This window comes from Nocardia sp. NPDC127579 (assembly GCF_042672005.1).
Classification (GTDB): domain Bacteria; phylum Actinomycetota; class Actinomycetes; order Mycobacteriales; family Mycobacteriaceae; genus Nocardia.
Genome location: NZ_JBHXVZ010000008.1, coordinates 215829 through 388207, shown reverse-complemented (window position 1 = coordinate 388207; position 172379 = coordinate 215829). Strand labels below are relative to the sequence as shown.

Here is a 172379-nt window from a genome sequence, read left to right as displayed (position 1 = left end):
AACACAACCCCGAAACTGGCACGCACCAGAAATCGTCGGCAGACATCATGCACTCAAATCGCCTGCGACGTAGGCATATTGAGTGCCGTCCAACAACCAGTGACGCCTCGAACACCATGTAGGCCAGCACCGCCAGCAGGCCCGCGGCCAGGCCGGGAACGCGGCCGAGGCCGTGTGAGACATAGCCGTAGAACGCGCCGGTGGTGGTGATGTACCGGCTCATCGCGATGTATCCGACCGCGAAGATGGTCAGTACCACGGTCGCCACGACGAACGCCGCGGGTGCGCCCACGCCGTTGCCCAGGGCGACCGACGCGGGCACGTTTCCGGTCATGGCGGCGATCGGCGCTGCGGTCGCCACCGCCATGAAGACCACTCCGAACAGTCCGATCGCCCGTGGCTTCAGTCGATCCACTCTGTATTGCTGAATATTTGCTGACTTGCTCATGGTGGACGAACCTTCCGGGTGTAACAAGGATTTCGCGGTTCCGAGAGGGCACCGCACTGATTGTCTGATGGTGAACCCTGAATGGTTTGCGCACAAGAGATTCGAGCTAGATCGTTTATGCTCGAAGTCGCTATTGACTTCGGCGCTGCCACCCGCTCATTATTTGAGATACCACTTCGGCTCGTGGGCTGTGCTCACGCAATCACCTTAATTGCGCCTCTGATTCGGTGCGTACAGCCAAATTTGATTGGGGATCCGGAAATGACTGCGATAATCGAGAATGGTCGGGAGCCGAAACTGATGGCGGTCGAAAGCTTGGCCGGCGCGGGCGTGAACAGCGTCATGCTCGGCTGGATGGACACCGCCGGGCTGTGCCGGTCCAAGGCAGTTCCCCTTGGGCGGCTGGCGCACGCGCTGCGGGACGGCATCGGGACCTCACCGGCCCTGGACGTCGCACTGGTCGACGACTCGATGACCTCCACGCCCCATATCGAGGGCCCGGTGGGCGATGTGCGCGTCTTCCCCGACCTGTCCCGGTTGACTGTCCTTGCGGGCCAGCCCGGTTGGGCTTGGGCCCCGGGCGACCGATTCGAGCAGAACGGAGATCCCTATCCGGCGTGCCAGCGGCACTTCGTGCGGCGGATTGTCGACGCCGCGGCGGCGCTGGGGCTGGAAATCAAGGTGGGGATCGAGACCGAGTGGATCGTCACTCGCGACAACGGTCGCGGCGGGGTGGAGTATGCGTGCCAGGGGCCGGCCTACAGCATGGCCCGCGTCGCGGAACTCCCCGACTATCTGGACGAACTGATGCGCGTGCTGATCGATCAGAAGATCGATGTGCTGCAACTGCATCCCGAGTACGCTCCGGGGCAGTTCGAGGTGTCCGTCGCCGCTGCCGATCCGCTGGCGACCGCTGACACCACCCTCCTGCTGCGTGAGTCGATCCGCGCGGTCTCGTTGCGGCATGGGTTGCAGCCGATGTTCGGCCCGGTCGCGGAGGTGGGCGGGGTGGGCAACGGTCGCCATCTGCACCTGAGCGTCTGGCGGGATCGGGAGAACCTCTGTGCCGGCGGCTCCGGACCATTCGGAATGCAACCGACGGCCGAGTCGTTTCTCGCGGGCATACTGCGGGAACTCCCGGCGCTGCTGGCAATCGGCTCGCCGACGCCGGTGAGCTACCTGCGCCTGGGACCGCACCTGTGGGCAGGTGCCTTTCACTGCTGGGCGCTCGAGAACCGCGAGGCCGCATTGCGATTCATCGCGGGCGAACCCGGACAGGAGGCCAAGGCCAACGCGGAGATCCGCTGCTTCGACCCGGCCTCGAGCCCGTACCTGCTGGTGGGCGCGGTCATCGCGGCCGGTCTGGCGGGGATCCGCGACGCCCTTCGGCTCCCCGCGCCGGTGGTCGGTTATCCCGGCGACGAGAACGGCCAGCCGTTACTGCCCGGCTCGCTCCTCGAATCCGTCACCGCTTTCGAGAGCTCGGAACCACTTCGCGCGGCTCTCGGGGAGGTGCTGTTCGATGCGGTGCTGGCTGTGCGGCGCGCGGAGCTGCAATTGTTCGCGGACATCGCTCCTGCGGACGCGGTGATCCGTACCAGGCATCGATACTGACACCTGTCACGGTCATCGGCATCCGCTGCCGCATGTCATCAGATCCGGCGCGGTGGTCTCCGCCGGGCCGGCGAGCCCTGCGTTCCCACCGGAGTCTCCAGTGGGAACGCACCGGCCGGCGAGCTCGGACTGCTCCAGATCCTGCAGTGTCAGGGGAGCTTTCAAGGCGCCGAACGGATGGTGGGACTCGTGTGTGCGCCCATCCGTGACGACCAGTTCGCCGGATTCCAGCAAGGTCCAGTGCGGGTTGTCGTCGAGTTTCGCGCTGGCGAACACGTAGGCGGGCACCCGCCGGCCGTCGCTCGACTCGCCGAAGCCGCCGCTTTCCGGTGTGAGCATCCACAGCTCTTCGGTGTCCGGGTAGCGCAGTGCCCACACCCGGCCGGACTCGGCCAGGAGAAAGTTGAGCGAGTACACCGGTACCTGCTCGGACACCGTGCGGATCGCGGAGATGATTCCGGCCGTGGTATCGCCGAGCCGTTCGATCTCGTGCGTGACCCAGGCGGCGAGGACCTCGGAGTCGGTGTCGCCCTTGATCAGAGCCCGGTCGCGGTCGTCGAGCCAGGACTCGATGAGTTCCTTGTCGCGGAAGCAGCCGTTGTGGGCGAAGAGCCGTTCGCGCATCGTGAAGGGATGGCAGTTGCGCACATCGACTTTGCCGGCCGTGGCGAACCGGATGTGACAGACATAGGTGTGCGAGCGGACATTTCGCGCGATCTCTTCCAGATAGGTGCCCTCGAGGGCGGAGATCGGCGCTCGATCCAGCACCGGTTCGTTGCCGAGCGAGAACCACCCGATGCCGGTGCCGTGCGGGTGTGCCGAGCTCTGGTGGCGCAGGTTGTTGGCGGCGTCGAGCAACCAGAAGGATGCCTGCGCACGCTCCTCTCCGGTGGTTAGAGCAAAGAGGCGACACATACGAAATGTCCTTTCCGTCCGGGGTTTCCACGGTTGGTAACCGAATATTTGCCGCGCGCAGCATAGCGTCTCGTCGCATGCCCGTATGCGCAGCGTATACCGGTGAAAAGGGCGTGTTGGGGTGGTTGCCCGATCTGGCTCAGCGGCTCGCTAGCTCAGTCCCGCCAGTGCGGCGAGGCGATGGATCTCCCGGCGTGCGATGACATTGCCGCGTCTGAGGACCTGCTGGATGCAGCGGTGTGCGGTCGCGTCGTAGCGCAAGTCTTCCGGTGAGATCTCCGCGGCGCGCGACAATGCCAGCACCACCGAGGCGTCGTCGCGCCGGGCCGCATAGGCGTTCGCCTGATAGATGTAGTACCTGACTCTCCGGGCCGGTGCGTGCTGCTCGGGGATCTCCAGGCGGTCGGCGATGCGCAGCACCTCGTCCGTCGCGTTGTGTTGCGCCGCGATCTCCATCTCGGTGAGCGAGACCTCGATCGGGCCGAACGGAATCATCGCGATGTCGACGTCGTCACCCAGTTCCGCGGCGGCTGCGCGGGCCTCGGCGATCAGGCGGTCGGCGTCGGAGGACGCTCGTTCGAAGGCCGCCGCTCGAGCCGCGACCAATCGCAACGCCGAACAGAGTCGAAAGCTGTCCTCGTCGCCCCGGCCGGTGCGTTCGAGCCGGGTCGCGGCCGCGAGGGCGTAGGCTTGGCTCGCGTCGAGGATCGAGAGATCCAGCAGCGATTGACTGACATGCCAGGCGCTGATCGCGATCAATTCGGGGGAATGCAGCTGCGCAGCGGTGCCGATCGCCCGATCGGCGACCGTCGAGGCCATGCTGTGGCTGCCGGTGCCGGCCAGGAGTACGCGAGCCAGATGGTAAGCGCCGACCAGGAGTTCGCCGCTGCGTTGGTCCTGTAGCCGCCACCGCGCGGAACGACACTTTCGCAGTACGGGGGGCAAGGCCGACGCCAAGTTGGCGTACCGATCGTAGGCGCCGGTCCACTGCGTGCGGCAGCGCTCGAGATCCTCGGCGAGATCGGTGATCGATCGGTTCTCCGCTGGGCTCGCGATGCCGCGGACATTCAGTGCGGGGTGGTCGATCACCGCCTCGTGCAGTGCGTGCAGAATGGGCTGCTCGGGCGTCAGTCGCCGGGATTCCGGTACCGGCCAATCGATCAGTTCCGCTGGATTGTCTACCTGGAGTACATGGGCCAGGCGGGTGACCACCTCGATGCTGTCGAGTTGACTGCGGCCCGATTCCACGAGGCGCAGCCACTCCTCGCTTCTGCCGACCAAGCCTGCCAATACCCGTCGCGACAAACCACGTCGACGACGTCGTATTTGCAGCCGCTCACCGATGCTCAACGAGTCGAACTGCACAGAGCCCATGAGAACACACCTCGACGTCGAACGGACAGGTCTTCAACAGTATCGCCGATCGGAGGGTCGATGTCGGCCGAATGGATCTGTAACATGTTGCTGGACAACAGATTACGGGATTCAGGGCCGAATCCATCGCGTTCTCGGCAATGCTGCAATTCGGCGAGTGGGATGCGAAATATCGCACAAGCCGGATTTGTCCATTATGAAATTTCGTCGAGCCGGTACCGTCGTCAGTCGAGGTGGCAAGCATCAGCCACTCTAGGGGGACTCGGTCGCAGTATTCCAAATACTATGGGGTGCAAGTATTTTTGGGGATAGGTATCCGGACTCTGCGTGCAGGGGACTGATCGAATCGCTTCCTGGCTAGAGATCGAGCTCTTCCGGACGACCGCCAGCTGGGCCGAGCAGACCATTCCGGCGAGCGACGGTGTCGAGATCGACGCCTTCGCTGCTGGCCGCTCTCGCTGCGCCGCCGTCCGCTGGTCGTCCTTTCGGCCGGTCCGGTGGCGGCGGGGCGGGATACGCTCTGGGTTCAGATCGTTCAGCTGGTGCTGCGTGGTTATGCCGTGGTCGCCTACAGCGAGCGCGAGCTGGGCCGCTCCGAGGGGAAGTTGACCGTCGCGTCGCCGCAGGACATCCAGAATGCCCGGAGAGTCATCGATTGGGCGCTCGCGAACAAGTATTACCAGCGATACCCGAGCCCGAAGCAACTGCTCGGCGATCACGGCACTTTGGAGACTTTCTGGCTGCTGGGCCTGCCCGCATCGGTCACCGACGCGGCGTTCGACTGGCTCGACCACTATCTGTCACAGGTCTTCGCCATGAAGCAGATCATCGGCGACGGCATTGCCGAACGATTGTTCCGGCCGCGCACCATGCCGCTGCCCGAAGTGGACCGCAGCCACTGCGGCGTTTGGAGATTCGCGTCTCCGCTGGCCAAGCCGGCGCGTATCGCCGGAATCCCCCGACTCCGGCTCTCGGTCACGCCGCCGAAGAAGGCGATCTCGATCTACGCCTACTTCCTGGACCTCAATCCCATCACCCGCGCCATGCGGATCATCACCCACGCTCCCTGCACCGTGGTCAACCACAAGCCGGGCGTTCCGGCCGCGGTGGACCTGGAATTCCAGCCCGCCGATCACCAGATCCCCGCGGCACATGATCTCGTCCTGATCATCGACGCGGAGGACAAATACTACGAGGGCGGCGACCCGGGGGATCGCGCTGAACCCGACGGCGCGAACCCGGGTGTCGTCACCTTGTCCAACCTGCACGGCGAAGCCGTTTTACGTATGCCGATGGGCCCGCTCATCGTGCAGGAGTAGTAGCCCGACGCGATCCGCCCCGGCGGTTGCCGGGGCGGATCCGCGCTCACCGCCGCTGTCTGGGCAGTCCCGGCGGATTGACCCGCGAATCGTCGACCGCTTCGCCGCGCAGTCCCCACCGGTCGATGACCTGCTGGTAGAGCCCGTTGTCGATGGCGTAGCGCAGGGCTTCGTGGATCGGGCCGATCAGGCCGTTGTCCTTCTTGGTAAGCACCGCGATCTCGGCTTGCAGTGCGTCACCGGCGCCGGAGAAGCTCGCGACGACCTCGGTCTGCCCGGAGGTCGCCGAGTGGTAGACCGCGATCGGGTTGGGGCCGAGGAAACCGTCGATCCGGCGCGAGGCCAGGGCCAGGTAGTAGTCGGTGGTCTGCTGGAAATAGGCGATATCGATCGGCGCGAGACCCTTGGCGATATTCGCCCGGTTCCATTCCAGCAGCAGCTGTTCCTGATTGGTGCCGCTGCCGACCGCGATCCGTTTGCCCGCCAGTGACTCCACGCCCGCGAAGGACCACCCGGGATTCTTCGGGACCTCGAGGGCGATGTTGTCGAGCCGGTAGGTGGCGAAGTCGTACTTCTCCTTGCGTTCCTCGGTGACGGTCACATTGGAGATGAAGGTGTCCACCTCGCCGGAGTCGACGCGCACGAAATTCTGCGACCAATCGGCGGCGCTCAGATCGGGGTCGAGCCCGAGGATGTCGGCCACCAGATAGGCGAAATCGATCTCGGAGCCGACCAGGGTGCGGTCGTCGGTCGCGTAGAAGCGCAGCGGCGCACCGCTGGTCGCGGAACCGGTGACGCGCAGCGTGCCGCGATCACGGATTTGCTGCGGCACCTTCGCGGCGATCTCCTCGACGCGCTCGGCCCGCACCCGGGTGGCCTGCTGCGGGGACAGGTCGTAGGTGTGCCCGGCGACCGAGCGGACCTCGTCGAGATTCTCCCCTGAACCGCAGGCCCCGGTGATCAGGGCCGCGGCGGTCAGGGCGGCTGCCGTCCAGCGGCGACGTAATCCCGTGCGGGCGAACAACATCGGATTTCCTTTGCGGTCAGAGCACATGGGTGAGGAATGCCCGGGTGCGCGGATGGGTCGGGTGGTCGAGCACCTGGCCGGGTGGTCCCTGCTCGACGATGCGCCCGGCATCCAGCAGCACCACGGTGTCGGCCACCTTGCGGGCGAACCCGATCTCGTGGGTGACGATCACCATGGTCGCCCCGGAGCCGGCCAGGTCGGCGATCACATCCAGCACCTCGCCGACCAACTCCGGATCCAGCGCCGAGGTCGGCTCGTCGAACAGCAGCACCCGGGGCCGCAGAGCCAGCGCGCGGGCGATCGCGACCCGCTGCTGCTGGCCACCGGAAAGCTGACGCGGATAGGCAGCGGTCTTGTCGGCCAGCCCGACTCGTTCCAGCAACTCGCGCGCGGCGGTCTCGGCGTCGCCGCGGCGGCGGCCCTGGGCGGCCACCGGTGCCAGGGCGACGTTCTCCAGGGCGGTCAGGTGCGGGAAGAGATTGAAATTCTGGAAGACGAAGCCGATCCGGGATCGCTGCCGCAGGATCTCGCGTTCGGGCAGCTCGTGCAGCTTGCCGCCGCTGCGGCGATAGCCGATGAGTTCACCGTCGACCCGCACGATACCGGCGTCGACCCGCTCCAGGTGATTCACCAGGCGCAGCAGGGTCGATTTGCCCGAGCCGGACGGGCCGAGCAGCACCGTCACCTCGCCCGGTCGCACGGTGAGATCGATGCCGCGCAGAACCTCGCTGCGCCCGTAGGACTTTCGTACGCCACGCAGTTCGACGGCGTACTCTTCGGTCGCGCTCATCGCCGCTCCCGGGTGATCGCGGCGAGGTGACGGCGCACCCGCTGCCACGGGGTGGGCGGTAGTTCGCGCCGGCCGCCCTTGGCGTAGTGCCGTTCGATGTAGTACTGCACCACGGTGAGAATCGTGGTGAGCACGATGTACCAGACCGTGGCCACCATGAGCAGCGGCACCACCCGGCCGTTCCGGCCGAAGATCACCTGCACCTGGTAGAACAGCTCGGCGATGGCCATGACCGAGACGATCGAGGTGCCCTTGAACAGGCTGATCACCTCGTTCACGGCATTCGGCAGGATGCTGCGCATGGCCTGCGGCGCGACAATGGTGAAGAACTGCCGCCGCCACGGCAATCCGAGTGATCTGGCCGCCTCGAGCTGGCCGGGGTCGACGGAAATGATGCCGGCCCGGATGATTTCGGCCGAGTACGCCGCCTGGTGCAGGGCCAGGCCGATCACCGCCGCCGTGAACCCGCTGATCACCCCGTTCACCTCGACGCTGAAAAACGATGGGCCGAACGGTATTCCGAGGGTGAGCGTGCGATAGAGATAGGCGATGTTGAACCAGAACAGCAGCTGCACGATGAGCGGGATCGACCGGAAGGCCCAGATGTAGGTCCAGGCGATGACCTGGAGTACCGGATTGTGTGACAGGCGGCCGATCGCCACGGCGATGCCGAGCGCGAAACCGATCAGGGTGCCCCAGAATGTCAGCTCCACGGTCACGCGCAGCGCCCGCAGGACGGCATCGGCGGTGAAATAGTCGGCGAAACTCGGCCAGTCCCATCCGGGATTCGTGGCCAGGCCGTGCGCGAACTGCGCGACCAGCACCAGGGCCACCGCGGCGACGACCCAGCGCCATGGATGCCAGGTCCGGGCGATCGGCAAGGTCTCGTCCGGTGCGCCCGCGTCCGGCCGCCGTGCGGCCCGTGCGGCGACGGTTGTCATGAGTTGCTCCCTGGGTTCTCGGGGACGCTCCCGAATGGTGGGGTCGACGCTACGAACGCCGATCGGCGCTGTCGCCGGTCCCGATCACCGTGAATGCAATCGTTCCGGGCGCGCATTCGAATTGCGATGAGCGCAACCGGTGTTCGGCACCGGTCCGCTTCGCTACCGTCCTCCGGTCCGACGTTGTCGTGGAGGAGTGTGCGTTGACCGCTGAATCTGCCGTCTACATCGAACCCGGGCTGCATCCCCTCGACGATCCGGTGCGGGCGTCGCTGCGCGGGCAGCACCGGGAGTTCGCGACCTGGGTGGGACGAGTCGGGCGCTACGACCCGCGGGTGGCGCGATTCTGCGGTCATCCGCCGGTGCTGGACGATCGGGATTGGGCCGATCTCGCCGCACTCGTCGGTCCGGGCGGCGCGGCCGCGCTGCGCGGCGGCGGGCATGTGCCGCCGCCCGGCTGGACGATTGTGCGTGAGTTCGGGTCCGTGCAGATGGATGGCTCCGGGCTCGCGGTGTCCGCCGACCCCGAACTGGTCGTGCTCACCGCCGCCGACGTGCCCGAGATCCTGGAGTTGATCGCGCGCACCGATCCCGGCCCGTACGCGCCCCGGACCATCGAGATGGGCGCCTATCTCGGTGTGCGCGTGGACGGGCGGTTGGTGGCGATGGCTGGGGAACGACTGCACCCGCCGGGCTGGACCGAGATCAGCGCCGTGTGCACCGACGCCGAATTCCGCGGCCGCGGTTATGCTTCGCGGCTGGTCCGCGCGGTGGGCGCGGGCATCCGGGCGCGTGGGGAGATTCCGTTCCTGCACGCGCTCGCCACCAACACCACGGCGATCCGGCTGTACGAGAGTCTGGGTTTCACAGTGCGCCAACGGTCCTCGGCCATGATCGTGCAGGCGCCGGCCGCCTACGGGCGGAACTGAGGTGGGCGTGCCACGGATCGCGGCGCTGTCGTTCCTCACCCCCGGCAACTATCCCGACGACGACCCGGCCGGGGGGCTCGAGGACACGCTGCGGCTCTTCGAATTCGGCGAGCTGCTCGGCTTGAACGGCGGCTGGATCCGGCAGCGTCACCTCGAGCACGGCGTCGGCTCGGCGGCGGTGTTCCTGGCGGCGGCCGGACAGCGAACCCGGCGAATCGAGCTGGGAGCGGCGGTGATTCCGATCGGATACGAGAGCCCGTTCCGGCTCGCCGAGGATCTGTCCATGGCCGATGTCCTGTCCGGTGGCCGTCTCCAACCGGGCTTCAGCGCGGGCACACCGCCGCACGCCGACCTCCTGGGTGACCTGGTGTTCGACGGTGACTGGCGCGGCTACGACCTGTCCTACGGGCGGATCTCCCGGCTGGTCGAGAATCTGCGCGGTGGCTATCTGGGCGCCGCGGACACCGTCATCTCCTCGCCCGGCAACACCCAGCGTCCCCGGTTACAGCCGCACAATCCCGGACTGATCGACCGGCTGTGGTACGGCGGCGGCAGTTCCCGCTCGGTGCGCTGGGCAGCCGACAGCGGGCTGAACCTGCTGCTCGGCAATGTCGTATTCGCCGAGCACAGTGGGGATTTCGGTACGGCGCAACGTGTGCTGTCGGAGGAGTATCGCCGCCGCGTCGACCCGTCGCGCCCGGCCCGGGTCGCGGTGGGGCGGGTGATCGTCCCGACCGACAGCGCCGACCGAGCCACGCGCGAACGCTACCGGCGATACGCCGCCGACCGGCTCGAGCGCACCCGCAGCCCGCAGGGCGAACGGCGGATTCTGTTCGCGCCGGATCTGGTGGGCACCGCCGCGCAGATCCTCGAGCGGCTGCACGCCGACCCGGTACTCGCCGGGATCGGCGAGCTGCGCCTGGAATTGCCCTACGAATTCCATCGTGAGGACTACGAGCAGATCCTCCGCGACAGTGCCGAGCTGATCGCCCCGGAACTCGGGTGGCGGCCCGCGTTCGCGTGTACACCAGACCTGTGATGGCTGAGCGTATCGAAACTGGTAGGGACACAGGGATATTGATTGCCGGTGTGGCGGCGGTGGCGCTTAACCTGCGTCCTGCGGTCACCACGGTCGGTCCCGAACTGGATTCGATCACAGCGCATTTCGAGGTCGGGTCGCGGGCGGGCGGCGTGATCACAGCGCTCCCGTTGTTCGCGTTCGCGCTGGTGAGCTTGGCGACGCCGATCATTCTGGCCCGGATCTCGGTGCGGACCGGACTGCTGTGGGCGCTGACGTCGATCGGCGCGGGTCTGGCGGTGCGCCCCTGGGTGGGTGTCACGGGATTCGTGCTCGCCACGTTTCTGGCCGCGGTGGGTGCCGGTCTGGCGACCGTGCTGCTGCCGGCGCTGATTCGAGGGGGTGGCAGCACGCGAATCCTGGTGGCGACCTTCACCACCGCGTTGCAGGCCGGCGCGGTGCTCGGGTTCGCGGTCGTGGTTCCGCTGTCGCAGTGGCTGGGCTGGCAATGGGGTCTGGCGCTCTGGGCGGTACCGGCGCCCCTGGCCGCCGTGCTGCTCTGGCGCGGGCATCGTTCGCCGGCACCGGCCGCGCTCCCGCGGGCGGTCGCTCCGCTGCGATATCTGCGTCGTACGGGGAGCACTCGGCTCGCGCTCTTCTTCGGGTTGCAGGCCATGGTTGGATTCGTGGTGATCGGCTGGCTGCCGTCCGTACTGCGCGATGCCGGGGTGAGCGCTGTGGCCGCGGGGGGCTATCTGGCACTGCTGACCTGTGTCGGGGTGCCGGTCAGCCTGTTCGTGCCGCCACTGGTGGCGGGGTCGGCCCGGCCCTCGCGGTGGCTGGCCGGGTTCAGTGCGTGCGCGGTCGCCGGGATTGTCGGATTCCTGGTGGCGCCCGGTGCCGCACCGCTGGTCTGGTCGCTGATCCTGGGTCTCGGGATGGCGGTGTTCTCGCTGGCTCTGACCGTGATCACCGTGCGCGCCGACACCGCGGGCGAGGCCGTGCTGCTATCCAGTGCGGTCCAGGGTGTCGGCTATCTGATCGCCGCTCTCGGCCCGTATGCGATCGGAGTGTTCCGACACCTCGGTGAGAGCTGGACGCTGCCCCTGTGCGCGCTGCTGCTCACCGCGATCGTGCAGACCGCACTCGCAGCGACCATGGACAGACACCCTTGACAGCCGACCATGGAGATCGCGCGCTTCATGGCCGGGACAGGCCGGAGTGGCGGAAGTCGCGCAGATCCCACCCGGAGCCGGGGCCGTCGACCGCGGTGGCGGTGTCGAGGACGGCCCGGGCCTGATCGTAGGACAGACGCGCGTAGCCGGTGTCGGGGCACATGTCGCGGGGCGACATGCGTTTCCCGGGCCGGGGTCGACGGTGCGTGATGAACAGGGGGCCATGCGTGCGCTCCTGGATCAGCCGGGGGAGCAGCAGGGCGGTCCCGATTCCCCAGGACACCACCGCGCCGGTGGGGCTCACCGGTGCGCGCCGCCCCGCCAGATCCAGGTCCTCGATATTGAGCTGGAGCAGTTCGTCTGCGCGAGCACAGGTTTCGTAGAGCATGCGCCACAGGGTCTGCTCGCGCAGATGGATGTCGTGCCGATCGATGAGGTGATCGATCTCGGTGTGCGAACGCACCCGGGTGCCGGTCTCCGGTGGGGTGAACCGGCGGGCCGACGCTGGAACCCCCGGCGCGGCCCAGCCCTGGGCCCGGCACCAGGTCAGCCATTTGCCGATCGCGGCGCGCCGCGCATTCCAGGTATTGATCGCGGCGGTGCCCCACAGGGTGTGGAGTGCGGCGCCGATCTCCGCCTCGGACACCAACGCCAGTGGGCGGCTCACCGCGAACTCCGGGCCGGCTGCGCGCTGGTCGAGCTCGTCGACCACCTTGGTGACGGCGATGCTGTAGGCGCGGCGGGTATTCGGCGCGTCTAGCGTGTCCAGGAACCGCTCTGCCGATTCTCGCAGCGTTTCGGGCGCGGCCGCCCGAGTCCGATCCACGGTGCTGGCCATCGGCCCTGTTTCTCCTCGCTGATCCCTGACAACGGACGCCTCAGTTGTCAATGGTCGGCAGTCGTCGCCGCCGATCACCAATTTCGTTTGGTTCCAAAATTATTTGGATCAGCGCAGCAGTGTGGGAAAGCTCCGATGGATGGCTTCGACGCGGTCGTCCAAGCCGAGCCGGATCGGCGGATACGGCGCCGTGTAGGCGACCAGAGCCACGCAGTCGTAGCGCAGTGCTCCGTCGCTGTACCAGCCCGGTAGGTAGGCGCGGGCAGCGAATCGGCGCGAATCATCGTGCGGGCGGCACAGTTCCGTGATCACCTCGACCTTGTCGGCGAGCACCCGCACGGTCACGTGCTCGACCGGTGTGGGTGCGTCATCGATCGCCGCCCACAGCGCGCGGCGTGTATCGGCGGGGGTAGAGGTCTGGACAGAGTCGATCTCCATCGCCGCGATCGGAGCGGCCAGCGTGTAGGTGACGCGACCGTGCGAGGACTCGTGGACCAGCTCGCCGGTGCGCCCGGCTACGACGCTCGACGGATACGCGCCGGTACGCACGTGCCCCAGGAGTCGCATGACCTCGTGTGCCACAGTACTTTTCGGATCGATCAGGGGGTGTTCGGGCCGCACCCGGGTCACCATCGGATACGCGTTGAACGCGACGCAGGTCAGATGCTCTTCGCGGGCTCCGCCGACCCTGTGCATACCGCCGTCGGTACCCACCCATGCCATGGGATAGCCGTTGCGGATGAACGCACGCCGGGCCCGCTCACTGCGTGCATGACCGTAGATCAGCTCACAGTCCGGCCGGGAGATCGCCGTGTTCACGGTCATGGCGAACAGCCCGCCGAATCCGCCCCGGCCGGCGTACTCGGGCAGGACTGCCGCGCGGCATATCTCGTAGGCACGCTGGGCCGGCTCGGGTCTGGCCACGATCGCGCTCACCACCGCGCCATCTGCCCGGGCGATCACCCAGATGTGTTCGCCACCGGACACGATCCGCCGGATGGCAACCGGGTCCAGACAGTCGACGATCGTGTATGTGCCACCGTAGGCTCGGTCGTACAGAACGGCGAGCTGCTCGGCGTCCTCGACTGAGGCGTAAGCGAATTCGAAATCCGCCGCGAGCTTCACCGCACGCCGACCGTGGCAGGCAGCACCTCGACGAGTTCGGCGAGGTGCAGGCGCGGTGAGTCCGGCGGATCGGGCAGTTCCGGGCCGGCGACGATTCGGAACATCAGGGCGAGCCGCTCGCCGGATCCCGCGAGCAGACTGGCGCGTACCGCTGCCATCCAGGTCTCGACGTGGGCCCGTTCGACTTCGTCGAAGACCTCGCCCGCGGACTCGGAGAGCATGTCGAACTCGAACATCAGCGCCGTCGCGGGTTGCACTCCGATACCCATCGAGGTCGCGGCCAGCCACATCCGCTGCGCGGCGCGACCCGCCTCCACGAAATCGCTTCGTGCGGAGCCGGATACGCTGATCGCGCCCACCGCGGAGGCGCCGGCCGCCCAGGCGCGGCTGTATTCGCGCAGTGCGCCCCCCTCGCGCCGGGTGCGCAGGAAGCGCGCCACTTCCGGGCGGCGCAGAATCCGTAGGGCGAATTGCTCGGTCGGCAGCAGGCCGAGATCGGCTACCGGAATGCCCACCCGCCGGCCGGGTTCCTCGGCGGGGAAGTAGAACTCGTCGAACGTCTCCCGATGCAGCGGATCGACCAGCATGCGCAGCCAGTTGCCGATCGCCGTGCCTTCGCAGAACGCGTGCCGGGACTCGTCGTCCGCGCTGATCCACAACGTCGACGAGAATTGCGCGACAGAATCTTTCAGGGCCAGCAGTTCCGCCTCGGTCAGCGGGCGACCAGGTTGCCGGGTGCGCTGGCTGTGGCGTCGCAACAGTGCGGAGCCGAGCGCGGATTCCGCCGAAGTGGCCGCATCGCCGTTGTCGCCCACGCGGATTCGGGTGTAGACAGGACCATCGATACCCGTCGGGTCGTAGTCCACCGCGACCGACAGGCCGCGCGCGCGGGCAGCGACCACGATGCTCTCGGTGACGATACCCAGCCCCACCCGCCGTACGGTCTGCCGGGCGTCGAACAGGGTGTCGGTCGCGGGGTCGTGGCGATACAGCACGTCGATGACCCGCCCGCGCACCTGGAACCGCCACGGTTGCGCGTTGCCGCCCGATGGTGACCGCGTCGCGAGCTCGAGGATCTCCCGGACGTCCACGGGCAGCTGGTCCAGTCGAGCCACAGCCACGACCTCGGCGACGGGCAACGGCACGGTCGTGGTCGTGGCCCGGCCGACGCCGAACGGGATCTCCACATTGCGCCGCCCGGACTCGACGGCAGCACCCAGCAGGAGGGCGCGTACCGCCGTCGCGACCACCGCGCCACCGTGATTCACCTCGGCCGCCAGTTGCGGCCAGGTCGACAGGGTCGAATCCAGTTCGACCACGGAGGCGGCGGCCCGATCGGACAGGCCGTCCACGCCGACCAGTGCGGCCATGGCCGCCAGTTGCGCCTCGCGTCCCGCGGACGGCAGGGTCCGAGTCGACAGGTCGCCGACCAGCCCGTGTAGCAGCGGGCGGTCGGGTTCGAGATCGAATCGTTCGATATCGAGCAGCCCACGGTCGCTGGCCTCCATCACGACGGGGATGCCGCGCCGCCGGGCGTGCTCGCGGGTCAGCAGTTTGATCCAGGGGTTGTCGCACTCCTCGACGAGCACGTCGATTCGCCCTCCGGCATCGAAGAATTCGTCGATACCGGTCTCGTCGATGCCCGCCGCGTACACCTGTACGCTCAGGTACGGATCCAGTTCCGCGATCTGGCGCGCCGTCAGCACCGCCTTGTTGACGCCGAGATCCGGCACCGGCACGCAGGCGATTCAGGTTCGACAGATCCAGCTCGTCGAAATCGGCCAGCCGGAGAGCGCCCGCCGATCGTTCCGCCGCGATGGTCAGCGCGACCGCGTTGCCGACCGACAAGCCGACGACGCCAACCGTTTTCCCGGCCAACCGGGACTGCTCGCCCGAGGTGAGCTTGTTGCGGTTGGCAGCGGTGCGCACCTCCACGAACTCCGCTTCATCCAGTAGGTGTACCAGCAGGCCCGACCAGGGATAGTGCACCCAGACCCCGACCTCGTCTAGCGGACGATCCGCGACGAGCTCGGCCAGCACGTCCGCACGATCGGCGAAGCGCCCGCGTTCCGGTGTCCGGATGCGGGCCAGATTCCGCAATTGCGCGGTGATCCGATCGCGCCGCGTCCAGACTTGTCCGCGCTGTTCCAGTTCGGCCAGTGCTGCCGCATCGTCGGCTGTCGACAATCGGAATACGGTAGGCGGTGTGAATTCCGCGGCCGGATCTCTCGGCTCTGAATGCGACATGCGTTTTCCGGATCTGCGCTCGATATCCCAACCCTTCCGGACAGTAACAGCGGGGCGGTGCGCTGATCGGCGGCGGTCGTGAATTCTGTGCGATCTCCAGGCGTCGCACTCGAATATTGTTCCGGCATACCGGATTACCATGGCGCAAGCCGCAGAGTTTCGGGGGTCGGCCACCCGCTGCGCCGGTCGGGGATCCGTGATACTTCTGCACGATGTCACGTATTCGGGTGTTGCTGCTCGCCGAGGCGGTGACGCTGGCGCACGTGGCGCGCCCGGTAGCGCTCGCGGCCGGATTGGATCGGCGGCGATTCGATGTCCATTTCGCCTCGGCTCCGCAATTCGACAGCGTGATCGGCGATCTGCCGTACACGCGGCACGAACTCGCCTCGATCGGCCCCACCCGGTTTCTCGACGCGCTGGCCCGGGGTGCTCCCCTGTATACCGAGAAAGACCTGCACGGCTACACCGCCGAGGAATGTCGGCTGTTCGCCGACATCGCGCCCGATATCGTCGTCGGCGACTTCCGCCTGTCGCTGGCGGTGAGCGCTCGCTTGGCCCGCATCCCGTATGCCGCCATCGCCAATGCCTATTGGAGTGTGGACTCCGGGCGCCGCATTCCCTTACCCGAACTTCCGCTCACCCGTGCCCTCGGCGTGCGCGCCGCGGCGCCGATCTTCGCCGCCGCCCGCCCGTTCGCCTTCGCGCTGCATACGCTGGCGCACAACCGGCTACGGCGCTACCACGGCCTGCCCACGCTGGGTTCGGATCTGCGGGCCGTCTACACCGACGCGGATCATCTCCTGTTTGCCGATCCGCCCGAATTGGCTCCGGCACACGTGCTTTCGCGACGCGCGCGATTCCTCGGCCCGGTGCTGTGGTCGCCGTCCGGTGCGCCCGGCTGGTGGAACGACCTACCGGAGGACCGCCCCCTGGTCTACGTCACCCTCGGCAGCTCCGGAGCTTCGGCGCTACTGCGCGATGTGGTGCGCGCGCTCGCCGAGGTGCCCGTGACGGTACTGACCGCCAGCGCGGGTGCCGGACTCCCGGATCCATTGCCCGCCAACGTATTCGTCAGCGAGTATCTGCCCGGCGACGCGGCCGCCCGCCGATCGGCCCTGGTTATCTGCAATGGCGGCAGTCCCACGGTCCAGCAAGCTCTCGCCGCCGGCCGTCCGGTACTCGGCCTGCCTGCCAATATGGACCAGCATCTGAGCATGTGGTCGGTGGTCGCGGCCGGTGCCGGAACGCTGCTGCGCTCCGAACACGCGAGCCCGGCCGCCGTCGCCGCCGCCACACGAGAATTGCTGGCGGACACCGGGACACACGCCCGAGCGAAGGCGCTGGCCCACCGGTTCGCCACATACGACGCACCCGCGACCTTCGCCGACGCTGTCGCCGAGATCATCCGAGGGGGCCCCGCGCAGCCGGCGCTCACGCCTGGGTAGCCGTGCGCCGGATCTGCTCGGTGGCTTCGGCTTCGATGCGTTCGAACTGTTCGCCCATGCGCGCCGCGAGCGCGTTCGCTGCCGACAGCGGGCGCACCATCACCATGAATTCGTCGATCCTGCCGTGCTCATCGAGATGCAGGAAGTCGCAGCCGGTGAGCTGTTTGCCGTCGACGGTGGCTTCGAAGACCAGCGCGTGGTCACGGCCGTCGGCGATCTCGCGCACGTAGTGGAAGTCTTCGAAGATCTGGATGACCGCGCGCAGGATGGCCGCGGTGATCGCCTTGCCCGGGTACGGCTTGAACGCCACGGGGCTGGTGAAGACGACATCGTCGGCCAGCAGGGCTTCGATGGCGGCCTCGTCACGGGCTTCGACGGCTGCGCGGAAAGAGTGCATGCTCGACCTTTCATAGACAACTGGTTGATTAGCAGATATCAGAAATCTAGCTCTTGCAGGCATGCGTCTCGGTGGCCAATTTCTGGATGGCGACTCCGCAGCAGCTCTACAAGGAGGCCGAGTTCGCGCTGTCGGTCATCGATCGGCGGGTCGCCGCCGGCTAGCGCGCCGACACCGTGGTCTCAGAGCGCTTTCAGCATCTCCGCGGCCAACGGTGCGGAGGAGGCCGGGTTCTGGCCGGTGTAGAGGTTGCGGTCGGTCTCGATGTGCGGGGCCCACGGCTCGCTCTCGCGGAAATCGACACCGAGCGTGACCAGGCGGTCCTGGAGCAGCCATTCGGCCTTGTCCGCGAAACCGCCCTGCGTCTCCTCGGCATTGGTGAATGCCGCGACGCGGTAGCCCGCGAACGGGGACTTGCCGTCGGCATCCGCGGTGGCGAGCAGCGCGGCCGGGCCGTGGCACACGACGCCCAGCGGCTTGCCGGAGGCGAGCGTATCGGCCAGGAGCTTTCCCGAATCCGCGTCGACCGCGAGATCCTCCATCGGGCCGTGCCCGCCCGGGTAGTAGACCGCGTCGAAATCGGCGAGATCGACCGCGGTCAATGCGATCGGCTCGGTCAATTCCACTGCCGTGCGCAAGGTTTCGGCGGTTTCCGCGGCACCCTCGGGTCCGCCGTTGACCTCCGGGGCGAGGCTGCCACGATCGACCGTCGGCACCACGCCGCCCGGCGTTGCCACAGTGATGCTGTGCCCAGCGGCCTGGAACGCGCGGTAGGGCGCGACGAACTCCTCGGCCCAGTAACCGGTGGGGTGTTCGGTGCCGTCGGCCAGGGTCCAGTGATCGGCACCGGTAAGGACGAACAGGACTTTTGCCATGGTGGAGCTCCTCGCTCGAAGGGGGTCGGGCTCGACGATCGTCGCGACCCCCAAGTTAGGCCGCTATTCATTGCATGACCAATAGGATGTGCGATATGGGGTATCGAGATTCCAATGGCTCGCTGACGTACCTGCGCACTTTCCTTGCGGTCTACCGGGCCGGATCATTGACCGCGGGCGCGGCCCAGGTGGGCCTGTCCCAGCCCACGGTGACGACGCAACTGCAAGCGCTGGAGCGCCGGGTCGGGCGGCCCCTGTTCGAACGCCTGCCCCGCGGTGTCGCGCCCACCGCCGCGGCCCACGATCTGGCGGCTCGGGTCGCCGCCCCGCTCGATGCTCTCGAAACAGCCCTCGGCGGCTCGTCTACGCCGGCCGCGTCATCGCCGGAACCACCGGTCCTCCTGGGCGGTCCGGCCGAGCTCCTGGCGACCCGCGCCGTTCCCGCGCTGGCACCCTTGATCGCCGGCGGTATCCGTCTCACCGTCGTCACCGGGCTCACCGACGATCTGCTGATCGATCTGCGCGCCGCCAAACTCGACCTGGTGATCGCCACCACCCGCCCGCGCGGCCGCTCGGTCCCGGCCGAACCACTCGCCGACGAGGAGTTCTTGCTTGTCGCCGCACCGCAACTCGCGCACCGCATCGACCTCGCCCGGTTGTCCGCCGGTGACCCCACGGCCCTGACCGGCGTACCTCTGCTCAGCTACGCGCCCGACCTGCCGATCCTTCGCCGCTACTGGCGCCACGTCTTCGCCACCCGCCTGGAAACCGAACCCGCCCTCACCGTCCCCGACCTGCGCGCCGTCCTGGCCGCAGTCGTCGCCGGCGCCGGATGCAGCGTCCTCCCGCGCTATCTCTGCGAACGAGACCTCCACGCGGGCACCATCATCCCCCTGCTCACCCCACCCGATTCCCCCATCAACACCGCCTACCTGGCCCACCGCCCGGGCGCCCCCGCCCGCCCCCACGTCGACCAGGTCCGCACGGCCCTGCTGCAAGCCGCAACCGCCTGGTGAACCGGCCCGAACCTTTCGGTTTCACCTCGGTTCGGCCGGGGCCGGGGGACATTCGTTCGGGGCGGGGAGGGCGCGGAGGCGGCCGTCGAGCCAGTCGATCGCGCCGGGGAAGCCGGCGAGCAAGCCGATGACGTGTTCGCCGGGGACCAGGGTGCGGACCGCGGGTACGCCGCGGGCGCACTGGCGCCGGTGCAGCTGCTCGGATCCTTCGGCGGGTATCCAGATGTCGTGTGCGGCGTGGTAGATGTACAGCGGCACACCGGTTTTGCGGTCGGTGAAATCGGACTGCCGGAAGATCGCGTCGGCGGCGGGGGTGCCGATCGGATCGGCCGTGTTCGCCGCGATCTCGATCGGCAGTCCGGTGACGCCGAGCGGCCCGTTGCTGTCACCGCAGGTGTCTTTGATCGGTGAGATCGCTACCCATCGGGCCAGATGATTCATCGACCGCAGTAGTTCGGGATGTTCTCGGGCCATGGCCAGCGCGACCACCAGCAGGATGCCGGAGGCGACATTGCCGTTGAATCGGCGCGCCACCGCGCGGTAGTCGGTGACCAGTCCACCCATCGAGGCACCGACCAGGACGCCGGCCAGTTCCGGTGCGTACTCGTCGAGCAGCATCGCCGCCGCGTACGAGGCGATGGCGCCGCCGGAGTAGCCGCCGACCGCGAAACGGCTGTCGGCGAACTCCTCCGGCGCGAAGGCACGGGTGGCCCGGATCGAATCGAGCACGATATGCCCGGCGACCGTGGGTTCGGCGTAGGACATCCACGGTCCCTCGTGATCGGGAATCAGGACCGCGTACCCACGGCCGAGCGCCCACCAGGTGGTCGGCGGAAACAGATCGCCCGCATTGAACTTGGCGTGCACGCCGTGCGCCATCGCGTAACTCGGGGTGCAGCGCTGACCGAGCGAGTTGATCGGCAGCGCGTTCACCGCGACGGGGCGCGTCCCCGCCGCCGTCCACGGTGCGGCCGGAATCACCAGGGTCGCGGTGCCGAATGCGGGGATACCTGTGGCCGCCGTAGTCCGGAATTTGAGCAGGATCGCGCGCCGGATCGGCACGAGGGCCAGGGGCGCCGTGGTCGCGGTGACGTCGCGCCATTCGATGAGCTCACCCGGTGACCGATCAGCGAGGCCGGTGGGCCACGCATCGAAGATCGGATCGCCGGTCGCGGGGGATAGGACGGCCCGCCACAGCGCCGAAAGGTCGGGCGGCAGTTCACCATTCGGTGGCGACGGGGCGGCGGGCAGGGCGGGTGCCGGTATGGCGCGATCGATCCATTCCTGCCACGGCGCGGGTGTCGGCCGCGGGCTTTCGTCCGCGCTCGCGAGCGGTGCGCCCAGCAGTACCAGCAGCCCGGTCAGCGCCCAGACGATGCCTGTCCTCAGTACGTTCACGATCAGCGCCCCTTCGACCGTTCCGGCACCGCGTCCATGCGCACTCACGCTAAGCGCGACGCTCTCGGGCTCACCCGCTGCGGCAGGGGATTCCGGGCACGTCACACCGGGGGACGGGTCCGATTCGGGAGACATGACAAGGACTCGGTACGGCTCGGCCGGTGACGGCAATCGCGCCCGGGCCGAACATTCGGCCGAGCAATGTAGCAGTATCCATGAGGAACGTTGCGTTTCCGGCGTTCCGGACTTATCGCTCGAACTTGGGATCTGATGAATGGTTGAGGTAGTAATCACGCGGCCGCAGCCTTCTGCCGGTCAGCGGGAGGATTCGCGGCAACGACGTGGTCGATCGCGGTGGGCCGCGGTGGCGGCGGTATCGGGCGGTGTGCTGTTACTGGCCTGGCAGGGTGCGCGGTACGGGCAGTGGCTGGTGGACGACGCGGGCATCACGTTCGCCTATGCGCGCAATGTCGCCAACGGTTTCGGCCCGGTGTTGCAGCCGGGTGCGGACGCCGTGGAGGGATTCTCCAATCCCACTTGGCTTTTGGCGTTGGTCTTCGGCGAGTGGCTCGGTCTGTTCGATCGCGGCACGATCTTCGGCGTCGCGGACTTCGTGGTGTATCCGAAGCTGTTCGCGCTGCTCTGCTGTGCCGGCATCCTGTCCGTCTGCTACATCGCGGCCCGGCGGGTGTCGCGCTGGCCCGCGCTGGTCACATTCGTGACCGGTGTTGTGCTGGCGGCGATTCCCTCGTTCGTTATCTGGTGTTTCTCCGGGCTGGAGAACTCGCTGTTCGCCCTGTCGGTGTGTGTGCTGGCCGTGCACCTGTTTCTCGCGGTCCTGGACCAGCGGCTGTGGACACCCCGGGTGGCGGTGATCGCCGGTGTGATCGCCGCGTTCGCGGCATTGACCCGGCCCGACGGCCTCATCTATGTCGCTGCCTACCCGCTGGTTTCGCTGATCCTGATCCGACGTACGGAGTGGCGCAACGGGTTTCGGCATGTGGTGTATTCGAGTCTCGCGTTCGCCGTCCCGTTCGGAGCCTATCTGCTCTGGCGGATAACCGAATTCGGCAGGCTGGTCGCGAACACGGCGGTGGCCAAGCATCAGGCGATGCCGACGGTGCACGACCTCACCCGGGCCGGCGATCTGGTGCACTACGCGGGCGCGCCCGCGGTCATCGCGGCCGTCGGAGTGGTCGGCCTCGCCCTCGCCGTCCCCAGCCGATGGCGGGACGGCATCGCCGCGTTCCTGGTTCCGCTGGGGCTGGCGATGATCGCCTACTGTGTCCTGCAACCGGATTGGATGGGGCAGTTCCGTTTCGCGACCCCGGTGTGGGCACTGGCCGCGTTCGTCGTCGTGATCTCGGCGGCGGAAGTGCTGGCCCGACTACGCACGCGCGGGCGGGTCCTGATCGCGCTGACTCTGGTCGGTGCGCTGATCCCGTCCGGTGTCGCGTTGGCCGACGCGGCCGAGTCCTATCGTGCCGATTCCGATGTGCCGCTGTGCTGGATCGCGCTGCGCTTCGGGCGTTACGTCAACGGCTACGCCGATATCATCGGACTCCAGCAGGGCAGCATGTTGGCGCCCGATATGGGCGGCAGCTCACTGACCTCCCGTCTGCGCCTGATCGACATGGCCGGGCTCACCGAGGCATCGATCGCGGACATCTACGCGGGTACCGGCGCCACCACCCTCGAGGATCACGTATTCGAGGACCGCAAACCGACATTCATCCACACCCACGGCCTCTGGTGGCACAACGGGATCACCCTCGACCCCCGAATGACCCGCGACTACTACCAGATCCAGGGTTTCCAGGATCCGTCCGGCGGCCGCGACGAGGACTGGGTTCGCAAGGAGGTCGTCCGTGACGACCGGCAACTCCAGCAACTGCGCCAGTACTCGTCGCAAACCCTGTCCCACCTACTACCCGATTATCAGAAGGCGGGTGAGTGCGGCGGAGAGCTGCGACCAGGGCAGGCCGTGCCCCGCTGAGCCGTGCGGCTCGTCCGCACCGGCTTCGTAACGGCACGCGCCGTCTTCCGGATAGCCACTGGTGGCAGCGCCCGGCCCTGCCGTCGTGGATCGAGGAAGTGGAGGACGTGTTCGATGACCGACGAGCAGGTCGAGGGTGAATCGGGGCCGTCGCCGCGGATCACCGCGTGGACCGTGGGGCTGCTGTGTGTGTCGGTGGTCGCCTCCGGCGTGATCGTCAGCGGGTTGTTCCACGAACCACAGTACGACCTCACCACCGCTCCGACGACCACGCGAAATGTCACCACCACTGCGCCCGAGCCGACGTCCACCTACCGCACACCCGAGGTCGAGTTTCCGGCGCGGATCCCCGGCTGCGCGACGGTGGAACCGCCCAGCGGTGAATCGCGGTGGGGCTCGGTGATGGGCAGCCCGAACTACGACAACCCGGACTTCCCGTGGTTCTCGGCCCGCAAGGCGGTCGCGATGTCGGATGCGTTGCGTTCGGCGCTGCCGGACGGGGTGGTACTCGACTGGGGCCCGATCGATCGGTCTCTGGTCTTCGAGCCGATCCTGGGCACCGCGGGTGACGAGTTCAGCGGATTCACCCATGCCGCCGCGGGGCTCCGCCGGGGTGAGCTCGCCGGATCGCTGTCGCTGGCGGTTCGGCAGGGGCCCGTGCCGGTGCCGCCGTGCGTGGCCGGACGGCTCGACGAGCGGCGGGTACTGGCCGACGGCACGACCGTCGATTTGCAGGACACCTGGTCCGAAACCGATGGTGTCCGTACGCTCTCGCGCGATGCCATCGCCTATCGGCCCGACGGGAGCACCGTCAGCGCCTACTCCACCGACGCGTCCGAGCTCGGCGGCAAGCCGTCGGGCACGGTTCCGATCAGCCGGGAAGAACTGCTCGCCCTGGTGCTGACGCCGGGCGTGCAGGTAGCCGCGCCGATTCCGCCCGGCACGCTGTCGTCCACCGGCGCGTGCTCGGTCGGCGTCGACGATTCGGAGCCGATCTCGGAGTCCGTCGCGAAAAGGCTGGACGCGGTGCTCGCCGAGATCCGCCTCGACGGATACACCTTCGACCGCCCGCTGGCGGGTTTGCGGCCGGGCGAATACGGCCCGGGCGGTCTGTGCCGGAGCGTCGAACTCAGCGCCGGCGGGCTCACTTCTCGGCTGACCCTGTCGATCGGCGCCGGAATCGCGCTCCCGGCCACATTGCCCGCAGATCCTGGATCCAGCGGCCGCACCCTGCCGGACGGTTCGGTAGTGCAAGCCACCGAATCCCAAGGTATGGCGATGGATGAGCCCGACCAGGCGGTCCGGGTGTACCGGCGGGTTGCGGTGACCCGCCCCTCCGGCACGAAGATCGTGCTCGACTCCGCGGCGAGCGCACCCGCCGAACCGCTCACCGCCGCGCAGCTCGAGACGATCGCGCTGACGCCCGGCCTGGAGGTGAATTCGTGAGCCGGACACCCGGATTGCGCGGACTCGTCCTGGCCGCCGTCCTCGCGGCGGTCACCGTCGCCGGGGCGGTCGCGGTGTTGATCCGCCCCGCCGAGCCGATGCGCAAGATCACCGGAACCAACGATGCCGCACCGGGATCGGCGTGGCAGGTCGACGCCGCCGATCTGGTCGACGCCTCCGGCGCGGAGTTTCGCACGCCGCGTTACGGAACCGAATTCGATATGGGCGGGCCGGGATTCCTCGTCGCCGAGGACACCGTGGTCACCGTCGCGGGCAGTGCCGACGCGGACTCCATGTCGCTGCGCGATGCGGTCATGATCGGGCTCGACGCGGATTCCGGCGAAACACGCTGGCGGGCGCCGGCGGCGAGCCTCGGTGGGTGTGCGGCGGCCCCGCTCGACGGCGAACTCGTCTGTTTCAGCAACGCGACCCCGGGTCCCAGCGAGCTGATCGGATACGACCTCGGCAGCGGCGCGATCTCGCGCACCCCCGTCGACTGGTATGTCTTCGCACTGGCGGTGACGGACGGAAGGCTGTTCGTCGCCGAGGGCGATGTCGAATCCGATGATGTGCGTGTGCATTCGGGCACCCGTGCCGATCCGGACGGGCACTGGACCCGCCGGTTCGAGATGGGGACCGCCTGGGAGGAGCTGCCTTTCGATGCTCTCGATGTCGGCCACGGTCAAGGTGTCCTGAGCCTGGGGGCCGACGTCGCGGGCTTCGACCTGCGCACCGGGGCGACGACCTGGACCATACGACTCGACGGTTGTGCGCGGGTCGTGCTCACCGAACCCGCGCTCACCGAGCGGATTCGCGCGAATTGCCCCAGTGCGACCGATGACGGCGCCGACGTGTTCGACCGCGCCGGCCGAATGATCGCCACCACCGGCAACCGTGCGGTGCACGACCTCACGCTGGACCAGCCCGCCGACGACTCGATCCCGATCCTGCTGGCCGACACCGCATACGACCGCCGCGACGGCGCTGTGCGCTGGACCAACCCCGACCTGCTCGCCGCCGAGCCCTTCGATCCGGGTGCCGTCCGCGGCGCCGCGGACGCTGTGCTCGGCGATATCGCGATCCTGCGCGATCGGGCCACCGACACCACCATGGGCCTGGACCTGAACACCGGGCGGACGCGGTGGCGCATGACCACCGACCGCGACGGCGACGTGCAGGCCCGCGACGGCGATCACGCGATCTTCACCGACGCGAGCGGGCTGTGGGCAGTCGATCTGTACACCGGTGAAACCCGCTGGGAAATCCCGTATCTCGCGATCGACAGCGACCGCGCGGCGTTCAGTGGCTCGGTAATGCTCAGCGCGACCGGCTCCGGCCGCCTCATCGTGGCGACCGCGCGCACGCTGCTGAGCTTGCGTCCGCTGCCCTGAGCGGCCCCGGAACACGTTGATGTACAGCGTGACTCACATCACCGACTGACCGAATGAACAATCCGGTCAGTTAGCCTCGGAGTGTGCGTGAGTTCGAAAAGCGGGTTCTTGTAGTCGGAATGGGCGTCAGCGGGCTGGCTACGGCTGCTCGACTGCATCGGGCCGGATGGATGCCGGTGATCGTGGAACGTGCCCCGGCTCGGCGCTCGGGCGGGTACTTCGTCCTGCTGTTCGGCGCGGGCCGTGCCGCCGCCGCACGGCTGGGAATTCTCGACGCGATGCACAACCGGACCACGACGACTCCGACCCTCGACCTCGATCGCCGCGGGCGCGCCCGCCCCGGCATGCCGATGAGCGAACTGCCGGGCCAGCCGTGGATGATGTTGCGCGGCGACGCCGAAAAGGCCGCGTACTCGGCGCTTCCCGACGACGTCGAGGTGAGGTTCTCGACCGTGCCGACCGCGATCGAGCAGGATGGGGACGGTGTGACGGTGACCCTACGCGACACCGCGGCCGGCACCTCGCGTACCGAACGCTTCGACCTGGTCGTCGGCGCGGACGGATTGCGGTCGACCGTGCGGTCCCTGGTGTTCGGTCCGCACTCCCGGTACCTGAAGCGCCTCGACTACATGATCGCCGCCTTCGAATTCCCCGGCACGCCTCCGCAACTCGCGCCGCAGCAGGGCGCGACCCTGTTCGAAGCGGGCCGATCGATGTGGGTGTTCCCGTTCGCCGACCACGATCCCACCGTTCTGCTGACCTATCGCACCGACGACGTGGACGCCGAATTCACCCAGCCGCCCGCTGATCGCGTCCGCGCCGCCTTCGGCCCGGAACCGCTCGGCGATCTCCTCGGTGCCGCGGTCGCCGCCCTGGAATCCGCCGAGACGGTGCTGTTCGATTCGGTGGAGCAGGTGCGCATGGACGCCTGGCACTGCGGGCGGGTGGTGCTGATCGGCGACGCCGCGTGGTGTGTGACCCTCTATGCCGGAATGGGTGTCTCCACCGGTTTCGCGGGCGCGGACCTGCTCGGCACCATGCTCGAACGACACCCCGGCGAGGTCGAGGTCGCGCTGAGCGAATGGGAACAGGTGCTGCGACCCCTGCTCGCTCACTATCAGGACAAGGGAATCGAGCAGCGTCGAATCTTCGTGATGGACAATCGAATCCAGATCCTGGTCCGCCGCCTGCTGCCGCTGTTGTCGCGGACCGCGCTGGGCCGGCGCATCGCGGACCGGGTGATGGACAGCGCCGACATCATCGAATTCAAGAATGCCGATATTGTCGGCAGGATAGTGCGGGACCTGCCGCCGACCGGCCCGCACGAGAGGACCACCGTTGCCTGACCTACCCGAGCACGGTTCGCCCAAGGCCGCGCGGATTCTCGCCGCCGCGGGCGAACTGCTTCGCGGCGGCGCCAAAGGGGTGACGATCGCCGAGGTGGCCAAGAGGGCGCACGTCGGTAAGGGCACGGTCTACCTGTATTGGAAGTCCAAGGAGGACTTGCTGATGGGTGTCGTCGGCCGGGATTACATCGCGATGGCCGACGAGATCACCGCGGCGGTCACCAACGACTACGACCTGGCCCGCCCGTCGCGGCTGTGTCCGTTCCTGCTTCGCCTCGCGACCGCGCACCCGTTCGCGAAGGCGCTGATGGCCCGCGACGAAGAACTGCTCGGCGTCCTCGCGGCCGACTCGCAGGTGACCGGCCTGTTCGACACCCTCGGCCCGGACGCCATGATGCACGATGTGCTGCCCTTCTGGCGCGCCGACGGCATGGCCCGCACCGACTGGATCCTGGCCGAGCAGGCGTTTGCCCTCCAGGCGCTCACCACGGGCTTTCTCGCGACCGCGGCCGACCGCACGCCCCGATCGCGAGCGGTCGATCCCGAGCGGGTGCTCGCCGCCGCCGTCACGGCCCTGCTCGGTCCCGAGAACGCCACTCCCGACCAGGTGAAGTCCACCGCGAGAAAGGGTTTGGGCTCGCTCGCCGAGCGTCGTGCCGATGTAGTGGCGTACATCGGACGGACCTGATCATCCGGCCGCGCGGGTTTGGCCGCTCCCCACTCCGGGTAACCAGCAGAACGCTGGATGTCACACGAGAGGGAAAAGGTTCTGCTTTGATCAACGTCGGAAAGTCGATCGCCGCATGCACGGCCGCACTCGGAATCACCGCCGGGATGGCGATCTTCCTGCCCGCCACCGCGTCCGCCGCGAACTACGCCGGCCAGTGCGGTTCAGGTTTCTCCGTGATCGACAAGCTCGATCTGCGCGGCGGAACGGTCTTCCTCACCTACGACGGCAAGACGAACTGCGTGGTCACCGTGCGGGACCAGCCGGGTGAGCCGATTTCGATGGGTGCCGCGGTACGACAGTCCAAGGACCACTCCGCGGTCGTCATCAACGACGATCGCCGCTTCGGCGAGTACGCCTACGCGAAGGTCGAGGCGCAAGGCAAGTGCATCGACTGGGGCGGCCGCATCGAAGACCACGTCGAAGAGCGATTCAACGAACACTGCGGCGTCTGATCGCTGAGAAATCGCTCGGTCGCATCGTCCCCGACCCCTTGGCTGCCGGATAGGGTGGTGGCAATGAGCGCTCCCGGGACCCGGTCGAGGTCCCGGGCCGGTACGGAAGGGGTCGGGCGTTGCTTCGAGAGGTGTCGAATGACGGTCCAGCAGTGGATGATTCGGTGATCTACGGGAAGCCGTACGAGACGGCGGACGGCGCGACGATCATTACGGTCGCCGCGTTCGACGAGTTCGGGGCGCGGCCGGTCGGAGTGTTCGTCGTCCACGGCGGCGAGGTGGTCTGGAAGCCCGCGCGCGATCGCGTCGCCGTGATCAAGGCGCGTACCGCCCTGGTGGCGGTCACTATCGGAACGATCACGGGGCTGACCGCGGCCGGTCTGGCCGCCGCCGCGCTCGTGCGCCGTCCACCCTGGCCGGACCTGCGCATCACCAAACCCTGCTGACGTCGGGCGCGTTCCGTACCTTCCCGCGCCGCGGTCGGCTCGATCAGCCGATCGGCGGCGCGAGATACTCCAGCGCGAAACCGTTCCCGGCGGCGGTGATTCGGGCGATGCCGGGTGAGTCGAGATGGGCGCCTGCTACGAAATAGTGTGGGCGGGTGAGTTGTTCGAGCAGGCCCGCTCGGGCGGCGCGGGCCTGGGACTGGTCACCATCGAACTCCCAGGACACGTTCGGCTGCTCGAACTGGAGCGTGGGAACGTGCACGGTGTTGCCCCAGACGAGAAGATGGCCGCCGCCGCTGCTGATGTCGAAGACGGTGTGCCCGGGCGTGTGACCCGGTGTCGGGATCGCCGTGGCCCAGTCGTTGATCGCGACCCGCTCGGAGACGGGCACGACTCGTTCGCGAATCGGTTCGAGCCGTCCCGTGAAGACCGAGACGTCACCCGCGCCGATCCACACGCGCTCCAAAGCGGTGAACGCCTCCGAGCCGTCCGGGGCGACCAGGCCGCTGACATGGTCCTCGTGCCGGTGGGTGATCGCCACGTCGGTGATCCGCGCGCGATCGATGCCCGCTTCGTCGAGCGCGTCGTAGATCAATCCCATGGTGGGGTCGTGCCAGACGTTCGACGCGCCCGTGTCGACGAGAACCGACCGGGTGCCGTCGGTGACGTAGAAGGCGTTGACGGACAGTCGCAGATTGTCGCCGATGATCGGCACGACGGGTGGTATCACGGGTAGCGTGCGCCCGTTCTCGTCGCGGAGCCGAGTCGGCGGCATGTCGATGTAGCCGTCTCGCAACGAGACCACCCGCAGATCACCGAATTCGAACGTGGCATGGTGCCGGCCACTCGAGATGAAACGCATGAAACCTCCATCAGTTCGGCGCGAACATCGCGTCTTCGATAGAAGACTATAATCTCCTTTGGGAGAAATCTAGACTGTGGCGACAAGCTATCCATCGATCGAGGAGCACGGTGGTCGAGCAAGACGGAAACGGGCCCGAGGCGCCGCACAATGACGACCTGGCCGGCGCGTTCGGCGCCAACGTGCGGCAGCGGCGTGAGGAAGCGGGCCTGACGCTGGAGCAGTTGTCCACGCGGTCGTCGGTCAGCCGGGCGATGCTGTCGAAAGTCGAACGCGGGGAGAAGAGCCCGACGATCGGCGTCGCGTCCAGGATCGCGCATGCGCTCGAAGCGTCGCTCTCGGACCTGATCGGCGGGCCGGATGCGTCCACATCCGGCGTGGCCGTCGTCCTGCGCAAGAGCGATCGTCCCGTTTTCCGTGACCCGGAAACCGGTTTCGAGCGGCACATGGTGTCGGCCGCCCCGGGCGCGGGCGGCGGCGAGATGATCGTCCACTACCTGCCCGCACAGGTCTCCACCGGACTGTTGCCCGCCTATCCACCGGGTGCGGAGAAGCAGCTCGTGGTGCTCGAAGGCACACTCACGGTCGCGATCGGAGGGATCAGCGAGACCTTGGAAGCGGGCGACTCCATATTCTTCCAGGCCGACGCCGACCACGGCTTCGCCAATCGCACAGACACCCCCTGTGAGTACATCATGGTCATCTCGCGCAGGACCTGAGCAAGGTCGAGCCGTTAAGCGGATCGCAAGAAGTTCGCGGGAGCGGGTGCCTACTCTCGGCGCGGTGTGATCGGATCCGGTCGCCCGGGGAGCGTTCGGAGGAGAGGTAAAACTGTGCGGCACAAGTGGATAGGGCTCGCGGCCCTGATGGCCCTCGGTATGTCGGTCACCGGGTGTGATTCGCTGCCCGGCACCGGCACCCCGGCCGGGCCGCAGGCCGATACCCGCGAGCTCGCCCACAACGGCGACCTCCGCGGCGCGTGCGAACCGAAGCGGTCCTATTTTCCCAGGGCCGCCGCCTACGCCGGTGCGGGCCCGCATCCGATCGTCGCGTTCGTCACCACCGATCTCGGCTCGGTCAACGAGGTCGCCACCTCGTATTGGGATTCGAACCGGCCTCTACAGTGGGGGCGGGTCGAGCCCGCCCGCACTCAGATCGTCGCCTGTCTCGGTAGAGCCGGCAAGGGCGAATTCGTCACCTCGTGCTCGTTCGACGACGGCAAGAGCGTGCCGCTGCACCGTGGGCGCTACGACGTCACCGTGTACGAGGCGGCGACCGGAAAGGAACTCGGCACCGAGCAGATGCAGGGTGCTGTCGGCGCCGGTGCCCGGTGCCCCCTGCTCACCTGGCTCAGCGCCGAGGATCCGGTGCTGTACACCGAGCCGGACTTCGACCAATTCCGTTCCGTGCTCGGCAAATACGTGGACCGCTCGCTGGCGGTGGCCGCGCCGACATCCACCGCGCCCGCCCTGGTCGCCGACATCAGCGGACTGTGCACCGCGCTCGCCGCCGACATTCCCGCGCAGGCGAGATCGTTGCCGACCCGGCACACGAATTCCGGTGGGAGCGACCAATCCTGCACGTGGGGAAGCGATTCCTATGATCGCGACAATCCCGCGCCGCCGCCGCGCCTGCGTGTGAACGTCACCGCGCACGCCGGCACAGGTTCGGCCACGAGCGGCACGGAAACGGCTGGACGCCGATACGAATCCGACCACGAATTCATGGCGCAGAACGGCACTGTACGACCGGTAGCCGGTCTCGGTGACCGGGCAGCCCTCGAAAACAGCGCCGATGACCTGGTCGTCGGCGTCGGCTCCGGCGCTCGCCGCTATCCCGGCCTGGGAACCAGGCTCATCACGCTGACCCGAAACGTCACGATCGATATCAGCTGGAGCGGCCCGGCCGCCGAGTTCCCGGCCGAACGGACCGAAGCGGAGGTCACCGACCTCGCGCACCGCGTGATCGCCCGCCTTCCGAGCTAGGAGAGTTGGAAGTGCGCCGCCGCTACCCGGTGGCCCGGTTCCGGTGATCGACCTGATCACCGGAACCGGAGGACGTCCGCCGGTCTTCAGGCCGCGAGGGCGGCGGCGATCTTCGCCGCCATGGCCGTGACGGCCGGGGCCGGTACGCCCTTGGCGGGATGGGTGGCGGACTGGATGGCGACGAGGACGGTGTCGCGGAAGTTGGCTGCCTCGCCGGGGTCGGTGGACAGGCAGGACATGGCGGCGGTCAGGGCGGGCAGGACATGGTCGGCGAGTTCGGCGACGGTCTTGCCGGGCAGGCGGATGTCGCGGGACTTGGCCGAGAGGACGTGTCCGACGAGTCCGGTCGCGGAACTGAGCGCGATGGTGCCCTGGGAGACGGTCTTGTGCGGCGCACCGGCGGCAGCGAGCAGCGAGACGGCGCCGTAGGCGGCGGTGCGCAGGGTGGCCTTGTCCTGGTCGGTCAGGGTGGCGGTGGTGATCATGATGTTCCTCGTTTCGGTTGTGGCCCCGGTGGTTTCGGGGCCGCTCTGTTCGATGAACACACTGTGTCGGGCCGGGCTGACACCGCCCTGACGTCGCCCTGACAGCTGCGCTGACACGAAGATCAACCCACCGCACCCGCTGCCAGCGCCGCCCGCCAACCGCCGTATTCGCTGATGTCCCGCGCGGATTCGGCGGCCGCGCCCGCGGCGCCGAAGCCGGTCCGCCACGAACCGTCCTCGAGTTCGACGGCGCCGAGTTGCATGGGGGCGGGCAGGGCGGCCAGGAATCGTCCGAGCGCGGCGGGGGAGAGCAGCCACCGCTCGCCGGTGACCGCGGTGCCGGACTCGCCGTCGGCGGCCCGGGTGACGGCGGGTTTGGGCGGCGCCGTATCCAAGACCGCGAGGCGATAGCGCGGGGTGGTGCGCACCTGGCCCGCCCAGCGCGCACCCAGTCCGGTGAGCTGGTGTTCGAGTGGTTGACCGCGCAGATGCGCGCCGAAGACGATCAGCTCGTGTGCCGGGGCGATCGCCGACGGCCAGGCCGGTTCCGTGTCCGGGGGCGCGGCGGGCAGGGCTCGGGTGGCCGATGTCGCGCAGATGGTCGTCGCGACATCGAAGGCGACCGCGTCCTCGAAGGCGCGGGCGAAAACCGTCACGCCCAGCGGTATCTCCCCGGTTCCCTCGGCCGGAACCGCCACCGCGCACAGGTCGAAGAGGTTGCAGAAATTGGTGTACGTGCCGAGCCGGGAGTTCACCCCGATCGGATCGTCCGCCACCTCGGCGATGGTCGGATGCGTGGGTACGGTCGGCGCCAGCAGGACGTCCGCGCCCGCCAGCGCCCCCAGCGCGGATACCCGCAGGCGCTCCAATTCCGCCTGGTCCGTGGCCAATTGGTGCGCGGGAAGCCCGCGGGCGGCGCGAATGATCGAGGCCACCGTCGGATCGACCGCGCCGGGGTGCGCGTCGACGAACTCGCCCACGGCCGAATACCGCTCCGCCACGAGCGCGCCACCGTACAGCAGCCGGGCGGCCGCGAGGAACGGCTCCGGATCGACTTCCACGATGCGTGCGCCCTGGTCGCGCAGCCGATCGACGGTCGCGTCGAAAGCGCTGCGCCACTGCGGATCCAGATCGGGTAGCGCTCGGAATACGGCCACGACGGGGTTCGGCGGCGCGGCCAGCCGGGTATCTGCGGGCCACGGGCGAGCGGGCGCACCGGCTGCCATGAGACCCATGGCCCGGCCTGCCAGCCGCAGGTCTGCGGCGAAGATGGTGACGCAATCGTAGGAGCGGCAGGCAGGTACCACACCGGCCGTGGACACCACGCCCACGGTCGGTTTGATGCCGACGATGCCGTGCAGCGCCGCCGGGACCCGCCCGGACCCCGCCGTATCCGTGCCGATGGCGATATCGGCGTCCCCGCGCGCCACCGCCGCCGCCGAGCCGGAACTCGAACCGCCCGCGACGAATCCCGGCCGGACGGCGTTCTCCACGGTTCCGAACGGTGAGCGGGTGCCGACCAGCCCCGTCGCGAACTGATCCAGGTTCGTCTTGCCCACCACGGTCGCGCCGTGTGCTCGCAGCGCCGCCACCGCCGCCGCGTCCACGCCGGGCAGGTAGGCGTACTCCGGGCAGCCCGCGGTCGTGGGCAGGCCGGCTACATCGATATTGTCCTTGACGGCCAAGCGAATTCCCGCGAGCTGTCCGGTCGCGGTGGCCAGCTCGGCCGTCACGGCGGTGTCGGCGCGGCGGTGGATCCAGTCGGTCAATGTCGGCTCCTCGAAATCTCGGTGGTCAGTGCGCTTCGGCGAGCTCGCCGCTGTCCCGCCACGAATTACGCTCGGCGGTAAAGGCTTCGGACTGGTGCGCCCGAAACCTCGCGATGGACTCGGCGTTCGCGGCGAGAAAAGCGCGATAGTCGGTGAGCCGGAACTCGCCGTCCTCGGCCTGGAGTTCACCGCGTCCGGCCGCGAAGTCGGCGCGCAGATCCGTGAGCTCTTGCGCACTCACCGGATACCAGCTGATGCGATCGAAATAGCGCAGCAGCCAAGGATCTTCGCCATAACCCGACGAGCGGTGATTCCACACCTGGGTGGTCCGCCCGACGAACTGGTAGCCGCCGGGTCCCTCCATACCGTAGATACACAGGTAGGCCCCGCCGATGCCGACGGCGTTCTCCGGCGTCCAGGTGCGGGCCGGATTGTATTTGGTGGTCACCAGCCGGTGCCGGGGATCGGTCGGCGTGGCAACGGGCGCACCGAGATAGACGTCGCCGAGCCCGAGCACCAGGTATTCGGCGGCGAAGACGGTGTCGAAAACCTCGTCCACCGTGGCCAATCCGTTCGCGCGCCGGATGAACTCGATATTCCACGGACACCAGGGCGCATCCGCGCGGACACCGTGCATATAGCGGGTGATCGCCTCCCGGGTCGACGGATCGTCCCACGACAGTGGCAGCCGAACAGTCCGGCTCGGCACCACCAGATCCTCGGCGGCCGGGAGGTCGTTCTCCACCTCGCCCAGCAGAGCGAGCAGTTTCGGGGTGGGCAGACGATCCGGATCGGTCCGCACCTGGAGCGAGCGCACCCCCGGAGTGAGCTCGGTGACGCCCGGTTCGCCTCGGTCCAGCAGCGCGCGGTGCAAGGCGTGGACTCGCGCACGCAGCTCCAGATCCAGTGTCAGGTCCCCGTATTCGATCAGGACGCCGTCATCGCCCTGGCGCCGGTAGGTGACCGAGGCGTCCGCGCCGTCGCGGCGGGCCAGCACGCCGTCGTCACCGTCGCCGCCACCGGACAGCACGATCGGCCAGTTCGCGCGGCGGTGCGCGCCGAGAGCACGCGGAGACGCCGCGCGATCGGCGCGCACCGGGACGAAACGCACGGTATCGCCGGGGGTGAGCTGGCCCAGCTTCCAGCGTTCGGCGGCGACCACTGTCACCGGGCAGACGAATCCGCCCAGGCTCGGGCCGTCCGGCCCCAGCAGGATCGGAGTGTCGCCGGTGAAGTCCAGGGCCCCGATGGAATACGCGTTGTCGTGAATGTTGGACGGATGCATCCCGGCCTCGCCGCCGTCGGGGCGCGCCCACCGCGGCTTCGGCCCGACCAGGCGCACCCCGGTCCGATCGGAGTTGAAATGCACCTCGTAGTCGGTGTCGAGGATCGTGTCGAAGTCCTTGCGGGTGAAGAACTCCGGCGCACCGTGCGGCCCCTCGGTGACCGCCAGCTCCCAGCGCCGGGTCAGCACGGGCTGGTCGTCACCGGTGACGCCCGCGCGCACACTCCCGATCGGCGCGCCGATGGCGAGCTCGTCGTCGGCGGCGAGCGCCCGGCCGGTCGCGCCGCCGAACTTGCCGAGCGTGAAAGTGGCTCGGCTGCCCAGATATTCGGGTACGTCGAGACCGCCCGCGATCAGGATGTAGCACCGCATGCCCGGCCCGCGCACCGCGCCCACATCCAGCACGCCGCCCGCGGGTACCGGGACACTTCGCCACTGCCGCACCGGTTGCCCGTTCACCGTGACGGGCGTCGGCGCGCCGGTCACGCACACCCAGGTCGCAGCGTCGAACACCAGAGCCGGTCCGCCGAGCGTGCATTCGAGTCCGGCGGCGCCCTCGGGATTGCCCAGCGCGCGATTGCCCAACCGGAACGACAGGTCGTCCATCGGACCCGACGGCGGTACGCCCACATGCCAGTAGCCGACCCGACCCGGCCAATCCTGCACAGTGGTCAGCATTCCCGGCCGCAGTACCCGCATGGTCGTGGTGTCTCGAGCAATGCGGACGGGTTCCGGCAGCACGGCTGTCATCGGGTCACCACCATGCGCACCGGGGTGGGGTCGAAACCATTGCAGGGATTGTTGATCTGCGGACAGTTGGATACCAGTACCAGCGTGTCGATCTCGGCCCGGAGTGTGATCGTCTTACCGGGCGCGGACCGGCCGTCCACGATGCCCAGCGTGCCGTCCGCCTCCACCGGGACATTCATGAACCAGTTGATGTTGGACACCAGATCCCGTTTGCCGAGGCCCCATTTCAGGCCCTCGGCAAGGAAGTTCTCCACACAGGCGTGCTGGTGGCGCGTGTGGTGGCCGTAGCGCAGCGTGTTGGACTCCTGCGAGCAGGCGCCCGCGATGGTGTCGTGGTTGCCGACCTCGTCGGCCAGCACCGTCATCAATGCGGTACCGGCATCGGTGAGCAGGACACTGCCGGTGGTCAGGAAGATGTTGCGCTGCGCGCTGACCGTGGCCTGGGCGCTGTAGCGATCGCTGTGATCGGCCGCCGAGTAGAGCAGGCAGTCCACCGCCTGATTGCCGTGCAGATCGATGATCTCCCACTGCTCTCCGGCGCGCACGACGGCCGACCACGGGCTGCGAGCGGGGACGGTCTGGTCCAGTACGACGGTGCGGGATGTGGCGATCATGCGAGGGTCTCCAGGGTGCGTGCGTTCCGGTCGCGCTCGGTGTTCTCCAGGGCGCGCAGGTATTCCGGATCGGTGTTGTGCGTGGTGGTCAGCTCCGCCGGCGCGGACCAGGCCACCAGGTCGAGGTCGGTGGTGGGCGAAAGATCCAGGGGGTGTGCGGCGTTGGCGACCAGCAGGGTGACCGGCAGGTGGATCAGCAGGTCGACGGCGGCGCCCGCGCCCGCGGACCCGGTCGGGGTGAGAGTGCCGTCGGCCTCGACCCGCACACCCCGGAACAGTGACACCGACGGGCCGAGGTCACGCGGTGTCAGGCCCTGTTTCACTCCGGCCAGCCGCAGCCCGTCCCGGGCCGGGGAAGTCGGCCCGCACAGTGTGTCGTGCCGACCGGAGGAGTCGCCGACGACGGTGGCGAGCACCCGCCCCTGATCCGACAGCAACGGGTGGCCGTGCCCCAGGTAGGCCTGCCACGGCACCTTCACCGTGTCGGCGACATTCAGCCGCTCCCAGGGTGATTCGGCACGCAGCAGGAACAGGTGGGCGCACGCCGCGCCCAGCGGATCCGAGAACCGCACCCGGGTACCCCGGCCGAACACGACGTTCGCGTAGCCGCCCGGCGGAATTCGCTGGGCGAAGGTCACTTTCGCTTGATCCACGTCGTCGGGCAGTACGGGTGCGTTCAGGGTGGCGGCGGCCGCCTGGGAGCGCGCGTGCGCGCGTGCGCTCGAGGTATCCGCAGTGCGGGTCATAGATACTCCTTGTACGAGAGCGGAATTCGGTGTGTACCTCAGGCAGGCTGCGGCAACGGATCGGTGCCGGTCGCCGAGCGGGTGGTCACCACGCGGTACACCGCGATACCCACGATCACGGTGGCGAGCACGAAAAGCGGTGCGGCCCAGAGCATCCACCAGGCGCCACCGGCCGGGGTGTAGATCTCCGGACGCGGCCAGGCCAGGTTCACGGCCATGGCCAGACCCCACAGCACCGCGGCGATATTGATCGGCAGCCCCCAGCGGCCCAGGCTGAACAGCGGGGTGCCGTCCTCGTCGGTGGTCCGGAATCCGGTGCTGCCCTTGATCCTGCGCACCAGCAGCGGTGTGGTCACCATGGCGTAGGCCAGGTAGATGGTGACGATGCAGACGCTGGCCAGCGTCGCGAAGATGGCGGCGTTGCCCAGGTTGAGCACCAGCAGCCCGATCCCGAGCATCCCGATAACCACGGCGGGCAGCACCGGGGTCCCGTAGCGCGGATGCACGGTCGCCAGGCGCTGGGCGAAGGGCAGCTTGCCGTCCCGGGCCATGGAGAACATGAGACGTGATCCGGCGGTTTGAATCGCCAAGGTGCACACGGTGATCGCGCACGCCACACAGGCCAGCACGATCTTGCCGGGCAGTGTGCCCAGCTTCGCGGTGATCACATAGCCCAGGCCCTCGGTCGCGAGCGCGCCGTCCGACAGGCTCGGCGCTGCCATGAGAGCGCCGAGCAGGATGAGCCCGCCGCCCAGCGCCGACACCGTCAGGGCGCTGAGAATGGTGCGCGGAGCTACCTGCCGGGGATTGACCGTTTCCTCGGAAAGCTCACCGGCGGAATTGAATCCGACCATCACGTAGGCGGCCATCAGGCCCGAGACCAGGAAGGCGGCCCAGTACGGTCCCGGTGCGGCCTGATCGGCGTGCAGTACGACCGAGGGTCCGCGTTCGGCGTTGGTGAAGAACAGTGCGATCACCGCGGCCACGCCGACGATCTCGATGGTCACGCCGATCGAGTTGATTCGTGACATGAGATCGATGCCGATCACATTGATGGTGGTGGTGAAGGCGAGCAGCAGACTTCCCAGCAGGACCGCGTTCATCGCTCCGTCACGGGAGGTGAGTGCGGTATCGGTGCCGATCAGTTGGAAGCCTGCCCAGATCGCGGGCAGCACCACCTGGAGCGCGATGGCCGCGGCCGCGGCGGTCACGATCTGGGCGATGATCATCATCCAGCCCGCGAACCAGCCCACCAGCTCACCGCCGAGGCGGCGCGCCCACTGATAGATGGCCCCCGAGATCGGGTAGCGCGCTGCGAGTTCGGCGAAGTTCAGGGCGACCAGCAGCTGGCCCGCGAACACCAGGGGCCAGGTCCAGAAGAACGCCGCGCCGCCGAAAGAGTAACCGAGACCGAAGAATTGGAAGATCGTGGTGAGGATGGAGACGAAGGAGAAACCGGCCGCGAACGAGGCGAAGCGGCCGAGTTTGCGATGCAGGACGGGCTGATACCCGAAGCGGGCGAGGTCCGCGCCTTCGGCGCTGAGATCGGTGGCAACCATGGCGGATCTTTCGGCGAGCGGATGAATAACTATCGAGTGAAAGGTTTTCAGCCGCGCGGGCCACGCCGGTGACGGCGCTGTATCCATCTCGTGGCGTCCGGTTACTTTTGGATTTCCGCTATTTCTATCAAGTGACAGAAACCTCACGGTTCGGCGAAACCGCCGGTACGGCCCGGGACGATAGAGTCACGGAGTGACCCACATCGGACCCGGTCGGCCCCGGCTGGAACCCCGGCGCCGAGCCGGGCAGACGCCCCGCGCCGAGATCCTCGACGCGGCCGCCGAGCTGTTCACCATCAACGGCTACAGCAATACCTCCACTCGCGGCATTGCCGACGCCGTCGGCATCCGCCAGGCCTCGCTATATCACCACTTCTCGTCCAAAGACGACATCCTCGATCTGCTGCTGGCCGAAACCATCACAGCGCCACTCGAATTCGCCGAGGCGCTGGCGAAAGACCCGGCCCCCGCCGCGGTCCGGCTCTATGCCCTGGCCTGGTTCGACGTGAGTCAACTGCGGGCCGCCCGCTGGAATCTGGGCGCGCTCTACCTGCTTCCCGAACTGCGCGGCGAGCGCTTCGCCGCCTTCCGGGAACGGCGCGACACCCTGCGCCGGCACTACGAGCGGCTCGCCGCCGCCGCGAGTGCTGTCCCCGGCGTCGAACAGCTGCCCTTCCGGCTGGTCGAATCCGTGATCAATATCCGCTCCGACGAGGGCGCCGCCGCCGAATACGCGGACCGCCTGATCCCCGATGCCATCCTGCGACTTCTGGGCGTACCGGAGGACCCGGAGCAAACCCGTTCGGCCGCAATGGAATTAGTCGACCTGCTGTAGTTCGGAAATGCCCAGTTCCTCCAGGACGACGATTTCGCACTGGTCGGTGCTTCCCGCCGGCCGTCCGCACGAGGATCAGCCGAATACCCGAGCCACTCAGGTCTCGGTTTTGCCGGGCGGAAACTGGGCACAGCCATCGGGTAGGTCCTCGACACGCCGCGGGCGGAGAGGGAGGTCCACGATGTCCACGATTCCGGAAGCGGCGACCTGCCGCGACGCCCTGGAATTCGCCATCCGCGCGCCCTCGGTGCACAACACTCAGCCGTGGCGGTGGCAGCTGCGGGAACGATCACTCGAGTTCTTCGCCGACTTCGCCCGGCAGATCGCCGCGACCGATCCCTGCGGGCGGGCACTGATGGTCAGCTGCGGCGCGGCCCTGCATCATCTGCGGGTGGCCTTCGCGACCCTCGGCTGGCACACCGAGATCGTCCGGCTGCCGGACCCGGACCGGCCCGACCACCTGGCCTCGATGACCTTCCGCCGACAACCGCCGACAGATCACGTCATCGAGCTCGCCGCGGCCGCGCTGTCGCGCCGGTCGGATCGGCGCCGGTATCCGGACACCGCCTCGGCGGGCGATCTGCGCACGATATCGGCCCTGGCGACCGAATACGGCGCCGTCGCGCGCCACGTGCCCCACACCATGCTGCCCACACTGACCGAGCCGATGCGCTCGGCTGCGCGCAGACACGCGGCGGATCCGGAGTACCTGCGCGAACTCGAGGAATGGAGTGGCTGCCACGGCCGGGAGGAAGGCGTTCCGGCTCGCAATATCCCACCCTCGCGGCTGCCGGGCGAGATCCCGCTCCGCAATTTCGCCGCCGCGGAACTCTCCGAATACACCGACGAGGAGGACCGGGCGCACTGGGCGGTGGTCTGCACCGCGCACGACGGCTTCCTGGCGCAACTGAAGGCGGGGGAGGCGACCAGCGCGATGCTGCTCGAGGCGACTCGGCGGGGCCTGGCGACCAGCCTGCAATCCGAACCGTTGGGTATTCCCGAACTGCGCTCCCGCATCCGTACCTCCGTACTGCACGATTGCGCCTACCCGCACGTCATGATGCGGCTGGGACGCATGCCCCGCACCGCGGCACCATTGGAGCGAACACCACGTCGCGCACTGTCGGAGGTATTCGAGACCGATCCGTTCGGCGCCTCGGAGGCATGACCTCCGCTGCCGGATACGCGCTGTGGAGCTACGCGACCTTCGGCACCATGGAGATATTCAGGTCATGTGCTGAGCGGTTCCTGGAGGCTGTCCCGCAATCGGGCGAATATCTTTGCGACGCAGTTCAGTTCGTCTTCGCTGAGGTCGTCCAGGAAGAGTTCGCGGACGGTGGCGGCGTGGCGGGGGATGGCGGCGAGGAAGGTTTCCAGGCCGGTGGCGGTGAGCACCGCCAGGGAGCCGCGGCCGTCGTCGGGGGCGGGTTCGCGGGCGACCAGGCCGCGTTTGCGCATGGAATCCACCTGGTAGGTGACACGGCTGCGGGAGAAGACCATCTTGTCGGCGAGGTCGCTCATGCGCAGGCGATGGTGCGGGGCCTCGTGCAGCAGGACCAGGACGTGGTAGTCGATCAGGGTGAGGTCGCACTGGGCGCGCAGGCCCTCGTCGAGGCGGGTTTCGAGGCGGATGCTGGCGTCGATGTAGGCGCGCCACGCTGTCACTTCCCGCTCGTTCAAGGTGCTCGACATGCAGTGCCCTTCATTCGGTTCAGAACTCGACTATATCGCCGTAACCGCTGTTTTCAGTGCTGGGAACAATGTGCCCGACTCCGGTGTTCAAATGATAGACAAAATTTGAACTACCTCGGAGGTCGTCATGCCAGCCATCACTGCCGACACCATGACCCTGCCCCGCGTGCCGGCGCCGGACCCGGCGCTGGCCCGTCAGCGCGGCGTACGCTCGGTGACCACCGCGCCGTCCGGGTTCGAGGGCGAGGGATTCCCGGTGCGCCGCGCCTTCGCCGGCGTCGCCGCCGCCGACCTCGACCCGTTCCTGCACATGGACCAGATGGGGGAGGTCGAATACGCGCCGGGCGAGCCGAAGGGCACGCCATGGCATCCGCATCGCGGCTTCGAAACCGTCACCTACATGCTCGACGGCGTCTTCGAACACCAGGACTCCCACGGTGGCGGCGGCACCATCAGCGACGGCGACACCCAGTGGATGACCGCGGGCAGCGGAATCCTGCACATCGAGAAGCCGCCGGAGGCGCTCGTCGCCTCGGGCGGGCTGTTCCACGGCATGCAACTGTGGGTCAACCTGCCACGCGCCAACAAATTCGATCCGCCGCACTACCAGGACATTCGAGGCGGACAGGCGGCACTGCTTTCCTCCGCGGACGGTGGCGCGCTGCTGCGGGTGATCGCGGGCGAACTGGACGGCCACGCCGGACCGGGCAGCACCTTCACCCCGATCACGCTCGTGCACGCGACCGTGAGCCCCGGCGCCGAACTGAGCGTGCCGTGGAATCCCGGCTTCAACGCCCTCGCGTACGTGATGGCGGGCGCGGGCACCGTCGGCGTCGAGCGGCGGCCCGTCCGCAAGGGACAACTGGTGGTGTTCGGGCCGGGCGCGGCGTTGACCGCGACCGCCGCCACCAGCACCCCCGCGGCCGAACCCGACCTGGAACTGCTGCTGCTCGGCGGCAGGCCGATCCACGAACCGGTCGCCCAGTACGGGCCGTTCGTCATGAACACGCGCGCCGAACTGGTCCAAGCGTTCGAGGACTTCCAGGCCGGCCGATTCGGTGTCATCCCCTCGACTCGAATCCCGCACACCGAATGACCACCGACGGCCTGCGCCTCATCCCCGCCGCCGACCGGGTCCGTTGGCGCAACGAATGGCTCGACTCCCGGCAGTCGTTCCCGTTCACCGGCAACTTCGACCTGGCCGCCAACGCGCACGGCCTGCTGATGGTGCACAACGACGACACCGTCGATCCCGGCGCCGGGTTCGACACCCATCAGCACCGCGACACCGAGATCATCACCTGGGTGCTGGAAGGCACCGTCGTGCACCAGGATTCGGCCGGTCACTCCGGAATCATCGGCCCCGGGCTCGCCCAGCGGATGAGCGCGGGCACCGGCATCCTGCACTCCGAGCGCAACGGTGCGGGCTACCGGGAAACCCGCCCGCTGCGCGTAGTACAGATGTGGGTGCCACCGGACGAGAGCGGCCGCCCGCCCAGCTACCAGGAGATGGACGTTGCCGCCGAACTCGGCGGCAACACCCTGGTGACCGTCGCCTCCGGCATGCGCCGCCATCGCGACACCACCGCCATCACCCTCGGCAACCGCTACGCCGCCCTGCACGTGGCCCGCCTGGACCCCGGCCACTCCATCCACCTCCCCTCCGCCCCCTTCAACCACCTCTTCCTCGCCCGCGGCACCGTCACCTTCGAATCCCTCGGCCCCCTCGCCACCGGCGACACCGTCCGCTCCACAACCGTTGGCGGCCACCGCATCACCGCCACCGAACCAGCCGAAATCCTGATCTGGGAGATGCACGCGTCCTTCGCGTGAGACAGAGCCAGGTCAAGCACCCGAATCCAGGACTCCCCGGCCTGTCGTACCAGCCGATTTGGTTCCAACGGGGGGTAGTGCGCTAATCTCTTCAAGCACCCGCCGAGCGGGAGCAACGGGCTGTGGCGCAGCTTGGTAGCGCACCTGACTGGGGGTCAGGTGGTCGCAGGTTCAAATCCTGTCAGCCCGACCATGCAAAATCCCCTCCGACCTGCGGTCGGAGGGGATTTTGCCTATCTGACAATCCGGAGATGGGGACCATTTGGGGACCCGCGCTCCTGACTGAGGCTCGCCAGCAGCTCTGGAGCCTGCGGACCGACGTTCGGTATCGACAGGAACCGGGACAGCAACTCGCCGTCGTTCTGCAAGGCCTGGATGTCGGGGTGCAGGTACCGCTGGGTGATTCTGGGATCGGTATGCCCGGCGATCTGCTGCAACCTATGCAGCGGTACCCCGGCATCGGCGAACCAAGTGAGTCCTGTATGCCGAAGATCGTGGCGGCGGAGATGCTCGTAGCCGAGCCGGCTGACGACCTTCTCCCAGTGAGTTGCCCTGCGCAGTACCCCGGTCTGGATTCGGCCACCACGGGGGCCCACGAATAGCCTGGCGTCGGGATTGTTGTTCGCGGCGCGAATCCTGTCCATGACGAGGGGACGGACTTCCTCGATGATCGGAATCTTCCGCGCCCGTTTGCCTTTCGTCCCTTTGTCTTTCAGTCCTCCTGGACCTGGCGCAGTCTGGCGTCGGAGCTTCCAGATCCATTGCTCGGTATCAATATCACCGACGCGACAGCCCGAGACTTCACCGATGCGAGTAGCAGTGCAGGCTTCGAAGAGGACGACGTCTCCCCAAACCCGGTACTGCCCGGCCGAAGCGAGAACCAGCGCATCAGCGAGTTCGGTCAGCGCTGCCCAGTCCGGAAGTGCGAGCGATCTCGGGTCGTCGAGTTCGTCCTCGTATCGCTCGTACTGGCTTTGCCAGCCATTGACCTCGACGCGGTTACGCTCGATCACCTCATCGCGAACAGCTTGGTCCAGCACTCGGGCGAGTACTGCCAAGCTGTTCTTTACCGCAGATTTACTTACCCCGTTGCTGATCCAGTTCATTACTGCGCGGTCGGCAAGGCCGGCGGTCACCATGGTGACCGGCAGGTGCCCGAGCGCGGGAACGACTCGTCGACGCCATGCGGGCAGATAAGCGTCTCCGACCGTCTTTTCCTCGAGACCTCGCATGGCCGTCTTCCAGCTAGCATTGCCGTAGTCGGCCAGGGTCGCGGTCGCCATCTTGGGGTCGACACCTCGTGCAGCGGCGCCCTGGACCTGCGCTACCCACTCTTCCGCCTCGTCGCGGGTATCGAACGCTGCGGACTTCGACGGCCGCGCCTTGGTCTCCGGGTCCGTCCATCGGACGCGCGCCCGGAACGGCCTCGCGCGGTCCCGTTCCTCGATGTCCGCCCGGATTTTCACACCGAGCGGAATCACGTCCACAGGCGGTACGTCCATCATGCTGCCGCGGCCGGATCGGTGCGATTGCTCAGCAGGTACGTGAGTACGTCGGCACCGAGGTATCGCGTCACCCGACCGGAAACATGGACGAATGGAGGCCCTTGTGGCGGTTTCGCGGTGCGCCAGCGCCGGAGGCTCGAGGGATCGACCTTCAATAGTTCCGCGACCTCTTCAGTTGTGTACCAGCCGTTTTCGGCCAGATCAGTACCAGCCATTGGTCAATGGCCTCCTTCCATCGTGTATTCCTGTGCGGCGGTCAGTGTCCGAGTCACTGTCGAAGAGCTGACCTGGACCCGTTCCGCGATGCGGGCGTGTGACAAGCCCTCGTCGTGACGCAGGTGCAGAATCTCGGCAACTTTGTTCGGATCTCGGCGCCCGGCTGGGTCCGCTCCGCACAGCTGCGCAGCGACCGCGGCCCACTGATCGGCTGGTGCACTGGCCCCGTTCTTGATCTGTGCTCTGGACTCAATCTCTGCAACCGCCGCCGGTGCGACGGCCACCTCCGCCGACGTCGACAGGGTTTCGGTCCGGGTCTCGCGCACTGAGACGGTGCGTACTGGCTCGACTGTGTGCACCGCTGATTCGGGAATCTGCACCACCGGTTCGGGCTGGTGCGCACCGTGGTGCTCACGCAGGATCATGTGCGCCAACGCTGCACCCATGCCGAGGACCACAACGGGAAGGCAGGCCACGAACACCGTCGCCGGCCACGGAGCGGTGGTGACGTCGGCGGCTTTCATGAGGTGGTAGGCAATCTGCCCGCCAGCACCCAGCAGGAGGGCACCGAGCGCGGAATACTTCGAGTAGCTGCGGATATTGTCGGAGCGGATCCGGCCGGACAGCCACACGTAGAGGGCGTAGGAGGCGTAGGCCTCCATCCCGATCGGCAGGGTGATCGCGGTGTTGATAGTGAGGTCGTCCCAGATTCCCGGCAGCGGTTGCACAGGCCCGAACCCGGTCAGCTGCCCGAGCCCGACCCACCCGGACCAGATCGCGACGAACGCCGGAAGCGCCAGCACGACCACAGGCCATGCCCGTACGGGCCGCTGCGCACCGCCCTGTGCACCGCTCGGTGCGGGGTGGTGCACAGCAGGATCGCTGCTGTGCACCAGGTGCGCACCGGAATCGGATCCGGTCACGGCTCACCCCGCTCGCGGGTCGCGCCCCGGCCCTGACGCTGCGCCTCGGCGTGCTCGGCAAGGACATCGGACAGGTCCTCGGCAAGCCGGTGCGCGTCCTCGATCCACAGCGTCAGCCGCGCTTCGCCGCTCTCGGATCCGGCGCGGATCTGCACCGAGGCATGCACCGCAGCACCGGAGGCAGTGCTATGTGCGGGCCGGTAGGTGAGGTTCAGCCGCTCGGCGACGAAGTTGAAATCGAAGCTCGCCATCACGCACCTGCCTTCGCCGCCGCGGTGGAGTAGAAATTGCTCATTAGGGAGTCCTTCCTTTTGTTGTGGTCAGCGATCCAGGTGGCGGTCGCTGCGGCGTATCGGTTGCTCGGGGTCGCCAGTCCAGGTCTGCCAGTCAGCGAGCTCGATACGCTCAGCGTCGAGCTCGTCCAGAAACCCGTAGTCGGCACGGAAATCTGGATGGTTACCCAAAACCACTCGGTGCGCTTGCAGGTGTTCGAAGTAGTTGGTCTCGCAGTCCATTTCGCGGTTGCCGAGTTCTCGAAGCACCTTGTCGGTGGGATGTTCCGGGTAGTAGGCCAATTCCGGGTTGTTGGCTGCGGCTGTCGCATTGCGCAGCGATCGAAGCAACTCGTTCGCGCGGTCGATCGCCGCGTGTTCCTCGGGGGTGCGCGCCATCATTCGTCACCTCTACTCTGTTCCAAGCCCAGCCGGCGGCGGGCTTCGAGGTAAGCGCTGACCCGGGTGCCAGTGCGCTGCGGGTAGATTCGCCAGTCCTGCACGATGTCGAGCACGGGGTCGAGAGCGGCGATCATCCCGGCGATGTCTTCACGTTCGCCGGTCAGTCGAAACTTGATGGTGTCGGGCGTTGGCACCGAGGTTCCGTGGTCGGCCGGTTCGGTCATCAGCACGCCTCCTCGTCGACAGGCGGTTCGTAGGTTGCGCTGTAAAGCTTCGGTGCGGCGAAGTTGCGGGCGGGGGGCTCGCCCAGCCCCTCGAAGCGGATGCGGACTTTGCCGCCCACCGCCGGTTTGCGGGTGCCGATATCGAGGCAAGCACCGATCAGTGCATCGGCGATGCCGCTGCGCACCCACAGCTTCCGAAGGCCCGGGCCATAGGGCTTGGTGGTGCCGTCGGTTTGGATAATCAGGATCGGAACCATTCGTTCGGTGCCGTCCTCGTTGAGCTTCGGCGCTTTGGTGTAGAAGTCGCGGTCGGGCTCCTCCTCCATGGCGACGATGTATCCAGTGATCTCGCTGCCAGGTTCGCTGTTGCGAGTGAATGCGGCTCGGGTGCGCGGGGTGAAGGCGTGGTGCAATGTGCCGTCGCTGGCGGCGCGGTGCTTGGTTGTGGTGGCGGTGTTGGACATGGTCGTAGTCCTCCTCAGGGGCGTGGTGGCGGGCTTTGTGGTGGCGGCTTTGGATTCGGCCTGGTGATCGGTTTTCGGTGGCCGAGACTGGGATTGCGTAGGCGGGGTGATCGATAGTCCGTGCTGATGGGCGAGTTCGTTGGCCTTGGCGTAGAACAGGACAGCTTCGGGTGTGCCGTCGACGCTGGCGGCGTGGGCACGGAGCTTGGCGACCTTGTCGCGTGCCTGGCTGAGGTTCACCGATCCAAGCCCTCGATCTGCGGGTGCTCGTCGACCGGCATTGGGAGGGTTTTCGTCTGGCTCGGCAGATAGGCCCCGTCGCGTTGCTCGGCGGCGGACGGCGAACCAACGACACCAGGGGGATCGGTGATGTCCCCGACAGGAAACAAGGCAAGCTGCTGGCGGTGGGGCTTGCGGCTGGGATGATCGTCGTTGGGCTGCTGTCGGATTCGGCTCATCGATCGACACCGTTCATCGTCGGCGGGAGTACCGAACCTTGGAAGGTCGGCCGCGTCGGTCTCTGCGGGAGGACTGCACCCTGGAAGATCGGCTGCGCCAGCTTCGGCCCTGGAGCCGGCATCACGGGGCCGTCCGCCGGGTTGGTCGGGCTCAGGTCGTTGTCTGCGAACCTGCGGACCAATTCGGTGTTCTCGGTCCGGAGCTGGGTGTTCTCGGCACGGGCGGCCCGCAGTTCGGCTCGCAGCTGTTCGACCTCTGACAGCGGAGTGCGGTTGTGCTCGGCACGGAACTGGGTGATTTCGTCGGTGACCATGCCGTGCGGGCCGACCGCGCTGAACACGGGCTGGTCGTCGCCAGGTCGGTAGATACCGACCGTGACCTCGGCGTCGACGGGCCAGCCGTTGCGGTCGTCACCGAGCTGGTTGAGCGCCCACTGGTAGCCTTCGGACAAGGTCGCAGCGATTCCTCGGTCAACCAGCTCGGGGTGCTCCGTGATGAATTCGGTAGTGCCGACGAGGATTTCGTAGCCCGGATCGACCGCGGTGGCCGCGTCCACGGGGTTGTGGTTCTCCGTGCTCGGGGCTGGCTGTGGACGGCTGGCGGAGCGCTCAGTCTCGCGAGTGATGACCGGTTCTGGCCGCAGGTGTGAGGGGTCGCTCTGATTACGGCCCAGGGTCGGTTCGGTCGGCGTCTCCTGGCCATGTCCGCCAGAGTGACCGGACTCGATGTTCTGCTCACGCAGAAGTTCCTGGCCTCCGAGACGGATACCGTAGGCAAGGTCGATGTTCTTCAGGGAAGTGGCCATCAGTTCGGCCTGCTCGGCACCGAAGAAGTGCGCGTCGGCGATGAGTACATCGCGATAGTCGTTCGCAGCGCGGTCGTATGCGTCGATGTCCTCGGGCGTCACGTGTTCGCTGTCGGGGCCGAACCGCAGTTCGGCATAGCGATTGACCCGATGGGTGAGCTCTCGCAGTGTCACCGTTCGATGCTGAGCATGCTGGGTCCCTGGCCTGTGCACAAGAATCGGCTCGTCGACCGGCATGTAGGGGATCGGCTCGGACCAGTCATCGCCGCGATACAGCCAGTCGGGCCGCTCTCGACGCTGCTCGATCTGCGCGGCACGCTCGGTGTGCAGGTCATTCCACTGCTGTAGGCGCCGCTGCTCGGTGGCACTGGCCAGCCCGGCTCGCAGCCGGGTGATGCCGTCGGACAGTTTGGCGCGCAACACTGTCAACCCGCCGACATCTCTGAACACTTTGCCGATCGTGGCGTCGGGGTCGCGGTGGATGCTGTCGATCGTCTGGTTGACCTGCCCGCGTTCGGCCGCGGTCAGGTAAGCGGTGTTGTAGATGCTGGTGCGCAGCCGGTCGTGCTCGACGGCCAGGTCGCGCTGGCGCTCGAACCAGCTGCCCTGGGTGTCCCAGGATCGAATGGTGCGGTCCTGCACCAGTTTCCACCGGTACTCGATGACCGTGCGTTCCATCCGCATTCGCTCCTGGGCGTGGGCGAACTGCTGTTCCTCGGCGTCGGCTTTGATCGCCTGGTTGATCTCACGGCGCACGTTGCGCGGTACTCGTGCCGCCGTGGGGTTCGTCGTGCGCCAAGCGGCGATCAAATGGGCGATCTGAATACTGATCCGGGAAGCACCGCGGCTGATTTCGTCGATCTCATTGGTCTCGGACATAGGTATCGTCTCCTTTGGTTTCGTTGGGAGAAATGGGATTTCGCTGGCGGCTACCAGCGGTTGGCTCGTCTGGTGAGGTAGACCTGTCGCAGGCTCGGTCGTCCGTGGGTCTGCCAGACGGTGTATGCGCTCCAACCGGTGCCATAGACGCACCAGGCGATACCGATCGCGGTGCCGACGGTGACGAACGCACAGACTGCGATGACCAGGACGACCGCGCTGGTGGCGACCGGGCGCCACCAGAACAGCAGCCACGCGCGCAGCCGCAAGGCAGTGTCGAGCAGTTGGTCGTCGACGTCGTCTTCGGTTGTGCGCTCAGGCAGGGTGGCGAGATCACTGGGATCCGGGACTGCGGCAAGGTGCCGCTTCCGCCGCTCCGGGGTATTGCGCGGGATCGCGTCAGGGAACATGGCATAGAGCTGTCCGGCGCTGGGGGTATCTACGTCGATCCGGTCCTGTTTCGGCGCTTCGATGGCGCGGTCGGGACGGGGCTGGTCATCAGGGGTGAGAGGTTCTGGGCTGGTCATCGGATGGTCCTCCTGGTCGTCGTTGTTGCTGTCGTCGTAGTTGTCGGGGCGGCCGAAGTCGCGATCGCTCATGCGGGTGCTCCTTTGCCGTGAATGAGGGCGGAACCGGCGCGCAGCCACCTCCCTCCACGCGGGTTCTTCTGTCCGGGAATGGGTTCCATGGGCCGCAGCGCGATGTCGTCGGGGTTCAGGGGTGTGATGCGACCCCAGGTCGCGATGCCGGCGTGGATGTAGACGCAGTCGCCGGGTTGCAGGCGCCGGAGCAGGTTCGGGTCGACCAGCAGCGCGTCCTGCATGCGGACCTGGCCCTCGTCACCGTGGCGGTCTTTGAGGGTGTGACGTGAGGGTTCCAGCGCGCGGCGGGTGCCGTAGAGGTTCACGATTTCGTCGGGGCCTTCCATGCCGAAGCACAGCAGTCCGCCCGACCACGCCTTCATCAGCTGCTTCGCTTCACGGTCGGTGCCCGCCAGGGACTCGAATGAGTGGGCGCCGACGATGCAGGCCACGCCTTGGGAGCGCAGCGCTTCGCAGGCGTCGGTGAGGCTCGCGCCTTCGGAGACGCGGGAGAACTCGTCGATGGTGAAGGTGATCTCGCACCCGTGCGGGGTCGCGGCGACCTGTTCGACGAGCTTGATGACCGCTTTGGCCTGGGAGATCGCGACCGACTTCTGTGCGGTGCCGGGCACCGTGATGAACCAGAAGTCCTTGTCCAGCAGGTCGAACGGCCCGTCGAAGACACCATCGAGTTCCCGGAACAGGTTGCCGAATCGTGCGGTTTCGGCAGGCAGAACCGGCTGCTTGCCGTCGTTGGCGGCGATGATCGCGGTGAGCTCGGCGCGGAACTCGGCGTCCGGCGGCATGATGAAGTGACCGTCGCCGTTGAACTGTCCGCCCCAGGCATGCCACAACCAGGCCGGATCGAAGCGAGCCATGAACTCCGCAGAGTTCGCTGGGGTGTTCTCACCAGGCCCTTTGTCGTTGTCGGCGTCGGGAGCGTCGACGACCAGGTGCACCAGCGAGATGCGCAGTTCCTCGTAGAATTTCTGCGCTGAGTCGCTGGCTTTCGCGGTAGGGGCGAGGTCTTCGATGACGTGGCGCATCGGTGCCGCCGCCAAACCCCACAGCTTGAGCTTGTCCGCCGGGACCATCGCGATCTTCGACGGATGCACTCCGGCTGCCATCAGCGCGGCTTTGAGGTCTGCGTAGGTGACCAGGTCCTCGACGCCGCCCTTGCAGGACAGGAAGAGCCCTACGCCGCGTTTCGGCTTGATTCCCAAGGCCTTTCGCGTGGCAGCTGATTTTCCAGCAGCGGCGAGATAGCGCTCGTGGGAGGCCATGTGCGCGGCGACGCTCAACCGGCCCATTCCTGTCGTCTTGCCGCTGCCCGGCCCACCCAGCACGCCGACGTGCTTGCGGACCGCGCTGTGCGGCACGGTGAACAGTGTGTCGGTGGTCGAACTCAGCTCGCCTGCAAAAGATTTGCGATGTTGGGACACCTGCACCGCACGACGACCGAGGACTACATGCCGTCTGCCGCGCCCGCGGCCTGTGACCGTGGTCAGTGGGGTGGCGCGGGTGGCGAGTTCCCGCGCTGCGGCGAACTTGGCGTCGACCTGGTGCCGCTGAGCGCGCTCGGTGCGCGGTAGATCCTTCTTGCCGACGGTGTGCAGCAGGTGGCAACGCCGTGCCCACCACCAGGTCGCGCACAGCAGCGACAGCGGCAGCCCGGCGACGCTGAACTCCAGCAGACCAGGAAGCCAAACTCCGTCGGCGACCAGGGATCCTCCGTGCACGAGCAGTTCCAGCGGTGTCCACGGTGAACCGCTGGCCGCGATCGTGGTGGCGGGCAGGATCAGCGATCCGGCGGCGTAGTTGCGGACACGGGCCGGCTCGTATTCCTTGCGACGGATCTGCCACGCGCATGCTGCGAACGTGGCGCCGGTGAGCCCGGCCGCCGTCCCCGTATCGGCCAGGAACGCACCAACCTGTGGCAGCCAGTCGGCGCTGGTCGCCGCCGGGTCGTGGCTGTCGATGTACTCCAGCCATTTCGGCGTTGGCTCACTCGGCACCGGGTCAGCTGGGACTGTCGACGGCGCGGGGACCGAGGAGGGTTGCTCGATCGGCGTCGTCGGCACGGGTCCGCAATCCTGCGGCGTGATTATCGGGGTGCATTTGCGAACGGGTGTGGGATTGCAGTCGTCTGCGGTGATGAGAGGTTTGCAGGCTGCGAGGAACTTCTCGAACGATGTCATCGGGCGTGGTCCTCCTTTCGGATCGGGGTGGTCGGCAGGTCGATGGATCGGACGTCGAGCACTCGGGACAGTGAGCGAAGTCGGATGTCGGGTTCGGCGGGAATGCGGCGGGTATTGATGAGTTCCGTTTGCACGACGCGTTCGAGGGCGTTGCCTATGCGCTGATTGCCGTAGATGTAGAGCAGTCCGTCACCGAACTGACGGGCACGCTGGTAGGCGTCGAATACGCTGTCGGCCAACCGCGTCCGCGATGGCCGCTTCAGGGTCAGTTCGACTTCCACCGATAGCCAGTGCCCGCGGTACCGGTACCGGCCGTCGTGTACGTGCCCGCGAGCGACTGCCACCGCAGGAGAGGTGAAAGCGCGGCCGCGATCGGCTGAGAGCAGCCCACCGGGACGATGCCCCGCCGCGATCGCGGCGTCGCGCAACAACTTCCGCTCCGGTACCCAGATACCGCGCTCCAGCCCGCACAACGCTGCACGAACCTTGGCAACAGTGAGCTTGTGGGCCAGGTTGTTGCTTGTCGGCCGCCAGCTCGATACTGGATAGCCCAGCCGTTCGGCGGCGACCGTCGTCCGCGGCCACACCACGGTCGTTTCCCGCTCGGCGTTTTCGAGGTAGATCGACACCGAGCGCAGCACCGCGAAGTCCTCACGCCAACGTTCGATGAGTTCGTAGGTCCGGCGGCGCCCGGTCCCGCACAGCAGGCTCACCGTGGCGAAATCCAGTACCCACTGCTCGGCAGCGAACAGAGTCACCTGCTCGTCGCGATCGGTCCACCGCGATCGCTTCGGTCTGGATCGGTTCATCGCTCCAACCCCCAATCCTGTTCCGGCCGTTGCGGTGCTCCGACCGTGCTGCGCTGGCGAACCACAGAGCGCGCGGTGATGCCGAGCTGCTCGGCGATCTGCCAAGCCGGCGCACCACTGGCGGAAAGTTCTCGGACCTGCTCGCGACGCTCGGCCCGGGCCGACGCCGCGCTCCAGCGAGACCGCACCGGGCGCGCGGCCGGATCGTCGATGCTGTCTTCGTCCCACTCGAACGGGAGCGGCCAGCCGTTGCGACGGCCGAACGCGCGCGCCCGATCCGACGGCCCGGGAACCATCTGCAATCGGTCGAACAGCGCTTTGACAGCGCGTTCTTTGGCGGCACCGATTGATTCGCCGGTGCCGCCACTGGCAGTGTTCGGGCGTCCGGTCAGCGCGCTCATCACTGAACTGCCGGGCCAGATCTGCAATTCGCGAGCCAGGTGGGCTATCGGGTACCCATTGGTCACCAGGGCTTGAATACGTCGCTGTGCACCGATGGCGGGAACGAGAGCGTTGTCAGCGACGACATCGGCGACCCGTTCAGGAATCGGCACGGCCAGGATTGCGCGTTCGACTTCGGCCGTGACTCGCTGCGTATTCGGCTGTGCGGCATTGACGATCGTTGTTTCGGCGACTCCCGCCAGCTCGGCGAGCTGACCGGCGCACATCCCCGCAGCCCTTAATCGCTCGATATGAGCGCGGGCGTCATCAGCGGCAACTCGGGGTTGCCAACGGCCATAGGCGATTTCGCGGCGCCGGAAACGTTCGTAGCTGGTCCGGCACATTCCCCGGCTGTAGTTGCCCGAGCCGCCGCAACCGCAGGAGCACATCGGGTGGTCTGAGATTGTCATCGGTCCAACCCCCAATCCACACCGCGCTGCCGAGCCCAGCCGCTTGGGTTGGGACGGGGCGGCTCGGCGGGCCGTCGGCCTCCGGTGGTGCCTCGTGTGGGCTCTTGACGGACAAAGGCCAGTTGATCGGTCGGAATGAGCCGCAACTCGTTCATGCCATGGCCGGCGTCGAGGTGGTCGGACAGGTCTTTGCCGGAGGCGGTGTGCATGACGTCGATCTGGCGGGCTACGCCTTGCAGAAGGTCGTGCACCTTGGCGGCGTGCTGGAAGCCGGGCAGGTCGCGATCGGCGACGATCACCACGTGCGCGGCGCCGCGCAGTTGTTCGGCATGCTCTGGGCGGAACTTGCCCGCGCCCGCGGCATTGCAGGTGGCGGGATATCCCGCCGCGATGGCGCGGTCGACGTCCTTTTCGCCCTCGCATACCAGGATCGGGTGACCTTCGGCGATAGCCCAGGCCACGATCGGCGCCTGATACAGAACAGGCGCGAACCCACCCCGCACCCAGCCCTGCTGTTCGGGATCCCAGCGGCGCTGGCTGAAGTCTTTGGCTATGCCGTGCTCGTGCTGGGTCGCGTAGCGAATCACCTGGCCGACAGGCTCTTCCGCCGCCGTGGTGTAGGTGTAGGTCGCGACTCGGCGCCGAGGCCCGGTCACCTCCCCGAGCGGATCGATCGACGCTGGCCCGCCGGTGCGCGGCGTCCGGCGCGATGGCGATGCCGTGTATGCGCGAGCGGACCGGTAGTTGCTCTGGGCTCGGTCGGGCAGCCGGTCGAACAAGTCCCGGACGCGCAGACCTGCCACGTCGAGGACGTCGTTCTGGTCGCAGCGGCTGAAGCAGGTGACGATGGTCTTCGCCCGGTTCGGGTCGTACTTCACTCCGAGCGAGGGGTTCCGGTCACCGCGGCCCTGACCATGCGTCGGTACCGGGCAGTGGAACTTGGTCCACTCGCCGGACTGGTTCACTGCCTCGCGCGTCACCCGTCGCAGAGCATCGACGACGCGATCGAACGAGACTCCGTGCTGATTCCGGTTCACGCGGTCACCCCCAGCGATTCGGCGACCGCGTATCCGAGGTCGCGGGCCGCTGGCGGGGTCACCGCATTGCCTGCCTGGCGCACTCGCTCGCGCTTGTTGCCCAGGATCCGGTAGGTGTCAGGGAAAGCCATCCCAGCAGCGATCTCGTGGGGTTCGAGCATCCGGAACAGCCAATCCCGCACATCGGCCGGAACTTTGGCCGCGGTGAGCAAGCTGTGGTGATTACCTGCTGCGGCGAAGGTATCCAGCGGTTCGATGACCGGTTTGGCGGTGTTGTGATTACGCAGCGGGACGACCAGCGCATACCGGTCAACTGCGGTGAGGGTGCGATGCGGAGCACTCGCCGGGGCGCTGCCACCGTGGGTGTAGTAGGGCATGAGCAATCCGGTCTCGTTGCGCGCGGTCTGAGTCCGCATGACCTCGGCGAGCGACCGGGCAGTCTTGCCGTCGCGGCCTTCGACCGGGACGAGCAGTCCGTCGTTCTCGGTGGTCGTGCGGGTCGGCATCGGTGTCAACAGCGAGGTGGCCTTGTCGCGGCGTGTGCCGCCTGCGGGCACCAGAAGCCCGGGGATGTGGGCCCGATTGTTCTGTGGCACCGCGCATGGCTGCTCGCCGTAGAACTTGCGGATTCCGGCCTCGATGCGCGCCATCGTGTTCGCCGCCAGCGGTCGTTTGCGGTCTCCGATTCGGTACCCAGGAAGGCTCCAGTCGATGGCGCTGGCGGCAGGCAGCCAACCCGGTTCGACGATGGCGTTGCGGCAGGTCACCCGTGGGCAGCGCCACTGATACTGCGCTCGATACACTCCGATCTGCTTGCGCGGGTTCTTCCAGCCCTGTAGCGCGGTGACCCACTCCTCGCAGGAGCCGCAGTAGGCACGTGGGCGCATCCATCTGTTGAGGTCGGGGGCGCGATTTCCCTTGCGCCAGAACACGACATAGATCCGGTCGCGCGACTGGGGCGCAGGATCCCCGCCGGCTTGGGCATGCATGGAGTTCACGAACACGCACCGGTGCTCGTAGCCCAGGGAATGCATCGCCAGCAGCCATGCGCTCCAGCAGGCCCAGTCGGCTACGTCGACGACGTTCTCCACGAGCACGGCCTGGTAGCCGTGGAACTCGGTGAACCGCACGACGTCCCACATCGTCGCCCGCGACCGCTCTGCCGCCTCGTCCGGCAATATCTCTCCGAACAGGTCGGGCTGCTGGTCTGTGAACTTCTTGCGGCCCTTGGCCTTCGAATGGTTGGTGCACTCCGGGGATGCCCACAGCACGTCGGTCGTCGGGAAGGTCCGCGGGTCAACCGTGTGGATGTCGGCGCGCTTGTGGTCGACATCAGGATGGTTGGCACCGTGGGTGTCCAGCGCCAGCTGCCAAAGGTTGGAAGCGACGACGACTTCGTAGCCGGGCACCTGAGTGAGCCCGGTAGTGGAACCGCCTGCCCCACAGAACAGGTCGGTGACGGACAGAGTCATCACAGCCCCCGATCCAGGAATGCACCCGACATCAGCCACTGACCCGGAACTCGGCCTGGCGTGCGCACTATCGGCGGTGCCGGGCGATCGACATGGAAGACAGCACCGGGTCGTTCGCGATTGCTGAGCTCATTCGGGTGCTGCTCGATCGGCGTCGCGACGGCCTGTTCGTGCTCGTGCTGCTCGATGCCGCGAATCGTTTCGACCGCGTCGCGGGCGTTGACGCCGAGCCCGTGGGCCAGGCGGCGGATGGCGGGCCAGTCGCGGCGCGCCATCGCCGGAACCCGGTGGCTGTGGCAGAGTTTTGCGATCTGCATCGCCTGGTGGGCCTGTTCGAGCGTCAGGTCGTCACGATCGGGCAGCCATGACACCTGCCAGCCGCGTTCATTACGGTCGGCGGTATGAGGCAGTTCGTCGAACCACATGCGGTTCGTGGTGCGGCGGATACCGCTGCGGTCGGGAAAGCTATCGCGAGGATTGGGGCTGAGAGTCATCGGTCCAACCCCCGGCCCTGGCACAGCTCGGTAGGCCCGCTGTCGGCAGGAAGGGACAGGCGAAGGAGGCCAGTGGCCTCCCGAACCGTGAGTCCCAGCGAATCCGCCCAGCCGGCTGCTTCGAGGCGCTCCGGGGCTATGGCCAGCCGCATGCCCGCTTCGGCCTGCTCGGGAGTGAACTGCCGCCCAGGCAGGCCGGTGAATACCCACCTGCCATCGCCGACATCGACCGCTTGGTGCCGCGTACCTTCTGCCCGCATCACGCCGTGGTCGACGATGATCGACGGGATGTCGTGCGCGACGGCTCGGTTCCATTTCCCGGGACGCTTCACCGAGTCACCCCCGGCTTGCCGCATTCGGCCGGGACCGCGGCAATGGGCGGCGACCCGGGCACAGGGCAGTACACGATCTCGGGAGTATGAGAGGGGCGTCCGCTGAACAGCAGCGCCCCGGCGTACAGGCCTGCGGCGAAGACGAGCGCGAGAACAAGGATGATCCCGCGTCGCTCCGGCGCCGCCGAACCCAGCGTCTCTCCGACCAGCGCAGAGGAATCGAAGGCCCGACCGCCCATCGCATGCAGGGCGTAATGGCCTGCGTTGCGGTCATTTTCGCCGTAGAGGTGGCGGTTGTATCGGGTCATCGTCGACCCCCTCGACGCTGCGGGCTGCGGCGCCACAAGGCCCACAGCACGACGACGAAGATGATCGCGCCGACTGTGCCGGGGGCCAAGATGAACGCGGTCGCGACCACGGCGCACAAGATGATCCGGAGTTCGAGGCTCGTCCTCATGCCGCACCGCCGGAAGGCAGTTCCAGCACCGGTGCAGGCAACGCTGCGATCGCATCGGCGATACCGTCGTCGAGCAGATCCCGCAGCAATTTCGCCTGCGTGAGCGTCAGTTGCATTGTGGTGTCTCCAATGCCTGGGCGACTTTCGACACCAACGCAGATCTTGTCGATCTGGGCCGAATACTTGACCCGGAACGAGCCTCGGACAGACGAGTTGATGTAGACCTTGTCGACATCAACCTGCGTGTTGAAGTCGTCTATGCGGGAGACGTGCGCTCCCATGAAGTCGCGCATCACGCCACCCCCGTCCGGCGGCTCAGGCGTGCGAACTTGCGTTGGGCGCGGAGTTGTTCTGCGCGCCAGGCCCTTTCCTCCGGTGACAGCAGGCCGTCCGGGTCGACCGCGCGCTCGTCACGGCTCACGGAATCGGTTCGGGTCTTGCGGCTCGGGCGGGATCGACGGGTGCTGGGTGTGGCCGAACGGCCAGGTACGATAGACATGCCTCAGGGGCTCCTGTCTCGTGAGGTGTGTGAATTGCTGAAGCGGCTGGAACCGCTTTGGTGCTCGACTCCCCGGTGGCTGGAACTGCCGGGGAGTTCCTATTTCTCGGCCGGTTCGAATCGCTGGAACGATTCGTTGGCCCCGGATTCGCCGTTGTCGACGATCAGCTCGAATTGGTTGGCGCGGAACCCCTCTCGATGAGCTTGCTGATTCTTATAAGTACAAGCATGAGCGGCTTTGCCAGGCCCAGCTGTGACGATTTGTCTTCCGGAATTCTTGCTGGTCGCGGTGGCTAGCCACCTATAACTATACGCTGGTTGTGGACGAATGGCTAGCCACCGTGACATGCTTTTATCTATGCCGAGTAAGCACCTGAACCCAGCGAGGGTCTATCGACCGGACCCCGAGCTGTACCAGCGCGCCCAGGCGGCGGTCCAAGAGGTCGGGTCGAATATGAACGCGCACGTCATCGGGTTCCTGCAATGGCTAGCCGGCGAAACCGATGAGCTCCCGCCGCGGCCGGACGCGGCACGAGATGACGGTAGGAAGGCGCGGGGATCGAAATAGCCTTCAGAGAAGCGCGACGCTCGCCGACCAGGCATCCCGGACGATCTCGTCGATGGTGGAGTGTTGCGGTGACCAACCGATTTCGGCGATCGCCTTCGACGGATCGTTGATCAGGCATGCCGGTTCGTTCGCCGGTGGCCGCCGCTCCAGCGCGACTCGGCGCCCGGTCGCGCGCTCCACTGCTTCGATCACATCCATAATGCTGGTTCCGTGTCCGCTTCCGATGTTGTACCGAACCGCCTGCCCTTCGAGGGGAAGATGCTCGATACACGCAACAAATGCGGCAGCCGCGTCTCGGACGTGAAGGTAGTCGCGAACGGCTGTTCCGTCGCCGTTGACCGCTAGCGGTGTTCCCGCTGCCGCGGCGACGAGAGTGCGTGGGACCAGCCTCGTCGGGTCTGGATCGGCACCGCCAGCGATGTTGGCGATTCTGACTACGGTAGCGGCTAGATTTCCGCCGCGAGCCTGGGCCTCGATCGCGAGTTCGGCGGCAAGCTTGCTGCTCGCATAGGGGTGCGGTGGGGAGTCTGGAAGTTCCTCATTCATCGGCTGCTGATCCGGCGTCCCGTAGATCGATCCGGTGGATGCGAACACCATGCGCCGAACATCGGCCGAACTCATGGCGTCCAGCAACGCAATCGTCCCGCCGACGTTCACGCGGACATATCGGAGGGCCTCGGCGAACGATTGCCGTGCCCTGGTCAAACCGGCTAGATGGCACACCGCGTCGACTTCCTGAACTGCGAGCCGCAGTGAGTCGATATCGAGGAGATCGGCGATGCGGACTTCCCGGGCCCCAGTGACGTCCGTGCCGGGAGTTCGCACCATTGCCACTGGCTCGTGGCCGGCGGCCCTCAGGGCGGCGACAACCGACCTGCCGATGTAGCCATTCGCTCCGGTGACCAGAACTCGCACCCGGTCATCATTGCATCATCCGAGTAGCTGGTCACGGTGCCGCCAGGTGAGCGCCACACATGCCGCAGCTGCGGCGGCCAGCGGTTCACGGTTCAGTGCGCGCCGGACGTTGGCCGGAGTCCAGCTGATCCCGACCGTGCCGGGTTCTGACGGATAGATTTCGCCTTCGGAATTGCGCGAGACCATGCCTTCGAACGCTGCATCGAAAACCTCAGCGTCCATGACGACGGTAGTCAGGATCTCGCCAGCGGGCGCGAGTGGATCGAAACCCATGCCGAAACACCAGGCTCGCACCTTTCCCGCTGCGCGGCCCTCGGTGAGCGTTCGAAGTGGTTCAACGTCGTAGTCGACAGGTGTACCGCTGCTTCCATCATGCTCGGGTGCGTCGAGGAACTCTTCCGAGAACTCGCGAATCATGTTCCGCCACAGGCTGAAATCGCGGTCGATATTGGCCTGACCGATCGCAGCCGGCTGGAACACTCCGGCAGGAATGATGTGTGTCAATCCAGCGGCAAGGGTCACCTGGGTTGAACCGCGGCGATGGAGGAAGAAGGTGTCTCCGTCGGGAGCCCGACGGATCGTCAGAGTGTTGATACTCGGCAGGATCGGCCGACGAGCGGGGTCGAACAGATCGCCGATACGTCGTCGGAACGGAAGGTCGTCCAGTGTGAACCGCTCAGGACCGCTCTGGGATATCCACGCTGCTGCTGTCTCGTGTGCAATGACCTCGCAGACGTCGACCATGTCGAAGTAGGTGGTCAGCCCGAAGGACATGCGGCCGCCACCTTCGCTGAACGACGCGTCGAGCAAGCGATAGGACGTACGATTCTCGAACAGCGTCGGACGAGCGATAGCGCGAATGGCCTGGCTGTAGCGCCCATATCGCACACCGTTCGGTCGAACGGGTCGGTTTGCCTCCGATTCGGGTTCGCTGCCGTCGAACATCGGCGGGGGAGCAGCAGCGTCAAAGTCGAGTTCGACCGAATCGAGGTCGATCGGCGCAGGCGCCATCCAATCTGGCCGCGTTATGCACGTGGTGCCCTCGATCGGCTTCGCATCCCAGTACAGCCGCGCGGCGGCCGCGGTGAGCGCATGCCGGTTCTGATTCATCGTCTGCCGAACGAGCCGCCACTCCGTCACTGCCTTGTCGCGGTCGGTCTGGTCCGGGTCAGAAAGGTCAGTGAGCCCGAAGGTTTCCGGCGGCAGGTCCATCGCCTGGGCGAAGTGACGCAGCTGCACAATGTCTCGGCATGTTCGCGCGCCGGTGAGGTACTTCGAGACCAGCGTCCGGTCGATACCGAGCACGCGCGCAACCTCTTCGTGCTTGGTCATACCATGCGCTCGCATATACGCCCGGATCACGTCAGGCAGACGTGAATCGTGGACAGTCTTCCCCATGTGAATCGCCCCTCCGATCCTCGGGTACGGTGGCTATCCACCACGGTACCATCGCGGACCTCAGATACGTCCAAAACCGGATCAGCTCAAACGATCCGACCTTGCACCAGCTCTAGACGCCTGGGGCAATGACTCCTATACCGCCAGCCGGGCTATTAACCCAGCCCCGAATTCACTCACCCGATGCCGGTCCAATCTCGGCCAACCGAGTTCGCTACTTCGGTTATCAACCCAGCCCCAATGCCAACCCCCTCCCCATGCCGGTCCTCTTCATCTAGTCCTCCCTTCCCCTCAAGTCGCCTTCCCCTCAAGTTCCCGGTTCCCTCTCCGACCAGTCTTTCCATCCATCTGCCTGCCCGCCGATATCCCACGGACACTAAATGCGCCCGCAGGGTGTGTTTAGTGTCCGTGGGATGAGGCGGGCAGGCAGATGCACTAAACCGCTGGTGGGAGAGGGAAACAGGTACTCACACCTGGGGACGCACAACTGTGCACCCCCAGGTGTGAGTGGTTTCGACGCCTGAAACTGGCCATGCAGTTGGGTATGCATCTGGGGGAGTGGGTTCCCCCGCTCTCTAGCTCCGATAACCTGGCTTTGGTCGATCAATCCTGTGGGGGCACTATGGCTCGCGAATCAGATCCCAGTTGGACACCTGGCACCCGAGTATGGGCGGCTGAAACCGCCTACTACCCGGGCAAGTACCACGACCTGAACATTGAATTCGGTATTGTGATGCCCGCTGGCACACCTGCGCTCGGCGATCCACCCGACTTTGGGGAGCCAGGGCCAAAGACCGTCGAGCCGCCAGAACCCGGGATGGTCCCGATTCATTGGAACCACGTCTCCAAGTGCAGCTGGGAGCATCCCGCCACCTTGGTGACGGAGTTACATCCAGAGGTGATGGAAGAGACCGCCGGCCGTGCAGCCGACGCGCGCCGACGCGAGACCCTGAGGTCGGTGTCATCGACCCGCAAGCGACTCCGTCGTCCAGCGTTGACAGTGACTATTGACGAGGACCTGAAAGAACGCGTCGATCAGGCTCTGGACGCCGTGGATTCCACGTATCGTGAACACGCGATTGCGTTCCTGCGCTGGTTGATTCGGGACACAGACGAGCTGCCGCCGAGGCCGGACTATCCCCTGCCCTATTTCAAGTACGGCGAATGAAATGCTGCGCACGCCGCGCGGTGCTCATCTCTCATCACGACATCAACCACGCCGGATCGCCGCATTCTCAGGACTATTGATCGGGAGGTATGGACATGTCGCGTGAACCGGAAGATCGCTATGCCGAACTGCTCGCGCAGGCAGACCTTCTCGGCGATGCACCGGACATCGACCGGGTGACATGGCTGCGCTGGCAACTCGAGGACCTTGGCGATGAAGTGCGGAGGACGATCCCGGACGGCAGCGAACGACATTACGAACTGCGCAAGCTTCACAGGCAAGTTGACCGCAAGCTCACGGACGGCTCGGATCGTACCCGCATCGCGGGCAATGTCACGGCGGCGAAACTCAAGCGCGAGAAGCACGCCGCAGAACACCCGACTCAGCTGGATCAGCCCAAACCAGACCGTAGACGCGGGCGGTAGACAGGGGCGACTGGGGACCATTTGGGGACCGCACGGCTACGCGCTGCCGAACTGTCCGAGGTGACGTGCATGCCACGCGCAACCGCGCAACGTGCGTGACGTGCACAAACCCCTGATTCCGAATGCTGGGGGTCAGGTGGTCGCAGGTTCAAATCCTGTCAGCCCGACAGAAAACCCCTTCCGATCTGATCGGAAGGGGTTTGTTGTCTCTTCAACTAGTTCGGATTCGAGCCGATCCCACAGAAACCCCACATACTGGGTTGCGGAACTGCCAGAGGTGGCGGACCGTCGACTAGGTCGACAATCCGCTCCCCGGGGCTGATCAGAACTTGGCGTAGAGGTCGCCCTCGTGTGCCCAGTCGTCAGACGGGGTGCACGCGGCGCGGATGCCCTGAGCGCGGTAAACCTTGGCCTGGTTCTCGCAGTCGGCCCAGTGCCGATAATCGCCCTTGTAGTCTTGGGCGCTGAATCCGGGCGGCGGCGATGCCGTAGCCGCACCAGCGCCCAGGACCGTCCCTGCGGTCATCGTTCCGGCGATCAGAAGCGTACGGAACAGATTCTTCGGTGTAGTCATTGTCTTCATCCATTCTCGTGGACCGTTGCCGTCTCCGACCTCGGTGTTCGATTTCGATGTGTCGAGCCCGGTGGCTGTCGTCAGAGCCTTCGGGCTGTTCGGGTCGCCCTGGTGAGCGAGCCGTACTACCTCTGAAGCCGTTGATGCACAGCGTGGTTCGTGCGGTGTGAACGCTGCACGACGGGCTGAGTGCGGAGACGAACACCATGCGTGAACCGTTGACGAGTCCGATCGCATCGAAGGAGTGGAGGACCACAGGCAGAACCAGTCGCAGGAGCGGCCATGGGAGGATCGGCACTTGTCAGCGAACGCACTCGAAGCATTCGGCGGGAACGAAATGTCGCGTGCAGCGCGATGTCACGCAGTGGAAGACTCACTGGGAGAGAGGTTCCCGAGCCATGAGCTCTGATGACTTCGCGCAGTGGCTCGGCCGACCACTCGATGATGTATCGCGTGAGCAACGCGAGGCAGTGTTCGCGTATGTGTTCGGTGCTTCCGTCGTCGACGTCGCGACGTACGCGGCGGGCGAAGCGGCGTTCCTGTTGAGTCGGCACGACCCCGACATGCGTGACACCTACGCCGACATCGCTCACGATGTGATCGAAAGGTTCTTCGAGAAACTGCCGGCCGAGCGAATCGAGTTCTGGAAGGCATACACCCGTACCCGGGTGCTGTGGCAGATCCAGCAGCAGCGCAGGGAACGGCTTGCCGCCAAACGACGCCCGCCGGGGCGGCAAGTCGGATTCGACGACGCGGTCACCGGCCACCCGGACAGCGGATCGTTCGACGACTACGACTGGATCTACGTCAAGGACCTCTTCGCGACCGCGATCGCCGCCATTCCCGACGCGGAGATCCGGGCAGTGTTCGAAGCCAGCTACGTGTGGCCGACAACATATTCCGACTTCCATGCGCTCACTGCCGAGCAGGTCGCCGAAAGGCTCGGGTTCAACGTGTCGAAGGTCAAAAGACTGTGGTCGAAAGGCAAGAAGATCATCCGGCAACTGCTCTGCCCCGAAACGCGGAACGTGACCGAGGTATGGGAAGCGACATCATGAACGACCTCACGCGTCAGAAGCGACGCGATGCACTGGTGGAGCACGTGCTCGACGTACTGGACAGCGACGAAATCGCCAGTGCCGCTGGGCAACCGACTATCGACGAGATCGCCGCGGCGGGACGGGCGATTGCCGCGCGACTGACCGCCGGCTGGACAGACGCAGCCCAGCCGGCCATCGTCGAAGACGACGCGACCGACATCATCGACCTCGCCGCACGCCGAGAACGACGCGCAATGCGGATCCCCGGTCGGCACATCGACAACTGGGCAGCCGGAACGAGCGGTCCGGTCGATCGGTTCGCCGATGACGAATTCGGAATAGTGCTGACCCGAAAGACCGTCGGTGACGACACATTGCTCTCGATCACCTTCACCGGCCACGTTGCGCGGGACGGTGATGTGGTCCGGGTCCGGCGTGCCGCAAGTGATCGGCACACACAGTTGCTGGTGCTGTTGTATGTCGACGACCAGGGCATGCTGACCGGCCAGATCCTCACAGCAGCCCTTGCGGCGACCTCCGACGATCTCGATATCACGGTCAGCGCGGCCGGTGAACTCACTGCCGATGATTGTGACGCTGTTACCGCCGCTGTGCGGGCGTCCCACAAGCAAGCCCGCAATGCTTGGCGACGACTCGCGAAGGCTCAGTCCGCAGATAGCCCGATCCGGACCGCAGTGATCGAAGGCTTTCGCTGACGGAGAGCACACGCGCCGCGGCGCACCCGGCTATCCGTCTTCCGAATGTGGGGGAAATGCGTGATCGACCCAGATCAGCCCGAACGCGATGGCGGCACCGATGCCGTCGAGTTCAACGAACTGACCGGAGCCGCTCAGAAATGGCTGGCGACGTGTCAGGCCGCGGTCGCTACAGGTGCCGATGCGACAGCCCGGCTGCTCGACAGCGGCAGTCCGGAAGCCGTGGTGCTCGGCTCCCAGTCCCTGCGGCCCATCCGCACCGACACCGACGACGAATCGCTGCTCGACGAGGAGCCCGAGAGCTCGACGCCGACCGCGAACTTCGACATCGCTGCCGCATACGCGCTGGCCTGTCTCGCTCGCGGACTGACCGGCGCCGAGGAGGTCGACATCGCGTGCGAGGTGTTCCTGGCCCACACCGCTCTCGCCGGACAGTCCTCGGTCGGTACTCAGCTTCTTCCCGCAGGTACCTCGATCACCAGTGGTGGTGATCTGCTCGGCTCGACGGTCCGCTATCTGCTCGGGCGTGGGAACCAGCCCGGACGCGGCTACGCAATTCTGGCCGCGCTCGAGCTGGTGGGCAAACGCCCGAAGCGTCTGCGGAGCACCAAGATCCAATTGCTGTTCGGCTCCTACAACGGCCGCGGCGGAGTAGTCGGCCGACTGCATCTCGACCAACTCGAACACGGTCCCAGCGGTCTGCATCCTGACCCGGCGTCAGCGACGTTTCTTCGGGCTGACGAAGCCTTCGCATCGGCGCTCGCCACAGCGTGGTCTGCATCGTCTCTCGCCGACACGGACGCCTGCGTGCTGTGGTCGATCAGCCTCGACAGCGGTGCCCCTGCCAATACAATCGACGGAGGTTCGGCCGCGGCTGCGTTTGCGGTCGCCCTCGACGACCTCGCTCCCGGCAAACCCATTGTGCGACTGCTTCACCTGCGTCACCTGCGCCTGCGCAGAATCGACGGAGACTGTGCGGTGACGGCCGGACTGCATGACACCGGATCCGGGCCGAGCCCCGCCCGCCACCGATTGACCGTCGTCGACCGATACGCTGACAAGCTCGCCGCCGCCAAGAAGCACGGCCTGCGGGTGGTGGTCGCCGCTGACGGCCTTGCCGCCGCCCGAAAGACCGCTCCTTCCGGTTACGAGAACCGGGTCGTCGGCGCGGGCACCCTGGCGCAGGCCATCAGCGTGGCCCGCACCCGGATCAATCGCACGCTGTGGGCGCTGGTGCTGGTGACGGTCCTGCTTGTCACCGGTGGAGCCGGTATTGTGCACAAGCTCAAGGCCGACGCTCAGCAGCGATTCGAGGAACGCACCGCGGCACGGCTGATCACAGAGGCCGAGGCGATCCTCGCCGGTACCCGAACCGGCAGCGTCGCACAAGCCGTCCAACAACTGCTGGCAGCGAACGCCATTGACCCCAGCCATGATCCGTCCCCGCTGAGCAACGCGCTCGTCGGCCTGCGCGGGGTCATGAAAGCTGAGCAGTCCCGGGTTTCGTCGGTCGCGTTGAGCCCGGATGGGCAGCGCGCGGTGTCCGCCACTCGCACCGGGCTGCGAATGTGGGACGTCGCCCGGCAACTCCCCATCGGGGCGGTGATGTGTCCGGACACCGCTGTGAACAGCGTGGTGTTCAGCGGCGACGGCCTCACCGTCGCCTCCGCCCACGACAACGGCATGGTGCGGCTGTGGAACGCCGAGACCCGAGCAGCGGTCGGGACACCGATAGCCGCGCACGCCGGCGCCGCGGCCACGGTCGTCTTCGATCGCACCGGCCGACTGCTCGTTACCGGTGGGGCCGACGGGGTTATCCGGATGTGGAACGTCGGCGACCAGTCTTCGGCCGGCCAGCCGATCAGCGTGCACACCGGCCGCGTGATGAGCGTGGCGATCAGCCCTGACGGCCGGCGTGTGGCATCCGCGGGGAGCGACGGTACTGTCAAACTCACCGACCTGAACACACGGGCAACCGTGTCGGCGCCACTGGAACCCTTCCCGAACAACAGCGTGACGTTCGGCCCCGACAGCAACTGGGTCATCTCCAGCGGCAACGACGAGGTGACCCGCGTGTGGGAAGTGGTCAACAATTCGCTTGAACCCAGAGGCTTCGTCGACGGCGTTGAAGGACCGGTCTTCAGCGTGCAGTACGACGAACCTTCCGGCACGATCGTGACCGGCAGTTGGAACGGCACGGTGCGGGCCTGGGATTTCGCATCCCGCAAGCTGCTCTGGATGCAACCGAGAGGCCATCGGGGTGCGGCCAACAGCGTCGCAACCGCTGCGGGGCGGCTCATCTCCGGCGGGGATGACGGGACGCTGCGGTTGTGGGACATGTCGACGACCCGCACACCCGCCGGTGTGCGGCTGCCTCACCTGTCACGCGAACCCGGTGCCGTCGCGTTCAGCCCGGACAGCACGCACCTCGCCTTTGCCGGCTGGGATGGTCGAGTCCGGCTGTGGAAAGTGTGGCCGCGCAACGAAATAGTTCCGCCCCGCCTCGATGCGCATGCCGGTGCCGCCATCGGGCTCGCCTACAGCAATGACGGACGTCATATCGTCTCCGGCGGCCAGGACGGCACGGTCCGGCTGTGGGACGGAAAGACGGCCGCACCGCTCGAAGTCCTCGGCCGTTTCCGCAGCGCCATCCATACGGTGGCCTTCGACGCCGCGGGAAGCCGAGTAGCGCTCGGCAGTGATGACGGGACGCTGCGGGTAATCGATGTCGCGACCCGCACTGTCCAGATCGAGGTGCAAGCGCACACGGACGCCGTCACCGGCGTCGCGTTCGGCGACAACGACACGATCCTGGTAACCGGAAGCCGGGACGGGACAATCCAACGATGGAATGCCGAGAACGGCGATCCGGTCGGCGCACCGAGCATCGCCGATACCGCAGCCCCGCCGGCAGTTCTCACCGTCGCGGTCAATGCCGGCGGACGCATCGCCAGCGCAGGGCGCGACGGCAAGATTCGGCTGTGGGACCTCGACGACCACACAGCGCCACCTCAGGTGATGGACGGACATCTCGGTGCCGTGCACAGCCTCGCCTTCAGCGCCGACGGGCGCCGCATCCTGTCCGGGGGCTGGGACGGGACAGCGCGATTGTGGGATGTCGACAGCGCCATCCAGATCCGCGCCGAGTACGCCGCGAGCGGCGTTCGGTGGACCGAGGGAATACATCCGGTGTTCAGCGTCGCGCTGAGCCGCGACGGCCGACGTGTCGCCGCGACCCAGGATGGTGTCGTCCAGACCGGCATGACCAGCGACCGATTCTGGAACGACGTCCTGACCACACCGAACTGGGTGTATGGACTGTCCTTCAATGAAAACGGGCGCCGCCTCGCCTCGGGCAACTACGACGGCACCATCCACATCTGGGACACCGATACCGGCAAAATCCTGTTCGACCTACTCGGCCACTGCGGTTCGGTCATCACCGTCGACTACAGCCCCGACGGCACCTATATCGCCTCCGTCGGCAGCGACGGCACCCTGCGCACCTGGAACGCGGCCACGGGCGAACCGCTACTGACCATCGACACCGCCGAGCAAGCCGACCCCGGCGGCCCGCGCCAGCTCGACTTCCTGGCAATCTCCGCGGACGGCACCCGGATCGCGACCGCCGGACGCGACGGCAAAGCCCGGGTGTGGGACTCCGCCACTGGCACTCAGATCCGCGAAATCCACGCCGACATCCAGGGACTCCACGTCGTTGCCTTCACCCCTGACGGATCACTGGTCACCGGTGGCAAAGACCATCTCGTCCGCCTGTGGAACCTCGACACCGGAACACAGATCCGGTCGATGGCCGGACACGAACACGCTGTCACCGCCCTGGCCGTCAGCCCCGACGGCAGCCGGATCGCCACTGGCAGCGCCGACATGACCGTTCGTGTATGGGACACCTCAACCGGAAAGCCGTCCGGATTCGTGCCCGGAGGCCACCTCAACAGCGTGTCCAAAGTCGCTTTCACCACCGATGGCCGCCACGTCGTCTCCACCGCTCACGACAACAGCGTGCAGTTCTGGGACGCCGCAACAGGCAAACCCGTCGGTAACCCGATGCGAGAAGGTGACCACCGATACGCCCAAAGCCTGGCCATCGATCCCAACAGACACCGCATCGCGGCCGGCTACGACGACGGAACGATCCGATTCTGGCCATCCACCACGGCCTGGCCCGGCGCGGCCTGCGGACTTCTCACTGCCGAAATAAGCGAGTCGGAATGGGAATTGCGGGTTTCGCCCCGAATCCGCTACCGGTCGTTGTGCCCATCACTGCCCGACCGTTGAGGGCGTAAGCGGCTGAGGTGCGCAGCGGGGCCATGGGGAGGTCGGTGACGTTCCCGAGCGATGTCCAGCGCGGGGATCTGCCCGCGTGGATGCCCGGCGAGCTGTACGTGATCGCGTTGTCGATCGTGTCGGAACTGGTCGCGTTCACCGCTGTCGGTCTGGTCGCGGCGTGGGGTGAATGGTTTCCAGGGTGGTTTCCGCGGCTGCGCGGGCGGCGGATTCCGACGGCGGTCGCGGTGATACCGGCCGCGCTCGGGGCCGTGGCATTGACGGTCATGTGGACCGCTGCCTTCGTCACCGAACTTGCCGGTGTCACGTTGCGCGGCGATCCGACTCCCGCGGACTACCCCTCACGAGCGGGCGGCTGGGAGTCGGCCGCCTATTACCTGTGTTACACGCCGCTGCTGCTGTGGGGTCCGCTGCTGGCCGCGGTCACCTTCGCCTACTATCGGCGTCGCCGGACCACTGGGTCTCACGTAACCCCTACGGCAACACTGTGATTCACGCCGAATGTGGTCACCACCAGAAGGTTTCCACCTCCCATTCCTGGAGGGTGCCGGGAGTGTCGCAGTGCGCCCAGGATTGCTGGCCGTCCCAGGCGATCGGGCCGCGGCGTTCGTAGGTGGCCCAGGCGCTGCCGGTTCCGGCCCACCAGTATCGGCATTCGATCTTCACCTGGTGCTGGATCGGCCAGTAACAGGTCGAATAGGCGGCGCTGTTGTTGACCGGCGTCGCCTGGCAGCCCGGGTCCCACGGCTGCGCCTGCACCGGCGCCGCACCCAGCATCGCGCCCGCGCCCAGCAGTCCCGCCGCAGCCGGGGCTACCAGCAGTTTCCTGACGAACGAACTCATGACGATCTCCTATCAGCGTGAGGCAAGATGCCCCTGACAGGCCCACGCACAATTCGAAGGTCGATGGCACGCCGTACGAGACAGCGAACCATCCGTACATGACTTACGTCACAACCCGGCGAGCCGGTGTTACACGCAGGCCGGGGCGAGCATGCCTCGACCGAGGCCCCGCCGACGAACTCCGGGGTGTCCGCGTGACGCGCGTCAGAGGGGGTTCCATGTCCACCACTGGGCGGCGGATCCGTCGCACCGGTGCATTGTCACGTTGCTGCCGCTCGCGGTCAGGCAATAGTTGGGCCAATTCGGGTCCATGCTGCGGATGTTGCCCGCATAGTGCCCCAGGACGTGGAATTCCCATCTGGATTTCGGTCCGCCGGTGTCACAGCCGCCGAGTTGCGCGTAGGCGGTCCCCACTGCCAGGCACCCTCCTGTATCTCTGTGCCGGATCTGACGATCGAGGTCTGTTGTCCACACCGAGGCGCTCTGATAGACGGGGAGGCAGGGTCGCAGTGCGATGAACCGATCTTGTTGCGGCACCGAACATCTGCCGTTCGATGTCAGGAGTCGGGTCGGATGCCCCTGGTCCGGTGTGTCGGCCGCGGCGATCGGAAGCCAGGACACCGCCGCGAACAGCAGGGCTGTGGCTGCGACGACCGCGGCCGTCCGCTTGGATCGTCCGCGGTTCATGGCTGCCTCGATTCGGCCAATTCGCGCAGGGCCGCCAAGTCGCGAAACAGGTTGCGCCGCAACAGGTAGGCCAGAAGTGGGCGGATCGGTCGTTGGAAGCCGTGCGGTCGGACGAGAAGTTCCAGGCGGGCCAGGCAGCGATCGGGTGTCAGCGAGCGCACCGTGCGCGCGCCCTGGGCGTCGGCGCCGGAGTGGGTGCGCCAGGTCATGCGGACGCCGGGGTCGACCGTAAGTACCTCGCCGAGGTTGTGCCAGGTGCGGCCGGCGAATCGAAGTTCCTCGGCGCTGCGGGTGCCAGGTGTCGAGATGCCCGCGGGTTCGGCGGTCATAGCGAGGACCCCGGTGCGCCAGGTGGGGTCGTTGGCGTAGTCGGCGACCAGTTCCCACACGGTGTGGGCCGGCTTGTCGATCACCGTCTCCGCGGTCAGGTCGATGGTCTTCATCGCCGCACCGCCAGCGCCGCCAGCATGGCCGGGGTGTCGATGTAGGCCTCATAGCTGGTGATCCGGCCCGCACGCAACTGCCAGACGTGGACCTCGGGGACGTCGAACGCGATGCCCCCGGGAACTGTGGTCCCGGTGGTGCGGCCGACCTGTACGACACGGTCGCCGGCGGCGAACATCTGCTGGGAGTCGACCGTGCTGTCGAGATGCGCGAGCAGCGTGGTGAAGAACTCCACGGCGCCGGCGTGACCGCGAAAGTGTCCGCCCCAGGGCAGTTCATCGGCCTGAGCGATGACGATGTCGGGGTCGAACAGACGCGGTATCACGCCGAAATCGCGGGTGGTGAAAGCCTGATAGACCTGCGCGATGGTGTCGAGATCGGACTGTGGCATGGCGGTCATCCTTGGTGGCGTGGGTATTGGACGGACCCACTGTCACGCTGAGCTGTTTCAGTGCCGTTACAGCTTGCCTGGATGGGCGGCGTCGTGCAGGAGCGCCACCATCTGCGCCCATGTCATCGGGTCGCCCGTCTGTGGATGTGCCTCGAGGACGCAGCGTTCCATCTGTTCGATCAGGGCGGGATGGGCGAATTGCAGGTAGCGGCGCGGATCGGCGCCGACCCGCTCCGAGTGGTGCAGGGCCGCCGCGCGCAGCCGGACGGCTGTCTGCGGCGTGTCCAGCACGAGCAGCGCGTAGGCACCGGCATAGACGGCACCGAGCGCGTCGGCGATGTTCGACTGTTCGGCGAATACCGTCAGTGCTCGATCGATGCCGGCGATCGCCGCGCGCGCCGCGGAGGTGTCGTGCGCGGATGCCAGGACCGACCAGGCCAGCACCACTTCGGCCATGCCCTGACACCACAGGTGACCACAGTCGGCGCTGAGCTGCCGGGCGGTTCGCAAGCGGTCGAGGGCGCCGCCGCGATCGTCTTCGAGCAGCATCGCGATGCCCTGCCCGAATTCGGCACATCCGCGGATCCACTCCGAGGTCGGCAGCCGATCGACCTCGGCGGACAAACGGTCGGCCGCGGACCGGGTTGCCGCCGGGTCGCCGAGCGCGCTCGTGGCGAGCGCCCGGTACATCAGCCCGTGCAGCCACAGCTCCCGCTCGGCGTCGGCGCGGCCGAGCAGCCGCAACGCGTCGTCGGCGTGCTGAAGCGATTGCCGAGGGTCTCCCGCGTGGAAGGACACGATGGACAACGCGAGCAGCCCGCGTACCCGATCTCTGCGGGAGGCCCTGGCGGCGGCGAATGACTTCCGGATGAGAGTGCGACCGTCGACCAGAGCGCCCAGCGTCACCCATGCGAATTGCAATGCCGCCGCGGTCCGCAGCGCCATGACCGGGTGATGGTCGAGGTCGTGCACGATACCCGCCTTGAGGTTGGGCATCTCCGTCGCGAGCAGACGATAGGCCGCGCCGGCGCGATGTCCGGTCAGCAAGCCGGATTGGTCGGCGACGAATTCGCGGACCCAATCGGCGTGCGCCGCACGGGTCGCGGCCGGATCGGGGTCGATGGTCCGGCAGTATCGGCGCATGGTCTCCAGCAGCCGGTATCGTGGCCCGTCCGGCCCGACTTCGCAGCTGAGGACCGAGCGGTCCAGCAGTGATATCAGTGTCGCCAGCACGCCGGTATCGGCGGCTCCCACCTGTACTGCTTCGGCGGCCTGCCAGCTGAACCCGCCCTCGAACGGCCACAGCCGCAGCAGCATCGCCCGATCGGCGGGAACGAGATGATCGACGCTCCAGCCGATCGCCGCCTGCAAGCTGGCATGCCGCGACAGCGAACCCCGGGGAGTCGGGCCCAGCACATCCATGCGGTCATGGATGAGTACGGCGATTTCCGCGAGCCCCAGCGCTCGTTCCCGCGCGGCCGCGAGCTCGATCGCCAGCGGCAACCCGTCGACCGTCGCGCAGATCTCGCGCGCGGCCGCAAGATCCGAATCCTCGGGTCGCCAACCCGGCCGGGCGGTGCGAACCCGGTCGAGCAACAAGTGAACCGCCGCGCCGTCGGTTCCGTCCCGCGCCCGGATCGGCAACGGCTCCAGCATGAGCACCTGCTCGCCATCGATGCCGAGTGGCTGTCTGCTGGTCGTCAGAATGCGCAGTTCCGGACAGCTGCCGAGCAGCCCGATGACCACATCGGTGACCGGGTCGATCACATGCTCGCAGTTGTCGAGTACCAGGAGGCCCGGCCGGACTGTCAGTGCGCGCTGTAGCACGGTGGCCGGATCTCCGACGGCATGGACCACACCGAGTGCGGCGGCGATCGCGACCACGACGTCGGCTGGATCCCGCACGTCCCCTAGCCGCACCAGCCACCGGTCGGCTTGCGCGGTGTCCGCGACGCAGTACTCGACGGCCAGCCGCGTTTTGCCGATCCCGGCCGACCCCACGAGACTGACCAGCCGTCCTGAGGCCACCAACTCGGCGAGCTGCCGCAGTTCACGGCGGCGCCCGACGAACGAGGACAGCGGTCCCACGATGGGCCGCTGCTCCGGGCGCGGTCCCGCGCCGACCGGAACCGCTTGCGGCTCGGGTGATTCGGGAATCAGCAGTCGCGGGTCGTGCTCGAGCATGCCCTTCTCCAGGGCGCGTAGCGCCGGGCCGGGTTCGACACCGAGCTCCTCGACCAGCAGTTCCCGCACGCGTCTGATCTCGGCCAGGGCCTGTGTTTGTCGGCCACTGCGATACAGGCCCAACGCCAGCAACTCCCAGCGCCGCTCCCGGAACGGGGTGGCGGTCACCGCCTCGACCAGATCGGCGACCGCCAGGGCGGTCTGGCCACCGGACAAACGCGCCGCCTGTAGCTCTTCGATCGTGACATCACGCAGCTCGGTCAGCCGGGTCCGCTCGGGCGTGAGTGTCCCGGCGTCACCCAACTCCTGCCACGGCAGGCCACGCCACAGTGCCAGCGACGCGGCCAAGCATCGGATCGCACCTTCGGCGTCGGCAGCGGCGAGCAGGCGCAACCCCTCTGCTGTCAGCTCGGTGCAGCGGCCGATGTCGGTCCACTCGGGTTCTACCGCGAGTCGGTATCCGAACTCGGTGCGCTGCAAGCGATCCCGCGCGGCGGGGCCGATCGCCGACCGCAACCGGGATGCGATCACCCGCATCGTCGCACCGGTTCGGCGCGGTCGATCTCCGCCCCACACCAACTCGGCGAGCAACTCGTCGGACACCGGCCGGCCCGCCGTCGTAGCCAGCGCCGCCAGAAATCGTCGAGGCACCTGACCGCCCAGATCGACGATTCGGCCGTCCACCTCTACCACGATCGGGCCGAGCACCCGAACAAACAGCACGTCCAGAGCCTAACCCCCGCGCCGGACCCGTCGACGCGTGCCGCGCGGGTGTGGACCGACTCGAGGACATCGGTCGCGACCGGTCAGCGCGGGCGACGGAACCAAGCGCCGGATACGCCCATCGACAGCAGCACCTCGATCGCAATGGCGACGGGAATCTCGAGCCAGCCGCCGACGAACGGCCCGTTCGGGTTCGCTGCCATCAGCAGGCCGAGCAGGATCATCCATCCGGCGAACACCATGACCGTCACCCGCGCGCCGTTGCCCGCGCGGCCGAAGAACAGCGCACCGATCGCCGCACCGAAGATCGGGATGGACAGACCCGTATATGTTCCGGCCGTGTAGGACTCGCCGATCGCCAGGCAAACCACGACGACGAAGAGGGCCAGCCCGCCCAACCCGACCGCCAGGATCTGTGCGACCCGCACCTGTGTCGGCATGGTGGTCGGCACCGGACGCCCCGGCGGGGGGATCGGCCTGTAATGCGTTGGGCCGTAGTGGTTCTGTGGCTCCGGATAGGTCATAGGCCGCAGCCTAGGCCGGAGGGCATATCGAAAACATATGGTTTCGTTGGTGCCCTGGTGACGACCCGGCGTGCGATGGCTCGGCAGTGGTCTTCGGCGCGGCCGGAAAGGTCATCTGGGACAACAAGTCCTACGGTTCTGTACGGCGGCGCTGCCGCGCGAGCGAAAGGGCAGGTGGGCGCAGGTCCTCGATGCGAACTCGGCGTGCGCAAATCGGGGCGAACTTTGCGCAATGTGCGCAGACCGACGCGTTGACCTGCTCATAACCTGAAATCGATCGCATCGATGAGAGAGCTGATCGAAGGCCGCTGCCGTGGTGAGCCAGAACGTGTATGCCGAGAGCCGGATCGGAGCCCCTGATGTCCAACGACCGCCTCGATCGATGGCTCGGAGCGAATTGGGTAGATGTGCCCGCCGACGCGCGCACCGCGGTCGTCGAGCATATCTTCGGCACCGACCTGGCCACCTTGTCCACCTACGCCGTGGCCGAAGTGCGGTGCCTGCTCGCCCGCCACGGCATCGACGCACCGTTCGACGTCGAAGACATTGCCCAGGACGTCATCGGCGACCTCGTCACCTCGTTGCCTGCCGGCCGGGTCACCCACTGGCGGGCCTGTGTCCTGCACCGGGTCGTGCGTCGCATCCGCCACCGCGGCCACGGGCCGACGATCGACCACTATCTGCTGCGGACCGCACTCGAGGCCGTCGAGCACCCCGAAATCGCGGCAGTCCTGGCAGCGACGTTCGTTCTCGCACCCGATGGCTCCCACGTCGACATCCGTACCGCCGCCGAAGTCGCTCGCGATCTCGGTTACAGCCGATCCGACATCGAATGCCTGCGCCGCCGAGGCTTGCGCGAACTACGCGACCACCTCGTGCAGCTGATGCCCGATCCGCTCTAGCCCGACGCCGACGGGCGCCGTCGGCGTACGTCGGTGGGGGATTCGCCGTAGCGCCGTCCGAAGCTGCGGTGGAAGGTGCTGAGCGCGTCGAACCCTGCGGCGTAGGCGATTTCGCTGATCGATGCGCTCTCTCGGGGGTCGGTCAGTCTACGGTGAGCCTGCTCGGCCCGGGTATCGGCGATGAGCCGGGCCGGTGCCGCGGCACCGATGCCGCGCAGCGCGTATTCCAGCGTCCGCCGAGAACAGCCGAGGTGTTCGGCCATCGAATCCGGGGTCAGTCGTGGATCGCTGCTGTGTGCTGCGATGTAGTCGAGTGCGCAGTGCGCGAGGGCCGCGGATCGGGACTGCTCTCGCGCACTCGCCGGGTGCAGCGCCAGGTTCAGCAATTCCGCTGCGTGCGTACTGATCCCGGTGAAATCGTCACCGGACAGCGCGCCGGCGTGATCGGACACGGTGCGAAGAAGTGCCAGTACCGCCGCTGTGGGGCCACGCTGCCGGTCGAGCAGCACCGGTACGCCGCCGCGGAAGATTCCTTTGGGCACATACTCTTCGGGAACGCCCACGGCCCAGACCCGAGTCCCGGCCGAGATCGCGATTCGCAGCGACCGCCCCATGTCCAGCAGGCCGATTCGGCCGCGGGAAACGTCGATCTCGTTGTCGCCGTGGCCGATTACGACACCGTCGCCATGCGCGACGATGCCCAGTGCGGACGGGTACTCGTCGCAGCGTGCCTGCCGGCCGGTCCGGAGGTAGGTGACCGCACCGGCGACGGCGTCGACGAACTGAAATCCGCCGCCGCGCTGAATCCGCATGGTCCCGGCGAAGTGGCCCGGACTGACGAAGTCGAGCCGGTGATCGCCCTGATTGGTCCGGCTGTGTGCGCTCCAGTAGTCGACCCGATCGGCCTCGCAGACCAGATCGGTATTCACCTCGACTGTCTCGTAGTCAGCCTCCACCCCACCCTCCCAAGGTCCTCCGGTCCCGATTGTATGCGGTGTACTGCCCTCGGAGCTGTGCGTCCGTGACCGGCTCGGGCCCCGATGAGGGCAGGAGCAGGCCGATGCGGGGGTCGGCGGTGACGGCGCGACCGGTATGTCGGTGTGCCCTGCCGCAACTGTCGAAGTCGGGTATGTTCCAAGAGGTTTGGAGTTGGCCGGGAGGGATCTGTATGACTATTGCGCGGTTGGGGTCCGTGTCGTTGGACAGCGACGATCCGGTCGGACTCGGCCATTTCTACCGGGATCTGCTCGATCTGAGCGTGTCGTTCGAGTCGGAGGAACTGGTCGTGCTGAAAGCCGACGGCATGTTCCTGTCGATCGAGCGGGTGCGGGATTATCGGCGGCCGGACTGGCCGGAGAACACGGTGCCCAAGCAGATGCACCTGGATCTGTTCGTCACGGATCTGGACGAATCCGAGGCGGCGGCGCTGGCGATCGGGGCGGAGCGGGCGCGGGTGCAGCCCGCGCCCGAGAAGTGGCGGGTGCTACTGGATCCGGCGGGACATCCGTTCTGCTTGACGGTGCCGGCCACGCCGATGGGCGGATAGGGCAGGCGCTGTTCCGGCCGGGAATCGGCGTTTCCCCGGTACGATTGTCGCTTCAGGTCAGGGCGGGCGGGGAGGGCGTCGAGATGAACGGACGGCTGCTGTGCACGCTGGCGGCGAGCGTCGTATTGACGGTGGGCTGTGGTTCGGCTCCGGAACCGGAGTCCTTGCCGGGGGTGTCGGTACGTACGCTGCCCCCCGGCGCGGCCGAGATCACGAGTGCGCCGCAGGAGCGGGGGCCGGCGTCGTGTGATGCTGTGCCGAGTCTGCGGCCGACGGCGCTGCCGGCAGCCGGGGCGATGCCGCCGGGATCGGCGATGGCGGAGATCGTCGCGCGCGGGCGGCTGCGGGTCGGGGTCAACCAGAACATGTTCATGTTCGGGTACCGGAACCCGGCCACCGGCCGGATCGAAGGTTTCGATATCGACCTGGCGCGGGAGATCGCCAGGGCGCTCTTCGGTGACCCGGATCGGATCGAGCTGGTGCCGATCGACTCGGCCGAGCGGGTGCCGGTATTGCGGGACAAGCGGGTCGACCTGGTCGCGCACACGTTCGCCGCGACCTGCGAGCGCCGACGCGAGGTCGAGTTCTCGGCCACGTATTTCGTGACCTCCCAGCGGATTCTGGCGGTGCGCGGCGGACCGGTGCGCGGCGCCGCGGACCTGACCGGCAGGCGGGTCTGCGGTGTATTCGGCACCACCACGCTCGAGCCGGTGTTCGCGCTGCCGGGCCCGCCGACGGTTCTGGGCATGACGAACTGGCTGGACTGTCTGGTCGCGCTGCAACAGGGCCAGGTGGACGCGATCAGCACCGACGCCCCGATCCTGGTCGGCCTGGCCGAGCAGGACCCGCATCTGGAACTGGTCGGCGAGCCGATGGCGGTCGACTCGTACGCGCTCGGTGTGCGCAAGGATCAGCCGGAGTTCGTCCGCTTCGTCAATGCCGTGCTGGAGCGGGTGCGGGCGGACGGCACCTGGGAACGGCTCTATGCTGCCCGGATGGCGGCGCTCGGCCCGTCACCGGGTCCACCCGCACCGCGCTATCTGGATTGATTCAGTTGGCCAGCGGTGCGAACCGGTAGACGGTGGGCGCGTCGGAGTCCATCGGCTCGGGCATCGACGGTGTCGTGTACTGGTAGTCGCCGGTGGTGTCGGTGCGGCAGGTCAGTGTGATGGTGAAGTCGATGGGTTCGGGCGCGGTGCGGTCTACGCTGCGCAGCAGCGCGGTACCGGGTGCGGGGTCCTCCCGGGTGTAGGTGGCCTCGCTCCATCCGCTGACGCCCGCGACCGAGAAACGGTAGGTGCCGGGGCCGGTGAAGTGGACCAGGGTGAGATTGTCGCCGCGGATTCCGGAGGGAACGGCGGCGACATTTCCCCACAGGATCAGCATCTGCCCGGTGGGATCGGCGGGCACCGTGCAGGCAGGCGCGACGTCGGGTTGGGCGTGGGCGGCGCCGACCGGCAAGACGGTCAGCAGCGCCAAGGCCGAAAGCAGAGTGTGTGCACGGGTTTTCACGGCAGCTCCGTTCGTCGAGTCGATCACAGGAGTCCGAACACGCTGAGGATGTAGACGACATTGGCGGCGATGCTGGTGACCTCGTCGGCCAGCACCAGTGCGGCCGAACCCAATTCGATCAGCCCCGCGGACAGTGACGCGGACATGGATCCTCCTTCGTAGTCAGTTCTTGCTCAGTGCGGCGGATCTTCCTCGGCAGCGGCTAATAGCTGTCGGTGTTGTTCGACAGTGTGCGGACCGTGGCGTCCATCTGCGCGTAGGCGCCCGCCGCGAGTCGTTGCAGCAGAGCCAATTTCAGGCGGGGGTGGTCGTCGGCGAGCCGGTCGAAGACCGCGGGCGGCAGCACGGCCACCCGCACCTGGGTCTCGGCGACCACCTGGTTGACGAAGGTTTCGTCGAGCAGCATCGGGATCTCGCCGAACGACATGCCCTCGGACAGGGTGACGAGGCGGTGCATGCGTCCGTCCGCGCCGAGAATCGTCATCCGGACGCGTCCGGCCAGGATCAGATACAGGCCGGAGCGCCGGGCGCCGCGGTCGGCGATCACCTCGCCGCGGGCGATGGTCCGGATCTGGAATTCCGCCGCCAGCTTCGCCTGCTCCGTGTCGGCCAGCCCGGCGAGCAGCGGATGTTCGGTCAGTTCGAGCGCGGTGTGTTCGGGCGTGCCGGCGCGATGGTGCCGGTCCAGGATGATGTCCTCGCACCATTCGGTCGCGGTGTCGCGGTCGATGAACACGCGGCCGCGCGGATCCCGGGGATCCAGGCTCGAGGTCGCGTGCCCGAGCTTGGCGTCCGGATCGACGAGCGCGACCCGGGTATCGCGGGCGGCGAGCCGGGCCCGCAGATCCTCGAGCATCTCGCGGGCGATCGCACTCACCTCGCCGACCCGGCGCAGATCGATCACCAGCGCATCGAGCCCGTCGACATTGCCCTCGATGGCCCGCACCGCCCGTTCGGCGCCGGAGAACAGCAGGTCACCGTGGAGTTCGTACACTCGGGCGCGCTCGCCGTGCGCGTTCAGAATCGCGGCGTCGCCGGGCCCGCGCCGCCGCCGCGACGGTACCCGGGCCACCGAATAGTCGGCGCGGATCGCGGTGCGCGCCGACCGGGTGACATGGCAGAAATGCAATTCCAGCCGCCGCGACAGTTCCCGGCAGGCCGCCACGCCGCGCACGCTGTTGCCGTGCGAGTCCAGTCGCGGTGAGTACACCGAGATCCCGAGCTGGCCCGGCAGCACGGCGATGATCCCGCCGCCCACACCGCTCTTGGCGGGCAGGCCGACCGTGGTCACCCAGTCGCCCGCCGCGTTGTACATGCCGCAGGTGGTCATGACGCTGAGCACCCGCTCGGTCAGCGCGGACGACAGCGCACGCTCACCGGTTCTCGGGTTGACGCCGTTGTCGGCGAGCGTGGCCGCCATGACCGCGAGATCGGTACAGGTGACCTCGATCGAGCACTGCCGGAAGTAGCGGTCCACCACGTCGTCGGGGTCGACGTCGATGATGTCGACCGAGCGCAGCATGTACCCGATCGCCCGATTGCGGAACCCGGTGCGCGCCTCGGATTCGTACACGGCCTGGTCCAACCGCAGGTCGCGCCCGGCGAAACGGGAGTAGCAGCGCCGCACCCGATCGAACTTCTCGGCGGCGTCGCGGCCGTGGACCAGCGAGGCGGCGGTGATCGCGCCGGAATTGATCATCGGATTGCTGGGCCGCTGGGTATCGGGTTCCAGGCTGATCTCGTTGAACGGTTCACCGGACGGCTCGACGTCGATGTGCGCGGCCACACCGTCGATCCCGTTGTCCGCCAAGGCGAGTGCGTAGGTGAACGGTTTGGAGATGGACTGGATGGTGAACCCGGTGCCGGTGTCGCCGACGCTGTAGATCAGCCCGTCGGCGGTGGCCAGGCACAACCCGAACGCGTCGGGTTCGACCGCCGCGAGTTCGGGGATGTAGTCCGCGGGCGTACCGGAGAGATCGGCGCGGCAGGCTGCGTAGACCTCCTCGAGCATGCCGGCCACCACACCCGGTTCGATCGTGCGCGCATTACCTTCCGGTTCGGCCACAGCGTCACTGTAGGAGGTGCGGGGCCCCGATCGCGGACGACCCGCTGGCGGTCGGGGACCACCGTAGGGTGGGTGTCCATGCGACTCGGACTGGCAGATCTGATCGACCCCCGCCTGCGCGCGCTCGCGGAGCGGTCACGCGCCTTCTATGAAAACCGTACGGCCGGAAGGGGTCCGAACGGTGTGGCGGAGTTGCGCGAGTACCGGGCCGCCGCCCCGGCGCCGGCGCCGTCGAGTCCGGTTCGACGCTGGCGACGATCGTCGGCGAATCCGACGTCCTGCTGCACGACAACCTGGCCATGGCCCGCCCGTCTGTCCGGTTCCGACGTAGACGTCGACCTGCGGATCTACCCCGAGGCCCCGCACGGATTCACCGGGCACCCGACCTCGCTGGCGCAGGCCGCGCTGGACGACATCGACGCCTGGCTCGACGGCCGGGTCGGGGCCCGGCCGTGCGGCATCGGGGCCTAGGGCGACGCTAACTCAGCGTGCGCTGGGCCGCGGCGTCGAACGGCTGGAGTTCGGCGGTGCGGCCGGTGAGGACCTTGGCGGCCCATTCGGGGTCCTGGAGCAGGGCGCGGCCGACGGCGACCAGGTCGAATTCGTCGCGTTCCATCCGGTCGAGCAGGTTGTCGAGGCTGCCGAGGTCGGCGCCCTTGCCGGTGAAGGCGTGCAGGAAATCGCCGTCGAGGCCGACCGAACCGACGGTGATGGTGGGCTTGCCGGTGAGTTTCTTGGTCCAGCCCGCGAGATTCAGGTCCGAATCGTCGAATTCGGGGAGCCAGTAGCGGCGGGTGGAGGCGTGGAAAGCGTCGACGCCCGCGGCGACCAGCGGAGCCAGCACGGCTTCCAGTTCCTGCGGGGTGTCGGCGAGGCGGGCGTCGTAGGCCTCCTGCTTCCACTGCGAATAGCGGAAGATCACCGGGAATTCGGGCGAGACGACGGCCCGGATCGCGGCCACGATCTCGGCCGCGAAACGGGTGCGGGCCACGGCGTCGCCGCCGTAGCCGTCGGTGCGCCGGTTGGTGCGCGCCCACAGGAACTGGTCGAGCAGATAGCCGTGCGCGCCGTGTAATTCGACGCCGTCGAAGCCGATGCGCTCGGCGTCGACGGCGGCCTGGGCGAACGCGCCGATGACATCGTCGAGGTCGCGCTGTGTCATCGCCTGGCCACTGCCCTCGGCGCCGTCGACGCGGATGCCGGACGGCCCGAGGGCGGGAGCGTCGGGGAAGGGCTGGTCACCCTGATTGCGCACCATGCCGATATGCCACAGCTGCGGCACGATTCGGCCGCCGGCCGCGTGCACATCCGCGGCGACCCGCGCCCATCCGGCGAGCTGCTCCTCGCCGTGGAACCGCGGTACCCGGTCGCTCTGTCCGGCGGATTCGTGTCCGACGTAGGTGCCCTCGGTGACGATCAGGCCGACCCCCGCGGCGGCGCGGCGGGCGTAGTAGGACCGCACGTCCTCGCCCGGAATGCCGCCGGGCGAGAACATGCGCGTCATCGGCGCCATCACGATGCGGTTCGGGACGGTCAGGCCGTTCACCGTGACGGGCCGGGACAGGACCTCGGCCGTGCGGTCGGACGCGGTGACGATCACAGGGACTCCTCGTGGCTACTCGGCGATGCCGAAGGTTGAGAACTTCAAGCAATGGCCACACGCTAGAGGTATTTATTTGAGATCGTCAAGTTTCTGCGGATAGGGTGGACCCATGGCAGAGGCTGCTCACGTCGGTGTTCCCCAGCTCATGGAGATGCTCTCGGTATCGCTCGGCGTCTACTACGGTGACTTCACCGCAGCCGCCGCGAGCGAGAACCTGACGGCGAGCCAAGCCAAGACGCTGACGGTGCTGCGGCGGGGGCCGGTCGCCATGCGCGCGCTCGCCGACACCATGGCCTGCGACGCCTCCAACATCACCGGCATCATCAATCGGCTGGAGAAGCGCGAGTTCGTACGCCGCGAAACCAGCCCCTCGGACCGGCGCGTCACCCACCTGGTCATCACGCCCGACGGCGAGCGCGTCGCCGACGCGATCCGCGCGAAGATGCTGACCACCCGGGAGGGGCTGGCTCGTTTGAGCGAACAGGACCGAGATCGTTTGCACGCCTTGCTGAGCCGGGTTTTCACCCGGCCGGCATGAGCGCGGCGATCAGCGCTTGAAGCTCTGCCAGTCGCTGCACGTGTCCCAGGCGAAGTCGGAGTTGCAGATCCGCATCCGCGCATTGTCGGTATGGACGGCCTGGTAGTCCCACACGACCTGGTTCCAGTTCTTGTCCTTGTCGACGGGATTGCGGAATTCGTTGGGGGAGTAGCCCTCGACGGCGACCTCCAGATACACCTCGTCGTCGTTGTTCGAGGTGTCGTGTGTGGTGCCGTTGAAGACGAAGCCGCCGTGATTGGGTCCCGGCGGGGCGAAATAGACTGTGCCGGTGAAGTTTCCGAGGTTCTCGACCGAGATCTTCACCTCCCGCTGGATGCCCAGCTCACCGGGCTGGGTGTCGGCGGTGGACGCGGGCGGTCCCGCGGCCTTGCCGTTCTCGGGCGAGCCCTCGTCCGGCTGGGCCTGGGCCAACGGCGCGGCCCCGAGCATGAGCGCGCACAGTCCGGTCGATACGAATGCGGTTCTGCGTACCGAGTCGATCATCAGATTCTCCTTGGTTGCACGATGTGCCCTGCCATCCCAGACTCGCAGAACGCGCTCGCGCGCCACAGCCGTCGATGTTCGCGCCATCGATGTCATGGGCCCGGGCGCGAGGTTCGGAAAGCGGCTGCGTACAAAGGTGGTTCGAGGGGAAGGTGGGGTATGACGGTCGAATCGCCCGGTGGTGAGCATGCGGGAGGGCTGGTCGAGGAGTACCGCCGCAGTGCCGATCCGGAGGTGCTGGATGCCGCGATCGAGCTGCTGCGCGGCGAGACGGCGGGGGATCGGGCGGCGCGTTCCCATGCGCTGGCCTCGGCGCTGGCGATGAAGTACTACCACTGCGGCGAGCGCGACGTGTTGGAGGAAGCGGTCGGCTGTGCGCTCGACGCCGTGCTCGGCGCCGGAACCGATGACCCGCGCCGGTACGGATATCAGTTCACGTTCCGGCAGGTGCAGCATCGGCTGCTGCGTGTGATCGGTGACGTGGAAGGTCTGCGCACGGCCGTCGAGATCGATCGGATCACGCTGGAACAGACGCCCGAGGGCGCCGATTCCACCGCGCAGCGTTGCCTGCTCGTGCACGACCTGATGGAGCTCTACGAGCTGGCGGCCGAGCTGCCCCTGCTGCGCGAAGCGAGTGAGATCCTGCGGAATCTGTTGTCGGACTTGCCTTCCGATCATTGCATCCGCGCCGGGATCCTGTACGACCACGCCGGCATCATGCGACGGATCTACGAGCACAACCGCAACCCCGTGGCGCTCGAGCACGCCGTGCTCTACGGCAGCGACGCGGTGGCCGCACTGCCCGCGGGCAACCTGCTGCACGCGCAGTACAACGCCGAAGTGGCGCTGAATCTCGGTGTGCTGGCGACACATACCGAGACTGCCGAGGTGGTGGCCCAGGCGCTCCGGTATGCCCGGGCCGCCGCGACCGAGTCGGGTGGAGCCTCGGTCGAATACAACACCCTGCTCATGGAGAACCTGGTACGCGTGGGTGGCGATTCGGCGCTGGCCGAGGCCGTCGGCATCGGACGGGCCACGGCGGCAAGCGAACTCGGTGACTCACCAGTGCGTACCTACTTCCTGCACGTCTACGGTCTGGCGCTCACCTCGCTGTACCTGGCGACCGAACCTCCGCCCGTCGACATGCTGGACGACATGCTGGCGGTGAGCGCCGAGGTGGTGGCAGCCGTCACGCCCGAGGACCCGGAACGACCGCAGGTCAGCATGTTTCGCGCCCTGGTGCTGATGATCGCGAGTATGGACCGCGACTCGGCGACCCCGGGGCCGGAACTGGCGCAGGTCCTCGGCGAGGTACTCACGTCCGCCGCGGACGGTGCCGAGCGCGACGATCTACTGGAGGTGCTCCGCCTGCTCGGAACCGTGGACCGGATCGGCGACACCTCGACCGCCGCCGACCTGACCGCCGTCACCGCCGCGGTGGCCCGGGCTCGCACACGGATCGACGACCCGGCGCCCGAGAGTCGCTGGATGGTGCTCAGCGCCATGGCCACGGTGCTGATGCGACTGGCCGCACACACCGGCGACACCGCCGGTCTGCGCGAGGCCATCGACCTGGGCCACCAGGCGCGGATCGGCGCGGACGCCGCCGATTTCGGGCCGCCGCTGATCGCCGCGCAGTTGTGGGCAGCCTGGGCCATGCTGCTCGAGCGTGCGGAAGATGATGCGGCGCTGGCGGAGTGCGCGCGGATGGCGCACGAGTTGCCGGCCCTCGCCGATGCGGATGCCGTGGCCGAAGTGGTAGCCGCGTTCGAGGCGGCCTACGACCGGTCGGGGCGGCTCCGCGCGCTGGACGCGGCGATCGAGTTCGCCCGGACGGCCGGATCCGGCCGGGTGGACGAATTGCTGGCGAAACGCGGCGGAATCGACGACTCGCCGTATCTGCGGGACAAACCTTGACGGTCTTGGTTGCCGGGGCGGCGTCGCCGTTGTATTGATGGTGGGGAGACATCACGGCGGGGGGAGTGCTGGTGAACAGGCGTGTATCGCGAGTCGGCGCACCCGGCGGCGCGGCGGGGGAGCCGATCGTCGTCCGGGTCAGCCCGACCGCTCCGGGCGCGCACCGCAGCATCGCCGACGCGCTGGCGGCGATCACCGAACCCGCCCGGGTCCTGATCGACGCGGGCACCTATGCCGAATCGCTCACCGTGACCGGGACGGTGGAGTTGGCCGCCGCGCCCCAGGCCGTGGTCACGGTGTCCGCGCGGCACGGGTCGGCGCTGTCGGTGGCGGGTGCGGTCGTGGTGCGGGGCCTGATACTGACCACGAAAGAAGAACAGCCGGTCGTGGTCGTCGAGTCCGGTTCGGCATCCTTCGTCGATTCCGACCTGCGGGCAGTCGGCGGCGCCCGGGCCGTCAGCGCCGCGCCGGGGACCGTACTCAGCTGTTCGGACTGCCGAATCGACAGTGGCGCAATCCATCTCGCTGGAGCAGAGCTGACCGCCACGCGCTCCGTGCTGAGCGGGACGGCGAGCGCCGGAATCGTCGCCTCGGCGGATTCGGTACTGCGAGTGGTTCGTTCGCGAGTGTCCGGTACGCGCACCGCCGGTGTCGTCCTGCGGTCGGCGCGGGCCACGATCGAGGATTCGGAGTTCGACGCGGCCGCGGCGACCGCCGTGCTGGTCATCGAGGGTGCGCGCGCCGAGCTCTCGGGTGTCCGGATCAGCGGCGCGAGCATCGGGATCCGCTCGAGCGGATCGCAGATCGACGCGCACCGCGTCACCCTGGATCGTTGCGCGGAGTACGGGATTCGGCTCGGTGACGGTGCCGTCGCCGACCTCGCGGACTGCACGATCACCGCGCCCGGCGGGGTCGGGGTGCATGTGGATTCGGGTGCGATCGCACAGGTGACGCAGTGCCGGGTACTCACCGCCCGGGCCGGGCTGCTGGTCGATGCCGCCAAGGCCACCGTCACCGATACGGTGTTTCGGGCCATGGCGGATGTCGCCGTCGACCTGCGCAAGGGGAGTGACGCGGAACTGTCGGGAATCGACGTGCGAGACAGTCCGCGCGGGCTGTCCGCGCAATACGACGCGCTCGCCACGGTGCGTGATCTCACCGCGCGCGATCCCGGCGATGTTGCCATCATCGTGGCCGATGACGCGGTGCTCACGATCGAGGACAGCGCGGTGCTCGGCGGTGCCGCCGCGCTGCGGCAATCCGGCCGAAGTTCGTGCCGCCTGCGGAATTTCGTCGCCGAGCGCAGTTCCGGTACCGCGCTCTCGGTCGGTGAGCACGCCCGGCTGGCCGCCACCGGACTCGAGGTCAGCGGCGCGGGCGGAACCGGCATCGAGGCCGCGGGCGACGCGCACCTGGAGATCGGTGACAGCCGGGTGCTGGAGGGAGCGGCGACGGGAATCCGGATCTCGGGCGCGGTCGCGGGCCGGCTGACCCGCTGCGAGGTACACGGGAACGCCGAGTCGGAGATCGTCGGCAACGGCATCGTGCTGATCGAGAACGCGGTCGCACTACCCGGATCCGCCGGCCCGGCAGCTCCGCCGGTGCCTGCTGGAACATCCGCGCCGTGCGAATCTGCTACAGCTGTCGCTGCGTCCGAACCTGCTGCGGCGGAGCCGATTCGCGACAATCTCGACGAACTCCCGGAATGGGACGAGCTCGATCAGCTGGTCGGTCTGACCGCGATCAAGCGGGAATTGCGCTCCGAGGTCGGATCGATCCGCAATGCCCGGCAGCGCACCGCCGCCGGGCTTCCGGTGGCTTCGCGCATGCGCCACATGGTTTTCTGTGGTCCGCCGGGCACCGGCAAGACCACGGTGGCCGCCGTGTACGGGCGGGTCCTCGCGGCGCTCGGCACCCTGGGCCGGGGGCATCTGGTCGAGGTCGGACGCAGTGACCTGGTCGCCGATCACGTGGGTGCGACCGCCCTGCGCACCCGGCAGGCGGTCGAACGGGCGCTGGACGGTGTGCTGTTCATCGATGAGGCGGACGCCCTGAACCGGCGCACCACCTATGTCACCGACTTCAGTCAGGAGGCCGTCGACGAACTGGTTCGGCTGATGGAGCGGTACCGCGATCGCCTGGTGGTGATCTGCGCGGGACATCCGGCGCAGATGCACGAATTCCTGGAGGCGCATCCCGGGCTGCGTTCGCGCTTCGCCCGGATCATCGACTTTCCGCCGTTCCGCCCGGACGAGATGTCGGCCATCCTCGACGGGCTCGCCGCCCGAGCCGAATACCGCTGGTCCGACCCGGCCATCGTGCGGCTGGCCGACTATTTCCGGCGCCGCGGCCAGATGGGTGAGGCGGGCAATGGCCGTGTGGCGCGCACCTTGTTCGAACAGGCTGTCCAGCGGCAGGCACAACGGCTGGCCGGTATCGCCGGGCCGAGCCGTGAGCAATTGCGCACGCTGACCGTCGATGATCTGCCGACCTCGGTATACCGGCCGTCGTCGGCGCTGACCGACGACCGGCTCGGCGGGATCGCGGCACTGTCGGAGCTGGATCGGATGATCGGGCTCGGTCCGGTCAAACAGCAGGTGCGGACGCAGATCGGACTCCTCCGGCACGCCACCCAGCGTCAGACCCTCGGATTGCCGGTGGTGCCGGTCAACGGGCACCTGGTCTTCAGCGGGCCGCCCGGTACCGGAAAGTCCACGGTGGCACGACTTTACGGCCGCATCCTGGCCGAGCTGAACGTGCTCGACCGCGGCCACCTGGTGGAGGCGCCGCGCAGCGACCTGGTCGGGCAGTACCTCGGCCACAGCGCACCCAAGACCCGGGCCGTATTCGAGCGGGCGCGCGGCGGCGTGCTGTTCATCGACGAGGCGTACGCGCTGAGCCGAAAGTTCGGCATGGGCTCGGACTACGGGCAGGAGGCCATCGACGAACTGGTCCGCCTGATGGAGGAGCACCGCCACCAGGCCGTGGTGATCGCGGCCGGTTACTCCAGTGAGATGAGCACCTTCCTGGACTCGAATCCCGGTCTGCGGTCTCGTTTCTCGCGGACCATCGAGTTCCCCGCCTACCAGCCCGACGAGCTGCTGGCGATCCTCGGCCTGTTCGCTGAGGCCGGTGACTACGAATGGACGAAAGGCGCGCTCGACACACTGCACGAGTACTTCCGGCGGCAGCAGGCCGTCGGCCACGGTGGCAATGCCCGCGATGCCCGCACCCTCTTCGAGCACACCCGGGAGCGCCTGGCCGTGCGCGTGGCCGCGCTGGCGGAGCCGACGGTGGCGCAGCTGCGGTTGCTGGAATTCGATGATCTGCCGGAGGACATTCGGCGGACCCCGTGGTCGGAGTGAGTACCGTGAGCGACGATTGGTCGGCCAACCGCCCGCAGCGGGCGGCGATGGAGCTGGCGGTCGAGCTGCGGCGCGCGGTCGCCGATATCGAGCGGGCGGCCTTGCGAGCGCTGCTCCGCGACGACTTCGAGCGCCTGATGGACACTCCGCTGGAACTGCTGGAGCGGCCGGACGCGGCGCCGCGGCGGGAACCCGTTGCGCTCGAGGAGATTGCCGCGCTCCTGCAACAACGTGACGGCAATCGGGTCGTCGTCACCGGACCGGGCGGTTCGGGCAAGACGGTGCTGGCGCTGCGGCTGGTGCTGCATCTGCTCGATCGTCCGCTGCGCGAAGCGCCGGTGCCGGTCGTGTTGCCCGTGGCCGACCTGCGGGTGCCCGCCGGGTCGAAGTGCACGGCGGAGCTGGTGTCGCGGTGGCTCGTGGATCGAATCCACCAGCGGTACGGTCTGAGCCGCCGGGCGGCCGGAACGTTGGTGCGCGCCCGTCTGGTGCTGCCCGTGCTGGATGGGCTGGATGAAGCGGAAGACAGTGCCGCGCACGGAAGTCCGGAATCTCGATCCGCACGCGTCCTGCGCGCCTGTGACGCCTTTCTGGAGCGTACCGTCGAGTGTCGTACGGCGGTCGTGGTGACCTGCCGGGACGAGGAGTACGCGGCGGCATCGACGGCGTGGCCGCTTCGGCGGTATGCGCGTGTGCGCGTGTGTCCGCTGACCGCCTCGTCGGCGGCCGACTATCTGACCGCGGCCACACTGGACCGTCATCGCTGGTCGGCGGTCATCGCTGCTTCGAGAAGCGCGGACACCGCAGTGGCGCAGTCTCTTTCGGCACCGTGGCGACTGGCCACGGCCAGGATCGGCTACGACCAGCGCGCGACACGCGACGGTCGCGACGAGTACCTGCGCGACCCGGCCGATCTCCTGGCGATCGACCGCGTCGAGGAACACCTCGTGGACCTGCACCTGCAGCTCGCGCTGGAGCGGCGCGGCGGGGTGTCCTACACTGCGGCGGACCTGCGCTCGGCGATGAGCACGCTGGCCGCCCATGCCGCACGGTCCGAGACCGCGCTGGTGCCGCACGAGCTGTGGCGGCTGCCCGGTGCGCGGGCGGTCCGGGCGCTGACCTTGGTGCTCACCACCGTCTGTGGTCTCCCGGTCGCCGCCGGCGCGTGGTGGTACCTCGGATTCGGTGAGCGGCCCGGAATCGGCTGGGTCGCCGCGGTTTCCGCGGGCCTGGCGGTGGCGGTCGGCCTCGCGGGCTGGGGGTACGGAGCCGCGCCGCAACCCCAGGCCGCCGGGCTGATCCGCAGCCTGCGATCGCCGCGCGGCCGGCGCCGGCTGATCGGCTGGTGGCTGGTGCTGATCGGCGCGGTCCTGCTCTTCGGGCAGATCGGCAGTCATCGCCCCTGGGCTGTGCCGACACTGGCGGTGCTCGTCGCCACCGTGCTCGTCGTGCAGGCCCTGCGGTTGGCGGACACGACCTCCGATGACGTGGCCGAGCACCGATCCGGCATCCTGGCCACCGCCGACCTGCTGGTCTGGCCCGCCCACCTGTTCCTGGCCGGCCTGGCCGTGCTGCACGTCGCGAGCCTGCTGGCCACGCCTGGGGGATCGGCCGCGGGGATCTTCTTCGCGTTCGTCTGGCTCTTCTTCGGCGTCGCGACGAGCGCGGTGGGCTACGCCGCGAATCTCGGCTGGAACCAGATCGGGCTGGTGCTGCTCACGCGGCGCGGCAGTGGGGTCTGGCTGCCGGTGCGGCACAATGCTTTTCTGCGTTGGGCGCGGGAGGCGGCGTTGTTGCGTGCGGCCGGCGGTGGCTATCGGTTCCGCTACCCGGAGACGAGCGAGTACCTGGTACGGAGTCCCGCGCTCGTGCTGTACGGGTGGCGCGGTCTGGCTGTCGCGGTCGCCACCGATCCAGCGCTGGGCCCACCGGTTCGACTGCTCGCGACCAGGACGATCCGCAAGGCGGCGTGGCGAATTCCGTTCCTGCCGGGGTTGTGGTGGATGTTCGGGCTCGGGCTGAGTGCGGCGAGCGCCGGCGACGTGTTCGCCGCCACTGCGCTGCTCGCCGGGTCCGGCTACGGGACGTGCTCGAGCATTGCGCGGCTCACCGTGGCGGGCCGGGTACTCGCGCAGTTGCCGCCCGGTGTCGCCCGGCATCTCCTGCGGCAGGTGCGCTCGGATCGATTCCTGTGGTTCTGTGGCGTGTGGTCGATCGCGCTCGTCGCGGTCTTCGGCGCGGCGCTGGTCACCGGAGTCGCCGGGCTGGGGACGGTGGGAATCGTCGGCACGATCGCCCTCGTGGTGATCGCGACGATGGCGCTGACCGACGAGGACGGCAGCGGCGTGACGGTGATCGCGACGCATGCCGAGCCGTGGCAGCCCCCGCTCCCGCCGCCTCGCCGGTCGCGTCGACGGCTGGATACCACGTATCTCGAACCGGCCGAGGAGGTCTACCGATACGCGTCCGACCTCGGCAGCGCCACCGCGGTATTCCACCTGGGCCGACTACGAGCAGCACAGGGGGATACGGAAGCGGCATTGCGCTGTTTCCAGGCAGCGGCCGAGGCGGGCGTCCACGCCGCAGCCCATGAAGCCGAGCGGCTGCTGCGCCGTGCCGAGCCCGGCGAGCACTCGGTTCCCTTCGCCCGCACCGTGGCACTCGACCCGACCACCGAGATCGGCCCGGACGACGAGAACCGGCACCGGCTGGCCGCCGACGCGGGCGATACCGCGGCCATGCTCACGGTGGGCACGCTCCTGCACGCACGGGGTGACGCCGCCGCGGCGGAGTGGTTCACCCGGGCCGCTGCCTCTGGCCGAGCCGAGGCGATGTTCGCCCTGGGGTGTGTGCTCGAGGGCCAGGACGATCTCGACCAGGCCGAGCAGTGGTATCGCCGGGCCGCCGAGGCGAACAGCGGTGCGGCCGTACACAATCTGGCCCGGCTGCTCGAGCTGCGCGGCGACGGCGATTCCGCGCGGCGGTGGTACGAGCAGGTCACCGACGACGGGGTATGGATCGCCCGGGCCAACCTCGCACTGCTGGCCGAGCGCCGTGGCGACACCGATGTGGCCGGCCGTCACTTTCGAGATGCCGCCGCGGCGTTGACGATCTATTCCGGGCGGCGCTCCCGGGGGATACCGCTGGCATCGGATGCGCATCTGCGGGTGGAACGGTGACCGCTGATCTGGACGATGGGGCGGCTCACCGATTCGCGGCGCACGAATTGCTCACGGAGTACCGGAATTCCGGCGACCGGCAGGTATTGGCGCGCGCGATCGAGTCTCTGCGTGCGCTGACCACCCGGCCGGTCCACGACGACGAGTATCAGCTCGACCGTTCGAGTCTGGGGCTGGCGCTGCGCTATCGGCATCTGGTGGATCACGACCCCGAAACCCTGCGGGAAGCGTTGACCCACACCGGAATCGCCTATCGGAGCGTCGACGCCGCCAGCCCGCTCCATCCACACTGCGCCATCAACTACGCGGGTGTACTGCACGCGGTGCACGACGCGACCGCCGACCCGACCAGCCTGGACACCGCGATAACCATTGCCCGGGCCGCCTGCGCGGCCTTGGCACCCGGTACCACCGCGCATACGCTGGCGACGAACGATCTCGGATACTTCCTACAGACCCGGGCCCGAGCGCGCGCCGACACCGAGGATCTGAGCGAGGCCGTCCGACTGGGCCGCCAGGCTGTCGCGGCACCCAACGACGACGACTACGCCATCCGGATCGTCAGCGGCAATCTCGTCGTCTCGCTGCTGACCATGCTCGAACACACCGAGACCGTCCCGCTGCTGCGGGAAGCGATCGAACACCTCGAATTCGGTTCGGCGACCCCGATTCCCGATCCGGTGCGCAACACCGACCGAATGCTCGTGCTCGCCGATCTGCACGGCCGGCTCTACCACCGGACGGGTGAAGGCTCGGCATTGCGCGCCGCGCTCACCACGCTGCGCGCCGCCGCGCGGGACGCCCCGGTCGACTATCCACGCCGGTACGTGCTCGCGCTGCGGCTCGGCAACGCGCTGCTACTGGCCGCGCAGCACACCGACCCGGACTGCCTGGACGAGGCGATCGCGGCCTTCCACGCCGGATCTCGAGCCGGTGGTATCGAGAGCGTTCCGTTTCTGTCCGGGCTGGGTGTGTGCCTGCGGCTGCGATTCGAGCGCGACGGCGATCCGGCCACGCTCGAGCAGGCGGTGCGGGCCTCGGCGTCTGCGGCTCGCCAGGTGCCGGCCGAGCACCCTGAGCGCACGGCGTATCTGGCCAACCACGGTGCGGCACTGCGTAGCCGGTTCGAATCGCACGGCGACCTCGCGGATCTGCGGGAAGCGCGGACTGTGTTGCGGGAGGCCGTGGATGTCGTGCCGCCCGAGCGGGCCGCGTTCGAATGGGCTGCCTGGCTGAACCTCTCGGACACACTGCTGATGCTGTTCGACAAGGCCGCCGAGATCGACCATCTGCACGAGGTGGTCGCGCTCCTCGAATCGGCGCCCGCGCTGTACGCGGAGAACGCGGTGGCGCGGGGACGGCTGCTCGCCAATCTGGGCATGGCCAGGCAGCGGCTCGCGCTCTGCGACGACACCCCCGGTCACGTCGCCGCGGCGATCGCGGCCCTGTGCGGCGCGGCCGACGCCCTGCCGGCCGACGCCCCGGACCGGCCCCGGGTCCTCGCCACCGCCGGGAATCTGCTGATCGTCTGGGAGAGTCTGCACGACGAACCGGATTCGCGGGCGACAGGTTCGCGGATGCTGCGCGCGGCGGTCGAGGCCGCGCCCGATGGCCACCCCTATCGCAACCTCGTGCAGCATTCGCTCGCGCTCACGCTGCGCTATCTGGCGGAACGGGAGAACAGCCCGGATCTCGAGGCGCAGTCGCTCGCCGCGTTCCGGGACGCGGTGACGGCGACGCCGTCCGATCATCCCAAGCGAGGATACTTCCGGTCTCAGCTCGGCGAAGCACTGATCCGCAACTACCTGCGGACCCGCGACACCACGCTCCTGGACGAGGCGCTGCGCGAGTTGCGGGCCGTGGTTGCCGCCACCCCGGCCGGTCATGTCGATCGCGCCGACTATCTGATCGCTTTGAGCAGCGCCCTGATGCACTCGTGCGAGCGAACGGTCGACGCGGCACTGCGCGAGGAGTTCGTGCTGGTCGCGCGCTCCGCCGTGGCCGCTCGCCCGGAGGACGACTACAACTACCCGACGACCTTGGCCAATCTCGCTGTGGCGCTGACCTTGTCATCGACGCAGAGCGGTGAGTCCGCGCCGGCGGTCGAAGCGGTGCGGTGCGCGCGGATGGCGGTCGAGCGGATCGACGACGACCACCCGAATCGCCCCGTGGTCCTGGGCGCGCTCGCCAGCGCGTGCCTGCGCGACTTCGAATCCACCGGCGACCAGGACGCGCTGCGGGAGGCGGTGCGGATCGGCCGGTCGACCATCGACGCCCTCACCTCCGAGGACCCCGAGTGGGCCCTGCGCCACTCCAATCACGCACTGGCCCTGGGCACGTTGTTCCGGCAGACCGTGCAGCCGGCGCTGCTCGACGAGGCGATCCAGGCCGCGCGCACCGCCGTGGCGGCCGCCCCGATCGACCACCCGATGCAGGCGCTGTACCTGACGAACTACGCGAACCTGCTCGAGACCGCGGACCTGTATCGACCCGAACCCGCGCTGGTGGAGGAGATGCTGCGGCTCGCCCGTGCCGCGCTGGCCGCGGCACCCGCCGACCATCCCACGCGGTCGACCATCCAGCGTAATATCGGCGCCGCCGCGTTCAAGCTGTACACCTTCGTGGAACGACCGTCCTTGCTCGCGGACGCCCGCGCGGCGTTCACCACCGCCGCGGAATCGCCGAATTCCGATGTCGGGAACCGGATTCTGGCATTGCGCGCCCTGGGACAGGTGGAGCTGCGGGCGGGCGATTCACAGGCGGCGTTGCGGGCGTACGAGCTGGTGGTCGAGCTGCTGCCGCTGTACGCGCCGCGCAGCGTCCCCCGTGAGCACCGTCAGGTGAGCCTGGCGCGAATGGCCGGTCTGGCCAGTGAGCTCGCCGAGGCGGCGGTACTCGCGGGGCAACCGGGCCGAGCCGTCGAACTGCTGGAGCAGACCCGTGGATTGCTGCTCGGTGAGACCCTCGAGGTGCGCAGTGATGTCACGGCCCTGCGCGCAGCGTACCCCGATCTCGCCGACCGCTTCGACGAATTGCGCAGGTGCGCACTGGATCTGGATACCTCGACGGTCGGCGGCGCGGAGTTCGGGCACGGTGTCGACTATCGGCCCGCGGTGGGTATCGAACACTCGCATCAATCGGTGGCGGCCCAGTGGACGATCCTGCTCGACGAGGTCAGGTCCCGGCCCGGATTCGCCGATTTCCTGCGACCACCCGGTATCGACCGACTGCGCGCGCAAGCCGCCCACGGCCCGATCGTGCTGGTGTACGCCGGCTCGACCCACGGTGGCGCGCTGGTACTCGAGCACCGCCCCGACCGCCCGGTGCGCAGTATCCGGTTGCCCGGCCTCGCGGGACACGCCGTATTCGGCCAGGTCGAAGCATTGTGGGCGGCGCTCGACGCGGCCGAGGGCCCGGTCGCGGGGCGGCGGGCCGGTCAGCTGGCCCTGCTCGAACATCTGCGGTGGCTCTGGGATGTGCTGGCCGGGCCCGTCCTCGACACGCTCGGCGCGGCCGATTCGGCACCGCGAGTCTGGTGGTGTCCCGTCGGAGTGCTCGCCTTCCTGCCGATTCATGCCGCGGGACATCATGATTCGGCCGATCGGCGCTCGGCCGTCGATCGCTGCGTGTCCTCCTATCTCACGACCATCCGCACGCTCGAGCACACGCGGGCGCGGCGGATCGCGCCGCCCGGGTCGTCGGTCGTCATCGCCGTGCCGGACGTGGCGGGTGATCCGATCCCGGGAGCCTACGAGGAAGCCGAGACCGTTGCCGGTCTGCTGCCGAATCCGGTGCGGCTGAACCAGATCGAGGCAACCCACGCCGCCGTCGCGACCGCGCTGCTCGCGCATCCGATCGCGCATTTCGCCTGCCACGGCTGGTCCGATCCGCAGAATCCGGCGCTGAGCCGGCTCGTCCTGGTCGACGACGACAGCCGGCCGTTCACCATCCGCGCACTGTCGCGACTCGATCTGGCCGGTGCGGATCTGGCCTATCTGTCGGCGTGTGCGACCGCCCGCACCACACCGGCCCTGGTCGACGAGGCCATCCATCTCGCGGGCGCGGTCAACGCGGCCGGCTACCGCCATGTGATCGCCACCCTGTGGCGGGTCAACGACGCCGCGGCCACCGCGGTCGCGACCGATTTCTACGCTCATCTCACCGCGGCCGGCCGGCCGGTGCGCACCGAGCTCAGCGCGCACGCCGTCAACGCCGCCATCCGGCGACTGCGCGACCGCTATCCGAGCCTGCCCACCCGCTGGGCGGCCTTCATCCACCAGGGCGGCTGATTCATCCGACCAGTCCGAGCACGAGATTGATGCTGCACGCGATGATCACCGTGCCGTAGATGTAGCTGAACAGACAGTGCTTGAGTACCTCGGCGCGCAACCCGGTGTCGGACACACCGGTGTCGGACACCTGATAGGTCATCCCGAGGTTGAACGAGAAGTAGAAGAAGTCCGCGTAGCGCGGGGGCGTGTCGGAATTGAAATCGATACCGCCCTGCGGTGTCTGGTAGTAGATCCGCGCGTACCGGGCGGTGTACATGGTGTGCAGCAGCGCCCATGCGGCGAGCACCGCCGTCATCGCGAGCCCGGCGTAGAGCGACTTGTTCCGATCGGTGCTGGAAAGCAGCAGGATTCCGATGCTCGTGAGGCTGCCGATCAGGATGAGGACCAACACCACATCGCCGACCTCGTCGTCGACATCGGCGACGCTGGCGTGCGCACGGGTGGCCTCGGCGTCCTTGGGCAGCAGTACCCGCACCGACCATCCGACACTGAAAACAGCCGCGGCGATGATCGTGACGAGCAGTCCCAGTGGCCACCGGCCGGACAGCACCCAGGTGAGCACACCGGCGGCCAGGCCGACGATCAATCCCACACGAAACCGCGTGACCCCGGACATGGCCCGAGAATACGTGCCAGGTCAGTGCCGCGACGGCACCCACGCGTGGCGTGGCGCGGCCCCTTCCGATCCGATCGGAAGGGGCCGCTTCGCTTTTCACAGTGGCGCCGGCGCCTCCGCTTTGTCCAGGTCGACGGCCGGGTTCGGCTTGGTCCGCAGCAGTACGAGACCCAGGACGGCAGCGGCGAGGCTGAAGCCCGCGCTGATCCACGCGCCGTAGGACATGGCCGTGGTGAACGCCTCCTTGGCGGGGTCGATGAAACCGAGCTGGAAAGCGCCGCCGATGGATTCGCGGGCGGCCTCGGGTACATCGGCCGGCATGTTGTCGGTGAAGACGCTGGCCAGCACGCTGCCCAGCAGGGCGATCGAGATGGCCATGCCGACCTGCTGCAGGGTGTCGTTCATGGCCGAGCCGACGCCCGCGTGCTCGAGCGGGATGGCGTTCATGATGGAGGCGTAGGCGGCCGGGCCGGCGAGGCCGCCGCCGACGCCCATGACCAGCATGCTCAGCAGGATCAGCACGTAGCTCTCGCCCACGGCGAGGATCGCGAACGCGCCCGACATGACCACCAGGCCCGTGACGATCAGTGTCTTGTTGCTGAGCTTCTTGCCGAGGGTCGCGCCGAGACCATTGCAGACGGCGGCCGCCACCGCGTACGGCAGCAGGGCCAGACCGGCTTTCATGGGGCTGTAGCCGAGTACGAATTGCAGGTACTGGGTGAGCATCAGCATGACCGCGCCCATGCCGAACACCATGAGCAACAGGGTGGCTGCGGTGCCGCTGAAGTCGCGGCTGCGGAACACTCCGAGCGGCAGCATCGGATGGTCGCTGCGGGTCTCCCAGAACAGGAAGCCGGCCGCCGCGACGACGGCGAGCGCGATCACCGGCAGGTTCCATTCGCGTTCGATGATCACCCAGATCGTGGAGGTCAGCGCGACGATCGACAGCACGACACCGACCGGGTCGACGGGCCGCTGGTCACCGTGGGTCTCGGGCATGAGCACATACGCGGCGGCGATCGCGAGGATCGCGACCGGAATGTTCAGCAGGAACACCGAACCCCACCAGTAGTGCTGCAACAGGAAGCCGCCCAGGGTGGGCCCGAGGACGATGCCGACCATCGACACCGTCGACCAGGCGGCCATGGCGGTGCGGCGTTCGTCTTCGTCGAAGGTGGTCATGAGGATGGACAGAGTGGAGGGCATGAGCAGTGCGCCGCCGACGCCCATCGCCGCGCGGGCTCCCACGACCTGCCACGGCTCGGTGGCCAGGACGGCGCCGAGGGAGGCGAGGCCGAACAGGGTCAGGCCGATGATCAGCATCCTGCGGCGGCCGTAGCGGTCGGAGAGGCTGCCGGCGGTGAGCAGCAGACCGGCGAACACCAGGACGTAGGCGTCGAGGATCCACTGGATGTCGGAGGGACCGGCGCCGAGTTCCCGAATCATCGAGGGGATGGCCAGGTTCAGGACGGTGCCGTCGATCATCAGAACGAGTAGGGACAGACAGAGAACGCCGAGAACCCACCAGCGGCGGGGATCTCGTACAGTGTTCGATTCCACTGGAACACTGTACGACGAAACTGGAACACTGTGCGAGTCACTATAGGATCGTGGTCGTGAGCAAACAGTTCTCGTCGGTTTTCATCCGCGAACCGCGCCCGGCGAAGACGGGCGGGCTCGGGCGCGCGCAGATCGTCCAAGCAGCGGTCGAGATTCTCGACGCGGAAGGCACGCAGGCGCTGAGCATGCGCAAGCTGGGCGCGAAACTCGGCGCGGGCGCGACCAGCCTGTACTGGTATGTCGCCAACAAGGATCAGCTGCACGAACTGGTGCTCGACGAGTTCTGGGGCATGGTCGACACGCCGGAACCCGAGGACGCGTCCTGGCGCGAGGTGCTCACCACCTTCGGCTACAACCTGCGCGAGACGATGTACGCGCACCCATGGTCCACTGATCTGATCGGCCGGATTCCGAGCATGGGGCCCAATGCCTTCCGGATCACCGACCGATTGCGCCGGTCCTTCGTGCAGGCCGGGTTCTCCGGGATCGACATCTATCTGGCCAGCGGCACCGTCATGTGTTATGTGCTCGGCCAGGTCATCCCGGATATCGCCTTCAGCAAGGCCTACGGCGCCGATCAGTTGGACGCCAAGGTGGGAATCGACGAGCAGATGGATCAGCTCGCCGCCGGCTACCCCGAAATGCTGGCCGAATACCGGGATCAGATATGCATGGATCCCGACGTGGCCCGCGCCATGGCCTTCGATTTCGGGCTGATCTGTGTGCTCGACGGTTTGGAAGCGCGTCTGCGCAAGGCGCGCAGGCTCTGAGCACACTTTCTGCATCCGAGGTAGCGGCGGATCGGCCGCTACTCGAAATCGGACATAACTCCTAATTGCCACCAGTGGTCCGATACCACTTCGGTCGCGAGCATCGGGCTCCTACCCGCGCATCGGCAACTCTGAAGCTATCGTAAGCATCGGTTCGAAGTAGCGCGCTCGGAAGTTGGTCGAAACCCTGCCCGGAATGCGGGTCGGGGCCCGGTTGGCATGAGGAGTTGGTCGGTGCTCACGCGAAGAGAAGCGATCTGGAGCTCGGACCGCGGGCACCCATGGTGATGCCGCGCAGTCCGCGCCGGGCGGAGCGCGTCTCCGAATCGCGTGCGGCACCGGACTATCGACGCGACCTGGACGGTCTGCGCGGTCTGGCCATCGCGCTGGTGGTGGTGTTCCACATCTGGATGGGCCGGGTCTCCGGCGGCGTGGACGTGTTCCTGGTGCTGTCCGGCTTCTTCTTCACCGGAATGCTGTTGCGGCGCAGCGAGATCAGGACGACGCTGCGGCGCACCGGACGACGGCTGCTGCCCGCGCTCGTCACGGTCCTGGTGGTGGTGCTGTGTGCGACGGTGATCGTGCGGCCCTACACGCAGTGGGGTGACATCTCCGCGCAGAGCCTGGCTTCGGTGTTCTACTACCAGAATTGGTATCTGGCCGGTGCGGAACTGGACTACCTGGCGCCGGATCCGTCGGTGAGCCCGCTCCAGCACCTGTGGTCGATGGCGGTGCAGGCGCAGTTCTATGTGGTGATCCTGCTGGTCGTCGTGCTGTGGGCGCGGCGTTCCGGACGCCGAATGTGGTTGCTGGCGGGCCTGATCGGGGCCGGTACGGTGTCGTTCTGGTACGCGGCCGAGGGGACGGCGCAGCATCAGGCGTGGACCTACTACGACAGCGGCGCGCGGGCCTGGGAGCTGCTGGCCGGCGCGGCACTGGCCGTGGCGGCGCCGTGGATCCGGCTGCCGCGGAGTGTGCGAGCGGTGCTGGCGGGCGTCGGTCTGGTCATGGTGGTCTCGTGCGGGCTGCTGATCGATGGCGCGTCCCGGTTCCCCGGGCCCGCGGCGCTGTTCCCGGTGCTGGCCGCGTGCGCGCTGATCATCTCCGGAACGGGTTCGGCCCCCGGGGTGAACCGGCTGCTGGCCGCGCCGCTGCTGGTCCGGTTGGGCGGGCTCGCCTACGCGCTGTATCTGTGGCACTGGCCGGTGCTGATCTTCTATCTGGCCGAACACGGAAAGGCGTCCCCGGGAGTCGCGGGCGGGCTGCTCGTCCTCGCGGTCTCCCTGACGCTGGCCTACCTGACCGAGCGGTTCGTCGAATCGCCGCTGCGTCGCCGCGGCGATACCGAGGGCACACGCTATCGCCGGGGCGTCGGGCTGGTCACCGCTGCGGCCGGAGTCGGGGTGCTCGTCGCGGCGCTGTGCTGGCAGGCGGTGCTGCTGGCCAATCCGGCGGATCCGCCGACCGCGCTCGATTCGGTCCAATATCCCGGAGCCGCGGTACTTTTCGCTGGAGCCGTGGCCGAGCCGGAGCGGATGCGGCCGACCGTCTTCGAGGCGCAGCGCGACGCGCCGCGCCCGACCTCCGACGGCTGCATCACGCCGAACCGGGAAGTGCGGGTCTGCGTCTACGGTGCCGAGAACGCCACGCGCACCATCGCTTTGGTCGGCGGCTCGCATTCCGAGCACTGGCTGCCGACGCTCGAGGTGCTCGCGGGCCAGCACGGCTTCCGGATCCTGACCTACCTCAAGGAAGGTTGCCCGCTCACGCTCGTCGACGAACCCTCCTACGCCGAGGCGCCGTTCCCGGAGTGCCGCGAATGGTCGGTCGACGTGCTGGATCGGCTCGCCCAGCAGCGCCCGGACTGGGTGTTCCTCACCGCGACCCGGCCGCGCACCGATATCGGCGACACCGTCCCGCCCGAATACCTCGATGTCTGGACCGCGCTCTCCGAGCGCAACCTGAACGCGCTCGCCATCCGTGACACGCCGTGGCCGCGCCGCGACGGCGTCACCTATCGCGCGCTGGACTGCCTGGCACACCGCGGGAATGCCTACAGTTGCGGTATCGATCGCGCGGCCGCGCTGAACCCGCAGAATCCGGCCGCCGAACCGGCCGCCGCGCACACCAACATCTTTCCGCTGGATCTCACCGACGCCATCTGCCGGCCCGACCGGTGCTTGGCCGCCGAGGGCAACATCCTGGTCTACCGGGACGAACACCACATCTCCGCCAGCTACGCGCGCACGCTCGCGCCCGAACTCGGTCGCCAGATCGGCGGGATCACGCAGTGGTGGTGAAGCTGGCAGAGTAGATCGAATGCGGGAACTAGTGATCGACGCCGCGGCCGGAAGTGCGGTCGGCAATCGGTACCGGGCGAACTTCGACGTGGTGCATCTCGCGCGGGACCCGCTGTGCGCGGTCGTCGCGGACGGGATGGGCGACAGCGAGGGCAGCGCCCGCGCCGGGCGGACGGCGGTGGACACCTTCGTCGAATGGACCGCGGCCGTGCGGCGCGATGGGCCGGCGCACGAGCGCGCCGACCTGAGCACGGTCGAGGTGTTGCGCGGTGCGGTCGCGGCGGCACAGCAGCGTGTCGGTGCGATCGGCCGCGAACTGGGCGGACTCGCGGGGTGCACACTGACGGCACTGACCGAATCGCCGGAGGGCTTCTGGATCACCCAGATCGGCGATTCGCGGGTATACCGGCTGCGCGAGGGATTGCTCGAGCTGTTGACCGTCGACCACACCATGGCCTGGCTCGGCGTGACGCACGGGTGGTACCCGTTCCACTCGCACGAAGCCGCGGCCGCGCGCTACCACCTGACCCGCTACATCGGGCACACCTCCCAGCCGGAGGCGGACATCGTCCCGGTCACCGTCCGTCCCGGCGACCGCTATCTGCTGTGCAGCGACGGAATCGCCGACCAGGTCTCCTATCAGGAGCTCCAGCACACGCTGTCGCACAGCGCCGCTCCCGCCGCGATGGTCGATCGGTTGCTGGCGGCCGCCGACGCCGCGGGCGGCAACGACAACGCCAGCGCCATCGTGGTGAGTGCGGGGCGCGGATAGCGTCCGCGTGCGGCGCGCCCGTGATGGGGCCATCGTGACCGGGGCCGAGGTCGAGCGTGGCAGCGCGGCCCACGTCGGCTGCACGACGTGCAGGCTGCTGGTCAGCGTGGCGAAACCGGTGATGCCGCTATCTGGGCGAGGAGCTCGAGCGCGGTCTCGGTGACGGTGTCGTCGGCGGGAAGTAGGGGCAGGCGGACCGCCGCGGTGGGAATGTGGCCCTGGACGGCCAGGACAGCTTTGACGACGGTGGGGTTCGGCTCGGCGAACAGTGCGGCGGACAGGGGAGCGAGCCGGTTCGCCAGGGTCCGGGCCGTAGTCGATGTGCCTGTGTGCCAAGCGGATACGAGTGCTGCGTAGCGGTCGGTGGCGATGTTCGCGCAGGCGAGGATGCCGCCGGAGGCGCCGAGGGCGAGCATCGGGGCCGCGAACAGGTCATCTCCGGTCAGCACGTCGGTCCCGGGCGCGAGCGTGCTCATGAAGGCGATGGTGGTGTCGTCGATACCGCCGACCGCGTGTTTGAAGCCGGCGATATTCGGGATCCGGGCGAGTGCGCGCAGGGTGTCCGCGCCGAGCGGGCGACCGGTGCGGTGCGGGACGTTGTAGACGAGCAGCGGGACCGGACTCGCGGCGGCGAGTTCCCGGAAGTGGGCGATCACACCGGCCTCGGATGGGCGGGTGTAATAGGGGACCACCGCCAGCACGCCCGCGGCCGGAATCTTCAGGCCCGCAAGGTAATCAGCCGATGCCGCGGTCGAGTTCGAGCCCGCGCCGGCGATCAGCGGCGCGGCGCGTTCGGTGCAGACGGCGGCGCAGATCTCGAGCACCGTCTGCCGCTCCTCCACCGTCAAGGTGGCGGCCTCGGCTGTGGTGCCGAGCGCGACGAGTCCGGTCGCGCCGTTGTCGAGTGCGGTGTGGGCCAACGCTTCCAGCGCATCGGTGGCGAGGTCGCCGGTGGCGGTGAACGGGGTGACGAGCGGGACGAACAGGCCGGTGAATGTCATGTGCCCAGCCTGGCCGCCGCAATACATCAGGTCCAGTTCATATTTCTACCGATGAGATTAAGCTGAGCTGATGCTCGATGTTCGAAGGCTGCGCTTGCTGCGCGAACTGGCCCACCGCAAGACCATCGCCGCCGTCGCCGCGGCGCTGTCGTACACGCCGTCCGCGGTCTCCCAGCAGCTCACCGCGCTGGAACGGGAAACCGGTGTGGTCCTGCTGGAGCGCAGCGGCCGCCGCGTCGAATTGACGCCTGCCGCGCGAACTCTCGTCGAACACGCCGAGATCGTCTTCGCCGCGCTGGCACGCGCCGAAGCCGACCTGGCCGCTGGTCGCACCGAACTGGCCGGCCAGCTGCGGATCGGAGCGTTCCCCTCGGCGGTGCCGAGGATCGTCTCGCCCGCGCTGGTGGCGCTGAGCCGCGAGCATCCGAAACTCGAGCTGATGGTCGCCGAGGCGGACCCGGCGACCGTCCCGCAGGCCCTGCGCGCGGAAACCCTGGATGTCGCACTGGTGCAGGAATACGACTATGTCCCGGCCGCTTGCGACCCCGCTCTGGACAGCGAGCCGCTGCTCGAGGAAACCGTCTATCTCGCAGCCACCACCTCCGGTGGGCTGGCCGCCCGCGACGATGCCGCCTGGATCGCGGGTACCCCCGGCACGCTGTGCCACACCGTGACGATTCGTGCCTGCGAGGCAGCCGGTTTCACTCCGCGTATCCGCCACCACGCCGATGATTTCGGGACCGTGCTGGCATTGGTCGCCGCCGGGCAAGGGGTGGCGCTGGTGCCCGAACTCGGCGCCACGGCCGCGCCGGCGGGAGTCGTGTTCACCGCCCTGCCCGCCCGCCGCCGCACCTCCATCGCCTATCGGCGCGGCACCGGGGCGGCACCGGCGGTCGTCGCCGTCTGCGCGGCACTGCGTGCCGCCCTCGGCGACGGACCTCCGCTACGCACACGTGGCGGTGACGCGAATTCGACGCACGAAATGTGCGTGGACAAGGGGATGTTCGCGTCACCGCCACGGGTGTATTTCGAGTGAAGACTAGAGGCAGAAAGTCACGCTGCCCGGCCCCAGCGGCAGGGGCAGGCACAATTCCACCGAGCCGGAGCTCGAACCCGAAACCTGGGTCGCCGTGGGGGTGTCCGCGCCGGCAGTACCGGCGGTCAGGGCAATGGTGGACAGGGCGAGGGCGGCAACCGCGAATGGGCGAATGGTCTTCGATTGCATACGAATATCCTTGGTTGTGAATGTGATTCGTCCCAGGGGCGGGACATCTCGATCAGATCACGACGCAGCGTCGATCGACCCTCGGCGACGCGAATTTTTGATTCTGCGAAAGCGATTTCACAAACCTGTTGTGGAAATGTCCATACGCTAGCGATCAGCTATAAGCGCGCGAAACCATCGCGATGAGCTCGCCGAGGACGGCATCGGGTCCGGCCTCGATCAGCTCGGCGTCCGAGGCGAGGTCGCCCCACGCCGACAAGACGCTCGCGGTCACCGTCGCGTGCACGGTCTCGATCGGAATGCCGTGCTGAGCACAGCGGATGGCGGCGTACTCGAAGCGGTCGAGAGTGAGGGCGCCGGAGGCCTCGGCGGCGTCGAGAATCGCCAGCGCGCCGTGGATCCCGGCTTTGAGAAGGCGGTCCGCGTCGCTGTCTCGGGGGTTCCCCTGCATGACTCTCCTCCGCGGCCTGGGGGCAGGTCGTCGACGATACGCGCGGGGCGGTGCGGCGACGTGTCCAGCGGCCCGCTTTCGGCGCGAGCACTGGAATCGGCCGTGCGATCTGTGGATTATCACAGCGTCGTGATCTGTCGTGTTCGATAATCCCCAGAACTATGGCACTCGGTGCCACCGTCGGCTAACCCGCGTTACCGTGATGTGCTCGCAGCGCTGCGGGGATGGAAAGGAGTCACTATGACCATCGCCAGTACAGCCCCTCCGACCCTGATCGTCTCGGGTCAGCCCTTCACCTCACCACTGAAAGATGTTCGTTCGCTATCGCGCACGATGGTAGGGCATTTCGTCGAGAACGTCATTCCCTGCGGGACGCTTCCCGGTGAAGCGCTGAACGGGGATATCACCAGGATCACGCGGACCTGCCTGGAACTCACCGTGAGCATGCTCGACGGTGCCGATGGCCCCGACAGCACCCAGAAATTGCAGATCGCCGCCGAAGCCTGGGCCCGGGAGGGCATCCCGATCGACACCATCCACCACGCGGTGCACGAGGGATTCAAGCTCGGCTTCGACCTGATCCTCGCCGAAGCGACCGCCGCGGATTTCGACAGCATCAAGACGGGCAGCCGACGGCTGTTCGAAGTCCTCGACACCATCACCGGCACGGTGTCGCGCGCCTATTTCAAAGAGTTGCGGGCCGTGGTCAGCGACCATCACACCGCCAAGCACACGCTCACCTCCGCACTGCTCAGCGGGCAGTCGACCTCCACCATGGCCCGCGAGTGCGGAATCGAGATCGCGGAGTCCTACTGGGTACTCGCCCTGGCGATTCCGGTGCACCCCGAGGAACGCAACGAGCGGGTCGACGCGAAAGTCGTGGCCCGGCGCAAACTCCGGCGGCTACAGGCCGAGCTGGCGCGAACCTGCGGGGGCAAAGCGCTGTCGCTGCTCAGTGTCGACGGCGGCACGATCCTGCTGCCCGCGACCCTGCTCGGTGACGAGGACCTGGACGCACTGATCCACAACCTGTCCCGGGCGGCTCAGGTGCCCATCACGGCTACCGTGGTCACCGTGCCCACCGCCGGGGTGCCCGGCGCGGCCGATCAGGTGCACGAACTGCTCGATATGGTGCAGCGGCTGCGGTACCGGGGCGGACTCTACCGATTCGACCAACTGGCCATGGAATACCAGCTGACCCGGCCGGGGCCCGGAATCGATTGGCTGCGCACGATTCTGGCGCCGCTCGACGACTATCCGGAACTGCTCGAAACGCTCCAGCGGCATTTCAGCCACGACCTGACCCGGCGGCGCACCGCCGAATCGCTGCACGTGCACGCCAATACCGTCGACTACCGGCTCAAGAAGATCAGTCAGCTCACCGGATTCGATCCGACCACGGTTTCGGGAATCTGGCATCTGCGCGCCGCGCTGATCGCTCGCGACTATCAGCAACTGGACAGTGCGCGCGAAGCCGGGTGAAACACACGAAGTCTCGGATTTCGAAAAGCGTTGAAATCAATACGAGTTCAATGCGCCGTCGCGGAACAGGCCGGTTCGGAAAGGCGTTTCCGATGGTATGACCATCGGAGTGGCTCTCGCCCAAACGAATTCCGGCAACTACGTCGACGACTCGGTGCGCCAAGCGCGTTCCGCCGCCGAGCACGGACTGCGCTCGGTGTGGTTCGGACAGCGGATGGACTACGACTCGCCGACGCTGGCAGCCGTAGTCGGCCGTGCGGTGCCCCAACTCCAGGTCGGCACCTCCGCGATTCCGGTGCTCGGCCGGCACCCACTGCTCGTGTCCGCGTTGGCGCAGACCGCGCAGGCCGCGACGCACGGCCGCTATCACCTCGGACTGGCACTCGGATCCGACCTGGTGGCAGGCGCATTCGGCGTGCCCTTCGATCGGCCGATCACCCGGCTGCGCGAGTTCCTGATCGGGCTGCGCGAGCTCCTCGACACCGGGACGGCCGACTTCCGGGGCGATCTGTACACCGTCACCCCGCCGCTGCCCACCGCCTTGCCGGGCGCGCAACCGCGGACCCCGGTGCTGGTGGCCGCCATGGGACCGCAGGCGCTGCGGGTCACCGGTGAGTTCGCCGACGGCACCCTGCCCTACCTGGCCGGGCCGAAAACCCTGTCCGAGCACATCGTCCCGGCGATCACTCGGGCCGCCGCGACGGCGCCCAGGGTGGTGGCGTTCGTGCCGGGCGTGGTGACCGCCGATGTCGAGAATGTGCGCGCGCGGGCGGTCGAACAGTTGGCGTTCTACGAGCAGGTGCCGTCCTATCGGCGGGTCATCGAGCTCGAAGGAGCGCGGCGGGCCGCCGAGCTGGCGGTGATCGGGGATGAGGAAACCGTCGCCGCGGCGGTCGGGAGGTACTACGACGCCGGGGCCACCGAGGTCGTGTTCACCACCACCGATCTGGCGGGTGCCGACGACCAGCAGCGCACCTGGAAGCTGCTCGGAGAGCTCGCCGCCCAGCGGAATTGACCGGTCAGGGTGTGCAGCACGCGTCGGTGGCGTGCGCGTCCGGGGTGGCCAGGGTGCGTTTGAATTCGGGGCAGTCGACCAGGCGGGCGTGCGTGCAGACGGTGGCATGGTGCAGGCCGTCGCGCATGCGGGTCAGGCGGGCGATGTCCGCCTCGACCTCGCGGGCCTTGTCGGCGAGCTGGGCTCGCAGCTCGGTGTCGTCGGGGGTGGCCGCCAGGAAGCGCTGGATCTCGGCGATGGTGAAACCGGCGCGACGGGCGCAATTGATCAGGGTGAGGCGGGGGAGGACCTCGGGAGCGTAGGTGCGGCGCAGGCCGTTTCGCCCGGTGGAACTGATCAGGCCCTGCTGCTCGTAGTAGCGCAGGGCGGAGGCGGCCAGGCCGGACCGGCCGGCGACTTCGGCGATATCGAGCACGATGACTCCTTGACTTGAAGCGCGCTTCAAGTCAGAGACTAACGGACATGAAGATTCATCACCTCAACTGCGGATCCATGGCCACCATCGAGGGGACGTACCCGGGCGCGGGCGCGGCACCCACGGTGAACCACTGCCTGCTGGTCGAAACCGACGACGACCTGGTCCTCGTCGACACCGGGCTCGGGCTGGCCAATGTCCGCGATCCCGAGGGCACGCTGGAAGCCGACTGGGTGCGCTTCGCGCAGCCGGTACTCGACGAGGCCGAGACCGCCGTGCGGCAGATCGAGCGGCTCGGCTATTCGGCCGGCGACATCGGGCACATTCTGCTCACCCACCTCGATGTCGACCACTCCGGCGGCCTGCCCGATTTCCCCGACGCCGCCGTGCACGTCCATGCGGCCGAACTCGAGGTGGCGCTCGCGGAAGCGGCGGCGGCACGGTACCGCCCCGCCGACTGGGCACACGGCCCGCGCTGGGTCACCTACGAGCCGCGACCGGGCACGGACTGGTTCGGTTTCACCGCCGCCGTCCCCGAGGGGCTCGGCCCCGACTTCCGCCTCGTCCCCCTCCGCGGCCACACGCCGGGCCATCTGGGAGTCGCTGTGCGACAGGATGATCGATGGTTGCTGCACTGCGGCGACGCCTACTACTACCACCGCGAACTCCAACTCCCGCCCGAACCCCACCCGATTCTCGACGTCCTCCAGCAGACCGCTGAATTCGACCGCGACCTTCGCCTCGGCACCCAGGCCCGCCTGCGCGAACTCGGCGCCACCCACCCGGAGATCACGCTGTTCAACGCGCATGATCCGTGGCATCTGGCCGCGATGGGCTGAGCCGCGCGGTGGCCGTACTCGCGCTGTGCGATGACATGCGCCGCGTTCGGGCCGGTGCTGCTCAGCGGTCGGCGGTGGCTCGGGCGTGTTCGAACATGACCGGGTCGTGGGCGGAGATGAGAAGCAGGTCGGGGTCGGCTCGGCGGTAGAGCTCGGCCAGGCGGGAGTGGTTGTCGCGCACCTGCCTCCGGTTCACCGTGAGCATGCTCTCCATGGCCTTGACCACCATGGGAACCGGGGTTGCGCCGTCGACGGTTCCGCGGTGCAGGAAGGCGTCGCCGCAATGCAGGATCCAGCGGTGGCCGGCGTCGACGGCGACGGCGGCGTGGCCGCGGGTGTGGCCCGGCATGGCGATCAGCACCAGGCCGGGGGAGATCTCGGTGAGTTCCTGGGCGGCGGCGAAGCCGCGCCACGGTTCACCGGATGGCGTGTGCTGCACGAACTTCGGCCCATGGGACCACTGCGGGGTGCGGAAACGCGGGCGTTCACGCCAGGTCGGTGCGGTGACCGCGCCGCGCAGTTCCGCCGCCGTGAGATGTACCCGGGCGTCCGGGAAATCGGCGAGGCCGCCCGCGTGGTCGGAATCCAGGTGGGTCATGACGATGTGGCGGACGTCGTCGCGGCGAAAACCCAGGTGCTCCACCTGTTTCGCGGCGGTCACCGCCGGGTCGCACGACGGGCGGTTGAAGCGGCGGGCCGGGCCGAGCCGACCGGCCGGATCGACGGCGTCGCGCAGACCGTGTCCGGTGTCGACCAGAACGAGGCCGCTGTCGGTCTCGATCAGCAGCACGTGACAGATCAGATCGATGGTCGGCAGGCGCATGCTGCCGCAGTTCAGGTGGTGCACCTTCATGCGCGGGGTCCTCCCCGATCGGCTTGCGTATCAAGGTAATCGACGCCCTCGGGGAGTGGCGGCGCGGCCTTGCGAAAAGTGTGCGGCCGGTCGTATGTTTACTTTCATGACTGCGACACTGCCACCCCTGACCGAAGCGAACGATCCGCTGTGCCTGACGCCGACGCAGGCCGCGGCACTGCTCTTCGACGCGCCCTGGCGGCGTTTCGGAGTGATCGGCGACAGCCTGTCGCTCGGAACCGGTGACCCCGCACCGGGATACGGACACCTGGGCTGGAGCGCGCGGTTCGAGGCGATACTGCGGCAGATTCGTCCGGATCTGGCCGCGCTGAACACCGCGCGGGTGGGCGCGCGGACGCCCGAGGTGCTGGCCGGGCAATTCGATCGGATGCGGGCGTTCGAACCCGATCTGCTGCATCTGAATTCGGGGGCCAACGACATCGTCCGGCGTGATCCCGACTTCGACGAGATCGAAGCGGATCTGCGCCGGATGTACGAGATGGGCGTGCGGACCGGCGCGCGGCTCACGGTGTTCACGCTCGGGCGGGCGTATGTCGTTCCGGTGTTCGCGGATTGGCATGACCGGCTCCGGCGGCTCAACGACATCACGCGCCGCCTGGCCGGCCGGTACGACGCCGTCCTGACCGACTTCTGGGACCACGAGTTCAACGATCGGCCGGATCTGCTCAGTGCCGACCGGATTCACTTCGCGACGTCCGGGCAGGCGGTGATCGCCAGCGAGTACGTCAAGCAGCTCGCGCATCGGCTCGGATCGGTCCGCGGCGCTCCCTCGGTCTGAGTACGATCGACCGCATGCAAGACGCGGCGGGCTCGGAGATCACGGACAAACGCCTGCTGCGCGGTGCGAAGACCCGGCAGGTGGTGTTGCGCCGCGCGGTCGATCTCGCCTCCCTGGAAGGGCTCGGCGGCCTGAGTTTCGGGCGGCTGGCCACCGATACCGGGCTGAGCAAAGCCGGCATCCAGACCCTGTTCCGCACCAAGGAAGCACTACAACTGGCAACCATCGACGCGGCCCGGCGGCTGTTCGTCGATGCTGTCATCCGCCCGGCGCAATCGAAACCGGCCGGCCTGCAACGCTTTCAGGCGCTGATGGACAACTGGATCGACTACGCCGAAACCCCGCTGTTCGCCGGCGGCTGCTTCTGGACCGCCACCCTTGCCGAATTCGACAGTATCCCGGGCCCCGTTCGCGACGCCCTGGTCGCCGACAAGGCCGAATGGGTCACCACCCTGGCCGCAGACCTCCAGCAGGCCACCGCCACCGGCGAGGTCAAACCCCTCGACCCGGCGCTCGTCGCCTTCCAGACCGACGCCGTCCTCAGCTCCGCCAACTCCGCCCTCCGCTACGGCGACCCCACCGCGCTCCCCAAACTCCGCCGCAGCCTCACCACCTTCCTCACCTGAGCCGTGGCGGGTCAGGTCTGCTGGAGCGGGGAGTAGGTGGATTCCTCGAGGCCGAAGGTCCAGGCGACACCCTCTTTCGCGGTACGCGTGACCGGGGGGACCCGGAGCCAGTAGGTGCGGAAGGTGCCGTCCGGCTCGGCGGTGGAGTTGACGACCTCGACCATGACGACATCCTCGTCGTCGGGGAGGGGGATGCGCCAGAGAATGCCGGTCTCGTCGCGGTGCACGGGCTCGGCGGCGGACTCGGTGAGATAGCGGTCGTAGCCGAAGTATTCGAGCATGACGCGGCGGAGTTCGGCGTTCTCCTCGTCGCGGATGCGCTGCGGTGTGAGTTCGCTCAGTTCCGCGAGGAAAGTGGCCGGGACGGGCATACCGCCCCAGGCGTACAGCGCGAAACCATCCGGGAAGACGACGGCGGGGCCCGCGCCGCTGTGCAGGCGGCCCGCCTCGTCACGCTCCAGGAGCAGCGGGCGTTCACACAGGACGACGGCGTGCTCGAACGGCCACCACCAGCCCGCACTCCGCGCGACCTGGGCCAGGCCGGCCAACGCCTCGGCCCCGTCGAAAGCCGCCAGCCAGGGAGCATCGTGCTGGCCGAGCACCGCGCCGAGCAGTACACCGCGGATCTCGCGTTCGGCCGCCGCGCGCGCCCGGCGGGCGTCACCATCGATTTCGCCGCCGGACGGGCCGAGAATGTCCTCGACCACACCGGTGCGGATCCGTTCGGCGAGCGAGCGTGTCGTATCCCAGAGCTCGCCGCCGGTCGCCTGCCACCACTCGTTCCAGCCGTCCGCGCCGAGCTCGGTGAAGCGCCGCTGCCGCTGCGCCGCCCACGGCTGGGTGCGCACCGCCTCGCGCACACTCGCGCCCGCATCGTCGAGACCCCGCACCACGGCGACCCCGGCCGCCGGTGAATCGGCCCAGATGATCCGTGCGGGCTCGGCCAATCCGGCCGCGGCGTACGCCTGCCGGACCCCGGCCTCCGCCGCCGCTCGATCCGCCCACCCGACGGCGGCCGCGACGCCGCGCCAAATATCTGTCGTTTGCATGAGATTCCGCTCTGTGTTCGGTGCTGAAGTGGTCATCGGTGTTCGGCCGGCGTCGCGACTCAATCGGCGATCAGCCGGATCGCGCCCGGGGTGTACTCGCGTTGGCGGATGACGCGGTACCAGCCCTTGGGGAGGGGGATGGGTGCGTGTTCCTCGTGCCGGAGGCGGCCACCTTCGGGGAGGTGGAGGAGCTTGGGGGCGGTGGGTGCGCCGGTGCGGATCAGGCGGCCGGGTGCGGTGAGCGCGTGCGCGTGGCCGGTGACCTCGCCCAGGGCCAGGACCATGCGGCCCCGGGTATCGCGTGGTTCGCCCGCGGCGTCGCGCAGGCGCTCGGGCACGGACTCCTCGGTGATCGGCATGATCAGAACATCACCCTGACGGAACATGGCTCACTCCCTCCGAGCCGACGCCCCGTGCGCCGGCTCCCAACACTCAAAGTAGCGGCGGGGTACGACAATTCGCGGCGGCCATGCGGCTGTCGGAGGGGCCTGGTAGAACTTGCTGGCACATCGGACCGACCACAGTAGTCATGAGGGGGAGCCGCGACATGGCCTTTTCCGAACACTTCGAGGAATTCCACGGGCTGCCCGTGTTCGAGTTCCCCGACGCCGAGACCACCGTCGAACTACCCGCGCCCGCCACGGTGGCGTGGCGCCTCGCCATCGAGCCGTGGGACAGCAAACACACCTGGCCGGAGACCTTCGAGCGTTTCCTCGCCACGGTCGAGTCCGCGCAGGTGCGGGCGATCGTCGTCGGCGCCTGGGGCGAGTCCGACGAGGATTCGGCCCCGGTGGTCGCGGCGCTGGTCGAGGCCGCGGATCGGCTGCCCGCGCTGCGCGCGTTGTTCGTCGGTGACATCACCTACGACGAGAACGAGTGCTCGTGGATCCACCAGTCCGATCTGACACCGCTGTTCGGCGCGTTCCCGGACCTCGAGGAGTTCGGGTTCCGCGGCGGCGAGCAGATGGAGTTCACCGCCGTCGAGCACACCGCGCTGCGATCGCTGTCGGTGCAGACCGGCGGCCTGGACGCGGAGGTGGTGCGCGGCATCGCCGCCAGTCGACTGCCTGCCCTGGAGCGGCTGGATCTGTGGCTGGGTACCTCGCAATACGGCGCGACGGCCGAGATCGCCGACCTGGAGCCTTTCCTCTCCGGCACCACCTTCCCGGCATTGCGGCATCTCGGCCTGCGCAACAGCGATATGCAGGACCAGATCGCGGTGGCCGTATCGTCCGCGCCGGTGGTGGCCCGCCTCACCACGCTGGATCTGTCCATGGGCACGCTCGGCGACGAGGGTGCGGCCGCGCTGCTGGAGGGCCAGCCGCTCACCCACCTGAAAACCCTCGACCTGCACCACCATTTCGTCAGTTCCACACTGCGGGAACGGCTCACGGCAGCCCTGCGACCGTACGACGTGGAGGTGATCCTCACCGACGACGAGGAAGCCGAGTTCGACGACGACCGGGAGTGGCGTTACGTCGCGGTCGGGGAGTGAACGCACTCGCCGTCGTCGGCATCCCGAACAACCGCCGCGTCACCGGATTCCAGGACGCCGTGCGCCGTGCGGGTCTCGCCCCGGCACGCGTGGTGTCCTGGCTCGATGTGCTCGAGGGCCGCGCCGAGTTCCACCCCGGTGAACTGGTGCGCCTGGATTCTCCCGGGGAAGACGCGCAGGTCGACCGCTTACTCCGCGACACCACCGATCCGACCCGGGTGGAGGGCTCGGCGCTCTGGTATCGCCGTTTCCTGGCAGCGGCCCGCAGCCTGCGTTCGGCACGTGGGGTGGATGCAGGCTCGTGGTCCGAGCCGCGCCTGCTGGACGACCCGGAGGACCTGGCGGTCCTCTTCGACAAGCGCCTGTGTCACGGTGTGCTGACGAATGCCGATGTCCCCGTGCCGATCTCGCCGACCTCGGGTCCGGGCGCGCCCGTGATCGGGGGCTGGGACGATGTGCGCGCCGCCGGGCTGTCCCGCGTGTTCGTCAAACTCGCGCACGGCTCGTCGGCGTCCGGAGTGCTGGCCATCGCGATGGCCGGCGGCGGGCGGGTCCGGGCGACCACGTCGGTGCGCCGTGCGGGCGACGGGGGTCTGTTCAATTCGCTGCGTGTCGCCACCTACAGCACCGAGTCGGAGGTGGCCGCGCTGGTCGACGCGCTCGCGCCGGATGGTCTGCATCTGGAGCGCTGGCTGCCGAAGGCGTCTCTGCACGGCCGCACCGCCGATCTGCGGGTCGTGGTGGTGGACGGGCGCGCCACCCACGCGGTGGCGCGGACCAGCCGCTGGCCGATGACCAATCTGCATCTGGGCGGTGCCCGCGGCGATCTCGGGGTGGCGCGGGCGATCATGGGCGACGGCTGGTCGCGGGCGGTCGAGATCTGTGAGCGGGCGGCCGCGTGTTTTCCGGGGTTCTCCAGGGTCGGCGTGGATCTGCTGCCCGGCCCGGGCTGGCGGCGCTTCGTGGTCGGCGAGGTCAACGCGTTCGGTGATCTGCTGCCCGGCCTGCGTGGATTCGACGGCGGCGGTGCGGAATTCCAGGACGCCTACGAGGCGCAGGTCGCGGCGATCCTGCGCCGGACCAGGAGTACGGCCGATGTCTGATCCGGACATGAACGAGGTGATCGGCCGGGATGATCTGCTGCTGGTCACGCTGGACACGCTGCGGTTCGATGTGGCCGCCGAGTTGGCGGCGGCGGGCCGGTTGCCGAACCTGGCCGCGCACCTGCCGGACGGGCAGTGGGAAAAACGCCATGCGCCGGGCAGTTTCACCTACGCGTCGCATCAGGCGATATTCGCGGGCTTTCTGCCGACCCCGGCGTCCCCGGGGCCGCATCCCCGGCTGTTCGCGGGCCGATTCGACGGCAGCGAGACCACCGCGAGCCGCACTTTCGTTTTCGATACCCCGGATCTGGTGTCCGCGCTGGCGGCCGAGGGCTATCGCACGGTGTGCCTGGGCGGCGTCGGCTTCTTCAACAAGCGCGGGCCGATGGGCTCGACCCTGCCGGGCCTGTTCCAAGAGAGCCACTGGGAGCCGGAATTCTCGGTGGCCGACCCGCATTCGTTCGAGGCGCAGGTGCGCCGCGCCGAGGAGGTGGTGGCCGGACTGCCGCCGGAACGCAAGCTGTTCCTGTTCGTGAATGTCTCCGCGCTGCACCAGCCGAACTGGTTCCACCTGCCCGGCGCCACCCGGGAAGCCGGCGATTCCCGCGAAACCCATGCCGCCGCACTGGAATACGTCGATCAGCACATCGGCCGGTTGTTCGCCGCCATGCGCAGCCGTCGCCGCTGTTTCGCGCTCGTATGTTCCGACCACGGCACCACCTACGGCGAGGACGGTTTCACCGGGCACCGGCTCGGCCACGAAGCGGTGTGGACCGTTCCCTACGCCCAGTTCTTCCTAGAGGCTCACCCATGACCATCCTGACCCGCCCGCGCCCATATCAGAGCTACGTCTACGGCTACCCGCACAAAACGGCGTACCGTCCGCTCGCCGACCGGCCGTCGCTGCGCGGCCTGTGGGAATCCGAGCCGGTCGACGCGCTGTCGCTGTACGCGCACATCCCGTTCTGCGAATACCGGTGCGGCTTCTGCAATCTGTTCACCCGCATCGGCGCGCCCGACGACCTGACCGGACGCTATCTGGACGCGCTCGACCGCCAGGCCGTGGCGGTCCGGGACGCGCTCGGCGACCGTCCGGTGCGTTTCGCTGCCGCCGCGTTCGGCGGCGGCACTCCCACCTATCTCACCGCCGACGAGTTGACCCGCCTCTGCGATATCGCCGAGCAGCGGATGGGCGCGGATCTACGCGCCGTCCCGCTCTCGGTGGAGACCTCGCCGACCACCGCGACCTCCGACCGCCTCGCGGTGCTCGCCGACCGTGGCGCGACCCGGGTGAGCATCGGCGTGCAGAGCTTCGTGGACCGTGAGGCGAAGGCGGCGGTGCGCCCGCAGCGCCGCGCCGAGGTGGAGGCCGCGCTGGCCCGGATTCGCGACGCTCGTATCCCGGTGCTCAATATCGATCTGATCTACGGCATCGACGGTCAGACCGAAAGCACTTGGCGCACTTCGCTGGACGCGGCGCTGGCCTGGCAGCCCGAGGAGCTGTATCTGTACCCGCTGTATGTACGCCCGCTGACCGGGCTGGGCAAACTCGGTGCGCATACCGAGGCCGACTGGGACGAGCAGCGCCTGCGCCTCTACCGCGCCGGCCGCGACCACCTGCTCGAACACGGCTACGAACAGACCTCCATGCGTATGTTCCGGCGCGTCGACGCGCCGGACGTGGGGCCGGACGACTATGCCTGCCAAACCGACGGCATGATCGGGCTCGGTTGCGGCGCCCGCTCCTACACCGCGGGCCTGCACTACTCCTTCGACTACGCGGTCGCTCCGCGCGAGGTCCGCGGCATCATCGACACCTACACGCGTACCACGGATTTCACTCGCGCCGAAGTCGGCCGGCGGATCGACGAGGACGAATCCCGCCGCCGCCATCTCCTACAATCCCTGCTTCAGGCCGAGGGGATGGATCTCGCCGAATACCGCACCCGCTTCGCCACCGCTCCACCCGAACACTTCGCCACCGAACTCGACGAGTTCACCGCCCTCGGCTGGCTCAGCATCGAACCGGACCGTCTCCGCCTGACCCCTGAGGGCCTGGCCTACTCCGACGCCATCGGCCCCCGCCTCTTCTCACCCGCCGTGCAGGCGTCCATGGCCGCCTACGAGCCGAAGTGAGAGAGCGGGTCACTCGCCGTGCAGGTGTGCTGGACGCACCGGGCAGTGGAGGTGTAACTGATATGCCCACAACCGATTTGACGATTCTGTATCGCGGCCCGCTGGCCTCCTGCGATTACGACTGCCCGTACTGCCCGTTCGCCAAGCGGCGCGACAGCCGCGAGCAGTTGCGGGCCGACCGCGCGGCGCTGGAGCGTTTCACCGACTGGGTGGTGGACCAGCCGCAGACCGGCGAGTTCTCGATTCTGTTCACACCCTGGGGCGAGGGTTTGGTGCGGTCGTGGTATCGGCGCGCGATGGTCGAGCTGTCGCACCTGCCGCAGGTGCGACGGGTCGCGATTCAGACCAATCTCAGCTGCCGCACGGACTGGCTGGACGATGCCGACCCGGAGACGTTGGCCCTGTGGTGCACCTATCACCCCGGCCAGACCCCCTACGAGCGCTTTCTCGGCAAGACGAAGGAGCTGGCGCACAAGGGGATTCGGTTCAGTGTCGGCGTGGTCGGCTTCCCGGAGCATCTCGAGGCCGCGCGCCGGTTGCGCGCCGATCTGCCCGATCAGGTCTACCTCTGGGTGAACGCCCCGGAGGGGCATGAACTCTCCGCGGCCGACGCGTCGGCGTGGGCCGATCTGGACCCGCTCTTCGGTTACAGCCTCCACCCGCACCGCTCGGCCGGATTACCCTGCCGCACCGGTAATTCCGTGATCTCGGTGGACGGCGACGGCACGGTCCGCCGCTGCCATTTCGTCCGCACCGAACTCGGCAACCTCTACGACGGCTCCTATCGCGCCGCCCTGCGCCCTCGCCCCTGCCCGCTCACCGTGTGCGACTGCCACATCGGCTACGTCCACCTCGAAACCTTGCCGCTCTACGATGTTTTCGCCGGCGGCGTGCTCGAGCGAATTCCGGCGGCAGGGATGCTTCCGCCCCGGCTCTGACTCTCGGGGATCGCTTACGGTCCGGGCGTGAGCCGCGCACCCCACCGGGCGGTGAAGGAGGCGCCCGGTGCGAGGGTGATCAGGCGTTCGCCGCTCTGGAAGGCGTTGGGCGGGCAGGTCATCGGCTCGGCGGCCATGCCGGTTCGTCGATGGTCGCCGGTCAGCGTGTCGGCGGTGAACAGCTGGATGATCGGATAGCTCTCGTCCACCCAGAGCTCGGCGACCTGATTGTCGGTGCCGCGCAGGCGCACCCAGGCACGCCCTTCGGCGTCGCGGGCGAGATCGGTGAAGCCGTGGTCGATCCGGGCCGAGCCGATGGGGCGTGCTGCGCGGAAGTCGAATTCCGGTGTGTCCGATACCGGTTCGGTGCCCGCCGGGAGCTGCCGGTACGGGTCGGTTCGGATCCGGGTGGCCGCGTCCAGGTGCAGTACGGCCGCGTCGAGCGGCCCGCCGCCGGGGGAGAGGTACGGGTGATGACCGCAGCCGTACGGAGCGGGTGCCGCGCCGGAGTTCCGCGCCGTCGTCGTCACGGTCAGACCGGCATCCGACAGCGCATAGTGCACAGCGATATCCAGGTGGAACGGATACTCCGGGCGCGGATACAGGGTGGTCCGCATGGTGACCTCATCCGACTCGTGCCCGGATGCCACCCACCCTCGCCAGCGCAGGAAGCCGTGGATCGCGTTGCTCTTCCCCGGTTCGGTCAGCGGAACCTGATAGTCGGCGCCGCCGAAGTGATACTTCCCGTCCCGCAGTCGATTCGGCCAGGGGATCAGCACCGCGCCGTGCGCGCCGTCGGACATCGCGTCGACGGCGTAGGGCGCGAGGACGTCGCGCCCGCCCACCCGGTACTCGCGGATGCCGCCCCCGACCTCGACGATGACCGCTTCGTGCGGGCCCGACACGATCCGGTACTGCCGACCGGACGGAGCGGAGGTCACTGGTGGTCCACCCGTCGCGCGCCCGCCGAGGGCACCGCGACGAAGGTGCGTGGTTCGGCGAATCGAGCCGCGCGGAACCGGTTCCGGATCTCGGCGACGACGCGGTCGGTGCCGCGGGCGTCGACGAGGGCGATGATGCTACCGCCGAAACCCCCGCCCACCATGCGGGCGCCGTGCGCGCCCGCATCCAGGGCGGAATCGACGGCGGTGTCGAGCTGGGCGGTGGAGACCATGAAGTCGTCGCGCAGCGAGGTGTGCGCGGCGGTGAGCACCGGCCCGATGACGCGCGGATCGGAGCCCTCACGCAGGGCCTGCACCACGGTCAGGACCCGGGCGTTCTCACTGACCACGTGTCGGGCACGGCGGCGCAGCACCGGATCGGCCAGCGCCGCGACCGCCCGGACATCGGTGACATCACGTAACCGTTCGACGCCCAATTCCGCTGCGGCGGCCTCACACTCGCGTCGCCGACGCGCGTACTCGCCGTCCACCAGAGCGTGCGGGGTATTCGTATCCACGATGAGCAGCGCCAGACCCGCGGCGGCGAGATCGAACGGCACCTGCTCGGTGTGCCCGGTGCCCGCGTCGAGGAACAGCGCGTGCCCGGCCACGCAGCGGATCGACGCGGTCTGATCGAGGGTGCCGGTGGGGGCGCCCACGTAGTCGTTCTCGGCCCGGTTCGCGATATCGATGAGTTCGGTGTCCGGCACCGGCAGCTCGAACAGGTCGCGCAGCGCGATGGCGACCGCGCACTCGAGCGCCGCCGAGGAGGACAACCCCGCGCCGATCGGCACCGATCCGTCCAATTCCAGATCGACTCCCGGAATATGATGCCCCCGGCGGTGGTACTCGTGCACCACGCCGAGCGGATACCGGGACCAGCCGGTCACGGCGGCTTGTGCCAGCTCCTGGATCGGTACCTCGATCCGCTCACCGGGGTGCTGCTGCGAGCCGACCCGCGCCAGCCCGTCGGTTCTGGGCATGGCGGTGCACCTGACCACCTGCGGCAGGGCCATGGGCAGGCAGTAGCCACCGTTGTAGTCGGTGTGCTCGCCGATGATGTTGACCCGGCCCGGGGCGGCCCAGATCCCGCCCGGCCGCATGGCCGACCCGTCCACTGTCTGCGCCTGGGACATCTGATTCACCGCACCTCCCGCAATTCGGCCGCGACCTGTTCGGGTGTGGTGTCGCTGATGAAGACGTTCATCCCCGACTCCGAACCGGCCAGGTACTTCAGTTTGTCCGCCGCACGGCGGATCGAGAAGAGTTGCAGGTGCAGCCACCAGTCCGACCGGGGCACACCGGATTTCAGGGTGGGCGCCTGATTCCAGGCGGCGACGTAGGGCATCGGAGCCGGGAAGCGCCGGGCGAACCGGCGCAGCACGTCCGGGTAGAGCTCGGCGAACGCGTCGCGCTGGGCGTCGTCGAGGTCGGGCAGGTCGGGGACCTGCCGGTGCGGATAGATCTGCACCTCGTAGGGCCAGCGGGCGAAGGGCGGCACGAACGCGGTCCATTCGGCGTTGGCGGCGACCACCCGCAGCCGGGCGGCACGTTCCGCGGCCAGGATATCGCCGAACAGATTGGCGCCGTGGGCTTTCCGGTGGTCGGCGAGCTTGCCGGTGATCTTGGCGACGCGCGGGGTGACGAACGGGTAGGCGTAGATCTGGCCGTGTGGGTGCGCGAGGGTCACGCCGATGTCCGGGCCGGAATTCTCGAAGCAGAACACCTGTCCGATGCCGTCGAGGTCGCCCAGTTCCGCGCTGCGCTCGGCCCACACGTCCATGACCAGGCGCACCCGGCCGGGCTCGAGCTGGGCGAAGGAGGAATCGTGGGCGCTGGTGAAGCACACCACCTCGCATTTGCCGAACCCGTCGCGCAGCTCCGTGCTCGGCGCGCCCTCGGCCGATGCGGGCAGTTGTTCGCGGGTCGTGGTCAAGGAGGGAAACCGATTGTCGAATACCGCCACCTGGTAGTCGGTTTCGGGAATCTCGGTGGTCCGGCCGGGCGTCGACGGGCACAGCGGGCACAGGTCCGCGGGCGGCAGGAAGGTCCGGCTCTGCCGGTGCGAGGCCACCACCACCCACTCACCGAGCAGGGGATCGAAGCGCGCCTGCGAGGTGGTGTGGGCGGCGAGCAGGTCGCGGCGGTCGGTGGCGACCCGCGCCACCGGGGTGGCGTCGTAATACCGGATCGTCCGGCCGTCGGCCAGCTCGCGTTCGGTCTTGATCACCGCCCCAGTATCGCCGACCGGCAGCAAATAATCAGCAACCTTAAGTGGAATGTCGGCGCCTCACACCGAATCGGGGACCGCGAGATCCGGCGCCGCGACCGTCGCGCGGTCCTCGACCGTCCGATCCCGGCGAACGCACAGGTCGTGCCGGATCAAGCTGGTCCCGGTCACCGTCCAGAGCCGAAGCGACCAGCCCGCCGGGCCGGCGACCGGCAGCGGTGGGGTGATCTCGATTCGGAGGTCCGCGAGGATCGGATCCGTGTGTTCGGGCAGACCGACGATTTCCTCGGGCCGCTCCACTCGATAGGACCATTTCTCGAAGGTTCGTGTGGTGTCCAGGAACGCCCGGCCGATCGCGATCGCCGTGTCGGCGCTCGGTTCGCTGCCGCGCACCACCGCGTCGAACGCCTCGGGCCGGCCGGTAAGCACCTGGACTTCGGCGCGCTCGGACAGCGCGAGGTGGACTCGCCGTGCGTGCCGCGCACCCGGCTGCTGGGCGTCGATCAGTGTCCAGCCGGACAGCCAGGCGGCGGGCAGCACCGTAAGGCCGGTGCGGTCGTCCGCGACCATGGTGGCGATGCCCGGTGCCACGGGCCGCAGGGCCTGAATGAGTCTGTTTCGCATGACACCCATCAGACCCGAAAACGCCGGGCGGCGCGGACAGGCCCCGACTCCTGCCCGCGCGCCGCGGCGGTTCAGCAGCCGGTGGGCACCGGCTCGTTGCGGAAGCGGCTCTCCACGTAGTTCCACGCCTCGGTGAAGCCGGCCGCGGCCGCGGTCATGTGCTCGGCGATGTCATAGGTGACGAGCTTGACGGGCGCACCCGCGCGGCAGTACCGGTTCGCGGTCTCCTCCACCGTGTTGTACGGCGTGAGCGTGTCGTAGCGGCCGTGCCAGATGTAGGTGGGCGCGGTCGGGATGCCGTCGTAGTAGCGCAGGCTGTTCTCGTGCAGCACCTCGCGGGCGACCGGGCTGTCCATCAGGCTCTTGGACGCGGCCAGCTGCTCGGCGCTGCGGAACATGCCGTGGAACAACAGGAAGCGACGGCAGGCGTCATGGGTGAACTCCCGGAACCACAAACCGTTTTCGTTCAGCTGGTCCGAGATCGGCAGGCGATTGGGGTACTCGCGCTCCAGGCCCATGGCCGCGGCGAAGGCGAGACCGAAACCGGGGTGCGGCTCGAATCCCAGACCCAGGGCCATCTGCTCCAGATCCGCGGGAATGCCGCCCGCGACCACCGCGGCGAGCTTCAGGTCGGGCGCGTAGCTGGGCTGCAGCGCGGCGGCCCAGCCGGTGGCCATGCCGCCGCCGGAGTAGCCCGCGAGGGCGACGGGGGAGCTACCGAGCCCGAGCTCGGTCGCGCGCTGCACGGCCTTGACGCTGTCCAGCGTGACCATGCCGCTGAGCTTGCCGGCGCCGTAGGCGACGGTCGGGCCCAGATAGTCCGGCATCGAGATGGCCCAGCCGCGCCCGATCGGCAGCATGGCGCCGGGTGCGTCCTGGAGTTCGCCGTTGAACAGCGACCGCGACGGATTGCACCGTGTGCCCAGCGAATTGATCAGGGCCTGGTAGGAGACCAGCGGAGGGTTGCGCACCCCGATGGGCAGCAGCACCGTGGTGATGCCCATGATCGCGTTGCCCTGGGAGTTGGTGGAGCGGAAGGCGACCTGCCAGCCCTCGGTACCGACGTAGAGGCTGCTGTCGATCCGCCGGGTGCGCACCACGTCGCCGGGCGCGAGATCGGCGATGGTGGCGGGCGCGGTGTAGAAGGGGTCCGGATCCGGTTGCGGATAGAGCGGTTCCGCATTACTCGGGGCGGCGCAGAGGGTGACCGCGACGAGGCTCAGGGCGAGCGTGAGCCATCGGGTGAGGAGTGTGTGCACGTTCTTCTTTCGGGCATTGCAACAGGCCGACGACGCGCCGCGGCAGTTTCGGTACCGGGCGGTCGTCGGCCGACGGGGTGGAGTGGGCGGCAAGGTGCGAGCACCGGCCACAGCGAGAACGTATCACAGCGGTGATCTTGAAATCACACCACTGAAAGGAGATTGATTCTGATCACATCGATTGCGCGAAAACCGTTGTGACCTGCGTTCTCTGGGCCCATCCGACCCAGACAGTGCGTCACTCGCTGACCGCGTAGAAGGCGGTCAGCAACGAGGTTTGCAGGCTGTCGGCGTTGTCCTGGGGGCTGGACCAGGAACGCGTGGTCGCAGTCATCGCCGCGGGCGGCGGATTGCCGATGCAGTGCGGGGCCAGCGCGGCGAAGAACTCGTCCGGATCGAGCAGGGTTTCCGGCGTGTGGACTCCGGGGTTCGCCGCCGAGCCGGCCAATTGCAGAGCGGCCACGGCCAGCGGGATACCGGTGTTCGTTGCCATGGTGCGACCGGGCACCTGCGCGAGCGCGGTGGCGACCGTGGCGTTCTCCCCGGACCGGGTACCGGTGGCGAGCGCGAACAGTGGAGGCAGCGCACCGCCTCCGATACTGCCCGGCGGCAGCACGCCCATGCTCCGGAAGGCCAGGTGAGCCGCCCGCTTCGGGCTGAGCAGATGCCGGTCCACCGACAGGCGCAGGGCACGGCACATGGCGATCAGTACTCGGCTGCCGGTGATCAGGTTGGTGTTGTGCCGCAACTCGGGGAACGCGCGATGCAGCGTGACAGCCTCGGGATGGCCGAAGCTCCAACCACTTCCGGCCCCGATGCCGGGATAGTCGACGGTGATCTCCTCCAGGGCGGGCCGATCGGTCAGCGCGCCGTCCCGGGTGACCTTGATGCTGCCGGTGATCTGCTGGATCGCGTGCAGATACGCCGCGTTCGGTTGTTTCGGGCTGGAATCGCCCGCCTCCCGGGCGTCTTCGCCGCTCCACGCGGTCACCACGGACTCGACGGTGTCGAGTTCGCGAGCGGCGGTCACCGCCAGCAGGTTGGAGACTCCGGGGCTGGCGCCCATCCCCACCAGCGCCACCACTCCCGCCTCGCGGGCTCGTTCGTGCATGTCGAGCATGGCGAGCGTGGGTTCCCAGTCGTCGCAGATATCGGCGTAGTCGCGGCCGGCCTCGATGGCCGCCGCCAGGATCGGCACGCCGAACCGGAAGTACGGGCCGACGGTATTGAGCACCAGATCGCACTCGGTCAGCGCGGCGTGCAGCGACCGGCGATCGGTGATGTCGAGTCCGAGGCCGGAGGCTTTGTCGCCCAGGCTCTTCGCGACGGTTTCGGCGTTTCCCGCGTGTAGATCGGTCACCACCAGGTGATCCACGGCGGGGGACTCGGCAAGCAGGCGCGCGGCGGCCCGCCCCATCTGTCCGGCGCCACCCAGCATCAAGATCCTCGTCATGGTGGAACCTCCCCAGGGTCGAAGTGACGGCTCTGTCAATCAACCTGATAGTGACTATCAGGTTACTTCGACTATACGTCTCCCCGGAGAAATTGCGAGGGACTTTCAGTTTTTGTGGCGTGGCGTCCGGCTGTGCGGCGCCGGGAAGCCGAGTACGGACTCGGCGCTGCGGGTCAGCGCCTCGATCGCGTAGGCGAGCGCGTCGGCGAGCGGCAGATCGAAATCGGTTTCCACCCAGTAGTCGAGCGCCGCGTCGAAACCCCACGCCAGCATGGCGGCGAGCAGGCGGATCTGGAGATCGTCGGGGTCGCGGCCGATGCGCGCGCCGATCACCTGACGCAACACGTCCTCGAGCCGGCGGGTCTCACGGGCCAGGCCGTCGCGGACATCGGTCTCGCTGGCGACATAGCGCATCCGGCGGCGAATGCGGTCCTCGTCGGTGCTGAGTTCGCGAATCAGCTCCGGGGCGGCCGCGCGGATCTCCTCGACGAACTCCTCCGGGGTGACCACCGTGTCGCTGTTCTGGCTGAGCAACTCGATCAGCCGGGGGTCGTACTCGTCCCAGAGGACGAGCGCTTCCTTGGTGCCGAAGTAGCGGTAGATGGAACTGGGGGAGACGCGTGAGGCTGTGGCGACCTGTTCGACCGTGACCGAGCGGAATCCGTACTCGTCGAACAGGTCGAGTGCGGCGCGCTGGATCTCACGCATGGCCTGGAGTTTCTTGCGCTCCCACACCGAGGGTGCGGAGGCGTTCGGCGCTGAACGAGGCATCCGTCGAGCCTACAACCGAAGCGAAAATTCAGGAAGTGACTTGCAGGATGGCGAGAAAGGCCCATACACTCGCGGATATCTGAGAGTCACTTCCAGGTTGGAGGCGGGGCTATGACGCAAGTACAGGCCAGACCCGAACGGGTCGAATCGGTGCCGGAGCGCCCAGGCGCGGGGCACCGGTGGGGCGCGTTCGTCGCCGCGCACTGGCGGTTGACCCTCGCGGTATGGGCGCTGCTGCTCGCGGCCTGTGCGGTATCGGTGCCCGCGCTCGAACATCGCCTGCGCGCACCGGATTTCAGTGTCGACGCGGCCGAATCGGCGGAGGCGCGCAAGATCATCGCGCGGCATTTCCCGGCCATCGGCGCCGAGCAGGACGTCATCGTCTTCGACTCCCGTGACCGTAGGACCGACACCGCGGACTATCAAGCCGTGGTCGCGTCGATGCTCACCGAAATCCGTGGCATCGCAGGGGTTTCGGAGGTGATCGGGCCGTTCGACGGTATGCCGGCCAAACTGGTCTCCGACGACAAGCGCACCGCGATCGCGATCGTCGGCATCAAGGGTGCGGCGGACAAACGCTCCGCTCTCGCCGAGGACCTGGCGCGGCGCGCGGCACAGCGCGGGTCGGACGGGATCTGGGTGGGCGTCTCCGGGCACACACCCATGGAGAACGACCAGGTCCGCATCGGCGTCGAGGACACCACCAAGGCCGAGCTCATCGGCATGCCGGTGGCGTTGCTGCTGCTGATCCTGTCGATGGGGGCGCTGGTCGCGGCCTCGGTGCCGGTCGGCGTGGCGCTGGCGGGTATCGCGGGGGCGTACGGCCTGATCTACCTGTTGTCCACCCTCATGCACTTCGACACGCTGGTGCTCGCCGTGGCGACCATGATCGGCACCGGCGTCGGCATCGACTACTCCATGTTCCTGGTCAGCCGGTTCCGGGAAGAGTTGGCGCAGAGCGCGATCGGTGATATCCGCGCGCGCACCGGACACGCCGTCGCGGTGACGATGGAGACCACCGGGCGCAATATCCTGGCCTCCGGGCTGATCGTCATGATCTCGCTGGGCGCGCTGTTCGTGGTACGCGTCCCGATCTTCCGGGCGATCGCCGGTGGTGTGGCGGCCGCGGTGACGGCAGCGCTGCTGGTCTCTCTGACCCTGCTGCCTGCGGTGCTCGCCGGGCTCGGCCCGCGGATCAATTCCGGTGCGCTGCCCAGGAAATTCCTGCCACCGGACGCGAGCGGCGCGGCGTCGGGCGGCATATGGGCGCGCTGGGCCGAACTGGTGATGCGCCGCCCGTGGCTGTTCGCGACGGCCGCCCTCGCCCTGCTGCTGATCTCCGCCGCACCGCTGGCCGGGGCCAAGTTCGGCTTGGACGCGGGTGTGGCCGCGCTGAAGGACCAGCCCTCGGGCCGGGCGGCGCAGGTGATCGAGCAGAAGTTCGCGAGCGGACTGCTGGCGCCGGTGCAGGTGGTGGCGACCGGGCCGGTGGAGGGCGCGCTGACCGCGGCGCAGGCCGAGAAGTTCACCGCCTTCACCACGAAACTGCAAGGCGACAAACGGATCTCGGCGGTCATCCCGGAGACCTCGGACAGCGGACGCCGGGTGGCGACGGTGATCCTGAAGGTGGCCTTCGACGCGCCCGAAGCTACGGACCTGGTGAAATCGCTGCGCGCGGACGCGAAGTCGGTGAGCGCGGACGGCGGTCCCACGCTGCGGGTCGGCGGGGAGACCGCGGAGTACGTGGACTTCTCCCGTGAGATCGGGATCAAGTCGCCGTGGGTCTTCGGGCTGGTGCTGGCGAGTTCGTTCGTCTTCCTCGTCATCGTGTTCCGGAGCATCCTGCTGCCGGTCGAGGCGATCGTGATGAATCTGATCGCCATCGCGGCCGCGATGGGAATCACGGTCGCGGTATTCCAATGGGGGCTGGGTGAATCGCTGCTGGACTTCCAGAGTCGTGGCTTCGTCCAGGTATTCCTGCCGACAGTGGTGTTCGCCGTGCTGTTCGGTCTCTCGATGGACTACGAGGTGTTCCTGATCGGCCGCATCAAGGAAATATTCGATATAGAGGGCGACAACAAGCGTGCGGTGGCGGCCGGGTTGGCGCACACCGCACGGCCGATTACGACGGCGGCGGCCATCATGGTGGTGGTGTTCGGCAGTTTCGTCACCGCGCACATGCTGGAGGACAAGCAGATCGGATTCGCGCTCGCGGTGGCGGTCGCGATCGACGCGATCATCGTCCGGCTGATGCTGGTGCCGGCGCTCATGCAGATATTCGGACGGTGGAACTGGTGGTATCCGAGATTTAAACGGCCGAAGACCGTCGCGGTGAACGTTCGGGAAAGCCTCACTGTCTGAGACCGTCTGCGGACCAGTTGGTCCGTAACAATTCGACCGCTCGGGGAAACCTGGGCGGTCGAATTGTTGTCCGAAAGTTACCGGCGTGCAATACTTTTCCCGTCGGAGGGTCCCGAACAAGGGGGTTCGGCACACCGAGTATGTGACGGACTTTTGTTACTTTCTACAGTTTCGGGGTTACGTATGAACGGAAAAGCTACGGCTCGCGTAACGCACGGCAACGATGCCGCCGATCGGCTCGCCCGGGTCGGAGTTTCGCGGAATGTTGTAGATATTCCCATCGCGGCGCTGGCGCGTGGTGAATTTCTCCGAGTGCGCGAGGTGGATATCGCGCACGCCCAGGTGCTCGCTCAGGTCGAGTCACCGCTGCCGCCGATTCTGGTGCACCGCAGCACCATGCAGGTCATCGACGGTCTGCACCGGCTGCACGCGGCGAAATCGAATGGCCGGCAGACGATTCGCGTGAGATTCTTCGAGGGTAGTGCCGAGGAGGCATTCGTCTTGGCGGTGGAGGCCAACTCCGAGCACGGGCTGCCTCTGACGCTGAAGGATCGCAAGGCCGCGGCACTGCGGCTGATGGTGATGTACCCGCTGTGGTCGGATCGCCGGGTGGCGGCCGTGGCCGGACTGGATCACAAGACGGTCGGTGCGATCCGGCGCCGGGCGGGTGGGGAGATTCCCCAGACCTCACGCCGGCTCGGGCGCGACGGCCGGGTGCGCCGGCTGCGCCAGCCGGTGTCGCCACCTAAACCTGTTCGTAACACCGAGAGTCCGGTGACGCCGATGCGTACCGTGCCGTCGATGATGGACAGCCTGCGCCGTGATCCGTCGCTGCGCCTGTCCGAGACCGGACGTCAGCTCCTGCGCTGGCTCGACGCCGCGCCGCGCACGCCGGCCGAGTCGTCGGAGCTGGCCGAGCAGTTACCCGAGCACTGCCTCAACCTGATCCTCGAACTCGCCCAGCAGAACGCGGAGACCTGGCGCCGATTCGCGGCCCGGGTCGGCGATCGCCTCGACGAACAAGCGCTCACCATCGCCAGTAATTCCTGAAAAACGAATAGAAGATGAACGATCGGCCATTCTTCGGAATGGCCGATCTTCTCGTTCATTGACCCGGGCGGCGCCGGTATCGAATGATGAAGCGCAGAGGCAACGATTGGCCTCGATGGAAATCTGAGCCAACCTCCAGCAGTCGAAACGGAGCTGATCCGATGCGTTCGGAAAGTGAAATTCACAGCAGGATCGAGTCGATCGGGACCTACCTACCGGAAAAGTCGGTCAGCACGGCCGATCTGCTCGCGCGTATCGATACCGAACGGTTGAACGGCGGGAAGGTGCCGCCGATCGAAGAATTGACCGGCGTGAGCGAGCGGCGAGTATACGACGACTCCGAAGAGAATTACGAGGACTCGTTCGCCCTCGCCGCCAAGGCAATTCGGGACTGCCTGGCGAAGTCGCAGTACGAAGTCGGTGACGTCGATGTCATCATCTCCGTCTCGATCACTCGCACGGTGGGTCGGGCGCACAATGGCTACGAGCCCTCGCTGGCCGCGCTGCTGGCCGAGCAGCTCGGTGCGAAGCAGGCGATCGCATTCGACATCTGCAATGCCTGCGCGGGCATGGTCACCGGCATCATGGTGCTGGACCGGATGATTCGCGCGGGAGTCGCCCGAACCGGCATCGTGGTCAGCGGCGAGCAGATCACGCCGATTGCCGAGACCGCGGTCCGGGATATCACCGAGAAATATGATCCGCAATTCGCGTCGCTGTCTGTAGGTGATTCCGGAGCCTGTGTTCTGCTGGATCGCGCGACCGACGAAGCGGACATCATCGAATATGTCGAACTGATGACCTCGGCCTCGTACGCCGAATTCTGCATCGGCAGCCCGAGCCGTCACAGCGAAGGCATCGCGATGTACACCGACAACAAGTCGATGCATACTGAGGAACGCTATTTGCAGGGCATCACCTGGTATCTGGACTACCTGCGGGAGCGGGGCACCGATATCGATGGCGAGAAACTCGATTTCATCATTCATCATCAGTTCAGCGCCCGGGCCCTGGACTACATCAACGCGCTGCTGGAACGTGAATCCGGCCGCCCGGCGCCGGAGAGTCTGACGGTATTGGAGCGGTACGGCAATACCGCGTCCACGTCGCACTTCATCACCCTGCACGACCATTTGAAACGCGGCACCATCGCGCCCGGGTCGAAGGTTCTCATCGTGCCGTCCGCCTCCGGGATGGTGTACGGCCACATGTCCGTTCGTGTCTCCGCACTGAAGGCTTGATCATGCGTGTATCCATTATTTCCTCGGTCACCGTCGGCGCCTCCACGGGCGCGGGCTCGGTGGAACGTTCCGCGCTGGCCGTCCGCGAGGTCCTGGACCGGTCGGGTATCGACAACGGTGAGGTGGGCCTGCTGCTGAACACCGGCATCCACCGCGACGAGAACATCGTCGAGCCGGCCATCGCCGCCCTCATCCAGAAGAAGGCCGGCATCAACCTGCAGTACCACGGTCAGCGGGCCCCCGCGCTGTCCTTCGACATCATGAACGGGCCCTGCGGATTCCTGGACGCGGTGCAGGTGGCCGCCGTGACCGGGCCGCACAAGGTGGTCATCGTGGCGGGCGAGGGACACCCCTCGCGCACCGAGCACCCGGACTTCCCGTACCTGACCAGTGCCGCCGCCGTGGTGGTCGGCCCCAGCCCGGACGACGCCGCCGGATTCGGGCCGGTCTACCGGGCCCGCACCACCGCGCCGGACAAGCCGCTGGCCTATATGCCGCTGGCCACCATGGGCACCGAGGGCGTGCGCGTGCTCGGCTTGGACCAGCCCGAGGAGGCCGCGCTCGAACGCGGCCTCGATATCGCGACCGAGGTGGTGGTCCGCTGCCTGGAACAGGAGGGCCTCGACCCCGCCGACTGTGTCCTGCTGGCGGGCGAACCCCGCGCCGGATTCGCGAAAACCGTTGCCACCGCGGCCGGTATCGACGAGGTGCACACCCCGGGCACCCCGGCCGATCCGCACAGCGCGGCCCTGCCGTTCGCCTACCGCGCGTGGCTGGCGGCCGAGCCCCGGGGCCGAGCCCGGCACGCCCTGTTTCTTGCCGCCGACGGCCATTTCGTCGCGGCCTGCGCGCCCTACGGGCTCTGAGATCTCTGGAGGAAATGCTATGAACCCGAAGTCGACATCCCCGCTGTTCGCCACCGGCATGGCCGCCGTCGAGGCGGGCCGCCTGCTGTGGTGGACCGGCCTGTACGGTGCCCGCTATGTGGCCAGCGGCGCGGCCCGTCGCGCCGACGATCGCAAGGCGGCCGCCCGGCTGCTGCGCGGTTATCTGCTGCGCATGGGCCCGCTGTATGTGAAGGCGGGTCAGGTGCTCGGCACCCAGACCGGTCTGCTGTCCAAGGACGCCACCGACGAGTTCCGCGACTTCTTCTCGGGGCTCGCACCGATGAGCCGCACCGAGCTCACCGAGACCTTGCGCCAGGAACTGCGCGCGCCGGTCGAGCAGATCTTCGCCGAATTCGATTGGGAGCCGGTCGCGGTCGGCTCGGTTGCGCAGGTGCACCGGGCCACCCTGGTCACCGGTGAGAAGGTCGCCCTGAAGATCGTCAAACACGGTGTCCCGGAACGGCTCCGGGCCAGCGCGGCGGTGCTCGGTGTGCTGCTCGGGGCCGCCGACCGGCTGGTGCCCGCGGTGCGCAAGCTCGATGCCCCGGCGCTGTTCGGTGAGCTGCGGCCCTACCTCACCGGCCAGACCGACATGCGTGCCGAAGCCGGACGGCAGCAGGCGGTCGCGGAGAACTTCAGCGCGCACCCGTTCGTGCGGATCCCGCGGGTCTACACCGAGTACTCGACCGACCGGATCCTGGTGATGGAGTACGTCGACGCGATCTCCGGGGAGAAGGTGCACGAGCTCGTCGACGCCGAGCACCGCCCCGAACTCGCGCGCCGGATGCAGGACATGTTCGACACCATGGCCTACTTCCACGGGCTGTTCCATGTCGACCCGCACCCGGGCAACATCATGTTCCGGCCCAACGGTGAGATCGTCGTCCTGGACTTCGGCCTGGTCGGCGAGCTGAACGAAGAGGACAAGTGGGGCCTGGCCGCCTTCTACTTCGCCTGCACCCGGCAGGAGTGGGACCTGGCCTGCACCCGGTTCACCAACGCGTTCATCGATGACCGCGGCACCCTGGACCAGCACTGGGAGGAGTACTCCAGCAAGCTGGAAGGCATTCTGGCGCACCACTTCCAGGAGCAGAGCGATCGCTGGTCGACCATGTCGTTCTTCGACGACGCCAGCAACCTGGTGGCCAGTTACGGCGCGCGCCCGACCACTCGCTTCACGCTGCTGTCGCTGGCCTTCCTGACCGGCGAGGGCTTCGTCACGGTGGTCGACCCGGAGATCGACATCTGGGCCAACGCCCGGCGCTTCAACGACAAGTACTCCCCGTACATGAACGCCGAGCTCCAGGCGGAGTTCGACACGGTGATCGGTCAGATGAGCCCGAAATCCATGGCGGCCAAGAACAATCCGGATCGCGCGCTGATCGCGCCGACCCATCTCGACCGCTATGTGATGCCCAGCCAGTATCCGATGATCATCGACGAGGCCAAGGGTTCCAAGGTCCGCGATATCGACGGCAACGAGTACATCGACCTGTCGTGTGGTTACGGTCCGCACATCCTCGGGTACGCCCCGGAGGTCGCGGTCGAGGCGATCCAGCGGGCAGCGGCCAAGGGCGGCGTGAACGCCATGGGCAACCAGTCCGAACTGGAGCTGGCCGAGATCATCGCCGACGCCTTCGATCCGCTGTCGAATGTGGTGCTGTGCAATTCGGGCACCGAGGCGGTGCAGGTGGCGCTGCGCATCGCGCGGGCGCACACCCGGCGCGACCGGGTCGCCAAGTTCGAGGGCCACTACCACGGGTTCTCCGATCAGGGCACGGTCAGTTCGTGGTTCGTCTTCAGCGGCGCGAAATACCAGCCGGCGCCGATCAATTCGGCGGGCGGGCAGAAGGCGGTGACCGAGGGCACGGTGCTGTTGCAGTACGGTCACCCCTCGGCCTTCGAGACCATCGCGCAGCACGCGCACGAATTGGCCGCGGTCATCGTGGAACCCATGCCCGGCGCCACGCTGAGCTACGACACCGCGTTCCTGACCCAGCTGCGCGAGACCTGCACTCGGCACGGCATCGTGCTGATCTTCGACGAGGTGGTCACCGGTTTCCGCGTGCACTTCGGCGGCGCGCAGCATCTGGCCGGCGTGCGCCCGGACCTGACCGCGCTCGGCAAGATCATCGGCGGCGGGCTGCCCTGCGGCGCGGTGGCCGGCCGGCCGGAGTTCATGGAAACCGGTCGCACCACCGGTGATCCGTTCCGCGACGTGGACGAGCGCGCGTTCGTCGGCGGCACCATGTCCGGTAACTCGATCACCACCGCGGCCGGCCGGGCGGTGCTCGACCATCTCGCCCGGCACCCCGAGCTCTACACCGAGCTGCACGCCAACACCGTGCGCCTGACCAGCGCGATGAAGGCGGCCGCCGACGGGCTCGGCATCGCCTGCAAGGTGAACGGCGCGCACTCGATGTTCAACGTCGCCTTCGACTACGCGACCCCGAAGCTGGTGCGCGACAAGATCGCCGGCACGAATATCAAGGCCAGCCTCGCGCTGGCCTACTACATGCGCAAGCACGGTGTCTACTTCCCCGAGCTGCACGGCATGTTCCTCAATGCCGCGCACAGCACCGACGACCTCGACCACATCGCGGACGCGTTCGCCAAGTGCATCGGTGAGATGCAAGAGCACGGCCTGTTCCTGGCGTGACCGGATGCCGGGCCCCGGGTGCGGGGCCCGGCACATGAAAGGCGGACCGAATCATGTTGATGGAACGAATAGAAACCGGGCGCGGCACCCTGCTGCGCACCCCGCCGGGCCCCTGGTTGCCTGCCGTGGTGCAGTCGGTGGTGTTCACCTGGTGGCGGCACCGCTGGGCGGCGAGCCTGCGGGCGAAGTTCGGCGATGTCGTCTCGGTGCAGATCTACCCGTGGCGCAAGGTGATCCTGCTCTACGACCCCAAGCACATCGCGGCCATGTTCGCCGCGCCGCCGGCGAAATTTTCTGCGGGCGAGGGCAATCGGGTGATGGCCCCGGTAATGGGGCACAAGTCGGTGTTCATGGTCGACGGTGACGAGCACAAGCGCCTGCGCAAGCTGATGGCGCCGCTGTTCGGCCGCAACGCGGTGCGCGGCTACCAGGACATGGTGCGGGAGCTGACCCGCGCCGAGGTGGACCGCTGGCCGGTGGCCACGCCGTTCGAAAGCCACGACCGGATGCGGGAATTGACCCTCGACATCATGTCGCGGGTGACCTTCGGCATTGCCGACGGACCGCGCTTCGATCGGATGCGTGAGCTGCTGGGCCGACTGCTGGACATGGACCTGATCGTGCTGATGGGCCTGAATGTGCCCGGCGCGCACCGGGTCGGGCCGTGGCGCGCCGCGGTCCGGCTGGTCGAGCAGATCGACACGCTCGTCTACAAGGTGATCGCCGACCGGCGCACCGATCCCGAGCTCGCCGAGCGCACCGACGTGCTGTCGCGGCTGCTGGTGGCCGGCGGCGGCCCGGACGGCCTGTCCGACCTCGAGATCCGCGATCAGCTGATCACCCTGTTGATCGCCGGGCACGAGACCACCGCGACCGGATTGGCCTGGGCCCTGCACGAATTGGCCCGGGACAAGCAGGTGGCGGCCGAGGCCGCCAAGGCCGCGGTACTCGACGACACCGCGTATCTGGAAGCGGTGGTGAAGGAATCGCTGCGGATGCACCCGGTGATCTTCGAGGTGACCTGGACGCTCACCGAGGATGTCGAACTCGAGGGTTTCCGGCTGCCCGAGGGCAGCACGGTCATGCCGATGATCGGGATCGTCCAGAACGATCCGGCGAATTTCCCCGAGCCGCACCGGTTCCGGCCGGAACGGTTCCTCGAGGGCCCGATACCGCCCGGCCACTGGGCCCCGTTCGGCGGCGGCGCGCGCCGCTGCGTGGGCGCGAACTTCGCGCTGATGGAGGCGACCGAGGTGCTGCGCGTGCTGCTGGCCAAGCGGGCAATCGTCACCGACCGGCGCGCGCCGGAGGCGGCCAGCTCCAAGCACGTCGCCTTCGCGCCGGCCAAGGGCGCGTTGATCAGCGCGCCGCCGCTGGTGGAGGTCGGGGGTGACGGCCGGTGACCGAATTCGTGGGCCGGACCGCGGTCGTCACCGGTGCGGGATCGGGCATCGGCCAGGCGCTGGCGCGCCAGCTGGCCGCGGCCGGTGCCCGCCTGGCGCTGTCGGATATCGACGAGGTCGGGCTCGCGGCCACCGTGGCGCAGGTGCGTGAACTGGGCGGGGAGGTGCGCTCGGAGATCCTGGACGTGCGCGACCGCGCCGCGATGCTCGACTACGCCGAGCGGGTCGCCGACCGGTTCGGCGCGGTGCACCTGGTGATCAACAACGCGGGTGTCACGTTCACCGGTGAGCTGACCGATACCGAGTTCGCCGACCTGGAACGGGTCATGGCCGTGAACTTCTGGGGCGTGGTGCACGGCACCAAGGCATTCCTGCCGCACCTGATCGCCTCCGGGGACGGGCGGCTGGTGAATATCTCCAGCGTGTTCGGCCTGGTCGCGTTTCCGGGGCAGAGCGCCTACAGCGCGGCCAAATTCGCGGTGCGCGGTTTCACCGAGGCGGTGCGCATGGAGGTGCGCGCGGCGGGGCATCCGGTGCGTGTCACCTGCGTGTGCCCGGGCGGCGTGAAGACCGCCATCGTGCGGAATTCGAGCGCGGCGGCGGGTATCGACGTCGATGTGCTCGCGGCCGCGTTCGACCGGGATCCGGGTGTCACCCCGGTCGCGGCGGCGCGCACCATCCTGTCCGGTGTGCGGGCGGGCCGGGCGCGGGTGCTGGTCGGCAGGGACGCCTGGCTGCTGGATCTGGCGCAGCGGCTGCTGGGTCCGGCCTATCAGCGGCTGGTCGGGCCGGAGGGCGGGCGGCTGCTCGAACAGATCCGGCGCGGGCCCGCCGATCGACTGCGGGAGACGACATGAACCTCGACACCACCGAGAACGAGTTCCAGCGGCTGGTCACCAGTTCCTCGGATCGGGAGCTGGCCGCGCTCATGGCGGATCCGGCGCAGCGACCGGCCATTCTGCGGCGGATCTTCGAATTATGGTGCGCGGGCGTCGATCCGGTGCAGACCGCGAAGGTCGACGCGCTGATCCGCTGGCAGATCGGCCGCCCCGCCGACACCTGGGACATGCACATTCTGCACGGCGCCTGCACCGCCGTGCCCGGCCCCACCCCGGCCACCCCCGTCGTCACCATCACCCTCGGTGACGTGCCCTTCCTGCGGGTGATCGCCCGCCAGGCCAACGGCGTGCACCTGCTGGCCACCCGCAAGATGCGCATTTCGGGCAGCATCCCGACCGCCATGCGCCTGGACGCCTGGTTCCCCTGATCGGTGAACCGCGTACGCGACGGCCGCCCGATGATTTCCGGGCGGCCGTTCGGTCTGCACATCATGGACCGAGCGCGGATTCAGCAGCAGATACACGAGGAACGGCTGGCCCTGGCCGAGTTCCTCGACGGTTCGACCGAGGCGGAGTGGGCGCATCCCACGCTGTGCGACGGATGGACGGTGCACGAGGTGCTGGCGCACGTCACGCTGTCGAACCAGGACACCCTGTGGGCCCTGGTGACGGGCATCGTCCGGGCCCGGGGCAATTGGGATCGGGCGAACGCGGACGCGGCGATCACGCACGCGCGGCGATTCACGCCGGCGGAACTGCTCACGCAATTGCGTGACCGGGCGGGCGATCATCGGCGGTCGCCGGGTGCGGGCGTGCTCGACCCGCTGGCCGATGTCATCGTGCACGGGCAGGACATCGCCCGCCCGCTGGGCCGGAGTCTGCCGATCGCTCCCGAACGCGTGGTCGCGCCGCTCGCGCATGTGCTGGGGAGCAGGTTCTACGGCGCGCAGCGGCGGTTGCGCGGCAAGCGATTGGTCGCCACCGATATCGCCTTCAGCCACGGTGCCGGGCCCGAGGAAGTGTGCGCACCGGTTGTGGACCTGCTGTTGCTGGCCACCGGACGCGAACTCGTCGCGCGCTGAGCCCGGGACGAGTTCGGGATCCGGTGGAGCCTAGTTCGCCGGTAGGTGGACTCGGAGTTTGCGGGTCAGGGCGGTGACCTGGGTGCAGGCGCGGTCAATGGCTTCTGGCGAACGGCCGGTTATCTGGAGGAAGACGGTGCCCTCGATGCTGTCGAAACCGACGCCGCAGGTGCCGTGCGCGGGGTCCCGGGTTTCGGTGGCGCTGCGCTCGTCGATGACCACCGGCGTCAGCTCGTCCAGGAAATCCACGACGCCCGAGAGCTGGCGCAGCGGTAGCGTGTGCGAGAACGCGTCGAGCATGCCGCCCGGACCGGTCCACCGGCATCCCTTGTCGCCCTTGCCCGCCGTGCTCACGGCCTGATGATCTTTGGTTCCGGGATCGAATCCGGCATCGGTGAGTATGTTCTCCGGGATGCCGGCGCAGGGGTCCCACAGATCGGCGACCGCGAGTGCCCGGTGCTGCGCGAAGTGCGCGCGCCCGACCGGCGGCTGGGGCATCGAGCACCCGGTTGCCCCCACGGCCAGTGCCAGTAGGGCGATCCCTCTCCGACGTCCCCGAACACCCATGCCGTCGCCGCCTTCCGTCCCGCCACCTCGGAGCGCTACCGCTCCCCGCCGTTGGCAATCGTATAGCTAACTCTGTCGGAAACGCGGGAACGGCGAGGCCGATGTCCTGGACCTCGGAAATGCTTGCGGGGGAGATGAATACCCGTCCGAGGCGAAGTCTCGAGGGGGACGCTCGAATCAGGGCTGACTTCGCGCACGCGGGTGTGGTAGGCGTACAGGGGTGGAAGGCACGCCGTTCGGCCGGTACCGGCTCGTCGCATTGCTCGGCCAAGGCGGCATGGGGCAGGTGTACCGGGCATTCGATACCGGCACCGATCGCGTCGTCGCGCTCAAACTACTGCCGCCCCAGTTCGCGCACGACGCGGTCTACCGGGAGCGGTTCCGGCGCGAGGCGCAGGCGGCGGCCCGGCTGAGCGAACCCCACGTCATCCCGATCCACGACTACGGCGAGATCGACGGGCGGCTGTTTCTGGACATGCGCCTGGTCGAAGGAGCCGACCTGGGTTCGCTGCTGGTGCTGGACGGTCCCTTGCCACCGCCGCGGGCCGTCGCCTATATCGAGCAGGTCGCGGCTGCCCTGGACGCCGCACATCAGGCGGGTCTGGTGCATCGCGACGTGAAACCCTCCAATGTGCTTGTCACAGCGGCGGATTTCGCCTATCTGATCGACTTCGGCATCGCGGCCGGGGCGGGGGACAGCAGCCTCACCACCACCGGGGCGACCATCGGCACCTTCGCCTATATGGCGCCCGAACGGCTGAGCCAGGGCGGCTACGACGGACGCGCCGACGTCTACTCGCTGGCCTGTGTGCTGTACGAATGCCTCACGGGCGCAAAGCCTTTTCCGGGTGACAGCGCCGAACGTCAGATCGCCGCGCACCTGACCGAGCCGCCGCCGCGCCCGTCGAACGGTGCGGTCCCGGCGGCATTCGACGAGGTCGTCGCGCGCGGCATGGCCAAGGATCCGGCGCAGCGGTACCGGACGGCCGGCGAACTGGCCGCGGCGGCGCGCGCGGCGGTCCACGCGCCGTCGAGCATTCCGGATCCGGCGCGATTCGAACCGACACAGCTCAACCCGAATCCGTCGATGGTGCCCGATCCGGCGCGGTTCGAACCGACGCGATTCCAGCCGAATCGGTCGACGGTGCCCGATCCGGTACGGCCCCACTCTGATCCGGCGTCGGTGCCCGGGGTGCGCCCCGGCCGGATCGGAATCGTCCTTGCCGCGGGGATTCTGGTCGCGGTGCTGATCGGGGTCGCGGTACTGGTGACGCAACTGCGGGCCGACAACGGTTCGGAGGCCACGGGGACCGCGCCGCCCCTCGGGACGTCCTCGCTGCTCACCTCACCCGCCGATCCACCGCTGGGGTCCACCACCGCGCGCCCGTCGACCACGAGCCCGACCGCGGTGACCGCACCGCCGTCGACGGGTCCCATCGCCGCCTTCGTGCGCGACCACTACGCCCTGCTGCCCGTCGACACCGCCGCCGCGTGGGCCCGCCTCACGCCGCGCTACCAGAGCTACATCGGCAGCTTCGCCGCCTATGAGGCGTACTGGGACACGGTGATCGACAGCAGCGTCCAGATCATCGGACGCGACATCGACCGCCTGACCGTCACCTACCGTCTGGCGCTGCGCTACAAGGACGGCCGCAACGCCACCGAAACCCGTACGGCGCAACTGATCTCGGTGGGCGACAGCTATCAGATCGACAGTGCCGAACTCACCTGAGTCACCGCTGGCACGGATCGGCTAGTACGGCTTCGCCTGAGCGGTCCAGCGAGCAGACAGCTCGGGTGTGCCCGCGAGCGGAAAGCTGATCGTGTCCGCGCGGCCATCGGAGGTGTAGCGCAGGCCGGGGTCGGCGGCGAGCCGATCGAGCCAGTACGCGGAGTCGAAGGGGACTTCGCCTTTGCCGGAACGGATTCGGGGGATGGCGGCGGGGTCGAGGCGAGCGTAGGGCGAGGGGGCAGGCTCCGCGCCGACGAGCATGATCGCGTCGAACCGGTAGGCGATGCCATCCCACAGACCGGCGCTCGCCAGGGCGCGCTCCGCGGGCGCGACGCCGAGCGGTAACGCCATGGTGCGCACCGGATTTCCCGGGTCAGCCGCCTGGATCGCCCGCACGTTCTCGGCGAATTCACGCTGCACGCCCGCGCCGTCCAGGCGGCCGAGGTTCGCGTGGGTCGCGGTGTGCGCGCCGATCTCGTAGCCGTTGGCGGTGAGCCATGGCAGCGCGCGTGGATCGCCGCCGAAGGGCTCGTTGTTGACATAGAAGGTGCCGGTGGGGCCAAAGTCCGGGTACCGGATCCGGAACTCCTCCAGGATACCGATGACGCTGTCGGGCAAGGGTTTACCGTCCGGGCCGAACGCGACCTGGCTCGTGGTGGAGTCGTCGAAGGTGAGTACCACCGGGTGGGTGCCCGCCGGGATGTCGATGGCCCCGGAGATGTAGTCGGCGGCGGTCACCGGGCGATAACCCTCGCGGTACAGGCGCTCGAGCTCGTCCCGGAATTCCGCGGGGGTCTGGTCGTATTCGCCGGTCGGCGCGGCCAGCAGCTGGTGGTACATGAGTACTGGCACCACACCGAGTTCATCGGCGCCCACGCGTGCGGGATCCACGACGGGCGGCACCGCCGGAGCCGGAGCGGGCGGCGGTGCCGCCGTCGGCTCCGCGGCCGTGCAGCCGCTCGCCACCGCAACCAGCAACGCCACCAGAACATTTCGCACCGACCCACGCACCACCGGTTCACGGTACGGTGCGCCCGCCCGGGCCGGGGCTCGCTCGCGCGGGCCGCGATCAATTCGCAATCAGCGAATAACGATGTGCCGCACACGATCGCGGAAATCCGGCGGCGGGCGGGCGGCGGCGGAGATAGTAGAGTCCCGCGAAACGAAAGTTGGTGTGCGCGTTGTTGAAACGGGTTCCGAAGTCCCGCCGTGGCCGGTTGGTGCTGCTCGCGGCGGTTCTGGTCGCCGCCGGGTCCATCGTGGTGGGCGCGGTGCGCGGCTCGGGTGGTGAGCTACCCCTCGCCGGGCTGCCCGCGGGCCCGGTCGACGCGCGGGCGCTGGCGGATCTGGTGATTCGGGTCGACGCGAGCGGGCACGATCCGCGTGAGATAGCGGTCGAACTCGACGGTGAGCCCGTCACCGGCACCGTCGAGGGGGACACGGTCCTGGTGCGGCCGGGTCCGCTGCCCGATGGGGTGCACCGGCTGACCGCTACCGCCCCGGGCGGATTCCTCAGCGGCGGCCCCGACGCCGCGGGCAGCTTCACCGTGGACAGCACACCGCCGGTGGTCCTGGTGACGGCGACGCCTCCGCCCACCTCCTACCGGCTGCCGTTCGTGGTGCGCGGCAGCGTCCAGGGCGCGCAGCAGGTGCGGCTGGGCGCCCAGCCGATCACCCCGGCGCCGGACGGCACGTTCGAGGTGACGCTGCCCCGTCCGCCCGCCGCCACCACGATCGAGGCCGTGGATGCGGCAGGCAATGTCACGACCGTACCGATCCTCGGGGGCGTCGACATCCCGCGCACCCGCGCGGTCCACGTCACCGCGCACGCGTGGTCGCACGAGGGGCTGCGCGAAAGCGTGCTGGATCTGGCCCGCGCGGGCCGGATCGACACCGTGCAACTCGATATCAAGGACGAGGACGGCATCATCGGGTACGACTCGCAGGTGCCCCTCGCCCGCGAATCCGGCGCCGCGAGCACCATCTACGACGCGCCTGCCGCAGTGCGGCAGCTGCACGACCTGGGCCTGCGGGTGGTGGGACGGATCGTGGCCTTCCGCGACCCGCAGGTCGCGGCCTGGGCCTGGCACAGCGGCCGCCGCGACTGGGTGGTGCAGCACGCGGGCGGGCAACCCTATTCGAGCCACTACGGTCCGATCGCCTTCACCAATTTCGCCCATCCCGAAATCCGCCGGTACAACATCGATCTCGCGGTCGAGGCGGCGAAACTGGGCTTCGACGACATCATGTACGACTATGTGCGCCGCCCGGACGGCCCGCTGGCGCAGATGGTGTTCCCGGGAATCGCCACCGACCCGACCACCTCGATCGCGGAGTTCCTGCGCGAGAGCCGCGATCCGGTGCACGAATCCGGTGCGGTGCTCGGCGCGGCGGTGTTCGGCATCGCCTCGACCCGGCCCGAGCAGATCGCGCAGGACATCCCGATGATCGCGCGACACGTCGACTATGTCGCGCCGATGCTCTACCCGTCGCACTGGAATGCCGGGGAATACGGTGTGGCCGACCCGAACTCGCAGCCCTACGACATCATTCTCGCCTCGCTCGGCGATTTCGTCCGGCTGACCGCGGGCACCGGCGCGGAGGTCATTCCGTGGCTCCAGGACTTCAGCCTGGGGGTGACCTACGGACCGGGCCAGGTGCAGGCGCAGATCGATGCGACAGCGGCGGCCGGTATCGACAGCTACATCCTGTGGAGTCCGACGGTCCGCTATCACCTGTAAGCGGTCACGAATTTCGCCGTACCGTTCGTGCGCGGTAACTCCGTAATCGGCTGTTTTCCGGAAATCCGGAAACTCGTCCTCGTTTCGGAATCCGGTATTTCGAGTGCTTTCGAAGCGAGTGCTAGGCGATGCTCCGGCGGGGCGGTCGGTTCTTGTTGCCCATCACCTGTTCCCACCAGGAATCCAGCGGACTCGGGTCGGGCCAGACGATAGGCGATTCGGTGTCCGCGTCCGCGGAGATCTGTTTGGCGTGGGCGGTGGTGGCGGGATTATCGAGGCTGGCCACGATCTGGATTCCTCCGAGTGTCTGAACTTGTCTCAGGTGCTGACGACTTCGCGCCCGACAGGGTCGGGTGCGAAGTATGAGATGGAGCGGCGGCACGAATTACCGTGCCGCGCGGGCCTGTACGTCGGGGAGCGAAGGAATACTCGCGATCCGCTCGGCAAGCGGTACGACGTCATTGTCGAATTCAATGCCGAGGACCGGCACCTGCTACTCAGCGTAGTCGGCTCGGCCCGTGCCCGGGATGATATCCGGCACGGGTGTGTCTCGCCTTACTAACGATCCCGGCCACACGGAGTGTTATGTCTTGCGCGGCAGGATGTTCAGGACGAGCACGAGCCCGATGGCCAGGCTGGCGCAGGCCGCGAGGGTGATGCCGGTTGACCGCGTGATGGCGGCGATTCCGGCCGCGAAGGCCAGACACGTCACAGTTGCCAGTGCTGCGGTCACCCGGTCCAGCCCGGCGATCCGGGTAGGTCGGTGATCCGTCATGTCTACGGACTACCCAGTGCCTGCCGTTATGAAACCGTGATGGCGTGTCGCGGGCATCGGCGCAGGTACTAGGCTCGGGCAGGCAACAGGTGATCCGGTCGTGGAGTCCGGACCGGAGAAGCGGGTCGAGAATGCGTGAGATCGTGTCCGCCGGAGTGCGGGAACAGCGGGCGGCCTTGGCTCGAGGTGAGGTCTCGGCCGTCGAACTGATCGAGGCGACGCTGCGCGGGATCGACGCGTCCGATCTGAACGCGTTCAGCACGGTGCGGCACGAGCGCGCGCTGGCCGAGGCGGCGCAGTGCGACGCCGAGCGCGCGACGGGAGCGAATCCCGGTCCGCTGCACGGCATCCCGATCGCGATCAAAGAGGAACTGGACGTTGCCGGTGCGGTTACCACCTACGGCACCCGCGCCAATCATCGGCCCGCCACCCAGGATTCGGAAGTGGTGCGGCGGCTGCGGGCCGCGGGTGCGGTGATCGTCGGCAAGACAGCCATGCCGGAGTTCGGGCAGTGGCCGTTCACCGAATCCACCACACACGGGGTGACCCGCAATCCCTGGGATCGTGCCCGCTCCACGGGCGGCTCCAGCGGCGGCTCCGCCGCGGCGGTGGCCGCCGGGCTGGTTCCCGTCGCGATCGGCGGCGACGGCGGCGGATCGATTCGGATCCCGGCGGCGTGCTGCGGGCTCTTCGGGTTGAAGACCCAGCGCGGACGGGTGACGACCGCGCCGCACGAGCATCTGTGGTGGGCACTGGGTGTGGTGGGCCCGCTGACTCGCACCGTGTCCGACAGCGCGCTCGTCAACGACGTAATCCGGGGCAGTATGCCCGGTGATCGTTTCCGCGCGCCCGAGCCGGTCATGTCGTTCGCCGCCGCGGCGGCGGGCCCGGCCACCGGCCTGCGGATCGGCTACAGCACGGCGTCGCCGGTGCCGCTGGTGACACCGGATCCGCAGCACGTCCGGGCGGTGCTCGAGACCGCCGAACTGCTGGAGAGCCTGGGGCACACGGTCTTCGAGATCGATCCCGGACTCCCGGATCCGACCCCGGCGTTTCTGCCGCAATTCTTCGGCGGGGTGCGTGCCGAGGCCGAACTGGTCGACGATCCGGCCCGCTTGGAGCGCCGCACCCGCGAGACGGTCGCGCTCGGCGCCTGGGCTCGCCGCCCGGTGATCGAGTGGGCGATCCGCCGCGGTGCGGCCCTGGCGCGCCGGGCGGATCGGTTGTTCACCGGCTGTGATCTGCTGCTCACCCCGACCATCGCCATCCGGCCGCCGTTGGTCGGGATGCTCGACGGCACGGGCACGGTCCGCGCGATGCGGCGCTCCATTCCGATGATCGCCTACACCGGCATGTGGAATGTCACGGGACATCCAGCGGCTTCGATCCCCAGCGGTGTCGGCGCGGACGGACTGCCCCTGGCCGTTCAGCTCGTCGGCCCGTCCGGCGGCGAGACCACCATCCTCACCCTCGCCGCCCAACTGGAAGCCGCTCGCCCCCTGAGCTTTCCGTTCTGAGCGGACCGCGCACCGGCCGGAGTACGGGCCGGAGACACCACAGCCGAGCGCGAAACGCGCTCCCGGTGCGCGAGCTGAAGTGCGCGAAGATCCTTACGATTCCCGCATGAGCGAATCCCGGACCAGTGCGTGGACCTGGCGGCATCGTATGACGCCGCGCAATCGCGCGGAGGCGCACCGCGCGGCGACGCCGCTGGAGCTGCTGTTCGATCTGTGCTTCGTGGTCGCGGTGGCGCAGGCGGCGCTGCGGCTCGAGCACGCGCTGGCCGAGGGGCACTTCGCAGCAGGGCTGCCCAGCTATCTGATGGTGTTCTTCGCGATCTGGTGGGCGTGGATGAACTTCAGCTGGTTCGCTTCCGCCTTCGACACCGACGACGTGCCGTATCGCCTGTCCACCCTGCTGGTGATGACCGGTGTGCTGATCCTGGCCGCGGGAGTAGCGCGGGCGTTCGACGACCGCGACTTCGCGGTGGTGTTCCTCGGGTACCTGGTGATGCGCGTGGGCCTGGTCGCGCAGCAGCTGCGGGCGGCGGTCGCGCATCCGCGGGCGCGTACCACCATGCTGCGCTACGCGAGCGGCGAAACGCTGTGCATGATCGGCTGGGCGGCAGTCGTTTTCGCGCTCCCGGAGCAGCTGCGGGCCTGGGGGTTCCTCGCGATGGCGGTGGCCGAGATGCTGGTGCCGCTGTGGGCGGAACGGTCCTGGCACATGCCATGGCATCCGCACCATATCGCCGAACGCTACGGGCTGCTCACCATTATCGTGCTCGGCGAGTCGATCCTGTCCGCCACCAACGCTTTTCGGGACGCGCTCAGCGCGACGGTGAATGCGGAGCTGATCCTGATCGCGGCGGGCGGGCTGCTGACCGTCTTCGCCATGTGGTGGGTGTACTTCTCGCTGAACGCGGGCGAGCTGCTCACCTCGACCCGGGCGGCGTTCCGCTGGGGCTACGGCCACTACGTCATCTTCGCCGCGGGCGCGGCCGTCGGCGCGGGCCTGTCGGTGAACATCGCGCACGTCGAACACCATGCGCATCTGAGCACCACCCAGGCGGGCCTGGCGGTCACCGTCCCGGTGTTCTGCTACCTGGTCGTGGTGTGGTGGCTGATGGTCCGGCCGCACGGCGCGAACGCGCCCTACGCCTGGACGATGCCGTTGCTCGGCACACTGGTGCTGGCCGCGAGCTGCACGCCGTATCCGGTGCCCGTCACGGGTGCGCTGATGGCGGTGCTGGTCGGGGTGAGCATCGCCGCGCATTCGCGCCGATCGCCCGTCGAGTCCTGACAGTCGGGGCCACGACCAGCACGCGCGGCGCCGCGGGCGCCTGGTTCATCGCAAGGCCAGGGCCAGGAAGAAGTCCACTCGGTCCTCGAGGCGGGACAGGTCGCGCTCGGTCAGCTCCTCGATCCGCTGGATGCGGTAGCGCAGGGTGTTCACGTGGACGTGCAGCAGCTCCGCGGACTTCGTCCAGGAGCCCGAGGATTGCAGGAAGGTCTCCAGGGTGTGCACGAGATCGGCGCGGTTGTCCTGGTCGTAGCTGGTGAGCGGGTCGAGCAGGCGGGTGCGGAACATGCGGCGCACCTCGTCGGGGACGCTGGCGAGCAGGAGCATGTGGGTGGCGAGCTGGTCGTGGCCGACGACGCCGGCCGGCTGATCGCCGCGCGCGGCCATGCGGCGGGCATAGCGCGCCTCCTCGACGGCGCCGCGCAGCCCCTCACCGTCGACCACGCCGCTGACGCCGACCGATATCCGGCCGTCGCCCAGCCCCGGCGCCAATTCGGCTACCGCCAGCTGGATTTCGTCCAGGACCGAACTGCGCGCCGGGATCAGCGCGATGGCCTCGCCGTCCACCACGCCCGCCGCGGGCCTGCGGCCATAGAGGATTTCACGCAGCAGAACCCGTAATTCGCCGGGCCGCAGGCCCGCACCCTCGGAGGCCGCGGCGACCGCGATGTAGGTCTCACCCGGTCCGAGCCCGGTCAGCTCCAGCCGCGAAATGATCTCCGCCGGTTTGGCATCGGAGACGATGAGCTCGATGAGTTCCTGCGCGAGCCGCCCCTCGGCGCTCTGCCGGTCGTCCTGGCGGGCCCGTTCCAGCGCGACCACGGCGGCGAGTTCGCCGGGCAGCGCGCGCCGCTCCTCCGACCATTCCCGGTAGTCGCCCCCGAAGACCAGGAACCAGTCCGCGACCCGCGAGGTGCTGTGCTCGTCGACCGCGAAAACCGAATAGGGGGCATCGTTCTCGCGAACCACGAGGGGTAGTCGCCGGGCGCCCAGGAACGCCGCGGTGGCCGCGGCGGGCGGCAGGGCCGACCCGGCGACCACCCGTCCGGTCGACGACATCACCCAGCAGCTCATGCCGAGATCGCGCTCGATGAGGTCGAGTACCGAACCGAGACCGCTACCCGCGACCAGCTGCCGGTGCCGATCCAGGACCGCGCTGAGATCGGCGGCCCGCCCGGTGGACAGGTTGCGGGTGATCTGCTCGGTCACCGTCGCGAAGGCGATGTTCTCCGGCACCCGGAACAGGGGGATGCGGTGCCGACGGCAGGCTTCGACGATGTCGTCGGGAATGCCCCCGTAGAGCGCGTCGCCCGCGGCCAGACCGGCCACTCCGGCGCGGGCCAGCGTGCCGACGAAGGCCTCGCTGTCGGCGGGGCCGGTGCGCCACTGCAAGCCGGACAGCACGAGCTCACCGCCGGAGAGGTAGCGGCTGGGGTCGGGCAGGTCGGTGGTTACCACCCAGCGTACGAAGCGGTCCAGGTCTTCCTCGCCGGTCAGCAGCTCGAGACCCAGGGCCGTCATGGTGAGCAGGGAACGTAATCGCACAGTTTCCTACGCTAACAGCGGCCCCCTGGGGTACCGCATTCGGAGATTCGCACAAACCTCGGGGTGTGAACTGGGCCACAGTTCAGATTTCTTGTTCCTACCTGTTCACTTCCCGGCCAGCTGTACTTACGGACATGGATTTACGGCGACCCGCGGGTCGGGCCGAAATGGCGGCGCCACACACCGCCCGGATCCGGGCCACCTCGGTGCCGGGCCTGGTCGAAGCAGAGGCGAAGCGCGCGTACGGCGGCCACTGTCGAGGCGAGGGTGTCATCCGAGCGCAATCGATCAGCAATTCGGCGGCCGCCTGATGCGGCGGGTGGAAATCCGGGCGCATGATCGGGTGGAACGCGAACCCGGACCTGCGCGGCGGGAGGCCTTGCCCGAATGAGAACTGTCATAGCGAACGCATATATCGCCCCGGTGGCTGGGGTCGAGATCCCCTTCGGATACCTGATCGCGGAGCACGGTCGGATCACCGCCCTCGGCCCCGGCCCCGCACCCCGGATCGAGGGCGCCGAGCACATCGACGCGACCGGCTGCCTGGTCACCCCGGGCCTGGTCAACACCCACCATCACCTGTACCAGTGGGCGACCCAGGGCCTGTTCCAGGACGCCACCCTGTTCGAATGGCTGACCGGACTGTACGAGCTGTGGGCGCGCATGGACGCCGATATCGTGCACGGCGCGGCCGCGGCCGGGCTGGGCTGGCTCGCGCTCAACGGCTGCACCACCAGCACCGACCACCACTACATCTTCCCGAAGGACCGCGGCGATCTGTTCGAGGCCGAGATCCGCGCCGCACGGGAGATCGGGCTGCGTTTCCACCCGTGCCGCGGGTCGATGGATCGCGGGCAATCGGACGGGGGCTTGCCGCCGGACGAGGTGGTGGAGCAGCGCGAGGACATCCTGGCCCACACCGCCGAGATGATCGACAAGTACCACGATCCGGACTTCGATTCGATGCTGCGCGTGGCCGTCGCGCCGTGCTCGCCGTTCTCGGTCAGCGCCGAGCTGATGGCCGAATCCGCCGCGCTGGCCCGCGCCAAGGGCGTGCGGCTGCACACCCACCTGGCCGAAACCCTCGACGAGGAGCAGCACTGCCTGGCCCAGATGGGTTGCACCCCTGTCGAATACATGGCGAAGCTGGGCTGGCTCGGCGACGATGTCTGGTTCGCGCACGCGGTGCACCTGCGCGACAGCGATATTCGCCGCTTCGCCGAAACCGGGACCGGCTCGGCGCACTGCCCCACCTCCAACGCCCGGCTCGGCGCCGGAATCGCCCGCGTCACCGACCTGATGGCCGCGGGCGCACCGGTCGGCCTCGGCGTCGACGGCGCCGCCTCCGCCGAATTGACCTCGCTCGCCGGTGAAATGCGCCAGGCCCTGCTGTTCCAGCGCGCCGTGCACGGGCCGCGGGCACTGACCGCCCGGCAGGCGCTCGAGCTCGGGACGCTGGGCGGCGCGCGAAACCTGGGCCGCCAGCACGAAATCGGATCGCTCGCGGTGGGCAAGCTGGCCGATATCGCCATCTGGCGGGTCGACGGATTCCGTTCCGCTGTCGAGGATCCGGTCTGTGCCCTGGTGTTCGGCCCCACCCCGCCACTGGCCCGGCTGCTGGTCGGCGGGCACACCGTGGTCGAACACGGCGAACTGCGCACCGTCGCGCACGACGCCACCGGCCGCGCCGGCGCCGAGGCCCGGAAACGCTTGCGGCAGGCGGTCTCTCGATGATCGTCACGCCGAACCGGAGGGTCACCGCACATGTCGATGTCCTGATTGAGGGGGACATCGACGCCGAGGGCGACCGGCCGATCCCGGCACGCACCGGACCGCCACCGCGGCCGCGACTGCCGGACACCCCCGATCCGCTCGCCCGAACCGGGCGACGCGGCGACGGAGGGCCATCCACGCCCTCCACCCGCATCCGGCACCGCAATCGTGTGCCGGTACGACCGGACGGACTCGTCCGGAGCTGTTGATCAACGGGGGCGCCGCATCTTTCGCAACGAGGCGGCGGTGTCCCACAACCGCATAACCGAACCCTGCGCACCGGAGCACCGAACCGGAATGTAGGTCGGCTACGCCCTGAGGAGGGCAAGCTGATGACCCAGATCGAAACCAAACCCGTAGCCGGGGAACCGGCAGCGTCCGGAAAGGGCTGGCACGACCGGTTCTTCCGGCTGACCGAGCGCAAGACCTCCGTCTCCCGGGAGGTCCGCGGCGGCATCACCACCTTCGTGGCGATGGCCTACGTCATCCTGCTGGTCCCGTTGATTCTCGGCGGCGTGACCGATATGAACGGCGACAAGCTGTCCATCGCGCAGCTGACCACGGCGACCGCGTTCTCGGCAGGGTTGAGCACCGTGCTCATGGGCCTGGTCGGCAATGTGCCGCTGGCGCTGGCGGCTGGACTGGGCCTGGTCCCGGTGGTCGCCTTCCAGGCGGCGCCGCACATGACCTGGCCGCAGGCGATGGGTCTGGTCATCCTGATGGGCGTGATCATCGTGATCCTGGCCGCGACCGGTCTGCGCACCATGATCATCAATGCCATTCCGGTGGCGCTGAAGAACGCGATCGGCGTCGGCATCGGCATGTTCATCGCGCTGATCGGCCTGGTCTCGGCCGGTGTGGTGGGGCACGGCGAGGGCAGCGGCCCACCGGTCACGCTGGGCATCGGCGGTCACCTGAGTGGTTGGCCCGTGGTGGTGTTCGCGGTCGGTCTGCTCGTCATGCTCGCGCTGTTCATCCGCAAGGTGCCCGGCGCCATGCTGATCAGCATCGCGATCGCCACCGTGCTCGCGGTGATCATCAACGCCAACGCCGCCATCGATCCCAAGACCTGGGGCCCGGTCGTGCCCGAGACGCCCGACAAGCTGTTCGCCGCACCGGATTTCGGCCTGATGTTCGATGTCGACCTGTTCGGCGGCTTCGCCACCGCGGGTGCGCTGACCGCCTCGATCGTGCTCTTCACCCTGGTGCTGACCGGATTCTTCGACGCCATGGGCACCATCTTCGGCGTATGCGACGAGGCCGAGCTGCTGGACGAGAAGGGCACCATGCCCGGCCTGGGCAAGGTGCTGACGGTCGACGGCGTCGGCCAGATCATCGGCGGCGCGGCGGGCGGCGCGGGCGCGACGGTGTACGTCGAGTCGGCGACGGGTGTCGGTGAGGGCTCCCGTACCGGCTTGACCTCCGTGGTCACCGGCGGCCTGTTCTGTGCCGCGATCTTCTTCACCCCGATCGCGGCGGTGGTCCCGATCCAGGCCGCGGCGCCGGCGCTGGTATTGGTCGGCGCGCTCATGATGACCCAGGCGCGCAAGATCGACTGGAACGATCTGGAGGTGGCGGTGCCCGCCTTCCTGACCATCGCGCTGATGCCGTTCACCTACTCGATCACCAACGGTGTGGGCGCGGGCCTGATCGCCTATGTGGTGATCAAGGCGGCGCGCGGCAAGTTCGGTGAGGTGCACTGGCTGCTGTACGCGGTGAGCGCGGTCTTCCTGGCCTACTTCGGGATCAATGCCATCGAGCTCGTGCTCGGCGGCTAGCGATCTCCCACGCACCCCCGCGCTCCGGCCCCGGCCTGGCGCGGGGGTGTCTCCCGTTCCCATCCCATCGACCTCGGAAGCGCAGGTAGCCTATGCCCATGTGGCTGCGTGCTGAATTCACCACCGAGCCGTTCCATGGCGAAGGCGATCCGCCGCCGCATGCCGCCGAGACCTTGGCCGTGCTCGAAGCCGCCGGTCTCGATTGCGATTTCGGCCCGCTGGGCACCTCGGTGTCCGGCCCCAGCGAAAAGTTGCTGGACCTGTTGCGCGATGTCCTGGCCACCGGTTTCGCGCACGGCGCGACCCGGGTGACCCTCCAGGTGGAGCGGGATGCCGATGACTGAGGCGCAGGTGGACACCACGCATCCGGTGCTGGTGACGATCACTCCGCTGCTACGGCGCACCGGTGGACGGCTCGTGCCCGCCGACGACTGCGGTCCCGACGACATTCCCCTGGTCTGGGAGGGTGCGACGCTGGCCGGTGTGCGCTTCGGCGCACCTGCCGACGCCGAGGCGTCCGGCGACGGCGGCCTGGCCCGGCTGCTCGAGGACGTGGCCGGTGAACTCGGCGGTTCGCTGGCCGAACTCAAGCGCGCCGACAAGCAGCGTGCGGTGCGTTTGCTGGAGGAGCGCGGCGCGTTCAGCTACCGCAAATCGGCGGAGACGGTCGCCGAAGCCCTCGGGGTCACCCGGTTCACCGTGTACAACTATCTGAATCGGACCCGGTCCTGAGCCTCCCGCTTGGACCATCCACCCAAATTTCAACAAACTGTTGATTTCCGAGTGAGACCTGTGCCACTCTTCTCGAAGTAGGCGGATGTGACCTCCGCTACACGAGAAAGGCCAGGCAATGGGATCATGCGCAGCGTTCAATTCGACTGCGAGTGAACAACTTCGGCCGATACTGCTGGCTTGCTGCGACGTTCCGGCCTGGGCCGACGCCGTCCTGGCGGGCCGGCCGTACGCCGATCCGGAACTCCTGCTGGCGGTCGCCGACGCGGCCGCCCGCACCTTCACCCGCGCCGATGTCGACCGCGCCCTCGCCGCCCACCCGCGCATCGGGGAGCGGGCGAACGGCGACGGCGTCGAGGCGAAATGGTCGCGCGGCGAGCAGTCCGGCGTCGACCAGGATCTGGCCACCGCCGCGGCGCTGATGTCCGGCAATCAGGCCTACGAGCGGCGCTTCGGCCGGGTCTTCCTGATCTGCGCCACCGGCCTGTCGGCCGAGCGGATCCTGGCCGCGCTACAGGCCCGGCTCGGCAACGACGACGACACCGAGGCGGCGGTCGTCGCCGAGGAACTACGCAAGATCGCGATCCTGCGGCTGCGCAAGGCAATCGACGAGATGGAGGTGCAGGCATGAGTGCGATCACGACGCACGTGCTGGACACGGCCCTCGGCAAACCCGGTGCGGGCGTGGCGGTTCGGCTCGAGTACGTCAGGGACGGACAGCCGGTCCTGCTGGCCGAGGCGGTCACCGACGCGGACGGCCGGATCGGCCGGTTCGGCCCCGACGAACTCGAATCCGGTTCCTACCGGCTGGTTTTCGATATCGCGAGCTACGCCGCCGCCACCGGCCAGGACTGCTTCTTCCCCGAGGCCGTCATCACCTTCACCCCCGGCGGCCCGGCCGGACAACACTTCCACATTCCCCTTCTGCTGAGCCCGTTCGCCTACTCCACCTACCGAGGGAGCTGATCCTCACCATGGCCATCCAGCTAGGACAAAACCAATACGGCAAAGCCGAGAACCGCGTCGTGCGCGTCTACCGCGACACCCCGCGCCACCAGATCCGCGACCTCAATGTCTCCTCCGCGCTGCGCGGCCGGTTCGCCGACGCGCACATCACCGGTGACCAGAAGGACGTGCTGCCCACCGACACTCAGAAGAACACCGCCTTCGCCTTCGCCAAGGAGAAGGGGATCGGCGCCCTCGAGGACTACGGCCTGACCCTGGCCGACCACTTCATCGCCCGCTGTCCCGGTGCCGACGGCGCCCGCATCGAGATCGAGGAGTACGCCTGGGATCGCATCCCGGTCGACGGCATCGGCCACGACCACTCGTTCGTGCGCAGCGGCGGCGGCACCCGCACCACCATCGTGAACGTCGACGGCGTCGGCCCGGATCGCCGCGCGCACGTCGTCTCCGGCATCAAGGACCTGGTCCTGCTGAAGTCGACCGGCTCGGAGTTCCACGGCTTCTTCGAGGACAAGTACACCACCCTGCAACCCACCGACGATCGGATCATGGCCACCTCGCTGGTTGCCAAGTGGCGCTACGACCACACCGACGTCGCCGACTGGGACAAGTCCTACGACTCGATCCGCTCGATCCTGTTGCGCCAGTTCGCCGCCGTGCACTCCTACGCGTTGCAGCAGACCCTCTACAGCATGGGCCGGGCGGTGCTCGAACAGCACCGCGAGGTCGCCGAGATCAAGTTCTCCGCACCGAACAAGCACCACTTCCTGGTCGACCTGAGCCCGTTCGCGCTGGACAACCCGGGTGAGGTCTTCATTGCCGCCGATCGGCCCTACGGCCTGATCGAAGCCGCCGTGGTCCGTGACGACGCCACCGATGCCGGGTCCGCCTGGCACGGCGTGCCCGGCTTTTGCTGACCGTGGAAAGGCGAGGCGCATGTTCAACCGTCGCAGCAAGCCGCCCGATACCGCGGCCCGGCCCGAAGACACCAAATATCCACCGCTACAGCTGATCGCCTATGGGCTCCAGCACATTCTGACGATGTACGGCGGTGTCATCGCACCGCCGCTGATCATCGGCGGCGCGGCCGGACTCTCGGCCGCCGATATGGCGTTGCTGGTGACCGCGGGACTGTTCGTCTCCGGCCTGGCCACCATGCTCCAGACCCTGGGCCTGGGCCCGTTCGGCTCCAGATTGCCGATCGTGCAAGGGATTTCCTTCGTCAGCGTCTCGACGATGGTGTCCATCGCCGGCGAGGGCGGGCTGCGTCCGGTGTTCGGCGCGATCATCGTCGCCGGTGTGATCGGGTTGATCGCCTCGTCGTTCTTCGCGCATCTGGTCCGGCTGTTCCCGGCCGTGGTCACCGGCACGATCATCACCGTGATCGGTTTGTCGCTGATGCCGGTGGCGTTCCGATGGGCGATGGGCGGTAATGCCAAGGCAACGGATTACGGCTCGATGGCCAATATCGGGTACGCCGGTTTGACCCTGCTGATCATTCTGGTGATCAGCAGGCTGTTCCAGGGCGCGATTTCCCGGCTGTCTATTCTTATCGGCCTGGTGATCGGCACCCTGGTGGCGGTCGGCACCGGCAAGGCGGATTTCTCCGGAGTCGGTCAGGCGAAACTGGTTTCGCTGCCGCCGGTGCTGCATTTCGGTACGCCCACCTTCGAGGTGGGTGCGATCGTGGCCATGACGATCGTGATCCTGGTGATCATGACCGAGGCCACCGCCGACATTCTCGCCATCGGCGAGATCCTGCCGACGAAGGTCGACAAGAAGCGGCTGGCGGACGGTCTGCGCGCCGATATGGCCTCTACCGCGGTGGCGCCGGTGTTCGGGTCCTTCCCGTGCAGCGCGTTCGCGCAGAATGTGGGTCTGGTCGCGCTCACCGGCATCAAGAGCCGTTATGTGGTGGCGGTCGGTGGTGTGATTCTCGCGCTGCTCGGCCTGCTGCCGGTGGTCGGCGCGGTGGTCGCCGGCATTCCGTACCCGGTGCTCGGCGGCGCGGCGATCGTGCTGTTCGGCACGGTGGCGGCCAGCGGAATCCGCACGCTGTCCCGGGTGGACTACGAGGACAACCTGAACATGGTGATCGTCGCGGTGGGCGTGGCGGTCGGCCTGATTCCCATCGCGGCGCCGGAGTTCTGGCACGCCTTCCCGAAGTCGATCGCCGTGGTCCTGGAATCCGGGATCAGCGCGACCGCGGTGGTGGCCATCGTGCTGAACCTGGTGTTCAACGAGATCCGGGCCGGAAAGCGGACGGGCGCATCGGTGTTCGGCGCGGCCGAGGACCGGCTCGACGACCTCGGCGACCGGTTCGACGACGATATTCGGCACTAGAAGGACATTCGCTATGCCTCTGATTTTCCTGAACGGCTCCGCCATGCGCGGAGGACCCCTGAATTACCTGCTCGGCGGTGCACCGTTCGCCGGTGCGGTGGAAACCGCGCCGCGCTATCGCTTCTATTCGGTGGGCGACCGTTTCCCCGGACTCGCGCCGGTGGCCGACGGTGGTGCGCCGATTTCCGGTGAATTGTTCGACATTCCGATGGACGTGCTGCGGGAGAAACTTCTTCCGGCCGAGCCGCCGGAATTGGAGCTCGGCGTGATCGAATTGCAGGACAACCGCTCGGTGCTTTCCATGGTGTTGCGCAAGCCGCCCACTTCGTATCCGGAGCTGATCGATATCACCGAGATCGGCAGCTGGAACAAATACAAGAAAGGAGCCTGACATGCCGAAGTTCGATATCAACTGCTCGATCCTGTTCACCGATCTGCCGCTCCTGGAGCGCCCGGCCGCGGCCAAGGCCGCCGGTTTCGACGGTGTGGAGTTCTGGTGGCCGTTCGGCACCGATCCGACACCGGGGGACAAGGAGATCGACGCGTTCGTAACGGCGATCGCCGATGCCGGGGTGCAGCTGGTCGGGCTGAACTTCATCGACCTGATCCCGAACGGCCGCGGGCTGGTCTCGGTGCCCGGTGGCGTCAGTACCTTCCGTGACAACATCGAGGTCGCGGTCGGTATCGCCGAGCGCGCGGGCTGCACCTCACTGAACGCGTTGTACGGCAACCGGATCGAGGGCGAGGACCCGGACAAGCAGGACGAGCTGGGGCTGGAGAACCTGCGCCTGGCTGCGCGGGCGGCATCCCGGATCGGCGCGACCGTGCTGCTGGAGGCGCTGAATTCGCCGGAGTCCCCGGACTATCCGGTGGTCTCGGCCGAGCACGCGGTGCGGATCATCGATCGAACCGGTGAGCCGAACATCAAGTTCCTGTGCGATCTCTACCACCTGTCCCGGATGGGGGAGGACCTGCACCAGGTGATCACCACCTACGCCGACCGCATCGGGCACGTGCAGATCGCCGACAATCCCGGCCGTGGGCGGCCGGGGACGGGCGACCTCGACTTCGATGCCCTTTTCGCCGACCTGCAAGCCGTGGGTTACGACGGCTGGATCGGCTTGGAATACAAAGACGCAGAACCGGATTGGAGCTGGATCAAGTGAGCAAGATTGGTTTCGTTGGACTGGGAATCATGGGCGGCCCGATGGCGGGTCACCTGGTCGCCGCGGGCCACGAGGTCACCGGTTACGACCACAGCGCCGCCGCGCTGGACAAGCTGAAGGCCGCGGGCGGCAATGTCGCCTCCGGCGCCGCGGAAGCCGTGCGTGACAAGGACATCGTGATCACGATGCTGCCGCAGGACGAGCACGTGGAGTCGGTGTTCGCCGACGTGCTCGAACACGCCGCCCCCGGCACCCTCTACATCGACTTCTCCACCATCACCCCGAAGACCTCCCGGTGGACCGCCACCGAGGGCGCGAAGAAGAACCTGCGGGTGCTCGACGCCCCCGTCTCCGGTGGCGAGCCGGGCGCGATCAACGCGGCACTGTCCATCATGGTCGGCGGCACCGAAGCCGACTTCGCCGCCGCCACACCGATTTTCCAGGCCGTGGGCAAGACCTTCGAGCTGGTCGGCCCGAACGGTGCGGGGCAGGTCGTCAAGGCGGCCAACCAGTTGATCGTCGGCGGCACGTACGCGCTTGTCGCCGAGGCCATCCTGCTCATGGAGAACCTGGGCGCCGACGCGGCCAAGGGCCTGGACGTGCTGGCCGGTGGCCTGGCCGGCTCGAAGATTCTCGAGCTCAAGCGCAAGACGATGCTGGAGCGCTCGTTCGTACCGGGCTTCCGGATCGACCTGCACCACAAGGACATGGGCATCATCCTGGCCGCCGCCCGTGACGCCGAGGTGTCCATCCCGATGGGCGCGCTGACCGCGCAGCTCATCGCCGCTGCGCGCGCCATGGGCTACGGCAACCTGGACCACTCCGGTCTGCTGCTGGTCGCCGAGGCGTTGTCGAAGCGAGACCAGGCGTGAGCACCGCTGTGGCACACGAAGAATGCGCGACCCGGGTCCCCGAGGGCTGGATCCTGATCGACGTCACCGATGAGGCGGAGAACTGATATGGCACGGATGCGTACCGTCGACGCGGCGGTCCTGATCCTGGAAAAAGAAGGCGCGACACAGGCTTTCGGCCTGCCCGGCGCCGCGATCAACCCGTTCTACAGCGCCATGCGCGCCCACGGCGGCCTGAAGCATGTGCTCGCGCGTCACGTCGAGGCCGCCTCGCACATGGCCGAGGGCTACACCCGCGCCGCGGCGGGCAATATCGGTATCTGCATCGGCACCTCCGGTCCGGCCGGTACCGACATGATCACCGGATTGTATTCGGCCAGTGCGGATTCCATTCCGATCCTGTGCATCACCGGCCAGGCTCCGGTCTCGAAGCTGCACAAGGAGGATTTCCAGGCGGTCGATATCGCCTCGATCGCCGCGCCGGTCAGCAAGTGGGCCGTCACGGTGCTCGAACCCGCCCAGGTGCCCGGCACCTTCCAGAAGGCGTTCGGGCTCATGCGCGAAGGCCGGCCCGGACCGGTGCTGATCGACCTGCCGATCGATGTGCAGCTCGCCGAGATCGAGTTCGACATCGACACCTACGAACCGCTGGTCGTGCACAAGCCGGCCGCCTCACGCGCCCAGGCCGAGAAGGTCCTGGACATGCTGGCCGTCGCCCAGCGCCCGCTGATCGTCGCCGGCGGCGGCATCGTGAACGCCGACGCGGCCGAGCTGCTGGTGGAATTCGCCGAGCTGACCGGGATTCCGGTGGTGCCGACCCTGATGGGCTGGGGCACCATCGCCGACGACCACCCGCTGCACGCGGGCATGGTCGGCCTGCAGACCTCGCACCGCTACGGCAACGCCACCATGCTGGAAGCCGACTTCGTGCTCGGCATCGGCAACCGGTGGGCCAACCGGCACACCGGTGGCGTCGAAACCTACACCAAGGGACGCACTTTCGTGCACGTCGACATCGAGCCGACCCAGATCGGCCGGGTCTTCGCGCCCGACTTCGGCATCACCTCCGATGCCGGGGCGGCGCTGCGGGTGTTCCTCGAGGTGGCGCGCGAACGCAAGGCCGCGGAGACGCTGCCGAGCCGCGCGGACTGGGCCAAGCAGTGCAAGCATCGCAAGAACGAGGGGCTGCGCAAGACGCACTTCGACTCGGTGCCGATCAAGCCGCAGCGGGTCTACGAGGAGATGAACAAGGCGTTCGGACCCGACATCCGCTACGTCAGCACCATCGGCCTCTCCCAGATCCAGGCCGCGCAGCTGCTGCACGTCTACCGGCCGCGGCACTGGATCAACGCGGGCCAGGCCGGGCCGCTGGGCTGGACCCTGCCGGCCGCACTCGGCGTGGCCACCGCCGACAGGGACGCGACCGTGGTCGCGCTCTCCGGCGACTACGACTTCCAGTTCCTGATCGAGGAATTGGCGGTCGGCGCGCAGTTCGGCATCCCGTACATCCATGTGGTGGTGAACAACTCCTACCTCGGGCTGATCCGGCAGGCGCAGCGCAATTTCTCGATGGACTACTACGTCCAGCTCGACTTCGACAACATCAACAGCCCCGAGGTCGGCGGATACGGGGTGGATCATGTGAAGGTGGTGGAAGGCCTGGGCTGCAAGGCGATTCGGGTTACCGAGCCCGATCGGCTCGGCTCCGCGCTGGAGCAGGCCAAGCAGCTGATGACCGAGCACCGGGTGCCGGTGGTCGTGGAAGTCATTCTGGAGCGGGTCACCAATGTGTCGATGGGGCTCGAGATCGACAATATCGTCGAATTCGAAGAGCTCGCCGAGACATTGGACGATGCGCCCACCGCCATCGCCGCGTTGCCCGAGCCGGAGGCGGTCGGGTGATCAGCCCCCGGCGGGCGCCGCGTCCCCGGTGGCGGGAGGGGTATGTGGTCATCGCGCCCGACAAGTTCAAGGGCTCGCTGACCGCACCCGAGGTCGCCGAGCACGTGGCGACCGGACTGCGCCGGGTGCGGCCCGATATCCCCGTGGTGACCGTGCCGGTCGCCGACGGGGGTGACGGCACCGTGGACGCGGTGGTCGCGTCGGGGTTCGCCCGGTTCCGCACCAGCGTCACCGGGCCCACCGGCGATCAGGTCGTCGCGTCGTTCGCGATGCGTGATCAGACCGCCGTGATCGAGCTGGCCGAGGCCTCGGGGGTGCGGAAGATGCCGCATCCGCCGACCTCGTCCACTTCGCGCACGGTCGCGAGTACCGGCACCGGCGAATTGATCCGGGCCGCCGCCCAGCGCGGCGCCCGTCGGATTCTGCTCGGGCTGGGTGGCAGCGCGTGCACCGACGGCGGCGCGGGCATGATGTCCGCGCTCGGGGTGAAATTCCTCGACGAGCGCGGCGAGCAGCTGCCGCCGGGCGGCGCGGCGCTGCGGCGGCTGGCCCGCATCGACACCAGTGAGATGGTGCGGGTTCCGCTGGTGACCGTGGCGTCGGACGTGGACAACCCACTGCTCGGCGCGCGCGGCGCGGCCCATGTGTACGCCCGCCAGAAGGGCGCGCGCCAGCCCGATGTCGAGGATCTGGAGCGTGGCCTGACCAGGCTGGCGATGATCATGCGGCGTGATCACGGCATCGATGTCGCCGAGCGACCCGGCGCCGGGGCGGCGGGCGGTGTCGGCTACGCCGCACTGGCGTTCCTCGGCGCACAGGCCCGGCCGGGCATCGACATGATCCTGGATCAGCTCGGGTTCGCCGCGCAGGTCGACGGCGCGCGCCTGGTCATCACCGGCGAGGGGTCGATGGATCAGCAGACGCTGCACGGCAAGGCGCCCGTCGGGGTGGCCCGGATCGCCAAGGCGGGCGGGGTCCCGGTGGTCGCGGTCGCCGGTCGGTGCGAGATCGGCGCCGAGCAGCTGCGCCGGGTCGACATCGAGCAGGTCTACGCGCTCACCGACCTCGAGGCCGACCGCAACCTCTGCATGGCCTACGCCGGTCCGCTGCTGGAACGACTCTCCGGTGACCTGGCCGGGAAGTGGTTGGCCGACAGCGGGTTACGAAAGGTAGCCGGTGGACATGGGTAGGCGCTCGAGTCGCGACGAGTGCGGCTGGTGCACATGAGTAGCTCGGGCGACCTGGTGCGGGGCCGAACCCCGGTTCCGGCCGGTGGTTCGGCGCGCGATGCCGTAAGCGTGGCAACGGCTTTCGGTGCGGAAGGCACAGGGCAGATCCGCCGCCGCGGTGTGCGACCCCGGCGCTGGTTTCCGGCTCGTGCCGGGAAGTCGGTGGGCGTCGCTTCGGCCCTGGTAGGAGCGACCGCCGGGTCGGTGGGGGCTACTGCGGGAGCTGTGGGCATCGCGGCCTCGGTGGGCATAGTCGCGGGCGTGGTCGGCGCCACCGCCGGGCTGATTGGCGCCGCCGTCGGAATCGCACTGGATAAGGAGTGAGCATGTACGACTTGGTGATCCGCTCGCGTCGGGCGGTGCTGCCGGAGGGGACTCGTCCCGCCGCGATCGCGGTGCGGGACGGGCGAATTGCGGAGATCGCCGACTACGCGGCCGAGCCGGCCGCGACCGCGACCGTCGACCTGGTGGATCTGGTGTTGCTGCCGGGTTTGGTCGACTCGCATGTGCATGTCAACGAGCCCGGCCGCACCGACTGGGAGGGCTTCGCCAGCGCTACGGCGGCGGCCGCGGCCGGCGGGGTGACGACCATCGTCGACATGCCGCTGAATTCGCTGCCGCCCACGGTCGATGTGGCCGCGCTGGCGGCCAAGCGCACGGCGGCCACCGGGCAGTGCCGGGTCGATGTGGGGTTCTGGGGTGGCGCGATCCCGGGCAATCTGAAATCGCTTCGGCCACTGCATGAATCGGGTGTTTTCGGGTTCAAATGCTTCCTGTCGCCGTCCGGCGTGGACGAGTTCCCGCCGCTGTCACCGGCCGAGATCGAGGAGGTGATGACCGAGCTCGTCGCCTTCGACGGCCTGCTGATCGTGCACGCCGAGGACCCCGGTCGGCTGGCCGAGCCCGTCGACGGGTCCTACGACGCCTTCCTGGCGTCCCGGCCCGGCGCTGCGGAAAGTGCTGCGGTGCGGGCGATCATCGAGCTGGCGGAACGGACGGGCGCCCGCACTCACATCCTGCACGTGTCCGCGGCGGACTGCCTGGCGCCGTTGGCGGCGGCCCGGGCGCGTGGAGTGCGGATCACCGCGGAGACCTGCCCGCACTACCTGACGCTGGCGGCGGCCGAGGCACACACCACCGCGTTCAAATGCTGTCCGCCGATTCGGGATTCGGCCAATCAGGACGCACTCTGGCAGGGCCTGGCCGAGGGGGTGCTCACCTGCGTGGTCTCCGATCACTCGCCGTGCCCGCCCGCCATGAAGGACGGCGATTTCGCCGGCGCCTGGGGCGGTGTCTCGTCGTTGCAGATCGGGCTGCCCGCGGTCTGGACCGCCGCGCGCACACGAGGTTTCGGCCTCGACGAGGTCGTCCGGTGGATGGCGACCGCGCCCGCCGACCTGGTCGGACTGCCGGGCAAGGGCCGCATCGCGGTCGGCTGCGACGCCGACCTGGTGGCCTTCGATCCGGACGCGCCGTTCACCGTCGACCCGGCGGCGCTGCGGCACAAGAACAAGATCACGGCGTATGCCGGGCGGGAACTCTCCGGCGTCGTGCGGTCCACCTGGTTGCGCGGCCGCGTCCTCGGGGACCAGTCCGCGACCGGTCGTTTCATCGAGAAGAGTTGAGGGAGAACAGATGTCAGACTTCACCGCCCTGCCCGATCTCGCGCTGCGCACCAATCTCGGCAGCGTGATCGCGGCCAGCGACGAGTCCTTCGAGGAGCGCGAGAACCTGATCAATCCCTGGGCGCCGAAATTCTCCCCGGAGACCTTCGGCCCCAAGGGGCAGGAGTACGACGGCTGGGAGACCCGCCGCCACCGCGGCCCCGGCGACGACTGGGCCATCGTGCGACTGGGCATGCCCGGCATCGTGCGCGGCATCGTCATCGACACCGCATGGTTCAAGGGCAATTTCCCGCCGTTCGCCTCGATCGAGGCGTGCCGGGTGCCGGGCTACCCGTCGGTGGCCGAACTGGAGTACGCCGACTGGGTCGAGATCCTGGCGCGCAGCCCGCTGACCGGTGACGCCGTGCACGAGTTCCCGGTGAGCGACGAGCGGGTCTTCACCCACGTGCGCCTCACCATCTACCCCGACGGCGGTGTGGCGCGGCTGCGCGTGCACGGCGAGGTGGTGCCGGATCCGGCGCTGCTCACCGGTCTGACCGTGGATCTGGCCGCGCTGGCCAATGGTGCTCGCGCCCTGGGCTGCTCGGATATGTTCTACTCCGCGCCGGACAATATGATCAGCCCCGGCCTGGCGCGCAACCAGGCCGAGGGGTGGGAGACCAAGCGGCGTCGGGACAGCGGAAACGATTGGGCCACTTTTAGTCTCGCCGCGCAGGGAGTGCCGGAGCTACTGGAGCTGGATACGACGAACCTGCTGTTCAACGCGCCCGGCGAAGCCCGGCTGCTCGGTATCGACCTGAGCGGCGGCCAGCCGCTGCCGCCGGTCGACGATCCGGCCTGGTTCGAACTGCTGCCCCGCACCGCGTTGCAGCCCGACACCCCGCACCGGTTCCGGCTGAACAACGAGCGCGCGGCGACGCACGTGCGCCTCGATATCTATCCGGACGGCGGCCTGGCCCGCCTGCGCCTGTTCGGCTCGCTCACCCCGGCCGCCGAAGCCCAGCTCACCGCGCGCTGGACCGCATAGTCCGTAATCCCCGTCGTCGTGACGTATTCGGCCGGTTCCACCCGCCGACGTCCCGGCGCACGCCGGATCCCGTACTACGTCTGGGCACCGGCGTGCCCCGGGACGTCGGCGGCGCTGTGACCCAGCCCACCGACAGTTTGGTTGTGCACAACTTAGTTGTGGACTACCGTTCAGGGAGTGACCGACCACCTTCGCCTCGACGAGCAGCTCTGCTTCCCGCTGTACGCGGCGTCGCGGGCGATGACCGCGGTCTACCGAACCAAGCTGGACCGGCTCGGGCTGACCTACCCGCAGTACCTGGTGATGCTGGCGCTGTGGGAACACGACGGTCGCTCGGTCGGCGAACTCTGCACCACGCTGTCGCTCGATTCCGGCACCCTCTCGCCGCTGCTCAAGCGGTTGCAGGCGGCCGGTCTGGTCGAACGGCAGCGCGGCACGTCCGATGAACGGCGAGTCGAGATCCGGCTCACCGGACGCGGTCGTGACCTGCGGGCGCGAGCCCGCGACATACCGAGCGAAATGGCCGAAGCCGCCGGCCTTTCGATGGACGAGGTCGCCGCCCTGCGCGACACCCTGCGGCGCATGACCGAGGCCCTGGCCTCAGAACGGGAGAAATCATGACCCCCCTGTACACCGCCGAAGCCCTGGCCACCGGCGACGGCCGCAACGGCCACGCCCGCACCACCGACGGCAAGGTCGACGTGAACCTCTCCGCGCCCAAAGAGCTGGGCGGCAACGGTGAGGGCACCAACCCCGAGCAGCTCTTCGCCGCCGGTTACGCCGCCTGCTTCCACGGCGCGCTGCGCCTGGTCGGCAAGAACGACGGAGTGAACGTCGACGATTCCGCGGTCGGCGCGAAGGTGAGCCTCGGCAAGAACGACGCGGGCGGCTTCCAGCTGGCCGTGGTCATCGAGGTCACGCTGCCGAACCTGTCCCGGGACGAGGCGCAGGCGCTGGCCGACAAGGCGCACCAGGTGTGCCCGTACTCCAACGCCACCCGGGGCAATATCGACGTCGCCGTGACCGTCGCGGAGGACTGACCCGATGCGCGCGGTGGTGATCGACGCCTTCGGCGAACCGAAGGATGTACTGACCGCGGGGGAGGTGCCGACCCCGGAACCCGGGGCGGGGCAGGTGCGGGTCGCTCTGATTCTCGCGCCGATCCACAATCACGACCTGGCCACCATCCGGGGCGTGTACGGCTACAAACCGGAGCTGCCGGCCATCCCGGGCACCGAGGCGGTAGGCCGGATCGATGCCCTGGGTCCCGGCGTGACCGGCCTGGAAGTCGGTCAGCGCGTGAGTGTTTCGGGTATCCACCAGGCCTGGGCCGAGTTCTTCCTGGCCAAGGCCGGACAGGTGGTGCCGCTGCCGGACGCGATCGGGGACGAGACCGCCGCCCAGCTCATGGCGATGCCGCTGAGCGCGCTCATGCTGCTCGAGGATCTGAATGTCACCGCGGGCGACTGGATCACCATCAACGCCGCGGGCGGCGCGGTCGGCCGGTTGCTGAATATGCTTGCGCGCCGACGCGGTGTGCATGTGCTCAGCCTGGTCCGCCGTGCCGACGCGGTGCATGCGCTGCGGGCGCAGGGCGCCGAGGCCGTGGTCGACACCGAAGCCGAGGACTGGCGGCAGCAGGCCGCCACCCTGACCGGCGGCGCACCGATCCTGCGCGCCGTCGACCAGATCGGCGGCCCCGCCGCCGGCGATTTGCTCGACCTGCTCGCCCCCGCCGGCGAACTGATCTCCTTCGGTGCCCTCTCCGGCAAACCACTGACCATCAACCCCGGCCCGCTGATCTTCAAACAAGCGGTGATCAAGGGGTTTTGGGGCTCCAAACGCGGCGAGGAAACCAGCCGTGACGACATGCGCCGCCTCATCACCGAACTGGTGACCATGGCAGCCACCGGCGCCCTGGCCCTGGATCTGGCCGCGACCTACCCGCTCGACCAGGCCGCCGAAGCGGTTGTGGCCAGCGAAACCCAGGGGCGTACTGCGAAAGTCGCCTTGCGACCCTGACCGGGTGAACGACAACAGCGCAGGCCCATCGGCCTGCGCTGTTTGCGTACGCACCGCTCACACGGCGACAAAGTTCAACAATGGCTCCAATCCTTTGAAATCATCGGGATTGCGAGTGAACAAGGGCAGACGGTGCTGCACAGCGGTAGCGGCGATCTGCAGGTCGGCAACCCGACTGCGGGGTTTGCGCCCGCCCTGGTAAACCAGAAATGCCAGCGAACCGTACACATTGGCGGTCTCGGCGTCGAACGAGATCGGATTGAACGACTTCATTACCCACTGGAATCGGAGCTGGCGTTGTGCCTGTTTGCCGGCATCGGCCGTGGAGTGCAGACCGGCGGCGAGTTCGGCCAGACTCACGGCGCTGATCGCGGCCTCGGCCCCGTCCGGCAGCCGCACGTTCTCGTAGTCGATCAACACCGAGGTGTCGAGCAGGATATGTCGTGGTTCACTCACGGTCGGAGACCTCTGTATCCAGGATTGCGTCCATGTCGGCACGCCACTCGGCGTAATCCATCGTGGGTAGCTGTGCGCTGGTGGCGGCGAGTTCGGATACCGGGACGAAGGTCCGCCGCGTCAGGGGCTTCAGTTCGGCCACAGGTCGGCCATTGCGGGTGATCGTGAACTCTTCGCCCGCCTCGACGGCATCCATGATCTTGCCGCTGTCGTTACGGAGGTCGCGTTGACTGATGGTGCGCATACCGGCGATTGTACTCAATGTGCTACGTGGTGTACGGATTGCTACGTATTGGGTGGTACCACTCGATCGCACCATGCGACGTGCAGATACAACTCGGGCCCACGACGCCGAAACGTCGTGGGCCCGAGACGGTTTCGAGCTAGTGCACCATTACCGGCGCGTCACCCTCGACCGGGACCTCCGGCTTGGTCCGCGGCAGGAAGTAGGCCGGGATCAAGGCCAGGACCATGAGGATCAGCGCGACCACGAAGGTGTTGCTGAACGATTCGGCGGCCAGGCTCAGACCGTGTGCCTTCTGCTCGGCGAGCTGGGCCGCCTGTTCCGGCGGCAGCGTGGCCGGATCCGGCATGGCGGCGGCCTGTTGCGCGGCCGCACCGCCGGTCGGCAGACCCTTGTCCTTCATCTGGTTGGTCAGGATGACCGCGATGACCGCCGTGCCGATGGACCCGGCGGTCTGGTTGATGATGTTCATCAACGTCGAACCGCGCGCCACCTGCTGATGGGTCAGCGTCTGGATGGCCGCCGTCATCACCGGCATCATGGTGCAGCCCATGCCGAGACCCATGATGAACAGCCCGGTGCCCAGCATGAGGTACGAGCTGCCGGCCTCGAGCTGGGTGAAGAAGGCCATGCCGATGCTGATCACCGCGATACCGGTGAGCACGATCTTGCCCGGGCCGATCTTGTCGACCATCCGGCCCGCGATCGGCATGGTCAGCATGGCGCCCAACCCCTGTGGCGCCAGCATCAATCCGGCCGAGAGCGAGGTCTCGTTCTGCACCGACTGCAGGAACGACGGCAGCAGCAGACCCGCGCCGAAGAACGCGGCCGCGAACAGCGTCATCGTCAGCACCGAGAACAACAGTGACTTGTTCTTGAACAGGTACAGATCGATCAGCGGATGTTTGGCGCGCAAGGCGTGCAGGACGAAGCCCACCAGCAACGCCGCGCCGATCACCATGGTCACCCACACCTTGGGTGCGGTGATCGTGCCCTCGTCCGGGATCGAGGAGACGCCGAACAGGAACAGCGCCAGACCCGGCGACGCGAGCAGCATGCCGACGAAGTCGAAGGACTCCGCGGGCTGCGGCTTGTCCGAGGGCAACACCAGGAAGCCGTAGATCAGCGCGATGATGCCGAGCGGCAGGTTGATCCGGAAGATCCACTCCCACGAGTGGGCGTCGATCAGCCAGCCCGCGAGAATCGGGCCGCCGATCGGGCCGAGCAGCATGGGAATACCGAGCACGGCCATGACGCGGCCGATCCGCTGCGGGCCCGCGGCGTGGGTCATGATCGTCATGCCGAGCGGCATGAGCATGCCGCCGCCCAGACCCTGGATGACGCGGGCGCCGATCAGCGATTCGATGCTCCACGCGTAACTGCACAGCACGGAGCCGACCACGAAGAACGCCAGCGCGGACAGGTAGAGACGTTTGGTACCGAACCGGTCGGCCGCCCAACCGGTCAGCGGGATCACCGTGGCCAGGGCCAGGGTGTAGCCGGTCATCGACCATGCCGTCAGCGCGTAGCTGGAGCCCCATTCCTTCTGGAATTCGGGGATGGCGATGGTGACGACGGTGATGTCGAGGATGGACATGATCGCGCCGAGCACGACGACGCCCGCGATCTTGAACACCCTCGCATCGAGCTTGTCGTCGGCCGGGTCGGACTCGGCCTTTGTATCCGGAGGTGATGTCACCGGTTAAGGGTGCCAGTTGGCCGGGGAAAGCACCAGGGATGGACCCCAGGTCCGGAGAGTGACCACCGCCACTCTCCGGTCCCGGGCTACTTCGACAGCTCGGCCAGCTCGCGCTGCACGACGGCGTCGTGGGCGGCGGCCTCGGCGGCCGCCTTCTTCGGGCTCCAATGTCCCGACATCACGAATACGAACGGAATGAACAGGACCTGGGCGATCAGGCAGATCCACCACCAGCGGCCCCACTGGCCGGGCGAATCATGCTTGGCCTGCTGCACTTCCGGACCGCGCTCGGCCAGGTAGGCCCGATCGTCGGCGGAGATCGTGCTGATCGCCTGGAGCTTGGCGGCCGCGTCGCGCAGCTTGGGGCCGACCGTGGCCGCGACTGTGAGCTCGGCGCGCGGCACGGCCTGGGTGGCCGTGAGCCGTGCGATGGCGTCGTTCACGGGGATGCCGAACTTCTGCGCGACCTGGCCGACCGCGGCGAGCCCCGCATTGCCGTCGGCCGGGTCGGCCGCCAGCGCGGCCTGGGTGTCCGGCGCGATGGCGTTCAGCGTTTCCAGCTCCTGCGGATACTTCGCGCTCAGCGCCATGGTGGTCTGGATGTCGGCGGCCGAGGCGCCGGTCAGCTTCTGCATGGCCGTCAGCTGCGCGACCTGATCATTGGGGTTGGCCTGCAGGGCCGCCAACGTATCGGGTCCGACAGTCTGGATGGTAGCCAGTTCGGATGCGTGCCTGGCCTGGATCTCGCCCAGGCGCGGGCCGTAGTTCACCAGTGGCCCAGCGGCATTCACCACGAGCAGCAGACCGAACAGCACCAGCGTGACCACGCCGCGCAGCGTGCCGCCCCACACCGCCAGGCCCACCGCCGTGGCCGCGGGATTGCGCTCCTCCACGGTTTCGGTGAAGCTCGCCATCCAGGTCGAGTAGGCGATGCCGGTACCGACCGCGATGAGCGCGAAAATCCAGGCCCAGGTGTAATAGCCGGTGTCGGGCCGGTCGTTGTGCTGGATCAGGATGAACATGCCGGTGATGGAGATGAGCGCGCCCGCGATCATGAACGGCTTCCGCACTTTCAGCCGGTCCGAGACGATGCCGGCCGTGACGAGCGCGATCGCGTTGGCGCCCCAATACCAGTTGCCGAGGGCATTGGCCTGCGCCGAGGTGAAACCGAAGTTGGTCGCCATATAGACCGCGAGGAACGAGACGATCGTATAGAAGAACGACAAGAACAAACTGATGCCGAGAGCGGAGCCGACAATATTCAGTTTCAGCATCTGCTTCCACTGATCGCGTTCCAGTTCTTCGACATTCAGGCCCCGGGCGCGCGCCTCCACCAGTGCTTTGTCCCGGAGCGAGACCATCACCTGATCGCGTAGCGCTGGACTCAGTTCGCGCAGGCCGACCACCGCGAACACCGAGATGACCAGGCAGATCACGCCGCACAGCCGGTAGTGGTACTGCCAATCCGGGTGCGCGTCGAGGGTGCGGGTGGAAATGGCGGTGGTGACCAGCGCGCCGATCACCGGGCCCATGGTCCAGAACCCCATCGCCGAGGCCCGGCCCAGCTGCGGGGAGAAGTCCCGGATCAGCGCGGGCGTCGCCACCAGGACCGCGCCCTCCACGACGCTCACCAGGATGTAGACGATCAGATACGCCTCTTTACTGGTGGTCGCGGGCACCGCGAACAGCGTCAGCGCCGACACGATCACCACGCCGTAGGCGACGATATTGGCCCGCCCCCACCGGTCCAGGACACCGGCCACCACCGAGGCGACCGCGCCGAACGCGGCGCCGATGATGAAGATCCAGACGAAATAGGCGAAGGACAGATCGAAATTGGCGATCAGCTCGTTGCCCACCGCGCCGGTGACAAACAATTGGTAATACAGGGCGATCGAGGTGATGACCACGACGGTCAGATACCACGCCCGCGCGGGCGTCTCGGGATAATGCGGTAGTTTGCGTTGCCAGAGTCCGGTGAGCAGGGTCGGCGGTGCGGGGATCGACGGCGAGTTCATAGCCGAAATACCTTTCTGACCTCGGCATCTCGCGTCCTTCGCAGCAACCGCCGAGTTCGCACACGGTAGCCACCGTCGCTACGCCATGCGCGGATTTCGGCCAACCGTCCCGCTCATCGGAATCGTCGGATCATTTCTCCCCGTACAGCGCGACGAACTTGTCGAGCGAACGTTCGATATCGCCCTTGATCGCGCGGGCGACGGTGGTGCCGATCGGGCCGAAGAGGGGGCGGCCGCCGAGTTCGATGTCGACGGTGACCTCCGAGCCGGAGCCCTTGGGGGCGACCAGGAGTTGCAGGCCGAGTTTGGTGCCGCCCTTGCCGGCGCCGCGCAGCTTCAGGCGTTCGGGCGCCTGCGCCTCTTCGACCGTCCAGGTGACGCGGTTGCGAAAGCCTTTGACCGTCGCGACGCCGACCAGCGTGCTGCCGGGGGTGAGCTCGGCCGGTACCTCGCTGCGCCATGCTTCGTGCATGGTCAGCCACTGATCGAGCTCGGACAGATTCGAGGTGTGCGCCCATGCCCGCTCGGGAGGCAACGGGACGGCAACGGAAACCTTCAGCTTCGCCATGCGCGCATGGTAACCGGTACCGCCGGTTCTTCGAATTCTTAAGAGTTGCTGAATGTTACGCGTTCGCCGCGATCCTGCTAGTGTGAGCGAGTCTGCGGGAGAGTGCGTGATCGCCTGTCCCGCAGGCAATGTGAGGTTCTGGCTCCAGTTGTCGGCGGTGTGAACGAAAGGCGTGACGTAACCGGATGAACCTAGATATGGCGCAGGTACTTCCGTGGATTATCGCTCCGGCGCTGGTCGCCGCCGTCGTGGCGTATTACGTCAACGCCGGTAGACGCCAGCAGCAGCGGATCGATGAGCTAACCCGCCAGCAGCGTGCCTACGAGGACACGCTCGAGTCCTTCGCCGTGCACACCGTTCCGGCGATCACCGACGCGGTCCGCCGCTACGAGAACCCCAGCAACGCCATCGAGACCCCGGCGACCTTGGAGAACTCGCGCTTCGTGCAGTGCCTGCACTGGCTCGGTGATCGTTATGCCGACGAGTTGCGGAAGGTCCAGATCGACGCCGAGGAACGCAAGCGCGCCGGCATCGAGCAGGCCGACGTCGCGGTGCGGGCCGAGGTCATGGGCGCGGCACGTGACGCCACGTCCGGCGCGGTGCGCGCCTTCGGTACCTCCGTGGTCAGCCTCGGCGCCGACGCCGGCCAGGTGGTCAGCGCCGCGCTGCGCCAGCACCGCGACGACGAGGTCTACGCGACACTGACCCGCATCGACCACACCGTCCAGCAGATGATCCGCCAGGCCCAGTCGTACGTGATCGTGTGCGGTGGTCTGCCCGGTCGGCGCTGGCCGGCCCAGTCGCTCACCGACGTGGTCGGCGGCGCGACCGGCCGCGTGCGCGACTACCTGCGCGTGCGGGCCGCCGAATCGGATCGGGTGGTCATCAGCCGTGCGGTGGAGCCGCTGGTGCATACGCTGGCCACCCTGCTGGACAACGCGCTGCGCTATTCGCCGCCGACCTCGTTCGTGGACATCAGTTTCCAGTCCGGCCACCACGGCGTCACCGTCATCATCGACGACGCGGGCGTGCGGATGAACGCCGAGCAGATGGAGGAGGCGCGCCAGATCCTCGCGGGCGAGCGCACCGTGGACATCCACGAGCTCGGCCCCGCGCCGAAGGTCGGTTTCCCCGGTGTCGCAGCACTGGCTCGACGCTACGGATTCACCGTCTACATCGATGGTCCGAACGCTTACGGGGGTATGCGGGCAATGGTTTACATTCCCGAATCGTTGCTCAGCACACCGGCGGTCGCGCCCGTGGTCGAGGCCGCGCCGCGCCCGGAGCCGGTCGCCGCGGCGCCCGCCGCCGCCGAACCCGATGCCTCGGGAGCGGAGCCGACGTTCGCCGTGCACGAGATCACCAGTGGCGGCCTGCCCAAGCGCCGCCGCCGGCCGGTCGCGCCGGCGGTCGCCGCCGTGCCGCCGAGTCCGGTCGGTCCGCGCTCCGAACCTTCGCTGCCGCGCCCGGATATCGCCGCGGCCTGGCAGTCCGGATCCAAGACCGGTCGCGCCGCGGCCGAGGATTCGGCGGCGGGCGACTCGGACGCGTCTGCACAGCAGAATCCCGAAGGGCACGAGCACCATCAATTCAGCACGGAAGGGACGACGTCTTGATGAGTACCGCAACCGATTCCAGTAACAAGCTCGGCTGGTTACTCGAAGAGCTCGCCGTGCCAGGGGTGCGGTTCGCGGTGCTGCTGTCCGAAGACGGTCTACGCATCGCGCACTCGCAGGGCATCACCCGCGACAACGCGGAGCGTTTCTCGGCCGCGGCCTCCGGATTGCGTTCCCTCGGTAAGGCGCTCGGCGAATTCTGTGGCGGCTCCACCAGCGCGCTGCGGCAGAACATGACCGAGTACGACGAGGGCATGATCTTCATTACCGCCGCCGGAGATGGTGCGCTACTGGGTGTTTCGACCAACACCGACGCCGACGTCGGCCTGGTCGCGCACCGCATGAACGAGCTCGCCGCCCGTGTCGGTCACGAGCTAGGCAACTACTCACATCGGAGAGCGGACAGCGATCGGCGATGACCAGGCCACGGCGCGACCCCGACCTCGTCCGCTCCTATGTGCGAACCGGCGGGCGTTCCCGCGCCAGCCGGGACCTGGATCTGGTGACCCTCGTCGTGGCGGCGGGCGCCAGTCTGCCTCAAGGCGCACGGCCGGAGGCGCGGCGGGTGCGGGAGGTATGCGACCGCGGCGCGCTCTCGATCGCCGAGATCGCGGCCTATCTGGACCTGCCGCCCTCGGTGGTCAAGATCGTCGTCTCCGATCTGATCGACCACGAATGCCTGGCGATTCCCGTGCCCACCAACGTGCCCCAGCTGGCGATTCTCAAGGAGGTTCTCGATGGGCTCCGTGCTCTCCCGGCCTGAAGTAAATTATGTGCCGGAGACCGTGACCCGATCGGTGAAACTCTTGGTGGCGGGGAACTTCGGCGTCGGCAAGACGACGTTCGTCGGCAGCGTTTCCGAGATCGCACCGTTGCGCACGGAGGAGACCATCACCGAGGCCAGTATCGGCATCGACGATATGGCCGGGCTCGGCGAGAAGACACAGACCACCGTCGCCATGGATTTCGGCCGCATCACGCTGAATCCGCAGCTGGCGCTGTATCTTTTCGGCACGCCCGGCCAGCAGCGGTTCGTGCCGCTGTGGGAGGAACTGGCGCGCGGCGCGCTCGGCGCGCTGGTGCTGGTAGACACTCGTCGGATCGAACGGTCCGACGAGGTGCTGTCGGTGCTGGAGGAGCGCGGTGTTCCGTACTCCGTGGCGATCAACGCCTTCGAGGGCGCGAAACGTTTCCCGCTGGAGGAGGTCCGCGACGCCCTCGATCTCGCACCCGAAACCCCGCTCACCCAATTGGATGCCCGCAATCGCGGCACCTGCCTGCAAGCTCTGATCACGCTCGTCGAATTCCTGTTCCACCGTCAGGAGTCTCTGCTGTGACCTTGCCTTCCCAGGCCCCCGGCTGCCCCGTCCCGCACGGCTCGCCGGTCGATACCGATGGTCCGCGCGTGCCGCTGTATGGCGACGGGTTCGCCGCCGACCCGCACGGTGCCTACGCCGATATGCGCAGGCGGTTCGGTTCCATGGTGCCGGTCGAGCTGGCGCCGGGTATCCCGGCGACCCTGGTGATCGGCTATCACACCGCGGTGCAGATCCTCAACGATCCGGATCATTTCCCGGCCGATCCGCGGACCTGGCAGCAGCATGTGCCCAGTGATTGCCCGGTGCTGCCGATTC

Annotated in this window: 166 protein-coding genes, 1 tRNA gene and 2 pseudogenes (1 of these 169 only partly in view); 88 read left to right on the top strand and 81 right to left on the bottom strand. The window is 68.0% G+C overall.

Features of this window, described 5'->3' with window-relative positions; all coding sequences use genetic code 11:
• A pseudogene (locus ACFVMC_RS26910) lies at nt 1-448 on the bottom strand (hypothetical protein); the annotation flags it as partial.
• 117 nt (nt 449-565) lie between these two features.
• Between ACFVMC_RS26910 and ACFVMC_RS26905 the strand changes: the two are divergent.
• The gene (locus ACFVMC_RS26905) at nt 566-2062 is read left to right on the top strand and encodes a glutamine synthetase (RefSeq protein ID WP_379214720.1); all 1497 of its coding nucleotides are present in this window, start codon (nt 566-568) and stop codon (nt 2060-2062) included.
• Nucleotides 2063-2074: 12 nt separating this feature from the next.
• On the opposite strand, the gene ACFVMC_RS26900 is transcribed toward ACFVMC_RS26905, so the two are convergent.
• Both ACFVMC_RS26900 and ACFVMC_RS26895 read right to left on the bottom strand, forming a co-directional pair.
• Entirely contained in the window at nt 2075-2977 is a 903-nt protein-coding gene (locus ACFVMC_RS26900; protein WP_379214718.1) for a class II glutamine amidotransferase, read from the bottom strand.
• A 150-nt stretch (nt 2978-3127) separates the two neighbouring features.
• Entirely contained in the window at nt 3128-4351 is a 1224-nt protein-coding gene (locus ACFVMC_RS26895) for a helix-turn-helix domain-containing protein (RefSeq protein WP_379214716.1), read from the bottom strand.
• Nucleotides 4352-4848: 497 nt separating this feature from the next.
• Between ACFVMC_RS26895 and ACFVMC_RS26890 the strand changes: the two genes are divergently transcribed.
• Complete coding sequence (locus ACFVMC_RS26890; RefSeq protein WP_379214715.1) at nt 4849-5670, top strand: CocE/NonD family hydrolase C-terminal non-catalytic domain-containing protein; 822 nt, start codon at nt 4849-4851, stop codon at nt 5668-5670.
• Nucleotides 5671-5716: 46 nt separating this feature from the next.
• Here the strand turns inward: ACFVMC_RS26890 and ACFVMC_RS26885 are convergent, their stop codons facing one another.
• From ACFVMC_RS26885 to ACFVMC_RS26875, 3 genes are read right to left on the bottom strand one after another with little or no spacing between them, the layout of a single operon-like run.
• Nucleotides 5717-6697: a transporter substrate-binding domain-containing protein gene (locus tag ACFVMC_RS26885; RefSeq protein WP_379214713.1), complete on the bottom strand. Its 981-nt coding sequence runs from the start codon at nt 6695-6697 to the stop codon at nt 5717-5719.
• A gap of 16 nt (nt 6698-6713) precedes the next feature.
• The gene (locus ACFVMC_RS26880) at nt 6714-7487 is read right to left on the bottom strand and encodes an amino acid ABC transporter ATP-binding protein (RefSeq protein WP_379214711.1); all 774 of its coding nucleotides are present in this window, start codon (nt 7485-7487) and stop codon (nt 6714-6716) included.
• A complete protein-coding gene (locus tag ACFVMC_RS26875; protein WP_379214709.1) occupies nt 7484-8428 on the bottom strand; it encodes an amino acid ABC transporter permease in 945 nt (314 codons plus the stop codon). Before ACFVMC_RS26875 ends, ACFVMC_RS26880 begins: the two co-directional genes overlap by 4 nt.
• A 203-nt stretch (nt 8429-8631) precedes the next feature.
• On the opposite strand from ACFVMC_RS26875, the gene ACFVMC_RS26870 reads away from it, so the two are divergent.
• Genes ACFVMC_RS26870 through ACFVMC_RS26860 form a run of 3 tightly spaced genes read left to right on the top strand, consistent with a single transcriptional unit; the run spans nt 8632 to nt 11550 of the window.
• On the top strand, nt 8632-9357 hold the full coding sequence (locus tag ACFVMC_RS26870) for a GNAT family N-acetyltransferase (protein ID WP_379214707.1): 726 nt from the start codon (nt 8632-8634) through the stop codon (nt 9355-9357).
• A gap of 1 nt (nt 9358) precedes the next feature.
• Complete coding sequence (locus ACFVMC_RS26865) at nt 9359-10396, top strand: LLM class flavin-dependent oxidoreductase (protein WP_379214705.1); 1038 nt, start codon at nt 9359-9361, stop codon at nt 10394-10396.
• Between the two features lie 59 nt (nt 10397-10455).
• The gene (locus ACFVMC_RS26860) at nt 10456-11550 is read left to right on the top strand and encodes an MFS transporter (RefSeq protein WP_379214703.1); all 1095 of its coding nucleotides are present in this window, start codon (nt 10456-10458) and stop codon (nt 11548-11550) included.
• Between the two features lie 25 nt (nt 11551-11575).
• Here ACFVMC_RS26860 and ACFVMC_RS26855 read toward each other — a convergent pair whose 3' ends face one another.
• The 3 genes from ACFVMC_RS26855 to ACFVMC_RS26845 form a co-directional block, all read right to left on the bottom strand.
• Nucleotides 11576-12388, bottom strand: a complete 813-nt coding sequence (locus tag ACFVMC_RS26855) for a site-specific integrase (protein WP_379214701.1) — start codon at nt 12386-12388, stop codon at nt 11576-11578.
• A gap of 108 nt (nt 12389-12496) precedes the next feature.
• A complete protein-coding gene (locus tag ACFVMC_RS26850; protein ID WP_379214699.1) occupies nt 12497-13513 on the bottom strand; it encodes a hypothetical protein in 1017 nt (338 codons plus the stop codon).
• Nucleotides 13510-15252: a nitroreductase family protein gene (locus ACFVMC_RS26845; protein WP_379214697.1), complete on the bottom strand. Its 1743-nt coding sequence runs from the start codon at nt 15250-15252 to the stop codon at nt 13510-13512. The genes ACFVMC_RS26850 and ACFVMC_RS26845 overlap by 4 nt, the downstream gene beginning before the upstream one ends.
• Between ACFVMC_RS26845 and ACFVMC_RS26840 the strand changes: the two genes are divergently transcribed.
• Together ACFVMC_RS26840 and ACFVMC_RS26835 are read left to right on the top strand one after the other, a co-directional pair.
• On the top strand, nt 15227-15469 hold the full coding sequence (locus tag ACFVMC_RS26840) for a hypothetical protein (RefSeq protein ID WP_379214695.1): 243 nt from the start codon (nt 15227-15229) through the stop codon (nt 15467-15469). The two genes, ACFVMC_RS26845 and ACFVMC_RS26840, sit on opposite strands and share 26 nt — an antisense overlap.
• A gap of 503 nt (nt 15470-15972) precedes the next feature.
• Nucleotides 15973-17205, top strand: a complete 1233-nt coding sequence (locus ACFVMC_RS26835; RefSeq protein ID WP_379214693.1) for a glycosyltransferase — start codon at nt 15973-15975, stop codon at nt 17203-17205.
• Here ACFVMC_RS26835 and ACFVMC_RS26830 read toward each other — a convergent pair.
• Entirely contained in the window at nt 17192-17602 is a 411-nt protein-coding gene (locus ACFVMC_RS26830) for a nuclear transport factor 2 family protein (protein WP_379214691.1), read from the bottom strand. The genes ACFVMC_RS26835 and ACFVMC_RS26830 overlap by 14 nt on opposite strands.
• A gap of 182 nt (nt 17603-17784) precedes the next feature.
• A complete protein-coding gene (locus ACFVMC_RS26825) occupies nt 17785-18477 on the bottom strand; it encodes a type 1 glutamine amidotransferase domain-containing protein (protein WP_379214689.1) in 693 nt (230 codons plus the stop codon).
• Between the two features lie 95 nt (nt 18478-18572).
• Here ACFVMC_RS26825 and ACFVMC_RS26820 point away from each other — a divergent pair, with 95 nt between their 5' ends.
• Nucleotides 18573-19493 (top strand): LysR family transcriptional regulator, encoded by a 921-nt coding sequence (locus ACFVMC_RS26820; RefSeq protein ID WP_379214687.1) that lies wholly within the window; start codon nt 18573-18575, stop codon nt 19491-19493.
• Nucleotides 19494-19514: 21 nt separating this feature from the next.
• On the opposite strand, the gene ACFVMC_RS26815 is transcribed toward ACFVMC_RS26820, so the two are convergent.
• Nucleotides 19515-20891 (bottom strand): lipase family protein, encoded by a 1377-nt coding sequence (locus tag ACFVMC_RS26815; RefSeq protein ID WP_379214685.1) that lies wholly within the window; start codon nt 20889-20891, stop codon nt 19515-19517.
• A gap of 364 nt (nt 20892-21255) precedes the next feature.
• On the opposite strand from ACFVMC_RS26815, the gene ACFVMC_RS26810 reads away from it, so the two are divergent.
• From ACFVMC_RS26810 to ACFVMC_RS26780, 7 genes are all read left to right on the top strand, one after another.
• The gene (locus ACFVMC_RS26810) at nt 21256-22887 is read left to right on the top strand and encodes a hypothetical protein (RefSeq protein WP_379214683.1); all 1632 of its coding nucleotides are present in this window, start codon (nt 21256-21258) and stop codon (nt 22885-22887) included.
• Between the two features lie 114 nt (nt 22888-23001).
• A complete protein-coding gene (locus ACFVMC_RS26805) occupies nt 23002-24333 on the top strand; it encodes a hypothetical protein (protein WP_379214681.1) in 1332 nt (443 codons plus the stop codon).
• A complete protein-coding gene (locus ACFVMC_RS26800) occupies nt 24330-25724 on the top strand; it encodes a PQQ-binding-like beta-propeller repeat protein (RefSeq protein ID WP_379214679.1) in 1395 nt (464 codons plus the stop codon). Before ACFVMC_RS26805 ends, ACFVMC_RS26800 begins: the two co-directional genes overlap by 4 nt.
• 83 nt (nt 25725-25807) lie before the next feature.
• Nucleotides 25808-27070 carry an FAD-dependent monooxygenase gene (locus ACFVMC_RS26795; protein ID WP_379214677.1) on the top strand — a complete coding sequence of 421 codons (1263 nt, stop codon included), beginning with the start codon at nt 25808-25810 and terminating at the stop codon, nt 27068-27070.
• The gene (locus tag ACFVMC_RS26790) at nt 27063-27758 is read left to right on the top strand and encodes a TetR/AcrR family transcriptional regulator (protein ID WP_379214675.1); all 696 of its coding nucleotides are present in this window, start codon (nt 27063-27065) and stop codon (nt 27756-27758) included. Before ACFVMC_RS26795 ends, ACFVMC_RS26790 begins: the two co-directional genes overlap by 8 nt.
• 86 nt (nt 27759-27844) lie before the next feature.
• The gene (locus tag ACFVMC_RS26785; RefSeq protein WP_379214673.1) at nt 27845-28252 is read left to right on the top strand and encodes a hypothetical protein; all 408 of its coding nucleotides are present in this window, start codon (nt 27845-27847) and stop codon (nt 28250-28252) included.
• A 152-nt stretch (nt 28253-28404) separates the two neighbouring features.
• A complete protein-coding gene (locus ACFVMC_RS26780; protein WP_379214671.1) occupies nt 28405-28698 on the top strand; it encodes a hypothetical protein in 294 nt (97 codons plus the stop codon).
• 43 nt (nt 28699-28741) lie between these two features.
• Here the strand turns inward: ACFVMC_RS26780 and ACFVMC_RS26775 are convergent, their stop codons facing one another.
• Complete coding sequence (locus ACFVMC_RS26775) at nt 28742-29560, bottom strand: MBL fold metallo-hydrolase (RefSeq protein WP_379214669.1); 819 nt, start codon at nt 29558-29560, stop codon at nt 28742-28744.
• A gap of 110 nt (nt 29561-29670) precedes the next feature.
• Between ACFVMC_RS26775 and ACFVMC_RS26770 the strand changes: the two genes are divergently transcribed.
• Both ACFVMC_RS26770 and ACFVMC_RS26765 read left to right on the top strand, forming a co-directional pair.
• The gene (locus ACFVMC_RS26770) at nt 29671-30279 is read left to right on the top strand and encodes a helix-turn-helix domain-containing protein (protein WP_379214667.1); all 609 of its coding nucleotides are present in this window, start codon (nt 29671-29673) and stop codon (nt 30277-30279) included.
• Nucleotides 30280-30393: 114 nt separating this feature from the next.
• Nucleotides 30394-31545, top strand: coding sequence for a hypothetical protein (locus ACFVMC_RS26765; RefSeq protein ID WP_379214665.1), 1152 nt, complete (start codon nt 30394-30396; stop codon nt 31543-31545).
• An 86-nt stretch (nt 31546-31631) separates the two neighbouring features.
• On the opposite strand, the gene ACFVMC_RS26760 is transcribed toward ACFVMC_RS26765, so the two are convergent.
• The 6 genes from ACFVMC_RS26760 to ACFVMC_RS26735 form a co-directional block, all read right to left on the bottom strand.
• On the bottom strand, nt 31632-32030 hold the full coding sequence (locus ACFVMC_RS26760; protein WP_379214664.1) for a hypothetical protein: 399 nt from the start codon (nt 32028-32030) through the stop codon (nt 31632-31634).
• 122 nt (nt 32031-32152) lie between these two features.
• Entirely contained in the window at nt 32153-33799 is a 1647-nt protein-coding gene (gene atzF, locus ACFVMC_RS26755; protein WP_379214662.1) for an allophanate hydrolase, read from the bottom strand.
• Nucleotides 33800-33824: 25 nt separating this feature from the next.
• Nucleotides 33825-35834 carry a 5-oxoprolinase/urea amidolyase family protein gene (locus tag ACFVMC_RS26750; protein WP_379214660.1) on the bottom strand — a complete coding sequence of 670 codons (2010 nt, stop codon included), beginning with the start codon at nt 35832-35834 and terminating at the stop codon, nt 33825-33827.
• Nucleotides 35831-36448, bottom strand: a complete 618-nt coding sequence (locus tag ACFVMC_RS26745; protein WP_379214658.1) for an urea amidolyase associated protein UAAP2 — start codon at nt 36446-36448, stop codon at nt 35831-35833. The genes ACFVMC_RS26750 and ACFVMC_RS26745 overlap by 4 nt, the downstream gene beginning before the upstream one ends.
• Complete coding sequence (locus tag ACFVMC_RS26740; RefSeq protein ID WP_379214656.1) at nt 36445-37194, bottom strand: DUF1989 domain-containing protein; 750 nt, start codon at nt 37192-37194, stop codon at nt 36445-36447. Before ACFVMC_RS26740 ends, ACFVMC_RS26745 begins: the two co-directional genes overlap by 4 nt.
• Before the next feature lie 38 nt (nt 37195-37232).
• Nucleotides 37233-38753 (bottom strand): amino acid permease, encoded by a 1521-nt coding sequence (locus tag ACFVMC_RS26735; protein ID WP_379214655.1) that lies wholly within the window; start codon nt 38751-38753, stop codon nt 37233-37235.
• A 193-nt stretch (nt 38754-38946) separates the two neighbouring features.
• On the opposite strand from ACFVMC_RS26735, the gene ACFVMC_RS26730 reads away from it, so the two are divergent.
• Together ACFVMC_RS26730 and ACFVMC_RS26725 are read left to right on the top strand one after the other, a co-directional pair.
• A complete protein-coding gene (locus ACFVMC_RS26730; protein ID WP_379214653.1) occupies nt 38947-39588 on the top strand; it encodes a TetR/AcrR family transcriptional regulator in 642 nt (213 codons plus the stop codon).
• A 181-nt stretch (nt 39589-39769) separates the two neighbouring features.
• On the top strand, nt 39770-40756 hold the full coding sequence (locus ACFVMC_RS26725; protein ID WP_379214651.1) for an Acg family FMN-binding oxidoreductase: 987 nt from the start codon (nt 39770-39772) through the stop codon (nt 40754-40756).
• A 62-nt stretch (nt 40757-40818) separates the two neighbouring features.
• Here the strand turns inward: ACFVMC_RS26725 and ACFVMC_RS26720 are convergent, their stop codons facing one another.
• On the bottom strand, nt 40819-41280 hold the full coding sequence (locus tag ACFVMC_RS26720; RefSeq protein ID WP_379214649.1) for a MarR family winged helix-turn-helix transcriptional regulator: 462 nt from the start codon (nt 41278-41280) through the stop codon (nt 40819-40821).
• A 127-nt stretch (nt 41281-41407) separates the two neighbouring features.
• Here ACFVMC_RS26720 and ACFVMC_RS26715 point away from each other — a divergent pair, with 127 nt between their 5' ends.
• The 3 genes from ACFVMC_RS26715 to ACFVMC_RS26705 all read left to right on the top strand — a co-directional run bounded on the left by ACFVMC_RS26715 (nt 41408) and on the right by ACFVMC_RS26705 (nt 43306).
• Nucleotides 41408-42376 carry a pirin family protein gene (locus ACFVMC_RS26715; RefSeq protein ID WP_379214647.1) on the top strand — a complete coding sequence of 323 codons (969 nt, stop codon included), beginning with the start codon at nt 41408-41410 and terminating at the stop codon, nt 42374-42376.
• Nucleotides 42373-43113, top strand: coding sequence for a pirin family protein (locus ACFVMC_RS26710; protein WP_379214645.1), 741 nt, complete (start codon nt 42373-42375; stop codon nt 43111-43113). Before ACFVMC_RS26715 ends, ACFVMC_RS26710 begins: the two co-directional genes overlap by 4 nt.
• A gap of 116 nt (nt 43114-43229) precedes the next feature.
• Nucleotides 43230-43306 (top strand) — tRNA-Pro (locus ACFVMC_RS26705).
• A 40-nt stretch (nt 43307-43346) separates the two neighbouring features.
• Here the strand turns inward: ACFVMC_RS26705 and ACFVMC_RS26700 are convergent.
• The 16 genes and pseudogenes from ACFVMC_RS26700 to ACFVMC_RS26625 all read right to left on the bottom strand — a co-directional run bounded on the left by ACFVMC_RS26700 (nt 43347) and on the right by ACFVMC_RS26625 (nt 56210).
• Complete coding sequence (locus ACFVMC_RS26700) at nt 43347-44600, bottom strand: tyrosine-type recombinase/integrase (RefSeq protein WP_379214644.1); 1254 nt, start codon at nt 44598-44600, stop codon at nt 43347-43349.
• Nucleotides 44601-44614: 14 nt separating this feature from the next.
• The gene (locus tag ACFVMC_RS26695) at nt 44615-44833 is read right to left on the bottom strand and encodes a helix-turn-helix domain-containing protein (protein WP_379214642.1); all 219 of its coding nucleotides are present in this window, start codon (nt 44831-44833) and stop codon (nt 44615-44617) included.
• Between the two features lie 3 nt (nt 44834-44836).
• On the bottom strand, nt 44837-45643 hold the full coding sequence (locus ACFVMC_RS26690) for a hypothetical protein (RefSeq protein WP_379214640.1): 807 nt from the start codon (nt 45641-45643) through the stop codon (nt 44837-44839).
• Between the two features lie 110 nt (nt 45644-45753).
• Entirely contained in the window at nt 45754-46008 is a 255-nt protein-coding gene (locus ACFVMC_RS26685) for a hypothetical protein (RefSeq protein WP_379214638.1), read from the bottom strand.
• A gap of 69 nt (nt 46009-46077) precedes the next feature.
• Complete coding sequence (locus ACFVMC_RS26680) at nt 46078-46428, bottom strand: hypothetical protein (protein WP_379214636.1); 351 nt, start codon at nt 46426-46428, stop codon at nt 46078-46080.
• The gene (locus tag ACFVMC_RS26675) at nt 46428-46655 is read right to left on the bottom strand and encodes a hypothetical protein (protein ID WP_379214635.1); all 228 of its coding nucleotides are present in this window, start codon (nt 46653-46655) and stop codon (nt 46428-46430) included. The genes ACFVMC_RS26680 and ACFVMC_RS26675 overlap by 1 nt, the downstream gene beginning before the upstream one ends.
• Nucleotides 46655-47119, bottom strand: coding sequence for a hypothetical protein (locus ACFVMC_RS26670; protein WP_379214740.1), 465 nt, complete (start codon nt 47117-47119; stop codon nt 46655-46657). Before ACFVMC_RS26670 ends, ACFVMC_RS26675 begins: the two co-directional genes overlap by 1 nt.
• A gap of 123 nt (nt 47120-47242) precedes the next feature.
• A pseudogene (locus tag ACFVMC_RS26665) lies at nt 47243-47359 on the bottom strand (DUF2786 domain-containing protein); the annotation flags it as partial.
• Complete coding sequence (locus tag ACFVMC_RS26660; RefSeq protein ID WP_379214633.1) at nt 47356-47577, bottom strand: hypothetical protein; 222 nt, start codon at nt 47575-47577, stop codon at nt 47356-47358. The pseudogene ACFVMC_RS26665 and the gene ACFVMC_RS26660, both read right to left, overlap by 4 nt.
• Complete coding sequence (locus ACFVMC_RS26655) at nt 47574-49262, bottom strand: hypothetical protein (RefSeq protein ID WP_379214631.1); 1689 nt, start codon at nt 49260-49262, stop codon at nt 47574-47576. Before ACFVMC_RS26655 ends, ACFVMC_RS26660 begins: the two co-directional genes overlap by 4 nt.
• Before the next feature lie 50 nt (nt 49263-49312).
• Nucleotides 49313-49861, bottom strand: a complete 549-nt coding sequence (locus ACFVMC_RS26650; protein ID WP_379214629.1) for a hypothetical protein — start codon at nt 49859-49861, stop codon at nt 49313-49315.
• Nucleotides 49858-51858 (bottom strand): hypothetical protein, encoded by a 2001-nt coding sequence (locus tag ACFVMC_RS26645; protein ID WP_379214628.1) that lies wholly within the window; start codon nt 51856-51858, stop codon nt 49858-49860. Before ACFVMC_RS26645 ends, ACFVMC_RS26650 begins: the two co-directional genes overlap by 4 nt.
• A gap of 179 nt (nt 51859-52037) precedes the next feature.
• On the bottom strand, nt 52038-52850 hold the full coding sequence (locus ACFVMC_RS26640; protein ID WP_379214626.1) for a hypothetical protein: 813 nt from the start codon (nt 52848-52850) through the stop codon (nt 52038-52040).
• Entirely contained in the window at nt 52847-53701 is an 855-nt protein-coding gene (locus ACFVMC_RS26635; protein WP_379214624.1) for a hypothetical protein, read from the bottom strand. Before ACFVMC_RS26635 ends, ACFVMC_RS26640 begins: the two co-directional genes overlap by 4 nt.
• A complete protein-coding gene (locus ACFVMC_RS26630; protein WP_379214622.1) occupies nt 53698-54681 on the bottom strand; it encodes a hypothetical protein in 984 nt (327 codons plus the stop codon). Before ACFVMC_RS26630 ends, ACFVMC_RS26635 begins: the two co-directional genes overlap by 4 nt.
• A gap of 53 nt (nt 54682-54734) precedes the next feature.
• Nucleotides 54735-56210, bottom strand: coding sequence for a DNA cytosine methyltransferase (locus ACFVMC_RS26625; protein ID WP_379214738.1), 1476 nt, complete (start codon nt 56208-56210; stop codon nt 54735-54737).
• A 92-nt stretch (nt 56211-56302) separates the two neighbouring features.
• Between ACFVMC_RS26625 and ACFVMC_RS26620 the strand changes: the two genes are divergently transcribed.
• Nucleotides 56303-56578: a hypothetical protein gene (locus tag ACFVMC_RS26620; RefSeq protein WP_379214620.1), complete on the top strand. Its 276-nt coding sequence runs from the start codon at nt 56303-56305 to the stop codon at nt 56576-56578.
• Between the two features lie 122 nt (nt 56579-56700).
• Here the strand turns inward: ACFVMC_RS26620 and ACFVMC_RS26615 are convergent, their stop codons facing one another.
• The 6 genes from ACFVMC_RS26615 to ACFVMC_RS26590 all read right to left on the bottom strand — a co-directional run bounded on the left by ACFVMC_RS26615 (nt 56701) and on the right by ACFVMC_RS26590 (nt 60807).
• A complete protein-coding gene (locus tag ACFVMC_RS26615; RefSeq protein WP_379214618.1) occupies nt 56701-57036 on the bottom strand; it encodes a hypothetical protein in 336 nt (111 codons plus the stop codon).
• The gene (locus ACFVMC_RS26610) at nt 57033-57344 is read right to left on the bottom strand and encodes a hypothetical protein (protein WP_379214616.1); all 312 of its coding nucleotides are present in this window, start codon (nt 57342-57344) and stop codon (nt 57033-57035) included. Before ACFVMC_RS26610 ends, ACFVMC_RS26615 begins: the two co-directional genes overlap by 4 nt.
• A 145-nt stretch (nt 57345-57489) precedes the next feature.
• Nucleotides 57490-57786, bottom strand: coding sequence for a hypothetical protein (locus ACFVMC_RS26605; protein ID WP_379214615.1), 297 nt, complete (start codon nt 57784-57786; stop codon nt 57490-57492).
• Nucleotides 57786-57992 carry a hypothetical protein gene (locus ACFVMC_RS26600; RefSeq protein ID WP_379214613.1) on the bottom strand — a complete coding sequence of 69 codons (207 nt, stop codon included), beginning with the start codon at nt 57990-57992 and terminating at the stop codon, nt 57786-57788. The genes ACFVMC_RS26605 and ACFVMC_RS26600 overlap by 1 nt, the downstream gene beginning before the upstream one ends.
• A 571-nt stretch (nt 57993-58563) precedes the next feature.
• Nucleotides 58564-59475, bottom strand: a complete 912-nt coding sequence (locus ACFVMC_RS26595; RefSeq protein ID WP_379214611.1) for an NAD-dependent epimerase/dehydratase family protein — start codon at nt 59473-59475, stop codon at nt 58564-58566.
• A gap of 15 nt (nt 59476-59490) precedes the next feature.
• Nucleotides 59491-60807 carry a hypothetical protein gene (locus ACFVMC_RS26590; protein ID WP_379214609.1) on the bottom strand — a complete coding sequence of 439 codons (1317 nt, stop codon included), beginning with the start codon at nt 60805-60807 and terminating at the stop codon, nt 59491-59493.
• Nucleotides 60808-61495: 688 nt separating this feature from the next.
• On the opposite strand from ACFVMC_RS26590, the gene ACFVMC_RS26585 reads away from it, so the two are divergent.
• Nucleotides 61496-62041: a hypothetical protein gene (locus ACFVMC_RS26585; protein WP_379214607.1), complete on the top strand. Its 546-nt coding sequence runs from the start codon at nt 61496-61498 to the stop codon at nt 62039-62041.
• A 95-nt stretch (nt 62042-62136) separates the two neighbouring features.
• Nucleotides 62137-62466: a hypothetical protein gene (locus tag ACFVMC_RS26580; RefSeq protein WP_379214606.1), complete on the top strand. Its 330-nt coding sequence runs from the start codon at nt 62137-62139 to the stop codon at nt 62464-62466.
• A 322-nt stretch (nt 62467-62788) separates the two neighbouring features.
• On the opposite strand, the gene ACFVMC_RS26575 is transcribed toward ACFVMC_RS26580, so the two are convergent.
• A complete protein-coding gene (locus ACFVMC_RS26575) occupies nt 62789-63040 on the bottom strand; it encodes a hypothetical protein (RefSeq protein ID WP_379214604.1) in 252 nt (83 codons plus the stop codon).
• Nucleotides 63041-63438: 398 nt separating this feature from the next.
• On the opposite strand from ACFVMC_RS26575, the gene ACFVMC_RS26570 reads away from it, so the two are divergent.
• Genes ACFVMC_RS26570 through ACFVMC_RS26555 form a run of 4 tightly spaced genes read left to right on the top strand, consistent with a single transcriptional unit; the run spans nt 63439 to nt 69595 of the window.
• Complete coding sequence (locus ACFVMC_RS26570; protein ID WP_379214602.1) at nt 63439-64098, top strand: RNA polymerase sigma factor; 660 nt, start codon at nt 63439-63441, stop codon at nt 64096-64098.
• Nucleotides 64095-64796 carry a hypothetical protein gene (locus ACFVMC_RS26565; RefSeq protein ID WP_379214601.1) on the top strand — a complete coding sequence of 234 codons (702 nt, stop codon included), beginning with the start codon at nt 64095-64097 and terminating at the stop codon, nt 64794-64796. Before ACFVMC_RS26570 ends, ACFVMC_RS26565 begins: the two co-directional genes overlap by 4 nt.
• Nucleotides 64797-64856: 60 nt before the next feature.
• Complete coding sequence (locus ACFVMC_RS26560; RefSeq protein WP_379214599.1) at nt 64857-69095, top strand: WD40 repeat domain-containing protein; 4239 nt, start codon at nt 64857-64859, stop codon at nt 69093-69095.
• A gap of 44 nt (nt 69096-69139) precedes the next feature.
• Nucleotides 69140-69595 carry a hypothetical protein gene (locus ACFVMC_RS26555; RefSeq protein WP_379214597.1) on the top strand — a complete coding sequence of 152 codons (456 nt, stop codon included), beginning with the start codon at nt 69140-69142 and terminating at the stop codon, nt 69593-69595.
• Nucleotides 69596-69611: 16 nt separating this feature from the next.
• Here ACFVMC_RS26555 and ACFVMC_RS26550 read toward each other — a convergent pair whose 3' ends face one another.
• The 5 genes from ACFVMC_RS26550 to ACFVMC_RS26530 all read right to left on the bottom strand — a co-directional run bounded on the left by ACFVMC_RS26550 (nt 69612) and on the right by ACFVMC_RS26530 (nt 74900).
• Nucleotides 69612-69947: a hypothetical protein gene (locus ACFVMC_RS26550; RefSeq protein ID WP_379214595.1), complete on the bottom strand. Its 336-nt coding sequence runs from the start codon at nt 69945-69947 to the stop codon at nt 69612-69614.
• Between the two features lie 683 nt (nt 69948-70630).
• Nucleotides 70631-71077: an SRPBCC family protein gene (locus ACFVMC_RS26545; protein WP_379214593.1), complete on the bottom strand. Its 447-nt coding sequence runs from the start codon at nt 71075-71077 to the stop codon at nt 70631-70633.
• Nucleotides 71074-71469 carry a nuclear transport factor 2 family protein gene (locus ACFVMC_RS26540; protein WP_379214591.1) on the bottom strand — a complete coding sequence of 132 codons (396 nt, stop codon included), beginning with the start codon at nt 71467-71469 and terminating at the stop codon, nt 71074-71076. The genes ACFVMC_RS26545 and ACFVMC_RS26540 overlap by 4 nt, the downstream gene beginning before the upstream one ends.
• A gap of 66 nt (nt 71470-71535) precedes the next feature.
• Nucleotides 71536-74376 (bottom strand): BTAD domain-containing putative transcriptional regulator, encoded by a 2841-nt coding sequence (locus ACFVMC_RS26535; protein ID WP_379214589.1) that lies wholly within the window; start codon nt 74374-74376, stop codon nt 71536-71538.
• An 83-nt stretch (nt 74377-74459) separates the two neighbouring features.
• The gene (locus ACFVMC_RS26530) at nt 74460-74900 is read right to left on the bottom strand and encodes a hypothetical protein (RefSeq protein WP_379214587.1); all 441 of its coding nucleotides are present in this window, start codon (nt 74898-74900) and stop codon (nt 74460-74462) included.
• Nucleotides 74901-75259: 359 nt separating this feature from the next.
• On the opposite strand from ACFVMC_RS26530, the gene ACFVMC_RS26525 reads away from it, so the two are divergent.
• Nucleotides 75260-75802, top strand: coding sequence for a hypothetical protein (locus ACFVMC_RS26525; RefSeq protein ID WP_379214585.1), 543 nt, complete (start codon nt 75260-75262; stop codon nt 75800-75802).
• Here the strand turns inward: ACFVMC_RS26525 and ACFVMC_RS26520 are convergent.
• Complete coding sequence (locus ACFVMC_RS26520; protein WP_379214583.1) at nt 75799-76758, bottom strand: AraC family transcriptional regulator; 960 nt, start codon at nt 76756-76758, stop codon at nt 75799-75801. The two genes, ACFVMC_RS26525 and ACFVMC_RS26520, sit on opposite strands and share 4 nt — an antisense overlap.
• A gap of 236 nt (nt 76759-76994) precedes the next feature.
• Here ACFVMC_RS26520 and ACFVMC_RS26515 point away from each other — a divergent pair, with 236 nt between their 5' ends.
• Entirely contained in the window at nt 76995-77348 is a 354-nt protein-coding gene (locus ACFVMC_RS26515) for a VOC family protein (RefSeq protein ID WP_379214581.1), read from the top strand.
• Nucleotides 77349-77400: 52 nt separating this feature from the next.
• Here the strand turns inward: ACFVMC_RS26515 and ACFVMC_RS26510 are convergent, their stop codons facing one another.
• Nucleotides 77401-77721 (bottom strand): hypothetical protein, encoded by a 321-nt coding sequence (locus ACFVMC_RS26510; RefSeq protein WP_379214580.1) that lies wholly within the window; start codon nt 77719-77721, stop codon nt 77401-77403.
• On the opposite strand from ACFVMC_RS26510, the gene ACFVMC_RS26505 reads away from it, so the two are divergent.
• Nucleotides 77720-78397 carry a glutamate ABC transporter substrate-binding protein gene (locus ACFVMC_RS26505; protein ID WP_379214578.1) on the top strand — a complete coding sequence of 226 codons (678 nt, stop codon included), beginning with the start codon at nt 77720-77722 and terminating at the stop codon, nt 78395-78397. The two genes, ACFVMC_RS26510 and ACFVMC_RS26505, sit on opposite strands and share 2 nt — an antisense overlap.
• Before the next feature lies 1 nt (nt 78398).
• Here ACFVMC_RS26505 and ACFVMC_RS26500 read toward each other — a convergent pair whose 3' ends face one another.
• From ACFVMC_RS26500 to glsA, 3 genes are read right to left on the bottom strand one after another with little or no spacing between them, the layout of a single operon-like run.
• A complete protein-coding gene (locus ACFVMC_RS26500; RefSeq protein ID WP_379214576.1) occupies nt 78399-78860 on the bottom strand; it encodes a hypothetical protein in 462 nt (153 codons plus the stop codon).
• A gap of 23 nt (nt 78861-78883) precedes the next feature.
• Nucleotides 78884-79006: a hypothetical protein gene (locus tag ACFVMC_RS26495; protein WP_379214574.1), complete on the bottom strand. Its 123-nt coding sequence runs from the start codon at nt 79004-79006 to the stop codon at nt 78884-78886.
• A gap of 56 nt (nt 79007-79062) precedes the next feature.
• On the bottom strand, nt 79063-80871 hold the full coding sequence (gene glsA, locus ACFVMC_RS26490) for a glutaminase A (protein WP_379214736.1): 1809 nt from the start codon (nt 80869-80871) through the stop codon (nt 79063-79065).
• Between the two features lie 132 nt (nt 80872-81003).
• Between glsA and ACFVMC_RS26485 the strand changes: the two genes are divergently transcribed.
• The gene (locus tag ACFVMC_RS26485; protein WP_379214572.1) at nt 81004-81396 is read left to right on the top strand and encodes a hypothetical protein; all 393 of its coding nucleotides are present in this window, start codon (nt 81004-81006) and stop codon (nt 81394-81396) included.
• Between the two features lie 7 nt (nt 81397-81403).
• Here the strand turns inward: ACFVMC_RS26485 and ACFVMC_RS26480 are convergent, their stop codons facing one another.
• Nucleotides 81404-82525, bottom strand: a complete 1122-nt coding sequence (locus ACFVMC_RS26480; protein WP_379214570.1) for an NADH:flavin oxidoreductase — start codon at nt 82523-82525, stop codon at nt 81404-81406.
• A 112-nt stretch (nt 82526-82637) separates the two neighbouring features.
• On the opposite strand from ACFVMC_RS26480, the gene ACFVMC_RS26475 reads away from it, so the two are divergent.
• Nucleotides 82638-83066 carry a MarR family winged helix-turn-helix transcriptional regulator gene (locus ACFVMC_RS26475; RefSeq protein WP_379214568.1) on the top strand — a complete coding sequence of 143 codons (429 nt, stop codon included), beginning with the start codon at nt 82638-82640 and terminating at the stop codon, nt 83064-83066.
• Nucleotides 83067-83075: 9 nt separating this feature from the next.
• On the opposite strand, the gene ACFVMC_RS26470 is transcribed toward ACFVMC_RS26475, so the two are convergent.
• A complete protein-coding gene (locus ACFVMC_RS26470) occupies nt 83076-83570 on the bottom strand; it encodes a hypothetical protein (protein WP_379214566.1) in 495 nt (164 codons plus the stop codon).
• Nucleotides 83571-83729: 159 nt separating this feature from the next.
• Between ACFVMC_RS26470 and ACFVMC_RS26465 the strand changes: the two genes are divergently transcribed.
• The 4 genes from ACFVMC_RS26465 (at nt 83730) to ACFVMC_RS26450 (ending at nt 96320) form a co-directional block, all read left to right on the top strand.
• Nucleotides 83730-85487, top strand: coding sequence for a hypothetical protein (locus ACFVMC_RS26465; protein ID WP_379214565.1), 1758 nt, complete (start codon nt 83730-83732; stop codon nt 85485-85487).
• Between the two features lie 71 nt (nt 85488-85558).
• Entirely contained in the window at nt 85559-88852 is a 3294-nt protein-coding gene (locus ACFVMC_RS26460) for an AAA family ATPase (RefSeq protein WP_379214563.1), read from the top strand.
• A 5-nt stretch (nt 88853-88857) separates the two neighbouring features.
• On the top strand, nt 88858-92031 hold the full coding sequence (locus ACFVMC_RS26455; RefSeq protein ID WP_379214561.1) for an NACHT domain-containing protein: 3174 nt from the start codon (nt 88858-88860) through the stop codon (nt 92029-92031).
• Entirely contained in the window at nt 92028-96320 is a 4293-nt protein-coding gene (locus ACFVMC_RS26450) for a CHAT domain-containing protein (RefSeq protein ID WP_379214560.1), read from the top strand. Before ACFVMC_RS26455 ends, ACFVMC_RS26450 begins: the two co-directional genes overlap by 4 nt.
• A gap of 1 nt (nt 96321) precedes the next feature.
• Here ACFVMC_RS26450 and ACFVMC_RS26445 read toward each other — a convergent pair whose 3' ends face one another.
• Both ACFVMC_RS26445 and ACFVMC_RS26440 read right to left on the bottom strand, forming a co-directional pair.
• Nucleotides 96322-96939 (bottom strand): DUF1345 domain-containing protein, encoded by a 618-nt coding sequence (locus ACFVMC_RS26445; RefSeq protein ID WP_379214558.1) that lies wholly within the window; start codon nt 96937-96939, stop codon nt 96322-96324.
• Between the two features lie 96 nt (nt 96940-97035).
• Nucleotides 97036-98499 (bottom strand): MFS transporter, encoded by a 1464-nt coding sequence (locus ACFVMC_RS26440; protein WP_379214556.1) that lies wholly within the window; start codon nt 98497-98499, stop codon nt 97036-97038.
• Between the two features lie 56 nt (nt 98500-98555).
• On the opposite strand from ACFVMC_RS26440, the gene ACFVMC_RS26435 reads away from it, so the two are divergent.
• From ACFVMC_RS26435 to ACFVMC_RS26425, 3 genes are all read left to right on the top strand, one after another.
• Entirely contained in the window at nt 98556-99269 is a 714-nt protein-coding gene (locus tag ACFVMC_RS26435) for a TetR/AcrR family transcriptional regulator C-terminal domain-containing protein (RefSeq protein ID WP_379214555.1), read from the top strand.
• Nucleotides 99270-99550: 281 nt separating this feature from the next.
• Entirely contained in the window at nt 99551-101569 is a 2019-nt protein-coding gene (locus tag ACFVMC_RS26430; protein ID WP_379214553.1) for an acyltransferase family protein, read from the top strand.
• Between the two features lie 19 nt (nt 101570-101588).
• Nucleotides 101589-102341, top strand: coding sequence for a PP2C family protein-serine/threonine phosphatase (locus ACFVMC_RS26425; protein WP_379214551.1), 753 nt, complete (start codon nt 101589-101591; stop codon nt 102339-102341).
• Nucleotides 102342-102442: 101 nt separating this feature from the next.
• Here the strand turns inward: ACFVMC_RS26425 and dapA are convergent, their stop codons facing one another.
• Nucleotides 102443-103342, bottom strand: coding sequence for a 4-hydroxy-tetrahydrodipicolinate synthase (gene dapA / locus ACFVMC_RS26420; protein ID WP_379214550.1), 900 nt, complete (start codon nt 103340-103342; stop codon nt 102443-102445).
• 70 nt (nt 103343-103412) lie between these two features.
• Here dapA and ACFVMC_RS26415 point away from each other — a divergent pair, with 70 nt between their 5' ends.
• Complete coding sequence (locus tag ACFVMC_RS26415; RefSeq protein ID WP_379214548.1) at nt 103413-104378, top strand: LysR substrate-binding domain-containing protein; 966 nt, start codon at nt 103413-103415, stop codon at nt 104376-104378.
• 3 nt (nt 104379-104381) lie between these two features.
• Here the strand turns inward: ACFVMC_RS26415 and ACFVMC_RS26410 are convergent, their stop codons facing one another.
• Nucleotides 104382-104567: a hypothetical protein gene (locus ACFVMC_RS26410; RefSeq protein ID WP_379214546.1), complete on the bottom strand. Its 186-nt coding sequence runs from the start codon at nt 104565-104567 to the stop codon at nt 104382-104384.
• 154 nt (nt 104568-104721) lie between these two features.
• Nucleotides 104722-105018, bottom strand: coding sequence for a hypothetical protein (locus tag ACFVMC_RS26405; protein ID WP_379214544.1), 297 nt, complete (start codon nt 105016-105018; stop codon nt 104722-104724).
• A gap of 240 nt (nt 105019-105258) precedes the next feature.
• Between ACFVMC_RS26405 and ACFVMC_RS26400 the strand changes: the two genes are divergently transcribed.
• Both ACFVMC_RS26400 and ACFVMC_RS26395 read left to right on the top strand, forming a co-directional pair.
• Nucleotides 105259-106500: a PucR family transcriptional regulator gene (locus tag ACFVMC_RS26400; protein WP_379214542.1), complete on the top strand. Its 1242-nt coding sequence runs from the start codon at nt 105259-105261 to the stop codon at nt 106498-106500.
• A 97-nt stretch (nt 106501-106597) separates the two neighbouring features.
• A complete protein-coding gene (locus ACFVMC_RS26395) occupies nt 106598-107515 on the top strand; it encodes a TIGR03564 family F420-dependent LLM class oxidoreductase (RefSeq protein ID WP_379214540.1) in 918 nt (305 codons plus the stop codon).
• A gap of 4 nt (nt 107516-107519) precedes the next feature.
• Here the strand turns inward: ACFVMC_RS26395 and ACFVMC_RS26390 are convergent, their stop codons facing one another.
• Nucleotides 107520-107930: a MerR family transcriptional regulator gene (locus ACFVMC_RS26390; RefSeq protein ID WP_379214538.1), complete on the bottom strand. Its 411-nt coding sequence runs from the start codon at nt 107928-107930 to the stop codon at nt 107520-107522.
• Nucleotides 107931-107977: 47 nt separating this feature from the next.
• Here ACFVMC_RS26390 and ACFVMC_RS26385 point away from each other — a divergent pair, with 47 nt between their 5' ends.
• Nucleotides 107978-108769, top strand: a complete 792-nt coding sequence (locus ACFVMC_RS26385; RefSeq protein ID WP_379214537.1) for an MBL fold metallo-hydrolase — start codon at nt 107978-107980, stop codon at nt 108767-108769.
• 61 nt (nt 108770-108830) lie between these two features.
• Here ACFVMC_RS26385 and ACFVMC_RS26380 read toward each other — a convergent pair whose 3' ends face one another.
• Complete coding sequence (locus ACFVMC_RS26380; protein ID WP_379214535.1) at nt 108831-109622, bottom strand: MBL fold metallo-hydrolase; 792 nt, start codon at nt 109620-109622, stop codon at nt 108831-108833.
• A 106-nt stretch (nt 109623-109728) separates the two neighbouring features.
• On the opposite strand from ACFVMC_RS26380, the gene ACFVMC_RS26375 reads away from it, so the two are divergent.
• On the top strand, nt 109729-110421 hold the full coding sequence (locus ACFVMC_RS26375) for an SGNH/GDSL hydrolase family protein (RefSeq protein ID WP_379214533.1): 693 nt from the start codon (nt 109729-109731) through the stop codon (nt 110419-110421).
• Between the two features lie 14 nt (nt 110422-110435).
• A complete protein-coding gene (locus tag ACFVMC_RS26370) occupies nt 110436-111047 on the top strand; it encodes a TetR/AcrR family transcriptional regulator (protein ID WP_379214531.1) in 612 nt (203 codons plus the stop codon).
• A gap of 11 nt (nt 111048-111058) precedes the next feature.
• Here ACFVMC_RS26370 and ACFVMC_RS26365 read toward each other — a convergent pair whose 3' ends face one another.
• Together ACFVMC_RS26365 and ACFVMC_RS26360 are read right to left on the bottom strand one after the other, a co-directional pair.
• Nucleotides 111059-112096 (bottom strand): DUF6745 domain-containing protein, encoded by a 1038-nt coding sequence (locus ACFVMC_RS26365; protein WP_379214529.1) that lies wholly within the window; start codon nt 112094-112096, stop codon nt 111059-111061.
• Nucleotides 112097-112155: 59 nt separating this feature from the next.
• The gene (locus tag ACFVMC_RS26360) at nt 112156-112482 is read right to left on the bottom strand and encodes a hypothetical protein (RefSeq protein WP_379214528.1); all 327 of its coding nucleotides are present in this window, start codon (nt 112480-112482) and stop codon (nt 112156-112158) included.
• Nucleotides 112483-112643: 161 nt separating this feature from the next.
• On the opposite strand from ACFVMC_RS26360, the gene ACFVMC_RS26355 reads away from it, so the two are divergent.
• From ACFVMC_RS26355 to ACFVMC_RS26335, 5 genes are all read left to right on the top strand, one after another.
• Nucleotides 112644-113591: an STM4015 family protein gene (locus ACFVMC_RS26355; RefSeq protein WP_379214526.1), complete on the top strand. Its 948-nt coding sequence runs from the start codon at nt 112644-112646 to the stop codon at nt 113589-113591.
• On the top strand, nt 113588-114694 hold the full coding sequence (locus ACFVMC_RS26350) for an STM4014 family protein (RefSeq protein ID WP_379214525.1): 1107 nt from the start codon (nt 113588-113590) through the stop codon (nt 114692-114694). The genes ACFVMC_RS26355 and ACFVMC_RS26350 overlap by 4 nt, the downstream gene beginning before the upstream one ends.
• A complete protein-coding gene (locus tag ACFVMC_RS26345; RefSeq protein ID WP_379214524.1) occupies nt 114687-115508 on the top strand; it encodes an STM4013/SEN3800 family hydrolase in 822 nt (273 codons plus the stop codon). The genes ACFVMC_RS26350 and ACFVMC_RS26345 overlap by 8 nt, the downstream gene beginning before the upstream one ends.
• Entirely contained in the window at nt 115505-116830 is a 1326-nt protein-coding gene (locus tag ACFVMC_RS26340; RefSeq protein ID WP_379214522.1) for an STM4012 family radical SAM protein, read from the top strand. Before ACFVMC_RS26345 ends, ACFVMC_RS26340 begins: the two co-directional genes overlap by 4 nt.
• A gap of 62 nt (nt 116831-116892) precedes the next feature.
• On the top strand, nt 116893-117768 hold the full coding sequence (locus tag ACFVMC_RS26335) for an STM4011 family radical SAM protein (RefSeq protein ID WP_379214520.1): 876 nt from the start codon (nt 116893-116895) through the stop codon (nt 117766-117768).
• Nucleotides 117769-117782: 14 nt separating this feature from the next.
• Here the strand turns inward: ACFVMC_RS26335 and ACFVMC_RS26330 are convergent, their stop codons facing one another.
• The 7 genes from ACFVMC_RS26330 to ACFVMC_RS26300 all read right to left on the bottom strand — a co-directional run bounded on the left by ACFVMC_RS26330 (nt 117783) and on the right by ACFVMC_RS26300 (nt 125046).
• Entirely contained in the window at nt 117783-118709 is a 927-nt protein-coding gene (locus ACFVMC_RS26330) for an aldose 1-epimerase family protein (protein ID WP_379214518.1), read from the bottom strand.
• Complete coding sequence (galK, locus tag ACFVMC_RS26325) at nt 118706-119845, bottom strand: galactokinase (protein ID WP_379214734.1); 1140 nt, start codon at nt 119843-119845, stop codon at nt 118706-118708. The genes ACFVMC_RS26330 and galK overlap by 4 nt, the downstream gene beginning before the upstream one ends.
• 5 nt (nt 119846-119850) lie before the next feature.
• Nucleotides 119851-120918, bottom strand: a complete 1068-nt coding sequence (gene galT, locus ACFVMC_RS26320; RefSeq protein ID WP_379214732.1) for a galactose-1-phosphate uridylyltransferase — start codon at nt 120916-120918, stop codon at nt 119851-119853.
• Between the two features lie 81 nt (nt 120919-120999).
• Nucleotides 121000-121563, bottom strand: a complete 564-nt coding sequence (locus ACFVMC_RS26315) for a hypothetical protein (protein ID WP_379214516.1) — start codon at nt 121561-121563, stop codon at nt 121000-121002.
• Nucleotides 121564-121634: 71 nt separating this feature from the next.
• Nucleotides 121635-122786, bottom strand: coding sequence for a lipase family protein (locus tag ACFVMC_RS26310; protein ID WP_379214730.1), 1152 nt, complete (start codon nt 122784-122786; stop codon nt 121635-121637).
• Between the two features lie 274 nt (nt 122787-123060).
• Nucleotides 123061-124275, bottom strand: a complete 1215-nt coding sequence (locus tag ACFVMC_RS26305; protein ID WP_379214515.1) for a saccharopine dehydrogenase family protein — start codon at nt 124273-124275, stop codon at nt 123061-123063.
• A 105-nt stretch (nt 124276-124380) separates the two neighbouring features.
• On the bottom strand, nt 124381-125046 hold the full coding sequence (locus ACFVMC_RS26300) for a TetR/AcrR family transcriptional regulator (RefSeq protein WP_379214513.1): 666 nt from the start codon (nt 125044-125046) through the stop codon (nt 124381-124383).
• Nucleotides 125047-125157: 111 nt separating this feature from the next.
• On the opposite strand from ACFVMC_RS26300, the gene ACFVMC_RS26295 reads away from it, so the two are divergent.
• The 9 genes from ACFVMC_RS26295 (at nt 125158) to ACFVMC_RS26255 (ending at nt 136568) form a co-directional block, all read left to right on the top strand.
• Nucleotides 125158-127407 (top strand): MMPL family transporter, encoded by a 2250-nt coding sequence (locus tag ACFVMC_RS26295; protein ID WP_379214512.1) that lies wholly within the window; start codon nt 125158-125160, stop codon nt 127405-127407.
• A gap of 312 nt (nt 127408-127719) precedes the next feature.
• Nucleotides 127720-128457, top strand: coding sequence for a ParB/RepB/Spo0J family partition protein (locus ACFVMC_RS26290; RefSeq protein WP_379214510.1), 738 nt, complete (start codon nt 127720-127722; stop codon nt 128455-128457).
• A 161-nt stretch (nt 128458-128618) separates the two neighbouring features.
• On the top strand, nt 128619-129698 hold the full coding sequence (locus tag ACFVMC_RS26285) for a 3-oxoacyl-ACP synthase III family protein (protein WP_379214508.1): 1080 nt from the start codon (nt 128619-128621) through the stop codon (nt 129696-129698).
• A gap of 2 nt (nt 129699-129700) precedes the next feature.
• Entirely contained in the window at nt 129701-130564 is an 864-nt protein-coding gene (locus ACFVMC_RS26280) for a hypothetical protein (RefSeq protein ID WP_379214506.1), read from the top strand.
• A gap of 19 nt (nt 130565-130583) precedes the next feature.
• A complete protein-coding gene (locus ACFVMC_RS26275; protein WP_379214504.1) occupies nt 130584-133244 on the top strand; it encodes an aminotransferase class III-fold pyridoxal phosphate-dependent enzyme in 2661 nt (886 codons plus the stop codon).
• A 59-nt stretch (nt 133245-133303) separates the two neighbouring features.
• Nucleotides 133304-134647 (top strand): cytochrome P450, encoded by a 1344-nt coding sequence (locus ACFVMC_RS26270; RefSeq protein WP_379214502.1) that lies wholly within the window; start codon nt 133304-133306, stop codon nt 134645-134647.
• On the top strand, nt 134644-135504 hold the full coding sequence (locus tag ACFVMC_RS26265) for an SDR family NAD(P)-dependent oxidoreductase (protein ID WP_379214500.1): 861 nt from the start codon (nt 134644-134646) through the stop codon (nt 135502-135504). The genes ACFVMC_RS26270 and ACFVMC_RS26265 overlap by 4 nt, the downstream gene beginning before the upstream one ends.
• Nucleotides 135501-135914 (top strand): SCP2 sterol-binding domain-containing protein, encoded by a 414-nt coding sequence (locus tag ACFVMC_RS26260; RefSeq protein ID WP_379214498.1) that lies wholly within the window; start codon nt 135501-135503, stop codon nt 135912-135914. The genes ACFVMC_RS26265 and ACFVMC_RS26260 overlap by 4 nt, the downstream gene beginning before the upstream one ends.
• 3 nt (nt 135915-135917) lie before the next feature.
• Nucleotides 135918-136568 carry a maleylpyruvate isomerase family mycothiol-dependent enzyme gene (locus tag ACFVMC_RS26255; RefSeq protein WP_379214496.1) on the top strand — a complete coding sequence of 217 codons (651 nt, stop codon included), beginning with the start codon at nt 135918-135920 and terminating at the stop codon, nt 136566-136568.
• 30 nt (nt 136569-136598) lie between these two features.
• Here the strand turns inward: ACFVMC_RS26255 and ACFVMC_RS26250 are convergent, their stop codons facing one another.
• A complete protein-coding gene (locus tag ACFVMC_RS26250; RefSeq protein WP_379214494.1) occupies nt 136599-137135 on the bottom strand; it encodes a DUF3558 family protein in 537 nt (178 codons plus the stop codon).
• Nucleotides 137136-137355: 220 nt separating this feature from the next.
• Between ACFVMC_RS26250 and ACFVMC_RS26245 the strand changes: the two genes are divergently transcribed.
• Nucleotides 137356-138867 (top strand): protein kinase, encoded by a 1512-nt coding sequence (locus ACFVMC_RS26245; RefSeq protein WP_379214492.1) that lies wholly within the window; start codon nt 137356-137358, stop codon nt 138865-138867.
• 21 nt (nt 138868-138888) lie between these two features.
• Here the strand turns inward: ACFVMC_RS26245 and ACFVMC_RS26240 are convergent, their stop codons facing one another.
• Nucleotides 138889-139851: a polysaccharide deacetylase family protein gene (locus ACFVMC_RS26240; protein WP_379214490.1), complete on the bottom strand. Its 963-nt coding sequence runs from the start codon at nt 139849-139851 to the stop codon at nt 138889-138891.
• A 200-nt stretch (nt 139852-140051) separates the two neighbouring features.
• On the opposite strand from ACFVMC_RS26240, the gene ACFVMC_RS26235 reads away from it, so the two are divergent.
• Nucleotides 140052-141608, top strand: a complete 1557-nt coding sequence (locus tag ACFVMC_RS26235; protein ID WP_379214488.1) for a putative glycoside hydrolase — start codon at nt 140052-140054, stop codon at nt 141606-141608.
• A 121-nt stretch (nt 141609-141729) separates the two neighbouring features.
• Here ACFVMC_RS26235 and ACFVMC_RS26230 read toward each other — a convergent pair whose 3' ends face one another.
• Together ACFVMC_RS26230 and ACFVMC_RS26225 are read right to left on the bottom strand one after the other, a co-directional pair.
• On the bottom strand, nt 141730-141894 hold the full coding sequence (locus ACFVMC_RS26230) for a hypothetical protein (RefSeq protein WP_379214487.1): 165 nt from the start codon (nt 141892-141894) through the stop codon (nt 141730-141732).
• A 297-nt stretch (nt 141895-142191) separates the two neighbouring features.
• Nucleotides 142192-142383: a hypothetical protein gene (locus ACFVMC_RS26225; RefSeq protein ID WP_379214485.1), complete on the bottom strand. Its 192-nt coding sequence runs from the start codon at nt 142381-142383 to the stop codon at nt 142192-142194.
• Nucleotides 142384-142514: 131 nt separating this feature from the next.
• On the opposite strand from ACFVMC_RS26225, the gene ACFVMC_RS26220 reads away from it, so the two are divergent.
• The gene (locus tag ACFVMC_RS26220; RefSeq protein ID WP_379214484.1) at nt 142515-143900 is read left to right on the top strand and encodes an amidase; all 1386 of its coding nucleotides are present in this window, start codon (nt 142515-142517) and stop codon (nt 143898-143900) included.
• A gap of 106 nt (nt 143901-144006) precedes the next feature.
• Entirely contained in the window at nt 144007-145185 is a 1179-nt protein-coding gene (locus ACFVMC_RS26215) for a low temperature requirement protein A (protein WP_379214482.1), read from the top strand.
• A gap of 45 nt (nt 145186-145230) precedes the next feature.
• Here the strand turns inward: ACFVMC_RS26215 and ACFVMC_RS26210 are convergent, their stop codons facing one another.
• Entirely contained in the window at nt 145231-146730 is a 1500-nt protein-coding gene (locus ACFVMC_RS26210) for a PucR family transcriptional regulator (protein ID WP_379214480.1), read from the bottom strand.
• Nucleotides 146731-147117: 387 nt separating this feature from the next.
• On the opposite strand from ACFVMC_RS26210, the gene ACFVMC_RS26205 reads away from it, so the two are divergent.
• The 18 genes from ACFVMC_RS26205 (at nt 147118) to ACFVMC_RS26120 (ending at nt 164144) form a co-directional block, all read left to right on the top strand.
• A complete protein-coding gene (locus ACFVMC_RS26205) occupies nt 147118-148464 on the top strand; it encodes an 8-oxoguanine deaminase (protein WP_379214478.1) in 1347 nt (448 codons plus the stop codon).
• A gap of 371 nt (nt 148465-148835) precedes the next feature.
• Entirely contained in the window at nt 148836-150281 is a 1446-nt protein-coding gene (locus tag ACFVMC_RS26200; protein ID WP_379214476.1) for an NCS2 family permease, read from the top strand.
• A gap of 98 nt (nt 150282-150379) precedes the next feature.
• Complete coding sequence (locus ACFVMC_RS26195; protein ID WP_379214474.1) at nt 150380-150625, top strand: thiamine-binding protein; 246 nt, start codon at nt 150380-150382, stop codon at nt 150623-150625.
• Nucleotides 150618-151013, top strand: a complete 396-nt coding sequence (locus ACFVMC_RS26190) for a helix-turn-helix domain-containing protein (protein WP_379214472.1) — start codon at nt 150618-150620, stop codon at nt 151011-151013. The genes ACFVMC_RS26195 and ACFVMC_RS26190 overlap by 8 nt, the downstream gene beginning before the upstream one ends.
• 118 nt (nt 151014-151131) lie before the next feature.
• Nucleotides 151132-151644, top strand: a complete 513-nt coding sequence (gene uraD / locus ACFVMC_RS26185) for a 2-oxo-4-hydroxy-4-carboxy-5-ureidoimidazoline decarboxylase (RefSeq protein WP_379214470.1) — start codon at nt 151132-151134, stop codon at nt 151642-151644.
• Nucleotides 151641-151979, top strand: a complete 339-nt coding sequence (uraH, locus tag ACFVMC_RS26180; RefSeq protein WP_379214468.1) for a hydroxyisourate hydrolase — start codon at nt 151641-151643, stop codon at nt 151977-151979. Before uraD ends, uraH begins: the two co-directional genes overlap by 4 nt.
• An 8-nt stretch (nt 151980-151987) precedes the next feature.
• The gene (pucL, locus tag ACFVMC_RS26175; protein ID WP_379214466.1) at nt 151988-152896 is read left to right on the top strand and encodes a factor-independent urate hydroxylase; all 909 of its coding nucleotides are present in this window, start codon (nt 151988-151990) and stop codon (nt 152894-152896) included.
• A gap of 19 nt (nt 152897-152915) precedes the next feature.
• Entirely contained in the window at nt 152916-154322 is a 1407-nt protein-coding gene (locus tag ACFVMC_RS26170; protein WP_379214464.1) for a nucleobase:cation symporter-2 family protein, read from the top strand.
• Nucleotides 154323-154335: 13 nt separating this feature from the next.
• Complete coding sequence (locus ACFVMC_RS26165) at nt 154336-154713, top strand: gamma-glutamylcyclotransferase (RefSeq protein ID WP_379214462.1); 378 nt, start codon at nt 154336-154338, stop codon at nt 154711-154713.
• 1 nt (nt 154714) lies between these two features.
• Nucleotides 154715-155488, top strand: a complete 774-nt coding sequence (locus ACFVMC_RS26160) for a hydroxypyruvate isomerase family protein (RefSeq protein WP_379214460.1) — start codon at nt 154715-154717, stop codon at nt 155486-155488.
• On the top strand, nt 155485-156360 hold the full coding sequence (locus ACFVMC_RS26155; protein ID WP_379214458.1) for an NAD(P)-dependent oxidoreductase: 876 nt from the start codon (nt 155485-155487) through the stop codon (nt 156358-156360). Before ACFVMC_RS26160 ends, ACFVMC_RS26155 begins: the two co-directional genes overlap by 4 nt.
• An 87-nt stretch (nt 156361-156447) precedes the next feature.
• On the top strand, nt 156448-158241 hold the full coding sequence (gcl, locus tag ACFVMC_RS26150; protein ID WP_379214456.1) for a glyoxylate carboligase: 1794 nt from the start codon (nt 156448-156450) through the stop codon (nt 158239-158241).
• Nucleotides 158238-159431 (top strand): glycerate kinase, encoded by a 1194-nt coding sequence (locus tag ACFVMC_RS26145; RefSeq protein ID WP_379214454.1) that lies wholly within the window; start codon nt 158238-158240, stop codon nt 159429-159431. Before gcl ends, ACFVMC_RS26145 begins: the two co-directional genes overlap by 4 nt.
• Nucleotides 159432-159796: 365 nt before the next feature.
• On the top strand, nt 159797-161095 hold the full coding sequence (gene allB / locus ACFVMC_RS26140; RefSeq protein ID WP_379214453.1) for an allantoinase AllB: 1299 nt from the start codon (nt 159797-159799) through the stop codon (nt 161093-161095).
• Between the two features lie 10 nt (nt 161096-161105).
• Nucleotides 161106-162122, top strand: coding sequence for an allantoicase (alc, locus tag ACFVMC_RS26135; protein WP_379214451.1), 1017 nt, complete (start codon nt 161106-161108; stop codon nt 162120-162122).
• Between the two features lie 177 nt (nt 162123-162299).
• On the top strand, nt 162300-162743 hold the full coding sequence (locus ACFVMC_RS26130) for a MarR family winged helix-turn-helix transcriptional regulator (protein ID WP_379214449.1): 444 nt from the start codon (nt 162300-162302) through the stop codon (nt 162741-162743).
• On the top strand, nt 162740-163162 hold the full coding sequence (locus ACFVMC_RS26125; RefSeq protein WP_379214447.1) for an organic hydroperoxide resistance protein: 423 nt from the start codon (nt 162740-162742) through the stop codon (nt 163160-163162). The genes ACFVMC_RS26130 and ACFVMC_RS26125 overlap by 4 nt, the downstream gene beginning before the upstream one ends.
• Nucleotides 163163-163166: 4 nt before the next feature.
• Nucleotides 163167-164144, top strand: coding sequence for a zinc-binding dehydrogenase (locus tag ACFVMC_RS26120; RefSeq protein ID WP_379214445.1), 978 nt, complete (start codon nt 163167-163169; stop codon nt 164142-164144).
• A 57-nt stretch (nt 164145-164201) separates the two neighbouring features.
• Here the strand turns inward: ACFVMC_RS26120 and ACFVMC_RS26115 are convergent, their stop codons facing one another.
• From ACFVMC_RS26115 to ACFVMC_RS26095, 5 genes are all read right to left on the bottom strand, one after another.
• Nucleotides 164202-164600: a type II toxin-antitoxin system VapC family toxin gene (locus ACFVMC_RS26115; RefSeq protein WP_379214443.1), complete on the bottom strand. Its 399-nt coding sequence runs from the start codon at nt 164598-164600 to the stop codon at nt 164202-164204.
• Nucleotides 164593-164844 carry a type II toxin-antitoxin system Phd/YefM family antitoxin gene (locus ACFVMC_RS26110; protein WP_379214441.1) on the bottom strand — a complete coding sequence of 84 codons (252 nt, stop codon included), beginning with the start codon at nt 164842-164844 and terminating at the stop codon, nt 164593-164595. Before ACFVMC_RS26110 ends, ACFVMC_RS26115 begins: the two co-directional genes overlap by 8 nt.
• Nucleotides 164845-164983: 139 nt before the next feature.
• The gene (locus tag ACFVMC_RS26105) at nt 164984-166543 is read right to left on the bottom strand and encodes a DHA2 family efflux MFS transporter permease subunit (protein WP_379214439.1); all 1560 of its coding nucleotides are present in this window, start codon (nt 166541-166543) and stop codon (nt 164984-164986) included.
• Between the two features lie 86 nt (nt 166544-166629).
• The gene (locus tag ACFVMC_RS26100) at nt 166630-168561 is read right to left on the bottom strand and encodes a nitrate/nitrite transporter (RefSeq protein WP_379214437.1); all 1932 of its coding nucleotides are present in this window, start codon (nt 168559-168561) and stop codon (nt 166630-166632) included.
• Nucleotides 168562-168691: 130 nt separating this feature from the next.
• Entirely contained in the window at nt 168692-169129 is a 438-nt protein-coding gene (locus tag ACFVMC_RS26095) for an SRPBCC family protein (protein WP_379214435.1), read from the bottom strand.
• Nucleotides 169130-169326: 197 nt separating this feature from the next.
• Between ACFVMC_RS26095 and ACFVMC_RS26090 the strand changes: the two genes are divergently transcribed.
• The 5 genes in view from ACFVMC_RS26090 to ACFVMC_RS26070 are tightly spaced (each overlapping or abutting the next) and all read left to right on the top strand, a layout consistent with a single transcriptional unit that may run on beyond the window.
• A complete protein-coding gene (locus ACFVMC_RS26090) occupies nt 169327-170745 on the top strand; it encodes an ATP-binding protein (protein ID WP_379214433.1) in 1419 nt (472 codons plus the stop codon).
• On the top strand, nt 170745-171164 hold the full coding sequence (locus ACFVMC_RS26085) for a roadblock/LC7 domain-containing protein (RefSeq protein WP_379214431.1): 420 nt from the start codon (nt 170745-170747) through the stop codon (nt 171162-171164). The genes ACFVMC_RS26090 and ACFVMC_RS26085 overlap by 1 nt, the downstream gene beginning before the upstream one ends.
• Nucleotides 171161-171508 carry a DUF742 domain-containing protein gene (locus ACFVMC_RS26080; protein ID WP_379214429.1) on the top strand — a complete coding sequence of 116 codons (348 nt, stop codon included), beginning with the start codon at nt 171161-171163 and terminating at the stop codon, nt 171506-171508. The genes ACFVMC_RS26085 and ACFVMC_RS26080 overlap by 4 nt, the downstream gene beginning before the upstream one ends.
• Nucleotides 171483-172082 carry an ATP/GTP-binding protein gene (locus ACFVMC_RS26075; RefSeq protein WP_379214427.1) on the top strand — a complete coding sequence of 200 codons (600 nt, stop codon included), beginning with the start codon at nt 171483-171485 and terminating at the stop codon, nt 172080-172082. The genes ACFVMC_RS26080 and ACFVMC_RS26075 overlap by 26 nt, the downstream gene beginning before the upstream one ends.
• Nucleotides 172079-172379 carry the 5' end (the start) of a cytochrome P450 gene (locus ACFVMC_RS26070; protein WP_379214426.1) on the top strand. The gene runs 950 nt beyond the window's last position, so only the first 301 of its 1251 coding nucleotides appear in the window; its start codon is at nt 172079-172081; its stop codon lies beyond the right edge, outside the window. Before ACFVMC_RS26075 ends, ACFVMC_RS26070 begins: the two co-directional genes overlap by 4 nt.

Bases quoted from the DNA above. Each gene is read 5' to 3' on its own strand.
- ACFVMC_RS26215 (WP_379214482.1), top strand. From the start codon at position 144,007: ATGAGCGAATCCCGGACCAGTGCGTGGACCTGGCGGCATCGTATGACG.
- ACFVMC_RS26125 (WP_379214447.1), top strand. From the start codon at position 162,740: ATGACCCCCCTGTACACCGCCGAAGCCCTGGCCACCGGCGACGGCCGC.
- ACFVMC_RS26385 (WP_379214537.1), top strand. From the start codon at position 107,978: ATGAAGATTCATCACCTCAACTGCGGATCCATGGCCACCATCGAGGGG.
- ACFVMC_RS26285 (WP_379214508.1), top strand. From the start codon at position 128,619: ATGCGTTCGGAAAGTGAAATTCACAGCAGGATCGAGTCGATCGGGACC.
- ACFVMC_RS26160 (WP_379214460.1), top strand. From the start codon at position 154,715: ATGCCGAAGTTCGATATCAACTGCTCGATCCTGTTCACCGATCTGCCG.
- ACFVMC_RS26775 (WP_379214669.1), bottom strand. From the start codon at position 29,560: ATGCGTTTCATCTCGAGTGGCCGGCACCATGCCACGTTCGAATTCGGT.
- ACFVMC_RS26395 (WP_379214540.1), top strand. From the start codon at position 106,598: ATGACCATCGGAGTGGCTCTCGCCCAAACGAATTCCGGCAACTACGTC.
- ACFVMC_RS26355 (WP_379214526.1), top strand. From the start codon at position 112,644: ATGGCCTTTTCCGAACACTTCGAGGAATTCCACGGGCTGCCCGTGTTC.
- ACFVMC_RS26725 (WP_379214651.1), top strand. From the start codon at position 39,770: ATGTCCACGATTCCGGAAGCGGCGACCTGCCGCGACGCCCTGGAATTC.
- ACFVMC_RS26430 (WP_379214553.1), top strand. From the start codon at position 99,551: ATGGTGATGCCGCGCAGTCCGCGCCGGGCGGAGCGCGTCTCCGAATCG.
- ACFVMC_RS26570 (WP_379214602.1), top strand. From the start codon at position 63,439: ATGAGCTCTGATGACTTCGCGCAGTGGCTCGGCCGACCACTCGATGAT.
- ACFVMC_RS26855 (WP_379214701.1), bottom strand. From the start codon at position 12,388: ATGGCCAGCACCGTGGATCGGACTCGGGCGGCCGCGCCCGAAACGCTG.
- ACFVMC_RS26465 (WP_379214565.1), top strand. From the start codon at position 83,730: ATGACGGTCGAATCGCCCGGTGGTGAGCATGCGGGAGGGCTGGTCGAG.
- ACFVMC_RS26410 (WP_379214546.1), bottom strand. From the start codon at position 104,567: ATGCAATCGAAGACCATTCGCCCATTCGCGGTTGCCGCCCTCGCCCTG.
- ACFVMC_RS26205 (WP_379214478.1), top strand. From the start codon at position 147,118: ATGAGAACTGTCATAGCGAACGCATATATCGCCCCGGTGGCTGGGGTC.
- ACFVMC_RS26750 (WP_379214660.1), bottom strand. From the start codon at position 35,834: ATGACAGCCGTGCTGCCGGAACCCGTCCGCATTGCTCGAGACACCACG.
- ACFVMC_RS26675 (WP_379214635.1), bottom strand. From the start codon at position 46,655: ATGACCGAACCGGCCGACCACGGAACCTCGGTGCCAACGCCCGACACC.
- ACFVMC_RS26875 (WP_379214709.1), bottom strand. From the start codon at position 8,428: ATGACAACCGTCGCCGCACGGGCCGCACGGCGGCCGGACGCGGGCGCA.
- ACFVMC_RS26695 (WP_379214642.1), bottom strand. From the start codon at position 44,833: ATGGCTGGTACTGATCTGGCCGAAAACGGCTGGTACACAACTGAAGAG.
- ACFVMC_RS26650 (WP_379214629.1), bottom strand. From the start codon at position 49,861: ATGAGCGATCGCGACTTCGGCCGCCCCGACAACTACGACGACAGCAAC.
- allB (WP_379214453.1), top strand. From the start codon at position 159,797: ATGTACGACTTGGTGATCCGCTCGCGTCGGGCGGTGCTGCCGGAGGGG.
- ACFVMC_RS26470 (WP_379214566.1), bottom strand. From the start codon at position 83,570: ATGATCGACTCGGTACGCAGAACCGCATTCGTATCGACCGGACTGTGC.
- ACFVMC_RS26165 (WP_379214462.1), top strand. From the start codon at position 154,336: ATGCCTCTGATTTTCCTGAACGGCTCCGCCATGCGCGGAGGACCCCTG.
- ACFVMC_RS26715 (WP_379214647.1), top strand. From the start codon at position 41,408: ATGCCAGCCATCACTGCCGACACCATGACCCTGCCCCGCGTGCCGGCG.
- ACFVMC_RS26345 (WP_379214524.1), top strand. From the start codon at position 114,687: ATGTCTGATCCGGACATGAACGAGGTGATCGGCCGGGATGATCTGCTG.
- ACFVMC_RS26495 (WP_379214574.1), bottom strand. From the start codon at position 79,006: ATGTCCGCGTCACTGTCCGCGGGGCTGATCGAATTGGGTTCGGCCGCA.
- ACFVMC_RS26580 (WP_379214606.1), top strand. From the start codon at position 62,137: ATGTCGCGTGAACCGGAAGATCGCTATGCCGAACTGCTCGCGCAGGCA.
- ACFVMC_RS26585 (WP_379214607.1), top strand. From the start codon at position 61,496: ATGGCTCGCGAATCAGATCCCAGTTGGACACCTGGCACCCGAGTATGG.
- ACFVMC_RS26660 (WP_379214633.1), bottom strand. From the start codon at position 47,577: ATGAGCCGAATCCGACAGCAGCCCAACGACGATCATCCCAGCCGCAAG.
- ACFVMC_RS26370 (WP_379214531.1), top strand. From the start codon at position 110,436: ATGCAAGACGCGGCGGGCTCGGAGATCACGGACAAACGCCTGCTGCGC.
- ACFVMC_RS26445 (WP_379214558.1), bottom strand. From the start codon at position 96,939: ATGTCCGGGGTCACGCGGTTTCGTGTGGGATTGATCGTCGGCCTGGCC.
- ACFVMC_RS26685 (WP_379214638.1), bottom strand. From the start codon at position 46,008: ATGGCGAGCTTCGATTTCAACTTCGTCGCCGAGCGGCTGAACCTCACC.
- ACFVMC_RS26200 (WP_379214476.1), top strand. From the start codon at position 148,836: ATGACCCAGATCGAAACCAAACCCGTAGCCGGGGAACCGGCAGCGTCC.
- ACFVMC_RS26270 (WP_379214502.1), top strand. From the start codon at position 133,304: ATGGAACGAATAGAAACCGGGCGCGGCACCCTGCTGCGCACCCCGCCG.
- ACFVMC_RS26545 (WP_379214593.1), bottom strand. From the start codon at position 71,077: ATGAAGACCATCGACCTGACCGCGGAGACGGTGATCGACAAGCCGGCC.
- ACFVMC_RS26825 (WP_379214689.1), bottom strand. From the start codon at position 18,477: ATGGCAAAAGTCCTGTTCGTCCTTACCGGTGCCGATCACTGGACCCTG.
- ACFVMC_RS26540 (WP_379214591.1), bottom strand. From the start codon at position 71,469: ATGCCACAGTCCGATCTCGACACCATCGCGCAGGTCTATCAGGCTTTC.
- ACFVMC_RS26530 (WP_379214587.1), bottom strand. From the start codon at position 74,900: ATGACCTATCCGGAGCCACAGAACCACTACGGCCCAACGCATTACAGG.
- ACFVMC_RS26550 (WP_379214595.1), bottom strand. From the start codon at position 69,947: ATGAGTTCGTTCGTCAGGAAACTGCTGGTAGCCCCGGCTGCGGCGGGA.
- ACFVMC_RS26340 (WP_379214522.1), top strand. From the start codon at position 115,505: ATGACCATCCTGACCCGCCCGCGCCCATATCAGAGCTACGTCTACGGC.
- ACFVMC_RS26365 (WP_379214529.1), bottom strand. From the start codon at position 112,096: ATGCAAACGACAGATATTTGGCGCGGCGTCGCGGCCGCCGTCGGGTGG.
- ACFVMC_RS26475 (WP_379214568.1), top strand. From the start codon at position 82,638: ATGGCAGAGGCTGCTCACGTCGGTGTTCCCCAGCTCATGGAGATGCTC.
- ACFVMC_RS26090 (WP_379214433.1), top strand. From the start codon at position 169,327: ATGGCGCAGGTACTTCCGTGGATTATCGCTCCGGCGCTGGTCGCCGCC.
- ACFVMC_RS26740 (WP_379214656.1), bottom strand. From the start codon at position 37,194: ATGACCCGCACTGCGGATACCTCGAGCGCACGCGCGCACGCGCGCTCC.
- ACFVMC_RS26295 (WP_379214512.1), top strand. From the start codon at position 125,158: ATGACGCAAGTACAGGCCAGACCCGAACGGGTCGAATCGGTGCCGGAG.
- ACFVMC_RS26085 (WP_379214431.1), top strand. From the start codon at position 170,745: ATGAGTACCGCAACCGATTCCAGTAACAAGCTCGGCTGGTTACTCGAA.
- ACFVMC_RS26080 (WP_379214429.1), top strand. From the start codon at position 171,161: ATGACCAGGCCACGGCGCGACCCCGACCTCGTCCGCTCCTATGTGCGA.
- ACFVMC_RS26425 (WP_379214551.1), top strand. From the start codon at position 101,589: ATGCGGGAACTAGTGATCGACGCCGCGGCCGGAAGTGCGGTCGGCAAT.
- ACFVMC_RS26400 (WP_379214542.1), top strand. From the start codon at position 105,259: ATGACCATCGCCAGTACAGCCCCTCCGACCCTGATCGTCTCGGGTCAG.
- ACFVMC_RS26805 (WP_379214681.1), top strand. From the start codon at position 23,002: ATGACCGACGAGCAGGTCGAGGGTGAATCGGGGCCGTCGCCGCGGATC.
- ACFVMC_RS26900 (WP_379214718.1), bottom strand. From the start codon at position 2,977: ATGTGTCGCCTCTTTGCTCTAACCACCGGAGAGGAGCGTGCGCAGGCA.
- ACFVMC_RS26885 (WP_379214713.1), bottom strand. From the start codon at position 6,697: ATGTTGTTCGCCCGCACGGGATTACGTCGCCGCTGGACGGCAGCCGCC.
- ACFVMC_RS26880 (WP_379214711.1), bottom strand. From the start codon at position 7,487: ATGAGCGCGACCGAAGAGTACGCCGTCGAACTGCGTGGCGTACGAAAG.
- ACFVMC_RS26575 (WP_379214604.1), bottom strand. From the start codon at position 63,040: ATGACTACACCGAAGAATCTGTTCCGTACGCTTCTGATCGCCGGAACG.
- ACFVMC_RS26640 (WP_379214626.1), bottom strand. From the start codon at position 52,850: ATGAACCGATCCAGACCGAAGCGATCGCGGTGGACCGATCGCGACGAG.
- ACFVMC_RS26280 (WP_379214506.1), top strand. From the start codon at position 129,701: ATGCGTGTATCCATTATTTCCTCGGTCACCGTCGGCGCCTCCACGGGC.
- ACFVMC_RS26110 (WP_379214441.1), bottom strand. From the start codon at position 164,844: ATGCGCACCATCAGTCAACGCGACCTCCGTAACGACAGCGGCAAGATC.
- glsA (WP_379214736.1), bottom strand. From the start codon at position 80,871: ATGCTCGAGGAGGTCTACGCAGCCTGCCGCGCCGATCTCTCCGGTACG.
- pucL (WP_379214466.1), top strand. From the start codon at position 151,988: ATGGCCATCCAGCTAGGACAAAACCAATACGGCAAAGCCGAGAACCGC.
- ACFVMC_RS26590 (WP_379214609.1), bottom strand. From the start codon at position 60,807: ATGACCAAGCACGAAGAGGTTGCGCGCGTGCTCGGTATCGACCGGACG.
- ACFVMC_RS26505 (WP_379214578.1), top strand. From the start codon at position 77,720: ATGTTCGGGTACCGGAACCCGGCCACCGGCCGGATCGAAGGTTTCGAT.
- ACFVMC_RS26680 (WP_379214636.1), bottom strand. From the start codon at position 46,428: ATGGCGCGCACCCCCGAGGAACACGCGGCGATCGACCGCGCGAACGAG.
- ACFVMC_RS26360 (WP_379214528.1), bottom strand. From the start codon at position 112,482: ATGTTCCGTCAGGGTGATGTTCTGATCATGCCGATCACCGAGGAGTCC.
- ACFVMC_RS26720 (WP_379214649.1), bottom strand. From the start codon at position 41,280: ATGTCGAGCACCTTGAACGAGCGGGAAGTGACAGCGTGGCGCGCCTAC.
- ACFVMC_RS26525 (WP_379214585.1), top strand. From the start codon at position 75,260: ATGTCCAACGACCGCCTCGATCGATGGCTCGGAGCGAATTGGGTAGAT.
- ACFVMC_RS26260 (WP_379214498.1), top strand. From the start codon at position 135,501: ATGAACCTCGACACCACCGAGAACGAGTTCCAGCGGCTGGTCACCAGT.
- ACFVMC_RS26335 (WP_379214520.1), top strand. From the start codon at position 116,893: ATGCCCACAACCGATTTGACGATTCTGTATCGCGGCCCGCTGGCCTCC.
- ACFVMC_RS26195 (WP_379214474.1), top strand. From the start codon at position 150,380: ATGTGGCTGCGTGCTGAATTCACCACCGAGCCGTTCCATGGCGAAGGC.
- ACFVMC_RS26565 (WP_379214601.1), top strand. From the start codon at position 64,095: ATGAACGACCTCACGCGTCAGAAGCGACGCGATGCACTGGTGGAGCAC.
- ACFVMC_RS26170 (WP_379214464.1), top strand. From the start codon at position 152,916: ATGTTCAACCGTCGCAGCAAGCCGCCCGATACCGCGGCCCGGCCCGAA.
- ACFVMC_RS26820 (WP_379214687.1), top strand. From the start codon at position 18,573: ATGGGGTATCGAGATTCCAATGGCTCGCTGACGTACCTGCGCACTTTC.
- ACFVMC_RS26190 (WP_379214472.1), top strand. From the start codon at position 150,618: ATGACTGAGGCGCAGGTGGACACCACGCATCCGGTGCTGGTGACGATC.
- ACFVMC_RS26380 (WP_379214535.1), bottom strand. From the start codon at position 109,622: ATGAAGGTGCACCACCTGAACTGCGGCAGCATGCGCCTGCCGACCATC.
- ACFVMC_RS26225 (WP_379214485.1), bottom strand. From the start codon at position 142,383: ATGACGGATCACCGACCTACCCGGATCGCCGGGCTGGACCGGGTGACC.
- uraD (WP_379214470.1), top strand. From the start codon at position 151,132: ATGGGATCATGCGCAGCGTTCAATTCGACTGCGAGTGAACAACTTCGG.
- ACFVMC_RS26635 (WP_379214624.1), bottom strand. From the start codon at position 53,701: ATGACAATCTCAGACCACCCGATGTGCTCCTGCGGTTGCGGCGGCTCG.
- ACFVMC_RS26735 (WP_379214655.1), bottom strand. From the start codon at position 38,753: ATGGTTGCCACCGATCTCAGCGCCGAAGGCGCGGACCTCGCCCGCTTC.
- ACFVMC_RS26830 (WP_379214691.1), bottom strand. From the start codon at position 17,602: ATGCACTCTTTCCGCGCAGCCGTCGAAGCCCGTGACGAGGCCGCCATC.
- ACFVMC_RS26300 (WP_379214513.1), bottom strand. From the start codon at position 125,046: ATGCCTCGTTCAGCGCCGAACGCCTCCGCACCCTCGGTGTGGGAGCGC.
- ACFVMC_RS26415 (WP_379214548.1), top strand. From the start codon at position 103,413: ATGCTCGATGTTCGAAGGCTGCGCTTGCTGCGCGAACTGGCCCACCGC.
- ACFVMC_RS26250 (WP_379214494.1), bottom strand. From the start codon at position 137,135: ATGGGTGTTCGGGGACGTCGGAGAGGGATCGCCCTACTGGCACTGGCC.
- ACFVMC_RS26120 (WP_379214445.1), top strand. From the start codon at position 163,167: ATGCGCGCGGTGGTGATCGACGCCTTCGGCGAACCGAAGGATGTACTG.
- alc (WP_379214451.1), top strand. From the start codon at position 161,106: ATGTCAGACTTCACCGCCCTGCCCGATCTCGCGCTGCGCACCAATCTC.
- ACFVMC_RS26605 (WP_379214615.1), bottom strand. From the start codon at position 57,786: ATGCGCGACTTCATGGGAGCGCACGTCTCCCGCATAGACGACTTCAAC.
- ACFVMC_RS26405 (WP_379214544.1), bottom strand. From the start codon at position 105,018: ATGCAGGGGAACCCCCGAGACAGCGACGCGGACCGCCTTCTCAAAGCC.
- ACFVMC_RS26625 (WP_379214738.1), bottom strand. From the start codon at position 56,210: ATGACTCTGTCCGTCACCGACCTGTTCTGTGGGGCAGGCGGTTCCACT.
- ACFVMC_RS26655 (WP_379214631.1), bottom strand. From the start codon at position 49,262: ATGTCCGAGACCAATGAGATCGACGAAATCAGCCGCGGTGCTTCCCGG.
- ACFVMC_RS26620 (WP_379214620.1), top strand. From the start codon at position 56,303: ATGGAAGACAGCACCGGGTCGTTCGCGATTGCTGAGCTCATTCGGGTG.
- gcl (WP_379214456.1), top strand. From the start codon at position 156,448: ATGGCACGGATGCGTACCGTCGACGCGGCGGTCCTGATCCTGGAAAAA.
- ACFVMC_RS26075 (WP_379214427.1), top strand. From the start codon at position 171,483: ATGGGCTCCGTGCTCTCCCGGCCTGAAGTAAATTATGTGCCGGAGACC.
- ACFVMC_RS26760 (WP_379214664.1), bottom strand. From the start codon at position 32,030: ATGATCACCACCGCCACCCTGACCGACCAGGACAAGGCCACCCTGCGC.
- dapA (WP_379214550.1), bottom strand. From the start codon at position 103,342: ATGACATTCACCGGCCTGTTCGTCCCGCTCGTCACCCCGTTCACCGCC.
- ACFVMC_RS26905 (WP_379214720.1), top strand. From the start codon at position 566: ATGCTCGAAGTCGCTATTGACTTCGGCGCTGCCACCCGCTCATTATTT.
- ACFVMC_RS26600 (WP_379214613.1), bottom strand. From the start codon at position 57,992: ATGTCTATCGTACCTGGCCGTTCGGCCACACCCAGCACCCGTCGATCC.
- ACFVMC_RS26610 (WP_379214616.1), bottom strand. From the start codon at position 57,344: ATGACCCGATACAACCGCCACCTCTACGGCGAAAATGACCGCAACGCA.
- uraH (WP_379214468.1), top strand. From the start codon at position 151,641: ATGAGTGCGATCACGACGCACGTGCTGGACACGGCCCTCGGCAAACCC.
- ACFVMC_RS26895 (WP_379214716.1), bottom strand. From the start codon at position 4,351: ATGGGCTCTGTGCAGTTCGACTCGTTGAGCATCGGTGAGCGGCTGCAA.
- ACFVMC_RS26100 (WP_379214437.1), bottom strand. From the start codon at position 168,561: ATGAACTCGCCGTCGATCCCCGCACCGCCGACCCTGCTCACCGGACTC.
- galK (WP_379214734.1), bottom strand. From the start codon at position 119,845: ATGTCCCAGGCGCAGACAGTGGACGGGTCGGCCATGCGGCCGGGCGGG.
- ACFVMC_RS26095 (WP_379214435.1), bottom strand. From the start codon at position 169,129: ATGGCGAAGCTGAAGGTTTCCGTTGCCGTCCCGTTGCCTCCCGAGCGG.
- ACFVMC_RS26835 (WP_379214693.1), top strand. From the start codon at position 15,973: ATGTCACGTATTCGGGTGTTGCTGCTCGCCGAGGCGGTGACGCTGGCG.
- ACFVMC_RS26710 (WP_379214645.1), top strand. From the start codon at position 42,373: ATGACCACCGACGGCCTGCGCCTCATCCCCGCCGCCGACCGGGTCCGT.
- ACFVMC_RS26275 (WP_379214504.1), top strand. From the start codon at position 130,584: ATGAACCCGAAGTCGACATCCCCGCTGTTCGCCACCGGCATGGCCGCC.
- ACFVMC_RS26220 (WP_379214484.1), top strand. From the start codon at position 142,515: ATGCGTGAGATCGTGTCCGCCGGAGTGCGGGAACAGCGGGCGGCCTTG.
- ACFVMC_RS26375 (WP_379214533.1), top strand. From the start codon at position 109,729: ATGACTGCGACACTGCCACCCCTGACCGAAGCGAACGATCCGCTGTGC.
- ACFVMC_RS26485 (WP_379214572.1), top strand. From the start codon at position 81,004: ATGCGACTCGGACTGGCAGATCTGATCGACCCCCGCCTGCGCGCGCTC.
- ACFVMC_RS26315 (WP_379214516.1), bottom strand. From the start codon at position 121,563: ATGCGAAACAGACTCATTCAGGCCCTGCGGCCCGTGGCACCGGGCATC.
- ACFVMC_RS26305 (WP_379214515.1), bottom strand. From the start codon at position 124,275: ATGACGAGGATCTTGATGCTGGGTGGCGCCGGACAGATGGGGCGGGCC.
- ACFVMC_RS26510 (WP_379214580.1), bottom strand. From the start codon at position 77,721: ATGAACATGTTCTGGTTGACCCCGACCCGCAGCCGCCCGCGCGCGACG.
- ACFVMC_RS26670 (WP_379214740.1), bottom strand. From the start codon at position 47,119: ATGTCCAACACCGCCACCACAACCAAGCACCGCGCCGCCAGCGACGGC.
- ACFVMC_RS26745 (WP_379214658.1), bottom strand. From the start codon at position 36,448: ATGATCGCCACATCCCGCACCGTCGTACTGGACCAGACCGTCCCCGCT.